186 protein-coding genes, 2 tRNA genes, 2 pseudogenes and 1 riboswitch (2 of these 191 cut by a window edge) are annotated in these 230,686 nt (G+C 72.0%); of the genes and pseudogenes, 125 read left to right on the forward strand and 65 right to left on the reverse strand.

Annotated features, from left to right (window positions below):
* A protein-coding gene (locus ABZT14_RS09030) for a rhomboid family intramembrane serine protease (protein WP_356298859.1) crosses the window boundary here: on the reverse strand, window positions 1-251 show its beginning. Its footprint begins 520 nt before the window's first position; the window shows 251 of its 771 coding nt (coding positions 1-251); it begins with the start codon at window positions 249-251; the stop codon falls past the left edge of the window.
* 416 nt (window positions 252-667) lie between these two features.
* On the opposite strand from ABZT14_RS09030, the gene ABZT14_RS09035 reads away from it, so the two are divergent.
* The 3 genes from ABZT14_RS09035 (at window position 668) to ABZT14_RS09045 (ending at window position 4,874) form a co-directional block, all read left to right on the forward strand.
* Complete coding sequence (locus ABZT14_RS09035; protein ID WP_356298861.1) at window positions 668-2,011, forward strand: NYN domain-containing protein; 1,344 nt, start codon at window positions 668-670, stop codon at window positions 2,009-2,011.
* A gap of 446 nt (window positions 2,012-2,457) precedes the next feature.
* Entirely contained in the window at window positions 2,458-3,486 is a 1,029-nt protein-coding gene (locus ABZT14_RS09040) for an NlpC/P60 family protein (protein WP_356299316.1), read from the forward strand.
* Window positions 3,487-3,692: 206 nt separating this feature from the next.
* A complete protein-coding gene (locus tag ABZT14_RS09045; protein ID WP_356298863.1) occupies window positions 3,693-4,874 on the forward strand; it encodes a hypothetical protein in 1,182 nt (393 codons plus the stop codon).
* Here the strand turns inward: ABZT14_RS09045 and ABZT14_RS09050 are convergent.
* Window positions 4,850-6,169, reverse strand: a complete 1,320-nt coding sequence (locus ABZT14_RS09050) for a glycosyltransferase family 87 protein (protein WP_356298865.1) — start codon at window positions 6,167-6,169, stop codon at window positions 4,850-4,852. The two genes, ABZT14_RS09045 and ABZT14_RS09050, sit on opposite strands and share 25 nt — an antisense overlap.
* Window positions 6,170-6,233: 64 nt before the next feature.
* Here ABZT14_RS09050 and ABZT14_RS09055 point away from each other — a divergent pair, with 64 nt between their 5' ends.
* A complete protein-coding gene (locus ABZT14_RS09055) occupies window positions 6,234-7,376 on the forward strand; it encodes a glycosyltransferase family 4 protein (protein ID WP_356298867.1) in 1,143 nt (380 codons plus the stop codon).
* Between the two features lie 44 nt (window positions 7,377-7,420).
* Here the strand turns inward: ABZT14_RS09055 and ABZT14_RS09060 are convergent, their stop codons facing one another.
* On the reverse strand, window positions 7,421-9,217 hold the full coding sequence (locus tag ABZT14_RS09060; RefSeq protein WP_356298869.1) for an AMP-dependent synthetase/ligase: 1,797 nt from the start codon (window positions 9,215-9,217) through the stop codon (window positions 7,421-7,423).
* A 367-nt stretch (window positions 9,218-9,584) separates the two neighbouring features.
* On the opposite strand from ABZT14_RS09060, the gene ABZT14_RS09065 reads away from it, so the two are divergent.
* From ABZT14_RS09065 to ABZT14_RS09090, 6 genes are all read left to right on the forward strand, one after another.
* Window positions 9,585-10,352 carry a metallophosphoesterase gene (locus ABZT14_RS09065; protein ID WP_356298870.1) on the forward strand — a complete coding sequence of 256 codons (768 nt, stop codon included), beginning with the start codon at window positions 9,585-9,587 and terminating at the stop codon, window positions 10,350-10,352.
* A gap of 79 nt (window positions 10,353-10,431) precedes the next feature.
* Window positions 10,432-10,890: an SRPBCC family protein gene (locus tag ABZT14_RS09070; RefSeq protein ID WP_356298872.1), complete on the forward strand. Its 459-nt coding sequence runs from the start codon at window positions 10,432-10,434 to the stop codon at window positions 10,888-10,890.
* Window positions 10,891-10,995: 105 nt separating this feature from the next.
* Window positions 10,996-12,198, forward strand: coding sequence for an ArsA-related P-loop ATPase (locus tag ABZT14_RS09075; protein WP_356299318.1), 1,203 nt, complete (start codon window positions 10,996-10,998; stop codon window positions 12,196-12,198).
* A 78-nt stretch (window positions 12,199-12,276) separates the two neighbouring features.
* Window positions 12,277-12,930: a DUF5304 family protein gene (locus ABZT14_RS09080; protein ID WP_356298873.1), complete on the forward strand. Its 654-nt coding sequence runs from the start codon at window positions 12,277-12,279 to the stop codon at window positions 12,928-12,930.
* 333 nt (window positions 12,931-13,263) lie between these two features.
* Window positions 13,264-14,205, forward strand: a complete 942-nt coding sequence (locus tag ABZT14_RS09085) for an ROK family glucokinase (protein WP_356298875.1) — start codon at window positions 13,264-13,266, stop codon at window positions 14,203-14,205.
* A 91-nt stretch (window positions 14,206-14,296) separates the two neighbouring features.
* Complete coding sequence (locus ABZT14_RS09090; RefSeq protein ID WP_356298877.1) at window positions 14,297-15,064, forward strand: endonuclease/exonuclease/phosphatase family protein; 768 nt, start codon at window positions 14,297-14,299, stop codon at window positions 15,062-15,064.
* Between the two features lie 163 nt (window positions 15,065-15,227).
* Here the strand turns inward: ABZT14_RS09090 and ABZT14_RS09095 are convergent, their stop codons facing one another.
* Complete coding sequence (locus ABZT14_RS09095) at window positions 15,228-16,136, reverse strand: hypothetical protein (RefSeq protein WP_356298879.1); 909 nt, start codon at window positions 16,134-16,136, stop codon at window positions 15,228-15,230.
* The gene (locus tag ABZT14_RS09100) at window positions 16,123-16,968 is read right to left on the reverse strand and encodes an alpha/beta fold hydrolase (protein ID WP_356298881.1); all 846 of its coding nucleotides are present in this window, start codon (window positions 16,966-16,968) and stop codon (window positions 16,123-16,125) included. The genes ABZT14_RS09095 and ABZT14_RS09100 overlap by 14 nt, the downstream gene beginning before the upstream one ends.
* A gap of 248 nt (window positions 16,969-17,216) precedes the next feature.
* On the opposite strand from ABZT14_RS09100, the gene ABZT14_RS09105 reads away from it, so the two are divergent.
* From ABZT14_RS09105 to ABZT14_RS09120, 4 genes are all read left to right on the forward strand, one after another.
* Window positions 17,217-18,065 carry a lysophospholipid acyltransferase family protein gene (locus tag ABZT14_RS09105; protein ID WP_356298883.1) on the forward strand — a complete coding sequence of 283 codons (849 nt, stop codon included), beginning with the start codon at window positions 17,217-17,219 and terminating at the stop codon, window positions 18,063-18,065.
* Between the two features lie 50 nt (window positions 18,066-18,115).
* Window positions 18,116-19,282, forward strand: coding sequence for a DUF5931 domain-containing protein (locus tag ABZT14_RS09110; protein WP_356299321.1), 1,167 nt, complete (start codon window positions 18,116-18,118; stop codon window positions 19,280-19,282).
* Window positions 19,283-19,355: 73 nt separating this feature from the next.
* Window positions 19,356-20,027, forward strand: coding sequence for a response regulator transcription factor (locus ABZT14_RS09115; protein ID WP_356299323.1), 672 nt, complete (start codon window positions 19,356-19,358; stop codon window positions 20,025-20,027).
* A gap of 147 nt (window positions 20,028-20,174) precedes the next feature.
* Entirely contained in the window at window positions 20,175-21,203 is a 1,029-nt protein-coding gene (locus tag ABZT14_RS09120) for a 6-phosphofructokinase (RefSeq protein WP_356298885.1), read from the forward strand.
* Between the two features lie 56 nt (window positions 21,204-21,259).
* On the opposite strand, the gene ABZT14_RS09125 is transcribed toward ABZT14_RS09120, so the two are convergent.
* Complete coding sequence (locus ABZT14_RS09125; RefSeq protein WP_356298887.1) at window positions 21,260-23,179, reverse strand: anthranilate synthase family protein; 1,920 nt, start codon at window positions 23,177-23,179, stop codon at window positions 21,260-21,262.
* Between the two features lie 102 nt (window positions 23,180-23,281).
* Window positions 23,282-23,341 carry a trp operon leader peptide gene (locus ABZT14_RS09130; protein ID WP_356299325.1) on the reverse strand — a complete coding sequence of 20 codons (60 nt, stop codon included), beginning with the start codon at window positions 23,339-23,341 and terminating at the stop codon, window positions 23,282-23,284.
* A gap of 114 nt (window positions 23,342-23,455) precedes the next feature.
* Between ABZT14_RS09130 and ABZT14_RS09135 the strand changes: the two genes are divergently transcribed.
* Window positions 23,456-24,799: a class II 3-deoxy-7-phosphoheptulonate synthase gene (locus tag ABZT14_RS09135; protein ID WP_356299327.1), complete on the forward strand. Its 1,344-nt coding sequence runs from the start codon at window positions 23,456-23,458 to the stop codon at window positions 24,797-24,799.
* Window positions 24,800-24,998: 199 nt separating this feature from the next.
* Window positions 24,999-25,262 (forward strand): (2Fe-2S)-binding protein, encoded by a 264-nt coding sequence (locus ABZT14_RS09140; protein WP_356298889.1) that lies wholly within the window; start codon window positions 24,999-25,001, stop codon window positions 25,260-25,262.
* 10 nt (window positions 25,263-25,272) lie between these two features.
* Here ABZT14_RS09140 and bfr read toward each other — a convergent pair whose 3' ends face one another.
* A complete protein-coding gene (gene bfr, locus ABZT14_RS09145; protein ID WP_356298891.1) occupies window positions 25,273-25,752 on the reverse strand; it encodes a bacterioferritin in 480 nt (159 codons plus the stop codon).
* Window positions 25,753-25,942: 190 nt separating this feature from the next.
* On the opposite strand from bfr, the gene ABZT14_RS09150 reads away from it, so the two are divergent.
* Window positions 25,943-26,572 (forward strand): sulfite oxidase-like oxidoreductase, encoded by a 630-nt coding sequence (locus tag ABZT14_RS09150; RefSeq protein WP_356298892.1) that lies wholly within the window; start codon window positions 25,943-25,945, stop codon window positions 26,570-26,572.
* A gap of 32 nt (window positions 26,573-26,604) precedes the next feature.
* Here ABZT14_RS09150 and ABZT14_RS09155 read toward each other — a convergent pair whose 3' ends face one another.
* The 6 genes from ABZT14_RS09155 to thiO form a co-directional block, all read right to left on the reverse strand.
* Complete coding sequence (locus tag ABZT14_RS09155; protein ID WP_356299329.1) at window positions 26,605-27,504, reverse strand: deoxyribonuclease IV; 900 nt, start codon at window positions 27,502-27,504, stop codon at window positions 26,605-26,607.
* Between the two features lie 22 nt (window positions 27,505-27,526).
* Window positions 27,527-28,375 (reverse strand): transglycosylase SLT domain-containing protein, encoded by an 849-nt coding sequence (locus ABZT14_RS09160; protein WP_356298894.1) that lies wholly within the window; start codon window positions 28,373-28,375, stop codon window positions 27,527-27,529.
* 570 nt (window positions 28,376-28,945) lie between these two features.
* Window positions 28,946-30,838 carry a Stk1 family PASTA domain-containing Ser/Thr kinase gene (gene pknB / locus ABZT14_RS09165; protein WP_356298896.1) on the reverse strand — a complete coding sequence of 631 codons (1,893 nt, stop codon included), beginning with the start codon at window positions 30,836-30,838 and terminating at the stop codon, window positions 28,946-28,948.
* A 92-nt stretch (window positions 30,839-30,930) separates the two neighbouring features.
* Window positions 30,931-31,788: a thiazole synthase gene (locus ABZT14_RS09170; protein WP_356298898.1), complete on the reverse strand. Its 858-nt coding sequence runs from the start codon at window positions 31,786-31,788 to the stop codon at window positions 30,931-30,933.
* 3 nt (window positions 31,789-31,791) lie between these two features.
* Window positions 31,792-31,992 carry a sulfur carrier protein ThiS gene (thiS, locus tag ABZT14_RS09175; RefSeq protein WP_356299331.1) on the reverse strand — a complete coding sequence of 67 codons (201 nt, stop codon included), beginning with the start codon at window positions 31,990-31,992 and terminating at the stop codon, window positions 31,792-31,794.
* Window positions 31,993-32,018: 26 nt separating this feature from the next.
* Complete coding sequence (gene thiO / locus ABZT14_RS09180) at window positions 32,019-33,221, reverse strand: glycine oxidase ThiO (protein WP_356298900.1); 1,203 nt, start codon at window positions 33,219-33,221, stop codon at window positions 32,019-32,021.
* Window positions 33,218-33,330, reverse strand: a riboswitch (TPP riboswitch). It overlaps the preceding gene by 4 nt.
* Before the next feature lie 117 nt (window positions 33,331-33,447).
* On the opposite strand from thiO, the gene ABZT14_RS09185 reads away from it, so the two are divergent.
* From ABZT14_RS09185 to ABZT14_RS09205, 5 genes are all read left to right on the forward strand, one after another.
* Window positions 33,448-34,716 (forward strand): FAD-dependent oxidoreductase, encoded by a 1,269-nt coding sequence (locus tag ABZT14_RS09185; RefSeq protein WP_356298901.1) that lies wholly within the window; start codon window positions 33,448-33,450, stop codon window positions 34,714-34,716.
* A gap of 70 nt (window positions 34,717-34,786) precedes the next feature.
* On the forward strand, window positions 34,787-35,161 hold the full coding sequence (locus tag ABZT14_RS09190) for an Rv2175c family DNA-binding protein (protein ID WP_356298903.1): 375 nt from the start codon (window positions 34,787-34,789) through the stop codon (window positions 35,159-35,161).
* 70 nt (window positions 35,162-35,231) lie between these two features.
* On the forward strand, window positions 35,232-35,879 hold the full coding sequence (gene thiE, locus ABZT14_RS09195) for a thiamine phosphate synthase (RefSeq protein ID WP_356298904.1): 648 nt from the start codon (window positions 35,232-35,234) through the stop codon (window positions 35,877-35,879).
* Between the two features lie 158 nt (window positions 35,880-36,037).
* Window positions 36,038-36,955, forward strand: coding sequence for a methylenetetrahydrofolate reductase [NAD(P)H] (gene metF / locus ABZT14_RS09200; protein WP_356298906.1), 918 nt, complete (start codon window positions 36,038-36,040; stop codon window positions 36,953-36,955).
* Between the two features lie 42 nt (window positions 36,956-36,997).
* Window positions 36,998-38,305, forward strand: coding sequence for a hypothetical protein (locus tag ABZT14_RS09205; RefSeq protein ID WP_356298907.1), 1,308 nt, complete (start codon window positions 36,998-37,000; stop codon window positions 38,303-38,305).
* Between the two features lie 151 nt (window positions 38,306-38,456).
* Here ABZT14_RS09205 and ABZT14_RS09210 read toward each other — a convergent pair whose 3' ends face one another.
* The 4 genes from ABZT14_RS09210 to ABZT14_RS09225 all read right to left on the reverse strand — a co-directional run bounded on the left by ABZT14_RS09210 (window position 38,457) and on the right by ABZT14_RS09225 (window position 44,029).
* Window positions 38,457-39,878: an NAD(P)/FAD-dependent oxidoreductase gene (locus ABZT14_RS09210; RefSeq protein ID WP_356298909.1), complete on the reverse strand. Its 1,422-nt coding sequence runs from the start codon at window positions 39,876-39,878 to the stop codon at window positions 38,457-38,459.
* A 329-nt stretch (window positions 39,879-40,207) separates the two neighbouring features.
* Window positions 40,208-40,786: a TetR/AcrR family transcriptional regulator gene (locus tag ABZT14_RS09215; RefSeq protein ID WP_356299333.1), complete on the reverse strand. Its 579-nt coding sequence runs from the start codon at window positions 40,784-40,786 to the stop codon at window positions 40,208-40,210.
* 320 nt (window positions 40,787-41,106) lie between these two features.
* Window positions 41,107-43,272 carry a YhgE/Pip domain-containing protein gene (locus tag ABZT14_RS09220; protein ID WP_356298910.1) on the reverse strand — a complete coding sequence of 722 codons (2,166 nt, stop codon included), beginning with the start codon at window positions 43,270-43,272 and terminating at the stop codon, window positions 41,107-41,109.
* A complete protein-coding gene (locus tag ABZT14_RS09225) occupies window positions 43,244-44,029 on the reverse strand; it encodes an ATP-binding cassette domain-containing protein (protein ID WP_356298912.1) in 786 nt (261 codons plus the stop codon). The genes ABZT14_RS09220 and ABZT14_RS09225 overlap by 29 nt, the downstream gene beginning before the upstream one ends.
* Before the next feature lie 187 nt (window positions 44,030-44,216).
* Here ABZT14_RS09225 and ABZT14_RS09230 point away from each other — a divergent pair, with 187 nt between their 5' ends.
* The 4 genes and pseudogenes from ABZT14_RS09230 (at window position 44,217) to ABZT14_RS09245 (ending at window position 47,212) form a co-directional block, all read left to right on the forward strand.
* Window positions 44,217-44,750, forward strand: coding sequence for a GNAT family N-acetyltransferase (locus ABZT14_RS09230; RefSeq protein WP_356298914.1), 534 nt, complete (start codon window positions 44,217-44,219; stop codon window positions 44,748-44,750).
* A gap of 166 nt (window positions 44,751-44,916) precedes the next feature.
* Window positions 44,917-45,360 (forward strand): annotated as a pseudogene (locus tag ABZT14_RS09235) (SAV_6107 family HEPN domain-containing protein); the annotation flags it as partial.
* Window positions 45,361-45,729: 369 nt separating this feature from the next.
* On the forward strand, window positions 45,730-46,476 hold the full coding sequence (locus ABZT14_RS09240; RefSeq protein WP_356298917.1) for a methyltransferase: 747 nt from the start codon (window positions 45,730-45,732) through the stop codon (window positions 46,474-46,476).
* Window positions 46,477-46,813: 337 nt separating this feature from the next.
* Window positions 46,814-47,212 carry a DUF3040 domain-containing protein gene (locus ABZT14_RS09245; RefSeq protein WP_356298919.1) on the forward strand — a complete coding sequence of 133 codons (399 nt, stop codon included), beginning with the start codon at window positions 46,814-46,816 and terminating at the stop codon, window positions 47,210-47,212.
* Window positions 47,213-48,132: 920 nt separating this feature from the next.
* Here the strand turns inward: ABZT14_RS09245 and ABZT14_RS09250 are convergent.
* The 4 genes from ABZT14_RS09250 to ABZT14_RS09265 all read right to left on the reverse strand — a co-directional run bounded on the left by ABZT14_RS09250 (window position 48,133) and on the right by ABZT14_RS09265 (window position 53,649).
* A complete protein-coding gene (locus ABZT14_RS09250; RefSeq protein ID WP_356298921.1) occupies window positions 48,133-50,532 on the reverse strand; it encodes a transglutaminaseTgpA domain-containing protein in 2,400 nt (799 codons plus the stop codon).
* Window positions 50,533-50,581: 49 nt separating this feature from the next.
* Window positions 50,582-51,931: a DUF58 domain-containing protein gene (locus ABZT14_RS09255; RefSeq protein ID WP_356298923.1), complete on the reverse strand. Its 1,350-nt coding sequence runs from the start codon at window positions 51,929-51,931 to the stop codon at window positions 50,582-50,584.
* The gene (locus tag ABZT14_RS09260) at window positions 51,931-52,941 is read right to left on the reverse strand and encodes a MoxR family ATPase (RefSeq protein ID WP_356299335.1); all 1,011 of its coding nucleotides are present in this window, start codon (window positions 52,939-52,941) and stop codon (window positions 51,931-51,933) included. The genes ABZT14_RS09255 and ABZT14_RS09260 overlap by 1 nt, the downstream gene beginning before the upstream one ends.
* A 138-nt stretch (window positions 52,942-53,079) precedes the next feature.
* Window positions 53,080-53,649, reverse strand: coding sequence for a carbonic anhydrase (locus ABZT14_RS09265; RefSeq protein WP_356298925.1), 570 nt, complete (start codon window positions 53,647-53,649; stop codon window positions 53,080-53,082).
* A gap of 442 nt (window positions 53,650-54,091) precedes the next feature.
* On the opposite strand from ABZT14_RS09265, the gene rsmH reads away from it, so the two are divergent.
* The 16 genes from rsmH (at window position 54,092) to ABZT14_RS09345 (ending at window position 72,348) form a co-directional block, all read left to right on the forward strand.
* Window positions 54,092-55,066 (forward strand): 16S rRNA (cytosine(1402)-N(4))-methyltransferase RsmH, encoded by a 975-nt coding sequence (rsmH, locus tag ABZT14_RS09270; RefSeq protein WP_356298927.1) that lies wholly within the window; start codon window positions 54,092-54,094, stop codon window positions 55,064-55,066.
* Window positions 55,067-55,106: 40 nt separating this feature from the next.
* A complete protein-coding gene (locus tag ABZT14_RS09275) occupies window positions 55,107-55,499 on the forward strand; it encodes a septum formation initiator family protein (protein ID WP_356298929.1) in 393 nt (130 codons plus the stop codon).
* A gap of 233 nt (window positions 55,500-55,732) precedes the next feature.
* Window positions 55,733-57,784 (forward strand): penicillin-binding protein 2, encoded by a 2,052-nt coding sequence (locus tag ABZT14_RS09280; RefSeq protein WP_356299337.1) that lies wholly within the window; start codon window positions 55,733-55,735, stop codon window positions 57,782-57,784.
* A gap of 201 nt (window positions 57,785-57,985) precedes the next feature.
* Window positions 57,986-59,656 (forward strand): UDP-N-acetylmuramoyl-L-alanyl-D-glutamate--2,6-diaminopimelate ligase, encoded by a 1,671-nt coding sequence (locus ABZT14_RS09285; RefSeq protein ID WP_356298931.1) that lies wholly within the window; start codon window positions 57,986-57,988, stop codon window positions 59,654-59,656.
* Window positions 59,656-61,086, forward strand: a complete 1,431-nt coding sequence (gene murF, locus ABZT14_RS09290; RefSeq protein WP_356298934.1) for a UDP-N-acetylmuramoyl-tripeptide--D-alanyl-D-alanine ligase — start codon at window positions 59,656-59,658, stop codon at window positions 61,084-61,086. Before ABZT14_RS09285 ends, murF begins: the two co-directional genes overlap by 1 nt.
* On the forward strand, window positions 61,083-62,147 hold the full coding sequence (gene mraY, locus ABZT14_RS09295) for a phospho-N-acetylmuramoyl-pentapeptide-transferase (RefSeq protein ID WP_356298935.1): 1,065 nt from the start codon (window positions 61,083-61,085) through the stop codon (window positions 62,145-62,147). Before murF ends, mraY begins: the two co-directional genes overlap by 4 nt.
* 71 nt (window positions 62,148-62,218) lie before the next feature.
* On the forward strand, window positions 62,219-63,667 hold the full coding sequence (gene murD, locus ABZT14_RS09300) for a UDP-N-acetylmuramoyl-L-alanine--D-glutamate ligase (protein WP_356299339.1): 1,449 nt from the start codon (window positions 62,219-62,221) through the stop codon (window positions 63,665-63,667).
* 42 nt (window positions 63,668-63,709) lie between these two features.
* Complete coding sequence (ftsW, locus tag ABZT14_RS09305) at window positions 63,710-65,083, forward strand: putative lipid II flippase FtsW (protein WP_356298937.1); 1,374 nt, start codon at window positions 63,710-63,712, stop codon at window positions 65,081-65,083.
* Between the two features lie 6 nt (window positions 65,084-65,089).
* On the forward strand, window positions 65,090-66,184 hold the full coding sequence (gene murG, locus ABZT14_RS09310; protein WP_356298939.1) for an undecaprenyldiphospho-muramoylpentapeptide beta-N-acetylglucosaminyltransferase: 1,095 nt from the start codon (window positions 65,090-65,092) through the stop codon (window positions 66,182-66,184).
* 16 nt (window positions 66,185-66,200) lie between these two features.
* On the forward strand, window positions 66,201-67,034 hold the full coding sequence (locus tag ABZT14_RS09315; protein ID WP_356298941.1) for an FtsQ-type POTRA domain-containing protein: 834 nt from the start codon (window positions 66,201-66,203) through the stop codon (window positions 67,032-67,034).
* Between the two features lie 239 nt (window positions 67,035-67,273).
* The gene (ftsZ, locus tag ABZT14_RS09320; protein ID WP_356298943.1) at window positions 67,274-68,500 is read left to right on the forward strand and encodes a cell division protein FtsZ; all 1,227 of its coding nucleotides are present in this window, start codon (window positions 67,274-67,276) and stop codon (window positions 68,498-68,500) included.
* A 12-nt stretch (window positions 68,501-68,512) separates the two neighbouring features.
* Window positions 68,513-69,247, forward strand: a complete 735-nt coding sequence (gene pgeF, locus ABZT14_RS09325; RefSeq protein WP_356298945.1) for a peptidoglycan editing factor PgeF — start codon at window positions 68,513-68,515, stop codon at window positions 69,245-69,247.
* Between the two features lie 3 nt (window positions 69,248-69,250).
* Window positions 69,251-69,979, forward strand: coding sequence for a YggS family pyridoxal phosphate-dependent enzyme (locus ABZT14_RS09330; RefSeq protein WP_356298947.1), 729 nt, complete (start codon window positions 69,251-69,253; stop codon window positions 69,977-69,979).
* A gap of 147 nt (window positions 69,980-70,126) precedes the next feature.
* Entirely contained in the window at window positions 70,127-70,759 is a 633-nt protein-coding gene (gene sepF / locus ABZT14_RS09335; RefSeq protein WP_356298949.1) for a cell division protein SepF, read from the forward strand.
* A gap of 59 nt (window positions 70,760-70,818) precedes the next feature.
* Complete coding sequence (locus ABZT14_RS09340) at window positions 70,819-71,103, forward strand: YggT family protein (RefSeq protein WP_356298951.1); 285 nt, start codon at window positions 70,819-70,821, stop codon at window positions 71,101-71,103.
* A 51-nt stretch (window positions 71,104-71,154) separates the two neighbouring features.
* On the forward strand, window positions 71,155-72,348 hold the full coding sequence (locus ABZT14_RS09345) for a DivIVA domain-containing protein (RefSeq protein WP_356298953.1): 1,194 nt from the start codon (window positions 71,155-71,157) through the stop codon (window positions 72,346-72,348).
* 477 nt (window positions 72,349-72,825) lie between these two features.
* Here ABZT14_RS09345 and ileS read toward each other — a convergent pair whose 3' ends face one another.
* Together ileS and ABZT14_RS09355 are read right to left on the reverse strand one after the other, a co-directional pair.
* Window positions 72,826-75,978, reverse strand: a complete 3,153-nt coding sequence (gene ileS, locus ABZT14_RS09350; RefSeq protein WP_356298955.1) for an isoleucine--tRNA ligase — start codon at window positions 75,976-75,978, stop codon at window positions 72,826-72,828.
* A gap of 495 nt (window positions 75,979-76,473) precedes the next feature.
* On the reverse strand, window positions 76,474-76,929 hold the full coding sequence (locus ABZT14_RS09355) for a hypothetical protein (RefSeq protein ID WP_356298957.1): 456 nt from the start codon (window positions 76,927-76,929) through the stop codon (window positions 76,474-76,476).
* 172 nt (window positions 76,930-77,101) lie between these two features.
* Here ABZT14_RS09355 and ABZT14_RS09360 point away from each other — a divergent pair, with 172 nt between their 5' ends.
* Complete coding sequence (locus tag ABZT14_RS09360) at window positions 77,102-77,578, forward strand: TraR/DksA family transcriptional regulator (protein WP_356298959.1); 477 nt, start codon at window positions 77,102-77,104, stop codon at window positions 77,576-77,578.
* A gap of 39 nt (window positions 77,579-77,617) precedes the next feature.
* Window positions 77,618-78,247, forward strand: a complete 630-nt coding sequence (gene lspA, locus ABZT14_RS09365; RefSeq protein ID WP_356298961.1) for a signal peptidase II — start codon at window positions 77,618-77,620, stop codon at window positions 78,245-78,247.
* Between the two features lie 8 nt (window positions 78,248-78,255).
* Here the strand turns inward: lspA and ABZT14_RS09370 are convergent, their stop codons facing one another.
* Window positions 78,256-79,521 carry a peptidase M6 gene (locus tag ABZT14_RS09370; protein ID WP_356298964.1) on the reverse strand — a complete coding sequence of 422 codons (1,266 nt, stop codon included), beginning with the start codon at window positions 79,519-79,521 and terminating at the stop codon, window positions 78,256-78,258.
* A 203-nt stretch (window positions 79,522-79,724) separates the two neighbouring features.
* On the opposite strand from ABZT14_RS09370, the gene ABZT14_RS09375 reads away from it, so the two are divergent.
* Both ABZT14_RS09375 and ABZT14_RS09380 read left to right on the forward strand, forming a co-directional pair.
* On the forward strand, window positions 79,725-80,666 hold the full coding sequence (locus ABZT14_RS09375; protein ID WP_356298966.1) for an RluA family pseudouridine synthase: 942 nt from the start codon (window positions 79,725-79,727) through the stop codon (window positions 80,664-80,666).
* A 2-nt stretch (window positions 80,667-80,668) separates the two neighbouring features.
* Window positions 80,669-82,261: a Na+/H+ antiporter gene (locus ABZT14_RS09380; protein ID WP_356298968.1), complete on the forward strand. Its 1,593-nt coding sequence runs from the start codon at window positions 80,669-80,671 to the stop codon at window positions 82,259-82,261.
* A 36-nt stretch (window positions 82,262-82,297) separates the two neighbouring features.
* On the opposite strand, the gene ABZT14_RS09385 is transcribed toward ABZT14_RS09380, so the two are convergent.
* Entirely contained in the window at window positions 82,298-83,386 is a 1,089-nt protein-coding gene (locus tag ABZT14_RS09385) for a mechanosensitive ion channel domain-containing protein (RefSeq protein WP_356298970.1), read from the reverse strand.
* Between the two features lie 108 nt (window positions 83,387-83,494).
* Here ABZT14_RS09385 and ABZT14_RS09390 point away from each other — a divergent pair, with 108 nt between their 5' ends.
* Both ABZT14_RS09390 and ABZT14_RS09395 read left to right on the forward strand, forming a co-directional pair.
* On the forward strand, window positions 83,495-84,073 hold the full coding sequence (locus tag ABZT14_RS09390; protein WP_356298973.1) for a dienelactone hydrolase family protein: 579 nt from the start codon (window positions 83,495-83,497) through the stop codon (window positions 84,071-84,073).
* A gap of 292 nt (window positions 84,074-84,365) precedes the next feature.
* The gene (locus ABZT14_RS09395; RefSeq protein WP_356298975.1) at window positions 84,366-85,043 is read left to right on the forward strand and encodes a hypothetical protein; all 678 of its coding nucleotides are present in this window, start codon (window positions 84,366-84,368) and stop codon (window positions 85,041-85,043) included.
* Between the two features lie 555 nt (window positions 85,044-85,598).
* On the opposite strand, the gene ABZT14_RS09400 is transcribed toward ABZT14_RS09395, so the two are convergent.
* Both ABZT14_RS09400 and ABZT14_RS09405 read right to left on the reverse strand, forming a co-directional pair.
* On the reverse strand, window positions 85,599-86,510 hold the full coding sequence (locus ABZT14_RS09400) for a thioredoxin domain-containing protein (protein ID WP_356298977.1): 912 nt from the start codon (window positions 86,508-86,510) through the stop codon (window positions 85,599-85,601).
* A 48-nt stretch (window positions 86,511-86,558) separates the two neighbouring features.
* Complete coding sequence (locus tag ABZT14_RS09405; RefSeq protein ID WP_356298979.1) at window positions 86,559-87,218, reverse strand: hypothetical protein; 660 nt, start codon at window positions 87,216-87,218, stop codon at window positions 86,559-86,561.
* A 475-nt stretch (window positions 87,219-87,693) separates the two neighbouring features.
* Between ABZT14_RS09405 and dnaE the strand changes: the two genes are divergently transcribed.
* A complete protein-coding gene (gene dnaE, locus ABZT14_RS09410) occupies window positions 87,694-91,236 on the forward strand; it encodes a DNA polymerase III subunit alpha (protein ID WP_356298981.1) in 3,543 nt (1,180 codons plus the stop codon).
* Between the two features lie 396 nt (window positions 91,237-91,632).
* Here dnaE and ABZT14_RS09415 read toward each other — a convergent pair whose 3' ends face one another.
* Window positions 91,633-91,800: a hypothetical protein gene (locus ABZT14_RS09415; RefSeq protein WP_356298983.1), complete on the reverse strand. Its 168-nt coding sequence runs from the start codon at window positions 91,798-91,800 to the stop codon at window positions 91,633-91,635.
* Window positions 91,801-92,023: 223 nt separating this feature from the next.
* Here ABZT14_RS09415 and ABZT14_RS09420 point away from each other — a divergent pair, with 223 nt between their 5' ends.
* The 5 genes from ABZT14_RS09420 to ABZT14_RS09440 all read left to right on the forward strand — a co-directional run bounded on the left by ABZT14_RS09420 (window position 92,024) and on the right by ABZT14_RS09440 (window position 97,098).
* The gene (locus ABZT14_RS09420; protein ID WP_356298985.1) at window positions 92,024-93,202 is read left to right on the forward strand and encodes an NYN domain-containing protein; all 1,179 of its coding nucleotides are present in this window, start codon (window positions 92,024-92,026) and stop codon (window positions 93,200-93,202) included.
* 156 nt (window positions 93,203-93,358) lie between these two features.
* Window positions 93,359-94,360 carry an ABC transporter ATP-binding protein gene (locus ABZT14_RS09425; RefSeq protein WP_356299341.1) on the forward strand — a complete coding sequence of 334 codons (1,002 nt, stop codon included), beginning with the start codon at window positions 93,359-93,361 and terminating at the stop codon, window positions 94,358-94,360.
* Window positions 94,361-94,435: 75 nt separating this feature from the next.
* Window positions 94,436-95,266, forward strand: a complete 831-nt coding sequence (locus ABZT14_RS09430) for an ABC transporter permease (RefSeq protein ID WP_356299343.1) — start codon at window positions 94,436-94,438, stop codon at window positions 95,264-95,266.
* 20 nt (window positions 95,267-95,286) lie between these two features.
* Window positions 95,287-96,120: a GNAT family N-acetyltransferase gene (locus tag ABZT14_RS09435; protein ID WP_356298987.1), complete on the forward strand. Its 834-nt coding sequence runs from the start codon at window positions 95,287-95,289 to the stop codon at window positions 96,118-96,120.
* A gap of 303 nt (window positions 96,121-96,423) precedes the next feature.
* Entirely contained in the window at window positions 96,424-97,098 is a 675-nt protein-coding gene (locus ABZT14_RS09440; protein ID WP_356298989.1) for a hypothetical protein, read from the forward strand.
* 27 nt (window positions 97,099-97,125) lie between these two features.
* Here the strand turns inward: ABZT14_RS09440 and ybaK are convergent, their stop codons facing one another.
* From ybaK to ABZT14_RS09455, 3 genes are all read right to left on the reverse strand, one after another.
* A complete protein-coding gene (gene ybaK / locus ABZT14_RS09445; RefSeq protein WP_356298990.1) occupies window positions 97,126-97,626 on the reverse strand; it encodes a Cys-tRNA(Pro) deacylase in 501 nt (166 codons plus the stop codon).
* Between the two features lie 41 nt (window positions 97,627-97,667).
* Window positions 97,668-98,465, reverse strand: coding sequence for an LON peptidase substrate-binding domain-containing protein (locus tag ABZT14_RS09450; protein ID WP_356298992.1), 798 nt, complete (start codon window positions 98,463-98,465; stop codon window positions 97,668-97,670).
* Window positions 98,466-98,540: 75 nt separating this feature from the next.
* On the reverse strand, window positions 98,541-100,157 hold the full coding sequence (locus tag ABZT14_RS09455; protein WP_356298994.1) for an oxidoreductase: 1,617 nt from the start codon (window positions 100,155-100,157) through the stop codon (window positions 98,541-98,543).
* Between the two features lie 449 nt (window positions 100,158-100,606).
* On the opposite strand from ABZT14_RS09455, the gene hisD reads away from it, so the two are divergent.
* The 8 genes from hisD to hisF all read left to right on the forward strand — a co-directional run bounded on the left by hisD (window position 100,607) and on the right by hisF (window position 106,516).
* Window positions 100,607-101,962 (forward strand): histidinol dehydrogenase, encoded by a 1,356-nt coding sequence (hisD, locus tag ABZT14_RS09460; RefSeq protein WP_356298996.1) that lies wholly within the window; start codon window positions 100,607-100,609, stop codon window positions 101,960-101,962.
* Window positions 101,959-103,089, forward strand: coding sequence for a histidinol-phosphate transaminase (locus ABZT14_RS09465; protein ID WP_356298998.1), 1,131 nt, complete (start codon window positions 101,959-101,961; stop codon window positions 103,087-103,089). The genes hisD and ABZT14_RS09465 overlap by 4 nt, the downstream gene beginning before the upstream one ends.
* Window positions 103,089-103,679, forward strand: coding sequence for an imidazoleglycerol-phosphate dehydratase HisB (gene hisB / locus ABZT14_RS09470; protein WP_356299000.1), 591 nt, complete (start codon window positions 103,089-103,091; stop codon window positions 103,677-103,679). Before ABZT14_RS09465 ends, hisB begins: the two co-directional genes overlap by 1 nt.
* A 70-nt stretch (window positions 103,680-103,749) precedes the next feature.
* The gene (locus ABZT14_RS09475) at window positions 103,750-103,908 is read left to right on the forward strand and encodes a hypothetical protein (RefSeq protein WP_356299002.1); all 159 of its coding nucleotides are present in this window, start codon (window positions 103,750-103,752) and stop codon (window positions 103,906-103,908) included.
* Window positions 103,909-103,911: 3 nt separating this feature from the next.
* A complete protein-coding gene (hisH, locus tag ABZT14_RS09480) occupies window positions 103,912-104,550 on the forward strand; it encodes an imidazole glycerol phosphate synthase subunit HisH (RefSeq protein WP_356299004.1) in 639 nt (212 codons plus the stop codon).
* A gap of 24 nt (window positions 104,551-104,574) precedes the next feature.
* On the forward strand, window positions 104,575-105,300 hold the full coding sequence (gene priA, locus ABZT14_RS09485; protein WP_356299006.1) for a bifunctional 1-(5-phosphoribosyl)-5-((5-phosphoribosylamino)methylideneamino)imidazole-4-carboxamide isomerase/phosphoribosylanthranilate isomerase PriA: 726 nt from the start codon (window positions 104,575-104,577) through the stop codon (window positions 105,298-105,300).
* Complete coding sequence (locus ABZT14_RS09490) at window positions 105,297-105,692, forward strand: RidA family protein (protein ID WP_356299008.1); 396 nt, start codon at window positions 105,297-105,299, stop codon at window positions 105,690-105,692. Before priA ends, ABZT14_RS09490 begins: the two co-directional genes overlap by 4 nt.
* Before the next feature lie 53 nt (window positions 105,693-105,745).
* Window positions 105,746-106,516 (forward strand): imidazole glycerol phosphate synthase subunit HisF, encoded by a 771-nt coding sequence (gene hisF, locus ABZT14_RS09495; protein WP_356299010.1) that lies wholly within the window; start codon window positions 105,746-105,748, stop codon window positions 106,514-106,516.
* Between the two features lie 810 nt (window positions 106,517-107,326).
* Here hisF and ABZT14_RS09500 read toward each other — a convergent pair.
* Window positions 107,327-107,680, reverse strand: coding sequence for a hypothetical protein (locus tag ABZT14_RS09500; protein WP_356299012.1), 354 nt, complete (start codon window positions 107,678-107,680; stop codon window positions 107,327-107,329).
* A gap of 436 nt (window positions 107,681-108,116) precedes the next feature.
* Here ABZT14_RS09500 and ABZT14_RS09505 point away from each other — a divergent pair, with 436 nt between their 5' ends.
* Window positions 108,117-109,031: a LysR substrate-binding domain-containing protein gene (locus tag ABZT14_RS09505; RefSeq protein ID WP_356299013.1), complete on the forward strand. Its 915-nt coding sequence runs from the start codon at window positions 108,117-108,119 to the stop codon at window positions 109,029-109,031.
* 63 nt (window positions 109,032-109,094) lie between these two features.
* Here the strand turns inward: ABZT14_RS09505 and ABZT14_RS09510 are convergent, their stop codons facing one another.
* Window positions 109,095-109,742 (reverse strand): TetR family transcriptional regulator, encoded by a 648-nt coding sequence (locus ABZT14_RS09510; RefSeq protein WP_356299015.1) that lies wholly within the window; start codon window positions 109,740-109,742, stop codon window positions 109,095-109,097.
* Window positions 109,743-109,746: 4 nt separating this feature from the next.
* Window positions 109,747-111,210: an MFS transporter gene (locus ABZT14_RS09515; protein ID WP_356299017.1), complete on the reverse strand. Its 1,464-nt coding sequence runs from the start codon at window positions 111,208-111,210 to the stop codon at window positions 109,747-109,749.
* A gap of 193 nt (window positions 111,211-111,403) precedes the next feature.
* Here ABZT14_RS09515 and ABZT14_RS09520 point away from each other — a divergent pair, with 193 nt between their 5' ends.
* Complete coding sequence (locus ABZT14_RS09520) at window positions 111,404-111,763, forward strand: nuclear transport factor 2 family protein (protein ID WP_356299019.1); 360 nt, start codon at window positions 111,404-111,406, stop codon at window positions 111,761-111,763.
* A 51-nt stretch (window positions 111,764-111,814) separates the two neighbouring features.
* On the opposite strand, the gene ABZT14_RS09525 is transcribed toward ABZT14_RS09520, so the two are convergent.
* Both ABZT14_RS09525 and ABZT14_RS09530 read right to left on the reverse strand, forming a co-directional pair.
* Window positions 111,815-112,447, reverse strand: a complete 633-nt coding sequence (locus ABZT14_RS09525) for a TIGR03085 family metal-binding protein (RefSeq protein WP_356299021.1) — start codon at window positions 112,445-112,447, stop codon at window positions 111,815-111,817.
* 128 nt (window positions 112,448-112,575) lie between these two features.
* Window positions 112,576-113,145, reverse strand: coding sequence for a hypothetical protein (locus ABZT14_RS09530; protein ID WP_356299023.1), 570 nt, complete (start codon window positions 113,143-113,145; stop codon window positions 112,576-112,578).
* Between the two features lie 396 nt (window positions 113,146-113,541).
* Between ABZT14_RS09530 and hisI the strand changes: the two genes are divergently transcribed.
* The 9 genes from hisI (at window position 113,542) to lgt (ending at window position 122,457) form a co-directional block, all read left to right on the forward strand.
* Window positions 113,542-113,967: a phosphoribosyl-AMP cyclohydrolase gene (gene hisI, locus ABZT14_RS09535; RefSeq protein WP_356299024.1), complete on the forward strand. Its 426-nt coding sequence runs from the start codon at window positions 113,542-113,544 to the stop codon at window positions 113,965-113,967.
* A 31-nt stretch (window positions 113,968-113,998) separates the two neighbouring features.
* A complete protein-coding gene (locus ABZT14_RS09540) occupies window positions 113,999-115,549 on the forward strand; it encodes an anthranilate synthase component I (RefSeq protein ID WP_356299026.1) in 1,551 nt (516 codons plus the stop codon).
* A complete protein-coding gene (locus ABZT14_RS09545) occupies window positions 115,546-116,193 on the forward strand; it encodes a TIGR02234 family membrane protein (protein ID WP_356299028.1) in 648 nt (215 codons plus the stop codon). Before ABZT14_RS09540 ends, ABZT14_RS09545 begins: the two co-directional genes overlap by 4 nt.
* 400 nt (window positions 116,194-116,593) lie before the next feature.
* Window positions 116,594-116,821, forward strand: coding sequence for an HGxxPAAW family protein (locus ABZT14_RS09550; protein ID WP_356299030.1), 228 nt, complete (start codon window positions 116,594-116,596; stop codon window positions 116,819-116,821).
* Window positions 116,822-117,279: 458 nt separating this feature from the next.
* Window positions 117,280-117,669: a DUF2752 domain-containing protein gene (locus tag ABZT14_RS09555; RefSeq protein WP_356299345.1), complete on the forward strand. Its 390-nt coding sequence runs from the start codon at window positions 117,280-117,282 to the stop codon at window positions 117,667-117,669.
* Between the two features lie 323 nt (window positions 117,670-117,992).
* Window positions 117,993-118,799, forward strand: a complete 807-nt coding sequence (gene trpC, locus ABZT14_RS09560) for an indole-3-glycerol phosphate synthase TrpC (protein WP_356299033.1) — start codon at window positions 117,993-117,995, stop codon at window positions 118,797-118,799.
* A 335-nt stretch (window positions 118,800-119,134) separates the two neighbouring features.
* Complete coding sequence (gene trpB / locus ABZT14_RS09565) at window positions 119,135-120,418, forward strand: tryptophan synthase subunit beta (RefSeq protein ID WP_356299034.1); 1,284 nt, start codon at window positions 119,135-119,137, stop codon at window positions 120,416-120,418.
* Window positions 120,415-121,233, forward strand: coding sequence for a tryptophan synthase subunit alpha (gene trpA, locus ABZT14_RS09570; protein WP_356299036.1), 819 nt, complete (start codon window positions 120,415-120,417; stop codon window positions 121,231-121,233). The genes trpB and trpA overlap by 4 nt, the downstream gene beginning before the upstream one ends.
* Before the next feature lie 129 nt (window positions 121,234-121,362).
* Window positions 121,363-122,457: a prolipoprotein diacylglyceryl transferase gene (lgt, locus tag ABZT14_RS09575; protein ID WP_356299038.1), complete on the forward strand. Its 1,095-nt coding sequence runs from the start codon at window positions 121,363-121,365 to the stop codon at window positions 122,455-122,457.
* Window positions 122,458-122,648: 191 nt separating this feature from the next.
* On the opposite strand, the gene ABZT14_RS09580 is transcribed toward lgt, so the two are convergent.
* The 3 genes from ABZT14_RS09580 to ABZT14_RS09590 all read right to left on the reverse strand — a co-directional run bounded on the left by ABZT14_RS09580 (window position 122,649) and on the right by ABZT14_RS09590 (window position 125,754).
* Window positions 122,649-123,920 carry an extracellular solute-binding protein gene (locus ABZT14_RS09580; RefSeq protein WP_356299040.1) on the reverse strand — a complete coding sequence of 424 codons (1,272 nt, stop codon included), beginning with the start codon at window positions 123,918-123,920 and terminating at the stop codon, window positions 122,649-122,651.
* Complete coding sequence (locus ABZT14_RS09585) at window positions 123,920-124,738, reverse strand: carbohydrate ABC transporter permease (protein WP_356299347.1); 819 nt, start codon at window positions 124,736-124,738, stop codon at window positions 123,920-123,922. The genes ABZT14_RS09580 and ABZT14_RS09585 overlap by 1 nt, the downstream gene beginning before the upstream one ends.
* Before the next feature lie 68 nt (window positions 124,739-124,806).
* The gene (locus ABZT14_RS09590; RefSeq protein WP_356299042.1) at window positions 124,807-125,754 is read right to left on the reverse strand and encodes a sugar ABC transporter permease; all 948 of its coding nucleotides are present in this window, start codon (window positions 125,752-125,754) and stop codon (window positions 124,807-124,809) included.
* Window positions 125,755-126,227: 473 nt separating this feature from the next.
* On the opposite strand from ABZT14_RS09590, the gene ABZT14_RS09595 reads away from it, so the two are divergent.
* The 7 genes from ABZT14_RS09595 (at window position 126,228) to ABZT14_RS09625 (ending at window position 137,513) form a co-directional block, all read left to right on the forward strand.
* Complete coding sequence (locus ABZT14_RS09595; RefSeq protein WP_356299044.1) at window positions 126,228-126,956, forward strand: VIT1/CCC1 transporter family protein; 729 nt, start codon at window positions 126,228-126,230, stop codon at window positions 126,954-126,956.
* Between the two features lie 311 nt (window positions 126,957-127,267).
* The gene (gene gltB, locus ABZT14_RS09600; RefSeq protein ID WP_356299046.1) at window positions 127,268-131,848 is read left to right on the forward strand and encodes a glutamate synthase large subunit; all 4,581 of its coding nucleotides are present in this window, start codon (window positions 127,268-127,270) and stop codon (window positions 131,846-131,848) included.
* Window positions 131,841-133,319, forward strand: coding sequence for a glutamate synthase subunit beta (locus ABZT14_RS09605; RefSeq protein WP_356299047.1), 1,479 nt, complete (start codon window positions 131,841-131,843; stop codon window positions 133,317-133,319). The genes gltB and ABZT14_RS09605 overlap by 8 nt, the downstream gene beginning before the upstream one ends.
* Window positions 133,320-133,849: 530 nt before the next feature.
* Complete coding sequence (locus ABZT14_RS09610; RefSeq protein ID WP_356299049.1) at window positions 133,850-134,635, forward strand: serine protease; 786 nt, start codon at window positions 133,850-133,852, stop codon at window positions 134,633-134,635.
* 838 nt (window positions 134,636-135,473) lie between these two features.
* Window positions 135,474-136,358 (forward strand): AraC family transcriptional regulator, encoded by an 885-nt coding sequence (locus ABZT14_RS09615; RefSeq protein WP_356299051.1) that lies wholly within the window; start codon window positions 135,474-135,476, stop codon window positions 136,356-136,358.
* A gap of 215 nt (window positions 136,359-136,573) precedes the next feature.
* Window positions 136,574-136,894 (forward strand): chorismate mutase, encoded by a 321-nt coding sequence (locus tag ABZT14_RS09620; RefSeq protein WP_356299349.1) that lies wholly within the window; start codon window positions 136,574-136,576, stop codon window positions 136,892-136,894.
* 163 nt (window positions 136,895-137,057) lie between these two features.
* Window positions 137,058-137,513 carry a lamin tail domain-containing protein gene (locus tag ABZT14_RS09625; protein WP_356299053.1) on the forward strand — a complete coding sequence of 152 codons (456 nt, stop codon included), beginning with the start codon at window positions 137,058-137,060 and terminating at the stop codon, window positions 137,511-137,513.
* A gap of 119 nt (window positions 137,514-137,632) precedes the next feature.
* On the opposite strand, the gene ABZT14_RS09630 is transcribed toward ABZT14_RS09625, so the two are convergent.
* Window positions 137,633-138,139 (reverse strand): excalibur calcium-binding domain-containing protein, encoded by a 507-nt coding sequence (locus ABZT14_RS09630; protein WP_356299054.1) that lies wholly within the window; start codon window positions 138,137-138,139, stop codon window positions 137,633-137,635.
* Window positions 138,140-138,298: 159 nt separating this feature from the next.
* On the opposite strand from ABZT14_RS09630, the gene ABZT14_RS09635 reads away from it, so the two are divergent.
* The 4 genes from ABZT14_RS09635 (at window position 138,299) to pyk (ending at window position 143,519) form a co-directional block, all read left to right on the forward strand.
* A tRNA-Asn gene (locus ABZT14_RS09635) sits at window positions 138,299-138,376 on the forward strand.
* 153 nt (window positions 138,377-138,529) lie between these two features.
* A complete protein-coding gene (gene pepN, locus ABZT14_RS09640) occupies window positions 138,530-141,052 on the forward strand; it encodes an aminopeptidase N (protein WP_356299056.1) in 2,523 nt (840 codons plus the stop codon).
* 157 nt (window positions 141,053-141,209) lie between these two features.
* On the forward strand, window positions 141,210-141,896 hold the full coding sequence (locus ABZT14_RS09645) for an SIMPL domain-containing protein (protein ID WP_356299058.1): 687 nt from the start codon (window positions 141,210-141,212) through the stop codon (window positions 141,894-141,896).
* Window positions 141,897-142,052: 156 nt separating this feature from the next.
* Window positions 142,053-143,519 (forward strand): pyruvate kinase, encoded by a 1,467-nt coding sequence (gene pyk / locus ABZT14_RS09650; RefSeq protein WP_356299060.1) that lies wholly within the window; start codon window positions 142,053-142,055, stop codon window positions 143,517-143,519.
* 183 nt (window positions 143,520-143,702) lie between these two features.
* Here the strand turns inward: pyk and ABZT14_RS09655 are convergent.
* A tRNA-Leu gene (locus tag ABZT14_RS09655) sits at window positions 143,703-143,786 on the reverse strand.
* A gap of 89 nt (window positions 143,787-143,875) precedes the next feature.
* On the opposite strand from ABZT14_RS09655, the gene ABZT14_RS09660 reads away from it, so the two are divergent.
* On the forward strand, window positions 143,876-144,559 hold the full coding sequence (locus tag ABZT14_RS09660) for a response regulator (RefSeq protein ID WP_356299062.1): 684 nt from the start codon (window positions 143,876-143,878) through the stop codon (window positions 144,557-144,559).
* Window positions 144,560-145,406: 847 nt separating this feature from the next.
* Here ABZT14_RS09660 and ABZT14_RS09665 read toward each other — a convergent pair.
* From ABZT14_RS09665 to ABZT14_RS09695, 7 genes are all read right to left on the reverse strand, one after another.
* Window positions 145,407-146,123 (reverse strand): ABC transporter ATP-binding protein, encoded by a 717-nt coding sequence (locus tag ABZT14_RS09665; RefSeq protein ID WP_356299064.1) that lies wholly within the window; start codon window positions 146,121-146,123, stop codon window positions 145,407-145,409.
* Window positions 146,120-147,022 carry an ABC transporter ATP-binding protein gene (locus ABZT14_RS09670; protein WP_356299351.1) on the reverse strand — a complete coding sequence of 301 codons (903 nt, stop codon included), beginning with the start codon at window positions 147,020-147,022 and terminating at the stop codon, window positions 146,120-146,122. The genes ABZT14_RS09665 and ABZT14_RS09670 overlap by 4 nt, the downstream gene beginning before the upstream one ends.
* Window positions 147,023-147,027: 5 nt before the next feature.
* On the reverse strand, window positions 147,028-148,767 hold the full coding sequence (locus ABZT14_RS09675) for a branched-chain amino acid ABC transporter permease (RefSeq protein ID WP_356299353.1): 1,740 nt from the start codon (window positions 148,765-148,767) through the stop codon (window positions 147,028-147,030).
* A gap of 47 nt (window positions 148,768-148,814) precedes the next feature.
* Complete coding sequence (locus ABZT14_RS09680; RefSeq protein WP_356299066.1) at window positions 148,815-149,744, reverse strand: branched-chain amino acid ABC transporter permease; 930 nt, start codon at window positions 149,742-149,744, stop codon at window positions 148,815-148,817.
* A gap of 141 nt (window positions 149,745-149,885) precedes the next feature.
* Window positions 149,886-151,124 (reverse strand): branched-chain amino acid ABC transporter substrate-binding protein, encoded by a 1,239-nt coding sequence (locus tag ABZT14_RS09685; RefSeq protein WP_356299068.1) that lies wholly within the window; start codon window positions 151,122-151,124, stop codon window positions 149,886-149,888.
* Between the two features lie 453 nt (window positions 151,125-151,577).
* Complete coding sequence (locus tag ABZT14_RS09690; protein WP_356299070.1) at window positions 151,578-152,036, reverse strand: PaaI family thioesterase; 459 nt, start codon at window positions 152,034-152,036, stop codon at window positions 151,578-151,580.
* Between the two features lie 116 nt (window positions 152,037-152,152).
* On the reverse strand, window positions 152,153-154,492 hold the full coding sequence (locus ABZT14_RS09695) for an FdhF/YdeP family oxidoreductase (protein WP_356299072.1): 2,340 nt from the start codon (window positions 154,490-154,492) through the stop codon (window positions 152,153-152,155).
* 259 nt (window positions 154,493-154,751) lie between these two features.
* On the opposite strand from ABZT14_RS09695, the gene polA reads away from it, so the two are divergent.
* The gene (gene polA / locus ABZT14_RS09700; RefSeq protein WP_356299074.1) at window positions 154,752-157,421 is read left to right on the forward strand and encodes a DNA polymerase I; all 2,670 of its coding nucleotides are present in this window, start codon (window positions 154,752-154,754) and stop codon (window positions 157,419-157,421) included.
* A gap of 233 nt (window positions 157,422-157,654) precedes the next feature.
* Window positions 157,655-158,989: a lytic murein transglycosylase gene (locus ABZT14_RS09705; RefSeq protein WP_356299076.1), complete on the forward strand. Its 1,335-nt coding sequence runs from the start codon at window positions 157,655-157,657 to the stop codon at window positions 158,987-158,989.
* A gap of 668 nt (window positions 158,990-159,657) precedes the next feature.
* Here the strand turns inward: ABZT14_RS09705 and hrpB are convergent.
* Window positions 159,658-162,186, reverse strand: coding sequence for an ATP-dependent helicase HrpB (gene hrpB, locus ABZT14_RS09710; RefSeq protein WP_356299078.1), 2,529 nt, complete (start codon window positions 162,184-162,186; stop codon window positions 159,658-159,660).
* A gap of 72 nt (window positions 162,187-162,258) precedes the next feature.
* Window positions 162,259-163,140, reverse strand: coding sequence for a class I SAM-dependent methyltransferase (locus ABZT14_RS09715; protein ID WP_356299080.1), 882 nt, complete (start codon window positions 163,138-163,140; stop codon window positions 162,259-162,261).
* A 456-nt stretch (window positions 163,141-163,596) separates the two neighbouring features.
* Here ABZT14_RS09715 and rpsA point away from each other — a divergent pair, with 456 nt between their 5' ends.
* From rpsA to ABZT14_RS09760, 9 genes and pseudogenes are all read left to right on the forward strand, one after another.
* Entirely contained in the window at window positions 163,597-165,105 is a 1,509-nt protein-coding gene (gene rpsA / locus ABZT14_RS09720) for a 30S ribosomal protein S1 (protein WP_356299083.1), read from the forward strand.
* Between the two features lie 172 nt (window positions 165,106-165,277).
* A pseudogene (locus ABZT14_RS09725) lies at window positions 165,278-166,228 on the forward strand (PAC2 family protein); the annotation flags it as partial.
* 429 nt (window positions 166,229-166,657) lie between these two features.
* A complete protein-coding gene (locus ABZT14_RS09730) occupies window positions 166,658-169,432 on the forward strand; it encodes an MXAN_6230/SCO0854 family RING domain-containing protein (protein ID WP_356299085.1) in 2,775 nt (924 codons plus the stop codon).
* Window positions 169,433-169,494: 62 nt separating this feature from the next.
* Window positions 169,495-170,103, forward strand: coding sequence for a dephospho-CoA kinase (gene coaE, locus ABZT14_RS09735; protein WP_356299087.1), 609 nt, complete (start codon window positions 169,495-169,497; stop codon window positions 170,101-170,103).
* A gap of 91 nt (window positions 170,104-170,194) precedes the next feature.
* Window positions 170,195-170,560 (forward strand): tetratricopeptide repeat protein, encoded by a 366-nt coding sequence (locus ABZT14_RS09740; protein ID WP_356299354.1) that lies wholly within the window; start codon window positions 170,195-170,197, stop codon window positions 170,558-170,560.
* A gap of 108 nt (window positions 170,561-170,668) precedes the next feature.
* The gene (locus ABZT14_RS09745; protein ID WP_356299089.1) at window positions 170,669-171,124 is read left to right on the forward strand and encodes a type II toxin-antitoxin system PemK/MazF family toxin; all 456 of its coding nucleotides are present in this window, start codon (window positions 170,669-170,671) and stop codon (window positions 171,122-171,124) included.
* Between the two features lie 245 nt (window positions 171,125-171,369).
* Window positions 171,370-172,317: a hypothetical protein gene (locus tag ABZT14_RS09750; RefSeq protein ID WP_356299091.1), complete on the forward strand. Its 948-nt coding sequence runs from the start codon at window positions 171,370-171,372 to the stop codon at window positions 172,315-172,317.
* Between the two features lie 126 nt (window positions 172,318-172,443).
* Complete coding sequence (locus ABZT14_RS09755) at window positions 172,444-173,193, forward strand: PIG-L deacetylase family protein (RefSeq protein ID WP_356299092.1); 750 nt, start codon at window positions 172,444-172,446, stop codon at window positions 173,191-173,193.
* Window positions 173,194-173,593: 400 nt separating this feature from the next.
* Window positions 173,594-173,773, forward strand: a complete 180-nt coding sequence (locus ABZT14_RS09760) for a hypothetical protein (protein ID WP_356299094.1) — start codon at window positions 173,594-173,596, stop codon at window positions 173,771-173,773.
* A 109-nt stretch (window positions 173,774-173,882) separates the two neighbouring features.
* On the opposite strand, the gene ABZT14_RS09765 is transcribed toward ABZT14_RS09760, so the two are convergent.
* The gene (locus ABZT14_RS09765) at window positions 173,883-174,479 is read right to left on the reverse strand and encodes a TetR family transcriptional regulator (protein WP_356299096.1); all 597 of its coding nucleotides are present in this window, start codon (window positions 174,477-174,479) and stop codon (window positions 173,883-173,885) included.
* A gap of 63 nt (window positions 174,480-174,542) precedes the next feature.
* On the opposite strand from ABZT14_RS09765, the gene ABZT14_RS09770 reads away from it, so the two are divergent.
* Window positions 174,543-175,421 (forward strand): NAD(P)H-binding protein, encoded by an 879-nt coding sequence (locus tag ABZT14_RS09770; RefSeq protein ID WP_356299097.1) that lies wholly within the window; start codon window positions 174,543-174,545, stop codon window positions 175,419-175,421.
* Window positions 175,422-176,005: 584 nt separating this feature from the next.
* Here the strand turns inward: ABZT14_RS09770 and ABZT14_RS09775 are convergent.
* The gene (locus ABZT14_RS09775; RefSeq protein ID WP_356299099.1) at window positions 176,006-176,554 is read right to left on the reverse strand and encodes a methylated-DNA--[protein]-cysteine S-methyltransferase; all 549 of its coding nucleotides are present in this window, start codon (window positions 176,552-176,554) and stop codon (window positions 176,006-176,008) included.
* A 199-nt stretch (window positions 176,555-176,753) separates the two neighbouring features.
* On the reverse strand, window positions 176,754-177,620 hold the full coding sequence (locus tag ABZT14_RS09780) for a glycerophosphodiester phosphodiesterase family protein (protein ID WP_356299101.1): 867 nt from the start codon (window positions 177,618-177,620) through the stop codon (window positions 176,754-176,756).
* 359 nt (window positions 177,621-177,979) lie between these two features.
* Between ABZT14_RS09780 and uvrB the strand changes: the two genes are divergently transcribed.
* From uvrB to ABZT14_RS09800, 4 genes are all read left to right on the forward strand, one after another.
* Window positions 177,980-180,076 carry an excinuclease ABC subunit UvrB gene (gene uvrB / locus ABZT14_RS09785; protein WP_356299103.1) on the forward strand — a complete coding sequence of 699 codons (2,097 nt, stop codon included), beginning with the start codon at window positions 177,980-177,982 and terminating at the stop codon, window positions 180,074-180,076.
* A gap of 139 nt (window positions 180,077-180,215) precedes the next feature.
* Window positions 180,216-180,794, forward strand: coding sequence for a TerD family protein (locus ABZT14_RS09790; protein WP_356299105.1), 579 nt, complete (start codon window positions 180,216-180,218; stop codon window positions 180,792-180,794).
* Window positions 180,795-180,938: 144 nt separating this feature from the next.
* Window positions 180,939-182,831, forward strand: a complete 1,893-nt coding sequence (locus ABZT14_RS09795; protein WP_356299106.1) for a TerD family protein — start codon at window positions 180,939-180,941, stop codon at window positions 182,829-182,831.
* Window positions 182,832-183,810: 979 nt separating this feature from the next.
* The gene (locus ABZT14_RS09800) at window positions 183,811-184,806 is read left to right on the forward strand and encodes a TerC family protein (RefSeq protein WP_356299108.1); all 996 of its coding nucleotides are present in this window, start codon (window positions 183,811-183,813) and stop codon (window positions 184,804-184,806) included.
* A 151-nt stretch (window positions 184,807-184,957) separates the two neighbouring features.
* Here the strand turns inward: ABZT14_RS09800 and ABZT14_RS09805 are convergent, their stop codons facing one another.
* Window positions 184,958-188,212: a phosphodiester glycosidase family protein gene (locus ABZT14_RS09805; protein WP_356299355.1), complete on the reverse strand. Its 3,255-nt coding sequence runs from the start codon at window positions 188,210-188,212 to the stop codon at window positions 184,958-184,960.
* 560 nt (window positions 188,213-188,772) lie between these two features.
* On the opposite strand from ABZT14_RS09805, the gene ABZT14_RS09810 reads away from it, so the two are divergent.
* The gene (locus ABZT14_RS09810) at window positions 188,773-189,693 is read left to right on the forward strand and encodes a hypothetical protein (protein ID WP_356299110.1); all 921 of its coding nucleotides are present in this window, start codon (window positions 188,773-188,775) and stop codon (window positions 189,691-189,693) included.
* A gap of 639 nt (window positions 189,694-190,332) precedes the next feature.
* On the opposite strand, the gene ABZT14_RS09815 is transcribed toward ABZT14_RS09810, so the two are convergent.
* Entirely contained in the window at window positions 190,333-190,791 is a 459-nt protein-coding gene (locus ABZT14_RS09815; protein WP_356299112.1) for a Rieske (2Fe-2S) protein, read from the reverse strand.
* A 53-nt stretch (window positions 190,792-190,844) separates the two neighbouring features.
* Complete coding sequence (gene uvrA, locus ABZT14_RS09820) at window positions 190,845-193,847, reverse strand: excinuclease ABC subunit UvrA (protein WP_356299114.1); 3,003 nt, start codon at window positions 193,845-193,847, stop codon at window positions 190,845-190,847.
* Between the two features lie 248 nt (window positions 193,848-194,095).
* Between uvrA and ABZT14_RS09825 the strand changes: the two genes are divergently transcribed.
* The 18 genes from ABZT14_RS09825 (at window position 194,096) to ABZT14_RS09910 (ending at window position 216,264) form a co-directional block, all read left to right on the forward strand.
* Window positions 194,096-194,785 (forward strand): maleylpyruvate isomerase family mycothiol-dependent enzyme, encoded by a 690-nt coding sequence (locus tag ABZT14_RS09825; RefSeq protein WP_356299116.1) that lies wholly within the window; start codon window positions 194,096-194,098, stop codon window positions 194,783-194,785.
* Between the two features lie 35 nt (window positions 194,786-194,820).
* Window positions 194,821-195,477 carry an MBL fold metallo-hydrolase gene (locus ABZT14_RS09830; RefSeq protein WP_356299118.1) on the forward strand — a complete coding sequence of 219 codons (657 nt, stop codon included), beginning with the start codon at window positions 194,821-194,823 and terminating at the stop codon, window positions 195,475-195,477.
* A gap of 3 nt (window positions 195,478-195,480) precedes the next feature.
* On the forward strand, window positions 195,481-198,306 hold the full coding sequence (locus tag ABZT14_RS09835) for a DEAD/DEAH box helicase family protein (protein ID WP_356299120.1): 2,826 nt from the start codon (window positions 195,481-195,483) through the stop codon (window positions 198,304-198,306).
* Window positions 198,307-198,633: 327 nt separating this feature from the next.
* Window positions 198,634-200,739 (forward strand): excinuclease ABC subunit UvrC, encoded by a 2,106-nt coding sequence (gene uvrC, locus ABZT14_RS09840; protein ID WP_356299122.1) that lies wholly within the window; start codon window positions 198,634-198,636, stop codon window positions 200,737-200,739.
* Between the two features lie 87 nt (window positions 200,740-200,826).
* On the forward strand, window positions 200,827-201,726 hold the full coding sequence (gene rapZ, locus ABZT14_RS09845) for an RNase adapter RapZ (protein WP_356299357.1): 900 nt from the start codon (window positions 200,827-200,829) through the stop codon (window positions 201,724-201,726).
* Complete coding sequence (gene yvcK / locus ABZT14_RS09850) at window positions 201,726-202,796, forward strand: uridine diphosphate-N-acetylglucosamine-binding protein YvcK (RefSeq protein WP_356299124.1); 1,071 nt, start codon at window positions 201,726-201,728, stop codon at window positions 202,794-202,796. Before rapZ ends, yvcK begins: the two co-directional genes overlap by 1 nt.
* Complete coding sequence (gene whiA, locus ABZT14_RS09855) at window positions 202,787-203,764, forward strand: DNA-binding protein WhiA (RefSeq protein ID WP_356299126.1); 978 nt, start codon at window positions 202,787-202,789, stop codon at window positions 203,762-203,764. The genes yvcK and whiA overlap by 10 nt, the downstream gene beginning before the upstream one ends.
* 523 nt (window positions 203,765-204,287) lie before the next feature.
* A complete protein-coding gene (locus tag ABZT14_RS09860) occupies window positions 204,288-204,587 on the forward strand; it encodes a hypothetical protein (RefSeq protein WP_356299128.1) in 300 nt (99 codons plus the stop codon).
* Window positions 204,588-204,763: 176 nt separating this feature from the next.
* A complete protein-coding gene (gap, locus tag ABZT14_RS09865) occupies window positions 204,764-205,768 on the forward strand; it encodes a type I glyceraldehyde-3-phosphate dehydrogenase (RefSeq protein WP_356299130.1) in 1,005 nt (334 codons plus the stop codon).
* Window positions 205,769-205,927: 159 nt separating this feature from the next.
* Complete coding sequence (locus tag ABZT14_RS09870) at window positions 205,928-207,130, forward strand: phosphoglycerate kinase (protein WP_356299132.1); 1,203 nt, start codon at window positions 205,928-205,930, stop codon at window positions 207,128-207,130.
* Between the two features lie 6 nt (window positions 207,131-207,136).
* A complete protein-coding gene (gene tpiA, locus ABZT14_RS09875) occupies window positions 207,137-207,934 on the forward strand; it encodes a triose-phosphate isomerase (protein ID WP_356299133.1) in 798 nt (265 codons plus the stop codon).
* A 126-nt stretch (window positions 207,935-208,060) separates the two neighbouring features.
* Complete coding sequence (gene secG / locus ABZT14_RS09880) at window positions 208,061-208,294, forward strand: preprotein translocase subunit SecG (protein WP_356299134.1); 234 nt, start codon at window positions 208,061-208,063, stop codon at window positions 208,292-208,294.
* A 138-nt stretch (window positions 208,295-208,432) separates the two neighbouring features.
* Complete coding sequence (locus ABZT14_RS09885) at window positions 208,433-208,771, forward strand: RNA polymerase-binding protein RbpA (RefSeq protein WP_356299136.1); 339 nt, start codon at window positions 208,433-208,435, stop codon at window positions 208,769-208,771.
* Between the two features lie 218 nt (window positions 208,772-208,989).
* Window positions 208,990-210,639 carry a glucose-6-phosphate isomerase gene (pgi, locus tag ABZT14_RS09890; RefSeq protein WP_356299138.1) on the forward strand — a complete coding sequence of 550 codons (1,650 nt, stop codon included), beginning with the start codon at window positions 208,990-208,992 and terminating at the stop codon, window positions 210,637-210,639.
* A gap of 99 nt (window positions 210,640-210,738) precedes the next feature.
* Window positions 210,739-211,617: a dihydrodipicolinate synthase family protein gene (locus ABZT14_RS09895; protein WP_356299140.1), complete on the forward strand. Its 879-nt coding sequence runs from the start codon at window positions 210,739-210,741 to the stop codon at window positions 211,615-211,617.
* Window positions 211,618-211,997: 380 nt separating this feature from the next.
* Window positions 211,998-213,062, forward strand: coding sequence for a betaine/proline/choline family ABC transporter ATP-binding protein (locus tag ABZT14_RS09900; protein ID WP_356299142.1), 1,065 nt, complete (start codon window positions 211,998-212,000; stop codon window positions 213,060-213,062).
* Window positions 213,055-215,667 carry an ABC transporter permease/substrate binding protein gene (locus ABZT14_RS09905; protein WP_356299144.1) on the forward strand — a complete coding sequence of 871 codons (2,613 nt, stop codon included), beginning with the start codon at window positions 213,055-213,057 and terminating at the stop codon, window positions 215,665-215,667. Before ABZT14_RS09900 ends, ABZT14_RS09905 begins: the two co-directional genes overlap by 8 nt.
* Before the next feature lie 156 nt (window positions 215,668-215,823).
* Window positions 215,824-216,264 (forward strand): hypothetical protein, encoded by a 441-nt coding sequence (locus tag ABZT14_RS09910; protein ID WP_356299146.1) that lies wholly within the window; start codon window positions 215,824-215,826, stop codon window positions 216,262-216,264.
* 69 nt (window positions 216,265-216,333) lie between these two features.
* Here the strand turns inward: ABZT14_RS09910 and pgl are convergent, their stop codons facing one another.
* Genes pgl through tkt form a run of 5 tightly spaced genes read right to left on the reverse strand, consistent with a single transcriptional unit; the run spans window position 216,334 to window position 222,916 of the window.
* On the reverse strand, window positions 216,334-217,071 hold the full coding sequence (gene pgl / locus ABZT14_RS09915; protein ID WP_356299148.1) for a 6-phosphogluconolactonase: 738 nt from the start codon (window positions 217,069-217,071) through the stop codon (window positions 216,334-216,336).
* Window positions 217,071-218,147 (reverse strand): glucose-6-phosphate dehydrogenase assembly protein OpcA, encoded by a 1,077-nt coding sequence (gene opcA / locus ABZT14_RS09920; protein WP_356299150.1) that lies wholly within the window; start codon window positions 218,145-218,147, stop codon window positions 217,071-217,073. The genes pgl and opcA overlap by 1 nt, the downstream gene beginning before the upstream one ends.
* A complete protein-coding gene (gene zwf / locus ABZT14_RS09925; protein WP_356299151.1) occupies window positions 218,144-219,673 on the reverse strand; it encodes a glucose-6-phosphate dehydrogenase in 1,530 nt (509 codons plus the stop codon). Before zwf ends, opcA begins: the two co-directional genes overlap by 4 nt.
* A gap of 5 nt (window positions 219,674-219,678) precedes the next feature.
* A complete protein-coding gene (tal, locus tag ABZT14_RS09930; RefSeq protein ID WP_356299153.1) occupies window positions 219,679-220,797 on the reverse strand; it encodes a transaldolase in 1,119 nt (372 codons plus the stop codon).
* 37 nt (window positions 220,798-220,834) lie between these two features.
* A complete protein-coding gene (gene tkt, locus ABZT14_RS09935) occupies window positions 220,835-222,916 on the reverse strand; it encodes a transketolase (protein ID WP_356299155.1) in 2,082 nt (693 codons plus the stop codon).
* A 732-nt stretch (window positions 222,917-223,648) separates the two neighbouring features.
* On the opposite strand from tkt, the gene ABZT14_RS09940 reads away from it, so the two are divergent.
* Both ABZT14_RS09940 and ABZT14_RS09945 read left to right on the forward strand, forming a co-directional pair.
* The gene (locus ABZT14_RS09940) at window positions 223,649-224,590 is read left to right on the forward strand and encodes a heme o synthase (protein ID WP_356299157.1); all 942 of its coding nucleotides are present in this window, start codon (window positions 223,649-223,651) and stop codon (window positions 224,588-224,590) included.
* A 91-nt stretch (window positions 224,591-224,681) separates the two neighbouring features.
* Window positions 224,682-225,053: a hypothetical protein gene (locus ABZT14_RS09945; protein ID WP_356299159.1), complete on the forward strand. Its 372-nt coding sequence runs from the start codon at window positions 224,682-224,684 to the stop codon at window positions 225,051-225,053.
* A 71-nt stretch (window positions 225,054-225,124) separates the two neighbouring features.
* Here the strand turns inward: ABZT14_RS09945 and ABZT14_RS09950 are convergent, their stop codons facing one another.
* From ABZT14_RS09950 to ABZT14_RS09960, 3 genes are all read right to left on the reverse strand, one after another.
* Window positions 225,125-226,129, reverse strand: a complete 1,005-nt coding sequence (locus ABZT14_RS09950; RefSeq protein WP_356299161.1) for a COX15/CtaA family protein — start codon at window positions 226,127-226,129, stop codon at window positions 225,125-225,127.
* A gap of 84 nt (window positions 226,130-226,213) precedes the next feature.
* Entirely contained in the window at window positions 226,214-227,005 is a 792-nt protein-coding gene (locus ABZT14_RS09955; protein ID WP_356299163.1) for an ABC transporter permease, read from the reverse strand.
* On the reverse strand, window positions 227,002-227,928 hold the full coding sequence (locus ABZT14_RS09960) for an ABC transporter ATP-binding protein (protein ID WP_356299165.1): 927 nt from the start codon (window positions 227,926-227,928) through the stop codon (window positions 227,002-227,004). Before ABZT14_RS09960 ends, ABZT14_RS09955 begins: the two co-directional genes overlap by 4 nt.
* 193 nt (window positions 227,929-228,121) lie before the next feature.
* Between ABZT14_RS09960 and ABZT14_RS09965 the strand changes: the two genes are divergently transcribed.
* The 3 genes from ABZT14_RS09965 to sufD form a co-directional block, all read left to right on the forward strand.
* Window positions 228,122-229,015, forward strand: a complete 894-nt coding sequence (locus ABZT14_RS09965; RefSeq protein WP_356299167.1) for an ArsR family transcriptional regulator — start codon at window positions 228,122-228,124, stop codon at window positions 229,013-229,015.
* Window positions 229,012-230,433: a Fe-S cluster assembly protein SufB gene (gene sufB / locus ABZT14_RS09970; protein ID WP_356299169.1), complete on the forward strand. Its 1,422-nt coding sequence runs from the start codon at window positions 229,012-229,014 to the stop codon at window positions 230,431-230,433. Before ABZT14_RS09965 ends, sufB begins: the two co-directional genes overlap by 4 nt.
* 170 nt (window positions 230,434-230,603) lie before the next feature.
* A protein-coding gene (sufD, locus tag ABZT14_RS09975; protein WP_356299171.1) for a Fe-S cluster assembly protein SufD crosses the window boundary here: on the forward strand, window positions 230,604-230,686 show its 5' portion. It continues 1,144 nt past the right edge of the window; 83 of the gene's 1,227 nt are visible here — the first part of the coding sequence; the start codon lies at window positions 230,604-230,606; its stop codon lies beyond the right edge, outside the window.

Genomic DNA, 230,686 nt, shown 5'->3' on the forward strand with positions numbered 1-230,686 from the left:
AGTTCGTGGGGCACCAGCCCCCAGCGGTGGAAGTACGCCGACTGGGTCTCCCACAGGTCCCGCCCGGTGCCGTACGCCGGGAAGAAGCCGGACGCCGGGCCGAGCAGGAAGCTCAGCCCGCAGACGGCCATCAGCCCCCGGGTGATCAGGGGGCGGGCCCGTGTCGGCCGGCCGCCCCGGGGGGAGTGGAGGGTGTCCGGCTGAGGTGTGGACCGGGCGGGGTCGTGGCGTGTGGGGGGCGTGGTGGACATGGGCGGATCATGACGGTCGCGACGCGGAGGAGCCCGCTCGACACACGCCGACCGCCGCAGGTCGTAAGGTGACCCCCAACGCCGCGCGTACCGTCACCACCGGTTCACCGGCCACACCAATGGGGAGTGACGGCCCGCCCCCGGGGTGCACCCCCACCCCCACGGCAGGCCCACGGGGAGACTCCGCGTCGAAGAGGCAGAAGGACGACAGCATGACGATCCCCCGCTCCGTACGAGCCCCTCGTCCCGGCCGTCCGTCGGGTCTCCGACCCGCCCGTGGTGACGCGCCCCGGACCGGCGGGGACGCGGTGCGTGCCTCGGCGGAGGGGACCGACGCGCTCGGTGTGGCGGGACATCCGGCGCGCCCCGGCTCGTGGGTGTAGTCGGTCAGGTCGATCAGGCGGGAGTGCGCGGTCATGGATGAGTCGGGCGGCGAGGCGGAGACCTCACGGGAGGAGCTGGGCCGTCCGTTGCCGGAGAAGGTCCGCCGCAAGGTGGTGGCCCTGGCCGGGGACGCCCTGGGCGACCTCACGCTGACCGAACTCCCGGCCCCCCTGCGGCAGTACGCCCGGTTCACCCCGCAGCGCCGCATCAAGTTCGGCGCCCACGCCATCGCGACCGCCCTGGAACAGGAACCGGTCTTCCGCCAGCGGATCGCCAGCCGGCTCAGGGAGCAGCTGCCGGAACTCACCCAGGCCCTGGAGTCCGGCCCGGCACCGGCCGCCGCCGACCCGGTGGACGTGGCGGCGGTCGCCTACGTGCTGCGCCCCGGGGACTGGGTGAAGCTGGTGAGCGCCGCCGGCGAGGAGGCCCAGCGCGCCCAGGCGGAGCGGGCCGGCGAGGCGGCCGAACGGGAACTGGCGCGGCTGCGCGAGGAGCTGACCGAGGCCCGGGGCGCGGCGCGCCAGGAGCAGGAGAGGCACCGCCGGGAACTGGAGACGCTGCGCAAGGAACTGGAGGCCACCCAGCGGAAGTTGCGCAGCGCCCAGAGCGACGTGCGCCGGGGCGAGGCGGCACTGCGCAAGGCGCGGGCCGAGGTGGACTCGGTGCGGTCCCAGGGGCAGACGGCCACGGCGGCGGCCGAGGGGGAGGCCCGGCGGCTACGGGCCCGACTGGCCGAGGCCGAGTCGACTCTGGAGGCCTCCCGGCGTGCGGCCCGGGAGGGGCGCAGCGTGGCGGACATGCGGCTGCGGCTGCTGTTGGACACCGTGTTGGAGGCCGCGACCGGACTGCGTCGGGAGTTGGCGCTGCCCCCGGTGGAGAGCCGGCCGGCGGAGACGGTGGACGCGGTGGCCCCGGAGCGGATGACGCCGAAGGACGTGGCTGCCCGGGCGCTGTCGGAGGACGACCCGGAGCTGTTGGACCAGTTGCTGGCCCTGCCGCAGTCCCATCTGGTGGTGGACGGCTACAACGTCACCAAGACCGGCTACCCCCAACTCCCCCTGGAGAAGCAGCGGTTGCGGCTGTTGGGCGGACTGTCGGCGCTGGCCGCCCAGTCCGGCGCGGAGGTCACCTGTGTCTTCGACGGCGCGGAGCTGGCCGCCCCGGTGCTGTTGGCCCCGCCCCGGGGAGTGCGGGTGCTGTTCTCCCAGCCGGGGCAGACGGCCGACGAGTTGATCCGGCGGCTGGTGCGGGCCGAACCTCCCGGCCGTCCGGTGGTGGTGGCCTCCACCGACCGCGAGGTGGCGGACGGGGTCGCGGCGGCGGGGGCCCGCCCGGTGGCGTCGGCGCTGTTGTTGCGGAGGCTGGGTCGTACCTGACGGGCGCTGTCCGGCGGGGTGTTCGACCCGTTTCGTCCCGGCCGGTGGGTGCCGTTCCCCCGGTTCCGTGGAGTCGTCCGGGGTCTCCCGCGTGGGGTGCTGGAGCGGCTTGCCCGGATGGGCGGACGGCCAAACTTCGGCGGCTGACGGCCCGTTGGGGCCGGTGTGGCCACGGCCCGGGTTGTCCGTTTCGTTCCCACGGAACGTCAACTGGCCGTCGCACACCGTGTGATGTTGGCAAAGAATGCTCGCGGCGCCCCAGTTTTTCCCTCGAAAGATTTGATCCGATCTACGAGCCGTGGCTAGTGTCTGGCCCGAAACCTTCGCGCGGTTGATCATCCAACGGGGATGACAGCGAAGGCCCGCCGAATCCACGGACCTTGACGGTCCTGGAGCCGGGGCAGCGGATGCCCGGCAGGCGGCTGAGGAAGAAGGAGATCGCCCCAGTGGCGTCCCACCGTCGTCCCAGGCAGCCAAGCCGCACCCGTGTGACCGCACTCACCGCGACCGCGGCTGCGGCCGTCGCCCTCACCTCTCAGGCCGCTCACGCGGACCCGAAGCCCTCCAAGAGCGAGGTGAAGGCCAAGGTCGACAAGCTCTACGAGGAGGCCGAGGCGGCCACCGAGAGCTACAACGGCGCCAAGGAGAAGCAGGGCAAGCTGACCAAGGAGGTCAGCAACCTCCAGGACACCGTCGCCCGTGGCCAGCAGGACCTCAACTCCCTGCGTAACGGCCTGGGTTCGATGGCGACCGCGCAGTACCGGGGCGGTGGCATCGACCCGTCCCTGCAGCTGTTCCTCTCCTCCGACCCGGACAACTACCTGGACAAGGCCTCCACCCTTGACCAGCTGAGCGCCAAGCAGGTCAAGGCGCTCAAGAAGATCCAGAACAAGCAGCGCACCCTGGCCCAGCAGCGGTCCCAGGCGTCCTCCAAGCTGAAGAACCTGGCGGAGACCCGCAAGGAACTGGGCGACAAGAAGAAGAGCATCCAGGCGAAGCTGTCCAAGGCGCAGCGCCTGCTCAACTCCCTGTCCGCCAAGGAGCGCGAGGCGATCCAGAAGAAGGAGGAGCGCGCCAACCGCGACTCCTCCGACCGCGTGGACCTCGGGGGCGACGCCTCCGCCTCGCAGCGGGCGGCTGCCGCGCTCGCCGCGGCCAAGAGCAAGATCGGTTCCCCCTACGTGTGGGGTGCCACCGGTCCCAGCTCCTTCGACTGCTCCGGGCTGACCTCGTGGGCCTTCAACCAGGCCGGGGTCTCCATCCCGCGTACCTCCCAGGCGCAGACCGGCGCCGGCACCCGGGTCGGACGGGACGCGCTGAAGCCCGGCGACCTGGTCTTCTTCTACGGCGACCTGCATCACGTCGGCTTCTACGCCGGCAACGGACAGATCCTGCACGCGCCGAAGCCCGGCGCCAGCGTGCGGTACGAGTCCATCAACAACATGCCCTTCCAGTTCGGCGCCCGCGTCGGCTGACCCCCGAGCACTCCACTGACGTCCGGGCGGCCTCCAGGCCGCCCGGACGTCTTTCGTGGGCCGGGCTGTGTTGTTCGGCGTCGTTCGGGTCGTTCGGTGCTTCTCAGCGCTTCTCGGTGCTTCCCCGCGCTTCCCGGCGCCCTACGGCGCCCCTCGGCGGGCCGCCGTAGGATCACCCAGATGGGCAGGCGAAGGGGCGGGGCGCGGTGAGCTGGCCGCGAGCGGTACGGATGGCACTGGTCACGGCGCTGCTGGCGGGGCTGTGCGTCGCCGGCTCCTCCCGGGTGGCCGCACCCCACCAGGCCGTGCAGGCCGCCCTGGACCGGCAGGCGGCGGCGGTGCTGCACGGTGACCGTTCCGCCTACCTGGCCGAGGTGGACCCCCGGGCGTCCGGGTACCGGGAGCGTCAGCGGCGGGTGGTCGACAACCTCCACCGGCTGCCCCTGGCCCGGTTCTCGTACCGGGTGCGCGCGGTGGACGCCGGCCGGGGCAGGGCCGAGGCACAGCTGCGGTACCGGCTGCGGGGTCCGGCCACGGCGACCGTCACCGCCGAGGAGCGGTACCGGGTGGTCAGGCGGGGCACCGACTGGTACCTGGCCGGCGAACTCCCCGACAGCGCGCGGCAGTTGTGGGACGAGGGCCGGCTGCGGGTGGTGTCCGGCCGGCACTCGGTGGTCCTGGGCAGCGACCGCCGCCTCTCCGAGCTGCGGTCCCTGGCCCGGGTGGCCGACCGCGCGGTGCCCGCCGTGTCCCGGGTGTGGCCGGAACGCTGGCGGGACCGGGTGGTGGTGGAGGTGCCCCGCTCGACCCGGCAGCTGGCTCGGATGCTGGGGCAGCCGGCCGGGGGCTACACGGGGATCGCCGCCGTCACCGCCGGGTCCACCGGGGCCGGCGAACGGCCCGGAGGGGACCGCGTACTGGTCAACCCCGAGGCGTTCCCCCTGCTCAGCCGGCGGGGCCAGCAACTGGTGATGACCCACGAGACCACCCATGTCGCCACCCGGGAACGTACCGGCCCCACCACGCCGATGTGGCTGTCGGAGGGCTTCGCGGACTGGGTCGGCTACCGGGGCACCGGAGTGGAACCCCGCCAGGCCGCGCCCGAACTGACCGAGGCCGTCCACGGGCGCACGGTGCCCGAACGCCTGCCCGGCGGCGCGGACTTCCGCTTCGGGGCCGACGCGAACCGGATGGCCCGGGCCTACGAGGGAAGCTGGCTGGCCTGCCGGATGGTGGCCCGCCAGTGGGGAGAGGCCCGGCTGGTCGAGCTGTACCAGCGGGTGGGCCGGGGCGAGAGCGCGGACCGTGCCCTGCGGCGGGTACTGGACGTGGACCAGGCGCGGTTCACCCAGCGCTGGCGGGACTACCTGCGCGAGGAACTGGGCTGAGGCGCCTGGTGGGAGGGCCCGCCGCCCGCGCGGTGCCGCCCCCGCCGCGCGGACCGCTGCCCGGGAGCCGTCCGGGCCGGTGGAGCCGTCGGGGCGGGTCGCCGGGGGGTCGGAGCCCGCCAGAGCCGTAGCCCGCCCCACACACAGGCGGCCACCAGCAGCCCGTTGCGCAGGCCGAGCAGGGTGACGCCCCAGCCGTCGCTGGCCACCACGTGGGCGAAGCCGAGGGGGAACTCCAGCAGGGTCAGCCCGCAGGCGGGCAACACCAGCAGGACCGGGCCCTGTTGGCGGCTGCCCCGACGGGTGAGGCAGACCGCGCCGACGCCCACCAGCCACAGCAGGTACTGGGGGCTGATGACCCGGCTGGTGGTGGTGAACAGCAGCACCGCCACGAAGGCCGCGTCGGCCCACAGGGTTCCGTCACCCAGGTCGGACAGCCAGCCGTTGCGGGTGGCCCGGAGCCGCCACAGCAGCAGCCAGCCGAAGGCGGCCAGGTTGAGGGCCAGGGCCAGGGTGCTGACCAGGGGCACGTGGGGGCCGAGGAACTCCATGGAGCCGTAGTGGAGTTCCACCCGCCCCTCCCAGCCGAACCAGCGCCACAGGTGGAAGACCATCGCCCCGAGCGACTCCACCTCGGTGCCCCGGTCCCGCTGGGCGAACAGGAAGTTCAGCGACCCGGGGGCGGCCAGCAGGCACAGCGCCAGCGTGCCCACGGCCGTACACAGCGTCCCGACCAGCAGCCGCCGGCCCCGCGAGTCCCGGGCGAGGCCGACCAGCAGCAGCGCCGGCCACACCTTGGTCATCGCGCCCAGCCCGCACAGCACCCCGGCGGTACGGGGATGGCGCACCGCCAGCAGCAGGGCGCCCACCACCAGGGCGGTGACCATCACGTCGTACCGGGCGTAGGCGGTGGGCCCCAGCAGGGGCAGTCCGGCGATCCACACCCACACCCCGGCCGGGGAGGCGCCCGGGCGGGCGGCGGCCCGCCACAGCAGGGCCAGCACACCCGCGTCGGTGGCGCAGGCCAGCAGGAAGAAGCCGGTGGGGTAGCTCCACGGCAGCAGGGTGGGCGCCAGCACCGGTAGCGCGGCCAGCGGGGGGTACTGCCAGGTCACGTCGTCGTGGGGGAAGGAGCCGTCGCCCAGCAGGTCCGCCCAGCCGGCGTAGATGACCCGGATGTCGGAGGTGACGTCGGGCCCGGAGAGGGTGAGGGCGCCGAAGACGCACAGCAGCAACACCGCCCGGGTGAGCAGCCAGACGGTCACCGCCGCCGCCCTCGGTCCGGTCCCTCGCATCCCGCCCCCTCCCGGTTCGCCGTGGGCGCAGCGTAGCCGCGCCGGTTGGGTACTGTTCGCCGCGATGGACAAGACGCTGATCGTCACCAACGACTTCCCTCCGCGTCCCGGAGGCATCCAGGCGTTCCTGCACAGCATGGCGCTGCGCCTGGACCCGGATCAGGTCGTGGTCTACGCCTCCACCTGGAAGGGCGGCCCGGCGGGGATCGCGGCCACCGCCCTGTTCGACCGTGAGCAGCCCTTCACCGTGGTGCGGGACCGTACCACCCTGCTGCTGCCCACCCCCGGGGTACGGCGCCGGGCCGTGGAACTGCTGCGCGAACACGGCTGCCGCTCGGTGTGGTTCGGAGCCGCAGCCCCCCTCGGCCTGCTGGCGCCCGCACTGCGCCGGGCCGGCGCCCGACGGCTGGTGGCCACCACCCACGGCCACGAGGCCGGCTGGGCCCAACTGCCGGCCGCCCGCGAGCTGTTGCGGCGCGTCGGCCGGGAGTGCGACACGGTCACCTACCTCGGCGAGTACACCCGTGCCCGTATCGCCCGGGCGCTGCGCCCCGAGGACGCCGCGCGCATGGTGCGGCTGACCCCGGGGGTGGACGAGACCACCTTCCACCCCGACTCGGGCGGGGCCGAACTGCGCGCCCGGCTGGGCCTGCGGGACCGCCCGGTGGTGGTGTGCGTCTCCCGGCTGGTGCCGCGCAAGGGCCAGGACACCCTGATCCGGGCGCTGCCCGCGGTGCTGCGCCAGCAGCCGGAGGCGGTGCTGCTGGTGGTCGGCGGAGGGCCCTACCGGCGGGAGTTGGAGCGGCTGGCCGCCCGCACGGGGGTCACCGACGCGGTGCGCTTCACCGGCGAGGTGCCCTGGGCGGCGCTGCCGGCCCACTACGGGGCCGGGGACGTGTTCGCCATGCCCTGCCGCACCCGCCGAGGGGGCCTGGACGTGGAGGGGCTGGGGATGGTCTACCTGGAGGCCTCGGCCACCGGGCTGCCGGTGGTGGCCGGGGACTCCGGCGGGGCGCCGGACGCGGTGCTGGAGGGGGAGACCGGCTGGGTGGTGCGGGGGGAGGACCCCTCGGCGGTGGCGGAGCGGATCACCGTGCTGCTCGGTGACGCGGAGCTGCGGCGGCGGATGGGTGAGCGGGGCCGGGAGTGGGTGCTCCAGCGGTGGCGTTGGGAGCGGGTGGCCCGACGGCTGGAGGAACTGCTCTGAGCCGGACGCCGGGCGGTGGGGCGCGCCCGGTCGTCGGGGGCGGTTCAGCGGTAGAGGGCCTCGATCTGTTCGGCGAAGTCCTTGGTCACCACGCCCCGTTTAAGCTTCAGTGAGGGGGTGATGTGCCCCGACTCCTCGGTGAACTGGGTGTCCAGTACGGCGAACTTACGCACCGACTCGGCACGGGAGACCGCCTTGTTGCCCTCGTCCACCGCCTGCTGGAGGCTGGCCAACAGGTCGGCGTCGGCGAGGAGTTCGGCTCTGCTGAGCCCCCGCTTGCCGTGGTCGCCGGCCCAGCGCGGCAGGAACTCGTCGTCCACGGTCAGCAGCGCGGCCACGAAGGGGCGGCCGTCGCCGACCACCATGCACTCGGCGACCAGGGGGTGGGCCCGCATCCGGTCCTCGATCACCGCCGGCGCCACGTTCTTGCCGCCGGCGGTCACCAGGATCTCCTTCTTGCGGCCGGTGATGCGCAGGTAGCCGTCCTCGTCGAGTTCGCCCAGGTCACCGGTGTGGAACCAGCCGTCCGCCATGGCCTCCTCGGTGGCCTGCTGGTTGTTCCAGTAGCCGGTGAACAGGTGCTCGCCGTACAGCAGCACCTCGCCGTCGTCGGCGATGCGGACCACCGAGCCGGGCAGCGGCTGCCCCACGGTGCCGATCTTGGGCCGGTCGTACGGGTTGAAGGCGGTGGCCGCGCAGGACTCGGTCAGCCCGTACCCCTCCAGCACCACCAGGCCGACGCCCCGGTAGAAGTGGCCCAGCCGCTCGCCGAGTGGGGCGCCGCCGGAGATGGCGTGGGTGACCCGGCCGCCCAGGACGGCCCGCAGCTTGCGGAACACCAGCCGGTCGAACAGCCGGTGGCGCCACCGCAGTCCGGCGGAGGGGCCCTCGGCGGAGTCCAGGGCGCGGCTGTAGGCGATGGCGCAGTCGGCGGCCCAGTCGAAGACGCGACCCCGGCCGTTGGACCGCGCCTGTGCCCGCGCGGAGTTGAAGACCTTCTCGAAGACCCGGGGCACCCCCAGCACCATGGTGGGCCGGAAGCTGGCCAGCTCGTCGGTGAGCGCCTTGACGTCGGACACGTGCCCCAGCCGGATCGGGGCCATCACGGCGGCCACCTGCACCAGTCGGCCCAGCACGTGGGCGACCGGAAGGAACAGCAGCACCGAGCCGTTCTCGTCGCCGAACATCGGCTTCAGTCTCTCGACCACGTTGCCGCACTCGGCGAAGAAGCTGCGGTGGGTCAGCACACAGCCCTTGGGCCGCCCGGTGGTGCCCGAGGTGTAGACGAGGGTGGCCGGGTCGTCGGCCCGGGCGGTGGAGGCCCGTCGGTTCACGGTGGCGTCGTCGATGTCCGCCCCGGCGGCGGCCAACTCCTTGACGGCGGCCGGCTGTCCGTCCAGGCACCACAGGTCGTTCAGCTCCGGCAGCCGGTCGCGGACCGACTCCACCGCCTCCCGGTGCGCCTCGGTCTCCACCACGGCGGCGACCGCCTGGGAGTCACCGAGGATCCAGGCGATCTGCTCGGGGGAGCTGGTCTCGTACACCGGAACGGTGACCGCCCCGGCGCTCCAGATGGCGAAGTCCAGCAGGGTCCACTCGTAGCGGGTGCGGGACATCAGGGCCACCCGGTCGCCGGCCCGCACACCGGAGGCGATCAGTCCCTTGGCGACCTCGTTGACCTCGGCGAGGAACTCGCCGGCGGTGACGTCCACCCAGGCGTCGTCCCGCTTGCGGGCGATCACCGTACGATGCGGGTCCTGCCGCGCGTTGCGTCGGATCAGGTCCGTGAGGTTGCCGTCGGCGGGGACCTCGTAAAGGGCCGGAAGGCTGAACTCGCGCAAGACTGCTCCTCGTCGACGCCGGCGGGTGCTGGGTGGGGCGGGCTCCCACGGCTCGATCCCGAAATCGCCGCTCTCGGTATGGCGGTGCGACGTTACCGAGTGGTAGAGCGGTCGAACAGGGGGACCGCCCAGATGTTCGGTGCGTCACAGGCCGCGATGGGTGGACACCTTCGAGCGTAGGCGAGGGACGTCTCGGCGCGCGCCCTCGTCCCGGGGACCTCCCCGCGTCTTACACGGCACTGCCACCTCCGTTTCCCGCCTCTCACCGGACGCGACGGGCCGGTCACGGGCGGCCCGTCGCGGGCCCGGGGCGTCCGGCGCCCGACGTCCCCTGTCACCGACGGTGGCCCCGACCTAGGGTGTCGCCATGCGAGTCCACGTGGTGAGCGACGTACACGGCAACCGGGACGACCTGGCCAGGGCCGGAGAGGGAGCCGACGCCCTGGTCTGCCTCGGCGACCTGGTGATGTTCCTGGACTACGCGGACCACTCGCGCGGCATCTTCCCCGAACTGTTCGGCGAGGACATGGCCGACCGCTACGTGCGGCTGCGCACCGAACGGCGCTTCACCGAGGCCCGGGAGCTGTCCCGGGGGCTGTGGGCCCGGGTCGACGGAGACCCCATGGTCCTCATCGAGCAGGCCGTACGCCGGCAGTACACCGAACTGTTCGCCGCCCTGCCCACCCCCACCTACGCCACCTACGGCAACGTTGACCTGCCCCGGCTGTGGCCGGAGTTCGCCCACGAGGGGGTCACGGTGCTGGACGGGCAGGTGGTCGAACTCGACGGCTGGCGCTTCGGGTTCGTCGGGGGCGGGCTGCCCACCCCGATGCGCACCCCCTACGAGGTGGACGAGGAGGTCTACGCCGCCCGGGTCGCCGCCCTCGGCCCGGTGGACGTGCTGTGCTCGCACATCCCGCCGGACATCCCCGACCTCTGCTACGACGTGGTGGCCCGCCGCTTCGAGCGGGGCAGCGAGGCCCTGTTGGAGGCGCTGCACCAGACCAGGCCCCGCTACCACCTGTTCGGACACGTCCACCAGCCGCTGGTGCCCCGGATGCGGGTCGGCGCCACCGAGTGCGTCAACGTCGGCCACTTCAAGGCCCGGGGTGAGCCGTGGGTGCTGGAGTGGTAGCGGCGGGATCCCGGGCCTCCGGCGCGCGGTAGCCTTCCGGGGCAAGCAGGGCGTACCGGGGAAGCGAGGAGCCACGTCGATGGCCGAACACACCAGCTCACAGATCACCATCGAGGCCAGCCCGGAACGGGTGATGGGGGTGATCTCCGACTTCGAGCGGTACCCGGAGTGGACCGGCGAGGTGAAGGAGGCCGAGGTCGTCGCCCGGGACGAGGCGGGCCAGGCCGAGAAGGTACGGCTGCTGCTGGACGCCGGGGCCATCAAGGACGACCACACCCTCGCCTACGAGTGGGTCAGCGCCCACGAGGTCCGCTGGAGCCTGGTCAACTCCCAGATGCTGCGCTCCCTCGACGGCGCCTACCTGCTGACGCCGCTGGACGGCGGCGCCCGTACCGAGGTGCGCTACCAGCTCACCGTGGACGTCAAGATCCCCATGCTCGGCATGATTAAGCGCAAGGCCGAGAAGGTCATCATCGACCGGGCGCTGGCCGGGTTGAAGAAGCGGGTGGAGTCCGGCGAGGCGGACAGCTCCGACTGACCCGTGCCCGTACCGCGTACCCCCGGCCCCGCCAACTCCGCCCAGCCGTCGGGGAGTTCACCGGCCCCCTCGGAGCCGGCCGAGCCGACGGGCCCCGGCACGGTCCTGGTCACCGGACTCGGCGGCGCCGGACGCACCACCGTGGCCGCCGCCACCGCGTGGGCGGAGGCCCGGGCGGGCGGGGGCCGACGCGTCCTGCTGCTGAGCCCCGCTCCCTGGACGCGGCTGGCCCCCCTGCTGGAGTTGGCGGACGCCCCGGCCACCTCCCCGCCACCGGCCCGGGCCCCCTGGAGCGCCGAACGGCCCTCCGCGCTGCCCGGACTGACCGTGGCTCGACTCGACCCGGCGGCGGGTGAACGCCGCCAGGTGGAGCGGCTGACCGAACCCGGGCACGCCCTGTGGGAGGTGCTGGGCACCGCACCGCTGGCCGAGGAGGAGGTCACCCCGCTCCCCGGGGCCCACACCCTCTACTGGCTGGGGGTGTTGGCGCACACCGCCACCCTGGCGGACACCACGGTGGTCCTCGACCTGCCGCCGCTGCCGGAGACCCTGCGCCTCCTCGCCCTTCCCGAACAGCTGCGCCGCTACCTCGCCCGACTGCTGCCCGCCGAGCGCCAGGCCGCCCGTGCTCTGCGCCCCCTGCTGGCCCAACTGGTCGGAGTGCCGATGCCGGCGCCCTGGCTGTACGAGACGGCCGCCCGCTGGGACGCCACGCTGGCCCACGCCCAGTCCACGGTGGAGGCACCCGCCACCCGGGTCCGCCTGGTCACCGAACCGGGACCGCACGTGGTCGAACCGCTGCGCTCGGCCCGGGCCGGGCTCGCCCTGCTCCAGTCGCGGTGCGACGCCCTGGTCGCCAACCGGGTGCTGCCCCCGCACGCCGGGGAAGAACCGTTGCGGTCCCTGCGGCGGCAACAGGACGCCGCCCTGGGGGAGTTGGAGCGGCTGGCCCCGACCGTACGGCTGCCGCAGCTGGGGCTCGCCCCCGGTACGGCGGAGGAGCTGGAGCCACTGGTGCGCGAGTTGGCCGGGGTGGCGGGCGAACGGCCGCCACGGCACCGGGTGGAGGACCGGCTCACCTCCGAGGGCCGGCTGGTCTGGCACATCCCCCTGCCCGGAGCGGTACGCGAGGAGGTCGACCTGGTGCGCCGGGGCGACGAACTGTTCCTCACCGTCGGCCCGGTCCGCCGGGCACTGCCCCTGCCCTCCGCGCTACGCCGCTGCACCGTGGTGGGCGCCGCCCTGACCGAGGGCGAGCTGCGGGTACGGTGCGAGCCCGACCCCGGACTGTGGCCCCGGGGCGACTGACCCGGGGGCCGGTGGGGGTCCGGGCTGACGGGCCCTCCGGTACGGTCGGGGGAAAGCGGAAAGCGTAGGGAGCCCGAGATGAGCGACGCCGCCGAGCGCCCCGACAGTGAGCCGACGGACCCGGACGCGTGGGCGACCGCCTGCGAGGAGGACCTGGCGGACCAGCGGGCCCGGCACCGTGAGCGGTACGGCCCGCCCCCGGTGGGCAGCGCGGCCGAGGAACTGCGGCGGCTGGCCGACGCGCTGAGCCGCAAGGTCAACGAGGTCGCCGGTCCCCTGGCCACCTCGGTCGGTGGCTACGCCGCCCAGAACCTCACCGAGCAGCTGGTCCAGCGGGCCCGGCAGGCCTTCGAACCGGTCGCCGAACGGCACCCCCAGGTGCTGGACCACCTGGCCGCCGCCGGGCAGGAGTTGCTGTCGGCGTACCGGGCCGTGGTGACCGAACACGAGCGGGACTGGACCACCGGCCGCACCTCCGGGGTGCCGAGGACCAGGGGCACCGAGGACGGAGGAGCCGGCGGGGCCGGCGAACCGTCCGCGAGCGGCGAACCGGCGGAGGACACCCCCGCCGCCGCGTCCCCGACCACCGACCGGGGCTCCACCAGCCCCCGTGACGGCTCGGACTCAGGTGACGGTGGTCCGCGGGGCGGCTCGGGGGACAGCTCTGGGCCTGGTGCGGGTGAGGGTCGGGAGGACGGGGGTCCGGCGAGCGAGCACATCGAGCTGGACTGACACCGGGGCCGTTTCGGCCGGTACATAGGGCCCCGCCGCCCCGGGTGAACCGTGGGCCCCGGCCAACCCACCGGTCACGGGGGTGACTTGGGGCCGCGCGTCGATCCGGGGCGGTCCGCCGCCCGTTCCGGCCTTCGCGGTGACCGAAGGGGCCCGGTTCCCGTGGCCTCGGCACCGGGCCGTGTCCAGCGACGATTCACGCAGGTGACGGTCCTCCCGGCGGCGTACCGCCCCTCCCGGGTGCCCGTTTCGCCACGTGGTCGGCGGCACGGGGCCTGGTGGCGCTCCGGTACCGTTAACCGCGGCGGGGATCGACTGACAACTGAGGGACACATGGGACTCACCATCGGTGTCGACATCGGCGGCACCAAGATCGCGGCTGGAGTGGTCGACGAGGAGGGCGCGGTCCTTGAGACCTGTACCGTCCCCACCCCGCCCACCGCCGAGGCGGTGGTGGACGCCATCGCCGAGGCGGTCCGCACGGTCAGCGCGGAGCACCAGGTCGAGGCGGTGGGCATCGGCGCCGCCGGCTACGTGGACGACAAGCGTGCCACCGTGCTCTTCGCCCCCAACATCGACTGGCGCCACGAGGCGCTCAAGGACAAGGTCGAACAGCGCGTCTCCCTCCCGGTCGTGGTGGAGAACGACGCCAACGCGGCGGCCTGGGGGGAGTACCGCTTCGGAGCGGGCGGCGGCCACGACGACGTCGTGTGCATCACCATCGGCACCGGCCTGGGCGGCGGCATCATCATCGGCGGCCGACTGCACCGGGGACGCTTCGGGGTGGCCGCCGAGTTCGGCCACATCCGCGTCGTACCGGACGGCCTGCTGTGCGGTTGCGGCAGCCAGGGCTGCTGGGAGCAGTACGCCTCCGGCCGTGCCCTGGTGCGCTACGCCCAGCAGCGCGCGGCGGCCACCCCCGAGTCGGCCGAGGTCCTGCTGGGGCTGGGCGACGGCACGCCCAGCGGCATCGAGGGGCGGCACGTCAGTCAGGCCGCCCGGGCCGGCGACCCGGTCGCCGTGGACGCCTTCCGGGAGCTGGCCCGCTGGGTGGGCGCCGGACTGGCCGACCTGGCCTCCCTGTTCGACCCCTCGGCGTTCATCATCGGCGGCGGGGTCTCCGACGAGGGCGACCTGGTGCTGCAACCCATCGTGAAGTCCTACCGCCGCTGGCTGGTCGGCGGCCGGTGGCGACCGCACGCCCAGGTGCTCGCCGCCAGGCTGGGCGGTCGCGCCGGTCTGGTGGGCGCCGCCGACCTGGCACGCCAGGGCTGAGCCCGTACGGGGGCCGGAACGTGACCTCACGTTCCGGCCCCTTCGCCGTTCCCGCGTCCCCGGACCGCCACCACTTCGAGGAGTCTCCCGCGTGCAGTTGCCCTCCTCCCGTACCGAGCCCGGCGGGGCCGCCGTGGTACGGCTGCTGAGCTACAACATCCGCTCGATGCGCGACGACCGGCACGCCCTGGCCCGGGTGGTCCGGGCCTGCGCCCCCGACGTGCTGTGCGTACAGGAGGCGCCCCGCTTCTTCCGCTGGCGCAAGCACGCCGCCTGGCTGGCCCGCTCCACTGATCTGGTCTACGTCACCGGGGGCGCCACCGCCTGCGGGCCGATGATCCTCACCTCCCTGCGCGCCACCGTGGAGGAGACCGAGGACCTGCTGCTGCCCCGTACCCCCGGACTGCACCAACGGGGGTTCGCCACCGCCCGGTTGAGGTTCGGCCCCTCCGCCCGGCTGTCCGTGCTCAGCTGCCACCTCAGCCTCGCCTCCGCCGAACGCCGCGCCCAGACCGGGCTGCTGCTGGACCGGGTACGGGACTGGGGCGGCCGGTACACCGTGGTCGCCGGTGACCTCAACGAGCGCCCCCACGGCCGGAGTTACCGCCGGCTGGCCCGGTCCCTCCAGGACGGCTGGACGGTGAGCCCCTGGGGCGGCGAGCACACCTCGACCCCGAGCGACCCCCACCAGCGCATCGACGCGGTACTGGCCACCGAGGCGGTCCAGGTGCTGGCCTGCGGGGTGCCCCGACCGGAGTCGGAACCCGGTGGGCTGCCCGGGCTGACGGACACCGACCTGCGGGCCGCCACCGACCACCTGCCGGTGCTGGCCGTACTGAGGGTGCCGGCCGGCCAGTAGCCGTACCCGCCCACGGGGTACGGGCACACTCCCGCCGGCCGGCGACCGGCTGGCCCGATGGCTTCGAGGCGGGTGCCGGTACGGCGTACGGCCGTGACTCGGGCCCCCGCGTCTCCGCCCGCCCTCGTGGTCCCCGAGCCACCGCGCCCGGGGTCGGTCGGCCCTACACCACCGCGCCCCGACCGGGGTCGTCGTCGTCCTCGTCGTCGTCCCCCATCCGGGCCACCAGGGTGCCGAAGCCACCGAGGAAACCGCCCAGCCCCAGGGTGACGATCCACCAGGTCATGGGTTGCTGGAGCAGGATGCAACCGAACAGCAGCAGCGGCCCGCCCAGCACCGCGATCCAGGCGAACCGGGTGGTGACGTCGGTCTGGGGCAGCGGGGGCGGTTCGGGCGGTACGAAGTGCCCCTCCTCCTCGTCCTCGCTCAGTTCCCTGGGCTTCCAGTCGCGGGGGCCGCCACCGGCCTTGTAGACCGTGAAGCTCCGGCTGGCCGTGCCCTCCGTGTCACCGGTGCCACTGGCGTCGCCCGCGTCGCCCGGGTCCTTCGCGGTGGTCCGGTCGGTCGCGTCGCTCTCCCCGCCGCTGTCGGAGTCCGCCTGACCGGCCCGGTCGCCTTCCGTGCCCTCGTCCGGGGAACCGGACGCGGGCTCGTCCTTCGTCGGGGTGCCCTTGCGGTCGGCCGTACCGGAGGCGTCGCGCACCGGGTCGGGCTGCCAGAAGCCCGGGGGGTCGGCGGGCTCCGGGCCGTAGCCGGCCACGATCGCGGCCCAGGCCGCCTCCTCGTCCTCGGGCAGGGTCGGCTCACGGCGCCGCGAGGTTCCGGTGTCCGTGCTCGCCTCACCACCGGTCACCGGAGCGGTCCCGGTGCCCTCGGGCCCGCCGGGCTCGTCGGGGGCCACCGGGCCGCCGCCCTCCTCCCGGTGCTCACCGGAGGGGCCGGCCTCGTCCGGGGCGGACTCCAGGGGCGGGTGCGGCGTGGCCTCGTCCCGCTCCTCGCTGGGGCGCCGTTCGTCCTGGGCGCGCGGGTCGGGCTCCTCGCCCTTGTTCGCGCCCGTCTCAGACTCCGTCACGTGCCGCCTTCCTCACCTCGCCGCTGTCGCCGACGTCGCTGCCCCCGATGCCGCTGTCGCCGTCGGTGCCGCCGATGTCGCCGCTGTCAGCGGTGAGACGTTCGACGAAGCCGACGCTGTCCGCGAAGATCGTCTCCGCGTCGTGGTCCAGGGTGGCCACGTGGAAGCTGTTCTCCAGGATGGTCTCGGTGACGTCCACCGAGGAGACCCGCTCCAGCACGATGCGGGAGTCCTCCGGGGGCACCACGTGGTCCATCCTGCTGTGCGCCAGCAGCAACGGCTGGGTGACCTGGGGGAGTTCGCCCCGCACCATCGGCAGGAACCGGGACAGGGAATGGGCCGCCCGGGTGGGCACCCGCGCGTAGCCGACCTCGGCCACGTGGCCCTTGGCGATGTCGCTGACGATGCCCGGGGCGGAGCGCACCAGGAACCGCCCCACCGGCAGCACCAGCCCCTCCAGCCGGGGGAAGGTCATGGCCGGGTTCACCAGCATCACGCCCCGTACCGCGTCGCCGTGCCGGGCCGCGAGCCGCAGAGCGAGGGCGCCGCCCATGGAGAGTCCGGCGACGAACACCGTGGAGCAGCGTTCCCGCAGCCGCCACAGTTCCCGGTCCACCATGGCGTACCAGTCCTGCCAGCCGGTCGGCTCCATGTCCTCCCAACGTGTCCCATGGCCGGGCAACAGCGGCAGGGAGACGGTCATTCCCCGGGCGACGAGGTACTCCGCCCAGGGCCTGAGGGACTGGGGGGAGCCGGTGAAGCCGTGACACAGCAGCACGCCGGTCGACGAGCCCTCGTGGTACAGCGGTTCAGCGTGCGGCAGCAGGTGCACCGAGGCTCCCTTCGGCGCTCGCCCGGCGAGCGTCCCGGTTCGGTGGTGGGGCGACGAGGTGTGGACGCCAGCCTAGTTCGTACCGCCGGTGGACGGCAGGGGCGACCGGCCTTCGTCCCCCGCCGAGTGGGGTGGCCCGGAAGGGGTTTCGGGTAACCAGGGGTAGCCCCGTGCGTCGTCCGGTGAGCGCGCGAGATAGGGTGCCCTGCGTTTCGTACTCGGGAGGTCCTCGGTTGTTCTACGGCGTCATGAAGCTGTCGATCGGCAGCACGCTGAAACTCGCCTTCCGGCCATGGGTCGAGGGGCTGGAGCACGTGCCGGCCGAGGGTGGGGCCATCCTGGCCAGCAACCACCTGTCGTTCTCCGACTCCTTCTTCCTGCCGGCGATGCTGGACCGCAAGGTGACCTTCATCGCCAAGGCCGAGTACTTCAACTCCCCTGGGGTGAAGGGCAAGTTGACGGCCGCCTTCTTCAAGGGCGTCGGCCAGCTGCCGGTGGACCGCTCCGGCGGCCGGGGCGCCGGGGACGCCGCCGTACGGGCCGGCATCAAGGTGGTCGAGAGCGGCGAGCTGTTCGGTATCTACCCCGAGGGCACCCGTTCCCCCGACGGCCGCCTCTACCGGGGCAAGCCCGGTGGGCTGGCCCGGGTGGCGCTGGCCACCGGGGCGCCGGTGCTGCCGGTCGCCATGATCGACACCGAACAGATCCAGCCCCCGGGCAAGGTGGTCCCCAAGCTGATGCGCCCGGGCATCCGCATCGGCGCCCCCCTGGACTTCAGCCGCTACCAGGGCATGGACCAGGACCGCTTCGTCCTGCGTTCGGTCACCGACGAGGTGATGTACGCGATCATGAAGCTGTCCGGCCAGGAGTACGTGGACATCTACGCCACCGAGGCCAAGCGCCAGATGGCCGAGGCCGAGAAGCGCGAGGCCGCCGAGCGCAAGGCCTGGGCCCGCGACCCCGGCCCCGCCGAGCCGACCTCCGACAAGGCCGAACCCACCTCCGTCGAACCCGCCTCCGACAAGGAGTCCCCGGCCGAGGAAAGTGACCGGGACGGAGGAGACACCCCCTCCGACGGTGGACGCGAGGTGGCATAGGTTCAGGGGTCATGCGCACCCCTGAGTCCCCGCCCCGCACCGCTCCCCGGATGTCCGTGGAGCAGCCGCTGTGGCGGGCGCTCACGGCCTACCGCGTCCTCTCCCTGGGCTACGCCCTGGTGCTGTTCGCCCTCGCCTTCCGCGAGTACGAGCACCCCCTGGGCGCGGCCGGCTACCTGGCGGTGCTGACCGTCTGGACCCTGGTCACCGTCGACCGGGTCACCTCCGCCGACCGCTGCACCCCCCGCTTCCTGGCCGGCGACATGACCCTGGCCGTCGGCGGCATCCTGCTGACCCGGCTGGTGGACACCGCCGAGCGGGTCGCCCAGGGGGTCAACACCCTGCCGTCCATCTGGACCGCCGGCGCCGTACTGGGGGTGGCCGTCAAGGGCGGCTGGCGCTGGAGCGCCGCCGCCTCGCTGACCGTGGGCGCGGCCCAGCTGCTGGAACGCGGCGAACCGTCCCGGGGCGCCATCCACAACGTCCTGCTGGTGTGCGTGGCCAGCATCGCCATCGGCTACGTGGTGGAGGTGGCCCGCGCCAGTGAGCGCACCCTGTCCGAGGCGCTGCGGCTGGAGGCGACCACCCGGGAGCGGGAGCGGCTGGCCCGGGACATCCACGACTCGGTGCTCCAGGTGCTGGCCATGGTGCAGCGCCGGGGCACCGCGCTGGGCGGCGAGGCCGCCGAGCTGGGCCGGATGGCCGGCGAGCAGGAGAAGGCGCTGCGCACCCTGGTCTCCAGCGGACTGGTGACCTCCACCCCCGAGGGGCCGCCGCCGGAGCCGACGGCCACCGAGGAGGGCGAGCTGGACCTGCGGGAGCTGCTGGCCCGCTACTCGTCGCCGGGCGTGACCCTGGTGGAGCCGGGCACCCCGGTGCTCCTGGAGGCGGGCGCGGCACGGGAGTTGACCGCCGCCGTGGGCGCCGCCCTGGACAACGTACGCCGGCACGCCACCGGCCCGGACGGCGAGCCCGCCCAGGCCTGGATCCTGTTGGAGGACGAGCCCGGGGCGGTACTGGTCACCGTGCGGGACGATGGACCCGGCATCCCCGAGGGGCGGTTGGCGGACGCGGAGGCCGAGGGACGGCTGGGAGCGGCCCAGTCCATCCGGGGCCGGCTGCGGGACCTGGGGGGCGAGGCGGAGTGGGTGTCCGTACCCGGGCAGGGCACGGAGGTCGAACTGAGGGCGCCCCGGAGCGGGAGCGCACGGGGTTGAGCGTTCCCCGGGGTTGCCGAGGGGGCGCCGCTGACGGGTGCGGCAAGTGAGCGGACGAGGGAAGGGCGGCCCGATGGGCGAGTCGGCGGTACGGGTGATGGTGGTCGACGACCACCCGATGTGGCGGGACGCGGTCTCCCGTGATCTGGCGGAGGCGGGCTTCGAGGTGGTGGCCACCGCCGGGGACGGCCCCCAGGCGGTGCGCCGGGCCAAGGCCACCGCGCCGGACGTACTGGTGCTGGACCTCAACCTGCCGGGGCTTCCCGGGGTGGAGGTCTGCCGTCAACTGGTCGGCCAGGGCGGCAGCTTGCGGGTCCTGGTGCTGTCCGCCTCGGGGGAGCACTCGGATGTGCTGGAGGCGGTGAAGTCGGGGGCGACCGGCTACCTGGTGAAGTCGGCCAGCACCGACGAACTGCTGGAGGCGGTGCGCCGTACCGCCCAGGGCGACCCGGTGTTCACCCCGGGCCTGGCCGGGCTGGTGCTCGGGGAGTACCGGCGGCTGGCCAGCGATCCGCCGCCGAGGAACCGGGACGAGCCGGCGGTACCGCACCTCACCGACCGGGAGACGGAGGTGCTGCGGCTGGTCGCCAAGGGGCTGTCGTACCGGCAGATCGCCGAACGGCTGGTGATCTCCCACCGCACGGTCCAGAACCACGTGCAGAACACCCTGGGCAAGCTGCAACTGCACAACCGGGTGGAGCTGGTGCGGTACGCCATCGAACGGGGACTGGACGACGAGGGCTGACCCCGCCGTTCACCCGTTTCTCCCCCGTAGCTCCCCGTGTCCGCCCGTTGCGGCCAAACCGTCCTGATGTGGCCTGGCTCACGGCTAACGTGAGGCGGGACAATCGGCGGCGGGGCGGACCAGGGGCGGGGAGAAGGGAGTTTCCCCATGCGCGTGGGAGTACTGACCGGCGGCGGTGACTGTCCGGGGCTGAACGCGGTGATGCGGGCCGTGGTCCGCAAGGGGGTCCAGGAGTACGGCGACGAGTTCGTGGGGTTCCGGGACGGCTGGCACGGCCCCCTGGAGTGCGACACCCAGCCCCTCGACATCCCCGCCGTACGCGGCACCCTGCCCCGGGGCGGCACCATCCTGGGCAGTTCCCGCACCAACCCGTACCGGGTGCGCGACGGGGCGCGGCGCATCGTGGAGAACCTCGCCAAGCTGGAGGTCGAGGCGCTGATCGCCATCGGCGGCGAGGACACCCTCGGGGTGGCCGCCCGGCTGGTCGAGGAACACGGGGTGCGCTGTGTCGGGGTGCCCAAGACCATCGACAACGACCTGTCGGCCACCGACTACACCTTCGGCTTCGACACGGCGGTGGGTGTCGCCACCGAGGCCATCGACCGGCTCCACACCACCGCCGAGTCCCACATGAGGGCGCTGGTGGTGGAGGTGATGGGCCGGCACACCGGCTGGATCGCCCTGCACTCCGGGCTGGCCGGCGGCGCCAACTGCATCCTCATCCCCGAGCAGCGTTTCGACGTCGACCAGGTCTGCGGCTGGGTGGAGTCCCGGTTCCGGGTGCGGTACGCGCCGATCGTGGTGGTCGCCGAGGGCGCCATGGCCCTGGAGGGCCAGATGGTGCTCAAGGACGACTCGGTGGACGACTTCGGCCACGTCCGGCTGTCCGGGGTGGGGGAGTGGCTGGCCGGCGAGATCGAGCGACGTACCGGCAAGGAGGCCCGCACCACCGTCCTCGGCCACATCCAGCGCGGCGGCACCCCCAGCGCCTTCGACCGCTGGCTGGCCACCCGGTTCGGGCTGCACGCCATCGACGCGGTACACGACGGCGCCTGGGGCCAGATGGTCGCCCTGCGCGGCACCGACGTGGTGCGGGTGCCCCTCGCCGACGCCATCGCCCGGGTCAAGACGGTGGACCCGGCCCTGTACGCCGAGGCGGGGGTCTTCTTCGGCTGAGCCCGCGCCCGGTGAACCCTGCCTGGTGGTCCCGGAACGGGACCACCAGGCAGGGTTCACACCCGTACGCCCTCCAGCAACTCCCGTACCACCTCCGCCCCTTCGAGGGTGAGCACCGACTCGGGGTGGAACTGGGTACCGGCCAGTCCGGGGCCGCGCAGCGCGTGCACCTCGCCGGTGTCCGGGTCCCGGGCCAGCTCCACCCCCCGTCGGCGCAGCGCCCGCTCCTCCTCGTCCGAGCAGCGGGCGGTGAACGAGTTGTAGAACCCCACCGTCCGCTCCCGCCCGAACAGCCGGACCCGCTCCTGGGCCCCCTGGTACGGCCGCTCCCGCCGCACCAGGGGCAGGCCCAGCTCCACGGCGAGCAGTTCGTGCCCCAGGCACACCCCCAGCACCGGCGGGCCCCCGGTCGTCCGGGCCGCCAGCAGTCCGGCGGCCACCGCCCGCAGCCGCGCCATCCTCGGGTCCTCCAGCTCCAGCGGGTCCCCGGGGCCGGGGCCCAGCACCACCGGGCCGGGGTGCTCCAGGGCCAGTCGTTCCAGGTCGGGGGTGTCGTCCCGTACCACCCGCACCCGCCGTCCGCTCACCCGCAGCAGGTGGGCGAGCATCGCGGTGAACCCGTCCTCGGCGTCCACCAGCAGCGCCGGCTCCGCCTCGGTGACCGGCGGCTCCTCGGTCCGCATCCGCAGCCAGAACGGCGCCAGCCGGGAACGCCGACCGGCCAGCCGGGCCCGCACCCGGGCGTCGTTCGCCAGCCGGGGCGCCCCGCCCCCGACCGGGGTACGCCGGGGCACCACCCCCAGGGCGGCCAGCAGCCCGGCCGCCTTGGCCCGGGTCTCCGCCGCCTCCGCCAGTGGAGCGGAGTCCCGCACCAGGGTCGCCCCCACCGGCAGCCGCAGCCGCCCGGTCGCGGTGTCGACGTCGACGGTACGGATGAGGATGGGGGAGTCCAGGCGCTGCGCCCCACCACGGTCCAGGCCCAGCAGGGCGAGGGCGCCGGCGTAGTAGCCCCGGCCGCCGGACTCGTGCCGGGCGATCACCCGGCAGGCGTTCTCCAGGGGAGAGCCGGTCACCGTGGCGGCGAACAGGGTCCGGCGCAGCACCTCACGGACGTCCAGACTGCTGCGGCCCCGCAACTCGTACTCGGTGTGCGCCAGTTGGGACATCTCCCGCAGTCGGGGGCCGACCACCACCCCGCCCCGGTCGCCCACGTCGCACATCATCTTCAGCTCCTCGTCGACCACCATGGACAGCTCCTCGCTCTCCTTGCGGTCGTCCAGGAAGTCCAGCAGCCCGTCGACGGTCGGGCCCGTGGGCGGGTAGCGGTAGGTGCCGCTGATGGGGTTCATCACCACCGTGCCCCCGCTCATCCGCACGTGGGCCTCCGGGCTGGCGCCCACCAGGATCCGGGACCCGGTGTGCACCACGAAGGTCCAGTACGCGCCCCGCTCCTGGGACAGCAGCCGGCCGAACAGGGTCAGCGCCCGTTCCCGGTCGGGGTTCCGCAGGGTGCCGTGGAAGGTGCGGCGCAGTACGAAGTTGGCGCCCTGACCGGTGCCGATCTCCTCGTCCACCACCCGGCGCACCCGACGGGCGTACTCCTGGTCGTCCAGGTCGAAGGCCCCGTCGGTCACCGTCACCGGACCGCGGGGCAGCGCCCCGAGCAGGGCGTCCACCGGCAGCCGTCGGACCCGTGAGGGCCGCAGTACCAGCAGCGGGGTGCCGTCGTCGGTCGCGGTGAACCCCCGTTCCCGGATCTGCCGGTACGGCACCAGGGCCAGGGCCCCCGGCCCGGTCAGCGGCAGCTGGTCCAGGCGCTCCACCCGTTGCACCGGCCCGGTCAGCACCTCCACCTCGTCCACCCCCTCGGGGCGGCCGGGCAGCCGTCTGCGCAGCAGGGCGAAGGGTGGGCCGTCCTCGTCCAGCAGTTCGCTGACGACACGGGTGACGACTCGGGTGGGGAGTGGGCTGTCCATCGGGGTTTCCTCGCTCTCGGTCCTGAAGGCGGGAGAGCGGACCCCTGGACACCAGGAAGGCCGCCCTCGGGCGGCCTTCGCGTGCTGGGTGGGTACGCGTCGTCAGTGGGCCGCCGGAGGAGCGGTCCACCACCAGTTCAGCTGGGTCGACGGTGCGTACACGGGGCGCAGCCTAGCGCAGGACCGTGGTGGGCGGCGGTCCTGGCGAGATGTGTCTCATCCGCTGAGCGGACCCCTGGAGGGTGGCCGGACAGCCCGTACTCTGTATCCGTGACCGTGAACGCCAAACCCGACGCCAGAGCACACACCTGGCAAGAACTGTCCGCGGCGCAGCAGCCCGACTGGCCGGACCACGAGGCCCTGCGCGATGTGATCGCCGAGCTGGAGTCCTATCCGCCGCTCGTCTTCGCCGGTGAGTGCGACCAGCTCAAGGACCGGCTGGCAGCCGTCGCCCGAGGTGAGGCGTTCCTGCTTCAGGGCGGTGACTGCGCCGAGGCCTTCGACCAGGTCAGTGCCGAGGACATCCGTAACAAGCTCAAGACCCTGCTCCAGATGGGCGCCGTCCTCACCTACGCCGGCTCGGTGCCGGTGGTGAAGGTCGGCCGGATCGCGGGCCAGTACAGCAAGCCGCGTTCCAAGCCGACCGAGACCCGGGACGGGGTGACCCTGCCGAGCTACCGGGGCGACTCGGTGAACGGCTTCGAGTTCACCCCCGAGGCCCGTACTCCCGACCCCCAGCGGTTGAAGCGGATGTACCAGGCCTCGGCCTCCACCCTGAACCTGGTGCGCGCCTTCACCACGGGCGGGTACGCCGACCTGCGGCAGGTGCACGCCTGGAACCAGGACTTCGTCAAGTCCAGCCCCTCCGGCCAGCGTTACGAGGCGCTGGCCCGGGAGATCGACCAGGCGATGAAGTTCATGCACGCCTGCGGCACGGACCCCGAAGAGCTGAAGACGGTGGAGTTCTACAGCTCCCACGAGGCGCTGCTGTTGGACTACGAGGGCGCCCTGACCCGCACCGACTCCCGCAGTGGCGAGCTGTACGACACCTCCGGCCACCTGGTGTGGATCGGTGAGCGCACCCGCCAACTCGACGGCGCGCACATCGAGTTCGCCGCCCAGATCAGCAACCCGATCGGGGTGAAGCTGGGGCCGTCCACCACCGAGGAGGACGCCCTGGCGCTGATCGAGCGGCTGGACCCGGAGCGCGAGCCGGGCCGGCTGACGTTCATCACCAGGATGGGCGCGGACAAGATCCGTGACCGGCTGCCCTCGCTGGTGGAGAAGGTGCACGCCTCCGGCGCCCAGGTGGTCTGGGTGTGCGACCCCATGCACGGCAACACCTTCGAGGCGGCCAGCGGGCACAAGACCCGTCGTTTCGACGACGTGCTGGACGAGGTGAAGGGCTTCTTCGAGGTCCACAAGTCGCTGGGTACCCATCCCGGTGGCATCCACATGGAGTTGACCGGTGACGACGTCACCGAGTGCGTGGGCGGCGGGGACGAGATCTTCGTGGACGACCTGCACCAGCGGTACGAGACCGCCTGTGACCCCCGGCTGAACCGCAGCCAGTCACTCGATCTCGCGTTCCTGGTGGCGGAGATGTACCGCGACCAGTAGGTGTCGACGGGTCCCCCCGAGGCCCGGTGGGGCGGGGGAGTACGCCCGAGCATGACGAGGCCCGTGGGGCACGGATCACAGTGGTCCGTGCCCCACGGGCACTTTCGTCGCCTGGAGCCGGCGCGTAAGGTTAGGTTAACCTCACTGCCGAGGGCGGCCTCCGCTGGCCGCCGACCGCCGAACCGCGCCCCTGACGGAGGTGAACCGGGTGTACGTCTGCTCCTGCTTCGGGATCACCGAGGCGCAGGTGCGCGCACACGCCGACGCCGGTGCCTGTACGCCCCGACAGATCGCCTCCGAGAGCAAGGCCGGCACGGACTGCGGGTCCTGTGTCCGCCGTATCCAGGGAATCCTCGGCCGGGGCGGATGCCCCCGGCGTGAGGTGGTGGACCAGGCGCTGCCGGCGATGACCGAGGCCGTGGCGGAAGGCGCCCGCCGCGAGGCGGTCGCCGAGGCGGCCTGACGGAGCCGGTTCAGCTGTCGGGCTGTTCCACCAGCTGCGAGATGTACAGCGCCTCGCCCAGCTTCTCGATCAGGTCCAACTGCGTGTCCAGGTAGTCGATGTGGTGTTCCTCGTCCTCCAGGATGCGCTCGAAGATGTTCGCCGAGGTGATGTCGCTCTTGGCCCGCATCACCTCGATCCCCCGGCGGAGGCGGTCGATCGCCTCGACCTCGACCTGCCGGTCGGCCTGGAACATCTCGGTCAACGTCTGCCCCACCCGGACGTGGAACAGCCGCTGGTAGTTGGGGAGTCCGTCAAGAAGCAGGATCCGGTCGGTGAGGATCTCGGCGTGCTTCATCTCGTCGAACGACTCGGACCGGGTGTAGCGGGCGAGTTTCGGCCAACCGAAGTTCTCCTGCATCTTGGCGTGCAGGAAGTACTGGTTGATCGCGGTCAGCTCAGCCGTGAGCTGCTCGTTGAGGAACTCGATGACCTCGGGGTCGCCCTGCATGCCGGGCTCCTTCCAGGAACAATGTGCCAAGAACGGGTTGCGCGCGCATCCTCGCACCGCACGGCGTCCTGGTCCAGTAAGAGAAGGCTTACCGACTTTGCCCCGTTTCTCGGTGAGTTCCCTGGTCAGCTGCCCTCCGAAGCGCCCCAGGGGAGTTTCCGAACAGGCGGCCGGGGCGAGTTCTGCGACCATGGGGGACATGGTCCGGCGACAGCATCAGGAGGACCCGGAACGCCTCCCACCAGGGCAGAGGCTCCAGCGAGGGTGGCCGGTGACGCACTACGGCCCGGTGCCGCGCTTCCGCCCGGAACGCTGGGAGTTCCAGGTGTTCGGCGCGACCGCCGACGGCGCCCAACACCGCTGGAGGCACGAGGAGTTCACCTCTCTGCCGTACACCACGGTGGTGGCCGACCTGCACTGTGTCACCCGTTTCAGCATGGTGGGCGCCGAGTGGGGCGGGGTGCCCGCCCGGGTCCTGGTCGAACGGGTACCGCCGGCCCCCGAGGTCACCCACGTCATGGTCTGGGCCGAGTACGGGTTCAGCTCCAACCTGCGGGTAGCTGACTTCCTCGCCGACGGCGTCCTCTTCGCCACCCACCACGAGGGGGAGTCGCTGACCGCCGAACACGGTTTTCCGGTACGGCTCGTCGTGCCGCACCTGTACGCCTGGAAGGGCCCCAAGTGGGTGCGGGCGGTGGAGTACATGACGGCGGACCGTCGGGGGTTCTGGGAGGAGCGGGGCTACCACAACATCGGCGACCCCTGGAGCGAACAGCGCTACTCGTACCAGGAGCGGCCCGGCGACGGCCCCGAGCTGTGAGCCGGGCGCCGGGCCCGTCCCCAACCGCCCGTTCAGCGCGCGGAGTCGGGGCCGCGCAGTTCCTTGAGGCGGGCTATGTCCCGCGAGTGCCCCTCCACCCCGCCCGGCGTCTCGATCACCAACGGCACCTCGCGTGCCGCCGGGTGGGCCATCAGCCGCCCGAAGGGTTCGGCCCCGATGTGTCCGGCGCCGATGTTGGCGTGGCGGTCCTTCCGCGCGCCGGCCACGTCCCGGGAGTCGTTGGCGTGCAGCAGTCTCAGTCGCCCCCGCCCGACGATCCGTTCCAGTTCCTCCAGGGTGTCCTCGGCCCCCCGGGGAGCGGCCAGGTCGTGGCCGGCGGCGAACACGTGGCAGGTGTCCAGGCAGACCCCCAGCCGTGGATGGTGCTCCAGGGCCGCGAAGTACGGTTCCAGATCGGCGACTTGGGAGCAGAGGGAGAAACCCTGTCCGGCGGTGGGTTCCAGGAGCAGCCAGGGGTCCTCGGGGTGGGTGAGTTCCTCCAGCAACGGCAGGGTCTTTTCCCGTACTTGGGCCAGTGCGGTTTCCCTGGAACGGCCGCCGGTCGCCGATCCGGTGTGCACCACCACTCCCCGGGCGCCGATTTCCCGGCCGCGTCGCAGTGAATGCCGCAGGGAACACACCGACTTGTCGACGGTATCCGTGGAGTGGGAACCGAGGTTGATGAGGTACGGCGCGTGCACGAAAGTGGGAATTTCCTCGGCGGCGCAGACGGAGCGAAATTCCTCGTCCTGCCGGGGATTTCCCGGGCCGGTGGTCCAGGCGCGCGGGTTGGCGACGAATACCTGTACGACTTCCGCACGGATTCGCCGGGCATAGGAAATCCCATCGGCGGCCAGTCCCCGACTTACCGGGACGTGGCCGCCAATGGGATTGCGTACGGGCGGAGTTGGAGGCGTGTTCACGCACCCCAGGGTGCCATCACCCGCTTCCGGCTCAGTAGGCGGAGTTGACGTTGTCCATCGAGCCGTACCGGGCGGCGGCGTAGTTGCAGGCGGCGACGATGTTGGCCACCGGGTCGTACAGGTCGTACTTGGTGCCCTGGACGTGGTAGCGGTCGAAGGTCGGCTTGATCACCTGCAGCAGGCCCTTGGACGGCACGCCGTTGCGGGCGTTGATGTCCCAGTTGTTGATGGCCCGGGGGTCGCCGCCGGACTCGCGGATGATGTTGCGGTGGATGCCGTTGTAGGAGCCGGGGATGCCGTGCTTCTTCATGATGTCCCGCGCCTCGCGGATCCATCCGTCCAGGTTGTTGGGGTAGCTGGGCTTGGCCGCCGGCTTGCGCTGGGCGGAACGGCTGGCCGCCTTCTTGGCCTCGCGCTCCTTGGCCGCCTTGCGCTCGGCCTCTATCTTCTTGGCCGCCTCGACCTTGCGCTTGAGGCCCTCGGCCTTCTTGGCGGCGGTGACGGACTGCTCGCTGACGCTGGCCTTCTGGCCCTCGACGTTCGCCGCCTTGACGCTGAAGGAGACGGCCGAGCCCGCCGACTGCGGGGTCTTGACGTCGTCGCCGTTGCTGGCGGGGGCCAGCGCGAGCACTATCGCGGTGGCCCCGGCGGCGGCCACGCCGGCCGAGTACTTCTGCCCCTTGCTGAGGCGGGCGAACTGGCCCTTGGCGAGTCGGGTCTGGCCGAGGGACTTGAACTGGTCGTATCCGAGGGACTTGAAGCGGTCGTAGTCGAGGTTCCTCAACTTCTCGTCCCGGAGGTTCCTCAGCTTCTCCTGTCCGTTCTTGAGCTTGTCGTGTCCACGGTTCTTGAGGGCAGTGAAGTTCTTCAGAGCGGGCATTCGTGGGGACCTCTTCCAAAAAGCGGTTGTGTCGCAGTGGCCGCTACGGCGGGGGATGCCGAGTTCCGTTTCACGGCGCCGTGCGACGAAGCAATTTGTAGAGGGCTGGAAAACCCAGATCAAGAATGTGACGTACTATCCCGACTCGTGGCGCAGTGCGTGGTGAAGTACCCTTCGGGCCGGCAATGCGCCCGCGCGGAGGGGGTCGAATTCCAACTAGCCGCGTTCGTAAGTGATCTGGGTCCTATGCGCGGCGTCACAGTGGGCCGGGGGTTTGAAATCCGGTGGGTGGATCGCCGGGCGCGGAGGGTGACCGAAAATCGTGGTCTACGGGATGCGCTCGGGCCCATGTTCGGACAAGGGTTAAATGTCCGTTCTGTTATGAATTACCCCAGGTCGTGCGGTGGGTCCGTCCCGGGCCGTCTCCGCGTCACGGTGGGGCGGCCCCGCCCCTGGTTCACCCTGGGCGACCAAAGGGGTACCCCAGGTGGCGGCAATCCCCGTTCCAGGTCGGTTAGTAGAACCGGACGAGTCGAAGAGGAGCCCGAACAGGGGTGAATGGCGCGCGGCTCACCGCAGCCAGACGGTGACCTCCGAACCCCGGGGAGCCGTTCCGCCGCCGTCGGGGGACTGGTTGAACACCTTGTTGCCGAAGAAGATCCGGTTGACGTTCACCGTGAACCCGGCCGCCTGGAGCTCGGCCACCGCGTCGTCCCGCTGGCGGCCCTCCACGTCGGGGACCGTCACCATGTCCGGGCCCTTGGAGAGGGTCAGGGTCACCGTCTGCCCCCGGGCGGCGTCACTGCCGGCGCCCGGGGACTGCCTGGCCACCGCGCCCTTCTCCCGCTCGGAGAAGACCCGCTCCTCGGCGATCCGTACCCGCAGGCCCTGGTCCTCCAGCGCCTCGCGGGCCTCCTGCTCCTCCTGCCCCAGCACCGAGGGCACGGGCACCGGCCGTCCCTGGGAGACGGTGAGCGCCACCGCCGTACCGGGACGGCGTTCGGCGCCCGGCTTGGGATCGGTGCGGACCACGGCGCCGAGGGGGACCTCCTCGTTGAAGGCCTTGCGGACCACCCCGGGCACCAGCCCGGCCTTGCGCAGCTGCCTCTTGGCGCTGGCCAGCTTCGCCCCCCGGATGTCCGGGACCTCGGCGATACGCGGGCCCCGGGAGACGGACAGGGTGACGGTGTCCCCCTCGGTGACCCTGGCCCCGGGCCTGGGGTCGGAGGAGATGACCTTGCCGCGCTCCACGGACTCGCTGTACTCCCGCTTCACCCGGGGCTTCAGCCCGGCGTCCTCCACGGCGCGGGTGGCGGCCTTCTCCGACTTGGCCAGTACGGCCGGGGTGTCGGTGTAGCGGCCGGCGGTGAGGTACCAGACGCTCCCGGCCACCAGCAGCAGCGCCAGCACTCCGGCCGTCACCAGGGCCCAGGGGCGGCGGTACCAGTCGCCGTCACCGGAGAGGAAGCCCGGCAGGGTGAGCCGGGAGCCGGTGCCGGACGGGGGAGGGGTCCCGTGGGCCGCCCCCGTGGGCCGGGGGATCACCGAGGTGGCCTCCGGGCCGGCCGGCGCGGTGGCGCCCAGCCAGGCGCTGACCCGGCGCAGCTCGGCCAGGAAGGCCCCGGCGTCCTGGGGGCGGCGTTCCGGGTCGCGGTCGGTGGCCGCCCGTACCAGGGCGTCCACCTCCTCCGGGATGCCCGGCACCAGGGTCGAGGGAGGGCGTACGTCCTCCTGGAGGTGCTGGTACAGCACCTGGGCGGGGGTCTCCCCGTTGTGCGGCTTGGTGCCGGTGAGCATCTCGAAGAGCATCACCCCGCACGCGTAGACGTCGGCGCTGGGGGCGGCGGTGCCGTCCTGGATCTGCTCGGGCGCCAGGTAGGAGACGGTGCCCATGATGGTGTCCGAGGACGCCGAGGAGGTGTGGGTGTCGACCGCGCGGACCAGGCCGAAGTCGGCGACCTTGATCACGTCGGTCGAGCCCGTCCGGGCGGGCAGGGGCGTCTCGTCGCCGTGCCCGATCAGCACGTTCTCCGGCTTCATGTCCCGGTGGACCAGCCCGGCCTGGTGGGCGGCGGAGAGGGCGGCCAGTATCGGGTCGAGGACGCGCAGGGCCGCCTGTGGGGTCAGCCGGGTGTGCTGGTGCAGGGTGTCCCGGAGGGTGCCGCCGGGGACGTACTCCATCGCCAGGTAGACCAGGTCCTCGTCCTGGCCCTGGTCGAAGACGCCCACCACGTGGGGGTGGGAGAGTCGGGCGACGGACTTGGCCTCGCGGATGAACCGCCGTACGAAGGCGCGGTCCTGGACCAGGGACCGGTGCATCACCTTCAGGGCGACCACGCGGTCGAGCCGGGTGTCCATCGCGCGGTACACGGTGGCCATCCCGCCCACCGCGACGCGCGACTCCACGCGGTAACGATCGTCGACCAGTCGCCCCACAAGGGGGTCCTCCAGGGTCCTATCCACGGCCGGCAGTCTACGAGCAGCCTTTACCCGCTGGTCAGTTCGGTCCGTTCTGCGAAGTGACTGCAGCCGAACGGTGACAGGCCCCGGGGGGGTCAGTCGAAGGCCGGCCGTTCGGGGTCGAGCACGGCCCGCCCCTCCTCGGGGGAGGAGGCCTGGGCGAAGTGGCGGCGGGGGATGCGTCCCGCCCGGTGGGCCAGCCGTCCGGCGGTGACCGCCTCCCGCATCGCCCGCGCCATCAGGGCGGGCCGCTGGGCGCGGGTGACGGCGGAGGCCAACATCACGGCCGCGCAGCCCAGTTCCATCGCCAGGGCCACGTCGGAGGCCGTACCGGCGCCGGCGTCCAGGATCACCGGCACGCTGACCCGCTCGGTGATCAGGGCGAAGTTGTGTGGGTTGCGGATGCCCAGCCCGGAGCCGATGGGGGAGCCCAGCGGCATCACGGCGGCGCAGCCGACGTCCTCCAGCCTGCGCGCCAGCACCGGGTCGTCGTTGGTGTACGGCAGCACCGTGAAGCCCTCGTCCACCAGCTGTTCGGCCGCGTCCAGGGTCTCCACCGGGTCCGGCAGCAGGGTGCGCTCGTCGGCGATCACCTCCAGCTTGACCCAGTCGGTGCCCAGCGCCTCCCGGGCCAGCCGGGCGGTGAGCACCGCCTCTCCCGAGGTGTAGCAGCCGGCGGTGTTGGGGAGCACGTCGATCCCGTTGCGGCGCAGCACCGACAGCACCGACCCCCGCACTCCGGGGTCCAGCCGCCGCATGGCGACCGTGGTGAGTTCGGTGCCCGAGGCCAGCAGGGCGTCCTGGAGGACCTCCAGGCTGGGCGCCCCTCCGGTGCCCATGATCAGCCGGGAGCCGAAGACGCGGCCCCCCAGGTGGAAGGGGTCGTCGGCCGCCTCGGGTGTCCGGGGCCGCCCGGTGTCGTACGGCGGGGCGGCGGGTGTCGTGGGGCGCATCGGTCAACCTCCCTGTACGGCGGTCAGCACCTCGATCCGGTCCCCCTCGACGAGGGTGACCGCGCGCCACCGTCGGCGGGGCACCACGGTCTCGTTGACCGCGGCGGCGACCCCCGAGGGGGCGGAGGTGAGGTGGGTGACCAGGTCTTCGAGGCTGAGGCCCGGGGTGACGTCCCGGGGCTGGCCGTTGAGGGTGACCGTCATCCCCGGGGCGGGGTGGTCGGGGGTGGTCATGGTGTGGCCTCCGAGGGGGTCGTGGGCCGGTGTGCGGAGAAGCGGCGGGCGTCGAAGGGGCGGGCCACCTCGGGGAGTTCGCCCCCGGTGAGGACCTCGGTCATCACCTCGCCGGTGAGCGGGGTCAGCAGGACCCCGTTGCGGTGGTGGCCGGTGGCCAGGAGCAGGCCGGGCAGTGTGGTGCGGCCCAGCAGGGGGCCGTTGTCCGGGGTGCCGGGGCGCAGCCCGGCGTTGGTCTCCCGCAGGGGCAGTTCGGTGACGCCCGGTACCAGTTCCCGGGCGTCCCGCAGCAGTTCGTAGACCGCACCGGCGGTGACCGTGGTGTCGAAGCCCTGTTCCTCGCTGGTGGCTCCGACGACCAGTTCCCCGTCGGCGCGGGGGACCAGGTAGACGCTGCCACCCCGGACCACAGCCCGGACGGTACGGGACAGGAAGGGGCGGGCCTCGGGCGGTACCCACAGCCGCAGTACCTGGCCCTTGACCGGGCGTACCGGGGGCAGGACCTCGGGCGGTACCCCCTCCAGCCGGCCGCTGAACGCCCCGGCGGCCAGCACCAGTTGCTCCGCCGCGAGGACGGTGCCGTCCTCGGCGGTCACCTCCCGGGCGCGGCTGTCCTCCACCCGTACCCGTCGGGCGGCGGACGGATGGAAGGTGACCCCGGCGGTCACGGCGACGTCCAGCAGGGCCCGGCACAGTCGGCGGGGGTCCAGCTGGAGGTCGCCGGCCGCCCGAAGGCCGCCCCGTACCGAGGGGGCCAGCATCGGTTCCAGCCGACGGCACTCCCGGCCGGTCAGCCACTCCGCCTCCAGGCCCAACCTCCGCTGGAAGGCGTGCAGTTCACCGAGTTGGGCGCGGTCGTCGGCGTCCAGGGCCACGGCCAGGGTGCCGGTGTCGCGGTAGCCCACGTCCCGGCCGGTCAGCTCGGCCAGTTCCCGTACGAAGTCCGGGTACCGCTCCACGGCGGCCAGGTTGAGGGCCAGCAGGGGTTCCTCGCCGTAGGTCACCTCGGTCACCGGGGCCAGCATCCCGGCCGCCACCCGGGCCGCGCCCCGGCCGGGTTCGGGGTCCAGCACCACCGCGCGCAGCCCGCGCTGTGCCGCCCTCCAGGCGGTCACCAGTCCGATGACCCCGCCGCCGACCACCGCCACGTCGGCGGTGCGGGTGGGGGGCTCGGGGAGTGGGGGTGTCTCGCCGGGCATGGAAAACCGCTCCTCCCTTCGCCGGAATGACCCGGATCAGGTTCGTACGGTCGGAGGCCGTCCAGCCTCCCTCTCAGCCCGGTGCGCCCGGGCTCCCGCGTGGTGTGCCTCGGCCAGCCTACTGCGGTCGAACCGGCGCTGTCAGGCGCGGGCCGACCCGAAGGCGACGGTCAGGGCGCCTTCGGGTCGGGCGGGCGAGGTGGCCGCCGGTGCGTAGGGTTGCAGTGTGAGCGAGAGTCAACGTGGACGTGTCGTGATCGTGGGCGCCGGGATGGCCGGGGTGCAGACCGCCGTCCACCTCCGCCAGCTGGGGTTCGACGGGCCGGTCCGCCTGCTGGGCGCCGAGCCCCATCCCCCCTACGACCGGCCGCCGCTGTCCAAGGCGGTGTTGCTGGGGCAGGCCGAGGAGTCGGCGTTCGAGGTGGACTTCGCCGCCCTGGACGTCGAGCTGGAGTTGGGGCGCGAGGTCACCGGGCTGCGGGCGGACCAGCGGCTGCTGGTCACCGACGCCGGCCCGGTGGCGTACGACTGGCTGGTGCTGGCCACCGGGGCCGTTCCGCGCGCCCTCCCCGGGGCGGAGGACACACCGGGGGCGTACCCGCTGCACACCCTGGACGACGTGGTCCGGCTGCGGCCCCTGCTGGCCGAGCGGCGCCCGACGCTGGTGGTGGGCGCCGGCTGGATCGGCGCGGAGTTCACCACCGCCGCCCGCACCGCCGGTTGCCCGGTCACCGTGGTGGAGGCGGGCCCCCACCCGCTGCCCGGGGTGCTGCCGGCCGAGGTGGCCGAGCCGATGCGCCGCTGGTACGAGGAGGTCGGGGCGACCCTGCTGACCGGGCGCCCGGTGCGTGCCGTACACCGGCACGGGGTCACCCTGGAGCCCGAACCCGGCGCCGAACCGGGGGAGTTGAGCGCGGACGCGGTGGTGGTGGGCGTCGGCTCCCGGCCGGCCACCGACTGGCTGGCCGGCTCCGGTGTGGAGCGGGACGGGGCGGGCGCGGTGACCGCCGACGCCTGGCTGCGGACCTCGGTGCCCGGGGTGTACGCGGTGGGGGACTGCGCCTCCTTCCCCTCGGCCCGGTACGGGCGCCGGCTGCTGGTCCACCACTGGGACAACGCCCTGCGCGGCTCCCAGGTGGTGGCGGCCAACCTGCTGGCCGAGTCGCGGGGGGACACCGCCCTCGCCGAGGGCGTCCGCTACGACCCGGTGCCGTACTTCTGGTCCGAACAGTTCGGCCGCTTCGTGCAGTACGCCGGGCACCACGCCGACGGCGACCTGCTGCTGTGGCGCGGCGACCCCGGCGAGCCGGCCTGGTCGGTGTGCTGGCTGCGCCGCGAGCCGGAGGGCGACCGGTTGGTGGCGCTGCTGGCCGTGGGGCGTCCACGGGACCTCACCCAGGGGCGCAAGCTGATCGAGGGCGGCGCCCGGCTGGATCCGACGGTGGCCGCAGACGCTTCGGTACCGCTGAAGAAGGCCGTCACGAAGGGCGCGTGACACGGTCGTCGGTACGGCTGGGGTACGGACGGGCTCGTGACTGTCGTCGGCAGATGGCAGTCTTGGAGGCGTGACCGAGATTGACGCGAAGATCGATGCTCTCGTCCCCGAGTGGCTGACCCTGCCCGATGTCGCCGAACACCTCGACGTGGAGGTGACCCGGGTGCGGCAGCTGGTCAAGGAGGGCCAGCTGCTGGCCGTACGCCGGGTCGCGGAGTCGGGGAACCGGGTGCTGATGGTGCCGGCCGACTTCGTCGGCGAAGGCCGGATCATCAAGGGCCTGACCGGGACCCTCACCCTGCTCAGGGACGACGGCTTCACCGACGAGGAGATGTTGGAGTGGCTGTTCACCCCTGACGACAGCCTTCCCGGAACCCCCACCCAGGCGTTGCGGGAGAATCGCGGCACGGAGGTGAAGCGCCGCGCCCAGGCGCTCGCCGTCTGACCGTTGCGGACACCTGCCACCGGCGTACGGGCCGGCCCGGCCCGTACGCCCCCGTCCGGGGGGACCCGAGATGACCCGTGAGCCCACCGCCCTGGACGGGGCGCGGCTGTACCTGTGCACCGACTCCCGCGCCGAGCGCGGCGACCTGCCCGAGTTCCTCGACGAGGTGCTGGCCGGCGGGGTCGACATCGTCCAGCTGCGCGACAAGCGGGTGGAGGCGGCCCGCGAGCTGGAGCTGCTGGAGGTGTTCGCCCAGGCCTGTGAACGCCACGGGAAGCTGCTGGCCGTCAACGACCGGGCCGACGTGGCCCACGCCAGCGGCGCCCCGGTGCTGCACCTGGGGCAGGGGGACCTGCCGGTGCCCCGGGCCCGGGCCATCCTGGGCGAGCGGGTGCTGATCGGCCGCTCCACCCACGCCGAGGCCGAGGTGGACGCCGCCGCGACCCAGCCGGGCGTGGACTACTTCTGTGTCGGACCGGTGTGGCCCACCCCCACCAAGCCCGGCCGGCACGCCCCGGGGCTGGACCTGGTGCGGTACGCCGCCGCGCGCCGTCCGGCCCGCCCCTGGTTCGCCATCGGCGGTATCGACGCGGACAACCTGGACCAGGTGCTGGACGCCGGGGCCCGCCGGGTCGTGGTGGTGCGGGCGCTGACCGAGTCCGACGACCCCGGGGGTGCCGCGCGGGAGTGGGCGGCACGGCTGCGGGAGCGGGACTGATCTCCCCGATGCTCCTCCGGTGTGGGGCGGGGAACGCGGCCGAATCCCCGAAGAACCCCCGGGGAACGTCTCGTTCCGTGAAACGGGAGGTGGACAGGGGGTGATATGTTCGACCAGCAACGCGAGGCGGTCTTGCCGGTGCGGCTAGCCTTTCTGACATGGCCACTGGTACCGCGTCCACCAGGACAGACCGCGCGAAGACCGTTCGCGAACTGCTCGCCGCCGGCAAGCGCTCGTACTCCTTCGAGTTCTTCGCGCCCAAGACCGAGAAGGGCGAGCGCACCCTGTGGAACGCGCTGCGCCGCCTGGAAGCGGTGGGCCCGACCTTCGTTTCGGTGACCTACGGCGCCGGCGGCTCCTCCCGCGAGGGCACGGTGCGCAACACCGAGCGGATCGCCGCCGAGACCACCCTCACCCCGGTCGCCCACCTCACCGCCGTCAACCACTCCCGGGCCGAGCTGCGCCACGTCATCGGACAGTACGCCGACGCCGGCATCCGCAACGTGCTCGCCCTGCGCGGTGACCCCCCGGGCGACCCGATGGCGGAGTGGGTGCCCCACCCCGACGGGGTGAACTACGCCTCGGAACTGGTCGAACTCATCAAGGAGTCCGGTGACTTCTGCGTGGGGGTGGCCGCCTTCCCGGAGATGCACCCACGCTCGACCGACTGGGACACCGACGTACGCCACTTCGTCGACAAGTGCCGCTCCGGCGCCGACTACGCGATCACGCAGATGTTCTTCTACGCCGAGGACTACCTCCGCCTCCGGGACAGCGTCCATGCCGCCGGCTGCGACATCCCGATCATCCCGGAGATCATGCCGGTCACCAACGTCCGGCAGATCGAACGCTTCGCCCGGCTCAGCAACGCCGCCTTCCCCCCGGAGTTGGCCGATCGCATCCTGGCGGTCAAAGACGACCCGGCGGCTGTACGCTCGGTGGGGATCGAGTACGCCACGGAACTGGGTGGGCGGCTGATGGCTGAGGACGTTCCCGGACTTCACTTCATCACGCTCAACCACTCCACAGCGACGCTGGAGATCTACCAGAATCTGGGGCTGCACACCCGGTCGTAGGGTCGGGGGTGACGACGGCACCCGGCGGGAAGGGGGGCGGACATGGGCTGGACGGTCCTCTATATCGCCTTTGGCATCGTGGCGCTCTGGCTGATGGGCGAGGTTCTGCTCCAGTTCAAGGCCCGGCTGCGCTGGCGGGTGCTGGCCCTGGGCGGGTTCCTGGGGGTGGTCGCCGGGGTGGCGCTGCACTCGGTGGTGGTCATCGCCCTCGGGGCGATCGCCTTCGCGATCGGCCAGACCTTCGTCACCCTCTCCTTCCGCAGGGGCTTCTCCACCGGCTGGGCCCTCGGGGGGATGCCGGGGGTGAGTCGTCGCCGGCGGCAGTACGAGGAGCGCCAACGCCAGGACGAGGAGGGCGACTTCGGCGACCAGCCCGACTACGGTGACCACGAGCGTCACGACGGCCGGCGGGGCGCCCCCGCCGGCCGGTTCGCCGAGCCGCCGGAGGGGCCGCCCACCACGTACCAGCTCCAGCCCCTGCCCGACGACACCGAGCAGTACGGGGTCTACGGCCGGGACGAGGAACCCGAGCCGGAACCCGACTTCGGCTACCAGGAGCCCTCCCGGCCCTACGCCCAGCCCGGCGCGTACCCGGGCGCGGGCGCACCGTCCGACCCCTACTCCAGCCCGTACCAGGAGACCCACCCGGACCCCGCGGTCGCCTACTCCAGCGGCCCCTCGTACCCCGGAACCGACTGGAACCAGTCGCCCTTCGAGGACGACCCGCTCTACGGGCCGATGGCCACCCCGGCCGGCGCCCCCGGCCAGCAGCCGCCCGGTTACGGCACCAGCTACGGCACCCCCGGCCTGTCCGGGGACACCTCCGGCTCCGGCTACGACACCTCCGGTTACGGCCCCTACGACACCTCGGGCTCCGGCTTCTCCACCTCCGGCTTCGCCACGTCCGGGTACGACACCTCGGGGTACGACACGTCCGGCTCGGGCTATGACACCTCGGGATACCGGTCCGGCTACGACACCTCCGGCTCGGGGTACGACACCTCGGGGTACGACACCTCCGGGTCCGGCTACGACACCTCGGGATACCAGTCCGGGTACGACGCCTACGGCAACGGAGGATGGGTGCCCCAGCAGCGTGACGGGGAGTACCCGCTGCCCCCCGAGGCGCCCCCGGCCCCGCCCGCGCCGGACTACCCGTACCCGCCCAGTTACCAGGACGGTGGATACTCCGCCTACGACGGCACCCCCGGCCACGGCTACCCGACGGCCGAGGGCTACCCCCACCAGGGGCTGCCGCACCAGGCCCCCTCGTCACCCGAGTGGAACGGCTACCCGCCCGGAGAGCAGGACCCCTTCGGCAACCCCTACGACGCCCAGCGGCCCTACTGAGCGCGGCACCCGGCCCCACCGGTACCTCCCGGTGACCGTCCATCGGTGACCCACCCGCCGGGGCAACCGGCGAGGGCCGCCACCCCTGCGGGGCGGCGGCCCGTCCCGGGACCGGGTGACCGGTCGGGACCAGTTCGCGCGACTGGCGCGGCTACTGCGAGCCGCGCCAGTCGTCCCCCTCCACGATCAGCCCGGCGGCCATCGCCCCGGACATCCCCGCGTGCGCCAGCCCACCGCCGGGGTGCGCCCAACCGCCCACCCGGTACAGGCCGTCCAGGGGGCTGCGGTTCGAGGCCCGCAGGAAGGCGCCGTCCGCCCCGGCCAAGGAGGGTCCCGGCACCGCGCCCAACGGCGCGCCGGTCTGCTCCTCTATGTCCCGGGGGGTGCGTACCTCCCGCCACAGCATCCGCTCGCCCAGTCCCAGCCCCGCCGCGTCCACGGTGGCCACCAGGGTGTCGGCCAGCCGCTCGTCGTCCGGCTCGAACTCCTCGCTGGGCAGGGTCGTGGTGATCACCACCGACTCGTGGTCCTCGTCGGGGCGCAGCGCCGGGTCGTCCGGGCGCAGGACCAGCAGGGGCCGCTCGGGGCCGTGCACCACGGTCCGGTGCACCGCGTCCTCGGGGCGGGCTCCGCGCAGCGCCAACAGCACGGTGTAGCGGGGGGAGGAGGCGATGTTGCGGCTCTTGCGGCAGTAGTCACCGCCACCGCCACCGAGCCGCTCCGGGGGCCGGCCGGAGACCACCACGTCGGAGGTGATCTCCTCCCCGCCCTCCAGCACCAGTCCGTGGGCCCGGCCGTCCTCCTCGTGCACCCGCAGCACCTCGGAGCCGAACCGGAACTCCACCCCGCACTCCAGGCAGCGTTCGTACAGCGCCGTGGCCAGGGCCCGGATGCCGCCCCGTACGTACCAGGTGCCGAAGGTCTGTTCCAGGTACGGCAGGATCGCCGCGCTCCCCGGGGTGCGGGCCGGGTCGAAGCCGTTCAGCCAGGCGTAGCTCTCCAGCAGCGCCACCAACCGGGGCTCGCCCAGCTCGTGTTGGGCCACCTCGGACAGGGTGGTGCTGCGCCGGCGCAGCAGCCCGCGCCGGCGTGCCGGATAGGGGTCCTGGCCGAGGGCGCCGAGGTCCTCGTCCAGCGGCTCCTCCAGCAGCGGGCGTCGGGTGTCCTCCCAGGTCTCGCGGCCTCGCTGGACCAGTGCGCTCCAGCGTTCCCCGGCGCCGTGGCCGACGGCCTTGTCCAGGGCGTCGACCACTCCCGCGCGGGAGGCGTTGGGGAGCGTCAACTCCGTACCGTCGGCGAACAGGTGGCGGGCCGAGGGGTCCACCTGCACCAGTTCCACGCACTCCTCCAGGGAGCGCCGACCGGTCTTCACGAACAGGTCGCGGTACACCGCCGGGAGGTGGAGCAGTCCCGGTCCGGTGTCGAAGCCGAAGCCGTCCCGCTCGTGGCGGCGAACCCCGCCGCCGTAGGTGTCGGTCCGTTCGAAGACGGTTACCTGGTGCCCGGCGTAGGCCAGACGCGCGGAGGCCGCCATCGCGCCCATTCCCGCGCCGATTACCGCGATGTATCCCATGTGCAGGGGACTCTAACTCCTCCGTCAACACCGGCAAGACTCGCCCGTGTCCTGAGACCCCCTCGCACGGAATCCGTGTCGCCCACGTGACCTCACGCGGCCCGGGGGGCCGGTGAGTAGGGCTACTCAGAGGCCGTTCTGAGTAGCCGTACGGATATCCCGAAGCGGGCTACGGGCGGCACAGTGGTGTCCGCGTGGCCGGGACCGACGGGGGACCCGGCGACGTGGAACGGGGGCCGACCCGGCCCGCCGGCCACCGGGGACACGGGGGTGCCTCGGTGACCGGCGGGCCGGTGCGCGCAGGTCTCGCCGTCCTCGGCGGTGGTCGCTCAGGTGGGGCTGAGGTAGCCGCCCGCGCTTCCCCGTACCAGCAGGGAGAGTGCCGCGTGCACCTCGTCCAGGGACCGTTCCGGCTGGTACGCCTTCCAGTCCAGCGCGGCCACCAGCACCATGCCCACCAGGGCGGCGGCGGTGAGGGAGACGTCGATCTCCGCGCTGATCTCGCCCTCCTCGATCCCGTCCCGCAGCACCCCCTCCACCACCGAGATGGTGTCCCGCCGGCCCATGGACAGGGTCGACCTCCAGGCCCGGTTGGTGCGCCACAGCTCGGAGACGTACAGCTGCGTGAAGGCCGGGTAGCGGTCCATGAACTCCAGGCCGGCCCGGAGCATGGCGTCCAGCGCCTCCACCCGTCCGCCGTCCCGGCGCAGTGCCTCCTCGGCGCTGGCCCGGAGGGAGCCGGTGAGCAACTCCAGGCCGTGCTGGAGCAGTTCCTCGAACAGCACGGCCTTGCTGGCGAAGTTGTAGTAGACGGTGCCCTTGGCGACGCCGGCCCGCTCGGCGATCTCCTCCACCGTGGTGGAGGAGAAGCCCTGTTCGGCGATGAGGGTCACCGCCGCGTCGAACAGCTTCTGCCGGGTCGCCCCGCGAGCGCGCCGGGTGCGGGCGCCGGTGCCCGTCCCGTTCGCCGGGTCGGTCGTGTTCGCGGCGTTCACCGTGCTCCTAGGGTGTGTCGTTTGGATCTTGGGAGATCAGGGAGCGCGTTCTGGTGTCGTGGGCCGTGGACACGGCAAGGCGGAGGAGGAGTCGATGCAGCGCATCGGCGACCCCGACCGCCTCGGCGACAACGCGGCGAGGCGCGGCACGCCCGGTGACACCGCACGCGAGCCTCGCAGTGATCCAAACGACGCACCCTAACCATGGGGTGATTCTCCCCCGTACGGCGCCCTCACAGCGTCAGCTCGGGGTGCAGGCGGTCCACGGTCCACACCTGCCGTCGCCGCGCGGTCACCGCCGTGAGGGCCAGCGCCCCCAGGGTGTACGCCGCCAGTACGGCACAGGCCCGCCAGAGCGCGCCCGGGTCGCCCCCGGTGATCAACAGCCGTAGCCCCTCCACGACATGGGTCATCGGCAGCCAGGGGTGCAGCAGGTTGAAGAACTCGGGGCTGGTCTGCACCGGGTAGGTGCCGCCGGCCGAGGTGAGCTGGAGCATCAGCAGCGCCAGCACCAGGATGCGGCCGGCCGGCCCGAACCGGGCGATGAGGAACTGCACCAGCGCGGTGAAGCAGCAGGTGACCAGCGCCAGGAAGCCGACGGTCCCCACCGGGTCGTACGCCCGCAGCCCCAGCCCCCAGTGGAGTACGGCCAGCAGGGCGCCGCCCTGGGCCAGGCCCAGCCCGAGCATCGGCAGCCAGCCGGCGAGGGTGACCCGCCAGGACGGTGCCCCCACGGCCAGGGCGCGGCGGTTGAGGGGCTGGAGCACCATGTACCCGACCATGGCGCCCACCCACAGGGACAGCGGGATGAAGTACGGGGCGAACCCGGTGCCGTAGTTGGGTGCCGCGTGGCTGTTGTGCGAGGCCAGCCGTACCGGGTCGGCCATCACCCCGGTGCGCTGGTCGCGGGTGTCGGCGTCGTAGTCGGGGATTCTGGACGCCCCGTCGCGCAGTCCGTCGGTGAGCTGCCGGGAGCCGTCGGAGAGCCGGTACATCCCCTGGTGGAGGGTGTCCGCCCCGGCGCTCAGTCGGCCCACTCCCTTGTCCAGGGTGGTGGCCCCGCTCCTGGCGGTGCCCAGTCCGGTGTGGAGCTTGCGGGCCCCCTGGTGCACCTGCTTGGCCCCGCTGTCCAGCCGGTTGATCCGGGTGACGGCGCGGTCCAGGTCCTGGTGCAGGGTGGGGGCGCGCTTGGCCAGGGCGGTGGCCCACTTGTCGACGCTGTCCAGCTGGCGGCCGAGTCGGTCGAGGTTGCGCTGTTCGCTGACGTAGTCGTCCACGCGTTCCGCCACCCGGGCCGCGGACTTGGCGGCGTCCACCGCCTTCTTCAACTGGGCGCAGTCCCCGGGGGCCGGCAGCCGGTCGTCCGGCTTCTCGCTGGCGGAGGGGGAGGGGGAGGGGGAGGTCGGGGGTGAGGGACGGGTCGTCTCGGGTGGGGGCTGGTCCTTGCCGCACCGGGCCTGGTAGAGGGTGTCCAGGGTGGTGGCGGCCCGCCGTGCGTCCTTGGCCGCCTTGTGCGCGGCCCGGGGCAGGTCGTCCAGGTGCTTCTTCAGCTCGCGGCTGGTCTTCGCGACGGCACGGGAGGCCTTGGCGATGTCCTGGCCGTGGTTCTTCAGGAAGGGGCGTACCTCCTTGGCGGCCTTGTTGACCTTGGTGGACAACTGGCCGGTGCCGTTGGCGAGTTGACGGGACCCCTTCTCCAACTGTCCGGCGCCGTCGTCCAGCCGGACGGTGCCGTCCTTGAGCTTCTTGCTGCCCTTCCTGGCGGTGCTCAGTCCGTCGCCGAGCTGGTCCGCCCCCTTCTCGGCCCTGCCGATGCCCTTGCCCAGCTTGGCGGAGCCGTCGGCGGCCTCGCTGGTCTTGTCGTGCAGGTCGGAGAAGGAGACGAAGATCTGGTCCAGGAACCCCCGGGATGCCTTGGCGGAGGCGGCGGCCCGTACCTCGGAGAAGACGGTCCGGGATATCTGGCCCACCACGTAGTTGTTGGCGTCGTTGGTGCGCACCTTCAGCGCGCTGGTGCGCGGGTGGTCGCCGGAGCTGGAGGCGATACCGGGGCTGAAGTCCTCGGGGATGGTCAGCGACAGGTAGTAGCGCCCGCTCTCCACGCCCTTCCGGGCGTCCCGGGCGTCGGTCTCCCGCCAGTCGAAGGTGTCGCTCTCGTGCAGTCTCTCGACCAGGGAGTCGCCCGCGTGGAGCCGGTCGCCGTCGACCTTGGCGCCCCGGTCCTCGTTGACCAGCGCCACCGGGATACGGTCCAGGCGCCCGTACGGGTCCCAGAACGACCACAGGTACAGCGCCCCGTACAGCAGGGGCAGCAACAGCACCGCGACCATGGCCGCCCGGGGCAGCCGCCCCCGGGCGAAGCGCCGCAGCTCAAGCCCGGCCAGCCGTGGTGAACGCATCGTCGGCCGCCTCCTTCCGGTCCGAGCCGGGGCCGGTACGGACCACCAGGGCGCCCTCGGGTGCCTCGCTACAGGTGGCCACCACGGTGGCGCCCCGCTCGCTGATCGACCTCAACAGGGCCCAGGCGTCCGCCCGTTCGGCATCCGACAGCTTCAGGTCCAGGTCGTCCACGGCCAGCAGCCGTGGCCCGGACAGCAGGGCCAGCGCCACGCCCAGGCGCAGGGCCTCCAGCCGGTCCAGGTCGCGCACCCGGGTACGTGAGCCCTTGGGCAACGTGGACAGGTCCAGCCCGGCCGCCTCCAGGGCGGCCACCGCCCGGTCCCGGCGGCGTTGCCGACGGGCGCGCGCACGGCTGCCGGGGAGCGGGGGCGCGAACGAGGCCAGCCCCAACCTCCGCTCCAGCAGGGCGAGTTCGTGGAACTGCTCGGCCACGGTCAGCGCCGGCTCCAGTTCGTTGACCCCGTCCACCGGGCCCAGTGCGGCCAGTCCACGGACGGCGGCCATCCGCCGGGGCAACGGCAGCCCGTGCACGCTGGCCCGCCCGCCACTGGGGCGCATCCGCCCGGTGAGGGTGAGCAGCAGGCAGGTGCGCCCGGAGCCGGAGGGGCCGGTGAGGGCGATCAGCGAGCCGGGGGGAGCGTCCAGGTCGATGTCCCGGTACACGGTGCCGCGCGCCCCGTCGAGGGTGAGTCCGCTGGCCCACACCGAGGCGCCGGGGTGGCGCTGAGGCGGTGGTTCGGGGTGGTCACCCGTCATGTCCGCTCCCTTTTTTAGACTGACTGGTCAGTTCAAAAAGCTACGCCGCCCCGTCCCCCCTTGTCCAACTCGCCGCCTTGGTCCGGCCGTAGGGGCCCGACCCCGGGCACCTGTCAGTGGGCGGCGGCACAGTGGAACCCCGGGGCGGGCCCGTCAGGAGGTCGCCCCAGAGGAGAGGGAGAGAGTCATGGCCGGACGACGGCGACCCGACGAAGGGGCGTCCCCCATCGCCCTGGTGCCCTGGACGGACGGGCACCTGCCGTTGCTCCGGGGGCTCAACGCCCCCGCGATGACGCGGTACCTGGGCGGGCCCGAGTCCGAGGAGGTGCTCCTCGCCCGACACCACCGCTATGTGCGCGCCAGCCGCGAGGGCGGTGGCCCCGGCGTGATGTACGCGGTCGAGCTGCCGACCGGGGAGGTGGTCGGCAGCGTCGGGTACTGGGAGAGGGACTGGCACGGCCCGGTCTACGAGACCGGCTGGGGCGTCCTCGCCGAGTACCAGGGGCGGGGGCTCGCCCGGTCCGCCATGGCCCTGCTGCTGGACCGGGCGCGCGAGGAGGGCGACCGGCGCTGGATGCACGCCTATCCCAAGGTGGAGAACCTCGCCTCCCAGGCCCTGTGCCGCTCCCTGGGGTTCACCGAGCGGGGCGTGTGCGACTTCGAGTACCCACCCGGCAACCCCGTGCGCTGCGTGGACTGGCGGCTCGACCTGGAGGGGTGAGCCCGTTCGTGTCGCCGGGCGGTCGACTGCCGCCCGGATCGCGGCACTTGGGCTGACTGGGGAGCGAATCCGCAGGTCGGGGCGGATTGTCAGTGGCGCCGGGCAGTATGGGAACACATGGTCGAAGAACGCGTTCGGCACCCGCTCAGACGACAGGAGGTTCGCCATGTACGGGCCCCCAAGCGAGGTCCACCCCGTGGTGCGTCGCGCTTCTGCGCCGCCAGCCGCCCTGGACCTGCTCGCCGTGGCACAGGCCGGACTGGACGAGGCCGCGGCGAAGCAGGAGCCCCACGAGTGCTACGCCGAAGCCCATCTGGCCGCTCTGCGCTCGGCCGCCGCCGTACTGGCCGCCCGTGGCCGGCCGGAGACCAGCGAGCGGCGGCGCCGCCGTATCCGCAGCGTCTGGGAGGTGCTGCCCGAGGTCGAGCCCGAACTGACCGAGTGGAGTGCGCTGTTCGCCTCCGGGGCCGAGCGCAGGGCCCGCGCCGAGGCGGGTATCCGCACCGCCGCGACCTGGAGTGAGGCCCGCGCCCTGCTGGCGGACGCGGAGATGTTCCACCGGCTGGTCGAACGGATGCTGGTGCCCCAACTCGCCCTGCCCCTGCCCAAGTCGACCTCGGCGGAGCCGGAGCCGGCGGGGGCGGGTGAACGGCCACGGGAGTCGGAGCGTCCCCCAGCCGCCGTGCCCCCGCCGGCCCGGGAGGGCGGTCCCTCCCAGCCGCAGGGCGCCCGCGTGTCGGCCGCGCTCACCACCCTGCCCGCCCAGCCCGCCCGCTCCCGGCCACCCCGCGTCCCCGGGCAGGGCGCCCTCCCGTTCCCCACCGGGGCACCCCAGCCCCGGCCGACCGGCCGGTGGGAGCCGCCCGAGGGGGTGCGGGCCGTGGGATGACCAGCAGATGGGCAGGGCGAGCGGCCACCGGGGCCGAGGCAATAGGGTGGACGTCCACCCCACGTCGCTGTGATCCCGAGGAGCCTCGCCATGTCCCGCCCTCGCGCCTCCCTTCGTACCGCCGTGGTCTGGGAGGTGCTGCGGCAGGCACTGGAGCGACGTGCCGCCACCTGTGGGCGGCCGGAGTTGGAGGTGCTGGACACCGGCGGGGGCAGTGGCAACCTCGCGGTTCCCGTGGCCCGACTGGGGCACCGGGTCACCGTGGTGGACCCCAGCCCCAACGCGCTGTTCGCCCTGGAGCGCCGGGCCGCCGAGGCGGATGTCGCCGAGCGGGTGCGGGGCATCCAGGGGGATGTGGCCGGACTGTTCGAGGTGGCCGAGCGGGGCGGGTACGACGTGGTGCTCTGCCACGGCGTGCTGGAGTACGTCGACGACCCCGCCGAGGGGCTCCGCAACGCGGTCGGTGCTCTGCGCCCCCAGGGTGTCCTGAGCCTGCTGGCCGCCGGCCTCGGGGGCGCGGTGCTCGCCCGGGCGCTGGCCGGCCACTTCACCGAGGCCCGCCAGGTGCTGGTGTCCTCCGACGGGAGGTGGGGGGCCGGTGACCCGCTGCCCCGCCGCTTCACCCCCGAGGGGCTGCGCACCCTGGCGCGGGACAGCGGGCTGACGGTGGAGTCGTTCCGGGGAGTGCGGGTCTTCGCCGACCTGGTGCCCGGCTCGATGGTGGACACCGAGTCCGACGCCCTGGAGGCCCTGTTGCAGTTGGAGGAGGCGGCTGCCGAGGACCCCTCCCTGCACGGTCTGGCGAGCCATCTGCACCTGTTGGCCTCGGTGGACTGAACCGACCACGAGCCAGGCTCCGGGAACCCGACCGGGCGAAGCGGTGAGGGTGGCCGGGAACCGCCCTGCGCCATGCTGTCGTCACAGCCCGTGCCAGCCGTCGGGGAACCCGCGCGGGTGGGGTGACGTTCCTTGTTCGTGGAGGTCGAGACAGCCGTATGATCGAGGTGCACGCCGGCATGAGCGGTTGACGGCGAGGGAATGCAATGGTCACCACCAAGAGGGCTTCGGTGGCAGGAATTGGCGCTGAGGGGCGGGTTTCACGGGGGCGATTCCCTGCCTATTCTTGAAGGGTCGCGTCCCGGTCGCCCCCGCGACCGACGAGTAGGAGGACTCCGTGCCGCTCTCTGAGCACGAGCAGCGGATGCTCGAGCAGATGGAGCGAGCGCTGTACGCAGAAGACCCCAAGTTTGCGACGGCGCTCGAAGGAAGCGAGCTGCGCACGTACACCCGCAAGCGGGTCTACCTCGCGGTCGTGGGCTTCCTGGTGGGTATCGCGCTCCTGATGGTCGGGGTCGCGCAGATGATCTGGGTCAGCGTGGTCGGCTTCCTGGTGATGCTCGGCTGCGCGGTGCTCGCGGTCACCGGATGGCGTAAGGCGCCCAAACCGGGTGAGCGTCAGCAGGCCGAGCCGTCGGGACAGGGTGGAGGGCCCGCCTCCCCCCGACGTCCACAGCGCCGTTCGATGATGCATCGCATAGAGGAACGCTGGCAGCGTCGTCGGGACGATCAGTAGCCCGGTCCTTAGCGCCGCACCGGAGCCCAGCCGTGCCAAGCTCCTGACCTGTGGGGCCGTCCACCACTCGGTGGACGGCCCCACAGGTGTCTCCAGGTGTCGTAGCCGCCTCCCGGGACGCGCCCTCGCCCGTACGTCGTCGGGCCCCACGGGCCCACCGGGGTGCGGCACTTGAGCCCGTCCACCCGCCTCCCGGCCCGGTCCCGGTCGCCCTACCCCTCCTCGGGGATGCCCCGCGATCGTCCCGCTGGTCGGGGCTACGGCCGCGGCAGACCGCTCGTACGGCCCACCCACCGGTGGAGGGCCGCGAGGCTACGAGGTCGGGACGACGCCCCCCCCACCCCCGGGGGAGCACCGCCCCGAGGCGGACCCCGGACCGCGCCCCGGAGGGACCGAACCCGGCGAACGGCGGGAGTCGGGTCACCCCCAGGCCCTTCGGGTGGGCTTGTCCCATGGAGGGTCGGGGTGTGGGGGAGTGATGGGTGCTTCTTCGGTGGGGGTTACGGGACTTGGCCCGCAGGGCGCCTCCCGTGTTCGGTGGCCACCCGGGCGGGGTCACCACTGGTGACCGTCACGGGGTACGGCGCCCAGGGCGATCGGCACTCGACGGGGCGGAGCCCCCTTCAGGCGGGGGCCCGTCCTTGGCGGGGGTGGTGGCCGTCCCACGGGTCGGGGGAGTGCGCGTGGTGGTGATCCTTCGATGGAGCGGGGGCCCCTGCCGGAACCCGAGCCCGGCAGCCGCGACAGTGGGCGGACCGTCGGGGGGCGCGTGGTGGGTGGAGGTGACCGGCCCGCTCGGCCCGGGGCGCCGTGACCACCAGCGGCCGGGGCCCAAGGGGGAGCGGGGAACCGTCGGGGCGCACGCACCGAACGGGCCGCACGTGGGGGCCGCCCCGCCTCCCGGCGGGGCGGCCCCGGGGTCAACGGGCGGAGCGGGTACGCAGCACCCCGGTCCAGCGGGAGCGGAACCACTGACGCAGACCGCCGAGGGCGTCGGCCACCCTCCAGCGCACTCGTACCGAGGAGCGGGGGAACATCCTGGCCCGCAGCCGTACCCCACGGGGGGAGGAGGCGGCCAGCTCCTCGCGTACCCGGTGGACGTCCCGGGTCAGGTCGGGAACCTCGCCGACCTCCTCCGCGTAGAGGGCCCGCTCCACCAACAGGGCCAGCGCGTGCGCCCGTTCGGCCGCCGAGGGACCCAGCTCGCCGACCCGTACGATCCGGGCGGCGGCGCCCCGGGGGGTCTCGGCCGCGTCCGGTACCACCCCGAAGTCCCAGGCCGAGTCCACCACCTCACTCCAGGCCGCCAGCACCCGCTCGCGCGGGGTCCGGGTCTCGTCCCGGCTGGCCGCGAGCCGGGAGGCTCTCCGTCGCGAGCGCCACAGCATCGGTGACAGCGGTACCAGCAGCAGCAACAGCGCGGCCGAGGCCAGGGTCAGCGCCTGCCAGGGCGGGCCACCGCCACCCTGGCCGGAGTCCGGGGTGGGCGCCGCCGCCCCGCACTGGGGGTCGGAACGCTTCTGCTCCGCGGTGCAGTCGTCGGAGGCGGAGGGACGGGGCGCCGGTTGCTCGCTGTTCTCCGGGTCGGGCGCCGGACTCTCCGGGGTGTCGGGCTGGTCCGACTCGTCGGGGACGGTGTACGAGGGCACGTTGCCCCGGCTGGGCGTGGGTTCGAAGCGGGTCCAGCCCACGCCCTCGAAGTACAGCTCGGGCCAGGCGTGGGCGTCCTTGAGGCTGACCGCCATGCCGCCGTTGCTCTGCGGGGTGCCGGGAGTGAAGCCCACCGCGACCCGTGCCGGGATGCCCAGGGTGCGGGACATCGCGGCCATGGAGAAGGCGAAGTGGACGCAGAACCCTTCCTTCTGCTCCAGGAAGTTGACGATGGCGGCGCTGCCGCTGCCGGCGCGCACCTCGGTGTCGTAGGTGAAGCCGCCCTTGCTGGAGAACCAGTCCTGGAGGCGTACCGCCCGCTCGTAGTCGTTGTTCGCGTCCCTGGTCACCTGGCGGGCCCGGCGCTCCACGATGGAGGGCAGCGACTCGGGCACCGAGGTGTACTCCTCCAGCACCTGGCGCGGTGGCTGGGGGGCCTCGGCCAGCTGCTCGCGACTGGGGCGGACCTGGAGGCTGTCCACCTCGTACTGGGCGTCCCGGGTGGTCTGGCCCCGGTCGCCCACGAGGGTGCGGCCCTCCGGCTCGTAGCGCCAGCGGCCGTCGGTGCGGACCGCCTCCGCCGGGTACGGCATCGGCAGCCAGTTCTGCGCGTACCAGTCGGCCGAGCGGACCGAGGTGCGGACCTTCTTCGCCGAGACATCCGGGTCGAGGCCGGAGGGCGCCGGAAGGGTGCTGGGCAGGTCCACGATCCGCCGCTCGGACGGACGCCAGGAGGCCCCGTCGAACCGGTCCAGGGAGACGATCCGCAGGTACATGTCCTGGGTGCTCTCGGCGGTGGTGCGGTAGGTGAGGGCGACCCGGTCGTCCGACTGGTTGAGGTTGTCCTGGAGCGCCACCAGCGGGTTGACCGCGGATATGGTGCCGCCCTGTCCGTTCGACCCCCGGTCCTGGCGGGCGGCCTCCAGCAGCCCCCCGCCCAGGGAGGGCAGGGTCGCCGGCACCACCAGGGCGATGCCCAGGCTGAGCGCGCCGATACGGCGGCCGGTGCGTACCGGGGCCCGGGCGTGCCCGCCCACCCCGCCGGGCTGGTGGGAGCCGTAACGCGGATCGGGGCCGCCGCTGAACACCCGGCCCCACTGGGAGAGCCGCTCCCTGCCCTCGGCCAGCAGCAACAGCAGGTAGCCCCCGGCCGCGCAGAGGAACCACAGCCAGCGGGCGCCGCCCTCGAAGAGGCCGGCGGCCACCGAGTACAGCGCGAGCAGGGGCAGGCCGGCCGGTGCGGCACTGCGGTAGGTGACCGCCAGCATGTCCACCAGCAGCCCGACCAGCAGGATCCCGACGACCAGTATCAGCCGGATACCGGTGGTGGTGGGGGCGGGCACCGTGAAGCGGCTGATGTCGTCGGTGCCCTCGACCAGCAGCCAGTTGAGCTGCTCCAGGGCGTTCGGCCCGGGGATCAGGCCGAACAGGGCCTGTTCCCTGGCGAAGAAGAAGGTCACCAGCATCACCGACACCAGCAGCTGGACCAGTACGGTCAGCGGCCGGGCCAGCGGTATCCGTCGGGTGAGCGCGCCCACCACGGTCTGCGCGGAGAGCAGCAGCCCGACCTCGAACAGCCAGCTGGCCGGGGAGACCAGGGGCAGCAGGGAACAGGCCGCCGCCAGGGTGGCGATCAGCGAGCAGAAGGCCATCCGTGCGCGTCCGCTCATCGCGCCCGCCCCCGTTCCGGGGTGCGCGGGGCCGTGGGTGCTGTGGGGTTCATGGGTGCCCTCCCAGCGACGCGGCGCCCAACTGCGCGCCGCCACCGAGCTGTTGCCATAGTCGGGGCATCGAGGATCCGGCGACCACCGGCTGTACCTGCCAGCCCGCCTCGCGCAGCGCCCGCTGGGGGCTGCCGTCGGGCTCCCCGCCGGGGGTGAGCTGGCCGGTCCAGGAGGCCTCGTCCACGCAGAGGGCCAGCGCCCGGCCGGAGCGGCGGCGCATCCGGGCCACCACGCTGGCGTCCTCCAGGTCCAGTGTCCCGAGGAACGCCACCAGCATCCCGTCCTGTCCGCCGTCCTCGCCACCGCGCAGGGCCCGGTACGCGGAGGAGAGCTGCTCCTCCTCGGAGTGCCGCACCACGGCCAGCAGGTCCATGATCAGCCCGGCGGTGTCCGAGCCGTCGGCGAAGGTGCCCAGGGCGGCCCCTCCGATGTCGCCGGTGTCGGTGACCAGCCGTACCGAGTAGTCCCGTTCCAGCAGGTGCAGGCAGACCGAGGCGGCGGCGGAGACCGCCCACTCGAAGGGGGAATCGGGGCCGGCACCCACGTGGGCGTGGGCCCGGGTGTCCAACAGCACGGTGCAGCTGGAGCGTTGGGGCTGCTCCTCGCGGCGCACCATCAGCTCGCCGTAACGGGCGGTGGAGCGCCAGTGGACCCGTCGTACGTCGTCCCCGTGCTGGTAGCCACGGGGGATCACGTCGTCGTCCCCGGCCAGGGCCAGGGCGCGTTGGCGGCTCTCGCCGTAGCCGGAGTTCTCCCCGGACAGCCGTACCGGTGGCAGCGGCTCGGTGTGGGGGACCACGGTCAGCTCGCTGTGCCCCTGGAAGGAGCGGGCCAGCTCGACCATGCCGAAGGGGTCGGTCAGCCGCAACTGGAGCGGTCCCAGCGAGTACCGGCCGCGCATGTCCGAGCGGACCTGGTACGACACCTCGCGGTGTCCGCCGGGCTCCACCCGGTCCAGTACGAACCGGGGCCGGGGCCCCAGCACGTACGGCACCTGGTCCTGGAGCAGCAGCATCCCGGTGGGCAGCCGCGCGATGTTGTCCACCCGCAGCACCACCCGGGCCTCGGCGTGCGCGGTCACCCGGGTCGGGGTGAGGCTGCGGCTGCCGGTGACCCGGTCCCGGGTGCGGTGCAGCACCAGTGCGCACACCAGTGGCAGGGCGGCCAGCAGCAGGCCCACCCGCAGCAGGTCGGCCTGTCCCAGTACGTAGGCGCAGATGGCCGAGGCGGCGCCGGCGGCGAGGAAGGAGCGTCCTCGGGTGGTCAGCCCGGACAGCACGGCCCGGAACGAGCTTCGCGGACGAGGCCCGGGGGGCTGGTTCGGCTGGCTGTCCGTGGCCGTCATCAGTGCCCCCGCCCTCCCGGGTACTGCGGCGGCGCCCCGTCGGGGAACACCGGCGGCAGGGGGGTCTGGCGCACGATCTCGTCCACCACCTGCTCGGCGCCGCGTCGGTTCAGCTGGGCCTGGGCGGTCGGCAGCAGCCGGTGCGCCAACACCGGTACGGCCAGCGCCTGTACGTCGTCGGGCAGTGCGAACTCCCGTCCGGCCAGGGCGGCGGCGGCCTTGGAGGCGCGCAGCAGGTGCAGGGTGGCGCGGGGGGAGGCGCCCAGCCGTAGCTCGGGATGGTTGCGGGTGGCGGCGACCAGGGTGACCGCGTAGCGGCGTACCGCCTCGGAGACGTGGATGGCGCGTACCGCCTCCACCAGTTTGGTGAGGTCGTGGGCGTGGGCCACCGGCTCCAGGTCGTCCAGGGGGGAGGCGCCGCCGTGCACGTCCAGCATCTTCAGCTCGGCGGAGACGCTGGGGTAGCCGATGGAGACCCGGGCCATGAAGCGGTCCCGCTGGGCCTCGGGCAGTGGGTAGGTGCCCTCCATCTCCACCGGGTTCTGGGTGGCCACGACCATGAAGGGGTCCGGCAGCAGGTGGGTCTGGCCGTCGATGGTGACCTGGCGTTCCTCCATGGACTCCAGCAGCGCGGACTGGGTCTTGGGGGAGGCGCGGTTGATCTCGTCGCCGAGCACGATCTGGGCGAAGATGGCGCCGGGCTTGAACTCGAACTCGCGGCTGTGCTGGTCGTAGACGCTGACTCCGGTGATGTCCGAGGGCAGCAGGTCGGGGGTGAACTGGATGCGGCGTACCGAACAGTCCACCGAGCGGGCGAGCGCCTTGGCGAGCATGGTCTTGCCGACTCCGGGCACGTCCTCGATCAGCAGGTGGCCCTCGGCGAGCAACACCGTGAGCGACAGCCGTACGGCCTCGGGTTTGCCCTCGATGACGCGCTCCATCGAGCGCCGCACCCGATCCGCGGTCTCGCTGAGATCGCTGAGCTTCGCTCGTTCCTCATAGGTCGTCACCCGGCCCTCCTCGGCCTGTTCTGCCGGGTGGGTGACCGCCTGTCCCACTCGTCGGGACACGCGGGCACCCACCCGAAGTGTGCACGGAAACCAGCCGTGTGGTCTCACGTGCATTGTTCATGGCCGGAGGGCCTTACGTCACCGTTCCGTGGTGTTCCGCGGATCGATCTCTCTGAGTAGTCCGGTGGTCACGTCGAAGACGAACCCCCGTACGTCGTTGGTGTGGAGGAGGAACGGGGAGGTACGGACCCGCTCGATGGACTGGCGGACGTCCTGGTCCAGGTCCCTGAACGCCTCCACCGCCCAGGAGGGGCGCTGTCCCACCTCCAGCTCCAGCTCGTGGCGGAACTCCTCGGTGAGGTCGAGCAGCCCGCAGCCGGTGTGGTGGATCAGTACGATCGAGCGGGTGCCCAGAGCGCGTTGGCTGATGGTCAGGGAGCGGATGATGTCGTCGGTGACCACTCCGCCCGCGTTACGGATGGTGTGGCAGTCGCCCAGCTCCAGGCCGAGGGCCTCGTGCAGGTCGATACGGGCGTCCATGCAGGCGACCACGGCGACCTTCAGTCGGGGCCGGGCGTCTATGGCCGGGTCGACGAAGGTCTGGGCGTACCGGGCGTTGGCGTTGACCAGGCGGTCCGTCGTGGTGCCCTCGTGCCGACGGTCGCTGTCGGACGGGGAGGGCAGCGGCTGGGGCGCGGATATCGACATGTCACAGAAGGTACTCCGTGTGACCGCGTCCGTCGTGAGGTGAGGTCGGGCGAAACGGGACAGTGTCACCGATGTGAGCTAGCCCATACCGGTGGGTGACCGCCCGGACGGGAGACGGGAGGGAGCGCCTCCCGGACAGTTGTCGCGCGGTAACCGTGGTGATCCGGCCATCCGGGGTGGCGGCCGTGGGGCGGCCGGCCCGTCCAGGGCCGGCGAGTCGCGCCTCGGTGGTTGGTTGACCAAGGGGACGAGTGAACTAAAGTGACGCGAAGTGGGAGGCGTCGCCTCACGCTCCCTCGGACTCCCGAACTCCCCGTATCCGCAAGCCGGTACGGCTGCTGGGGCCGCTCCCACAGCTCGCCGGCGCCTGAAGCGGTGGGCGCTTCTCCGCCACCTGGGCGCCGCCTGGGGCGGTACCGAAAGAAGAGCGCGGGGGCACGAGATGAGCGCAGACCGTCCGGTGGACGACCGGCACCAGCCGGTGATGTTGGGGCGCTGTCTGGATCTGCTCGCTCCCGCCCTGGAACAGCCCGGAGCCGTGGTCGTCGACTGCACCCTGGGCCTGGGCGGGCACAGCCAGGCGATGCTGGAGCGGTTCCCCGGGGTGCGCCTGGTGGGCCTGGACCGCGACCCGCAGGCGCTGAAGCTCGCCGGCGAACGGCTCGCCCCCTTCTCCGACCGGTTCGACCCGGTGCACGCGGTCTACGACGAACTCCCCGCCGTACTCGACGACTTGGGGCTGCCCCGGGTCCAGGGCGTGCTGTTCGACCTGGGCGTCTCCTCGATGCAACTGGACGAGGAGGACAGGGGGTTCGCCTACGCCCGGGACGCGCCCCTGGACATGCGGATGGACCAGAGCCGGGGCATCGGCGCCGCCGAGGTCCTCAACACCTATCCGCCCGGTGAACTCGTACGCATCCTGCGGGCCTACGGCGAGGAGAAGCAGGCCAAGCGGATCGTGTCGGCCGTGGTGGCCGAACGGGCCCGGGAACCCTTCGACCGCAGCGAGCGGCTGGTGCGGGTGATCCGTGAGGCCCTGCCGCAGGCCGCCAAGCGCACCGGGGGCAACCCGGCCAAGCGCACCTTCCAGGCCCTGCGCATCGAGGTCAACGGCGAACTGACGGTGCTGGAACGGGCCGTGCCGGCGGCCGTGGGACGGCTGGCGGTCGGCGGACGGATGGCCGTGCTGTCGTACCACTCGCTGGAGGACCGACTGGTCAAGCGGGTGTTCGCGGCCGGCGCCCAGCACAGCGCGCCGCCCGGCCTACCGGTGGTCCCCGAGGAGTACCAGCCCCGGCTGGCCCTGCTGACCCGGGGCGCGGAGGAGGCCGACGAGGAGGAGGTCGCCGCCAACCGGCGGGCCGCCCCCGCCCGGCTGCGCGGAGTGGAGAGGGTCAGGGCGGAGGTCACCGGATGAGCCCCGCCCCGGTGCAGCCGGCCCACCCCGGAGAGCGGTCGTGAACGCCCAGGAGCGGCTGGCCCGGCTGGTGCCCTCGGGCGCCTCCTCCGCCGCCCGTACCCCCTTCGCCCTGCTGCTGGTGCTGATCATGGGCACCGGACTGCTGGCGCTGCTGCTGCTGAACTCCTCCCTGAACCAGGGGTCCTTCCAGAAGGACCAGTGGGAGAAGGAGACCAACGAGCTGACCGACGAACAGCAGGCGCTCCAGGAGGAGGTGGACCGCAAGTCCGCCCCCGACGCACTGGAGCGCCGGGCCCGCGAACTGGGTCTGGTCCCCGGTGGTGACCCCGCCTTCCTGTTCCCCGACGGCAGGGTGCGAGGCAGCGCGTCGCCGGCCCCCGAGGAACCGAAAGCGCCCAAGGAGCCCGAGGAAGAGAAGGAGAAGCCTTGAGCGAGCGCGACCCCGAACGCCGTCGGGTGCCCCGACCCCAGCGCGCCGGGCGGGGCGACCCCTCGGACCGCCGAGGCTCCCGGGGGAGCGGCGCGGGAGGGGGGCGCTCCCGGGGCGGTGACCGTGACGCCCGTGCCCGTGACAGTCGGGAGGCCCGCGAGGAGCGGAGCGGGCGTGAGCCGGGGGGACGGCCCCGGGGTGGTGACCGTGGCGCGGACGGCGGACGGCCCCCGGTGGGCCGCCGCCCGCGCGGCCAGGGAGGAGCGGACCGCTCCGGTGGCTCCCGCCAGGGACGGTACGAGGGTGGGGGCGCCGAGCGCCCCGGCCGAACCGGTCGACCGGCCCCCGGACGACGGCCCGCCAGGGCGGTCCGCCGTGGTGGCGGTACCGGGGGGCGACCTCCGCGCCGCCCCCGCGCGGCCACCCTGCGGCTGGCCAGCCCCCGGCCCCGACTCCGGCTGGTGGGGCTGGCGTTGGGCATGGTGATGCTGCTGTTCGTGGCCCGGCTGCTCCAGGTGCAGGCGGTGGACGCCGACTCGCTGGCCGACAAGGCCACCGTCAACCAGCAGATCACGGTGCCGCTGGCCGCCGAGCGGGGCACGGTCACCGACCGTTCCGGCACCGCCCTGGCCACCACCGTGGACGCCTACGACATCACCGCCGACCCGCTGCTGTTCACCCGGGAGCAGACCGACATCGGCGACGCCCCGAAGCGGGCCGCCGCCCTGCTGGCGCCGATCCTCGGGGAACCGCGCAAGGAACTGGCGGCCAAGCTGTCCCGGAAGAAGACCCGTTACGTGGTGCTGGCCAAGCAGCGCACCCCGCAGGCCTGGCGGCAGATCAAGGACCTGAAGCGGACCCTGGCCGACAAGCAGGCCGCGGCGGAGGCCGCCAGCACGGGGAAGAAGGGGTCGGGCCCGCGCCCCAGCGAGGTCAACGTACTGGCCGGGGTCTACCAGGAGAAGCACCCCAAGCGGGTCTACCCCAACAGCCAACTGGCCGCCGCCGTACTGGGGTTCGTCAACTCCGAGGGCAAGGGGGCCGGCGGCATAGAGTCCCTGCTCGACAAGGAGCTGGCCGGCCGGAACGGCAAGGTCACCTACGCCCAGTCCGGGGGCCGGCAGGTCCCCACCGCCGGGGTGCGGGAGCAGCCGGCCCAGCCCGGCACGGACGTGGAGCTGACCCTCGACCGGGACATCCAGTGGTCGGCGCAGAAGGCGATCACCGAGCAGGTACGCAAGTCGAAGGCGGACCGTGGCTACGTGATCGTGCAGGACACCCGTACCGGGCAACTGCTGGCCATGGCGAACGCCCCCGGCTTCGACCCGGAGGACCTGACCGGCGCGCGGGGCGCCGCCCTGTCCAACCCCGCCCTGGAGGACGCCTACGAGCCGGGCTCCACCAGCAAGCTGGTCTCCATGGCGGCCGTACTGGAGGAGGGCAAGGCCACCCCGGAGACCGCCGTCACCATCCCCAACCGGCTCCACCGGGCCGACCGGGCCTTCGCCGACGACGTGGACCACCCCACCTGGCACCTCACCCTCAACGGGGTGCTGGCCAAGTCCAGCAACATCGGCACCATCCTGGCCACCGAGCAGTTGGCCAAGGACCAGTCACGCAGCAACCGCGTGCTGTACCGGTACCTCAGCCGCTTCGGGGTGGGGAAGCCCAGCGGGCTGGGCTTCCCGGGGGAGACCCAGGGGCTGCTGGCCAAGCCCGAGGACTGGTCGGCCAGCCAGCAGTACACGATCCCCTTCGGCCAGGGGCTCTCCCTCAACGCCGTACAGGCCGCCTCGGTCTACTCCACGATCGCCAACGGGGGGACCCGTATCCAGCCCTCCCTGGTGCGCGGCACCACCGGCGCGGACGGGCAGTACACCCCCGCCGAGGAACCGGACAGGAAGCGGGTGGTGAGCGGGAAGACCGCCCGCACCCTGGCCCGGATGCTGGAGTCGGTGGTCGACGACATGGAGGGCACCGGCACCACCGCCAAGATCCCCGGCTACCGGGTGGCCGGAAAGACCGGCACCGCCAACCGCGTCGACCCCGAGACCGGCAGCTACCGGGGCTACACCTCCTCCTTCGCCGGCTTCGCCCCGGCGGACAAGCCCCGCGTGACCGTCTACTGCGCCGTACAGAACCCCAAGAAGGGCAGCTACTTCGGCAGCGACGTCTGCGGACCGGTCTACAAGCAGGTCATGAAGTTCTCCCTCAAGACCCTGCAGATCGCCCCCACCGGAGCCAAACCGGCCAAGCTGCCGGTCCTCGCCAAGCCGAAGCGGTGAGCCGTGGTCCGGCACCCACGGTCCCGGACCCGACCCCGCCTCCACAGCCCCCAGGGCCCGCCAGAAGCCCGACCACCGGAGCACCTCGTGAACCCCTACACAGCCGATGACCAGCCAGCGCCCCAGGAGGCGACCGGTTCCGCATCACCCTCGTCACCCTCACTTAGCGACCCGGGCGGTACGCCCGGTACGCTCACCGCCGTGCCACAAGCTGATCCCCACTCCTCCGAGCGCCCCGACCGGGGGAACTCCCCGGTGTCCGCGGCCCTCCCCCCGGGCCCGCCGAGGCCCGAACGGCTGAGCCCGGTGTCCGTACGGACCCTCGCCGAGCAACTGGGCGCCCAGGCGCCCGACACCGACGCCGAGGCCACCGGCATCACCCACGACTCCCGTGCGGTGCGCCCCGGTGACGTCTACGCGGCCCTGCCCGGCGCGCGCTTCCATGGCGCCGACTTCGCCGCGCAGGCCGCCGACCTCGGCGCGGTCGCCGTGCTCACCGACCCCTCGGGCGCCGAACGGGCCGCCTCCACCGGGCTGCCGGTGCTCAGCGTGCCCGACCCCCGAGGCCGGATGGGGGCCCTGGCCGCCACCATCTACGGCGAACCCGGGACCGACCTGCTCCAGATCGGCATCACCGGCACCTCCGGCAAGACCACCACCGCCTACCTGGTCGAGGGCGGACTGCGGCAGGCCGCCCGGGAGGGCGACAAGAAGCTCACCGACGGGGACGACCAGCTGCCGGCGGAGGCCAGGACCGGTCTGATCGGCACCGTGGAGTCCCGGGTCGGTGACCAGCGCATCAAGTCCGAGCGCACCACCCCCGAGGCCACCGAACTCCAGGCGCTGTTCGCCGTGATGCGGGAGCGCGGGGTGCGGGCGGTGGCCATGGAGGTCTCCAGCCACGCCCTGGTGCTCGGCCGGGTCGACGGATGCGTCTTCGACATCGCGGTGTTCAACAACCTCAGCCCCGAACACCTGGACTTCCACCCGGACATGGAGGACTACTTCCGGGCCAAGAGCCAGCTGTTCACCACCGCCCGCTCCCGCCTCGGCGTGGTCAACTTCGACGACGAGTACGGGTTCCGGCTCATCAGCGAGTCCGAGGTACCGGTCACCACCTTCTCCGCCGAGGGCCACCCGGACGCCCACTGGCGGGCCGAGGACGTCGAGGTGGGCCGGCTGGGGTCGACCTTCACCGCCGTCGGGCCCGACGGCCAACGGGTACGCGCCGCCGCCCCCCTGCCCGGACCGTTCAACGTGGCCAACGCCCTGGGCGCGATCACCGCCCTGGTGGTGGCGGGCATCGACCCGCAGACCGCCGCCGACGGTGTCGCCTCGGTCCCCGGGGTGCCCGGCCGGCTGGAGCGGGTGGACGCCGGCCAGGACTACCTGGCCGTGGTCGACTACGCCCACAAGCCGGACGCCGTGGAGTCGGTGCTGTACGCGGTGCGCAAGGTCACCGACGGCAAGATCCACGCCGTACTCGGCTGCGGAGGGGACCGCGACCCGCACAAGCGCACCGCGATGGGCGCCGCCCTGGCGCGGCTCGCCGACACCGCGGTGCTCACCTCCGACAACCCCCGCACCGAGGACCCGCTCGCCATCTTGGCCACCATGCTGGCCGGTGCCGCCGAGGTCCCCACCCACGAGCGCGGCACCGTGCTGGTGGAGGAGGACCGGGCCTCGGCCATCGCCTCGGCGGTGTCCCGGGCCGAACCCGGCGACACCGTACTGGTGTTGGGCAAGGGCCACGAGTTGGGACAGGACCTGGCCGGCGTGGTCCGGCCCTTCGACGACCGGGTGGAACTGCGCGAGGCCATCAAGCGCGCCCCCCGCCACCTCCCCGCACACCCCAGGGACGACCAGGACTGATGCTGCCTCTCACACTCGCCGAGATCGCCGACGTCGTACAGGGGAAGCTCGACGGTGACGCCGACCCCCGAAGCCGCGTCACCGGGCCGGTGGTGATCGACTCCCGCGAGGTCGCACCGGGCGGGCTGTTCGCCGCCTTCCAGGGTGAGCGGGTCGACGGGCACCGCTTCGCCCGGTCCGCCGTGGAGTCCGGGGCGGTGGCCGTACTCGCCACCCGCCCGGTGGAGGCGCCGGCCGTCCTGGTGCCCGACGTGGAACGGGCCCTCGGCGCGCTGGCCCGCCACGTGGTGCGGAAGCTGGGCACCCATGTGGTGGCGCTGACCGGCTCCTCGGGCAAGACCAGCACCAAGGACCTGATCGCCCAGCTGCTGGAGCGGTGGGCCCCCACGGTGTGGACCCCCGGCTCCCTCAACAACGAGATCGGCCTGCCGCTGACCGCGCTGCGGGCGGACGCCGACACCCGGCACCTGGTGCTGGAGATGGGCGCCCGGGGTGTGGGCCACATCCGCTACCTCGCCGAACTGACCCCGCCCCGCATCGGGCTGGTCCTCAACGTGGGCACCGCGCACGTGGGCGAGTTCGGCGGCCAGGACCGGATCGCCCAGGCCAAGGGCGAGTTGGTGGAGGCGCTGCCACCGGCCGAGGAGGGCGGGGTGGCCGTCCTCAACGCCGACGACCCCCTGGTGCGGGCCATGGAGTCCCGCACCCGGGCCCGGGTGTTGCTGTTCGGTGAGTCGCCCCAGGCCGACGTACGTGCCGAGAATGTCCGGCTCACCGAGCAAGGACAACCTGCCTTCACCCTTCGCACACCGGCCGGGTGCGGCGACGTGACGATGCGGTTGTACGGTGAGCACCACGTGTCGAACGCGCTCGCCGCGGCGGCCGTAGCCCATGAGTTGGGTATGCCCACCGAGGCTGTCGCCACGGCGCTCTCCGAGGCGGGCACACTCTCCCGCTGGCGGATGGAGGTCACCGAGCGCGCGGACGGCGTCACCGTGATCAACGACGCCTACAACGCCAACCCCGACTCCGTACGGGCGGCGCTGCGCGCTCTGGTCGCCATCGGCGGTCAGCACTCGGACCGGGGGGATGGGCGAGGTCGGCGTACCTGGGCGGTACTGGGCGAGATGGCGGAGCTGGGCGAGGAAGCGCTCGCCGAGCACGACGCGGTTGGGCGGCTCGCCGTCCGGCTCAACGTCAGCAAGCTCGTGGCGGTCGGCGGCCAGGAAGCCGCCTGGCTGGACATGGGCGCCAAGAACGAGGGTTCGTGGGGTGAGGAGTCGGTGCACGTGTCCGACACGGAGACGGCGATCGAACTGTTGCGAGCGCAGGTGCGCCCGGGGGATGTCGTACTGGTGAAGGCCTCCCGGTCAGTGGGCCTGGAACGGGTGGCGCTGGAACTTCTTGAGGGCGAGGGCCAGCCCCGATGAGACAGATCCTCTTCTCCGGGGTCATCGGCATGTTCCTGTCGCTGATCGGTACCCCGTTGCTCATCAAGCTGCTCGCCAAGAAGGGCTACGGGCAGTTCATCCGGGACGACGGTCCCCGTAACCACCACAGCAAGCGCGGTACCCCGACCATGGGCGGCATCGCGTTCATCCTGGCCACGATCCTGGCCTACCTGCTGACCAAGCTCCTCACCGGCAGCGAACTGTCGTTCTCCGGCGTGCTGGTGCTCCTGCTGTTCGCCGGCATGGGCGTGGTGGGCTTCCTCGACGACTACATCAAGATCGTCAAGCAGCGCAGCCTCGGCCTCAGGGCCAAGGCCAAGATGGCCGGCCAGCTGATCGTCGGTGTCACCTTCGCCGTCCTGGCGCTCAACTTCCCCGACGCCAGGGGCCAGACGCCCGCCTCCGACAAGCTGTCCTTCACCCAGGACTTCGGCTGGTCGCTCGGGCCGGTGCTGTTCGTGGTCTGGGCACTGTTCATGATCCTGGCCATGTCCAACGGCGTGAACCTCACCGACGGCCTGGACGGACTGGCCACCGGCGCCTCGGTGATGGTCTTCGGCGCCTACACCTTCATCTGCGTCTGGCAGTACCAGGAGTCCTGCGCCAACCGGCTCACCGCCGGCCCCGGCTGCTACGAGGTACGCGAACCCCTCGACCTGGCGGTGGTGGCCGCCGCACTGATGGGCGCCTGCTTCGGCTTCCTGTGGTGGAACACCTCGCCGGCCAAGATCTTCATGGGGGACACCGGCTCGCTGGCCCTGGGCGGCGCCCTGGCCGGTCTGGCCATCGTCTCCCGCACCGAGCTGCTCCTCGCGGTCCTCGGCGGACTGTTCGTGCTGATCACCATGTCCGTGGTGATCCAGGTCGGCTCGTTCCGGCTGACCGGCAAGCGCGTGTTCAAGATGGCCCCCCTCCAGCACCACTTCGAACTGAAGGGCTGGAGCGAGGTGTTGGTGGTGGTCCGCTTCTGGATCATCCAGGGTGTCTGCGCCATCGTCGGCATCGGCCTGTTCTACGGCGCCTGGGCGGCGGCGAAGTGACCGACTCCACGCCCACCGCGCACGAGCGGTCCCCGCACGAGCAGCCCTCGTACGAGGAGACCGCCGCCCACCTGGCCGGCCTCCGGGTCACCGTGGCCGGACTCGGGGTGTCCGGGGTGCCGGCCGCCCGGGCCCTGCTGGACCTCGGCGCCGAGGTGACCGTGGTCAACGGCTCCGACACCCCCGCCGCCCGGGACCAGGCCACGCCCCTGGAGAAGGCGGGGGCGACCGTACGGCTGGGCGACGACCGCCAGCTGCCCGACGGCGCCCAACTGGTCGTCACCACACCGGGTTTCCGGCCCGACAGCGCCCTGTTCCAGGCCGCCGAACAGGCCGGGGTACCGGTCTGGGGAGACGTCGAACTGGCCTGGCGGCTCCGCCGTCCCGGGGCGCCGCCCTGGCTCGCGGTCACCGGTACCAACGGCAAGACCACCACGGTGCGGATGCTGGCCGAGATCCTCCGGGCGGCCGGACTGCGCACCCACGCGGTGGGCAACATCGGGGTGTCCCTGGTCGACGTGGTCGCCGGCCAGCCCCCGTACGACGACCTGGACGTCCTCGCGGTCGAACTGTCCAGCTACCAGCTGCACTGGGCGCCCAGCGTGCGCGCCCACTGCGGCGCGGTGCTCAACCTCGCGCCCGACCACCTCGACTGGCACGGCTCCATGGAGGCGTACGCCGCCGACAAGGGCCGGGTCTACGAGGGCAACCAGGTCGCCTGCGTCTACAACCTCGCCGACCCCGCCACCGAGGAACTGGTGCGCCGGGCCGACGTGGTGGAGGGCTGCCGTGCCATCGGCTTCACCCTCGGCAGCCCCGGCCTGTCCCAACTCGGCCTGGTGGACGGCATCCTGGTCGACCGGGCCTTCGTCCCCGACCGCCAGCACCAGGCGCAGGAGCTGGCCGAGGTCGGCGACATCCACCCCCCGGCCCCGCACAACATCGCCAACGCCCTGGCCGCCGCCGCCCTCGCCCGGGCCTTCGGGGTGCCGCCCCAGGCGGTACGGGACGGGCTGCGGGCCTTCCGCCCCGACGCCCACCGGATCGCCGAGGTCGACACCGTCGCCGGGGTGACCTACGTGGACGACTCCAAGGCCACCAACACCCACGCCACCGAGGCGTCACTGGCGGCGTACGACCCCATCGTGTGGATCGCCGGCGGACTGGCCAAGGGCGCCACCTTCGACGACCTGGTCCGGGGCGCCGCCGCCCGGCTGCGCGGAGCGGTGCTGATCGGCGCCGACCGGGCGCTGATTCGCGAAGCGCTGGAGCGACACGCGCCCGAGGTACCCGTGGTGGATCTGGACCGCACCGACACTAAGGCGATGGCCGAGGCCGTGAGGGAGGCGGCCCGGCTGGCCCGACCCGGCGATACGGTGCTGCTGGCACCGGCATGTGCCTCCATGGACATGTTCGCCAACTACAACAAGCGCGGCGAGGCGTTCGTGGCGGCGGTCGGCGAACTGGCCGACCAGCCGGAACCGACCGCCGACTCCCACCGGACCGACGAGGAGCGGTAACCCACCGATCCCGGCGAGCACCGCGCGGAGTGGAGGGGAACGATGCCTCGATCGGCGACCAACGCCCCGCGGCCCGACCGCGAGGCCCGGCGTACGCGCCCGCAGCGCTCACCGCGCCTACAGCGCCCCACCGCCCCCTCCGCCCGACCCCCCAGGGACCTGGGACCGGTGGGACGGCTGGGCCGGCGACTGCGCCGGGCCTGGGACCGGCCGCTGACCGCCTACTACCTCATCCTCGGCGGCAGCGCGCTGATCACCGTGCTCGGTCTGGTGATGGTCTTCTCCGCCTCCCAGATCCAGGCACTCCAGTCCGGGCTGTCCTCCACCCACTACTTCCGCAAGCAGCTGGTGGCCGCCGTACTGGGAGCACTGCTGCTGTGGGCGGCCACCAGAATGCCCATCGCCCTGCACCGCGCCCTGTCCTACCCCCTGCTGATCGGCTCGGTCTTCCTGATGGCGCTGGTCCAGGTCCCCGGCATCGGCCAGGAGATCAACGGCAACCAGAACTGGCTCTCCCTCGGTGGCCCCTTCCAGCTCCAGCCCAGCGAGTTCGGCAAGCTCGCCCTGGTGCTGTGGGGTGCCGACCTGCTGGCCCGCAAGGGCGAGAGGAACCTGCTGACCCAGTGGAAGCACATGCTGGTCCCCCTGGTACCGGCCGCCATGCTGCTGCTGGGGCTGATCATGCTGGGCGGCGACATGGGCACCGCCATCATCCTGACCGCCATCGTGTTCGGGCTGCTGTGGCTGGCCGGCGCCCCCACCCGGATGTTCGCCACGGTCCTGGGCATCGCCGCCGTACTCGCCCTCATCCTCATCCGCACCAACCCCAACCGCATGGCCCGGCTCTCCTGCCTCGGCGCCACCGACCCCGGCCCCAGCGACAGTTGCTGGCAGGCCGTGCACGGCACCTACGCCCTGGCCTCCGGCGGCTGGTTCGGCTCCGGGCTGGGCGCCAGCGTGGAGAAATGGGGTCAACTACCCGAACCCCACACCGACTTCATCTTCGCCGTGACCGGTGAGGAACTGGGCCTGTCGGGGACGCTGTCGGTGTTGGCCCTGTTCGCCGCTCTAGGCTATGCGGGTATCCGCGTGGCCGGACGTACGGAGCAACCCTTCGTCAGATACGCCGCGGGAGGGGTCACCACCTGGATCACCGTCCAGGCGGTCGTCAACATCGGCGCCGTACTGGGCCTGCTGCCCATCGCCGGCGTACCCCTGCCGCTGTTCTCCTACGGAGGGTCGGCACTGCTGCCCACGATGTTCGCCATCGGGTTGCTGATCGCCTTCGCCCGTCAGGACCCCGCGGTGCGGGCGGCTCTGGCCGTGCGGCAACCCACCCTCGGCCGGAGGCGGTTCGGGACGGGAAGGAAGACGACGCGACGGACCGCCGGGAGGCGGCCGTACGGAGAGCGGTGAATTTCGGTGCATGTGGTACTCGCCGGTGGTGGCTCCGCCGGTCACGTCGAGCCGGCGCTCGCCCTGGCGGACGCCCTGCGCAGACGGGACCCCTCCGTGGGGATCACCGCACTGGGCACCCAGCGCGGGTTGGAGACCCGGCTGGTCCCGGAACGCGGCTACGACCTGGAGCTGATCCCGGCCGTGCCGCTGCCGCGCAAACCCACTCCCGAACTCATCACGGTCCCCGGCCGGTTGCGCCACACCATCAAGGAGGCCGAGCAGATCCTGGAACGGGCCAAGGCCGACTGCGTGGTGGGCTTCGGCGGCTACGTCGCACTGCCCGGCTACCTGGCCGCCAAGCGGCTGGGCATCCCCATCGTGGTGCACGAGGCCAACGCCCGCCCCGGCCTGGCCAACAAGATCGGCTCCCGGTACACCCGGTTCGTCGCCGTCTCCACCCCCGACAGCAAGCTGCGCCACGCCCGCTACGTCGGCATCCCGCTGCGCCGCTCCATCGCCACCCTGGACCGGCAGGCCAGCCGGGCCGAGGCCCGCGCCGCCTTCGGCCTGGACGCCGGGCTGTCCACCCTGCTGGTGGCCGGCGGTTCGCAGGGTGCGCGGCGACTCAACGAGGTGGTGCAGCAGGTGATTCCGCACCTGCGCCGCTCCGGCGTCCAGGTGCTGCACGCGGTCGGCCCGAGGAACGAACTGCCACACGTCGAGCACATGCCGGGTATGCCGCCCTATGTGCCGCTACCGTATGTCGACCGGATGGACCTCGCCTACGCGGCGGCGGACATGATGCTCTGCCGCGCCGGGGCGATGACCGTGGCCGAACTGTCGGCGGTCGGACTGCCGGCGGCCTACGTGCCGCTGCCGATCGGCAACGGTGAGCAGCGGCTCAACGCCCAGCCGGTGGTCAAGGCCGGCGGCGGACTGCTGGTGGACGACGCGGAGCTGACCGAGGACTGGGTCAGGTCCCAGGTGCTCCCCGTGCTCACCGACCCGCACCGGCTGGTCGAGATGTCGCGCGCGGCGGCCGAGTTCGGTCGGCGGGACGCCGACGAACTGTTGGTCGACATGGTCCACGAGGCGATCGCGGCACGCCCGGGGGCGTGAGAGGAGCAGGCGGACAGTGAGCCGGTCATCGGGTCCCGGACGTGTGGTCGACCAGGACGAACCGACGTCACCCCGGCCGGAGGACGGCCCCGGGCCGGGGCGCCCTCCCCGCCGCCTCTTCCGGGGCCGACCCCGGCCGAGCCGACGTTCGCGAAGGCTGCGGCTGCTGGTGCTGCTCCTCGCCCTGGCCGTACTCCTGTCCGGGGGAGGTGTCTGGGCGCTGTACGTCTCCGACCTGTTGCGGGTGGAGAAGGTCGGGGTGGACGGCACCCGCGTACTCACCGAGGCCCAGGTCCGCGAGGAGGCCCGGGTGCCGTTGGGTACGCCGATGGCCTCCCTGGACAAGGGCGCCATCGAGAGGCGGCTCAGGAAGGCCCTGCCCCGGCTGAGGGAGGCCGAGGTGGTCCGTGCCTGGCCGCACGGGGTGGGGCTCAAGGTCACCGAGCGCACACCGGAGTTGCTCACCCGCTCCGGGGAGCGCTACACCGAGGTGGACGCCGAGGGCGTGCGCTACGGCCACCGGGACAAGCCGGTGCGGGGCGTTCCGCTTCTTCGTATGGAGCCCCGCGAGGTCAGTCTCCGGCACTACGGTGCCGCCGGGCTGCGACGGGAGGCGGTACGGGTGGCCTCCACCCTGCCTGATTCCGTTTCAGGGCGGGCCCGGACCGTGGTGGTGCGCTCCTTCGACGATATTTCCCTGGAGTTGTCCGGCGGGGTCACGGTGCGGTGGGGAAGTTCCGAGCGGCCCAGAGCGAAGGCCGTCGCCCTGGCCGCTTTGCGCAAGGCCACCCCGAAGGCCCGTCACTTCGACGTCAGCGTGCCCAGCGCCCCCGCCTCATCAGGGAGTTGACGCACGTACGTGCAGGCCAGCACCCTGGATGACCACCCTCGTGCCTGATCACATAGGGTGAAAGGAAAAACGGGAGGTTCGGCGTGTTCGTTGAACACCCACTGTTCGCCGCCTTAGTGTCCTTGCGAAGAATCAAAGGAAGAACGGGCACTGGTGACCCTAAACTTCACCGTTAGGGTTTGGGGTGGCGAACGAACCGCCCCACAGGGATACGTAACTCGAGGCGAGAGGCCTTCGACGTGGCAGCACCGCAGAACTACCTCGCAGTCATCAAGGTCGTCGGAATCGGCGGCGGCGGCGTCAACGCCATCAACAGGATGATCGAGGTCGGTCTCAAGGGCGTCGAGTTCATCGCGATCAACACTGATGCGCAGGCCCTGTTGATGAGCGACGCAGATGTCAAGCTCGACGTAGGCCGTGAACTCACCCGTGGCCTTGGCGCGGGAGCCAACCCCGACGTGGGGAGGAAGGCCGCCGAGGACCACCGCGAGGAGATCGAGGAGGTCCTCAAGGGGGCCGACATGGTCTTCGTGACCGCGGGCGAGGGTGGTGGTACCGGCACCGGCGGCGCACCCGTGGTCGCCAACATCGCCCGCTCGCTGGGCGCCCTCACCATCGGTGTGGTCACCCGCCCCTTCACCTTCGAGGGGCGCCGTCGCGCCAACCAGGCGGAGGACGGCATCGCCGGCCTGCGGGACGAGGTGGACACCCTCATCGTCATCCCCAACGACCGTCTGCTGTCCATCTCCGACCGCCAGGTCAGTGTGCTGGACGCCTTCAAGTCGGCCGACCAGGTGCTGCTGTCGGGTGTCCAGGGCATCACCGACCTCATCACCACCCCCGGCCTGATCAACCTGGACTTCGCGGACGTCAAGTCCGTGATGTCGGAGGCTGGTTCGGCCCTGATGGGGATCGGTTCGGCCCGGGGGGACGACAGAGCGGTGGCGGCGGCCGAGATGGCCATCTCCTCGCCACTGCTGGAAGCCTCCATCGACGGTGCCCGGGGAGTGCTGCTGTCCATCTCGGGCGGTTCCGACCTCGGCCTGTTCGAGATCAACGAGGCCGCCCAGCTGGTCAGCGAGGCCGCGCACCCGGAGGCGAACATCATCTTCGGCGCGGTGATCGACGACGCCCTGGGCGACGAGGTACGGGTCACGGTCATCGCCGCCGGCTTCGACGGTGGACAGCCCCCCTCCAAGAGCCGCGACAAGGTGCTCGGCTCCTACTCCAAGGACGAGGGCGGGAGTTCGACCACCCGTTCCTCGGCCACCGAGGAGACCGAGCGCCCTTCCTACGGCGGTCTGGGCAGCCTCCCCACCCGTGAGGAGGAGCCGCCGGCCGAGCCCGAGCCCGCGCCGGTGGCCGAGAAGCCGGCCACCCCCTCCAGCACTCCCCACGTGCCTCCGGCCCGTCCGTACCAGGACAGCCCGGCCGAGGAGCTGGATGTGCCGGACTTCCTCAAGTGAGCCAGTGCTGAAGTGATAGCCCAGCACCACATCGTCAGCGGCGCCCACTTCGCCACCACCGACCGGTGGGGCGGGGTGAGCGCCGCTCCGTATGACAGCCTCAACCTCGGTGGCGCCGTCGGTGACCCGCCGCAGGCCGTACACACCAACCGTGCGCGCGCCGCCCACGCCCTGGGTCTGGAACCCGGACGTGTGGTGTGGATGAACCAGGTCCACGGCCGCGAGGTCGCCGTGGTCCAGGCCCCCTGGGGCGAGGACCCGGTGCCGAGCGTGGACGGTCTGGTGACCTCCCGCCCCGGCCTGGCGCTCGCCGTACTCACCGCCGACTGCGTGCCGGTGCTGCTCGCCGACCCCGAGGCGGGAGTGGTGGGCGCGGCCCACGCGGGGCGTCCGGGACTGGTCGCCGGGGTGGTCCCGGCCACCGTGGCGACCATGTTGGAACAGGGGGCCCGGGCGGATCGCCTGGTGGCCCGCATCGGCCCCTCGGTCTGCGGTTCCTGTTACGAGGTGCCCGCCGCGATGCGCGAGGAGGTCGTGGCGGCGGCCCCGGACAGTGGAGCCACCACCTCCTGGGGCACCCCGGCCGTGGACGTCGCGGCCGGAGTGGCACGGCAGTTGACCGACGCCGGGGTCACCTCGGTGGAGCGTTCCGGGGTGTGCACCCGGGAATCCGGTGACTTCTACTCGTACCGCCGGGACCGCGTCACCGGACGGTTCGCTGGTTACGTCTGGCTGGGGGGTGTCTGAGCGGTGGGGGAGACCGACTGTCGGAGACGGCAACTTGAGGAGAACCTCGACCGGGTCGAGGCCCGGATCGATCGGGCCTGTTCGTCGGCCGGTCGTCCGCGTTCCGAGGTGCGGCTGATCGTGGTCACCAAGACCTACCCGGCCAGCGACGTGCGACTGCTGGCCGAGCTGGGCGTACGGGACGTCGCGGAGAACCGCGACCAGGAGGCCTCGGCCAAGCACGCGGAGTGCGCGGACCTCGGTCTGCGGTGGCACTTCGTCGGTCAGTTGCAGACCAACAAGGCGCGTTCGGTGGCGAGTTACGCGGACCGGGTGCACTCCGTGGACCGCTCGCGGCTGGTGACGGCGCTCTCCGGGGCGGCGGAGCGGGCCGGACGTGAGATCGGTGTGCTGCTCCAGGTCGCCCTTGACGCCCCCTCAGGTCCGGTCGGTGAACGGGGAGGTGCCCGTCCCGACCAGGTGCCGCGACTGGCCGACCAGGTGGTCGAGGCGTCGTCGCTGCGACTGGAGGGTGTGATGGCGGTGGCACCCCTGGAGGGAGAATACGCCGGCCGGCCCGCGGAAGCCTTCGCTCAGCTTTCGGAAATCTCAACCACCCTGCGTACGCGGCATCCTGCTGCCACCATGGTGTCCGCGGGGATGAGCGCCGATCTGGAGGAGGCCGTGGCCGCCGGGGCGACACATGTGCGTATCGGTAGTGCGGTACTCGGAGTCCGCCCACACCTCGGGTAACGTCGCCAAGCGAGTGGGACCACAGCAGAAAATATGGTCATTTCCGTAGAAGGCGGATTGGCCTCGTGGATTCAAGGCCACTGGTGAAGGAGCCTGGGGCGCCCCGCCGGAGGCAGGGGACCCACCACAGAGCGGAGGACGCAGAGCATGGCCGGCGCGATGCGCAAGATGGCGGTCTACCTCGGCCTCGTGGAGGACGATGGGTACGACGGCCCGGGGTTCGACCCCGATGACGAGTTCGAACCCGAACCCGATCCCGAGCGGGACCGCCGTCGCCACCAGGGCGAGCAGTCCCAGCATCCCCCCCACCAGTCGGAGCCCGAGGAGCCGGTGCGGGTAGCGCAACCACCGGCCCAGCGGGAGCGCGAACAGACTCCCACCCCCAGTCCGGAAAGTGGACGAGTGGGGAGGATTGCTCCCGTGTCTTCCATCACACCTGACCGCCATAACCTGGAGAAGAACGCACCGGTGATCATGCCCAAAGTGGTGTCCGAACGGGAGCCCTACCGCATCACGACGCTGCACCCACGGACCTACAACGAAGCCCGTACCATCGGGGAACACTTCCGCGAGGGCACTCCCGTGATCATGAATTTGACGGAGATGGATGACACGGACGCCAAACGTCTGGTCGACTTTGCCGCGGGCCTCGTGTTCGGTCTGCACGGCAGCATCGAGAGGGTGACACAGAAGGTGTTCCTCCTGTCTCCTGCTAACGTCGATGTCACGGCGGAGGACAAGGCCCGTATCGCAGAAGGCGGGTTCTTCAACCAGAGCTGAGACGTGGAGTCGAAGGCACACGCCGAGGAGAGCGGCATGAAGGGGAGAGGGAAGCGTAGATGAGAACGGCACTGGATGTGGTGCACATCGCGCTGCTGTGCTTCCTGCTTGTGTTGATCTTCCGGCTGGTGATGGACTACGTCTTCCAGTTTGCCCGTTCGTGGCAGCCTGGGAGAGCGATGGTGGTCGTCCTGGAGGCGACCTACACTGTCACCGATCCGCCACTGAAGCTCCTTCGGCGGTTCATTCCGCCGTTGCGCTTCGGGGGTGTGGCGCTCGACCTGTCCTTCTTCGTGCTGATGATCATCGTCTACATCCTGATCTCGATCGTGCGTGGGCTGTAGGACGATGCGGGCCTGTCGATATGCCGATGACTACGTTGAGGTGAAACAGAGATGCCGTTGACCCCCGAGGACGTGCGGAACAAACAGTTCACGACCGTCCGCCTCCGAGAAGGCTATGACGAGGACGAGGTCGATGCCTTCCTCGATGAGGTCGAAGGTGAACTGACCCGTCTGTTGCGGGAGAACGAGGACCTGCGCGCCAAGCTGGCCGCCGCGACCCGGGCCGCCGCCCAGAGTCAGCAGCAGGCCAACATGCGCAAGCCCGAGCCACAGGACCGCCCGGGCGGTGCTCCTGTGCCCGCCGCCATATCTGGACCGCAGCCGGTGCCGCCCGGTCAGCAACAGCAGATGGGTGGCCCGCCGCAACTTCCGGGCGGCCAGCCGCAGTTGCCGGCCGGTCCCGGTGGCCCCGGTGGACATGGCGGTCCCGGTGGTCCGCAGGGCGGTCCTCCGATGGGTCCGGGTGGTCCGCAGGGTGGCCCGATGGGCCCCGGCGGTCCCATGGGCGGCCCGGGTGGACCTGGTGGCCCCGGCGGTCCCGGTGGCCCTGGTGGACCTGGTGGCCCCGGCGGTCAGAACAACGAAAGCGCCGCCCGTGTGCTGTCGTTGGCCCAGCAGACCGCCGACCAGGCGATCGCGGAGGCCCGTTCCGAGGCCAACAAGATCGTCGGCGAGGCCCGCAGCCGTGCCGAGGGCCTGGAGCGGGACGCCCGTGCCAAGGCTGACGCCCTGGAGCGGGACGCCCAGGAGAAGCACCGCGTGGCCATGGGCTCCCTGGAGTCGGCTCGCGCCACCCTGGAGCGCAAGGTCGAGGACCTGCGGGGCTTCGAGCGGGAGTACCGCACTCGTCTGAAGTCCTACCTGGAGAGCCAGCTGCGGCAGTTGGAGAACCAGGCCGACGACTCGCTGGCACCCTCGCGTACCCCTGCGGCCCCCTCGCTTCCCGCCTCGCCCTCGATGGCTTCGGCGGGCGCCCCCACCGGCGGCAGCATGGGCGGCGCGAGCGGCACCATGGGCGGTCACCAGTCGATGGGCGGCGGTCTCGGTGGGCCCTCTGGTCCCGGCAACGGCCACGGCGGACACCCCCAGGGTGGCGGTGGCACCTACGGCGGTCAGCAGCAGATGACCCCGGCCATGACGCAGCCGATGGCGCCGGTTCGCCCGCAGGGCGGTGGCGGCCCCCAGTCGATGCAGCAGGCTCCCTCTCCGATGCGGGGCTTCCTGATCGACGAGGACGACAGCTGATCCACGTTCCGCCCCTGGGCGGAACGTGACGAAGGGGCCGGGCCCGGAGGACACCTCCGGGCCCGGCCCCTTTCGCGTACGTACCCCCTCCTCCCGGGCCCCTGGTGTCGGGGCGCCGTGAGCCGACGGGGCCTTGGCGGCCCTGGTGGAGTGGGCGCCGTCAACCGCTGGCGAGGGTGGCCGGGTTCGGCGGGGTGTGCCCCGTGGCCGGGTGTGACCCCTCCCACCGGACTCGGGTCGTGAGCGGTGAGTGGGAGGAGGGTGGGCGGCGGTGATCCTTGTCACCGTGGGGCGGGTACGGCCCGGGACGCGGTGCCCGTTCCGACCGGCGGGTGGTCCAACTCACCTGTGACGGCTCCCACTTGGACGCCGACGGCCCCCACCCCGCTCGGGGTGGGGGCCGTTCGTTGCGGGTGCCGGTTCCCGGGGGCGCGTGGTGACCGCCCGCCGGTGGGCCGGCGGTCACCACGGTGGTCCTCAGACCTTGCGGAGCCGGAAGGTGAGGCCGAGGGCCTCGTCCTCGAAGGCCTCGCCGTATCCCTCACCGGCCTCGCCCTCGGCGAAGTCGGTGGCCAGGACCTCCTCGGAGATCAGCCCGGAGTGTTCCCCGAGTGCCTGGGCCACCTCGGGTTCGGTGACCGTCCACCGCAGGGCGATGCGGTCGGCCACGTCCAAGCCGCTGTTCTTGCGGGCCTCCTGGATCAGCCGGATCGCGTCCCGGGCCAGCCCGGCCCGGCGCAGCTCGGGGGTGATCTCCAGGTCCAGGGCCACGGTGGCGCCGGAGTCGGAGGCCACCGACCAGCCTTCCCGGGGGGTTTCGGTGATGATGACCTCGTCCGCCGACAGCGGTACCGGTTCACCGTCGACCTCGACCGAGGCGGTGCCCTCCCGCAGGGCCACCGCCAGGGCGGCGGCGTCCGCCTCGGCGATGGCCTTGGCGACGGCCTGGGTGCCCTTGCCGAAACGGCGGCCCAGGGCGCGGAAGTTGCCCTTGGCGCTGGAGTCCACCAGGGAGCCGCCGACCTCCGAGAGCGCGGCCAGCGAGGAGACGTTCAGCTCCTCGGTGATCTGCTGGCGCAGCTCCGGGGTGAGGTTCTCGAACCCCTGGGCGCCGACCAGGGCGCGGGACAGTGGCTGTCGGGTCTTGACGCCGGACTCGGCGCGGGTGGCCCGCCCCAACTCGACCAGCCGGCGCACCAGCAGCATGTCGCCGGAGAGCACCGGGTCGATGGACTCCAGGTCGGCGACCGGCCAGGTGGACAGGTGTACGGAGTCGGGGGCGTCGGGGGTGACCGGTGCCACCAGGTCCTGCCAGACGCGTTCGGTGATGAACGGCACCAGCGGGGCCATGAGTCGGGTCACGGTCTCCAGCACCTCGTGGAGGGTGCGGAGCGCGGCCGGGTCGGCCTGCCAGAAGCGGCGGCGGGAGCGCCGTACGTACCAGTTGGACAGGTCGTCCACGAAGGTCGACAGCAGCTTGCCGGCCCGCTGGGTGTCGTAGTTCTCCATGGCCAGGGTGACCTGGTCGATCAGGGCGTTGAGTTCGCTGAGCAGCCAGCGGTCCAGCAGCGGTCGGTCGCCCGGGGCCGGGTCCTGGGCGGTCGGGGCCCAGCCGCCGGTACGGGCGTACAGGGCCTGGAAGGCGACGGTGTTCCAGTAGGTCAGCAGGGTCTTGCGGACCACCTCCTGGATGGTGCCGTGCCCCACCCGGCGCGCGGCCCAGGGGGAGCCGCCGGCGGCCATGAACCAGCGCACCGCGTCGGCGCCGTGACGGTCCATCAGCGGGATGGGCTCCAGGATGTTGCCCAGGTGCTTGGACATCTTGCGGCCGTCCTCGGCGAGGATGTGGCCGAGGCAGACCACGTTCTCGTACGAGGAGCGGTCGAAGACCAGGGTGCCGACGGCCATCAGGGTGTAGAACCAGCCCCGGGTCTGGTCGATGGCCTCGGAGATGAACTGGGCGGGGTAGCGCTTCTCGAACAGCTCGCGGTTGCGGTACGGGTATCCCCACTGGGCGAACGGCATCGAGCCGGAGTCGTACCAGGCGTCGATCACCTCCGGCACCCGCTCGGCGGTCAACCCGCAGCCCTCGGCGGGGCATTCGAAGGTGACCTCGTCGATGTACGGCCGGTGGGGGTCGAGCCCGGACTGGTCCCGGCCGGTCAGCTCGGACAGTTCGGCCAGCGAGGCCACGCAGGTGAGGTGGTCCTCCGCGCAGCGCCAGATCGGCAGCGGGGTGCCCCAGTACCGGTTGCGGGACAGCGCCCAGTCGATGTTGTTGTCCAGCCAGTCGCCGAACCGCCCGTGCTTCACCGACTCCGGGTACCAGTTGGTGCCCTCGTTCTCCCGCAGCAGGGCGTCCTTGATCTGGGTGGTACGGATGTACCAGGAGGGCTGCGCGTAGTACAGCAGCGCGGTGTGGCAGCGCCAGCAGTGCGGGTAGCTGTGCTCGTACGGCAGGTGCCGCAGCAGCAGGCCCCGGGAGTCCAGGTCGGCCACCAGTGCCTCGTCGGCCTTCTTGAAGAACTGCCCGCCCACCAGGGTGAGTTGGTCCTCGAAGGTGCCGTCGGGGCGGACCGGGTTCACCACCGGCAGCCCGTAGGCGCGGCAGACGGCGAGGTCGTCCTCACCGAAGGCCGGCGCCTGGTGCACCAGCCCGGTGCCGTCCTCGGTGGTGACGTAGGTGGCGTTGACGACGAAGTGGGCGTCCTCGATGGGCACCAGGGCGAACGGCCGCTGGTAGCTCCAGCGTTCCATCTCCGCGCCGGTGAACCGTTGCCCGGTGGGCGTCCAGCCCTCGCCCAGCGCCTTCTCCACCAGGGCCTCGGCCACCACCACCTGGTCGGCGCCGTCGCTCGCCACCACGTAGGTGACCTCCGGGTGGGCGGCCACCGCGGTGTTGGACACCAGCGTCCAGGGGGTGGTGGTCCACACCAGCAGGGAGGCCTGCCCGGCGAGGGGGCCGGAGGTGAGGGGGAAGCGGACGTAGACCGAGGGGTCCACCACCGTCTCGTAGCCCTGCGCCAGCTCGTGGTCGGACAGGCCGGTGCCGCAGCGGGGGCACCAGGGGGCGACCCGGTGGTCCTGCACCAGCAGGCCCTTGTCGAAGATCTGCCGCAGGGACCACCACACCGACTGCACGTACTCCGGGTCCATGGTGCGGTAGGCGTCGTCGAGGTCGACCCAGTACCCCATGCGGGTCGTCAGCTCGGCGAAGGCGTCGGTGTGCCGGGTCACCGACTCCCGGCACTTGGCGTTGAACTCGGCGATGCCGAAGTTCTCGATGTCCTTCTTGCCGTTGAAGCCCAGTTCCTTCTCCACGGCCAGCTCCACCGGCAGGCCGTGGCAGTCCCAGCCGGCCTTGCGGGCCACGTGGTAGCCGCGCATGGTGCGGAACCGGGGGAAGACGTCCTTGAAGACCCGGGCCTCGATGTGGTGGGCGCCGGGCATCCCGTTCGCGGTGGGCGGGCCCTCGTAGAACACCCACTCCGGCCGTCCGGCGGACTGCTCCAGGCTGCGGGCGAAGACCTTGTTCTGCTGCCAGAAGTCGAGCACCTCGTGCTCGATGCGGGGCAGGTCGACCTGGGCGGGCACCGGCCGGTACTGCGGGGTGGTGGACTCTTCGCTCATTGCGGGCTTCCTCCGGCGGAGATCAGGTTCCGTCGGAGGGACGAGAGCGAGGCTCCCGCGGTACCACCCTCCTTGGTCGCGGGCTGACCGCCCACGACCCCCTCATTGGGGTCGCGCTGCCGGTTCTACTCGCCCGCGAGCGGGGCTTTCCTCCGACGACTCCGGGGTGATCTTCACGTCGGGACCGCCCCCGGGCTTCCACCGTCCCCGGGTCGCTCTGGGCCGCCTGACGACGCTACTCGTCCCCATCCATGCCTTGCGCGGTCACCAAGTGTACGGGCCGTGCACGGGTCCGGCGGACCGGTTTTCCGGGCCCAGGTCAGGGCACAACGGTTCCTAACCGGCGTGCCCCGTTGCCGCTCCTCGGGGGCGGCTCTATGGTTCCGGTCACGTTCGCGCAAAAGATCACAATATGTGAAGGGGTCGCGACATGGTGGCGAGAAGGAGCGCCGTGAAGAAGACGGCCACCTCGAAGAAGGCGGCCGGCACCAAGCCTCAGGGCAACGCCACGACCACGTCCGCCCCGAAGAAGTCCAAGAGCCAGAACGGCTCCCGGAGCCCCCGAACCTCAGCAGCGACCCCTACGGCGACCTCCACGGCGCGGAAGCCGGCCCGGAAGTCGACGACCTCCGGGACCGCACCGGACAGGTCCGCGCCCAAGACGACGCCCAAGACGACGCCCAAGACGACAGCGAAGAGCACGGCCCGGAAGTCGACCGGCAAGACGGCGGTGAAGAAGGCCGCCGCCCGGCCGGAGGCGAGAGCCGCGAGAACCGGTGAAACCCCGAGAACCGGTGGAACCGCGAAATCCGCCACGAGCGCGAGATCCTCGAAGACGAGATCCCCCAGAACAGCGAGCCCGGCGAGCCCGGCGAAGAAGAGCACCACCAGGAAGGCCGCCGCCAAGGCTGCGAAGTCAGCCCGGACGGCGACCCCGGAGAAGACGGCCAAGAGCGCGGCCCAGCGTGGGACCCGCGCGGACGCCCCTCGCGGTACCGCGAAGACCACGGGAACCGCGAGAAGGGGCACAAGGGCGGCGGCCCCCCAGGCCGCCAGCAAGGCGACGGCCGGTGGCCGCCGCGACCGACCGGGCACCGCCCAGAAGACGACGGGAGCCGACAAGGTGGCTGCGAAGAAGACCCCGACCCCGGTAGCAGAGTCCCAGGCGGTGCCCACGGCGCGCGGCGCCGCCGGACCGGTCGAGCCCGGGGAGCTGGCGGTACGGCAGGGCGAGGACCCCTGGACCGAGGAGGAGGTCTCCGAGGCCCGCACCGAGCTGCGGCGGGAGGCCGAACGACTGCGGGAGGAGATCACGCACTCCGAGGAGGCGCTGAACGGACTGATGAGGGACTCCGGCGAGGGCGCCGGCGACGACGAGGCCGACACCGGAAGCAAGAACATCACCCGCGAGCACGAGATGGCCCTGGCGGCCAACGCCCGCGAGATGCTCTACCAGTCCGAGGCGGCCCTGGAGCGGCTGGAGGCGGGGACCTACGGGCTCTGCGACAGCTGCGGCAACCCGATCGGGAAGGCCCGGATGCAGGCCTTCCCCCGCGCCACCCTCTGCGTGGAGTGCAAGCAACGGCAGGAACGGCACTGACACTGACACGGCCGCCGGGGGGTGTCGTACTCTCTTGGCGTGACAGAGGCGGAGCGGACCATCGACGCGGCGGAGTCCCGGCCCGAGCGGGCGGAGGAGCCCCGGGCCGAGGACGGGAACGAGACGGCTGAGGGCGGTGCGGCGGCCCCCGAGGACACGACGGAGGACCACGAGGTGTCACGTGGTCCCCGCAGGATCGTGGCCCTGTCGGTGGTCGCCGCCATCGCCTTCGTACTCGACCTGATCACCAAGCTGTGGGTGGTCGCCGAGCTGGAGCACCAGAAGTCGATCGAGGTCGTCGGCGACTGGCTGCGGCTGGACGTGGTGCGGAACAAGGGCGCGGCCTTCGGCATCGGCGAGGCGCTCACCATCGTGCTGTCGGTGATCGCGGTGGCGGTGGTCGTGGTGATCGCCCGGATCGCGCGCCGGCTCTACAGCACCCCCTGGGCCATCGCCCTGGGACTGCTCCTGGGGGGAGCCTTCGGCAACCTCACCGACCGGATCTTCCGTTCCCCGGGGGTCTTCCAGGGGGCGGTGGTGGACTTCATCGCCCCGCGTCACTTCGCGGTGTTCAACGTGGCCGACTCCGCCATCGTCTGCGGCGGCGTGCTGATCGTGCTGCTGTCCTTCCGTGGCCTCGACCCGGACGGCACCGTCCACAAGAGCTAGTCCGGTTCCTACGCCGGGGTCCTGCCGCCAGCCGTCTCGGCGGTGTCCTCGCCCCGGGTGACACGTACCCGGTAGCCCTGGCCGAGCCGTTCGGTGACCGTCACCCGTACCCCGTGGTCGGCGAAGGTGTGGCCGGTGCCCGGGGTGAAGGGGGCGTCGCTCAGCTCGGCCAGTTCGGTGGGTCCCCGCTCGGGGCAGCCCCACGCCCCCCGGCTCGCGGGGTGGGCGTCCACCAGCCGGACCGGCCCGTGTCCGGTGGGGGTCCGGCTGTCCACCGAGTACAGCAGCACCCCCTCCGAGCAGATCCCGGAGTCCAGGCCGGTACGGGTACGGGCCTCGGCGACCAGCGCGGTGTGCCGCCCGGTGCGTACGACCACGATCCGGGCGCCCGCCCCCGTGCCGACGGCGCGCAGGGTGTGGCCGCTGGTGCCGGGTTCGGCCACACAGTCCACCTGGCTGTCGGGGAGCCAGCCCAGTTTCCGCTTGTGCCAGCCCAGCAGGTCGGAGACGCCGGCCAGGCTCATGGTGTCCCAGCCGCCGGCGTACCGTGCCGAGGCCCCGCGCCGGATGTCGTACAGGTCGGGCAGGCCGAAGAAGTGGTGGGCCTCGTGGACGAAGTTGCCCCGCTGCCAGTCCGGGTCGTCCTTGGCGCGGCCGAACACCAGGGCGGCGGCCTGGAGGGGGGTGGAGCCGGCGCGCAGGCCGGTGAAGGTGTTGGCCTGGGAGACCGTGGGCGCGGCGGGCACGTTGTCGTCGGCGACCACGAACACCGAGCGGGCCCCGGTGAAGTCGGTGCCCGCTCGCCGGGCGGCCTTGATCGCGTCCTCCACGTAGTGGCGCATCACCGGGGTGGGCGCGCCCCGGGCCACCCCGTAGGAGGACCAGCGCTGGGGCATCCGTACCCAGTCGCGGGTGGGGGACAGTCGCAGGCGGAAGCGGCCGTCGGACGCGCGGGCGAAGTAGCGGTCACTGTGGCGGGAGAAGAACCCGGCCCGTCGGGCCGCTGACCCACGGGCCGGGCGGTCCGGGAAGTCCACCATGATCATCACGGACCGTTGGACGCCCCGGGGCCGCAGCTCGTCGGAGTGCGCCGGCCCCTCGTCGAAGCCCTCCCCGGGGGCCAGCGCGCAGGTGGTGGAGGCGGCCGACTCCATGCCGGCCTGGGGCGCGAGCACCAGAACGGCCAGGGTGAGCGCGGTCGCGAGGGTCAGCGCGCGGTGATGGGGCCTCAGCCGGGGCCACCGTACGCGGCGCTGGGTGGAGGTCGCCTCCAACGGGACTCCTGACGGGGCGGTGGGGGAAACGGGCGCGTGGCCCACCCTCACCAGCGCCCGCCGGGCCCGCACCCCGACCGGGGCCGGCCGGGTGATCACCTCCCGGGCGCGGAGGCGAACCGGACCGGGGGAGGGGACGGTTGGGTGGCGGAAGCGGGCGGCTCGTGGCGAGTGTCGATCTCCGGTCCGGCATACTCGACCAGGTGAGCAACCAGCCCGAGATTCGCCATCTGCCCGTGCCGGACGGACTGGAGGGGGAGCGTGTGGACGCCGCTCTCGCCCGGATGTTCGGCTTCTCCCGTACCAAGGCCGCCGAACTCGCGGCCGGGGGGAAGGTCCTCCTCGACGGGGCGGAGGTCGGCAAGTCGGACCGGGTGATGGCCGGTTCCTGGATCGAGTTGGAGATGCCCCGGGAACGGCCGCCCGTCCAGGTGGTGGCCGAACCGGTGGAGGGGATGGAGATCGTCCACGACGACGACCACCTGGTGGTGATCGTCAAACCGGTGGGCGTCGCCGCGCACCCCAGCCCCGGATGGGAGGGGCCCACCGTGATCGGTGGACTGGCCGCCGCCGGGTACACCATCAGCACCTCCGGCGCCGCCGAGCGCCAGGGCATCGTCCACCGACTGGACGTGGGCACCTCGGGGTTGATGGTGGTGGCCAAGTCGGAGCGGGCGTACTCCCTGCTGAAGCAGCAGTTCCGGGACCGTACGGTCGACAAGCGCTACCACGCCCTGGTGCAGGGACACCCCGACCCGCTGAGCGGCACCATCGACGCGCCCATCGGACGGCACCCCACCCACGACTACAAGTGGGCGGTCACGGCCGACGGCAAGCCCTCCGTCACCCACTACGACCTGGTCGAGGCCTACCGGGCGGCCAGCCTGCTGGACATCAAGCTGGAGACCGGGCGCACCCACCAGATCCGGGTCCACATGGCCGCCCACCGCCACCCCTGCGTCGGCGACCTCACCTACGGCGCCGACCCCACCCTGGCCAAGCGGCTCCGACTGGAGCGACAGTGGCTGCACGCGGTACGGCTGGGCTTCCAGCATCCCGGTGACGGTTCCTGGGTCGAGTACGCCAGCGGCTACCCCGAGGACCTCCGGCACGCCCTGGACGTCGTCCGTGCGGAGAGTGCCTGACCGTGGACCAACTCGCCCTGCTGTTCGCGCTGTTGTTGGCCGCCGTGGTCATGGTGCCGGTGGGCGAGCGGTTGGGGCTGCCGCCCCCGGTGCTGATGACGCTGTTCGGCGGGGTCCTGGCGATGATCCCGCAGGTGCCGGTGGTGGAGGTGCCGCCGGAGTACATCCTGCCGCTGGTGCTCCCGCCCCTGCTGTACGCGGCGGCACAGCGCACCTCCTGGCGGGAGTTCGCCGCCAACCGAAGACCGATCTTCCTGCTGGCCGTCGCCCTGGTGTTCGTGACCACGGCGGCCGTCGCCGCGGTGGCCAACGCCCTGGTCCCGGGCCTCGGACTGGCCGCGGCCGTGGCCCTGGGAGCCCTGGTGGCCCCGCCCGACCCGGTGGCGGCCACCGCCGTCGCCGGACGGCTGGGCCTGCCCCGACGGCTGGTGTCCATCCTGGAGGGCGAGGGACTGTTCAACGACGTCACCGCCATCACCCTCTACCACGTGGCGATCGCGGCGGCCGTCACCGGAACCTTCTCCTGGCCGCACGCGGCCGGTGAACTGCTGCTGTCCGCGGTGGTCGCGGTGGCCGTCGGACTGGCCATGGGCTGGGGCGCGCACCGGCTGATGAGCCTGCTGGGCGACGCCACCCTACAGACCGGCCTCACCCTGCTGGTGCCCTTCGCCTCCTACGTACTGGCCGAGGAGTTCGAGGGCTCGGGAGTGCTGGCGGTACTCGCCACCGCCCTGTTCCTCTCCTCGGGCCAGGTGATGGACGCCGACGACGTCAGCGGCCGACTGGTGGGGCAGACCTTCTGGTCGGTGATAGACACCCTGGTCACCGGAGTCGCCTTCGGGCTGATCGGCCTGGAACTCCACAACGTGGTCGGCACCGTGGAGGGCCGCTGGAGCGAACTGCTGCCCGCCGCGCTGGCGGTGGTCGCCGTGGTGATCGTGGTCCGGCTGCTGTGGCTGCTGCCGGCCGCCTGGCTGGCCCGGAGACTCCACCGCAGCAAGGACGTCGACGAGGACATCCCGCTCGGCTGGCGCGAGACGGTGGTGATCTGGTGGTCCGGGATGCGCGGGGTGGCCTCGGTCGCACTGGCGCTCGCCGTGCCGTTCACCGTCGAGGGCGGGCGGGACTTCCCCGAACGGGACGCCATCCTCTTCCTCGCCTTCGCCGTGGTGCTGGTCACCCTGGTGTTCCAGGGGCTGACCCTGCCCTGGCTGGTACGGCGACTGAAGGTGCGGGCCAACAGCGCCCGGGAACGGGAACTGGAACGGCAGTTGGCCCTGCGCTGCGCCAAGGCCGCCAAGCGCCGGCTGCGGGAGATCGAACGGGAGGAGGACCTGCCCGAGGAACTCTCCGAGGCGTTGGGCCACCGGGCCTGGGAACTGGGCGCCCGCATCTCCCCGTACTTCGCCAGCGAGGAGCGCAGGGAAGCCCAGGACCAGCGGGTGCAACGGCTGAAGTGGGCGCAGCGGCTCCAGTCCGAACTGCTGTCGGCGGCCCGGCACGAGGTGTTGGCCGCCCGCAGTGAGCCGGGGTTCGACCCCGAGGTGGTGGACCGGGTGCTGCGTCAGTTGGACGTGCGCAGCTTCCGGCCCTGACCTCGGGGTGCGCCCCGGCGTTCGGAACGACGCGGCCTAGGACTGGGGTTGCTCGGCCCGCCCCTGCTGCGCCTGGCTGGGCACCCGGGGGGCCACGACGGCCGGCGCGGTGGCGACCCGGGGCAGGGCGTAGGGGTGTTCCCGCTGGAGCCAGGTGAGCAACTCCTCGCGTACCGCGCACTGGAGGGTCCACCAGTCGTCGGTGTTCTTGGCCGACATGGCCGCCCGCACCTCGATGGTGGTGGGGGTGCTGTCGGTGACGACCAGGTTCCACCGGCGGCCGTCCCAGTCGTCCCGCTCCAGCAGTACCTCGTGCAGCTTCTCCCGCAGTCGCTGTACCGGGGTGGCGTGGTCCAGGTGCAGGTAGACGGTGCAGGTGATCTGCGGGCCGCCCCGGGACCAGTTCTCGTACGGCTTGGAGTTGAAGTACGACACCGGCATGGTCAGCCGTCGGTCGTCCCAGATCCGCACGGTGAGGAAGGCCAGGGAGATCTCCTCCACGGTGCCCCACTCACCCTCGACCACCACGGTGTCGCCGATCTTCACCGAGGAGCCGAACGCGATCTGGAGTCCGGCGAACAGGTTGCTGAGCATGGACTGCGCGGCCACACCGGCCACGATCCCGATGACACCGGCCGAGGCCAGCATCGAGGCGCCCAGCGCCCGCAGTCCGGGGAACATCAGCAGGATCGCGATGGCCGCGGCGATGGTCGCCAGCACCGAGGAGATCACCCGCTGGAGCATGGTGAGTTGGGTGCGGAAGCGCCGTACCCGCGCCGGGTCCGAGGTGGTCGCGGCGAACCGCGCCAGGGAGGTCTCGGCGATCGCGCTGGCGATCCTGATCGCCAGCCACACCAGGGCGGCCACCGAGATCAGGGCGAGGATGTTCCTGATCAGCCGGTCGTTGCCGTAGTCGATGCCCGCCCAGCCGTACGAGGCGTGTACGGCGGCGGAGGCCAGCACGAGTTGCAGGGGCAGCTGGCAGCGGCGCAGCTCGCCCCACAGCGGGGTCTCGGGGTGCCGGCGGTCGGCGGCGTGCAGGGCCCGGTCGATCAGCCAACCCAGGGCCAGGGTGACGACGATGGTGAGTCCGACGACGAGAAGCGGACGGATCACCTGTTCCATGTGTTCACAGCTCCCTCGCTAGTGAGCGGTGGTCGGAGGGCACCTCACGAAACCTAACTGGCAGGATGGCTCGCACGAAATCCAGACCGGAGTGAGGGAGAACACCGTATGGCGGAGATCGTCCTGTTCCATTCCGCGCACGGGACGCGCCCCGTGGTACGGGAGGCCGCCGACCGGATGCGGGCTAGGGGCCATCAGGTGCACACCCCCGACCTGTTCCACGGCCGTACCGCCCGCACCGTGGAGGAGGGGCGGGACCTGAAGGAGGAGATCGGTCACGAGGAACTGCTGCGCCGCGCGGTCACCGAGACCGCCCCGCTGTCCGAACGGGGCCTGATCTACGCGGGGTTCTCCCTGGGCGCGGCCATCGCCCAGAACCTGGCCCTGGCCGACGTGCGGGCCAGGGGACTGCTCCTGCTGCACGGCACCTCGGACCTGGCCGAGGACGCGACGGTGGACGAACTCCCGGTGCAGCTGCACGTCGCCGACCCCGACCCCTTCGAGTCCTCGGACTGGCTCAACGCCTGGTACCTGCGGATGCGGCGCGCGGGCGCCGAGGTCGAGGTCCACCACTACCCGGGCGCCGGGCACCTGTTCACCGACCCCGACTCGGAGGACCACGACCCCGAGGCGGCCGAGCGGACCTGGCGGATCGCCCTGGACTTCGTGGCGGAGCTGTCCGACTGAGTGGCCCGGGCGCCGGCGTGCCGCCCCGGCCCCGTTTCCGGCCCGCCCGGTAGCTCCCCAACCCCCGCCGTACGTCGGCCACTTGCCCCGGTCCGGGGTCGGGCCGTCCGGGGTGGCGTCCGCCGCGGGGAACCGCGACCGGCCCGGGTTCCGTCCCCGAGAACGTCCGTCCGCGACGGGTGCCCACCCTCGTGCGTGACCGTGTCCGACCTCGGCCCCAAGTGTCCGCCGGGGGTCGTGCCGAGGCGCGCGGTGGTCGTCCGGCCCGTCGACGCCCCGAGAGGTGACACCCGTGTCCGAGCTGTCCGACTTCGCCGCGCGCCTCCCCGACCCCGGCGAACTGGAGCGGCGGTTCCGCGTCCTGGCGATCACCGAGGCGATCCTCACCGATCACGGCTTCCGGTACTCCTACGCCCGGTCCTTCCTCGACCGCCCCGAGCGGGTCGGCCGCTACGACAACGGGGCCGGGGACACGATCCTCGCGTTCTTCGACCACCACGGCGCCTTCGTGCGGGCCTTCGACCACGAGGCCGACACCAGTCCGTACGCGACCGGTGCGTTGTGGCCGGGCCTGCTCGACGGGCTGCCGGAGCGGTTCCAGCCGCTGACCACGGTTCCCGAACTCGAGGACGAGGACTGGGAAGCCGACGAGGACGCCCCGAGCATCACGCTCGCGCTGTGGAGCACCGGCGACGGATGGCGGCACGGCAGTCCGGGGCCGGCGGGGGACGGCGGGGTGCCCAGGCCGACGACGTGGATGTTCCACCTGCTGGCCGGTGACTTCACCGCGCCGACGATCGCCGAGGACCTCGGCCGTGACATCGGCGTCGAGGTGGCCCCGGAGGCACTCGACCCTCTTCTCGCCCTGCGGCCCCTCACCCGTGACCGTGTGCTCGCGGTCAACCCGGAGCCGAACTGGGAGGTGCTCGTCCGCGTCGCCGAGTACGCCGGCCATCCCCACGAGCTGTGACCGGGCGGAGGGTGTACGACGTACGCCGCCGGTAGGCGCTGCCCGCCCGGGCGCCACGGGACCGCTGCCGTGCGTACCCGGTGGGCTCGCCGGCACCGAGAGCCCGCGTACTGGGGGGCGAACGGGGGACCTCCACCGACATCGCCCGGTCGAGGGCGCGGGGCACCCCGTCAGTCGTGGGTGGGCGGCCCCCGACGAGCCGTCCTGGCGGGGCGGTTACCCGGGGCGGTGGCCGGGGGTGGCGACGGCGTGCCTGGGGGCCTCGGCGGGGCGGCGGTGACCGGCTCCACCCCTGTCCGCGAACCGGAACGGCCGGCCACTGGGAACCCTCGCCCCGGTCCCGGTTCGCCCCGGCGCCCACTCACCGGACGGGGGCGCCTCTGACCGCCCGGGGCCCCGCCCTTCCTGGGCCCTTGTCCGGCCCCTGCCTGGCTCTTGCCCGGCTCTTTCTCGGCCCTTGACCGGGTGGACACCACGAGGGGGCGGGCCCGGACGGTGGTGTCCGGTGCCCGCCCCCTCGACGGTCGCGCGGTGGGGCCCGCTAGCGGGTCGGGCTCACTCCTTGGAGTCCTTCTCCTTGCCGCCCTTCTTGATCTGCTGGTCCACCAGCTTGTTCAGCTGCGCCGGGGACATCGGCGGGGAGCCCTGCGAGTCGGCCTTGAGGTGGACGCCGTCCAGCTTCAGGGTCGGGGTGCCCTGGACCTTGGACTTGTCGAACTTCTTGGCGACCTTCAGGGCCCAGGCGTCGTAACGGCTCTCCTCCACCGCCTTCTTGAAGGTCTTGTTGCCCTTCAGTTCCTTCACCTGGTCCGCGATCTCCAGCAGACGGTCGTCGCTGGCGAAGCCGTCGTCCTGCTCCTCGGGGTGGTTCTTCTTGCTGAACAGCGCCTTCTTGTACTGCAGGAAGGCCTCCGGGCTCACGTCCAGCGAGGCACCCAGGGCGCTGAGCGCGTTGCGTGAGCCGGTGCCCTTGGCGGCCGGGTTCTTGTCGATGAAGGCGCCGAAGTTGAACGAGGCCTTGTACTTGCCGGACTCGACGTCCTTGGTGATGGTCTCGCCGGCCAACTGCTCGAACTGGGAGCAGATCGGGCACCGCATGTCCTCGTAGACGTCGAGGGTGTGCTTGGCGCTCTTCTCCCCGACGACGATGTCCGTACCGTCCTTGCCCGAGGCGTTCTTGGGCTTGGCGTAGGTGTAGCTCTGGCCGTCGATCTTCACCGTGCCGTCGGCGGACTTGTCGGCGACCTTCTGGGCGACCGACCAGTCGCTGTTGTCGCCCTCACCGCCGTTGCCGCCCATCTTGGACACCGCGAAGGCGATGCCACCGGCGACCGCCAGCACGGCGACCAGGGAGACACCGACGGTCACCTGCCGGCGTACCTTCTCCCGCTTCGCCTGCTTCTCGCGTTCCGCCTGCAACCGCTCGCGGGCGGCACGCTTGGCTTGCTGGCTGTTGCGCTTGCTCATGGTGTGGCTCCGTGAATGCTCAGAAAGGGGGGAATCGTGGGTGCTCGGTCAGAGGGCCGGGCACGGGGGGCCACGACGCAGCACGGAGGGCGTCAGTGGGGGGAGCGGAGGGGCGACCCGTCGCAGGGGCGTACGGGCCGGAGGCAGGGGCCGCCACCGGGCGAACCCGCTGGCGCGGACCAGTCGCAGCGGGCGCCAGGCCGCCAGCGCGGCACTGCGCACCACCCGGGCCAGCGCCGCCTCGCCCCGCCACAGCCAGAACGCCGCCAGCAGGCCCACCGAGACGTGGGCGGCCAGCAGCAGCCAGGGGGAGGCGGCCGGCAGCGCGGTGTCGGCCAGGGGGTCGCGCCCGCCCCGGTGGGTCATCCGGGCCAGCGGAGTGCCGAACTCCCCGCCGGCGCACAGCAGGTCGACGCCGACCGAGCGCAGGGGGCCGGCGACCGGTCCGCCCGCCTCGCCGTAACAGGTGTGCTGGCCGGTGGTGAAGAAGGTGTCGGCGGCCAGCTCCAGGGGGACCAGCACCCCCGCGATGGAGGCGAAGCCGCGTTCTCCGCCGGCCAGGGCGAACGCGACCACGAAGATCACGGCGCCCACGGCGGCCACCGGAAGCAGCGGCAACGGTGACCCCGACAGCAGCACGTGGCCGCCGGACGACAGCGCGAGGCACAGGGCGGTGAAGAGCGCCGCCCTCGCCGTGCGTGGTCCCATCGCTGCCGTGTTCATCGCCGCCCGAGTCTGCCATGAAGTGGGTTAAGGGGTGCTAAGGAAAGCTGATCGCCGCCAACTCGCGACGGCCCCGCGTCTGGAGGGTTACCAGGCCTCCGGGGGCCGCGTCCATGGTGCCGGCCGTCAATCCGGGGTGATCACCAGCCGCACCAAAGAGTGAGTGGGGAGGGGGTCCCCCGACACCGCCCCGGGTCCGCCAAGTACCGTCCGGGAATGGGTGGATGCCGGCTCGTGATCGAGGGCGACGGGCCTCGCCCGGGTGTCCGTGGAGAGTCGTAGACTCCCCACCATCCCCAGGTTTCCCGAAGCCCCCGTCCGTTCCCCGTGACCGTCCGTCCCCACCGTCCGCACCAGCACTCCCTTCCCGCACCGGCCGCGACCCGTCCCGCGAACGACCCGGCGCCCACACCGCCCCGCACGCCCCTCGCCCCGTACGAACTCCCGGAGGTCACCCGCCGTGGCAAAGCCGCCCTTCACCCATCTCCACGTGCACACGCAGTACTCCCTGCTGGACGGTGCGGCGCGGCTGAAGGACATGTTCGCGGCCTGTCAGGACATGGGGATGTCGCACATCGCCATGACCGACCACGGCAACCTGCACGGGGCGTACGACTTCTTCCAGCAGGCCACCGGCGCGGGCATCACCCCGATCATCGGCATCGAGGCCTACGTCGCCCCCGAGTCGCGGCGTAACAAGCGACGGATCACCTGGGGGCAGCCGCACCAGAAGCGGGACGACGTCTCGGGTTCGGGTGGTTACACCCACAAGACCCTCTGGGCCAGCAGCCGGACCGGTCTGCACAACCTGTTCAAGCTATCCTCCGACGCCTACGCCGAGGGCTGGCTGACCAAGTGGCCCCGGATGGACAAGGAGGTCATCGCCGAGCACTCCGAGGGGCTGATCGCCTCCACCGGGTGCCCCTCCGGTGAGGTGCAGACCCGGCTCAGGCTGGGCCACTTCGACGAGGCGCTGAAGGCCGCCGCCGAGTACCAGGAGGTCTTCGGCAAGGAGCGGTACTTCCTGGAGCTGATGGACCACGGCCTGGACATCGAGAAGAAGGTCCGGGACGGGCTGTTGGAGATCGGCAAGAAGCTGGGCATCCCCCCGCTGGTCACCAACGACTCGCACTACACCCACGCCCACGAGGCGGAGGCGCACGACGCGCTGCTGTGCATCCAGACCGGCAAGAACCTCTCCGACCCCAACCGCTTCAAGTTCGGCGGCTCGGGCTACTACCTCAAGTCCACCGACGAGATGTACGCCATCGACTCCTCGGACGCCTGGCAGCAGGGCTGCGCCAACACCCTGCTGGTCGCCGAACAGGTGGACACCACCGGCTGGTTCGACAAGCACGACCTGATGCCCCGCTTCGACGTGCCCGAGGGGTACACCGAGGTGACCTGGTTCCGCGAGGAGGTCGCGCGGGGCATGGGCCGCCGGTACCCGGACGGGGTGCCGGAGGACCGTCAGCGCCTCGTCGAGTACGAGATGGACGTCATCATCCAGATGGGGTTCCCCGGATACTTCCTGGTGGTCGCCGACTTCATCATGTGGGCCAAGAACAACGGCATCGCGGTGGGCCCCGGCCGTGGTTCGGCGGCCGGTTCCATCGTGGCGTACGCCCTGGGGATCACCGACCTCGACCCCATCACCCACGGGCTGATCTTCGAGCGCTTCCTCAACCCCGAGCGCGTCACCATGCCCGACGTCGACATCGACTTCGACGAGCGTCGGCGCGGTGAGGTCATCCGGTACGTGACCGAGAAGTACGGCGCCGACAAGGTCTGCATGATCGGCACCTACGGCACCATCAAGGCCAAGGCCGCCATCAAGGACGCCTCCCGGGTCCTGGGCTACCCGTACGCCATGGGCGACCGGATCACCAAGGCGATGCCCGCCGACGTGCTGGGCAAGGGCATCGACCTCTCCGGGATCACCGACTCCAACCACCCCCGGTACTCCGAGGCCGGCGAGGTGCGCTCGATGTACGAGAACGAGCCGGACGTCAAGAAGGTGATCGACACCGCCAAGGGCGTGGAGGGCCTGGTCCGACAGATGGGTGTGCACGCCGCGGGCGTGATCATGTCCAGCGAGCCGGTCACCGACCACGTCCCGGTCTGGGTGAGGCACTCCGACGGCGTCACCATCACGCAGTGGGACTACCCCACCTGTGAGTCCCTGGGCCTGCTGAAGATGGACTTCCTCGGCCTGCGGAACCTCACGATCATGGACGACGCGGTCCGGCTGATCCGCAGCAACAAGAGCGAGGACATCTCGCTGCTGGACCTCCCGCTGGACGACCCCAAGACCTACGAACTGCTCTGCCGGGGCGACACCCTGGGCGTCTTCCAGTTCGACGGCGGACCGATGCGCTCCCTGCTGCGCATGATGAAGCCCGACAACTTCGAGGACATTTCCGCCGTCTCCGCGCTGTACCGCCCCGGGCCGATGGGGATGAACTCCCACATCAACTACGCCCTGCGGAAGAACGGTCAGCAGGAGATCACGCCGATCCACCCCGAGTTGGAGGAGCCGCTCCGGGAGGTCCTCGGCGTCACCTACGGCCTGATCGTCTACCAGGAGCAGGTGCAGAAGGCCGCCCAGGTGCTCGCCGGATACTCCCTCGGCCAGGCCGACCTGCTGCGTCGGGCCATGGGCAAGAAGAAGAAGGAGGTCCTGGACGCCGAGTTCGTCAACTTCCAGAAGGGCGCCCGGGACAAGGGATACTCCGACGCCGCGATCCAGGCGGTGTGGGACGTGCTGGTGCCCTTCGCCGGCTACGCGTTCAACAAGGCGCACTCCTCGGCGTACGGCCTGGTCACCTACTGGACCGCCTACCTCAAGGCGAACTACCCGGCGGAGTACATGTCCGCCGTGCTCACCTCGGTGCGGGACGACAAGGACAAGTCGGCGGTCTACCTCAACGAGTGCCGCCGGATGGGCATCAAGGTGCTGCCCCCGGACGTCAACGAGTCGGACGCCAACTTCACCTCGCGGGGCGACGACACCATCGTCTTCGGGCTCACCGCGGTGCGGAACGTCGGACAGAACGTGGTCGACTCGATCATCCGGTGCCGCAAGTCCAAGGGGAAGTACTCCTCTTTCCCGGACTTCCTGGACAAGGTCGAGGCGGTGGTGTGCAACAAGCGCACCGTGGAGTCCCTGATCAAGGCCGGCGCCTTCGACGAGATGGGGCACACCCGCAAGGGGCTCACCGCCCACTTCGAGACCATGATCGACAACGTGGTCCAGGTGAAGCGCAAGGAGGCCGAGGGGCAGTTCGACCTCTTCGGCGGCATGGGCGAGGGTGCCGACGACGACACCCCGGCCTTCGGCCTGGACGTGGAGTTCTCCGACGTGGAGTGGGACAAGAGCTACCTCCTCGCCCAGGAGCGGGAGATGCTCGGCCTCTACGTCTCGGACCATCCCCTCTTCGGGATCGAGCACGTGCTGGCGGAGAAGGCCGACGCGGCGATCTCCCAGCTCACCAGCGGTGAGTACAGCGACGGTTCCACCGTCACCATCGGCGGGATCATCTCCGGCCTCCAGCGCAAGATGACCAAGCAGGGCAACGCCTGGGCCATCGCCACCGTCGAGGACCTGGCCGGTTCCATCGACTGCATGTTCTTCCCCGCCACCTACCAGCTGGTGTCCACCCAACTCGTCGAGGACACCGTGGTGTTCGTCAAGGGAAGGCTGGACAAGCGGGAGGACGTGCCCCGGCTGGTGGCCATGGAGATGAGCGTCCCCGACCTCAGTGACGCGGCCACCAACGCCCCGGTCACGATCACCATCCCCACGGTCAAGGTCAGCCCCCCGCTGGTGGAACGGCTGGGGGAGGTGCTCACCCAGCACCGTGGTTCCAGCGAGGTACGGCTGAGGCTCCAGGGCACCCGTAAGACCACCGTGGTGCGGCTGGACCGCCACCGGGTGACCGCCGACCCGGCCCTGTTCGGTGACCTCAAGGCCCTGCTGGGCCCCTCCTGCCTGGCCGGCTGAACGGACGGGCAGAGGGGTGCCCCGGCCAGCCGGGGCACCGGCGCCGTGCTGGTCGGGGGTGGCCCGGACTGGTCGCCGGGGGCCGGCCACCTTGGCGCCCCCACTGGAACAAGGGGGCCCGGGGAGGGCGGGCGCCGTACGTGCCCCGAGGACCCGCTGGCCGAGCTTCGCGTACGTACGTCGAAGCCGTCCGGGGTCAGGCCATGTCCCCCTGCCCACGAAGGCGTGCCGTGTGGGCCCCGGGGCCGAGTTTCCCCACGCGTCCTGACCCACGGCGACGCGGGAGCGGGAGGGGTGGTGCCGGGAAACAGGCGTCCCGGAGCCACCACGGGCGAGGTGCCCCGCCGTAGGGAGGGGCGCCACCCGGCCGTGGTGCCCCGGGTCGTTCCCGGCGGATCAGTTGTGGCCGAACCGCTTCTGCTGCCGCTTCGCCGCCACCGTCGGGCTGCCCTGGGTCGGGGAGTGCCGATGCGCCGCGTTCCGCATCTGTTCCTGCGTCCGCTCAGCCACCGTGCGCGTCCGGTTGTCCTGGCGCTGCCGGCCACGGTCCTTGCTCTTGCTCATGCTCGGCCTCCTCGGGTACCGCCTACCGGGGGTGGCTGCGACCAGCCTCGCACGACCCAACCAAAGCCGCATTTCGGGCAGTTGCCCTGGTGGGGGCCCTGGTCGGCCCCGTCCCGCGTACGAGTAGGTCTTCGGGAACACCGCCACGCCGATGATCCCGCTCCCGCTGATTAGCTCCGTAAGGTCGGGCAGACTCAAGGGAAAGCCGCGAAAGAGGTGGAACGTGGATCGCTGCGTCGTCCTGGTGGACGCCGGATACCTGTTGGGCGCCGCGGCGAGCCTGCTGGCCGGGGAGCCCGCACGCGGCCAGATCACCGTGGACCACTCCGTCCTCATCCAGAGCCTGCGCGAGCGCGCCGAGGAGGAGACCGGCTGCGGTCTGCTGCGGATCTACTGGTTCGACGGCGCCCCCGACCGCGTACCCCAGCCCGAGCACCGCCGGATGCGGGTGATGTCCCGCGTCACCGTACGACTGGGGGCGCTGACCCGCAGCGAGGGGCGCTGGGCACAGAAGGGCGTGGACGCGGCCATGCACGCCGAACTCACCGAACTCGCCCGCAACCGGGCCTGCTCTGACATCGTGCTGATCACCGGAGACGGCGACCTGCTGCCGGGGCTGATGTCCGCCAAGGAGCACGGGGTCGCCGTACACCTCTGGGCGGTCCAGGCGGCCGACGGCGACTACAACCAGTCCGAGGACCTGGTGGCCGAGGCCGACGAACGCCGGGTGCTGGACCGGGAGTGGATCACCCGGTCGGTACGGGCCAAGGAACCGCCCACCCCCTGCCCGCCCAGTGGCGGGCCCGGCCCCGAGATCGCCGCCATCCTCTCCGCGCCCCTGCCCGAGTCCGCGAAGAACGGCACCGCCGCCCCGGCCGAGCCCGACGAGGCCGCCGACTCCGAGGAGCCGACCACCGGGGGCGGCCGGGTCCCCACCCCCAAGGACCTGGCCGGACTGGGTCGGCACCAGCCCGCTCCCCAGCCGACCACCACCCTGCGCTGGTCCTCGGACCGGGGGCTGGCCGAGCGGGGCGGTAGCCCCGAGTCCCCGGAGGCCGCCGCCCTGCCGATGCTGGCCCAGCTCACCACCGCCGAGCAGCGCTGGGCGGACCGCGAGGAGGACATCACGGCCGTCAGCGGTGACCCCTCGGAGGTCGGCCAGGTCTTCGCCCGGCGCTGGATCGCCCGCCTCGGTCAGCCCGTACTGCTGAGGCACCTGTCGGCCGAGTACCCCCGCGTCCCGCACCGCATCGACGGTGAACTGCTGCGCTACGCCGCCCGGTTCGGGCTGCTGGCGCACAAGGACGACCAGATCGACGAGCAGGACCGGTACGCGATCCGCGCCGGCTTCTGGCGCGAGGTGGAGGCCGTCACCAAGGAACGGCGCTCCTCGGAGGAGTGACCGCCCGCCCCCGCTGAGGCCGGTTTCCCGGGTGTCCCCGACCCGCCGCGCACCGGCCCTCCGGGACGTTCGGGCCGTTCAGGGCGGACCGGGTGCCGAGCCGCCGAAACGGTGCGCGTACCCTCGTCAGTCGTGAGCAGCGGCACCCAGCGACCGGTGGCTGGCGAGCAGGAGCCAGCCGATGTCGCCGTGCGCGTCAGCGACCTGGTCAAGACCTACCCGGCCCGCCGTGGTTACCGGGGCAGCCCTGCCAGCCCTGCCGTACGGGCCAACGACCGCGTCGACCTGACCGCCCACCGGGGCGAGATCTTCGGCTTGCTGGGACCCAACGGTGCCGGCAAGTCCACCCTGGTACGCCAGCTCACCGGGCTGCTGCGCCCCGACTCGGGGCGGGTGCGGGTACTCGGCCACGACCTGGTGGGCCACCCCGAGCGGGCGGCCCGGCTGCTGGCCTACCTGGGCCAGGAGTCCAGTGCCCTGGACGAGTTGACCGTCTCCCTGGCCGTCGAGACCACCGCCCGGCTGCGGGGACTGGACGCCACCGAGGCCCGGCGCGAGCGGGACGCGGTGCTGGACGAGCTGGACCTCACCGAGTACGCCGGCCGCGCCCTGAAGCGGCTGTCCGGGGGGCAGCGGCGACTGGCCTGTGTGGCGGCGGCCCTGGCCGCGTACCGCCCGCTGCTGGTGCTGGACGAGCCGACCTCCGGCATGGACCCGCTGGCCCGACGGGCGGTGTGGGCGGCCATCGACCGCCGACGGGCGGAGCGGGGCACCACCGTGGTGTTGGTCACCCACAACGTGATCGAGGCGGAGACCGTGCTGGACCGGGTGGCCGTGCTGGACCGGGGGCGGGTGATCGCCTGCGACACCCCCGGCGGCCTGAAGTCGATGGTCGACCAGCAGGTGCGGCTGGACCTCGTCTGGCGGGACCAGCCCCCGCTGGACCTGCCGGGCATCCCCGAACTACGGCGTGACGCCCAGGTGTCCGGCCGACGCTGGACCCTGCGGCTGAGCCCCGAGGACGCCCGGTCCACCATCTCCTGGGTGACCTGCGGCCCCGCGTTCCGGGCACTGGACGATTTCACTCTGGCCACTCCCACCCTGGAGGATGTCTACCTGCTGTTGGGCGGACGGGCCGAAGGACTGGTGAGGGCGTGAACGCGTGAACGGCACACACCTCCGGGGCGGACGGTCCCGGCGCGAGGCAGACAAGGGTGGTACAGGGTGAGCACGCTGACGGCCGGGATGCCACGGAGCGCCACGCGGGACGTCCCCGAGACGGAGGCGCCGGAGCCCGGTGAGGCGGTGGCGGAGGAACTGGCGGACGTGGCCCGGCTGTGGCCCTCGCTGACCGCCGTCTACCGCGCCCAGCTCTCCCGGGCCCGGGTGGCCCGCATCCCCCTGCTGTTCGTGGCGACCTTCCAGTCGCTGGGCATCATGCTGCTGATGCGCGGCGTGGTGGACGGCGGGGCCGAGGCCCGAGCGGTGGTCGCCGGTTCCAGCGTGCTGGTGGTCGCCTTCGTGGCCCTCAACCTGCTCGCCCAGTACTTCGGCCAGCTGCGTTCCAACGGCGGCCTGGACCACTACGCCACCCTGCCGGTGCCGCCCGCCGCGGTGGTCCTCGGCGCCGCCGCCGCCTACGCCTCGTTCACCGTGCCCGGAGTGGTGCTGGTGGCCGTCACCGGGGGGCTGCTGTTCCAGCTGCCGCTGGCCGGGCTGTGGGTGCTGGTCGGGGTGATCCCGCTGGCCGGCGCGGCCCTGGCCGGGCTGGGCGCGGCCCTGGGGCTGCTCGCTCCCAAGCCCGAACTGGCCACGGTGTGCGGCCAGTTGGGCATGTCCGCCGCACTGCTGCTCGGGGTGCTGCCCGGTGCGCAGCTGCCGCTGCCCGTCCAGTGGCTGCGGGACCTGCTGCCGTCCACCTACGGGGTCGAGGCGCTGGCCGGTGCCCTGGTGGAGACGCCCGGCTGGCACCACGTACTGCTCAACCTCGGTGTCTGCGCGGTGGTCGGGGTGCTGTCCCTGACCGTGGCCACCTTCGCCTACCGCCGGGCCTCCCTGCGCTGAGCCCGGTTCGGGGAGCACCCATGGCGCCGGAAACCCTGCTGGAGACCTACGACCGGGGGCCGCGCGGTGTCCTGCCCCCTCCCGTCCCGGGAGTACGGCGGGAGTACGACGGTCCGCTGCTGCGGGTGACCGGACTGCGGGACGGCATGGTCGTCGTGCCCCGCGACCCGGGGCTCACCACCGCCGCGTTGGACGCCCTGGTCGCCCGGCAGCGCGCGTACTTCGCCGCCCGCGCCATGCCCTTCCAGTGGCGTACCCACGGCCACGACCTGCCCCCCGACCTCACCGACCGCCTCCGGGCTGCCGGCCTCAGCCCGGCCAGCACCCAGACGGTGATGCTCGGACGCTGCGCCGACCTGACCGGCGAGGTGCCGCTGCCACCGGGGGTGCGCCTGCGGGAGGTGACCTCCCGGCGTGACCTGCGGCGGATCGTGGACCTGGTGGAGCGGGTCTGGGCCGGTGACTGGGCCTGGCTGGCCGACCACCTGTACGACCGGCTGGCCGCCGCCCCCGGGCGGACGGTGGTGACCGTCGCCGAGGCCGAGGGCCGGATGGTGTCCGTCGCCTGGCTCGTCCTCCACCCCGACGGTCCCCCCGGGACGAACCCCGGTAGCGACCCGGAGGGGCATCCCGAGTTCGACTTCGCCGGCCTGCGCGGCGGCACCACCCTGCCCGAGTGGCGCGGCCGGGGCCTCTACCGCGCCCTGGTGGCCGCCCGGGCGCGGTCCGCCCTGGAGCGGGGTGTGCGCCATGTGATGGTCGACGCCTCCGCCGACAGCGAACCCGTCCTACGCGGGTTGGGCCTGGAGGCGGCCACCACGGTCACCGGCTACCAGTGGGCCCCGGACGACTGAACCGGTCCGGCCCCACGGCCGGTACGCCCCGGGTGGCCCAACGTCCCGGTACTTCCTCGTACCGGCCACGTCCCGAAGCGGTGCCGCGTCGGAGGCGCGTGGTTCCCGGTGACGTCGTCGAGGACGCCTGGTCGCTCGGGGCTCGGCCGTCCCGGCCAGCTGCCCGCCGGACGCGACCACGGGAGCCGTTCGCTCACCCGCGAGAGGTTCGCGGCCCTCGTACCCACTCCCGGTACGGCCCGGGGGTGGGGCGAGCGGCTCCCTGGTTCTCGTGACCGGGTGGGCGCCTGGCACGATGGCGGGGTGACGGTACCGACGCCCTCCTCGCACAACCCCGACCCTCGCGGAGCCCGTACGGCCCCGGACCAGCCGGCGTGGCACGGCCCCCCGCCGGGCGGCGACCTCCCGTACGCGCCCCCGGTCTCCTCCGAACCGGAGGGCGAGGTGGTCGACCCGAGGCGGGAACTGGTCGAGGGCGCGCTCACCGCCCTGGGCGTGGCCGTGCTGGGCGTCCTCCTGGGGGCGCTGTGGTGCTGGCTGGCCCCCCGGGTGCCGCTGGTCTCCGACGGCGAGGCCGTCTACCTCAAGGACCCGGAGGGCGAGGAGACCTTCGCCATCGAGGGGACCTTCGTGATGCTGTCCCTGGCCATGGGCGCGGTGGTCGGTGCGGCGGCGTTCCTGGCCCGCCGGCGCGGAGGCATCGGCGTGGTGCTGGGCCTGGGGGTGGGCGCCCTGCTGGGCGCGGTGATCGCCTGGCAGGTGGGCGTGTTCCTGGGGCCGCCCGAGGACGTGGCCGCACGGGCCCGCGAGGTGGGCTCGGGGGTGACCTTCGACGGGCCGTTGAAGCTGGACGCCAAGGCGGCGTTCCTGGCCTGGCCGGTGACCTCGGTGGCGACGCACCTGCTGCTGACCGCCCTGTTCGGCCCGGCCGATCCCGAACCCCAGCCGCCCGGACCGGTGCAACCCGACGGGGACTGAGGGGGACTGAGCAGCGCCCGGCCTCGCTCAGCGGGCGCGGGCCACCGGGGCGAACCGGGCGCCGGTGAGGTCGGCCAGGTCGCGGGGCGCCAACTCGATCTCCAGCCCCCGGCGGCCGGCCGAGACACAGACGGTGTCGTGGTCCAGGGCGGAGGCGTCCACCACGGTCGGCAGGCTTCGACGCTGCCCCAGGGGCGAGATGCCCCCTCGTACGTAACCGCTGGAGCGCTCGGCCGCCGCCGGGTCGGCCATGGTGGCCCGCTTGCCGCCCACGGCCGAGGCCAGCGCCTTGAGGTCCAGCGAGGCGGACACCGGTACCACGGCCACCGTCAGCCGGCCGTCGACCTCGGCGACCAGGGTCTTGAACACCCGGTCGGCGCTGACGCCCAGCGCCTCGGCGGCTTCCTGGCCGTAGGACTCGGCTGAGGGGTCGTGCTGGTAGGCGTGGGTGGTGAAGGCCACGCCCGCCGCGCTCGCGGCCAGGGTCGCCGGGGTGGAGCCCTGGGCGGAACCGCGCTTCTTCGCCATGTCGTGTCCGTGCCTGTGCTCGTGCCGTCCGGCCGGTGCGGTCAGTTGGGGCTGGTGGGCTGGCGGGTGAGTTCGGCCGCCGGCACCGAGGGGAGCTTGCCCATCAGGGCGGTCTCGGTACGCAGGATGCGCAGCTCCTCGGTGAGCCGGGAGGCGGTGTCCGGGGCCTGGAGGAGCCGCTGCTTGGTGGGGGTGTCCAGCAGGGTCGCGGCGGCCACCAGGTAGGAGACCACCGAGGGGTCCTCGGGCAGTTCCTGCCCGGCGGTGAGGGTGCGTTCCCGGGCGCTGGCCAGCCGCTTCTGGTAGGCGCGGAAGGCCCGCAGCACCCCCAGGGACAGCGCCTCGGCGTCCTCGCCCGGCTCCTCGGGCAGCTCCTCGACCTCGCCCACCAGGTACGGGCCGCTGGCGTCCACCGACAGCAACCGGAACCGGGTGGTGCCGGTGGCCAGCACCTCGTACCGGGGCCCGGCCCCGTCACCCCGCTCGGCGGCGCCCTCGGTCTCCTCGTCCTCGTCGGAGGAGTGGCTCTCACGGATGGTGGAGGCGTCGGCGACACAGCCGACGGTGTGGAAGGAGCGTTCCGGTCGGGGCCCGAAACCGGCGGTGGGGTCGGCGGAACGGCGTGAGGTGCTGCTCGGGCCGGGCATTCCGGTGGAGGTGGGGGCCACCTCCAGACCGTCCCGGATGGCGACGACTCCGAAGCGCCGGGGCTCGTCCTCGGGGATGTCCAACAGGTCCCGCATCAGCGCGCAGTAGCGCTGCTCGAACACGGTCAGCGGCAGCACCAACCCGGGGAACAGCACCGAGTTCAACGGGAAGAGCGGAAGCGAGGTGGTCACGAACGGTAAGCCTAAAGCCTCGCTCGCCCTGCCCGGGCCGACCGTGCGGCCCGGGCCCCGCCGGCCGGCGGCCGGCTACTGTCTGCGCAGCAGCCTGGTGGCTCCGGTGGCCACCGTGGTCGCCAGCACCCAGCCGAGCAGGATCATCACCGCGGCCACCCACTGGGCGGCGCCGCCCGGGTTCCAGGCGGTGTCCTGTCCGAAGGAGATCACCGGCAGCAGCAGGTCCAACGAGTACAGCGCGGCGTTCCAGTGCGGCATCTCGTCGCTCTTGAGGGCGCCGGGCGGGTGCTGGTTGAAGAACACGAACCCGGTGGCCCACAGCACCGCCATCCACAGCGCGGCCTGGCCCGGGCGGTAGCCGTAGGCCACCGTCCAGTCCTGGAGGTAGCCCCACAGCTTGGCGGCCAGCGGCAGGGTCTCCCGACGGCGGCGCTGCTTCTCCAGGAGCACCGCCCGGGCCTCGGCGTCCTCCCCGCTGTTGCGTTTGACGGTGGCCAGTTGCTCGTACGGTTCGGGGCTGTACTCCGGGGTGGCGGCGGCCAGCCAGGACAGGCGCTGCTGGAGGGGGAAGTACCCCCGGTTGATGAGGTGTTGGTAGCTGAAGCCGGCCATCCACAGCCGCTCGTCGGTGGGCCAGCTGCTGACCTTGTCCACCAGGTTCTCCACGGTGGCCCCGGACAGCACCACCACGCCCCGCTCGGGGGCGGGGGAGGTGAAGCACAGCTCGGGGGTGGTGACCCTGCGCAACGACAGTTCCTGGTCCCGTTCCAGCTGGAACCGGCAGTTGTCCAGCACCAGGGAGTCCCCGAAGCGGCCGTCGTCCAGCTTCACGCCCCCGGTGACCTCGAAGTGCTTGACCCGTCGTCGGGTACCGCCCTGGGTGGTGAAGGGCAGGGGCACCCCGGTGGGCGGGGTGTAGCCCTGGGCCATGTGCGCGCTGCCGGGGCCGGCGTCGGCGAGGTGGGCGAAGCGCTCCACGGTGAGCTGGGGGGCGTGCAGGGAGTAGCGGCCACGGCGGTTACGGATGACGGTGCCGTACAGGAACATCGAGCCGCCGATCTGGGCGCCCCGGAGGCTGACCTCGCCGTCGGCCAGCACCAGGCTGGCCTGGAGGTCCTGGGAGACGTTGACGCCGTCGGCGGACACCGCCCGTGGACGCCGGCCGCTGCCCACGGTCAGCTCGTTCAACAGCAGGTCGGTGCCGATGTTGGCGTCGGTCAGCTTGATGCCCTCCGGCACGGTGCAGCGCGGCAGGTGCAGGTCGCCCTCGGTGGTCAGCCGGGAGGCCTCCACCCGGGGCACGTGGCAGTTGATCAGTCGCATGGTCGTCAACCGCGCCTCGGGCAGCAGCAGTTCGCGTTCGAAGCGGCAGTCGACGAGTTCCACGTAGGGGCGGACCTCGCCCCCGGATATGTCCAGCACTCCGCTGATGTAGGCGCCGGCCAGGTGGAGGGAGGCGACCCGTCCCAGCAGCGGGGGAGGGCCGTGCAGCAGCAGGGAGGAGATCACCCGGGCCCGGATGGTGCGCCCCTCGCCCCACTCGTGGTCGCCGTTGGGGTCGTCCCGTTCGGGCTCCCCGGAACGCAGGCTGTACGCACTGCCGTTACGGAACGCCTGCCACAGGCCCCACTCGGGTCTGGTCAACTGTAGGTTGGCGGGCGGTTCACCGTCGTCCCGCAGGTCGCTCACCGCAGCTTTCCCCTCCGCTCCTGGTCTGGTGGCCGTACCCGGCCGGTGTTCCGGCCGGTGGCCCGACTTCCGCGCACGGGCGGCGTTCGCGGTGTACGGCGGGCCGCAGAGGTCATTCCCGCTGCGTGACGGGATGAACACACCGTGAGCTTACGGGCCGAGGTGATGCACATATCTCCGCCCGGAGGACCGCCGGACGAGCGCCACACGACCGTCGGAAGACCGCCGCCTCCCGGCCGGTGACGCCCGCTGTCCGCCTCTGACTGACGTACGGTCAACCTCCTTGGTTCCCGGGGGAGTTGGGGTGACGGTGACCGAACGTGCCCGCGACCGCCCGGAGCGTGGGCCCCTGGGCGGGCGCGTCAGCGGTGGTCACGAGCCGTCTCGGGGGGTGTTCCACCCACTGATACGCGGCCCGGGTGCCTGGGGCGGTCTGCCAGACTGGACCCGTGATCTCCCGTATCGATCTGCGTGACCGCCCCGCCGGCCCGGCCGGCGACCGGGTGGACGCCGACCTGCTGCCCCGAGCCGAACTCGACGTCGAGGCCGCCCTGGACAAGGTGCGCCCCATCTGCGAGGACGTGCGACATCGCGGGGACGCGGCACTGGTCGACTACGCGGAGCGCTTCGACGGCTGCCGGCTGGAGTCGGTGCGGGTGCCCGAACGGGCGCTGGCCGAGGCCCTGGCCGGACTCGACCCCGAGGTCCGGGCCGCCCTGGAGGAGTCGGTACGCCGGGCCCGTATCGTCCACCAGGCGCAGCGCCGCCAGGACTCCACGGTCACCGTCGTCGACGGGGGCACCGTCACCGAACGCTGGGTGCCGGTGGAACGGGTCGGGCTGTACGTACCGGGCGGCCGGGCGGTCTACCCCTCCTCGGTGGTGATGAACGTGGTGCCCGCCCAGGAGGCGGGCGTCGGCTCGCTGGCCGTGACCTCCCCGCCGCAGGTCGAGTTCGGCGGACTGCCCCACCCCACCATCCTGGCCGCCTGCGCCCTGCTCGGGGTGGACGAGGTCTACGCGGCCGGCGGTGCCCAGGCGGTGGCCATGTTCGCCTACGGCACCGACACCTGCGCGCCGGCCCAGATGGTGACCGGCCCCGGCAACATCTACGTGGCCGCCGCCAAGCGACTGCTCAAGGGCCGCATCGGCATCGACTCCGAGGCCGGCCCCACCGAGATCGCCATCCTGGCCGACCACACCGCCGACCCCGGCCACGTGGCCGCCGACCTGATCAGCCAGGCCGAGCACGACCCGGTGGCCGCCGCCGTACTGGTCACCCCCTCCGAGGATCTGGCCGAGGCGGTCACCACCCAGCTGCGGACCAGGGTGGCCGCCACCCGCCACCGGGAGCGGATCACCGAGGCCCTCGGGGGCCGGCAGTCGGGCATCGTGCTGGTGCGCGACCTGGAACAGGGCCTGGCGGTGGTGGACGCCTACGCCGCCGAGCACCTGGAGGTGCAGACCGAGGACGCGGCCACCTGGGCGGCCCGGGTACGCAACGCCGGCGCGATCTTCGTCGGCCCCTGGGCCCCGGTCTCCCTGGGCGACTACTGCGCCGGCTCCAACCACGTACTGCCGACCGGGGGCTGCGCCTGCCACTCCTCGGGGCTGTCGGTGCAGTCCTTCCTGCGCGGCATCCACGTGGTGGACTACACCCGCGAGGCCCTCGCCGAGGTCACCCACCACGTGGTGGCCCTGTCCCGGGCGGAGGACCTGCCCGCCCACGGGGAGGCGCTGGTCGCCCGGTTCGAGGGCGGGGCGTCGGGAGACCCGCTGGACACGGAGGGGCCCGAGACACCGTGACCGCCATCGAACAGCTGCCCCTGCGCGAGGAACTGCGCGGCAAGTCCCCCTACGGGGCCCCGCAGTTGGACGTACCGGTGCGGCTCAACACCAACGAGAACCCCTACCCCCTGCCCGAACCGCTGGTGGCGAGGATCGCCGAGCGGGTCACCGAGGCCGCCCGCCACCTCAACCGCTACCCGGACCGGGACGCGGTGGAGCTGCGTACCGAGCTGGCCCGGTACCTCACCCGCACCACCGGTCACCGGCTCCAGGCCAGCGCGGTGTGGGCGGCCAACGGTTCCAACGAGGTGCTGCAACAACTGCTCCAGGCCTTCGGCGGCCCCGGCCGGCTGGCCCTGGGTTTCGAGCCCTCGTACTCCATGCACGCCCTGATCGCCCGGGGCACCGGCACCGACTGGCACGCCGGACCCAGGCGGGAGGACTTCACCGTCGACCTGGACGCCGCCCGTTCGGCGATCGCCGAACGCCGGCCCCACGTGGTGTTCGTCTGCTCGCCCAACAACCCCACCGGCACGGCCGTGGAGCCGGACACCGTGCTCGCCCTGTACGAGGCGGCCCAGGAGGCCCGGCCGTCGATGGTGGTGGTGGACGAGGCGTACGTGGAGTTCAGCCACGGCTCCTCCCTGCTGCCCCTGATCGAGGGCCGGCCGAACCTGGTGGTCTCCCGCACCATGTCCAAGGCCTTCGGCGCCGCCGGGCTGCGGCTGGGCTACCTGGCCGCCGACCCGGCGGTGGTGGACGCGCTGCAACTGGTGCGGCTGCCCTACCACCTGTCGGCGGTCACCCAGGCCACCGCGCTGGCCGCCCTGGAGCACACCGATACGCTGCTGGGGTACGTGGAGCAGCTCAAGAAGGAGCGCGACCGGGTCGTCGCCGGGCTGTCCGACCTGGGCCTGCGGGTCACCGCCTCGGACGCCAACTTCGTCCAGTTCGGCCGCTTCGGCGACGCCCACCAGGTGTGGCGTCAACTGCTCGACCGGGGCGTCCTGGTCCGGGACAACGGCGTGCCCGGCTGGCTGCGGGTCACCACCGGCACCCCCGAGGAGAACGACGCGTTCCTGTCCGCCGTCGCCGACGTGGTCGACGCGGCCGGCGCGAGTGTCACGAGCGAGGAGAACCCCTGATGGCACGACTGGGAAGGGTGGAGCGGACCACCAAGGAGACCTCCGTGGTGGTGGAGATCGACCTCGACGGACAGGGCCAGGTGTCGGTGTCCACCGGGGTCGGCTTCTACGACCACATGCTGGACCAACTGGGCCGGCACGGACTGTTCGACCTCAGTGTGAAGACCGAGGGCGACCTGCACATCGACAGCCACCACACCATCGAGGACACCTCGCTGGCCCTGGGCGCGGCCTTCAAGCAGGCCCTCGGGGACAAGCGCGGCATCGTACGGTTCGCCAACGCCTCGGTGCCCCTGGACGAGTCGCTGGCCCAGGTGACCGTGGACCTGTCCGGGCGGCCGTACCTGGTGCACTCCGAGCCGGAGGGCATGGCCCCCATGATCGGCTCCTACGACACCACCATGACCCGCCACATCCTGGAGTCCTTCGTGGCCCAGGCCCAGGTCGCCCTGCACGTCCACGTGCCCTACGGCCGCAACGCCCACCACATCGTGGAGTGCCAGTTCAAGGCGCTGGCCCGGGCGCTGCGGTACGCCAGCGAGATCGACCCCCGGCAGACCGGCATCCCCTCCACCAAGGGAGCCCTGTGAGCCGCGTACGCTCCTCACTCCGGGCAACTCACCGCCCGGACAACGGAGTTGAAGCGAACGGAAGAACACCATGAACGGCACCTCCACCCTGCTGATCTTCGTGGGGCTGTTCCTCGCCGGCGGGGCCCTCTCCTTCTGGAAACAGCGGATGCCCAAGGGCGTGGTCGCCCTGTTGGGCATCGGCGCCGTGATGTCCCTGACCGCCGGACTGCTGCGACTGGGGGCCTGAGCCATGGGCACACCCAAGGTGGTCGTCTTCGACTACGGCTTCGGCAACGTACGGTCCGCCGAACGCGCCGTGGCCCGGGCCGGCGCCGAGGTCGAGATCACCCACGACTACCAGCGCGCCATGGACGCCGACGGCCTGCTGGTCCCCGGGGTCGGCGCCTTCGCCGCCTGCGCCCGGGGGCTGCGCCGGGCCCGAGGGGACTGGGTGGTCGAACGCCGACTGGCCGGCGGCCGGCCGGTGCTGGGCATCTGCGTCGGGATGCAGATCCTCTTCGACCGGGGCATCGAGCACGGCGAGGAGGCCGAGGGGCTGGCCGAGTGGCCGGGCACCGTCGGGCCACTGAAGGCCGAGGTGGTGCCGCACATGGGCTGGAACACCGTGGACGTCGCCGAGGGCTCGCGGCTGTTCGCCGGCCTGCCGAAGGACGCCCGCTACTACTTCGTCCACTCCTACGCGGTCCACGACTGGGAGCTGGAGGCCACCCACGCCGCGATGGCCGCCCCCCTGGTCAGCTGGACCACCCACGGGCGGCCCTTCGTGGCCGCGGTGGAGAACGGCCCCCTGTGGGCCACCCAGTTCCACCCCGAGAAGTCCGGCGACGCCGGCGCCCAACTGCTCAGCAACTGGACCCAGACCCTCTGACAGAGAGAGCCAGGAACCGCTTCGATGCCCGCACTCGAACTCCTCCCCGCCGTGGACGTACGGGACGGTCAGGCCGTACGTCTGGTGCACGGCGCCTCCGGCACCGAGACCTCCTACGGCGACCCCCTTCAGGCCGCCCTCAACTGGCGTGACGCCGGGGCCCGTTGGCTGCACCTGGTCGACCTGGACGCCGCCTTCGGCACCGGCGACAACCGGGAGCGGATCGCCGAGGTGGTCCGCGCCATGGACATCCAGGTCGAGCTGTCCGGCGGCATCCGCGACGACGCCAGCCTGGCCGCCGCCCTGGCCACCGGCTGCACCCGGGTCAACCTGGGCACCGCCGCGCTGGAGAGCCCCGAGTGGGTGGCCAAGGTGATCGCCGAGCACGGTGACCGCATCGCCGTCGGCCTCGACGTACGGGGCACCACCCTGCGCGGCCGGGGCTGGACCCGGGACGGCGGCGACCTGTACGAGACCCTCCAGCGGCTGAACTCCGAGGGCTGCGCCCGCTACGTGGTCACCGACATCGCCAAGGACGGCACCCTCAAGGGCCCCAACCTGGAACTGCTGCGCGGGGTGTGCGCGGCCACCGACCGTCCGGTGGTGGCCTCCGGAGGGGTGTCCTCGCTGGACGACCTGAGGGCCATCGCCGACCTGGTGCCCGAGGGTGTGGAGGGCGCCATCGTGGGAAAGGCCCTCTACGCCAAGGCGTTCACCCTCGAAGAGGCCCTGGAGGCGGTCCACGCATGACCATCGAGCGGGTGCAGTCGGACAGTCCCTGGGAGGACACCATCGGCTTCGCGCGGGCGGTGGCCGCCGGGGACCGGGTGCTGGTCGCCGGCACCATGCCCCTGGTGGACGGCGCGGTGCAGGGCGAGGGCGACCCCTACCAGCAGACCAGGGCCGCGTTCACCAACGCCCTGGCCGCGCTGGGGCGGTTCGGGCTGGACGCCTCTTCGGTGATCCGTACCCGGATGTACCTCGCGCACGGCCGCGACGTGGACGCCGCCGGCCGCGCCCACCGGGAACTCTTCGACGCGGTACGCCCGGCCGCCACCCTGGTGGTGGTGTCCGGCTTCGTGGACTCCCGGGTGCTGGTCGAGGTCGAGCTGGAGGCGTACCGCGCCCCCGAATCCCCCTGAGCGGCGCCGCACCGCGCGCCACCCGCACCACCTTCCGAGGAGCTGAACGAGCAGTGTCCCTGGCCCGACGCGTGATCCCCTGCCTGGACGTGGACGCCGGCAGGGTGGTCAAGGGCGTCAACTTCCGTGACCTGAGGGACGCCGGTGACCCGGTGGAGATGGCCAAGGTCTACGACGCCGAGGGCGCCGACGAGTTGACCTTCCTGGACATCACCGCCTCCTCCTCGGACCGGGAGACCACCTACGAGGTGGTGCGCCGTACCGCGGAGCAGGTGTTCATCCCGCTGACCGTCGGAGGCGGGGTCCGCAGCACCGAGGACGTGGACCGCCTGCTGCGCGCCGGCGCGGACAAGGTGGGCGTCAACACCGCCGCCATCGCCCGGCCGGAGCTGATCTCGGAGATCGCCGAGCGCTTCGGCAGCCAGGTGCTGGTGCTGTCGGTGGACGCCCGGCGCTGCCCGGAGGGCACCGAGACCCCCTCGGGGTTCGAGGTCACCACCCACGGCGGCCGTCGGGGTACCGGTCTGGACGCGGTCGAGTGGGCCCACCGTGCCGCCGGCCTGGGGGCCGGGGAGATCCTGCTGAACTCGATGGACGCCGACGGCACCAGGGACGGCTACGACACCAGCATGATCGCGGCGGTACGGGAACGGGTCTCGATCCCGGTGATCGCCTCCGGTGGCGCGGGCGTGCTGGAGCACTTCCCCCCGGCCATCAACGCGGGGGCGGACGCGGTGCTGGCGGCCTCGGTCTTCCACTTCGGTGACCTGCGTATCGCCCAGGTCAAGGACACCCTGCGGCAGGCCGGTCACCAGGTGCGCTGAGAGGCGCTGAGAGGCGCTGAGAGGCGCTGAGGGGGACGCGCCCCTTCTGGGGTGCCCACCCGCCTGTGGCGACGGGGCCCGACGGGTGGCCGCCGGGGTGGCTTCCGTGCCGATACTGGCCGGGCGCCGTCGAGGCCGTGCACGTGCGTGTGGACGTGGCCCCCTGAGGAGTACCGGGGGCTCGCCGGCTGGTCTCAGGCTGGGCCGGACCGGCCGTTCCTCGGCGGGTGTCGTCCTTCTGTTCTCCGTGACCGGTGGGTTCCCGTCGGGAGTTTCCCCGCGCCGGGTCGGCGTGCTTTCCGTCCTGGACCCGATGCCCTGAACCCGGTGAATGGCATATGCCATTCACCGGTGGTTTCCCGACGGGCGGGGTGAGGGATTCGGCGGGTGGAGGTGGCATTTCTGTCGAAGTCCCACGTGGGTCGGTGCCCCAGGGGAATGGGGCGGAGGCCGTCCCGCCTCCGAGGGAAATTCGCGTAAAGGGCGCGAAAGCCGCTTCACCCATTCCCCGGTGATGTTTTCTCAGCTGCCCCGGCTTATCCTGGGCGGGATACGGGCGGAAAGGCGCCAGAAACGGGCCGCGCGAGGTAGGCCCCTACCGGAGGGGGCGTGACTCGGGCCCGGCACCCGAGGAGGAGGGGTGCCGGGCCCGAGGGGGAACGTCGACGTACGGACGGTGGGTTCCACTGGTGACGCGGACTCGGTGCACGCGCGGGCCGGTGGTCGTCGGGCGTGGGGTCCCCTTCGACCCGGCGTGGACCTTGGCCGTGCCTCCCCCCGTGTGACCCCGTGGGTGCCGTCGACGAGGACTCAGTTGATGTGCAGCGTGGTGATGATGCCGTAGTCCTTGGTGATGCTCTCGTTCTTGCCGAAGGTGTGGCGGTACAGGCCGCCGTCCCCGGGCTCGTACTCGAAGTACCCCTCGTTGTTGCCGCTGTCGAAACTGGTGACCCGGTCCTGGTCGATCCACAGGTCCCCGGCGTCCGCGAAACACCGTCGGGTGCCCAGCCCGTTGTCGGCCGTCATCCCGATGACGAAGTAGTTGTCGAAACCGAGCTGGCATTCCGCCCAGTTGATCTCGTGGGTCGCGTACGCCGGAACGGCACTGGCGGCCAACGCCGCCGCGGTGATTCCGGTGACGACAGCCAATCGCCAACGCTTCATGACGGGTCTCTCCTGGGTGTGAGGGATGGTACTGGGCCGGTTTCCCTCCGGCGGTTCAGAACCCTAACACCCGTCAATACGTATACGGGTACGAGGAGTTGGGTGAAACGAGGTTGCGTAAACCCGCGCACCGTGAATTCGCATTCGCTCCGTGTGCCTTCGTCGATTCCCTGTGGGAATTCCCCGGGAAACGGGCACGGGGTTACCGGGAGGTCGCTTTTCCTTTCCGCCCAGGTGGCGGGGGAAGGAGGCCGGCCGCACCTCCCGGGTCCGCTCCCCGGGGTGGGCGCCCCCGCGACGGGAGGCGGCGATTCGGGCGGTAAGCGGGCGGTCGGGGGCACCGTCGGGCAGACCCGCCCCGGGGGAGCCGTATCGACGGTGCCGATCCTCTGTGGCCCCGCGATAGGCACAGCCTCTGAGGCCCTAGCCTGGCGCCATGCAGCTGCACCAGCTCCGCTACTTCGTGGCCGTCGCCGAGACACTCCACTTCACCCGGGCCGCACAGCGCGAACTCGTGGCCCAGCCCTCGCTGAGCCAGCAGATCCGGGCGCTGGAACGGGAGTTGGGCGCCGAACTGTTCCACCGGGCGCGCGGCCATGTGGGCCTGACCGACGCCGGAGAGGTCCTGCTGCCGCTGGCCCGCCGCATCCTCGCGGACACCGAGACCGCTCGCCGGGAGGTGCAGGAGGTGGCCGGACTGCGCCGGGGGCGGGTACGGCTGGGGGCCCCGCCCAGCCTGTGCGCCAGCGTGGTCCCCGACGTGCTGCGCGGCTTCCACGACCGTTACCCCGGCGTGGAGTTGGTGGTACGGGAAGGGGGCTCGCGGGACCTGGTGCGACTGCTGGCGGACGGGATGCTGGACCTGGCCCTGGTCATCACCCCGCTGGCCGGCTCCAGTCCGGCGCTGACCACCCGGGAGCTGCTGCGGGAGGAGCTGGTGGTGGTCTCGGCCCCCGACCGGCCCGCCCCGGTACGGCGCCGTCGCCTCAGGGTGGCGGACCTGGAGGGGCGGCCGTTGGTGATGTTCCGCCCCGGGTACGACCTGCGGGAGATGACGACCACCGCCTGCCGGGAGGCCGGTTTCGAGCCCACGCCCAGTGTGGAGGGCGGCGAGATGGACTCCGTACTGGGCTGTGTCCGGGCCGGACTCGGGCTGGCCGTGGTGCCCAGCATGGTGGCCCAGCGGTCCGGGTTGCGCACCACCCGGTTCGCCGCCCCGGGGCTGCGCCGGGCGATCTCCCTGGCGCACCGGGGTGATGTGCGACCCCCGTACGCGGCACGGGAGTTGGGGCGGGTGTTGTCCGAGCACCTGCGGGGTCGGGAGGGCACGGACGAGCCGGCCTCCTCGTGACGCCCCTCTCCTGGGGCTCCCGTGGGACTTCCGTGACGGCGACCGGGTACGGCTCGGGGACGGTCAGCCGTCCACCAGCCGCTGCACCCCCGGGGCGTACAGCTCGGCCAGCCGCTCCGGGTCGGCGGCCTCGGCCGCCCCCTCCCGGTGCAGGCTCAGGGTGGCGCCCAGGCCGAGGAGCTGGCCGGCGACCAGTTCGGCCCGCAGCTGTGGCTCGGGGCCGGGGAGCAGCGCGGCCAGCCGTGCCGTGACCTGCTGGGTGAACCGTTCTCTCAGCAGGGAACGTTCGTCGGTGTTGCCCAGGGCGAAGACCACCCGCAGCAGGGGGTCGCCGTGCCGCTCCCGCCGGCTGCGTACCAGGGTCAGCACCAGGTGTCGGCCCAGCGACTCCACCGGAGCGGCGAACAGCAGGTCGGCGGCCTTCTGGAAGTCCGCCACGGTGTCGAACAGGGCCTCCTTGCTGCCGAAGTGCTTCACGATCAGGGAGGCGGACACCCCGGCGTCGGCGGCGATGCCGCGCAGGGTGACCTCGGCGTACGGCCGGAAGGCGAACGCCCGTCGGGCGGCGCGGAGGATCGCGGTACGGCCGGTGGCCGCCTCGCCGGGTTCGGCCGGCTCTCCGGCGGCGTTGCGCGGGGCGGTGGCCAGGGCGCCCGGGGGGAGGGAACCGTGGTCAGGAGCGGGGGTGTCGACTGAGGGGTGACCGGTCATCGGGTCATCGGGCTTCCTGGACGGCGGAGGGCTCGGGAGGCCGCGCCTCCACGGGGCCCAGCGTATCCGGGGTGGACTTCCGGTCGCCCGGTACGGCCAGGGTCACCAGCAGGGCCAGCACGGCGGTGGCGGCGGCGATCAGGAACACCAGCAGATAGGCGTGCAGGGTGGGGGCCTGCCGGCCGTCCACGGTGAAGGTGACCCGGGTCAGCACGGCCGCGACCACGGCGCTACACAGGGCCTGGCCGATGGAGCGCATCAGGGTGTTGAGCCCGTTGGCGGCGCCGGTCTCGGTGACCGGTACCGCCCGCATCACCAGGGCCGGCAGCGCGGAGTAGGCGATGGCGGTGCCCGAGGCGACCACGGCCGCCCCCGCGATGATCATCCACAGCTGGTGGCTGGTGAAGAACCGCACCACGTAGCCGACCGCGATGATCCCGGCGGCCAGCGCCAGCGTCACCTTGGGGCCGTACGTGGTGGAGATCCGTGCCGACACCGGGGAGAGCGCGACCATGCTGATCCCGGCCGGCAGCAGGCACAGCCCGGAGACCACGATGGACGCCCCCAGGCCGTAGCCGGTGCTGGTGGGTTCCTGCACCATCTGGGCGGTGGCCAGGTTGTTGGCGTAGAAGGAGAAGCCGATCAGCAGGGCGGCGAGGTTGGCCAGCAGCACCCGGGGGCGGGCGGACACCCTGAGGTCCACCATCGGGCTGGGCACCCTCAACTCCCAGGCGCCCCAGCACAGTCCGACCAGCAGGGCCGCCCCGAGCACGCCCAGGGTGCGGGCGGAGGTCCAGCCCCAGGCCCCGCCCTGGGTGACCGCCATCAGCAGGGCGACCAGGAAGGCGGTGAGCCCGAGGGTGCCCAGCACGTCGAAGCGGCCGGGGGAGCGGAGGGCGGAGGGGGGTACGAACAGCAGCACCAGCGCGATGTCCAGCAGCCCCAGTCCGGCCGAGACCCAGAACATGGTGTGCCAGTCGGCGTACTGCACCACCAGTGCGGCCACCGGCAGCCCGACCGCCGCGCCGATGCCGAGGGTGGAACTCATCAGCCCGATGGACCGCAGCACCCGTTCCGGGGGCAGCTCGTCCCGCATGATGCTGATGCCCAGGGGGAGTACCGCCAGGGCGGCGCCCTGGAAGGCGCGGCCGGTGATGAGCACCCCGATGTGCGAGCTGGCCCCACACAGCGCCGAGCCCACCACCAGCAGGCCGAGGGAGGCCAGCAGTACCCGGCGCTTGCCGTACATGTCGCCGACCCGGCCGAGTACCGGGGTGCAGACCGCTCCGGCCAGCAGGGTCACGGTGATCAGCCAGCTGGCGGCGGCCGGGCTGCTGCCGGTGAGTTCGGGGATGTGCGGCAGCAGGGGTACGACCAGGGTCTGCATCACGGCGACCACCACACCGCAGAAGGCCAGTACGGCGACCAGGGGGCGTGGGGCGGCGGGCGGGGGTATCGGGGTGGCCATGGGGCTCCGTGTCCGGGGGCGGGTTCTCGGCGATGGTGCACACGCGTTCACCCCCAGGGTAAACGTCTGTGCACCTCTGGGGGAGTCGGGGGTGCCGTGAGCCCGGCCACCGCGGGCCGGGGGCCGACAGACGAGTTCCGCGCCCGGCCGTCGTCCACCCTGGGCGGGGACGGACGACACGAGGAGCGACCCGATGGAGAACACCGAGGTGGTACGCGCCACCGTGGAGGCGTACACCACGCAGGACCGGGAACGGGCGGAGCGGCTGATCGCCGACGACTACACCTTCACCAGCCCGTGGGACGACCACATCGACCGTGACGCCTTCTTCGCCCGCTGCTTCCCCACCGCCGACCGACTGGCCTGGCAGCGGGTGGTGGAGCTGGCCCCCGTCGGAGGGGACCAGGTGTTCGTGCTGTACGAGTACGAGCTGCGCACCGGGGAACGGCACCGCAACGTGGAGCTGGCCACGGTGCGCGACGGGAGGATCACCGAGACGCAGGTGTTCTTCGGCGGGGCCTACGGCGACCGTCCACCCTCGGACACGAAGTGACCTCCCCGCGGCCGGCGTTCCGGTCGGGGAGGTCACGGACCAGGAGGCGTCCTACAGCCCCAGGCTGGCCTGCCGGGCCTTGGCGATCGCCTCCGGGGCGCCGTCCAGTTCCACCCGCGCCGAGTTCTGCCGCCCGGAGGCGAACATCAGCAGCTCCGAGGGCTCACCGGTCACCGTCACCACCGGGGTGCCCTTGTGGGCGACCGTGGTCTGGCCGTCCGGCCGGCGCAGCACCAGCCCCACCGGGGCCTTGCGGCCGTACATCCGCGAGGTGGTGTCCAGCCGCTTCCACAGGGCGTCCTCGAACACCGGGTCCAGCTGACGCGGGGTCCAGTCCTCGGCCGCGCGGCGGATGTCCTCGGTGTGGATGAAGAACTCCACGGTGTTGGCCGCCTCGTCCACCTGCTTGAGGTTCAGCGGGGACATCCGGGGCGGGCCGCTGCGGATCAGCTGGAGCAGTTCCTCGTAGGGCTTGGAGCGGAACTCCGCCTGCACGCGGTCCAGTCGGGACTTCAGGGGCTTGATCACCAGACCGCCGGCCGCGTCCACCCGGCGTTCCCGCACCACGACGTGCGCGGCCAGGTCGCGGGTGGTCCAGCCGGCGCACAGGGTCGGGGCGTCCGGGCCGTGACTCTCCAACAGGTCGGCGAACAGCAGGCGTTCACGCTTGGCATGGGTTGACATGCCGCCAGCCTAGGACGGTTCGGGGGCGACGGTCGGGAGGTGCGCTCCTCGGCGGGCCGTCACGACGAGAGAGCGCCGCCGGGGGGTCGTACCCACCAGCGGCGCTCTCGGGTGAACGTTCCGTCGCCTCAGTTCGGCAGCGGCGCCCTGAGCTTGGTGCCGTCCTTGGTGCTGCTCGCGGTGAGCGAGCAGGAGATCGTCTTCTTGTTCTTCAACTGGTAGGTCGTGTACGAGGGGTAGATCACGAAGTAGTACGGGGCGGGGCGGGACGACATCCGCCGCATCCGGCTCTCCGCGTCGGCCTTGCACAGCGACATCGCCTTGGAACGGATCGAGAACTCACCGGCGAACGAGCCGGTCAGGGTGCGGTTGCTGATGACCTCGCCGTTGTGCGGGCCGTTGCAACTGCGCTTCTCCACGTCGGTCACCGCGGAGCTGAGCTGCGGGTGATCGAAGCAGGTGCCCGGTGAGAGCACCACGTACGGGGTGAGGCTGGAGGTCGGGGTCGGAGTCGGTATCGCGGTCGTCGGGTCGTCCGTGGGCTCGTCGTCCCGGTCCATGTCGGCGCCCGGGTCGCTGGCCTCGTCGGTCGGGCTCTGACTGGCGCTCGGGCTGCTCGTCGTGTCGGCCTTGTCGTCCTTGTCGTCGCCACGGAACCCGAACCAGTAGACCCCGCCGGCGATCAGGGCGATGGCCACGACCGCCGCGATGATGATGCCGGCGGCCTTGCCCTGCCCCCCGTTACCGGGAGGTGGCGGGCCGTAGCCCCCGGGAGGCGGCGTCCCGGGTCCACCCGGGCCGGGGTACCCGTAACCACCGGGAGGCCCCGGAGGTCCGGGTGGCCCACCGGGGCCCGGATAGCCGTAGCCGCCGCCCGGAGGCGGGGGCGGACCTGACTGGCCCGGCGGGCCGAAGCCGCCGCCGGGGTTGCCTGGAGGTGGTGGAGGCGGAGGGGGAACACTCATGCGGAAAAGAATGCACCATGCCACCCACAGGGCCTTCTCGCAGCCGTCACAATCCCGCAACAGCGGCACCAACCGGGCGGCGCTGGGCGGCCGTTTCCGGTAGATCGTCCGCCCCGGCACAATGGGGGTATGGCCAGCGACGCAGCCTCCACCGACACCCCCTCCGAGGACTCCTCGGACCCGGTCCGCACACCACCGAGGGAGGGTCAACTCCCCTCCCTGGCACCGGAGATCGCGGCCCGCCTCAAGCGCAACGAGGACGGGCTGATCGCCGCCATCGCCCAGCAGTACGACACCCACGAGGTGCTGATGCTGGGGTGGATGGACGACGAGGCCCTGCGCCGCACCCTCACCACCGGCCGGTGCACCTACTACAGCCGCAGCCGACAGGAGTACTGGGTCAAGGGGGCCACCTCCGGCCACACCCAGACCGTGAAGTCGGTGGCACTGGACTGCGACGGGGACACCGTGCTGGTGCGCGTCGACCAGACCGGGGGCGCCTGCCACACCGGTGACCGCACCTGTTTCGACGCGGGCCAACTACCCCTGGGGTGAGGGCCGCGCGGGGGCACTAGGCTCGGTGACCATGACCACGGGCTCCGTCACCCCCGACCTGCACCAGTTCCGCTCCCTCGCCAAGGACCGCCGGGTGATCCCGGTCGTCCGCCGGCTGTTGGCGGACGACGACACCCCCATCGCCCTGTACCGCAAGCTCGCCGGTGGGCGTACCGGCACCTTCCTGCTGGAGTCCGCCGAGAACGGCCGCACCTGGTCCCGTTACTCCTTCGTCGGTGTACGCAGCTCCGCCGCGCTGACCGTGCGGGAGGGGCGGGCGCACTGGCTGGGGTCGCCCCCGGTCGGGGTGCCCACCGGGGGCGACCCGCTGGACGCCCTGCGGGAGACCCTCCAGGTCCTGCACACCCCCCGCGACCTCCACCAGGACACCGAACTGCCGCCGTTCACCGGGGGGATGGTCGGCTACCTCGGCTACGACGTGGTGCGGCACCTGGAACGGATCGGTGACCCCTCGGCGGGCTTCGCCGGCGAGGAACAGCCGGTGGACGACCTGGGGCTGCCCGAGCTGACCATGTTGCTCGCCTCCGACCTGGCGGTGATGGACCACCGGGACGGCACGGTGCTGCTGATCGCCAACGCCATCAACCACAACGACCTGGACACCGGCGTCGACGAGGCGTACGCGGACGCCGTGGCCAGGCTGGAGGCGATGACCGCCGACCTGGAGAGGCCGGTGTCCCGGGGCGCCACCGCCCTGCCGCCCTCGCGACTGCCGGACTTCGTCGCCCGTACCGGATCCGAGCGCTACCAGGCGACCGTGGAGCGGGTGAAGGAGCGCATCCGGGCCGGCGAGGCGTTCCAGGTGGTGCCCTCGCAGCGGTTCGAGACGCCCTGTGACGCCCCCGCCCTGGACGTCTACCGGGTGCTGCGGGCCACCAACCCCAGCCCGTACATGTACCTGTTCCGCTTCGACGACTTCGAGGTGGTCGGCTCCAGCCCCGAGGCCCTGGTGAAGGTGGACGACGGCGACGCGCTGCTCCACCCCATCGCCGGTACCCGCCCCCGGGGCGAGACCCCGCAGCGGGACGCCGCCCTCGCGGAGGAGTTGCTGGCCGACACCAAGGAGCGCGCCGAACACCTGATGCTGGTGGACCTCGGCCGCAACGACCTGGGCCGGGTCTGCCGGCCCGGCAGCGTGGAGGTGGTCGAGTTCATGGCCGTCGAGCGCTACAGCCACGTGATGCACATCGTCTCCACCGTCACCGGCCAACTCGCCCCCGACCAGACCGCGTTCGACGCCCTGCTGGCCTGCTTCCCGGCCGGCACCCTCTCCGGCGCCCCCAAGCCCCGCGCCCTCCAGATCATCGAGGAGATGGAACCCACCCGACGGGGCGTCTACGGAGGATGCGTCGGCTACCTGGACTTCGCCGGGGACGCCGACACCGCCATCGCCATCCGCACCGCCGTCCTCCGGGACGGCACCGCCTACGTGCAGGCCGGTGCCGGGGTGGTCGCCGACTCCGACCCGGCCTCCGAGGACGCGGAGTGCGGCAACAAGGCGGCGGCCGTTCTGAGGGCGGTCCACACCGCCCGGCGCCTCGGCGGTAGCGTGGAGCGGTGACCTCCCAGCCCCCGACTCCCGAAGAACCCGGGCCCGAGCGTCCCGCGGCGGCGAAACGGTCCCGCGCCCACCTCCGCGCCCTGGGCGTGGCCCTGCTGTGCGGAGCGGCCGGGGCCACCCTGGCGCTGGTCTCGGCCGGTCAGGTCTGGAACGAGGGGGTGGCCTCCTTCGCCCAGGGACGCCTGCCGGTCGAGGCCAAGGGCAGCGAGGTCACCGGCCTGCCCAGTGCCCTGGCCCTGGTCGGACTGGCCGCCCTGGTCGCGGTGTTCGCGGTACGCCGTACGGCGCGGACGGTGGTCGCCGTACTGCTCACCCTCTGTGGGCTGGGCACCGGGGTGTCCGCCCTGCTCAGCGCCCGCGACAGTACGGCCCTGGACGAGCGGGCCGCCGAGGCGAGCGCCCTGACCGAGGGGTCCGTCGGCGCGCTGGACGTGACCGTGTGGCCCTATGTCTCGGTACTGGCCGGGCTGTTGCTGCTGACCGCCGGCCTGCTGGCACTGCGGTACGGGGCCAGCTGGCCCTCGATGTCCGGCAGCGCCCGCTACGAGCGCCGGGGAGCGGACTCCCGCCGACGGCGCCCGGTGGACCCCGAGCGACCCGAGGAGATGTGGCGGGCCCTGGACCGGGGCGAGGACCCGACCTAGCGCGCACCGCGCCGCGTCGCCGTCATGGCGGTCGCCGTGGTGGGCGCCGTGGTGGTGGGTGTCGGAACGCGCTCACTGATCCCCCGGGATCCGTACGGCACCCCCCGGGGAACACCGTTCCACCCGGGACCGGTCGGACACGGGACCGCCGTAGCCACCCGACCTCCACGCACGTCGGGCGGGTGCCAGACCGCCGACCTCGCTCCGGGAGGCCGGGGCGCCCCGACTGAACGACCCCTGATGAGCCGGCCACCGGAGGTCGGGGGACAATGGCTGACCGGTGCCGGGTCTCGTCGACCGGCACCGGTCAGCAGCCGTCACCCGGCCGTACACGCGCCGGGTGGGGCCGGCGACAGCTCGGCCGGCCCCCACAACACGCAGTCACCGAGGAGAGCACTCAATGGCGGGCAACAACCACGGACACACCCCGGCCGCGTGGACCGGCGTCACCATCGTCTTCCTCGGCTTCTGTGTCGCCGGGGTGTTCATGGTGATGGACCAGCCACTGGGCTTCTGGGCCGGCATCGCCCTGACCCTGGTCGGCGGTCTGGTGGGGCTGGCCATGAAGGCCGCCGGACTGGGACAGAGCCCCCGCGTCGCACAGCGCGCCGGGGAACCCCAGTCCTGAACCTCCGCTCCACGGCGGAACGGCTCTCCCGGTACGCCCGCCCCGGAGCCGACCCGACGGCGGTGCTCCCCACGGTTCCCACCGTCCCCCCGGGTCCCGACGGTCCAACCACCCCACGGGGGCGGGCGGTTGGACACCGAGGTGCCGCCCGGGGGAGGCCGTCACCGGGACTCGTCTCCCCGAGCCACGGTGGGGCGCCGTTCCGCCGGGCGTGGCCGGGTGGGCGCACCCGGAGTGACCCTCGGAGCCGGTGCGCCCGGCCCGGGGGCCGGCCTCCATCCGCCGCGCCCCGACGATCACGCTGACGGACACCGACCGACACCGACCGACACCGCCCCCGAGGGCCGAGGCGCCCTTTCGGGGGCGGCTTCGTTGCGTACCGGCCGGGGGCCGGCAAGGCTGGGGACGTGAACGGTGAACCCTCGCGGACACGGACCGCGTCCCCCGGCCGACGGACCCTGGCACGGGTGGGCGCGCCCCTGGGTGTACTGGCCGCCGTGGCCGGGGCCTTCGCCTACGTGGGCACGGTGGACCCCAACCAGCCGGGCCACTACCCGGTGTGCCCGCTGCTGTGGGCGACCGGCCTCTACTGCCCGGGCTGCGGCGGTCTGCGCAGCGCCCACGCGGTGGCCCACGGTGACCTGGGCGCGGCCCTGGGAGCCAACGCCCTGGCCGTGGCGGGGTACGGACTCTTCGCGATGCTGTGGACCCTGTGGCTGGTGAGGTCACTACGGGGGCGGCCCCTCGCGGTGGCCCCTCCGGCGGTGGTGTGGTGGGCGTTGGGTGGACTGGTCGCGCTGTTCACCGTGGTGCGCAACCTCCCGTTCGGGGCGGCGCTGGCCCCCTGAGGGGGTGACCGGGCTGGTTCGTGCCCCGCGCGGGCCGGGCCGTGGGCCGACCGGGTGGATACCGCCCTGGTGTCGTCCGTCGCTCGGAACGGCCCGGTGCTGGCGCCCGGGCCCGACGCCGTACGGCCGAGGGGACCGGGGAGGGTGTCCGCCATCCGGGAAGTACCGGGCCCGGAGGTGAGGGGAATCTAAGTGGCCGGATACCATCGCAGTGCTTGACAAGACCTGCTTTCCTGAAGCTTCCCCTGAGGACCTTCCCTGGGAGTCGACCACCGGGAACCGGGCAGCGCCAGCAACGAAGTACCACCAGAAGGGTCCCCGCCGTGAGCGTGCTCGACGAGATCATCGACGGAGTCCGAGCCGACCTCTCCGAGCGCCAGCAGCGGGTCAGCCTGGACGACCTCAAACGCCGCGCCGAGCGGGCCCCCCAGGTGGTCGACGGGATCGCCGCCCTCCGCCAGGAGGGGGTCCAGGTGATCTGCGAGGTCAAGCGTTCCAGCCCCTCCAAGGGAGCCCTGGCGGCCATCGCGGACCCGGCCGGTCTGGCGGGGGAGTACGAGGCCGGGGGCGCCGCGATCATCTCGGTCCTCACCGAGCAGCGCCGTTTCGGTGGCTCGTTGGAGGACCTGGAGGCGGTGCGCGCCAAGGTCGACATCCCGGTGCTGCGCAAGGACTTCGTCGTCACCTCCTACCAACTGTGGGAGGCCCGGGCCCACGGCGCCGACGTGGTGCTGCTGATCGTCGCGGCCCTGGAGCAGCAGGCACTGGTCTCCCTGGTGGAGCGGGCCGAGTCGCTGAGCCTGACCCCCCTGGTCGAGGTGCACGACGAGGAGGAGGTCGAGCGCGCCCTGGACGCCGGCGCCCGGGTCATCGGTGTCAACGCCCGTGACCTGCGCACCCTGGAGGTGCACCGTGACACCTTCAGCCGGGTCGCCCCCCTGATCCCGGACCACGTGGTCAAGGTCGCCGAGTCCGGTGTGCGGGGCCCCCACGACCTGATCGCCTACGCCAACGAGGGCGCCGACGCCGTACTGGTGGGGGAGTCCTTGGTCACCGGGCGCGACCCCCGTACGGCGGTGGCCGACCTGGTGGCGGCCGGCGCCCACCCGGCGCTGCGGAACGAACGCTGAGCGGACGGCGGAGCGCGATGTACGTGGGTGTGGCGAGCGGGTTTCCCGGAGGTGGCCGTCGGTCGGCCCTCCGGCTGGCGCCCGGCGCCCCGGGGCTCACCCTTCCGAGGGTGATCGGCTGCCGCGCGCCCGCCCGCAGGATCCACGGCCGCCGGGTGCGGTACCACATCGGTGACGAGCCGGGGCAGGTCCGAGGGATGCGATGGCGCCGGGCGGCAGGCTGACCGCCCGCGTCTGAACGGCCGCCCCTCCCGGGGGCCGGCCGCCGTTTCCGTCTTCCGTTCCCCGGTCGGCCCCCGTGGCCCGACCGTCCCGTAGCGATGTGGAGTTCACCCATGCCCGACGTCAGTCCGTCGTCCTCCGAGGGGGCCGCGCCTCCCTCGCCGGACGCGTACTTCCTCCCCGACACCGCCGGTCCGGTGCCCGACGCCGAGGGCTACTTCGGCGCCTTCGGCGGCAGGTTCATCCCCGAAGCCCTCATGGCCGCCGTGGAGGAGGTCGCTGCCGAGTACGACAAGGCCAAGCACGACCCCGCCTTCGCCGCCGAGCTGGAGGACCTGCTCGTCCACTACACCGGCCGGCCCAGCGCGCTCACCGAGGTACCGCGCTTCGCCCAACACGCGGGCGGGGCAAGGGTGTTCCTCAAGCGGGAGGACCTCAACCACACCGGCTCCCACAAGATCAACAACGTACTGGGGCAGGCCCTGCTCACCCGCCGGATGGGCAAGACCCGGGTGATCGCCGAGACCGGAGCCGGCCAGCACGGGGTGGCGACCGCCACCGCCTGCGCCCTGTTCGGACTCGACTGCACCATCTACATGGGCCAGATCGACACCGAGCGCCAGGCGCTGAACGTGGCCCGGATGAGGATGCTGGGCGCCGAGGTGGTGCCGGTGGCCTCTGGCAGCCGCACCCTGAAGGACGCCATCAACGAGGCGTTCCGCGACTGGGTGGCCAACGTCGACCACACCCACTACCTGTTCGGCACCGTCGCCGGCCCGCACCCCTTCCCCGCCATGGTGCGCGACTTCCACCGGGTGATCGGCGTCGAGGCCCGCCGCCAGGTGCTGGAGCGCGCCGGCCGGCTGCCGGACGCGGTGCTCGCCTGTGTCGGCGGCGGCTCCAACGCCATCGGACTGTTCCACGCCTTCGTACCCGACGAGTCGGTCCGGCTGGTCGGACTGGAGGCGGCCGGCCACGGCGTGGACACCGGGGAGCACGCGGCCTCCCTGACCCTGGGGGAGCCCGGCATCCTGCACGGCTCCCGCTCCTACGTGCTCCAGGACGAGGAGGGGCAGATCACCGAGCCGTACTCCATCTCCGCCGGCCTGGACTACCCGGGCATCGGCCCCGAGCACTCCTACCTCAAGGACTCCGGCCGGGGGGAGTACCGCCCGGTCACCGACGACCAGGCGATGCGGGCGCTGCGGCTGCTGTCCCAGACCGAGGGGATCATCCCGGCCATCGAGTCCGCCCACGCGCTGGCCGGCGCCCTGGACCTGGGCACCGAACTGGGCCCGGAGGGGCTGCTGTTGGTCAACCTCTCCGGCCGTGGCGACAAGGACATGGACACCGCCGCCCGCTACTTCGGGCTGTACGACGAGGAGGCCCGGTCATGAGCGGACAACTGGAGAACCTCAACCGGGTGCTGGCCCGGGCCCGCGAGGAGGACCGCGCCGCCCTGGTGGGCTACCTGCCGGCCGGCTTCCCCACCGTCGACCGGGCGGTGGACGCGCTGACCGCCATGGTGGAGGGCGGCTGCGACGTGGTCGAGGTCGGGCTGCCGCACAGCGACCCGGTGCTGGACGGTCCGGTGATCCAGACCGCCGACGACATCGCCCTGCGCGGGGGTGTGCGCATCGCCGACGTGATCCGCACCGTCGGCCGGGTCCACGAGGCGACCGGTGCGCCGGTGCTGTGCATGACCTACTGGAACCCCGTGGACCGCTACGGTCCCGAACGGTTCGCCGCCGAGCTGGCGGCGGCCGGGGGAGCGGGCTGCATCCTGCCCGACCTGCCGGTCGAGGAGTCCGAGGTCTGGCGGAAGGCGGCGGCCAGCCACGGTCTGGCGACGGTCTTCGTGGTGGCGCCCTCCAGCCGTGAGGAACGGCTGGCGCGGATCACCCAGGCCGGCAGCGGATTCGTCTACGCCGCCTCGCTGATGGGGGTCACCGGCACCCGGGAGTCCGTCGGCGCGGAGGCCCGGGACCTGGTCGAGCGCACCCGGCGGACCTCCGAACTGCCGGTCTGCGTGGGCCTGGGCGTCTCCCACGCCGAGCACGCCGCCGAGGTCGCCGCCTTCGCCGACGGGGTGATCGTGGGCTCCGCCTTCGTACGACGGCTGCTGGACCACGCCGACGACCCGGACACCGGGCTGGCCGAGGTGCGGAAGCTGGCCGGCGAACTGGCCCGGGGAGTACGGTCCGGCCGCTGAACCGGCTCGGGGTCGGGGGCCCGGTCGGGCTCCCGACCCCCGCCGTACGGGCTGGCCGTCGACGGTACGGATCCGTTATGGGAGTGGATTGCCACCCACGGCCCGGGGCCAGGTAGCGTCTGAGGGGCCATGGAGACCCTTGCATACATCCCCAGCCCCTCGTCCGGCGAGCTGTTCCTCGGACCGGTCCCCCTCAGGGGCTACGCGTTCTGCATCATCATCGGCGTGTTCGTCGCGGTCTGGCTGGGCAACCGGCGCTGGGTCGCCCGAGGAGGCCAGCCCGGAACGGTCGCCGACATCTCGGTCTGGGCCGTGCCCTTCGGTCTGGTCGGTGGCCGCCTGTACCACGTGATCACCGACTACCAGCTGTACTTCGGTGAGGGCCGCAACTGGGTGGACGCCTTCCGTATCTGGGACGGAGGCCTGGGGATCTGGGGCGCCATCTCCCTGGGGGCCGTCGGTGCCTGGATCGGCTGCCGCCGCCGGGGCATCCCCCTGCCGGCCTGGGCCGACACCCTGGCCCCGGGAGTGGCTCTGGCCCAGGCCATCGGCCGTTGGGGCAACTGGTTCAACCAGGAGCTGTACGGCCGGGCCACCGACCTGCCCTGGGCGGTGCGGATCGACGCCGAGCACCGCCCCGCCGACACCCCCGAGCTGGCCACCTACCACCCGACCTTCCTCTACGAGTCCCTGTGGTGCGTGGGGGTGGCGGTCCTGCTGATCTGGGCCGACCGCCGGTTCAAGCTGGGGCACGGCCGCACCTTCGCCCTCTACGTCGCCACCTACACCGTGGGCCGCTTCTGGATCGAGTACCTGCGGGTGGACGACGCCCACCACGTGCTGGGCATGAGGCTGAACAACTGGACCTCGATCCTGGTCTTCCTCGGCGCGGTCGGCGCCTTCGTCCTCTCCGCGAGGATGCGTCCCGGACGGGAGGAGGTCGTCGAGCCCCTCGCCCAGGGCGAGCGGTCCGGGGAGTCGGGCGAGGCCGCTTCCAAGGACGCCCCCGAGGACTCCGGTACGGCCGACGCCGACTCCGCCGACTCCGAGGAGCCCACCCGCTCCAGGTTCGGCCTGTCCAGGAACCGCTCCCGCAAGGCCGACGGAAACGCCGACGAGGGCGGTGCCAAGAGCCCCGGCAAGGACACCGGTGGGGACCCGGCGAAGGACGGGGACGACGCGGAGGCGGGCACCTCCGCGCCGGGCGGCTCCTCCAGAGGCTGAGCCGCCGAGCTACCGAGTAGCTGGGCCACCGAGTTACCGAGTAGCTGGGCCGCCCAGTTCCAGACCCTCCGGCCCGGGCACCCCGCGAACGGGGTGCCCGGGCCGTGTCGTACGCGGAGTCGGTGCGTGGCGATGTGCGCCCTGTCGTACGCGGCGTCGTGCCTGGCGTCGTACGAGCGTCGTGTGTGGCGTCAGCGCTGGTAGCGGCGTAGCACCCGGTTGCCGTCGTCCACCAGGCGGTCGCGCAGCGCGTCCAGGGAGAGGTCGCCGCCGTAGTAGCGCTGGAGCGCGGGGGTGGCCACCTTGTCGGTCCACTCCGGGTAGCCGCGTACGCCCAGCACCGGTGAGGCCACCAGGCTGGGGGCCGTCTCCACCCCGACCCGCCAGCCGTGCCGCGCCACGTCCAGTCGCGGGTCGCGCAGGGCGGCGGGGCTGGTGGGGAGCAGCCAGTCGCCCTGGGCGAGCCGTACCTGGTGGTCCGGCTCGGTGAGGTGGGCGACGAAGGCCATGGCCGCCCGCTTGTGGCGGCAGTCCTCGGAGATCGAGAGCGTCTGGGGGCTGACGCCCTGGTGAGCGCCGGGGTCCCCGGGCAGCGGGAGGGTGATCCAGTCGAACCCGTCGGGGGCCTGCTGGTGAACCTGCTGGCGGAAGGAGAAGTTCAGCGGCAGCAGGGCGTAGCGGCCGGCGAAGAACCCGGGGAGGGTGTCGGAGCCGGACATGCCCAGACTGCTGCGGGCCGCCGAGTGCTCCTGGTGGACCTGGCGGCGTACCAGTTCCGCGAGGGCGGAGTCCGGCGCGTCGAAGCGGATCTGGTTCTTTCCCCGTGAGCGGTAGAAGATCCGCCCGCCCTGGGTGAGCGACAGGTTGAGGGTCTGGCTGACCGGCTCCTTCATCGACCAGGCCACCCCGTGCCGGGTGCCGCCCCGGGTGAGCCGCCGGGCGGCGTCCTCGAACTCGCCCCAGCTCCAGGGCCGTTGGACGGTGGGGACACGTACCCCGGACCGGCGCAGCAGCCGGGCGTTGGCGATCAGCACCCGGGGTTCCTGGAGGAAGGGCACCCCGTAGACGCCTCCGGCGAAGCTGGCGGTGTCCCAGGTGCGCTGGGGGATGTTCGCGCGGAGCCGCTCCGGCAGCAGGGGGCCCAGGTCGGCGAGGTAGCCGCCGTGGGCGAAGTCGGTCAGGTCGCCGGCCTCGTCGTGGATGACGTCGGGGGCACTGCCGCCCTCGAAGGAGGTCAGCAACTGGTCGTGCACGGTGTCCCAGTTGCCCTGGACGTAGCGGACCCGTATCCCGGGGTGGCGGCGGTTCCACTCGGCCACCAGCTGCCGGTTGGCCCGTACCGACTCCTTCTGCCAGGCCAGGCACAGGTAGTCCAGCCGTACGGTCCCGTCGTCCGGCTCCTGGCCGGAGCAGCCGGCGAGGGTACCGGCGGCCATGCCGGCCAGCAGGGCGCGGCGCCGCATCAGCCTTTCACCGCCCCGGTCAGCACACCGCTCACCAGCCGCCGTTGGAGCAGCGCGAAGAACAGCAGGCTGGGCAGGGTGGCCAGCAGGGCGGCGGCCGACAGGGGCCCGAGGTCGGCCACCCCCTCGGCGCCGATGAAGTGGGTGAGGATCACCGACATCGTCTGTTTCTCCGGGGACTTCAGCAGGACCAGCGCGAAGAAGAACTCGTTCCAGGCGGTGACGAAGGAGAACATCAGGGTGGCCACCACCCCCGGGGCCAGCAGCGGGAACACCACGCTGACCAGGGTGCGCATCCGGCCGCAGCCGTCCAGGGCGGCGGCCTCCTCCAGCACGGTGGGCACCGACCGTACGTAGCCCTGGAGCATCCACAGGGCGAAGGGGAGGTTCCACACCACGTAGACCGCCACCAGGCCGCTGAGGGAGTTGACCAGCTGGAGGTTCTTCAGCACCACGAACAGCGGGATGATCACCAGGACGAAGGGGAACATCTGGCTGACCAGGATCCAGCCGTTGCCGGCCCTGCTGAGGGCCGAACGCTGCCGGGCCATCACATAGGCGGCGGGGGTGGCGATCGCCACCGAGACCAGGGCGGACGCGGTCGCCACCAGCAGGCTGTTGCCGGCCGACCGCAGCAGTGGCTGCTGGTCGAAGGCGGACCGGAAGTTGTCCCAACTGGCGCTGTGCGGGAACCAGTTCGGGTCGATGCGGCCCAGCTCCTGGGGCGACTTGAAGGCGGTGGAGGCCAGCCACAGCAGGGGGAACCCCAGGAACAGCAGATAGCCGGCCAGTGCCAGGTAGCGGCCCAGCCGGCCCAGCCGCCGGGTGCGGTCCCGCCGTCGGCCCGGGTCCCGGGCGCCCGGGGCGGCGTGCGGAGTCGTGGGGGTCACCGGTCCTCCTCCCGCAGTCGGTTACGGAGGAACACCGCCAGCAGCACCGCGATCACGGCCACCATCACCAGGCCCATGGCCGCCGCGTAGCCGTACTGGCCGTAGCGGAACGCCTCCTCGTAGGCGAACAGCATCGGTAGCCGCGTCTCCCCACCCGGCCCGCCCTGGGTGAGCACGTAGACCAGTCCGAAGGAGTTGAAGTTCCAGATGAAGTTGAGCGAGGTGATGGCCAGTACCACCGGCAGCAGGGACGGCCAGGTCACCGAACGGAACCGGCGCCACACCCCGGCCCCGTCCAGGGCCGCCGCCTCGTGCAGTTCGCGGGGCACGTTCTGGAGGCCGGCCAGCAGCACCACGGTGGTCTGGGGCATCCCGGCCCACACCCCCACCAGGATCACCGCCGGCAGGGCCAGCGACAGGCTGCCCAGCCAGTCGACACCGCCCCCGGTCAGCAGCCCCAGGTCACGCAGCGCGTTGTTCAGCAGGCCGGCGTCCTGGTGGTAGACCAGCCGCCACATGATGCCGACCACCACCTCGGGCATCGCCCAGGGCACCAGCACCAGCACCCGGGCCAGCCCCCTCAGGCGCAGGTCCTGGTTCAGCAGCAGTGCCAGGCCCAGGGCCAGCAGGAACTGGAGGGTGGTGACCGCGACCGCCCACACCAGTCCGACGCGGAAGGAGTCCCAGAACAGCCCGTCGTGGCGGAGGTCGGTGAGGTTGTCGAGCCCCACGAAGCGGGTGGGTTCGGTACGTCCGGCCTGGGCGTCGGTGAACGCCAGCGACAGCCCGTACAGCAGCGGGCCCACGCTCAGCAGCAGGATCGGGAGCAGGGCCGGCAGCAGCAGGAACCAGCCGTCCCGGTCCAGGCCCAGAGCGCGTCGCCGTTCCGCGGGCTCCCGGGGCGGCGGGGTGCCCCGCGAGGGCGCCGGAGCGACAGCGGTCACCGTCGCCCCCTCCGCTCGCCGGTCGCCCCACCGCGCGGGTGCCCGTACCCGGGGGGCCGCCCGGACGGACGCCCCCACCCCGGTGACGGGTACGCGGTCCGCCGGCTCACCGGCCGACCTCCGCCCGAGGCGCTTCCCGCGCCCCTCGGCACTCCCGGTCACGTCGCCGCATCCGCGCGCACCCCCGTTCGGTCACGATCACGCCCCCGTCGGGCGTCAGTGGATCCTGGCATCCCCGGACCGGTGGGGCCACCCTTCGTGGCGATCCGCCGACCCGGCCGAGGGAGGGCCGCGCTCGGCCGTACGGCTTTCCGGCGCGGTCCGGGGCGCGGTCAACGCCCTGGTCACCGGGGTAAGTTCGGCCTTCCTTGCTGGCGGCGGGAGCGGCGGCGTGTCTAACGTCGCCTCAGCGCCCGGCCCCCGGGCGGCGGAACGGTGCCGTGACCGAGGACGTGAGCGAGGGAAGGGGCCGGATGCCGGACGACGGTAGGGACGACGAGGAGTCGCCCCTGGAGATCCACCACCAGCACCGGGACGTCCAGGGCGGCTGGCTGCGGCCGGCGGTGTTCGGCGCCATGGACGGGCTGGTCTCCAACCTGGGGCTGGTGGCGGGGGTGGCCGGGTCCACCGCCGACCCCTCGACCGTGGTGGTCGCCGGTCTGGCCGGGCTGACGGCCGGGGCCTTCTCGATGGCGGTCGGCGAGTACACCTCGGTGGCCTCCCAACGGGAGCTGGTGCTGGCCGAGTTGGAGGTGGAGCGTACGGCGCTGCGACGGCACCCCCGGGACGAGATCGAGGAGCTGGCCCGCGCCTACCAGCGGCGCGGGGTGGACCGTCCGCTGGCCCTCCGGGTGGCACGGCAGCTGCACCGCGACCCCGAGCAGGCGCTCCAGGTGCACGCGCGTGAGGAACTGGGTGTCGACCCGGGTGAGCTGCCCTCCCCGACGGTCGCCGGACTGTCCTCCTTCTGTGCCTTCGCCGTCGGTGCCGTTCTTCCGGTTCTGCCCTATCTGCTGGGGGTGACGGTGCTGTGGCCGGCGGTGTCGCTGGCCCTGTTGGGGCTGTTCCTCTGCGGCGCTCTGGTGGCCCGGGTGACGGCCCGGTCGTGGTGGTTCAGCGGGCTGCGGCAGATGTCCCTGGGAGCCGCCGCCGCGCTGGTCACCTACGGTCTGGGTACGCTGTTCGGTACGTCCCTGTCCTGACCCGCGCCGGACCGGATCCGGGAGGTTTGGCGTTACCGGCCGGTTTCGTTTCCGTACCCGTGGGCAGAAGCTGAGTCGCCCCGTGGGCAAGGAGGCGCACGGGGCCTGGGCGTGCACGCCAGACTGTCGAGGGCCTCCGCTTAGTGGCCCGGGTGAGCGTTCAGCGTCCGCATCCTGGAATACGGCATCCAGTTTTCGAGCAGAGCCGCATCGTGTAACCTGCGCGAAAACTTGATGCGCCACTTGTTTCGCAGAGGGCCAGAGTCGTCCCTCGGCATATCCACTTGCCACGACGACGACGGGAGAGCCCGATGCGCGCAGCGCCTTTGGCGGCCCATCCTGCCCAGCAGGGGATGTACGACCCCCGATTCGAGCGTGACGCCTGCGGTGTCGGCTTCGTCGCCACTCTCACCGGTGCGGCCAGCCACGAACTCGTCGAACAGGCGCTCACCGTGCTGCGCAACCTGGAGCACCGAGGCGCTACCGGCTCCGACCCCGACACCGGCGACGGCGCGGGCATCCTGGTCCAGATCCCGGACGCCTTCCTCCGTGCCGAGACCCCCTTCGAGCTGCCCACCCCGGGGGCGTACGCCGTCGGCATCGCCTTCCTGCCCACCGACGAGGCGGAGTACGGCACGTCGAGCGCCGTCGCGGACATCGAGGATCTGGCCGCCGAGGAGGGGCTGACCGTCCTGGGCTGGCGTGAGGTCCCCACCACCCCCGCCCTGCTGGGTTCCGGCGCGCGGGAGACCATGCCGGTGTTCCGCCAGCTGTTCGTGGCCGACCCCGAGGGCCGGCGCACCGGGCTGGACCTGGACCGGGCCGCCTTCGCCCTGCGCAAGCGGGCCGAACGCGAGGCCGGCACCTACTTCCCCTCCCTGTCCAGCCGCACCGTGGTCTACAAGGGGATGCTCACCACCGGCCAGCTGGAGCCGTTCTTCCCCGACCTGTCCGACCGGCGGTTCGCCACCGCGATCGCCCTGGTCCACTCCCGGTTCTCCACCAACACCTTCCCGAGCTGGCCGCTGGCCCACCCGTACCGCTTCGTGGCGCACAACGGGGAGATCAACACCGTCCAGGGCAACCGCAACTGGATGCGGGCCCGCGAATCGCAGCTGGACAGCGAGAAGTTCGGCCGCGAACGGCTGGAGCGGCTCTTCCCCATCTGCACCCCCGGGGCCTCCGACTCGGCCACCTTCGACGAGGTGCTGGAACTGCTGCACCTGGGCGGCCGGTCGCTGCCGCACTCGGTGCTGATGATGGTGCCCGAGGCGTGGGAGAGCGAGGAGTCGGCGGACTCCATGGACCCCGCCCGGCGGGCCTTCTACCAGTACCACGCGACGATGATGGAGCCCTGGGACGGCCCGGCCTGCGTCACCTTCACCGACGGTACCCAGGTCGGTGCCGTACTGGACCGCAACGGGCTGCGCCCCGGCCGCTACTGGGTGACCGACGAGGGCCTGGTGGTGCTGGCCTCGGAGGTCGGCGTCCTGGACATCGACCCGGCCCGGGTGGTGCGCAAGGGGCGGTTGCAGCCGGGGCGGATGTTCCTGGTGGACACCGCCGAGCACCGCATCATCGAGGACGACGAGATCAAGGCCCAGCTGGCGGGCGAGAACCCGTACCAGGAGTGGCTCGGCGACGGCCTGATCGAGCTGGCGGACCTGCCCGAGCGGGAGCACATCGTGCACACCCACGCCTCGGTCACCCGCCGCCAGCAGACCTTCGGCTACACCGAGGAGGAGCTGCGGGTGCTGCTGGCGCCCATGGCCAGGGCCGGGGCCGAGCCGATCGGCTCGATGGGCACCGACTCCCCGATCGCCGCGCTGTCCGAGCGTCCCCGGCTGATCTTCGACTACTTCACCCAGCTGTTCGCGCAGGTCACCAACCCTCCGCTGGACGCCATCCGGGAGGAGCTGGTCACCTCGCTCTACTCCTCGCTGGGGCCGCAGGGCAACCTGTTGGAACCCACCCCCGCGTCCTGCCGTAGCGTCACCCTGCCGTTCCCGGTGATCGACAACGACGAGCTGGCCAAGCTGATCCACGTCAACGCCGACGGCACCATGCCCGACTTCAAGAGCGCCACCCTGTCCGGGCTGTACCGGGTGGGGGAGGGCGGCCCGGGGCTGGCCCGACGTATCCGCGAGGTGTGCGCGGAGGCGGACGCGGCCATCGAGGCCGGTGCCCGGCTGGTGGTGCTGTCCGACCGGCACTCGGACGCCGAACACGCCCCGATCCCCTCGCTGCTGCTGACGGCGGCGGTGCACCACCACCTGATCCGCACCAAGCAGCGCACCCAGGTGGGCCTGCTGGTGGAGGCCGGCGACGTGCGCGAGGTGCACCATGTGGCGCTGTTGATCGGCTACGGGGCGGCGGCGGTCAACCCGTACCTGGCCATGGAGTCGGTGGAGGACCTGGTGCGTGCCGGTACCTTCCTGCCCGGGGACATGGACCCCGAGGAGGCCATCGGCAACCTGATCAGGGCGCTGGGCAAGGGCGTGCTGAAGGTGATGTCCAAGATGGGCATCTCCACCGTGGCCTCCTACCGGGGCGCCCAGGTCTTCGAGGCGGTGGGCCTGGACGCGTCCTTCGTGGACACCTACTTCCACGGCACCACCACCAAGATCGGCGGCGCCGACCTGGACGTGATCGCCCGGGAGGTGGCCGCCCGGCACCTGAGGGCCTACCCGGTGACCGGGATCGCCTCCGCCCACCGTGACCTGGAGATCGGTGGCGAGTACCAGTGGCGCAGGGAGGGCGAGCCCCACCTGTTCGACCCGGACACCGTCTTCCGGCTCCAGCACTCCACCCGGACCCGGCGGTACGACGTCTTCAAGCAGTACACCCGCCGGGTGGACGAGCAGTCCGAGCGGCTGATGACCCTGCGCGGACTGTTCCGGCTCAGGGGGGACCGCCCCTCGGTGCCGATCGAGGAGGTGGAGCCGGTCAGCGAGATCGTCAAGCGGTTCTCCACCGGCGCCATGTCCTACGGCTCCATCTCCCAGGAGGCGCACGAGACGCTGGCGATCGCCATGAACCGGCTGGGCGGCAAGTCCAACACCGGCGAGGGTGGCGAGGACCCGGAGCGGTTGTACGACCCGACCCGCCGTTCGGCGATCAAGCAGGTCGCCTCCGGCCGGTTCGGCGTCACCAGCGAGTACCTGGTCAACGCGGACGACATCCAGATCAAGATGGCCCAGGGCGCCAAGCCCGGCGAGGGCGGCCAGCTGCCCGGCCACAAGGTCTACCCCTGGGTGGCCCGTACCCGGCACTCCACCCCCGGGGTGGGCCTGATCTCCCCGCCGCCCCACCACGACATCTACTCCATCGAGGACCTGGCCCAGCTGATCCACGACCTGAAGAACGCCAACCCCCGGGCACGTGTCCACGTGAAGCTGGTGTCCGAGGTGGGCGTGGGTACGGTCGCGGCCGGGGTCTCCAAGGCGCACGCCGACGTGGTGCTGATCTCCGGCCACGACGGCGGTACCGGCGCCTCCCCGTTGACCTCCCTCAAGCACGCGGGCGGCCCCTGGGAGCTGGGGCTGGCCGAGACCCAGCAGACGCTGCTGCTCAACGGGCTGCGGGACCGGATCGTGGTGCAGACCGACGGGCAGCTGAAGACCGGCCGGGACGTGCTGATCGCCGCCCTGCTGGGAGCCGAGGAGTTCGGGTTCGCCACCGCCCCGCTGGTGGTGTCCGGCTGCGTGATGATGCGGGTGTGCCACCTGGACACCTGCCCGGTCGGCATCGCCACCCAGAACCCCACCCTGCGGGAGCGGTACAGCGGCAAGGCCGAGTTCGTGGTCAACTTCTTCGAGTTCGTGGCCGAGGAGGTACGGGAGCTGCTGGCCGAACTGGGCTTCCGCACCCTGGACGAGGCCGTGGGGCACGCCGAACTGCTGGACGTCAGCCGGGCGGTGGACCACTGGAAGGCCAAGGGCCTGGACCTGGAGCCGCTGTTGCACGTGCCCGAACTGCCCGAGGGCGCGGTACGCCACCAGGCGGTGGAGCAGGACCACGGGCTGGCCAAGGCCCTGGACAACCAGCTGATCAAGCTGGCCGCCGACGCCCTGTCGGCGGAGTCGGTGGCCGAAGCCCAGCCGGTGCGGGGCCAGTTGGCCATCCGCAACGTCAACCGCACGGTGGGCACCATGCTGGGCCACGAGGTGACCAGCAGGTTCGGCGGCGCGGGCCTGCCGGACGGCACCATCGACGTGACCTTCACCGGCAGCGCCGGCCAGTCCTTCGGGGCGTTCCTGCCCCCGGGGGTCACCCTGCGGCTGGAGGGCGACGCCAACGACTACGTGGGCAAGGGCCTGTCCGGCGGCCGGATCGTGGTCCGCCCGGACCGTACCGCCGACCACCTGGCCGAGTACTCCGCCATCGCCGGCAACACCCTGGCCTACGGGGCCACCGGCGGTGAGATGTTCCTGCGCGGTCGGGTCGGTGAGCGGTTCTGTGTCCGTAACTCCGGCGCCACGGTGGTCTCCGAGGGGGTCGGCGACCACGGCTGCGAGTACATGACCGGGGGGCACGCGGTGGTCCTCGGGACCACCGGGCGCAACTTCGGCGCCGGGATGTCCGGGGGCGTCGCCTATGTGATCGACCTGGACCGGGCGCTGGTCAACTCGGGGCTGCGCGAGGCCGTGGAGCCCCTGGACGAGGAGGACCGGGAGTGGCTGCGGCGGACCGTCACCCGCCACCAGCAGGAGACCGGATCGACGGTGGCGGAGAAGCTGTTGGCGGACTGGGAGACGGCCGTCGACCGTTTCGCCAAGGTCCTGCCCCCCACCTTCAAGGCCGTGCTCGCCGCCAAGGAAGCCGCCGAGCGAGCGGGACTGTCCCCGTCCGAGACCCACGAGAAGATGATGGAGGCGGCGACCCATGGCTGACCCCAAGGGATTTCTCACCACCGACCGCGAGGTCGCCAGGACCCGACCGGTCGAGGAGCGGGTACGCGACTGGGACGAGGTCTACCAGCCCGGTTCCCTGCTGCCCATCATCAGCAAGCAGGCGGGCCGCTGTATGGACTGCGGCATCCCCTTCTGCCACAACGGCTGCCCGCTGGGGAACCTCATCCCCGAGTGGAACGACTACGCCTACCGGGAGGACTGGCGCGCGGCCACGGAGCGGCTGCACGCCACCAACAACTTCCCCGAGTTCACCGGCCGCCTCTGCCCGGCCCCCTGCGAGTCGGCCTGTGTGCTGGGCATCAACCAGCCGGCGGTGACCATCAAGAACGTCGAGGTCACCATCATCGACAAGGCCTGGGACCAGGGCGACGTCACGCCCCAGCCCCCGGACCGGCTGTCCGGCAAGACGGTCGCGGTGATCGGCTCCGGCCCGGCCGGCCTGGCCGCCGCCCAGCAGCTGACCCGGGCCGGGCACACGGTGGTGGTGTACGAGCGGGCCGACCGGGTCGGCGGGCTGCTGCGCTACGGCATCCCCGAGTTCAAGATGGAGAAGCGCCACCTCAACCGCCGGGTCGAGCAGATGAGGGCCGAGGGCACCAAGTTCCGTACCGGGGTGGAGATCGGCCGGGACATGACCGCCAAGGAGCTGCGCAAGCGGCACGACGCGGTGGTGATCGCCGCCGGCTCCACCACCGCCCGTGAACTGCCGGTGCCCGGGCGGGAGTTGGATGGCATCCACCAGGCGATGGAGTACCTGCCGCTGGCCAACAAGGTGCAGGAGGGCGACTACGTCGCCCCGCCGATCACCGCCGAGGGCAAGGACGTGGTCGTCATCGGCGGTGGCGACACCGGCGCCGACTGCGTGGGCACCGCCCACCGGCAGGAGGCCCGCTCGGTCACCCAGCTGGAGATCATGCCCCGGCCCGGCGAGGAGCGCCCTCCGCACCAGCCCTGGCCCACCTTCCCCATGCTCTACAAGGTGACCTCGGCCCACGAGGAGGGTGGCGAGCGCGTCTACTCGGTGTCCACCACCCACTTCAGCGGCTCGGAACCGGCCGAGGGCGAGACGGTGGGCCATGTGGAGGCCCTGCACCTGATCGAGGTCGAGTTCGTCGACGGCAAGCTGGAGCAGAAGCCCGGCACCGAACGCGTCATCCCGGCCCAACTGGTCACCCTCGCCATGGGGTTCACCGGAATCGACCAGGAGAACGGCCTGGTGCGGCAACTGGGCCTGGAACTGGACGAGCGCGGCAACGTCGCCCGGGACGAGGAGTACGCCACCTCGGTGGACGGGGTCTTCGTCGCCGGTGACGCGGGCCGGGGCCAGTCGCTGATCGTCTGGGCCATCGCCGAGGGACGTTCGGCGGCCCGCTCGGTGGACCGCCACCTGATGGGGGCCAGCACCCTGCACGCCCCGATCCGTTCCACCGACCGCGCGCTCACCGTCTGACCCCGCACCGTCGCTCGGGGCTCACCCTCCGCCTCCGTTCTCGTACCCCCTGGGAAATCTCCCGGGGGGTACGTACGTGAGGGGGCCGCCCGCTCCTCTTCCCCCGGTCGTACGGTCAGTGACGCGGTCGACACCCTCGGCACGTCGTGTCCGACGAGCCCCCACGAGGGCGGGTCAACCACCTCTCACCTGCGAGGAGTTGATGCGGCCCGGTCCCACCGGCACGGACGGGAAGCGGACTCGCCGGCGCCCGGTCGCGACCGGGCGCCCCCGGCGGAACGCGGGATTCTGGATGCCCAGGAACCGGGCGGACCGGGTGCCTTCGAGGAATTCGGGACGAGATCCTCTTGTCAGCGACCTGACTTGCTTCAGATAATCCCATGAAGCATTTCGGCAACCCATGCTCGGTGGAACGGAAGACCCGTCGTCGTCACGCTCTCCCACAAGCAACTGACGCGCGGCACCAGGGAGTTCCTCACCCCACCCGGGAGGCCGGGTGCGGCAAATCCCCCCACGAGAGGAACAGTTCCTTGAAGAAGATCCTGAAGCGTGCTGCCGCCATCGGCGCCGTCAGTGTCATCGGCCTGGGCCTGCACGCCGGTCAGGCCATGGCCCAGCCCGAGCCGGGTGGCGTGGACACGCGCATCATCGGCGGCGAGAAGGCCTCCGAGGGCGAGTTCCCCTGGATGGTCCGGCTGTCCATGGGCTGTGGTGGCGCGCTCTACACCGAGGACATCGTGCTGACCGCCGCCCACTGTGTGGACGGTTCCGGCGAGGACACCAGCATCACCGTCACCGCTGGCGTCACCGACCTGGAGAGCCCCGACGCGGTCGAGGTGAACTCCACCGAGGTGCTCCAGGCTCCCGGCTACAACGGCGAGGGCAAGGACTGGGCGCTGATCAAGCTGGCCGAGCCGATCGACCAGCCCACCCTGAAGATCGCCGAGTCGGCGGACCTCAACGAGGGTGACCTCACCGTCGCCGGCTGGGGTGCCGACGCCGAGGGCGGCCAGCAGCAGCAGCACCTGCTGAAGGTCGACGTGCCCTTCATCGACGACGCGGAGTGCAAGGAGGCGTACCCCAACCTCATCGCCGAGGAGGAGCTGTGCGCCGGTGTGCCCGAGGGCGGCAAGGACGCCTGCCAGGGTGACTCCGGTGGCCCGATCTTCCGCAAGGACGAGGCCGGCGAGTTCGTCCAGGTCGGCATCGTCAGCTGGGGTGAGGGCTGCGCCCGTCCCGGCAAGCCCGGTGTCTACTCCGAGGTGAGCGCCTTCGCCGCCGACATCAAGGCCGGCGCCGAGGAGCTGGGTGGCTGAAGCCACCAGAGCGTGACGACCCCGCTGCGGCGGTAGGTCATCGGTAGTGCCCTGCGGGGGCCCGACATCCTCAGGATGTCGGGCCCCTTCGCGTGTGCGGCACCTCCTCGGCCCCGCCCGTGGTCCCCGCGCCCGTCCTCCGTGCGCTCACGCGGCGGGGACTGGTTTCTCGGGGTGTTCCCCGTGTCCGGCGGGCGGCTGTCGGTCTCGTACCTCGGCGGGTGCGTCCCCGCTTGCGCTGCTGTGCTCGTGTCGGAACTCCAACCGGCCCGGTACGCCCGCGAGTTCGGTGGGTCTCGGCCGGCCCCGTGTCCGTCGCGGCAGGGGGCGGCGGGGCGTGTGTTCGGGGGTGGGCTCCGGGTGCCCGGTGGGCTGGTGGGTTGGTGGGTCGCCGTGGGGCGTATGGCTGGGCTGGTGCCTCTCTCCCGGTTGGCGCGCCGGTGTGGGGTCTCCAACCGGTCGGGGGCGCCGGCGCGTTCGCGGTGTGGGGGTTCGCTCCGCGCCTGCCGTACCGGGGGCTGGTCCGCCGTGGGGCCGGTGTCCGGTGGGCGGCTGTCGGTCTCGTACCTCGGCGGGTGCGTCCCCGCTTGCGCTGCTGTGCTCGTGTCGGAGTCCCAACCGGCCCGGTACGCCCGCGAGTTCGGGGCGCCCGCCGTCCGCCGCGCCCGGCAGGGGCTCCGCCCGTACCACCGCCGGTGCTGACACCAGGGCGGTCGCCGCCTACCCTGGCCCCGCGAACCGCCCGGGCCGAGGGCGGCGCCGGCACCGCGCCCGACCAGCGGGCCCGGAGCGGCGGGGCACCGTCTCCCACGAGAGCGACATGCCGTACCAGAGCTGGATGAGGTACTTCACCCCTCGTCCCCTGCACCACCAGCTGGGACTGGTCTGCCTCGGTGTCGGGTTGCAGAGCGGACAGCTGCCGGCCGTCGGACCGCGCACCCTGGACCACCACGTGGCGGTGGTGGTCAGCGCGGGTCGGGGTTGGTTCCAGACCCCGGACGGCTCCCCCCACCGCGTACTGGCACCGGCCCTGCTGTGGCTCACCCCCGGGGTGCCGCACCACTACGGCCCCGACCCCGAGGAGGGCTGGGACGAGGGCTTCGTGGACTTCACCGGCCCGGCCGTACACGCCTACACCGAGCTGGGGTGCATCCAGCCCGACACCCCGGTGGTCCCCCTGGTCGACAGCGGTCCCGCCCGAGCCGCCGTCGCCCGGATCGCCCGCGCCGCCCACCACGGCAACCCCCTGCTGGAGCTGGAGACCGGGGCGGCGGTCCACGAACTGCTGGTGGCCCTGCGGCGGGCCCGGGTCGACGCCACCGCCGAGGGGGCGCCGGTGCTCCAGGCCCTGGCCCGGGACGCCTTCCTCGCCCTCAGCGTGGCCGAGCACGCCGCCCGGCTGGGCATGAGCCCCGCCACCCTGCGGGCGGCCGTACGGCGGGGTGCGGGCTGTAGCCCCAAGGACTACCTGCTCGGGGTACGGTTGAACCGGGCCAAGGAGCTGCTGGTCACCACCGAACTTCCGGTGGCGGCCATCGCCCGTCGTGTCGGCTACGAGGACCCGGCCTACTTCTCCCGGTTGTTCTCCCGCCGCGTCGGCGTCGCCCCCGTGCACTTCCGCGAACAGCAGAGCGGCACGGTCCACGGCGGGTGGAGTGCCGACATCCCGGCCCCCGACCAGCCGCCCACCATCGACACCCGACACCGCCCCACCACCGGGTGACCCCCCGCGAGGGTGGGCGGGCGGCCCCGGTCCGCGCCCTCTACCCTCGTGAAGCGATGAACGATACCCACAACCCTCACCGCCCCTCCGGCCCCGACCTGACCCCCCGTGCCGTGCGGGCCCAGGAGGGCGGGGGCCACCTCCCCCCGGACGCCGAGGGCGCCGCAGACCCCGAGAGCGCCGCGAACACCGCGAGCGCCGAGAAGCTCGCTTCGCTGGAGGAGGTGGACGTGTCGGTCCGCGCCGAGCTGGAGCGGCTCCGCGACAGCATCGACAACATCGACGCCGCGGTGGTCCACATGCTGGCCGAGCGGTTCAAGTGCACCCAGCAGGTGGGGGAGTTGAAGGCCGTCCACCGGCTTCCCCCGGCGGACCCCGGTCGGGAGTCCCGGCAGATCGAGCGGCTGCGACGGCTGGCGGAGAGCGCCAAGCTGGACCCGGCCTTCGCCGAGAAACTGCTCACCTTCATCATCGCCGAGGTGATCCGGCACCACGAGAGCATCAGTGGCGAGGACGGGGTGGAGCACCGGGAGTAGCCGACCGGCGCGGACGGACCGTCAACACCGTTACGGGGCAGGGGAGTTGACGGTCTCTTGGGGTCCCGTTTCGATAACGGCGCTCCGATTGTGGAGACGGTGTGAATAGCCTGGGCGTCCGCTGGGCCCGTGGGGGGTACCCAGCCCGAACAAGGGACGTGCCATGTTCCGTACCCGTGCCCACGTCGTGACCGTGGTCCTCGCCACCGCCGCCGGCTCCCTGCTGCTGACGCCCTCACCTGCGCAGGCGGCCGGCTCGCTGCACCTGCACAAGATCTACTACAACAGCCCCGGCAGCGACCGGGGCGGCAACGCCTCGCTCAACGCCGAGTACGTACAGATCAAGAACGGCACCAGGTCCGCCTTCCAGATGCGCGGCTACCGCCTCAAGGACAACGAAGGCCACACCTACACCTTCCCCTCGTACCGCGTCAGCGCCGGCAAGACGGTGAAGGTCCACACCGGGAAGGGCACCAAGTCCGCCGGCCACCTGTACCAGGGGCGCGGCTGGTACGTCTGGAACAACACCAAGGACAAGGCCCGGCTCTTCACCCCGGGCGGCAAGCTGAAGGACTCCTGCTCCTACAACTCCGCCCGCCGCGTCCACGTCATGTGCTGAACGCGCTGAGCGGAGCGCGGTACGGCCCCGCCGGACACCCGTCCCGGCGGGGCCGTACCGCGTCCTCGGTGTACGCGGTGTTCTCGGTGTGACCGGTGGACCCACCAGCCCGGCGACTCTCAGGACCACTCGCAGGCGATGCCGTCCCCGTCACGGTCCAGATGGCGTCCGTAGCCCGGGTCGCCCCGACGTACCGGGGCGGCGCCGTCCCGCTTGGCCGCCGCGCAGTTCTCGTAGTGGACCCGGCCCTCACGGGCGGACGTGGCGGGGGCCGGCTTCTCGGCGGCCGGGGCGGTCCTGGTGCGTGTCGCGGTGACGGTGGCCGTGACCGTGGCGGTCCTGGTCGCCGTGGCGGTCGCCTTCCGGGTGGTCGACCTCGTCTCGGTGACCGTGGGGCCGGGGGCCCGGGGGGAGGCGCTGGTGGTCGTGGTGACGGTGGCCGTCGGGTCGGCGGTGGCCTGGTTCCCCTGCACGGAGCTGAGGATGCCGCCCAGGACCGCCAGCGCCACGAAGGCGCCCAGTACGGCGAACAGGGCGATCAGCCAGGGGTTGCGGCGCCGGCCCGGGGGCGGTGGCGGGCCCCCGGCGGGAGCGTTTCCGTGAGCGGGGTGACGCCAGTCGGGCATGGTGACCGCCTCCACTGAGAGGGGTGGGGGGTGGTCTCAGTGGAGCACGCGCCCCGGGGAACCGCCAGTGAGGGGCCGGTCACGGTGGGGGCACGAACGCCTCCCGTGCCGCCCGGTACGGAAAACCGGGTGCCCGGGCCCCGGGCCGTGGCTAGGCTGGCCGTGGCCCAGATGCGAAGGCGACGGATACTTCGACTGTTAATCGAGTGGTCGCGGGTTCGACTCCCGCCGTCGGCTCCGGCTGACGTAGCTCAGTGGTAGAGCGCTTCGTACCGTCACCGACCTGGATCTCTGGGCCACCCACACCTCCCGCCCGTGGGCCGGGCGCCACCGGCGCCACCCCCCGACGCCGGTGGGGTGGGCCGGCCCCGGGTGCGGCAGCATGGGGCCATGCCCGCACTGACCCGCGCCGAGGCGCAGCGCCGCGCCGAGAGCCTCACCGTCCACGAGTACCGCGTCCACCTGGACCTGACCACCGGTGGGGAGACCTTCGAGTCCGACACCACCCTGGACTTCACCGTCCACGCCGACGACACCGACAGCTTCGTGGAACTGCGCCCGGAGACCCTGCACGGAGTCGAGCTGGACGGCCGGTCGCTGCCGATCGAGCTGACGGACAACCGGCTGGCGCTGTCCCGACTGCCGGCCGGACGGCACCAGTTGACCGTACGGGCGCGGATGGCCTACTCCCGCACCGGCGAGGGGATGCACCGGTTCACCGACCCCGCCGACGGACAGGACTACGTCTACACCCAGTGCTTCCTGGCCGACGCCCAGCGGGTGTTCGCCGCCTTCGACCAGCCCGACCTCAAGGCGGTGTTCCACCTCGCGGTCACCGCCCCCGAGGACTGGACGGCACTGGCCAACACCCGGGTACGCCAACACACCGGAAACCGCTGGGACTTCGCCCCCACCGAGCCCCTGCCCAGCTACCTGGTGGCCGTGGCCGCCGGACCCTGGCACTCGGTCACCGCCGAGCACCACGGGCTGCCCCTGGGCCTGCACTGCCGCCGTTCCCTGGCGCCCCACCTGGACGCCGAGGCGCCGGAGCTGCTGGAGATCACCCGCGGCTGCCTGGACACCTACCGGGAACTGTTCACCGAGCCCTACCCCTTCGACTCCTACGACCAGGCCTTCGTCCCCGAGTTCAACCACGGGGCCATGGAGAACCCCGGACTGGTCACCTTCCGCGAGGAGTTCGTCTACCGCTCGGCCGTCACCGACGGCGAACGGCACCGCCGGGCCATGGTGGTCGCCCACGAGATGGCCCACATGTGGTTCGGCGACCTGGTGACCCTGCGTTGGTGGAACGACATCTGGCTGAACGAGTCCTTCGCCGAGTACATGGGCTTCCACGTCCTGGACGCCCTGCACCGCACCCACCCCGAGGGCGCCGCGCCCCGCTGGTGCGGCACCCGCAGCTGGACCCACTTCGCCGCCCACGACAAGAACTCCGGCTACGACGCCGACCAGCGCCCCTCCACCCACCCGGTGGCCACCGAGGGCGACCAGGTGCCGCACACCGCCCTGGCCCTGCTGAACTTCGACGGCATCTCCTACGCCAAGGGCGCCTCCGCCCTGCGCCAACTGGTCGCCTGGCTGGGGGAGTCGGACTTCCTCGCCGGCGTCAACGAGCACTTCCGCCGCCACCGCTTCGGCAACGCCACCCTGGACGACCTGCTGGACTCGCTGGCCGCCCACACCTCACGGGACGTCCACCAGTGGGCCCGTGACTGGCTGGGCACCACCGGGGTGGACACCCTCACCCCGGTACGCGGCGAGCCGCTCACCCTGGACCACCGGGGCCGCCGCCCCCACCGGCTCACCCTCGGCGTCTACGACCTGGACCCGGCCGACCGGCTCACCCTCCGCGAGCGCCCCACCCTCGACCTGCCCGTCGGCCCCGGCGAGCGGTCGCTGCCGGTCACCGGACCCGAACCGGACCTGTTGCTGCTCAACGACCAGGACCTCAGCTACGCCAAGGTGCGCCTCGACCCCCGCTCCTGGGCCACCGCCACCCACGCGCTGTCCACCCTGCCCGACCCGCTGGCCCGGATGGTGCTCTGGAACGCGGCACGCGACATGGTGCAGGACGGCCAACTCGCCCCCGCCGCCTACCTGGAGACCGTCCGCGCCCACCTGCCGCCCGAGCCCGACGTGGACCTGGTGCGTTCGGTACTGGCCTACGCCCGGGACGCCGTCTGCGACCGCCACCTGGCCCCCGACCAGCGCGGAGCGGCCCTGGCCGGACTGCACGAGCTGGCCCGCACCCTGTGGCGGGTCGCCGAGGAGCGGGGGGACGACGGGCTGCGACTGGCCGCCGTACGCTCCTTCGTCGACAGCGCCGGCGAGCCCGGGGAACTGCTGGAGTGGTGGACCGGACAGGCCATCCCCGGCGGGCCCGAACTGGACGCGGAACTCAACTGGCGCCTGCTGCTGAGGCTTTCGGTGCTGGGCGCGGTCGGGGAACCCCAGATCGAGCGGGCGCGAAGCGCCGACCCCAGCGCCACCGGAGTGGAGGGCGCCGCCCGCTGCCGGGCGGCGCTGCCCGAGGCGGCGGCCAAGGAGGCCGCCTGGGACACCCTGTTCGGCACCGGCTCCCGACAGGTCAGCAACTACCTGTTCATCGCCACCGCGCAGGGCTTCTGGCAGCCCGAACAGCTCGCCCTGACCGCCCCCTACGTCGACCGCTACTTCGAGGCCGCCGCCCAGCTGGCCGAGAGCCGGGGCGCCGCCCTGGGCGGTGCGGCCGGACGGTACGCCTTCCCCCGGTTCGCGGTGGAGCCGGCCACCCTGAAGCGGGGCCAACGGTTCCTGGAGACACGGGAGTTGCCCCCCTCGCTGCGTCGCCGGCTGGTGGACCAGCTGGACGACCTGGCGCGGGCCCTGCGGGTACGGCGGGCCCACGACTGACGCCCGCCTGGCCGCCGGTCAACGGGACCTGGGGCACCGGGAGTTCGCGCCCGGTGCCCCCGTCGCCGTACCCGCTTCGAGGGACACCCCGGGCGCGGTCGGGGGTGTTCGGGGCAGGATGGCAGCAGCAGCCGCCCCACCGAGCCGGGAGCCGTCCATGAGTGAACAGTCCGCCGCCAGCACTCCCGAGAGCCCCCGGGTCGCCGTACGGGGCGAGGCCCGGCTGGAGTTCGACCCGGAGATCGCCCGGCTGGTGGTGGTCGTCTCCGCCCGGGGGAGCGCCCAGCGGCCGGTGCTCGACGACCTCACCCGCCGCAACGCCGAGGTGCTGGAACTGCTGCGCTCCCAGGGGGAGGCCTGCGAACGGCTGGAGACCGGCGCGTTCAGCGTCACCCCCGAACTCACCGACAAGGGCAAGCGGGAGAAGGTCCGCAGCTACCGGGGTCAGGCCCGGGTCACCGCCACCCTCGGTGACTTCACGGTGCTGGGCGAACTGGCCACCCAGCTCGCCGACCAGGAGCTGACCCGGGTCGAGGGCCCGTTCTGGGCCCTGCGCCCCGACTCCCCGGCCCGTGCCCGGACCCGTCAGCAGGCCGTGCGGGAGGCGGTGACGCGGGCCAGGGAGTACGCCGAGGCGCTGGACGCCCGGCTGGTGGCCCTGCTGGACCTGGCTGACGAGGGGGCCGAGCCGGGGCCGGCGCCCGCGCCCCGGGCGCCCGCCGGTCGTAGCGCCGCCGGCTACGGGGGGCCGGCCGCCCCGGCGCCGCTGGACCTGGAGCCGCAACGGCAGGTCCTGCACGCCAGGGTGAACGCCCGCTTCGTGATCACCCCGCCCTCCTTCTGAGCGTCCCTGCCGAGCGGGCTTCCCGACGGCCGGGCGGGGTGCTCATCAGAGCGGTGTGCCGCCCATTCAGAAGTTGTCAACGCCCTTGTGGCTAAAGGTGGTTGGCCCTCCAGGCCGAACAGGGCTCTACCCGCAGGTAAGTCATAAGCTCGGCTCATGCGCCGAGCCAAGATCGTTTGCACCCTGGGACCCGCGACCGCCTCGTACGAGCAGATCAAGCAGCTCGTCACCTCTGGAATGGACGTGGCGCGGCTCAACATGAGTCACGGTCTGCTCCAGGAGCACACCGTCCGCTGCCAGCGGGTACGGGAGGCGGCGCGGTCCGTGGGGCGCAACGTCGGGGTGCTCGCGGACCTTCAAGGTCCGAAGATCCGGCTCGGTGTCTTCGCCGAAGGGCCGGTACTCCTTGAAAGCGGCGACCCCTTCACCCTCACCACCGAACCCGTCGAGGGCGACGTACGACGCTCCTCCACCACCTACGACGGGCTCCCCGAGGACGTGAACCCCGGGGACACCCTGCTCATCGACGACGGCCGGGTCTGCCTGCGGGTGGACGAGGTCGAGGGCCCCGAGGTGCGCTGCGAGGTGGTCGAGGGCGGCATGGTCTCCGACCACAAGGGCCTCAACCTGCCCGGTACGGCCGTCTCGGTGCCCGCCCTGTCCGACAAGGACGTCACCGACCTGCGCTGGGCCCTGCGCGCCGGGGTGGACCTGATCGCGCTGTCCTTCGTGCGCAGCGGCGACGACATCAAGGACGTCCACCGGATCATGTCCGAGGAGGGCCGCTACCTCCCGGTGATCGCCAAGATCGAGAAGCCGCAGGCCGTGGAGCGGCTGGAGTCCATCGTGGACGCCTTCGACGGCGTGATGATCGCCCGGGGCGACCTGGGGGTCGAGATGCCCCTGGAGGAGGTGCCGCTGGTCCAGAAGCGGGCCGTCGCCCTGGCCAAGCGCAACGCCAAGCCCGCGATCGTGGCCACCCAGATGCTGGACTCCATGATCGACAACTCCCGCCCCACCCGTGCCGAGGCCTCCGACGTGGCGAACGCGGTGATGGACGGGGCCGACGCCCTGATGCTCTCCGGGGAGACCAGCATCGGGTCCTACCCCGACGCCACGGTCACCACCATGGGCCGCATCATCACCGCCGCCGAGACCGACCTGCTGGCCGCCGGACTGCCGGCGCTGACCCAGTCCACCAAGCCCCGCACCCAGGGGGGCGCCGTGGCCCGGGCCGCCGCCGAGATCGGGGACTTCCTGCGCGCCAAGTACCTGGTCGCCTTCACCCGCTCCGGGGACACCGTGCGCCGGCTCTCCCGCTACCGCTCGCCCATCCCGGTACTCGCCTTCACCCCCGACGAGGCCACCAGGGCCCAGCTGAACCTGAGTTGGGGGGTGGAGACCTTCCTCGGCCCGATGGTGCGCACCACCGACGACATGGTGCGGCAGGTCGAGGAGGAGCTGTTGCGGATCGGCCGTTGCGAGGTCGGCGACCTGGTCGTGATCATCGCCGGTTCGCCGCCCGGGATCCCCGGCTCCACCAACCTGGTACGGGTGCACCACATCGGCAAGGACGCCATCGGTCGGGCGGAGGCCCCGGCCGAGCCCTCCCCGGCCCGCTGACGGCGGCACCCGCACCGGCTCCCGACCCGGGCGGCCCCCGTGTACGGCGGGCCGCCCGGTGGACGTCTCCCGGTGGGGGTGCCGTGTCCGGCGGTACCCCGCTGGCCCCGGTGGCGGTCCACGGAGGGCACACGAAACAGGAGGCGGGCCCCCTGGGAAGGGGACCCGCCTCCTGGTGTGACGTGCCGGGTGCGGGACTTGAACCCGCATGTCCTTTCGGACAGAGGTGTTTGAGACCTCCGCGTCTGCCAATTCCGCCAACCCGGCTGGCTCGCTGACGAGGAGTGTACCGGTTCCGGTGGCCCGGGTTCACCTGGGTACCCTGCTGAGGCAGCCAGCGCCGAATTGAGGAGCCCATGAGCACCACGGACGCCCCCGACGAGCCGAACGAGCCCCACGAGCAGCCCGAGGAGGGCGGGGAACAGGCGCTGGAACACGTACCCCCGCTGACCACCCGCGTGGTGATCGCCGAGGACGAGGCCCTGATCCGCCTGGACCTCAAGGAGATGCTGGAGGAGGAGGGCTACACGGTCGTGGGAGAGGCCGGCGACGGGCAGACCGCCGTCGACCTGGCCCGCGAACACCGCCCCGACCTGGTGATCCTCGACGTGAAGATGCCGGTGCTGGACGGGATCTCGGCCGCCGAGAAGATCGCCGAGGAGAGCATCGCCCCGGTGCTGATGCTCACCGCCTTCTCCCAGCGCGAACTGGTCGAACGGGCCCGCGACGCCGGGGCCATGGCCTACCTGGTGAAGCCGTTCAGCAAGTCCGACGTGGTGCCGGCCATCGAGATGGCCGTCTCCCGCTTCACCGAGCTGCGCACCCTGGAGAAGGAGGTCGCCGACCTCTCCCAGCGGCTGGAGACCCGCAAGCTGGTGGACCGGGCCAAGAGCGTGCTCCAGACCCAGTACGGGCTCAGCGAACCGGCCGCCTTCCGGTGGATCCAGAAGACCTCCATGGACCGCCGGCTGTCGATGCGCCAGGTCGCCGAGGCCGTCATCGAGGACGGCGAGGAGCGGCGCCGCAAGCAGCAGTCGTAGCGCGACGGGAGACGGGGGCGGGTGCTTGGGGTGGTGGGGGAGGGCCGGTGAACCGGTCCCGTTCCCTGGAGGGAGTCGAGGGCGTACGCCGCCCCGAGCCGTCGGGGGATGTCCCGTGATCGCCCGCTGGTCGGGGCCAGGGCCAGGGCCACGGCCGCGTCAGCTCGCTCGGCGAGGCACGTACGCCCCGGGCCCGCCCACGGTCAAGCCGCACCGCCCATCGGCGCAGGGGCGCGAAACCGCGTAGGCCCCGTGCCTCGGACCGGTGGGCGCCCTCGGCCCGAGGACCTCCGCCCCCTGGTGGCCCCGGACGTCGGCCCGCCCCAACTGCCGCCCCGAGCCGTGGAGTTGCTCGGGCCGACCCCCTGGAGAAGGGCGACCCCCACCAGGGGACCTGCTCCGTGCTCCCCTGACCGGTGACCGGGCCGCGTGGGTCGGAGTGCCCCGAGGCCGCCCGTGCGCTCCGCCCGGCCCTCCCCCTGCGTCGGGGGACCGGGAGAGGCTGCCGGGGGCTTCCTCGCGGGACCGCCGAACCCTGATCCGTACCGGGCCGCTCCCCGGGGTGAGGGCACCCAGGGTGTGTCGTGGGGATCACTGCGAGGCTCGCGTGTGGTGTCTCCTGGTGTGCCGCACCTCGCCGCGTTGTCGTCGTGGCGGTCGGGGTCGCCGATGCGCCGCATCGACTCCTCCTCCGCCTCGCTCTGTCCCGTAGCGCACCACACCAGAACGCGCCCCCTGACCTCCCCAGATCCAAACGACACCCCGGGACCCGTACGCGGAAAGCACCGTGGGGCCGTAACGCCCCCTGAGGGAAGGCGGTACGGCCCCACGGACGACGGGCGGAGTCTCAGTCCTCGCCGAGGTAGGCCTTGCGGACCGACTCGTCGTGGATCAGCTCCTGACCGGTGCCGGACAGCACGATCTTGCCGATCTCCATCACATGGCCCTGGTCGGCCAGCGACAGCGCCGCCTGGGCGTTCTGCTCCACCAACAGGATGGTGGTGCCCTGCGACTTCAGCTCGGCGATGGTCTCCATGATCTTCTGCATCATGATCGGAGACAGACCCATCGAGGGCTCGTCCAGCATCAGCAGCTTCGGCCGGGACATCAGCGCCCGCCCCATGGCCAGCATCTGCTGCTCACCACCGGACAGGGTGCCGGCCGCCTGCTTGCTGCGCTCACCCAGGATCGGGAACAGCTCGTAGGCCCGCTCCACGTCCCGCTGGATGCCGGCGGCGTCCTTGCGCAGGAAGGCGCCGAGCTGGAGGTTCTCCAGGATGCTCAGCCGGGGGAAGATGCGCCGCCCCTCCGGGGAGTGCGCCAGCCCCATGGCCACGATCTTGTGCGCGCCCATGCTGTGGATCGGCTGACCGTCGAAGGTGACCTTCCCGCCGAGCGGCTTGAGCAGCCCCGACAGGGTGCGCAGGGTGGTGGTCTTGCCGGCACCGTTGGTGCCGATCAGGGTGACCACCTGGCCCTGCTCCACGCTGAACGAGATGCCCTTGACGGCCTCGATCTTTCCGTAGGCGACCCGAAGGTCCTCGACTTCGAGCAGTGCGCTCACTGGTTCTCACCGTCCTGGGCCGAGGTGTCGTTCTTGGTCCTGCCGGTCTGTCGCTCGGCGGCACGGACCTCGGCCGCCTCGCTCTCGCCCGGCTCACCCTCGAAGGGCGTGCCGAGGTAGGCGGCGACCACCCGCTCGTCGCTCTGCACCTGCTCGGGGGTGCCCTCGACGAGCTTCTCGCCCTGGACCAGTACCGCGACCCGGTTGGACAGGTTGAAGATGAAGCGCATGTCGTGCTCGATCACCAGCACGGCGATGCCCTGGTCCCGTACGGCGAACACCAGGTCCTGGGTGGCCCGGGTCTCCTGGGGGTTCATGCCGGCGGTGGGCTCGTCCAGCAGCAGCAGGCCGGGGTCGCTGGCCAGGGCCCGGGCGATCTCCAGCTTGCGCTGCTCGCCGTAGGGCAGGTTGCGCGCCAGGTGGTCCCGCTTGGCCGCGAGCCCGGTGAACTCCAGCAGCTCCATGGCCCGGTCCTCGGACGCCTTCTCGGCCTTGTGGAAGCCGGGCCCCCGCAGCAGGGCGGACCACAGGCCCTCCCTGGTGCGGGTGTGGCGCCCCACGAGCACGTTCTCCAGCACCGTCATGTTGGCGAACAGGCGGATGTTCTGGAACGTACGGGCGATGCCCGCCTGGGTCACCAGGTGGGAGCGGTGCGGCAGCACCTTTCCCTTGTACGAGACGGTGCCCTCGGTCGGGATGTACAGCCCGGTCAGGCAGTTGAAGAACGTGGTCTTACCGGCACCGTTGGGACCGATCAGACCCACGATCTCGCCGCTGTTGACGGTGAGGCTGACGTTGTTGACGGCGGTCAGACCACCGAAGCGCATGGTGACACCACTGGCGTCGAGCACGTTGGTGCTCGGGGTCGGTGGCGTGGACACGGTTTCGGTCTTGTTCATGTCGGTCATGCCTCCGCCTTGCTGAGGCCGGCGTCGACCTTGGGGGAGTCGATCTGTCCGGTTTCATGGAATTCGAGCTGCTTGCGGCGGTCGGCGATCAGGCCCTCGGGGCGGAAGCGCATCAGCAGGATCAGGGCCAGACCGAACAGCAGCAGCTGGTAGTCACCGATGAACTGGAGCTTCGCCGGGATCAGGTACAGCAGCGAGGCGCCGATCAGCGGACCGGAGATGGTGCCCATGCCGCCGAGGATCACCGCCGCCAGCAGGAAGGCCGAGTTGGGCGGTACCACCTCGACGAACTGGTACTGCTCCGGCGTGACCGAGGAGGTCACGTGGGCCTGCACCGTACCGGCGAGGCCGGCCAGGGTCGCGCCCAGGGCGAAGGCCACCAGCTTGAGCCGGAAGGCGTTGATGCCCATGGCGCGGGCGGCCGTCTCGTCCTCGCGGATCGCCACCCAGGCCCGACCGATGCGGGACTGGTCCGAGCGCCGGAAGATCGTCACGATGGCGATGGTGAACAGCAGCATCAACAGGTAGTAGTTGGCGAAGGAGCCCAACTCGAAGCCCAGGAAGCTGTGTTCCTCCCCGAAGTTGAAGCCGAACAGCTCCAGGTCCGGGATGTTGGCGATGCCGTTGGCGCCGTTGGTGACCTTCGGCCCGGAGGAACCGTCCAGGTTCTCCATGCCGATACGGAAGATCTCACCGAAGCCCAGGGTCACGATCGCCAGGTAGTCACCCCGCAGTCGCAGGGTGGGCGCGCCGATTACCACGCCGAAGACCAGCGAGGCGAGCGCGCCGACCAGCACCGCCGCCCAGAAGGGCAGGTTCGCCAGGGAGTTGTCGGCTCCCGAGACCAGGGCGGCGGCGTAGGCGCCGACGCCCAGGAAGGCGACGTACCCCAGGTCCAGCAGACCGGCCAGACCGACGACCACGTTCAGGCCCAGGGCCACGGTGGCGAAGATCAGGATGTTGGCCGCGATGGAGGTGTACTGGTCGCTGGTCTGGGTGAACGGGAAGCAGGCCGCCGCCACGAAGGCCGCGGTGAGCGCCACGTTGCGGTGCTTGCCGGTCAGCGCCGACAGCCGACGGTTGAGGCCGGCCCGGGTGAGAGCGGCGGCGCCGAAGCCCACCAGCAGCAGGTAGCCGACGAAGAGTTCGGCGTACGCGGTGTCGATGCCGTAGGTGAAGACGTACAGCCCCAAGCCGAAGGAGACCGCGATCAGCAGGATCTCCAGCGGACCGGACAGGGTCTTGGCCGGGGCGGCCGGCGTGGGCGCCTTGAAGGAGTGCACCAGGCGCTGCAACGCGTTGGGGTGCGGCTTCGTCGGGTCGTCGTAGGGGGTGTCGGCCGGCAGGGCCAGCGCGCCCACCACGGCGACCAGCGAACCGACGGCGGCCACCCAGGCGCCCGGCTCCAGGTTCACCATGCCACCCAGCTCGGTGACGATGGCGATGACGGTGTACCAGGTGGTGGCCAGGGTGCCGAGGGCCAACAGCAGCACCGGGCTGTGCTTGCCGCCCGGGGTGAGCACCCGAAGGCCCGGTACGCCCATGGCGCCGAGCATGAACAGCCCGGTGAGCACCGCGCCCAGCAGGGTGAGGACCTGGAGGTCGATCGGCGAGCCGTAGTAGGTCAGGTCGCCGGGGAACTTCGCCGTCCAGGTCCAGGCGAGGTAGGTGCTGATCAGGGTGATCACGGCACCGGCGAGGGTCAGGTAGCGGGGCAGGTCGCCGGGCAGGGTCAGGGCGCCCGGAGTGGCCCGGTCGGTCGTGTTCTGGTTCGTCACGGTGATCACGCCCTGTCCGTTACGCGTTCGCCGAGCAACCCCTGTGGTCGCAGGAGCAGCACGAGGATCAGCAGGACGAAGGCCCAGACGTTCTTCCAGGCGCCGCCACCGAGTTGCTCCATCCCGGGGATGTTCTCGATGTAGGCGGTGGCCAGGGACTCGGCGAGCCCCAGCACCAGGCCGCCGATCATGGCTCCGTAGATGTTGCCGATGCCGCCGAGTACCGCCGCGGTGAACGCCTTCAGACCGGCGATGAAGCCGATCTTGAAGTCGATCTGCCCGTACTTCAGGCCGTGGGCCACGGCCGCGACAGCGGCGAAGGCGGCGCCGATGGCGAAGGCGGTGACGATGATGCGGTCGGTGTTGATGCCCATGAGCTTGGCGGTGTCCGGGTCCTGCGAGGTGGCCTGCATGGCCCGGCCGGTGCGGGTCTTGGACACGAAGAAGCCCAGCGCGATCATGCAGACCGGGGCGGCGATCAGCAGGAACAGCTCACCGCGCTGGACGCTGAACAACCCCAGGTCCAGCGAACCGCCGCTGAACTGGGGGAAGCTGCGCGGGCGCTTGGCGTCCGGGTAGAAGGTCCACACCGCCTGCTGGAGCAGGATGGACAGACCGATGGCGGTGATCAGGGGCGCCAGTCGGGGACCGCCGCGAAGCGGACGGTAGGCGAAACGTTCGGCGCCTATCCCGACGAGGGTGGAACACAGGATCGCCAACACCAGCATCAGTGGCAGGGCGACCGCGAGTGACGTTCCGCTCGGCAGCCACATCCACGCGGTGAGGGCGCCGAACGCTCCGATCATGAAGATCTCGCCATGGGCGAAGTTAATGAGTTGAACAATGCCGTAGACCATCGTGTACCCGATCGCGATGAGGCCGTACATCGCGCCGAGAATCAGTCCACTGGCCAGTTGCTGCGGCAAGTCGGTCACCGCGGGGCCTCCGAGTGGGTATCAGCATCGTGCAGTCGCGCGGGGGTGAGGCCCGGGCTGCCGAAGGTGGGGCGAAGGGGCCGCGCGGGGCGTGGACGCCCCGCGCGGCTCTGGGATCGAGCTGGGGTGGTACGACCCCGGTTACTCCTTGAAGGTGCCCTTCTTCACGGGCACGTGCTTGCCACCCTTCACTTGGTAAAGGGTGAGCTGCTTGTTGGTGGTGTCACCGAACTTGTCGAAGCCGATCTGGCCGCTGACACCTTCGAACTTGACGTCCGCCATGGCCTTGACGACCTTCTCGCGGGTCTCCTTCATGTCCTCGGGGAGACCGTCACCGTCCTCGGCGACCTTCTTCACGGCCTGAATGATGGCCCAGGTCGAGTCGTAGGCGTAACCGCCGTAGGCCTCGTACGGCAGGTCGTACTTGGCGGCCTTGTAGTTCTTCATGAACTCCTTGGCCGTGTCCAGCTCCTCCAGCGGCATACCGACGGAGGAGGCGATGTCGCCTTCGGAGTTCTTCTTGGCGAGCTTGATGTACTCGCCACTGAACAGGGCGTCACCGCCGACGACCGGGATCTTGGCTCCGGCCTTCTTGATCTGGTCGGTCATCGGAGCACCGGCCGGGTACTCGCCGCCGTAGTAGACGAAGTCGGCGCCGGCCTTCTTCACCTTGTTGGCGACCGCGGTGAAGTCCTTCTCCTTCGGGTCGACGTGGTCGGTGCCCACGACCTTCCCGCCGAGCTTGGTGAACTCCTGACGGAAGGTGCCCGCGAGGCCCTTACCGTAGGTCTTCTTGTCGTCGATGATGAAGCCCTTCTTGAGCTTCTTCTCCTCGTAGATGTACCGGGCGGCGAAGGGGCCCTGCACCGCGTCGGTGGCGCAGGTGCGGAAGTAGGTGTCGAACGGCCGCTCCTTCTTGCCGGTGCGCCAGGCGTTGCCCTGGGACAGCTCGGGAGCGGTGTTGGCCGGGGACACCTGCACCATGCCGGCCTTGTCGAAGACCTTCTGCATCGACTGGCCGACGTTGGAGTTCAGGGGGCCCACGGCGCCCACGACATCGTCGTCGGCGATCAGCTTGTTGGCGTTCTGCTGGCCGGACGAGGGCTGGGCGGCGTCGTCCAGCGCCTCCAGCTTGAACTCGACCCCGTCGACTTCCTTGTTCTTGTTGGCGATCTTGGTCGCCAGCTCCGCCGAGTTCTTGATGCCCTGGCCAAGTGCGGACAGGTCGCCGGTGAGCGGCGCGTCCAGTCCGATGGTGACGGTCTTGGTGTCCCCGTCACCGCCGGATCCACCGGAATCGTCACGGGAACCACAGGCGGACAGCGTGAGTGCCCCTGTGGTGACCGCGGTGGTGAGAATGAGCAAGGAGCGGTGACGCACGTTCAGTCCTTTCCCCGGGCGCGGCCTGTGTCAGGCCGTGGCGTGCGCCGGGTGTGATGCGTGGCTTGAGGGGCTCACGGCGCTGATCCCGACGCACGCGATGACTGGCGGTGACTCTAAGACCAGGGGGAGCGCGCTGGCAGAGGTGCTGGCGATGATGTGACGTTCTTGTTATGACGTACCGCCCGGATGGCGTGTTCCGTGGTCATCGCCCGTATCACCCGGTGGTGTCCTTCGTGTATCGGACAGGTTGCGCGGCACGTATCCGCAGTTCCACCAACGGGCACCGCTCAGCGCCCCACGGGCGGCGTCCGTTATCCGTACGTGCCCCGGGGCGCCCCGGGAGCCGTTGTCCGAGGGCTCGGCGCGGGTGGGCGACCGGCCCCGGAACGGGCACCCGGAACGACCATCCGGGCACCGGCCGGACGGCGGTCGGACGGCGGGTGCCCGGTGTCACTCGGCGTCGCGCAGGGCACAGGTCAACCGCGCCGTGCAGACCCGCTTCCCCTCCTCCTGGGTGATCGCCACGTCGTAGCAGGCGGAGGTGCGCCCCCGGTGCACCGGCGTGGCCACCCCGGTCACCAGCCCGGAGCGCATCCCCCGGTGGTGGGTGCAGTTGAGGTCCACCCCGACGGCGACCTTGTGCGGGCCGCCGTGCAGCATGGCGCCGACCGATCCGAGGGTCTCGGCGAGCACCGCCGAGGCGCCCCCGTGCAGCAGCCCGTACGGCTGGGTGTTGCCCTCCACGGGAAGGGTGCCGACCACCCGCTCCGGGGAGGCCTCCAACACCCGCAGCCCCATCCGTTCCCCGAGGTGACCGGCGGAGAACAGGGCGGGCAGGTCGATGCCGAGACCGGTCCACTGGTCGAGGATCTCCTGCGGGAACGTGGTGGCCTGGGAACCTTCTCCCATGTGGGGCTCCGTTCGTCGACGTCGTACCGGGGTGCTGACCTCGGCAGTCTCGCACCCGGCACCCTCGCCGCCCCCTCGGGGTGGCAACGGCGGGACGTCCTCCGTCGGGAGCGGCCTCAGGCCGGGGTGACCGTCACCACCACGGACTTGCTGGCCGGGGTGTTGCTGACGTCGGCGGTGGAGTCCAGGGGGACCAACACGTTGGTCTCCGGGTAGTACGCCGCCGCGCAGCCCCGGGCCGTGGGGTAGTGGATCACCCGGAAGTCCTTGGCGGTACGGGTCGAACCGTCCCGCCACTCACTGGTCAGATGGGCCAACTCCCCGTCCTCCAGGCCCAGTTCGCGGGCGTCCTCGGGGTGGACCAGCACCACCCGACGGCCGCCCCGCACCCCTCGGTAGCGGTCGTCGAGGCCGTAGATCGTGGTGTTGTACTGGTCGTGGGAGCGCAGGGTCTGCAACAGCAGCCGACCCCGGGGCACCCGCGGGTACTCCAACGGGGCCGAGGTGAACAGGGCCCTGCCCACGGCGGTGGGGAAACGACGCTCGTCCCGTGGCGCGTGCGGCAGCGTGAACCCACCGGGCTGGTCGATCCGCCGCTCGAAGTCCTCGAACCCGGGGATCACCCGGGAGATACGGTCCCGCACCGTGGCGTAGTCCCGCTCGAACTCCGCCCAGGGGACGGGGGAGTCGTCACCGAACACCGCGCGGGCCAGCCGGCAGACGATCGCCACCTCGGACAGCAACCGCTCACTCGCCGGCTCCAGTCGACCCCGCGAGGCGTGCACCTGCCCCATGGAGTCCTCCACGGTCACCCGCTGCGGCCCGCTCTCCTGCACGTCCCGCTCGGTACGCCCCAGGGTGGGCAGGATCAGCGCACGGTCGCCGGTGACACAGTGCGAGCGGTTCAGCTTGGTGGACACCTGCACCGTCAACCTCGCGCGCCGCATGGCCCGTTCGGTCACCTCGGTGTCGGGGGAGGCGGCCACGAAGTTGCCGCCCATGGCGAAGAACACCTTGGCCTCGCCGTCCCGCAACGCCCGGATGGACTCCACCGTGTCCAGCCCGTGTTCGCGGGGCATCGCCAGGCCGAACTCCCGCTCCAGCGCGTCCAGCAGCTGCCCGGGCGGCTTCTCCACGATCCCCATGGTGCGGTCGCCCTGCACGTTGCTGTGGCCGCGTACCGGACACACCCCGGCCCCGGGCTTGCCCACGTCACCGCGCAGCAGCAACAGGTTGACGATCTCCCGGATGGTGGGCACCGAGTGCTTGTGCTGGGTGAGGCCCATCGCCCAGCAGACCACGGTGCGCCGCGAGGCCAGCAGCATCCGGGCGGCCTCCTCGATCTCCTCCCGGCGCAGCCCGGTGGCCCGCAGGGTCTCCTCCCAGTCGGCCTGCCGGGCGACGGCGGCGAACTCCTCGAAGCCGTGGGTGTGTTCCGCCACGAACTCCCGGTCCACGGCGGGCCCCGCCGCGCCCTCGGGCGGGGGGTCTCCGGCGTCCCGCGCGTCCTGGGCCTCCAGGACCAGCCGGCACAGGGCACGGAACAGGGCCTGGTCCCCGCCGATACGGACCTGGAGGAACAGGTCGGTCAACCGGGTGCCGCCACCGGCCAGCCCCCGTACCGTCTGCGGGTTCTTGAACCGCTCCATGCCGGCCTCGGGCAGCGGGTTCACGGTGATGATCGAGGCACCGGCCTGCTTGGCCCGCTCCAGCGCCGACAGCATCCGGGGGTGGTTGGTGCCCGGGTTCTGCCCGGCCACGATGATCAGGTCCGCCTGGTGCAGGTCCTCCAGCAGCACGCTGCCCTTGCCCACCCCGAGGGTCTCGGTCAACGCCGAGCCCGAGGACTCGTGGCACATGTTGCTGCAGTCCGGCAGGTTGTTGGTGCCCAGCTGCCGGGCGAAGAGCTGGTAGAGGAAGGCCGCCTCGTTGCTGGTGCGGCCGGAGGTGTAGAACAGGGCCTCGTCCGGCGAGTCCAGCGCCCGCAGTTCCTCGGCGACGAGGGCGAACGCCCGCTCCCAGGACACCGGTTCGTACCGGTCCGTGCTCCCGTCGCCGGAGCGCTCCAGATACATCGGCTGGGTCAGCCGGCCCTGCTGGCCCAGCCAGTACCCGGAGCGCTCGGCCAGGTCGGACAGCGGGTGCTCGGCGAAGAACTCCGGGGTGACCCGGCGCAGGGTCGCCTCCTCGGCCACCGCCTTGGCGCCGTTCTCGCAGAACTCCGCGGTGTGGGTGCGCCCCGGCTCCGGCCAGGCACAGCCCGGGCAGTCGAAGCCCTCGGGCTGGTTGACCCGCAGCAGGGTCAACGCGGTGCGCCGCGCCCCCATCTGCTGTCGGGCCATGCGCAGCGAGACCCCCACGGCCGGGGCACCGGCCGCGTAGCGTTGGGGCTCACCCACCTCGGGCGCGTCCTGCGGGGGGTCCTCCACCGGGGGCTTTCGGGGCGTGGGGCTCATACCCCGATTGTTCCACGGTCCGCCCACGGGAACAGGGGGCCGAACCACCACCCGGGCCGGGGTGCCGGCCGGGCGCCCGAGGCCTTCCGTGCGGGCGCGGACCGGGTTGTCGGTGGGCCGTGGGAGTATCGGCGACGTGGCAAAGAACGCGGCAGAGAACTCGGCAACGACAGCATCGAAGACGGCACCAGGAGCGAACCCGGCGGCGACACCGGACCCGACGTCGGCCGACGGGCGGACACCGGGCCGTCTGCTCCTGATGGACGGGCACTCCCTGGCGTACCGCGCCTTCTACGCCCTGCCCGCGGAGAACTTCTCCACCACCGCCGGCCAGCAGACCAACGCGGTCTACGGCTTCACCTCCATGCTGGCCAACACCCTCCGCGACGAGGCGCCCACCCACTTCGCGGTGGCCTTCGACGTGTCCCGCAAGACCTGGCGCTCGGAGGAGTTCGCCGAGTACAAGGCCAACCGCTCCAAGACCCCGGACGAGTTCCGCAGCCAGGTGGACCTGATCGGTGACCTGCTGGACGCGATGGGCGTGCGCCGCTTCGCCGTCGAGGGCTTCGAGGCGGACGACATCATCGCCACCCTCGCCAGCCAGGCCGAGGCGCTCGGCTTCGACGTCTCCATCGTCACCGGTGACCGTGACTGCCTCCAGCTGGTCAGTGACAGGGTCACCGTCCTCTACCCCACCAAGGGCGTCTCGGAGCTGACCCGGTTCACCCCCCAGAAGGTGGAGGAGAAGTACGACCTCACCCCCGCCCAGTACCCGGACTTCGCCGCCCTGCGCGGCGACCCCTCGGACAACCTCCCCGGCATCCCCGGGGTGGGCGAGAAGACCGCCACCAAGTGGATCAAGCAGTTCGGTTCCTTCGCCGACCTCGTTGACCGCGCCGACGAGGTCAAGGGCAAGGCCGGCCAGGCACTGCGCGACCACCTGGACGCGGTCCGCCTCAACCGCCGGCTCACCGAGATGGTGCGGGACGTCGAACTCGACCAGGGGCCGACCGAGCTGGGCCGCACGCCCTACGACCGCCAGCAACTGACCATCCTGCTGGACGACCTGGAGTTCCGTAACCCCAACCTCCGCGAGCGCCTGTTCGCCGTCGACCCCGGCGCCGAGGCGGAGGAGACGGAGCCGGCCCCCGGGGTCGAGGTGGATGGCGCCGCGCTGGCCGCCGGCGAGCTGGCCCCCTGGCTGCGGGAGCACCGGGGGCGGCGGCTTGGCCTGGACACCGTGGACAGCTGGAGCCTGGGCAGTGGAGAGGTCACCGAGATCGCCCTCGCCACCGCCGAGGGGCCGGCGGTCTGGTGGGACCCGGTCGTCATGGACGCCGAGGACGAGCGGGAGTTCGCCGCCTGGTTGTCCGACGCCGGCCAGCCCAAGGCGGTGCACGACGCCAAGCGTCTGGCGAAGGTGTTCGCCGAGCGGGGCTGGGAGCTGGACGGGGTGGTGATGGACAGCGCCCTGGCCGCCTACCTGGTCAAGCCCGGCCGCCGTACGTCCGCCCTGGACGCCCTCGCCCTGGAGTACCTCGGGCGGGACCTCGCACCCCCGGCCGAGGACAACGGCCAGCTCGCCTTCGAGGTGGAGGAGACCGACGGTCCCGGAGGGGCCGCGGCCACCGCCCTGATGAGCCAGGCCCGGGTGATCCTCGACCTCAGCGAGGTCTTCGAGGAGCGCCTGCGCGAGGTCGGCGCCGCCGAGCTGCTGGTCGACCTGGAACTGCCCACCTCCGCCCTGCTGGCCCGGATGGAGCGGGCCGGTATCGCCGCCGACCGCGAGTGGCTGGACGGCATCGAGCAGCGGTTCGCCGACGCGGTGCGCCAGGCCGTCGAGGCCGCGCACGAGGCCGCCGGCCACGAGTTCAACCTCGGTTCGCCCAAGCAGCTCCAGGAGGTGCTGTTCGGCGAGCTGGGGCTGCCGAAGACCAAGAAGACCAAGACGGGTTACACCACCGACGCCGACGCCCTGGCCTGGCTCGCCGGCCAGACGGACAACGAGCTGCCGGTGCTGATGCTCCGTCACCGCGAGCAGTCCAAGCTGCGGGCGACGGTGGAGGGGCTGATCAAGACCATCGCCCCCGACGGCCGTATCCACACCACCTTCCACCAGACCGTCGCGGCCACCGGCCGGCTGTCCTCCACCGACCCCAACCTCCAGAACATCCCGGTGCGCACCGACGACGGGCGGGCCATCCGGCGCGGCTTCGTCGTCGGCGAGGGGTACGAGAGCCTGCTCACCGCCGACTACAGCCAGATCGAACTGCGGGTGATGGCCCATCTCTCCGAGGACGAGGGCCTGATCGAGGCGTTCACCACCGGGGAGGACCTGCACACCACGGTCGCCTCCCAGGTGTTCTCGGTGCCCCACGACCAGGTCGACCCCGAGATGCGCCGGAAGATCAAGGCCATGTCCTACGGCCTGGCGTACGGACTGTCCGCGTTCGGGCTCTCCCAGCAGCTGGCCATCACCCCGGACGAGGCCCGCAAGCTGATGGACACCTTCTTCGAGCGCTTCGGCGGGGTGCGCGACTACCTGCACCGGGTCGTGGAGGAGGCCCGCGCCACCGGATACACCCAGACCATCATGGGCCGCCGCCGGTACCTGCCCGACCTGACCAGCGACAACCGGCAACGCCGGGAGATGGCCGAGCGGATGGCGCTCAACGCCCCCATCCAGGGCACCGCCGCCGACATCGTCAAGGTCGCCATGCTCAGGGTGGACAAGGCGCTCCGCGAGGAGGGACTGCGGTCCCGGATGCTGCTCCAGGTGCACGACGAGATCGTGCTGGAACTGGCCGAGGGCGAGCGGCAGTCGGTGGAGGACCTGCTGCTGCGCGAGATGCCCCGGGCCGCCGAGCTGCGCGCCCCGCTGGACGTGTCCCTCGGCAGCGGCCGGGACTGGGAGTCCGCCGCCCACTGAGCACGCCCCGCCCTGGAGGTCTCCCAACCGCCCGCCGGGTGCGGGGGGTTGGGAGACCCCGAGTGTGCCCCCGTATGTGAGGGCGGCCACCGTTCCTCGTACGGGAGGGGCGAAATCCCAGGTCACGGCCGGGAGGACGAGATCCCCAACTGTCCGGTTTGGGTAGCTGAGTCGGGGCGGTTGCCGTAAGCTCTGCGCGGCACACTGTTATCCACGGGGAGGATCAGCCAGCCATGGGGGCTCGTTATCGAGGCAGGCACACCGCTCGGCACGCCAAGCCGGGGGCATCCGCCACTGTGCGTCGCGGCACCGTGGGCACGGCGGTCGCCGTGCTGGCGATGGCCGCGCTGACCGCCTCACAGGCACCGGCGTTGGAGACGGCCAAGGACGACCAGGCACGCCCCACGCCGGACCAGGACGTCCCCGGTGACGACTCGTACTACACCGACCTCCCGCCGCTGAAGTCCCCCACTCCCACCCAGCGTCCGGCCCCCGGAGACGAGGGGCCCCGCCAGTCGGGCATCCCGGCCACCGTGCTGGCCGCGTACCAGAAGGCGGAGCGCTCGGTGCGCTCCAGCGACCCCTCCTGCCGGCTGAGCTGGCAACTGCTGGCCGCCATCGGCAAGGTGGAGTCCGGTCAGGCGCGCGGGGGAGCAGTGGACAAGGACGGCACCACCCTCAAGCCGATCCTCGGCCCAGTGCTCAACGGCCAGGGCTTCGCCCAGATCGAGGACACCGACAACGGTGCCCTGGACGGCAACAGCACCTACGACCGTGCCGTGGGGCCCATGCAGTTCATCCCCGGCACCTGGAACCGCTGGGGCGCCGACGGCAACGGCGACGGCAAGCGCGACCCGCACAACGTGTTCGACGCGGCCCTCGCCGCCGGCCACTACCTCTGCTCCGGTGAGCGTGACCTGAAGACCAAGTCCGGTCTGGACGCGGCGATCCTGTCGTACAACCACTCGGGGGAGTACCTGCGTACGGTCCTCGCCTGGTACGAGTTCTACCGCGAGGGCACCCACAAGGTGCCGGACGGCAAGGGCCCGCTGCCCACCAGCCCGGCGACCGGTGGCGGACCCGGGGGTGAAGGAGGCAAGGCCGGCAAGGGCGGCGGGAGCGCGAAGCCCACCGGCAAGCCCACCCCGACCGACAAGCCGGACAGCCCGACTCCCACGTCCAAGCCGACGCCGACGGACAAGCCCAGCAGTCCCAAGCCCACGCCCACGGACAAGCCGTCCGACAAGCCGAGCCCCACTCCCACGGACGCCAGCCCCTCGCCGACCGGTTGCCCGACGGACACCGGTTCGCCGACGCCCACGGAGAGCCCGACCGACTCCGAGAGCCCCTCGCCCACCGAGACCCCCACCCAGAAGCCCACTCCGACCCCGACCGGAAGCCCGACGCAGACTCCCACCGAGAGCCCGTCGGACACCGCCTCGCCGACGCCGACCGAGAGCGACGACCCCTGCGGGGACGGCGGTGAGGACGACGGCAAGGAGAGCGACAAGCCCACTCCGAGCCCCTCGCCCACCACCAGCAGTGCGGCCGTGGGCCGGGTGGACTGACACCCCTTCCTTCCCTTCTTCCACGAGGTCCCTCCCCGGTCACCACGGGGAGGGACCTCGTGGTTCTCGCGCGGCTCGTCCCTCCACGGATCCTCGGCCCGTCGGTACCGTCACGGTGCCTCCGAAGAGCGCCCCCGTGCGCCGGGAGTCTCGGGTGCCGGGGTACGGGGGCCTACGTTCGGGAGCACCCGGCCCGGGCCGCCCGTCCACCCACCGGTCACCGGTGGGTGGAGCGTTACTGACCCACGAACCGCTCCGACCTCCTCCGGGCGGTGTTCCAGCAGCGTTCCGGCAGCGCTCCGGCAGCGCAGCCCTCGCGCCCGCCGTGGGTGGGGGATCGGGCAGACGGTGGGTGGCCGATTCCGGTCCCGACTTCTGGTCACCACGCCGGGGACGGCCGGGGACCTCCTCGTAGACCGGTCCCCTCTATGGGGAGACCCCGTACGCCTCGGGTCCACGTGGCGTGGCGGTACCCCGGTTCCCGAGGCGCGCCGGGGAAGCGGCCCGGGCCGTCGACAGCGACCGCCGTACGGGCAAGGGGGGGCGCCCCGGCCACCACGCACCCGCATAGGACGCCTCGCCGTTCGTCGCGGTGTCCCCCCGGGGGCACGACCGCCTCTCCGTCGGCGACCGGCCGCGCGGGAGGGCGCCGGTCCGGCTCCGCCGGGTCAGCGGGTCCGGGTGGGGTCCCTGGGGTCCAGCGGCCAGGCGTGCTTGGGGTAACGGCCGCGCAGGTCGGAGCGCACCGCCGGATACCCCTCGCGCCAGAAGGTGGCCAGGTCCGAGGTGACGGCAGCCGGACGGCCGGCGGGGGAGAGCAGCTCCACCCGCAGCGGTACCCGTCCGTCAGCGATCCGGGGCGTCTCCCAGAGGCCGAACAGGTGCTGCACCCGTGCGGCCAGTACCGGCCGTTCCCCGGAGTAGTCCAGACGGGTACGGGTTCCCGAGGGCAACTCCAGCCGTTCCGGGGCCAGTTCGTCCAGACGGCCGGCCACCCCGCTCCGCCACGGCATCAGGGTGTTGAGCAGGGACAGGGCGTCCACCCGTCCCAGGTCGGCCCGGGAGCCGACACCGGGCGGCAGCCACTCCGCCAGCCGTTCCAGCAGGGCCGCGTCGTCCACCGGGGGCCAGGGGTCGCCCAACTCCCGGTGCAGGAACGCCAGTCGTTCCCGCAACGAGCGGGCCGCCGGGCCCCACCGCAGCAGGTCCAGCCCCTCCCGCTCCAGCCCCTCGCGTACCGCCGCCGTCACCAGGGCGGGGTCCGGCCGGCTCAGGGGACGTACGGACCACTCGATGGCGCCGAGCCGGTCCACCGACCGCGCCACCACGTCGCCCCGACCGGGGTCCCAGCCGACCTCGTCGCGCCGGGACCACAGGGTCGAGGCCGCCTCGCGAGCCGTCTCCCCGGTGATCGGGGCGGCCAGCGCCACCCGGGCCGAGGAGGCGCCCACCGGACGGTCGGCGACCGCCACCGCGAGCCAGTCGGCCTCCCGCAACGGGGAGTTCGCGGACACCTCGGCACGGGTGCCGGAGGCCATCAGGAAGTCCCGTCCCCCGCTGGCGCGGGCCACCCGTTCGGGGAAGGCCAGGGCGGCGACCCAGCCGGCCGCCTCCTCGTCGGAGGGCGCGGCGGACACCTCGGCGTCCCGGGCCGGTTCCGCGAGGGCACGCCGCAGACGGCGCGCCTCGGACCGCCATCGCGCCGCGTACCCGTCACCGCCCCGTCGCGCCGTACGCCAGGCTTCCGCCAGGTCGTCCCCGTACCCGCGCGGAGGCTCCTCGCTCAGCAGGGCCACCAGCTCGGCGGCCGGCCCCACCCCCAGCCGGCGCGCTCCGTCCAGCGCCGCCCGGGCCAGGCGCGGCGGCAGTCCCAGACCGGCCAACCGGGCACCCCGGTCGGTGACCCGGCCCTCCTCGTCGACCGCGCCCAGGGCCCGCAACACCCGTCGCGCGGCGGCCAGGGCACCGGCCGGAGGGGCGTCGAGCAGGGCGAGCCGTTCGGCGCCCGGGTCACCCCAACTCGCCGCCCGTAGCGCGAAGTCGGACAGTTCGGCCACCTGGATCTCCGGGGCGGGCCAGCGGGGCCGCAGGGCTTCCTCGGTCGCCGACCAGCAGCGGTAGGCCACCCCCGGCCACTGTCGTCCGGCGCGCCCCGCCCGCTGGGTGGCCGTCGCCTGGGAGGCGGTGACCGTGGTGAGCGCGCCCAGTCCCCGGGCGTGGTCGGTGCGGGGCTCCCGGGCCAGGCCGGAGTCGACCACGATCCGCACCCCCGGCACCGTCAGGCTGGACTCGGCCACCGCCGTGGCCAGCACCACCCGCCGCCGGTCACCGTCGGAGCCGGCCAGCACCCGACGCTGCTGGTCGGGGGAGGCCCGCCCGTGGAGCTGGGTGACCTCCACGTCCAGGTCTCCCAACAGCCCGGCCACCCGGGCGATCTCCCCGACCCCGGGCAGGAAGCACAGCAGGTCGCCCCGCTCCTCCTCGCGCAGTGCCCGACGTACGGTCGCCGCCACGTGCCGCAGCATCTCCGGGTCGACCCTGGTGCCCAGGGGCGGGCGCACCGAGGAGGGCGGGGGCGCGTACCGCGTCTCCACCGGATGCCCGGCGACCTCGCTGCGCACCACGGGCGCCGGTGGCTGCCCCGGTTCGGCCAGTAGCCGGGCCCAGGAGTCGCTGTCCTGGGTGGCGGAGGTGGCGACCAGGGACAGTTCGGGTCGCAGGGTGGCCCGTACGTCCAGGAGGAAGGCCAGCGCGGTGTCGGCGTCCAGGTGCCGTTCGTGGCACTCGTCCACCAGTACCGCGTCCACCCCGCCCAACTCCTCGTCGCGGTGCAGGCGTTGGAGCAGTACCCCGGTGGTGACCACCTCGACCCGGGTGGCCGGTCCGACCCGGCGTTCCCCTCGTACGGTGAAGCCCACGCTGTGCCCCGGCCCCTCCTCGCCCAACAGCCAGGCCATCCGGGCCGCCGCCGAGCGGGCCGCCATCCGCCGTGGCTCGGCCACCAGCACCCGCCGGGGGCGGTCACCCGCGCCGGGGAGAGAGGGGACCAGTCCCGCCATGGCCAGGGGGACCAAGGTGGTCTTGCCGGTGCCCGGGGGAGCCTGGAGCACGGCGGTGCCCCGCTGGCGCAGGGCCTCGGCCAGTTCGGGCAGGACGCCGTGTACCGGCAGGGCGCGGAGGGGGTCGGTGAGGGGCACGGGCCCAGTCTCGCAGTGGCCCCGGAGCGCCGGGCCCGCTGGATCGCCCCCCGGGTCACCGGGGAACGGGGGTCAGTCCCGTACGCAGACGAAGATCGCCGTTCCGGGGATCAACCGACCGCGCAACGGCGACCAGCCACCCCACTCCTGGGTGTGGTGCTCCGGCCACTCCGGCTCCACCAGGTCCAGCAGCCGGAAGCCGGCGCCGACCAGGTCGCGTACCCGGTCACCCAGGGTGCGGTGGGTCTCCACGTAGACCGCCTCGCCCCGCTGGTCCTGCTCGACGTAGGGCGTGCGGTCGAAGTACGAGTCGCAGACGGTCAGCCCCTCCGGGCCGGGCTCGTCGGGGAACGCCCAGCGCACCGGGTGGGTGACCGAGAAGACCCAGCGTCCCCGGGGGCGCAGTACGCGGTGGACCTCGCGCATCACCAGGGGAGGGTCGGCCACGAAGGGCACCGCCCCGTAGGCGGAGCACGCCAGGTCGAAGCTGCCGTCGGCGAAGGGCAGGGCGCCGGCGTCGGCCTGGACCAGGGGGACCGCTCCGGTGGTGCCGGTGGGGGCGAGCCGCTGGGCGTGCCGCAGCTGCCGCTCGGACAGGTCCAGGGCCACCGGGTGGGCGCCCTGCCGGGCCAGCCAGCGGGAGCACTGCGCGGCGCCCGCCCCGATCTCCAACACATGCCGTCCGGCGAGGGATCCGGCGGGGCCGAGCAGTCGGGCCTCGGCCTCGTCGAGGCCCTCGGGGCACCAGACGAAGCGGTGGTCGCCGAGGAAGTCCCCGTGGTCGTGCTGGTACTCGTCGGCGTTCCGGTCCCACCAGCCACGGTTGGCGCGGACGCTCTCCGGCACGTCGGCGTCCCGTCGTACCGCCTGGGCGTCCTCTTCCTCGTGTTCCCCGTGCGTGGGTTCGGCGTTTTTGGAGGAGGCGTGTGGAATGGTGCCGGGCTCTTGGGTCATGGCGTCCGTCGTCGTAAGCTGCGTGGCGTTCTCGGGCTGGGTCCGATGGGTCCGGTGGGTTCGCCGGGGGCCGTGGGACCGGTGAGCGTCACCGCCCGTTTGCTGACCGCCTGGTGGTTCGGGGGCGGTATCGGGTGGTCTGTGGTGGTGTGGTGTGGGGTTGTGGGCGAGCGGGCGAGGCCGGTCAGGCGCGCTCGTGAACCAATGGTGCCGGGATGGCGAACAGTGTCCCGGATGTCCTCTTTCGCGCATTGACCGTCCCTGACCGCGCCCGTATGCTACAAGTTGCGCTGCGGGCCTGCGCGCCTCGGACGGAGCAGGTCGCGCTCGCATCAGTGGTTGTCTCCTCGGTTCTCCCTCTTCAATGAGGTTCCGGCTGGCTTGCCTCGGTGCGATAACGGGCTCTCGGCGTAGCAGTGCCGACGACTCAATGTCCGTACCGGAGCCCATTCCCACATGACGAGCAGCACCGAGACCACCGCCACCACTCCGCAGGTTGCGGTTAACGACATCGGTTCCGAGGAAGCCTTCCTCGCCGCGATCGACGAGACGATCAAGTACTTCAACGACGGCGACATCGTCGACGGCGTCATCGTGAAGGTCGACCGGGACGAGGTCCTGCTCGACATCGGGTACAAGACCGAAGGCGTCATCCCGTCCCGAGAACTCTCCATCAAGCACGACGTCGACCCCAACGAGGTCGTCGCCGTCGGTGACGAGATCGAGGCCCTGGTTCTCCAGAAGGAGGACAAGGAGGGGCGCCTGATCCTCTCGAAGAAGCGCGCCCAGTACGAGCGTGCCTGGGGCACCATCGAGAAGATCAAGGACGAGGACGGCATCGTCACCGGCACCGTCATCGAGGTCGTCAAGGGCGGCCTCATCCTCGACATCGGCCTCCGCGGCTTCCTGCCCGCCTCCCTCGTGGAGATGCGTCGGGTCCGCGACCTCCAGCCGTACGTCGGCAAGGAGCTGGAAGCCAAGATCATCGAGCTGGACAAGAACCGCAACAACGTGGTCCTGTCCCGCCGTGCCTGGCTGGAGCAGACCCAGAGCGAGGTCCGTCAGACCTTCCTCACCACCCTCCAGAAGGGCCAGGTGCGCTCCGGCGTCGTCTCCTCCATCGTCAACTTCGGTGCCTTCGTGGACCTGGGTGGCGTGGACGGCCTGGTGCACGTCTCCGAGCTGTCCTGGAAGCACATCGACCACCCCTCCGAGGTCGTCGAGGTCGGCCAGGAGGTCACGGTCGAGGTCCTGGACGTGGACATGGACCGCGAGCGGGTCTCGCTGTCCCTCAAGGCCACCCAGGAAGACCCCTGGCAGCAGTTCGCCCGCACCCACCAGATCGGCCAGGTCGTGCCCGGCAAGGTCACCAAGCTGGTGCCGTTCGGTGCGTTCGTCCGGGTCGACGAGGGCATCGAGGGTCTGGTGCACATCTCCGAGCTGGCCGAGCGCCACGTGGAGATCCCCGAGCAGGTCGTCCAGGTCAACGACGAGATCTTCGTCAAGGTCATCGACATCGACCTGGAGCGCCGTCGGATCAGCCTCTCGCTGAAGCAGGCCAACGAGTCCTTCGGCTCCGACCCCTCCGTCGTGGAGTTCGACCCCACCCTCTACGGGATGGCCGCCTCCTACGACGACCAGGGCAACTACATCTACCCCGAGGGCTTCGACCCCGAGGCCAACGACTGGCTGGAGGGGTACGAGAAGCAGCGCGAGGAGTGGGAGCACCAGTACGCCGAGGCGCAGCACCGGTTCGAGCAGCACCAGGCGCAGGTCATCAAGTCCCGCGAGGCCGACGAGCAGGCAGCCGCCGAGGGTGGCGACGCCGGCGCTCCGGCCCCGCAGGGCGGTGGCAACGGCGGTGGCGGCTCGTACTCCTCGGAGACCGAGGACGACTCCGGCGCCCTGGCCTCCGACGAGGCGCTGGCCGCTCTCCGCGAGAAGCTGGCCGGTGGCCAGAGCTGAACCACCGGTTCGGTGACTGACAGCTGAAGATCGAGCGATGACCCGCCCCCGGGCTCCGGGGGCGGGTCATCGTTGTTCACCCTTGGTGAGCGGCCATGGGCACGCTGGGGGAATGGCGTCAGCCCTCCCCTTGTTGCAAGGTGACGAGACCGTTTGAGGAGGGGCGTAAGCAGTGCTGGATCGGCAGCGTGGCGAGGGATTGTACGAGTGGGAGCCCACCGGCCTGAAGGCCGTGGACGCGATCCTCGGACAGGAGGAAAGCGCTGGTCTGGTGATGCTCTACCACTTCGAGGGCTTCATCGACGCCGGCGAGACCGGGGCGCAGATCATCGAACGGCTGCTGGCCGACCAACCCGACCAGCAGGTGGTGGCGCGCTTCGACGTGGACCGGTTGATCGACTACCGCGCCCGGCGCCCCACCATGAGGTTCCGACGTGACCACTGGGTGGACTACGCCACCCCCCAACTCGAACTGAGGCTGCTCCGGGATGCCACCGGCGCCCCGTTCCTGGTCTTCAGCGGCCCCGAGCCGGACGTGGAGTGGGACCGTTTCACCGCCGCCGTACGGGAGTTGGTGGAGCGACTGGGGGTGCGACTGGCCGTCACCTTCCACGGCATCCCCATGGGCGTGCCGCACACCCGCCCGGTCGGCCTCACCCCGCACGGCAACCGTGTCGAGCTGGTGCCCGGACACCAGACGCCCTTCGAGGAGGCCCAGGTCCCGGGCAGCGCCGCCGCCCTGGTGGAGCTGCGACTGGGGGAGGCGGGTCACGACGTGCTCGGGGTGGCCGCCCATGTGCCGCACTACCTGGCGCGTTCGCCCTACCCGGACGCGGCGCTGGCCACCCTGGAGGCGGTGACCTCCGCGACCGGGCTGGTGCTGCCGGACGTGGCACACGGGCTGCGCGGTGACGCCTTCCGTACCCAGGACGAGATCGAGCGCCAACTCGCCGAGGGCGAGGAGGAGTTGGTGGCCGTGGTCCGGGGGCTGGAGCAGCAGTACGACGCTTTGGCCGGCGCCGAGAGCCGGGGCAGCCTGGTGGCCGAGTCGGTGGAGTTGCCCTCGGCCGACGAACTGGGGGCGGTGGTGGAGCAGTTCCTCGCCGAACGGGAGTCGGACGGTTCCGAGAGCGGTGCCACCAAGCGCTCCGGCCCGACGAGTGCCGCCGGCCCGGCCCCCGGCCCCGCCGGGGAGCCGAAGGGGGGCCGTAACGGCGGTGCCGACGGCGAGGTCAGCGACACCAGGGACCACGGCGACACCGGCGACACCGGCGACGACCGCGAGGACTGACCGGCACCACCCGAGGCCCGGACCGCGACCCACCGCCCCACGGTGGACCGCCGGCCGGGCCTCGTCGCGTGTGGCGGGAAAGACGGAAAAGCGGTGGAGTCCCCGGCCGTTCCCGGTCCAGGATGGGGAGGCGCGGGGGCGGCTCCGCGGTGTCCTTCCTTCTCCCTTCTTCTCTGAAAAGAATCCAGGGCACCCACTCTCCGCCCCCGCCCTTCGTTGTCGGCCCCGGGGCTGAGCCCCGGCGAGCGGGGGGTGGCGTCGGTGTGCGCCGAGGAGCTGGACGAACTGCTGCTGCGACGTCGGCGGCTGGTACGGGTGGAGGCCGGAGGGTCCCGACAGGAACCCCGTACGGCTGAGGGGCTACGGGTGCTGGAGGCCGAACTCGCCCAGCGCGCCCACCTGTTGGCCGCCCCCCTACGCCGGGCGCTGGGCGAACTGGACCCGGCCGGACTGGCCGTACGGGGGCGGTGGCTGCTGGCCGAGGTGGACGGGCTGCTGGGGGCGGACCGTACCCACCAGCCGTTGTTCGCCGACTTCCCCGACTCCACACCGGTGGGGGCCGCGCACAGCCTCTACACCCGGGTGATCCGACACCACCTGTCCGCCCGCCCCGAGCAGCCGTGCATGGCCTGCGGTGACCCGGGCCCCGAGGTGCGGATGCTGCGCGGCTGCGGCCATCTGCTCTGCTCGGACTGCTGGTGGGGCGACGCCCGGCACTACTGCTGCGCCGACTGCTGCCAGTGGTACCGCTGCCCGCTGTGCGAGTGGCTCCACACCACCGACGCCCCGACCAGCCCCTGGTGGCCGGCCGAACCGGTCGAACCGGCCGACGCCGCGACCACGGCCGGCCGGGAGCCGGAGGTGCTGCGGGTGCTGGACCTGACCGACTCCCCGGACCGGGACGGCACGCGGGAGTTGGCGACCCTGCTGGCCCGCCGTACCCCGCTGAGCCCGGAGGACGCCGACGACCTCCAGGTACTGCTGGACCACTTCGCCCGGCGGGCCGACCCCGGCGCGCCCACGTGGCTGCCGGAGCGGGTGCCGCTGCGGGAGAACCGCGCGCTCGCCCTGGACGCCCTGCTCCGGTGCTCCTCGGTGGGGGAAGCGACCCCGCTGCTGCGTACCCACCTGGACACCGCCACCGATGTGCTGCGCCTGCTGTGGGTACGGTCCGGGGCCCGGCCGGACCTGCTGGAGCGGCCGGCTCGGTTGGTGGCGGTACCCCGTCCGCTGCGGCGGGTGCTGTGCGGGGTGCTGGACGGTCTGCCGCTGCCGTACCTGGTGGAGGACCTGTTCCGGCACCGTCAGGCGTGGCTGCGGGTCGGCGAGGTCCTGCACCCCTTCGAGCGGTACCGGGACCATCCCCGGCTGGCGCTGGCCTTCGCCACCCTGCGGGGCACCGCGCCCGGCGCCGACACCGGGCTGGGCCGCGAACTGCTGCGGCACGCCGAGGAGTCGGGCGACGCGGTACGTCTGGTCGGGGGCCGGCTCCGCCCGGTGACCTGGGGCGGCCGGGTGGAACAGGCGCTGGCCGCACTGGACACCGACACCGCCGCCCGGCTGCTGGGGCGGCGCCCCGGCGAGCTGCTGCGACGGCTGGACGCCCTGCTGGTGCGGGCCACCCTCGGGGAGGACACGGTGCCCGACCCGGTACTGGATGCCCTGGGCCGGGCCCTGCCCAGGGTGGAGCCGGGACCCCTGCTGTCCGCGCTGGGCGCCCTGCGCCGGCGGGAGCGCTCCTCCTCGTTCGGCGGTTCCCGGGTGGTCCTGCCCCGGGGCCGGGTCGCCCGCCCGGTGGCGGTGCCCGACCAGCGGCTGCCGATGGCACCGGACGTGGCCCGGGACGTGCGGTACCTGCTGGAGTCGGAGGTGCTGGACCGGCTGGCGTCGCGGCACGACGGGGCCGAGCCGTACCAACTCGCCGTACTGGACGTCGGGTTGACCGAGGTGCCGCTGCCGAGTGGGGAACGGACCGAGTCCGCCTCCCTGGTGCGGATTCCCCGGGGGACCGTGCTGCCCCTGCCGGGCAGCCAGCGGCTGCGGCTGTTCCTGCACTGGACCCAACCGCGCGGGGTGCGGGTGGACCTGGACCTGTCGGTGGCCCTCTACGACGAGGAGTGGCGGTTTGTGGGCCTGTGCGACTACACCAGGCTGGAGTACGGCGGTGGGGCCGCGCTCCACTCCGGCGACCTGACCTCCGCGCCGGCGCCCCACGGGGCCACCGAGTACGTCGACCTGCACCTGGCCGGGCTGCGCCACACCGTGCGCCACCTGGTGCCCGTGGTGTTCTCCTACAACGACGTGCCCTTCGGTGAACTGCCGGACGCCTTCACCGGGTTCATGCCCCTGCCGGAGGAGCACGCCGGGGAGCGGGGCGGCCTCAGGCGCCGTACCCGCAAGCGCCGGCGCCCCGCGCTGCCACCGTCCCAGTACGACCCGAAGCGGGTACGGCAGCGCTGTGACCTGGACGGCGACGCCGAGATCCACGTGCCGATGGTGGTCGACCTGGGCACCGGCCGGGCCCACTGGACGGACGTGGCCCTGCCCGGCCACGGCACCGGCCACAACGTGTGGCGCTACCACCGGAGGCTGGGTGACCTGGGCCGGAACCTGCTCGCCTCCTTCACCGAGGGGGGCCGGCCGACCCTGTGGGACCTGGCCGTCGCCCACGCGGCGGCCCGTACCGAGGCCGGTGCCCCGGTGCTGGTCCGCGCCGGATCACGCTGGCTGACCTTCCGACGGGAGGAGGGCGAGTCCCTGGCCCGGTTCGCCCGCCGGGTGGACGCCGCCGGGGCGGTACCGGTGGTGGACGACCCCGGGGGCACGGACGGACCGCCCGCCGAACTGGCCGGGGCCGGGCGGGTGTTCGCCGCCCTGGTGCACGCCGACCTGCCGGCGCTTCCCGAGGACGCGCGGGGCGTGTGCTACCGCCTCTTCCCCGGCCCCTCGGAGCGGCGCGGCCTGATCCCGGCGACCCCCGGTGACCTGGTCGCCGAGCTGGCACCTCGCGGGGCGGTGGACGGGGTGCTCCGGTAGCGTGCGGTACCGCCCGACCGGTCCTCGGCCGGGCGGCAACCGTACGAGGAGGGGCTGAGGCGATGCTCTCGGTGGGGCTCACCGGTGGAATCGGCGCCGGCAAGAGCGAGGTGGCGGCACTGCTCGCCCGGCTGGGCGCGGTGATCGTCGACTCCGACCGCATCGCCCGTGAGGTGGTGGAGCCCGGCACCGAGGGACTGGCCGCGGTGGTGGCCGAGTTCGGGCCGGAGGTACTCACCGAGGAGGGGCGGCTGGACCGGCCCCGGCTGGGCGCGCTGGTGTTCGGCGACTCCGAGCGGCTGGCCGCCCTCAACGCGATCGTGCACCCCCTGGTCCGGGAACGGTCCCAGCGGCTCCAGGACGGGGCGGAGGCGGAGGCGGTGGTGGTGCACGACGTACCCCTGCTGACCGAGAACGGACTGGCCCCGCTGTACGACCGGGTCGTGGTGGTGGACGCCTCGGAGGAGACCCGGCTGCGGCGACTGGTCGAGGTCCGGGGGATGGAACCGGGCGAGGCCCGGGCCCGGATGGCGGCCCAGGCCGACCGTGCCGAACGGCTGGCCATCGCCGACGTGGTGATCGACAACGACGGCACCCGCGAGGAGCTGGCGGACCAGGTCGGGCGACTGTGGGAGCGGCTGCGGTCCCTCGCCGCCGGCGAGGGGGAATAGCCCGGGGCGGTAGGTGGTTGGGATCCGACGTGAGGCGGCCGGTATCGGCCGTGTCGGTGACATGACCATGAGGGAGGCGCCGACCGTGACCATGGCTTCGCCCGAGACCAGGCTGGTGCAGTACCGCGCAGCCGAACGACTCCTCCAGGCCCGCGACCCCCGGGGCGCGGTCAAGCTGTTGGACCCGCTGATCGCCGAACACCCCGAGCACACCGCCGCCCGGCTGCTGCGGGCCCGCGCCTTCTTCCTCGCCGCCCAACTGCGCCCGGCGGAGCTGGAGTTCCGGGTGGTGGTGGAGCGCGAACCGGACAACGCCTACGCCCACCACGCCCTCGGCCGCACTCTGCAACGGGCCGGCCGGGCCACCGAGGCGCGCCGTCACCTCCGGTTGGCGGCGGCCCTGGACCCCCAGCCGGAGTTCCGTCGGGCGGCCGGTTTCGACACCGAGGACGACTGAACCGGGGAGCCCCGTACGTTCCGTGGTCGTGAGCACCGCCGGGAACGGTCGCGGCGGTGGCGCCCACCCGGGAGGTACGGGGCATCGGCGACGCCCTAGGCTGCGCGGATGGACATCACCCCCTCCGCCACCCCGGGCCAGCGCGGTCCGGGCGCCACCGTCGAGGTCGACCCCGGACGGGTGCCCCCGGTGCGCACCAGCTACGCCCCCGACCCCGACGGCGACCCGGACCCGGGCGAGATCGTGTGGACCTGGGTCCCCTACGAGGAGGGGGACGGCCGGGGCAAGGACCGCCCGGTGCTGGTCGTCGCCCGGGAGGCGGCCGGCACCCTGCTGGCGGTCCAGCTGTCCAGCCGGCGCCGTGACGACGACCACGAGTGGGTTCCCCTGGGCACCGGCCCCTGGGACCGGTCCGGCCGGGAGTCCTGGGTCGACCTGGAACGGGTGCTGCGCATCCACCCCGGCGGGATGCGGCGGGAGGCGTGCGCCCTGGACCGGGCCCGGTTCGACGCGGTGGTGCACCGGCTGCGGCTGCGGTACGGCTGGGACGCCCGGGGCCGCTGAGGCGTGGGGCCCCAACTCCCCGGCCTGGCTCGGGAGTTGGGGCGGCGTACCGGGGGCTTCTCTCACTTCGGACGGTTCTGGCCGCTCAGGAGGCCGTTCAGGAATTCCGTAAGGCCTCCTGGTTCGGCGGTTCGGTCCCTAGCATGGCCGGCACCACACGCCGTGGTCCGTGACGCCCACCCGAAGCGTCACGGGCGGGGCAGGAGCGGGTGTGAGGACCGAGTACGGCGGCCGAGTGGGGAAGCATGACAAGCATCGCGGTGACGGTGCCGACGCACACCTGGACCTATGGGGCGGTCATCCCGGTCGCCGCGCTGGCGGTGGCGGTCCTGGGCTGTGGACTGGGCCTGCGCTGTACGGCGCGGGTGGACACCACCCCCTCCGCCGAGCGGGCCACCTGGCTGACCCTCGGCGGCGCGGCTGTCGGCACCGGCCTGTTCGGCCTGCAGTTCCTGGCCCTGATGGGCTTCACCGTACGAGGGGTGGAACTCTCCTACCCCCTGCTGGCCGCCTTCGGCTGCTGGGCGCTCGACGTGGGGGCCACCCTGCTCGCCCTGTTCCTCGCGGTCCGCTCGGCACGGTCCCGGCTCCGGCTGCTGGCCGGCGGCCTCTGCCTCGCCATGCCCCTGCTGGCGGTGCCGCTGCTCGGGCTGACCGCGCTACGGGTGCCCGGCGAGTTCCGCTACCAGTGGCCCCCGCTCGCGGCAGCCGCCGCCCTCGCCCCGGTCGCCGGCTGCCTGCTGGTGTGGGCCGCCCGCAGGGGGCGCGGGGTGCGGGGCTCGGTCACGGTCAGCCTGCTGGTCGGGGTCTTGGCGCTGGCCGTACACCACTGCCTGCTCGGTGCCGCCACCCTGCGGATGACGGAGGAGCCGTCCCTGAGGGTGGGCACCTCCCCGGTCGAGTCGCTGGCTCCGGTCCTGGGTGGACCGGTACTGGTGCTGCTGTTCGTGGGGCTGTCGGTCTTCCTCGACCCCCGACGGGCGGGGCTGCCCGAGGAGCACCCCTGGGAGGGCGCCGGCGACGGGGCGGAGGCGGTACCCACCACGGCCACCTCACCCGCGCTGGGCTCCGGGTACGAGGACTTCCCCGCCACCACCCGGGGGCCGGCGCCGGAGCGGGCCGGTGCGCGTCGGTACGCCACGGCGGGGACCTCCTCCCGAACGGCCACCCACCAGGCGACCTCCACCGGCTGAGCGGCCACGGCACGCGGTGGTCGTCCGGGGGAACCGTCCGCCGGGCCGCCGTGCCCCAGCCGTCGTAGCCTCGAAGGCAGGTGTGGCCGGCCGGTCACCACCGCTCCGGGCAGGGAGGGCGAGCCGATGGACGAGGACCTGGCACGGATGCCCGAGGACTGGCGCCGCGCCCTCGCGGTGGTGGCCCACCCCGACGACCTGGAGTACGGGGGCGCCGCCGCCGTCGCGGAGTGGGTCGCCCAGGGCCGGGAGATCCGCTACCTGCTGGTGACCCATGGCGAGGCGGGCATCGACGGCCTGGAACCGGGTCGGTGCGCGCGGGTGCGGGAGGCCGAACAACGGGCCAGCGCCGCCGCCGTGGGGGTACGGGAGGTGGAGTTCCTCGACCACCGGGACGGGATCATCGAGGAGGGGCCCCGGCTGAGGGCCGACATCGCCGAGGCGGTACGCCGCCACCAGCCCGAGCTGGTGATCACCCTCAACCACCACGACCAGTGGGGACACGGCGCCTGGAACACCCCCGACCACCGGGCGGTGGGGCGTTCGGTACTGGACGCGGTGGGGGACGCCGGCAACCGCTGGATCTTCCCCGAGCAGCTCCGCGCCTCCGGCCAGCGGGAGGCACTGACCCCCTGGGGCGGGGTGCGGTGGGTCGCGGTGGCCGGATCACCCCACGCCGACCACCAGGTCGAGGTGTCCGAAACCTCCTTCGAGGCGGCGGTCAGCTCCCTGTGCGCGCACGACGCCTACATCAGGGGGCTGGGGGAGGGGGACCCGGTCGGTTACGCCCGGGACTTCCTGGCCATGACGATGCGGCAGACCTCGGCGGAGGACGGCGGCCGATGGGCCGTCAGCTTCGAACTGTTCCCCCGCTAGCGGCCCTTCGGCCCCTGTCGCCGCCTCAGGCCCGGAGCCTCCGAGCCCGACGCCTCGCGGTGGGGGTGCCCCGCCCGTACGCCAACGGGCGGGCTCCGCCTGTCAGTTCGCGGTTCCCCTCTCCCCGTGGGGCCGTCAGACCGGTGGGCGGGCAGCCGTCACCTGGGGGGCGGAACACGGTGGTGGCCGGCGACCGAAGCGCGTACGAGGCCAGCCGCGATCCGCCGCGTACCGGGGCGCCGAACCCTTCCCCGCGCTGGCCGCCGGGAGGGGCCCCGCCCGGGCCGGTCGTAGGCGCCCGCCTCACGCTCGACCTCGGACGGAGGGTCGCCCATCCTGTGACTTGATCGCTGAGGGAACCAGCCCCCCGGCAGCGGACCCGCGTCCTCTTCCTCGGGTCGTGACCCGTCTGCCCCGGCGCTCACACGGTCCGACGCCCCGACTCCTCGACACCGGGCCGCCGCCCTTCGCGGGCCACCACGCGGCGAGGGGCGCCGTTGCCGCTGGTTTCCCGCCGATCGTCCTCAGCGACCTGTTCGGCATCGCCGTCAGTGTCGCCGTCAACACCCCTGTCGAGTAATTCGTGACAGCGCGGGGACTGGCTGGCGGCCCGGAAGGCCGCCGAACCGTGGGGCCGGAACGTCGCCCCTCCGGGATACGGAGTCCCCGGTGACCGGGAGCGCCACCTGTCATGGCAGCTGGTCGAATGCCTGGTCGGCGTCGGCTACGGCTTCGGGACGGACGTCGCGAGCGGTGCGGCCGTCGGCGATCTTCTGCCAGTTGGTCCGGGCGAGCACCCGTTGGACCGCGAGTACCTGGGCGGCCAGCAGACGGGCCTGGATGCCTTCGCCGAGGGCGTCCGCCAGCGCCTCCTCGTCCTCGGCCTGGTACCGCGTGAGCCGTCCAGCCAGGCTCGGGGTGGTGAACACCAGCCGATGGAAGGCCACCACCTCGGGATGATCGCTGAGACCCGTGACGGGGTCGTACCGATCAAGGCCGGCCCGGAAGTGCCGGTGCAGCGCCGCCACCGGCTCGATGCCGGACACCCGGTCACGTACGACGCGTGCGGACTCGCCCTGATGGTCCGCGAACCGGTACAGCACGAGGTCTTCCTTGGTGGGGAAGTACCGGAAGAGCGTCGGCTTGGAGACTTCCGCCGCCGCGGCGACGTCGTTGACCGAGACGCGGTCGAAGCCGCGCTCCAGGAACAGCGAGACGGCGGCGTCTCCGATGGCGTCGCGCGTCCGCTCCTTCTTGCGGGCCCGCAGTCCCGTCGACTCGCTCATGCGACCACTCTAACGTTCGTAACCGAGTTGCTTTTTTAACCGGGTAACGTTTTTATGGGCGACATGCATCAGCTCGACACTCCTCCCGTGCTCGTCACCGGGGCGACGGGCCGGATCGGCCGCGTCGTCATCGACCAACTCCTCGACGCGGGCGTGCCGGTCCGTGCCCTCACCCGTCGGCCGGAGGCGGCGGCGACGCTGCCGGCGCGGGTCGAGGTCTTCGTCGGCGACCTCACCGCGCCCGAGTCGCTCGACCCGGCGCTGAGTGGCGCCGGTGCGGTCTTCCTCGTCTGGACCGCCCCACGCCAGGCCGCGGAGGCGACCATCGAACGGCTGGCGGCCCACGTGCGGCGGGTCGTCTTCCTCTCCTCTCCACACCAGACGCCGCACCCCTTCTTCCAGCAGCCCAATCCCATGGCGGTGCTGCACGCCGACATCGAGCGGCTCATCGCGGCCACCGGACTCGACTCGACGATCATCCGGCCGGGGATGTTCGCGTCGAACTCGCTGGCCTGGTGGGCGCCCGCGATCCGGGCCGGTGAAGCCGTCCGGTGGCCCTACGGCGCTGCCGAGTCGGCACCGGTCGACGATCGCGACATCGCGGCCGTCGCGGCGCGGACGCTCAGTCAGGGCGGACACGTCGGAGGCGACCACGTCCTCACGGGCCCCGAGTCACTGACCCAAGCCGCCCAGGTGGACGCCATCGCTGACGCCCTGGGGCGCCGGATCGCCTTCGAGGAGGTGACGCCGGACGAGTTCCGAAGGCAGTGGGAGGGTACGGTGCCCGGCTCGGCCGTCGACATGCTGCTCGCCGCGTGGAGCGCGGCGGTCGGACAGCCCGCGTACGTCACCACCACGGTGGCCGACATCCTCGGGACGGCGCCGCGAACGTTCCGCGAGTGGGCCGTTGACCACGCCATCGCGTTCACGGCGGGCCCGTGACCTCGTCGACCGCGACCCGCGCCCGTGGCCCCAGCGCGCGACGTCGAGGGCGCCTGCCGACCCGATGGAACAGTGCGGGAGCGGCCCGCCGAAGGCGCCGGCGGACCCGCTGACGCTGCCCCCCGGAACCACCCCGACGCCGCCGCGAGGCACATGTGGCCGCGACTGCCGGGGGCGGTCCGGGAGTTCGGGCGGATGGCCGTGGTCTGCGGCGCCTGGCACGTACCGGCCCCGCAGGCCGGTGCGGGGTCAGGGCATCGCCCCAACCCCGGACCCAGCCCCAGCCCCAGCGCCGGCTGACGCTCGGCACCGTCCGGGTGCGCCGGCGAGGTACTCCAGGGAACCGTCCCGCACCTGGTCACGGACTCCGGGGAGACCCATGCCCGTGGCTACCGTGGCCGGCCCGGAGCCGTCGGCCTTCGGGAGGGTGCCCACCCGGTGCCGGGTCCGCCCCGGACAGCGGTCAGGGGCGTCGGGCCCTCTCGTCGATGTCGGCTACCCGGGCAGGGCGCCAGCGCCCACCGACAGGGGCAAGGGGGCGGCCTCAGCCAGGAGGCGCCGGCCAGGCATCCAGGGGCCCGCGCTCAGAACAACGGCTCCGGCAGGAGCCCCTCCAGGGCCAGCAACTCCCGCTTGGTGTCCCGGCCACCGCCGAACCCCCCGAGTCCGCCCCCGCTCTCCACCACCCGGTGGCAGGGCACCACCACCGGCAGGGGGTTGGCCCCCATGGCGACGCCCACCGCCCGGGCCGCGCCGGGCTCGCCCACACGGGTCGCCAGGTCCTGGTAACCGGTGGTGTGGCCGAACGGCACCGAGTCGTACAGCTCGCGCAGCACCCGGGCGTGGAACGGGGAGCACAGCGACCAGTCCAGCTCCAGGTCGAAGACCCGCAGCTGGCGGTCGAAGTACGCGGACAGCTGCGCCGTGGCGGCGGCCAGCGCGGGATGGCCGGGGGAGTGGGCCTCCCGCGCGAGCGGCTCGGCGTCCAGCCGGCCGGCCAGCTCCTCGACCCGCCGCGCGGCACGGTCGGGGTGGGCGTGGAAGCCGACGGACACCAGCCCCCGTTCCGTACCGGCCAACAGCAGCGGGCCGATCGGGCTGGGCCATACCGTCCACGCCAGGTCGCTCGTCATGGGGGCGACAGTAACCCCCGCCTCTGACAACCGGGCCCGGGCGGGGGCGTCGCCTCGTCCCGCCCCCTCACGGCGCGGAGGCGGGCGCGGGGCGAACTCCGAGGGGCGAACTCCGAGGGGCGAACCCAAGGAGTGAAGCGTGGGGGTGGGACCTGGGCGGCCCCACCCGCACGGGGAACCTCGACGGGAACCCGGGGCCTCAGCCGACCGCGTTCTGGATGATGTCGGGGTTGTTGGAGATGATCCCGTCAACGCCGTCCCCGGCGACCTGCTGGGCCGTGGCCACGTCGTTGACGGTCCAGGTCATCACCTCCAGTCTCTGGCCGCGCGGCCCCTTGAGCTTGTGCACGGCGTTCACGTAGTCCTTGGTCGCGGTCGTGTACTTGGGGTTGATCTGGTCGCTGAACTTGGCGTAGTCGGGCAGTTCCTTGACCGGCGGGGTTCCCAGGAAGCCGGTCTTCACCCGGGGCCTGAGCCCGTGCACCCGCTTCACCGAGTCGCCGTTGAAGCTCTGCACCACCAGGGAGTCGCGCCGGTGGGCCTCGTCCAGGTAGCCGCCCCTGCGGAGCGCGGTCAGCGTCTCCTTCTCGATCCCCGGGTACAGCTCCGGGGACTTCAACTCCAGCAGCAGCTTCTGGTGGTGACGGTTGATCCGGTCCAGGTACTGGGCCAGCGTCGGCACCCGCTCGCCACGGAACTCGGGGCCGAACCAGCTCCCCGCGTCCAGCCTGGCGATCTCCTTGGCGGTGAAGTCGCTGACGTTCCACGGTGCTCGCTTGGGGAAGACCTCCTCCACGTCGGTGGTCCGTTCCAAGGTGGTGTCGTGCATGACGACGAGTTCGCCGTCCTTGGTGCGCTGTACGTCGTTCTCCACCCAGTCGATGCCGAGGGCAGCCGCGCGGTCCACTGCTGCCAGGGTGTTCTCCGGGGCGTAGCCGGACGCGCCGCGGTGGGCGACGACCGTGGGGGCCTTGCTGGTGTGGGTGCTGGTCGGTCGCCCCTCGTTGAGGGGGCTGTCGGCCGGCTTCGCCTGGGCGGGAGAGGCCGAGATGAAGAGAGTGGTCATTCCCAGGATCGCGACTGCGGTTGTCGCGGCAGGGCGAATGGACACCGGGGCTCCTCGCGTCGTTGAGCACGGACGCGATGACATTGCCCGATGTGCCATACAACGAAGCGGTCATGACATGGCGCGGAGTTGAACACGTGGAATCCCCGCTGTCCAGGGACTTTAGGCGCTTAAAGCCCCCGCTACGAACCACTCGAAAGTGTGGGTCCGCATGGCTGTGAACTCACTCGACAGGGGACATCGGAAGGCCGCGCCCCAGGAGTCTCCCGCGTCTCCGGCGTCACGCGCCGGACCGCGTCCCGGAGGGGGCTACGGCGCCCCGACGAGCGATGTCAGCGGTCGGTCGTACGGTGGACACCATGCGCCCGGAAACCAAGATCGAACGCACCTCGGCCCCCTTCGAGGTCGTCAGCCCCTACCAGCCCAGTGGCGACCAGCCCACGGCCATCGCCGACCTGGAGCGACGGGTCAAGGGGGGCGAGAAGGACGTGGTGCTGCTCGGGGCGACGGGCACCGGCAAGTCCGCCACCACGGCCTGGATGGTCGAGCGACTACAGCGCCCGACCCTGGTGATGGCGCCCAACAAGACGCTGGCCGCGCAGCTGGCCAACGAGTTCCGCGAACTGCTGCCGAACAACGCCGTGGAGTATTTCGTCTCCTACTACGACTACTACCAGCCTGAGGCGTACGTCCCACAGACGGATACGTACATCGAGAAGGACTCCTCCATCAACGAGGAGGTGGAGCGGCTGCGCCACAGCGCCACCACCTCCCTGCTGACCCGGAGGGACGTGGTCGTGGTGTCCTCCGTCTCCTGCATCTACGGCCTGGGCACCCCGCAGGAGTACGTCGACCGCATGATTCCGCTCCAGGTCGGCCAGGAGATCGACCGGGACGCCCTGCTGCGGCTGTTCGTCGACGTGCAGTACAGCCGCAACGACCTGTCCTTCACCCGGGGCACCTTCCGGGTGCGGGGGGACACCATCGAGATCTTCCCGGTCTACGAGGAACTCGCCGTCCGCATCGAGATGTTCGGCGACGAGATCGAGGCGCTCTCCACCCTCCACCCGGTCACCGGGGAGGTGATCGCGGAGGAGCGGGCCCTGTTCGTCTTCCCCGCCTCGCACTACGTCGCCGGCCCGGAGCGCATGGAGCAGGCCATCGTCGGGATCGAGCGGGAGCTGGAGGAGCGGCTGGCCACCCTGGAGAAGCAGGGCAAGCTGCTGGAGGCCCAGCGGCTGCGGATGCGCACCACCTACGACATCGAGATGATGCGGCAGATCGGCACCTGCTCCGGCATCGAGAACTACTCCCGGCACATCGACGGGCGCGAACCGGGCACCGCCCCGCACACCCTGCTGGACTTCTTCCCCGACGACTTCCTGCTGGTGATCGACGAGTCGCACCAGACCGTCCCCCAGATCGGCGCCATGCACGAGGGGGACCTGGCCCGCAAGCGCACCCTGGTGGACCACGGCTTCCGTCTCCCCTCGGCCATCGACAACCGGCCGCTGAAGTGGGAGGAGTTCCTGGAGCGCATCGAGCAGACCGTGTATCTGTCGGCCACCCCCGGGGCCTACGAACTCTCGCGCGGCGACGGGGTGGTGGAGCAGGTCATCCGTCCCACCGGGCTGGTCGACCCGGAGGTGGTGGTGAAGTCCACCGAGGGGCAGATCGACGACCTGGTGCACGAGATCCGCTCCCGTGCCGAACGGGACGAGAGGGTGCTGGTCACCACCCTCACCAAGAAGATGGCCGAGGACCTCACGGACTACTTCACCGAGTTGGGCATCCAGGTCCGGTACCTCCACAGCGACGTGGACACCCTCCGCCGGGTCGAGCTGCTGAGGGAGCTGAGGGTCGGGGAGTACGACGTACTGGTCGGGATCAACCTGCTGCGGGAGGGCCTGGACCTGCCGGAGGTCTCCCTGGTGGCGATCCTGGACGCCGACAAGGAGGGCTTCCTGCGCTCGGGCACCTCCCTGATCCAGACCATCGGGCGGGCCGCGCGCAACGTCTCGGGCCAGGTCCACATGTACGCGGACAAGACCACGCCCGCGATGGAGAAGGCCATCGAGGAGACCAACCGCCGCCGGGCCAAGCAGATCGAGTACAACGAGGCCCACGGCATCGACCCCCAGCCGCTGCGGAAGAAGATCGGCGACATCGTGGCCAGCCTCGCCCGCGAGGAGGTGGACACCGAGGAACTGCTGGGCACCGGATACCGCGTGGCCGAGGAGAAGCGGCCCAAGGCGCCCACCCCGGTCAAGAAGCGCGGACCGGTGGAGGCCACCGACCGGCCGGCGGCCGAACTGGCGGAGCAGGTCGAGCAGTTGACGGAACAGATGCGTGCCGCGGCGGCCGAGTTGCAGTTCGAGATCGCGGCCCGGCTCCGGGACGAGGTCCAGGAGATGAAGAAGGAACTGCGTCAGATGCGCGAGGCCGGACTGGCGTAGACGGGTTTCGGTTGCCCTGGTGAGTGTTGCAAGAACGACACAAAGCGGGGGCACGGGACACCCCTCCCATCGGGGACTGCGTAGGGTTCACAGCAGCCGTTGGGAGAACGGCAGAGCAAAGTCGAGAGGGGATTCGCACGTGACGGTCAACATGACCAAGGGGCAGGCGGTCAGCCTGCAGAAGTCTGACGGGGGCACCCTGACCGCGGTGCGCATGGGACTCGGGTGGCAGGCCGCCGCCCGCCGTGGCCTCTTCGGCCGGCGCAGCAAGGAGATCGACCTCGACGCCTCGGCGGTGCTGTTCGCCGACAAGCAGCCGGTGGACGTGGTCTTCTTCCAGCACCTGGTGAGCGACGACGGCTCGGTCCGTCACACCGGTGACAACCTCGTCGGCGGTGCCGGCCAGGGCGGGGACGACGAGTCCATCCTGGTCGACCTCCAGCGCGTCCCCGTCCACATCGACCAGATCGTCTTCACGGTGAACTCCTTCACCGGCCAGACCTTCGCCGAGGTGGAGAACGCGTTCTGCCGGCTGGTCGACGAGACCAACAACCAGGAGCTGGCCCGTTACACCCTCACCGGTGGTGGCCAGTACACCGCGCAGATCATGGCCAAGGTCAGCCGTGCCGGCAACGGCTGGTCGATGACCGCCATCGGTACGCCCTCCAACGGCCGTACCTTCCAGGACCTGCTGCCCTCGGTGCTGCCGCACCTGTGAGGCGGCCGGGGACGACAGGTGGGGTCCGACGTGTGAGCGTCGGACCCCACTGCCAGCCGGTGCGCCGGCCCTGTCGGGCAGGGCGCGCCACCGCACCGTGACGGTGCGCAGAGTGCTTTCCGGGACGAGGGGAACGACGAACAGATGACCGCCGAGCTGGTCCGTGGGCAGAACCACCCACTGCCCGAGACCCGTTTGGAGATCCGGGTGACGGTCAATCAGCCGATCCTCGCCGGAGCCACACTCAACGACGAACAGGGACGGCTGCGGGAGGCCGGCTGGATCGCCCACCCCGCCTCGCCGACCCTGCCCGGACTGGAGGTCTCCAAGCAGGCCGCCGCCCAGCACCGGCTCGCCGTGGACCTGGACGCGCTGCCGGACGTGGTGCACCGGGTCAACGTCCTCCTCGCCCTGCCCACTGGAGTCGGTGGCCCCACCCGCTTCGGCGTGGTGGCCGCCCCCTTCGTCGCGGTGACCGGGCTGGACGGCACGCCCCACGTCAGCTACACCATCACCGACCTGAGCAGTGAGTCGGCCGTGGTCGCCATCGAGCTGTACCGCAGGCAGGGCGCCTGGAAGGTGCGTGCCGTCGGGCAGGGGTACCAGGGTGGCCTGGAGGCCATGCTGCGGGACCAGGGCCTGCCCGGCGCGGGGGAGTTGGCGACCGAGATCAACGACGCGGTGGCCCAGGGGGTGGCGCGTTCCGTGGCGACTCCGCCCCCGCCCCGTACCGCGCCCTCGCCGTCCGCCGGGGACTCCACCCCCACTCCCGAGCCCGCCCCGACCTCGGGCGCCACCGCCGGTGGGGGCATCAACTACCAGCACCCCAGGCGCCAGACGACCGCCCCGCCCACCCCGCCACCGACCGTTCCCCCCTCCCAGCCCGGCCAGCAGCCCACCCCGGTGGCCGGCGACGCCAGCGGCTGGTCGATGAACGAGCGGCTCTACAACCAGGTGTGGGGCATGTTCGAGGACTACGCCCGCTCGGCAGCCGCCTTCCGCAGCGCGGTGGACTTCGCCGACTCCCGCCAGGAGCAGGAGATCGACCGGGTGCTGTCCGACCCCAGCACCCGGGTCGGGCCGGCCGCCGACGCCGCTCGGGAGCAGGCCCGGGCACGGCACGGGCAGCTGGTCGACCAGGCGCGGGCCGCCTTCGACCGCGACCTGGCCCAACTGGTCGCCGAGTCCGAGGTGGTGGAGCCCGCCCTCCCGCCCGCCTTCGCCCGCTGGGACAACCCCTGCTGGCACGCCTACCAGGTGCCGATGGAGACCCCGATGGCCCTGCGCCTGGGTGACCTCAGCCTCCCGGAGAAGGCCGGACTGCGGATACCCATGCTGGTGCGGCTGCCGTTGTCCCGGGGACTGTGGGTCGACAGTGGCCCCAGCGGCGGTTCGGTGGAGGCCGCGTTGGTCGACTCAGACGAGCTGCGACGGCTCGCCGCCCACACGGCCACCGCGCTGGCGGCCCGGCTGGTGGCGGTCTACCCGGTGGGCGACGTCAGCCTCCACGTCATCGACGCCGCCGGTTCCGCCTCCGCCGCCCTGGCCCCCCTGGTGGACAACGGTGCCCTGGCGCACCCGCCCGCCTCCGGGCCTGCGGGGGTCTCGGAGGTGCTGGAGCGGCTGACCCGTCGGGTGGACCTGGTGCAGATGGCGGTGCGGTCCCGGGCCACCGAGGCACTGCCTCCCGACGTGGACCCGGCCGAGCAGTTGCTGATCGTCCACGACTTCCCGCACGGTTTCGACGACCGCGCGGTGACCCAGCTGCGGTACCTCGCCGACGAGGGCCCCTCGGTGGGGGTCAACCTGATGATGGTCGCCAACCGTGAGGACGCCAGCGGCTTCGGACCGCTGCTGGACCCGCTGTGGCGGAGCCTGTTGCGCGTCACCCCGGTCCCCGACGACCACTTGGCCGATCCCTGGGTGGGGCACGCCTGGACCTACGAGCCGGCGGTGGTTCCCTCGGGCAGCCAGGTGCTGCAACAGGTGCTGGCGCAGGTGGCGTCCGCCCGCAGAAGCTACGGTCCGAGGCTGTAGCGCCGGCCGCCCGTTCGCGGCTGGTCTCCTCGTTGACGCTCTCGCGGTCACGGCTGCGGTCGCTGTCGTAAGCCGGTGCCGTGAGCGTCGGCCGACGGTGCCGGCTTCCTTCCGGTGCCCTGAGCGGCGGCCCACGGCCGGTGCCTCCTACGGGGAACCGGCCTCGGTGCCTCATGGGTGCCGTCCGATCGGTGGATGCCCGCCGTAGCTCCTCGGTGGGCCGACGAGGGGCCCCGCCCTCACGGCCGCTCACCCCGGAGGGGCGCGCCACGGCCCGCGACCTCTTGGCGGGAGCCCGCGTCCTGGGTGCGGCCGGACCGGTACCCCGCACGTACGGGGCCGCCCACAAAGACCTCCGAATGGCACCGTTCGGTCAAGGCCGAGCCCCGGGTCCGAGGTCCCCCGCGCGGGGCTTCGCGAGGGCGGGACCGTCGTCCGGGAACGCCCCGGCTGAGCGGCGCCGGAGGCTGGTCCAGGGGGTGGTGGCTCCGGGGGCCGCGCCCCTTCGGTGGGTGCCCTGGTGTCCCGCTACGGCCGGTGTCGTACCGGACTCCCGACGTCCGCCCCGGTCGTGAGGGAGCGTTCCCGGTTGCCGTCGGGCACGGGCCCGCCGCCCCCTGCCTGCGCCCGCTGCGATCTGGAGGGGGCCGGCTCCGGGGCCCGCCCCCACGGCTCACAAGGCGCCAGCCCTCGGCCACGATGGCGTACCGCGAGTGCCCGTGCGCGCCCTGCCGGGGACCCTCAAGGCTCCCGTCCGTAGTGCTCCCCGGAGGTCGGCCACTGGGCGTGACCTCCTGCGCTTTGCCATTTCTTGGTTCTGCTTTACGATCCATTGAACGAAGGGGAGTACTCCCACTATCGCGGCGTTTCGTCAGTACGGGTCGACCATTCGGCCCCGGAACGTCGGCTCGCGTGTAGGTCAGGCCTCGCCGGGTGGAAGAGACCTTCGGTTCGGTTCCCGTACCGGAGGATGAGTTCCATGGATGTGACCCTGACCGCCTGGACGCTGACCGTGGTGGGGCTGTGTGCCCTGATCGCGGTGGACTTCCTCATCGGTGGCCGTAAACCCCACGAGGTCTCGCTCAAGGAAGCCGGCACCTGGTCGGCGGTCTGGATCGCCCTCGCCGCACTGTTCGGCATGGGGGTGTGGTGGCTCGGCGGAGCGCAGAGCGCCGGCGAGTTCTACGCCGGCTTCATCACCGAGAAGTCCCTGAGCGTGGACAACCTCTTCGTCTTCGTGCTGATCATGGCGAAGTTCTCCGTGCCCTCGATCTACCAGCAACGGGTCCTGATGGTCGGGGTGTTGATCGCCCTGGTCCTGCGGGCGGTGTTCATCGCGGCCGGCGCGGCGATGATCTCCGCGTTCTCCTGGATCTTCTTCATCTTCGGCGGCTTCCTGATCTGGACCGCCTGGAAGCTGGTCCAGGACGCCCGGGCGGAGCACGAGGAGGAGGCCTACGAGGAGAACCGGCTGCTGAAGCTGGTGGAGCGCAAGGTGCCGTCCACCGACGTGTACCACGGCACCAAGCTGTTCATCCGGGAGAACGGCCGTCGGCTGATGACGCCGATGCTGATCGTGATGCTGGCGATCGGCACCACCGACGTGCTGTTCGCGCTGGACTCCATCCCGGCGATCTTCGGCCTGACCAAGGACCCGTACATCGTCTTCACCGCCAACGCCTTCGCCCTGATGGGGCTGCGTCAGCTGTACTTCCTCATCGGCGGACTGCTGAAGAAGCTGGTGCACCTCAGCTACGGGCTGTCGGTCATCCTCGGGTTCATCGGGGTCAAGCTGGTGCTGCACGCCCTGCACGAGTCCGGTGTGCACGTGCCGGAGATCGGCATCCCGTTCTCCCTCGGGGTGATCTGCGCGGTGCTGGCGGTCACCACCGTCACCAGCCTGGTGGCCTCGCGACGGCAGGCGGCCGAGGAGGCCGACGAGAAGTCGACGACCTCCGGGCCCGGGCCCTCCTGACGGGGAGGGGCTGGCCGTCGCGGGGGAACGGCCAGCCCCGGACACCGCTCACCGGAGTCGGCGCCCCGGGAGCGGTTGCCGACACCCGGTTCGGCCCCGAGGTCCGCGGCCGAACCCCGCTCCCGTCCAGCCAGGGCTCCGGGGAACCGCCCTAACGCCGTACCCGCAGGCGGTGTTGGGCCCGCTCGCCGGCCACCGTCACCCGCAGGGTCACGGTGCCCGCCCGGAGCGCGTCCAGCCGGCCGGTGCCCGGGTCGAGGCGGACCACACAGCGGCCTGCGCCTCCCCGTGCGGCGGCCCCCTCACCTCGTACGCACAGCCCCCGGGTGCCTGACCAGTCGGCGCTGACCGGCCAGTTGACCGGTACCTTCCGTGCCGTGGTGCCCTGCCCCTGGGTGACGGTGGCCGAGGCCCGGTCGTGCTGGCCCACCCGGAGTGAGCCGGGGGCGGAGAGGGTCAGCCCGTCGACGTGGGGGCGGGTGGCGGCCGAGATCCAGTCACCGCGTCCCGAACGGTCCACCCCCACCAGCGACCAGCCGGTGAACCCGCCCTCGTCGGGGGCGGTGGCCGGGGCCTTCCCCGAGTTGCCGTTGACCAGGTAGGGCACCCCGTCCACCCGGGAGGCGTGGAAGGCGCCGGTGTGGCCGCCGACGAACGCCACCCCCTTGCCGCTGCGCCGCGCGAAGTCGCCGAGCCAGTCCTCGACCAGGTCCGCCTCGACCCGGTCGGTGAGCTGGCTGGCCCCGGTCGGTGCCGGGTCCCGGGGCGGTACGTGCTGCACCAGTACCACGGAGCGCACTCCAGGGTCCCGGGCCGCCTGGTCCAACTGGCGGCGCAGCGAACGGAACTGGGAGTAGCCGCCCCCTCGGATGGTCAGCGAGGAGGTGTCCAGGGTGACGAACCGGGTGCCCCGGTGGTCGAAGACGCCGTGTCCGGGGCCGAACTCCTTCTCGAAGTTGTCGATGTCCCCGCCCATCACCTCGTGGTTGCCCGGTACGTAGCGCCAGGGCACTGCGTCTCCCAGCTCCTGTTTCAGCACCTTGTGGGCGAAGGCCAGGTCCTCGGGAGAGCCCTCGTCCACCAGGTCGCCGTTGATCAGGATCATGTCCGGCCGTTGGGCGCGCGCCTCCCGAAGGGTCCGCCGGGCCTGGCGTACCGCCTCGCCGTCCGGCTCCCGGGCGACGAACTGGGCGTCGGAGACCACCGCGAACCGCCAGTCCCGGTCGGCCACTTCGCGGCCGGAGCCGATCAGGGGGTCGCGTACGGTCGGCTGGGCGGGCAGCTCCACCTCGGGTGGGGTCTGCGCGGTCAACTGGTCGAGGACCACCTCCCCCTCGTACTGCGCCTCCGCCCGGGTCTCGGCCAGGTACAGCCTCTCCACCGTCAGGGGACCCGCCAGGCCCTCCGGTACGGGGAAGGTCACCTGCTGCCAGTCGGTCCACTCCACCAACTCACCGCGCAGTACCTGCTGGGTGCCCTGGGCGTCCCGCAGTTGCAGCGAGGGCCAGGCACCGTTGCCGTCGCCCTTGATCCACAGGCTGAAACTGTTCGGCCGGCCCTCCACGGTGAGCGGTTTCGGCGGGGTGACATAGGCGGCCCGGGTGGCCGTGGACTGGCTGAAGTCGTACCGCAGGCGAAGCCCCCCGCCCTGGTGGCCCTTGGGCTCGGTCGCGGCCGAGCCCTCCGCGCGGGCCGCGCTGAACGTCCAGTCCCCGGCGTCCTCGAAGGTGGCGGTGTCGCGGTCGTGCAGCCCCACGGTGACCGCCAGCGTGGTGCTCCGCCCTCCCACGCTCGCCTTCACCAGGCCCGACACGAACTCCTTCGAGGTACGGGCGCGCACGGTGAAGCCCCCGCGCCCGGGGTCGGGCGTGACGGTGAACAGCGAGCGGTCGTACTCCAGCCGCAGGTCCGAGGGCTCGACGGGGGCGCTGTTGCCCCGCGCGTCCCGTCCGACCACCCCGAACCGGCCGGTGGCCGACGGGTCGGCCAGCCCCACCCTGCGCTGGGGCACCTCCAGCCGGTCCAGCTCGCCCAGCACCCTCAGCCGGGTGGAGCCCTCGGCCCCGCCCTGCCGCGCGCTGACCGTGCTGTGGCCGGTGTGCCGGGCGTGGAAGACGCCCGCCCGGTCCACCGTTCCCACCGTCCGGCGGGAGCTGGCCCACCTCGGGTGGCCGGCGGCCGGTCCGTAGGTCTCGTCGTAGCCGTCGGCCCGCAGGGTGCGGGTCAGTCCGGGGAACACCCGGTCGGGGTGGCCGCCCGGTACCGCGTCCACCCCGGGAGCCTGTTCCCGGTCCGCCCGGGGAGCGACCCGGAAGCCCCGCAGCCGGCCGCTGCCGTCCGGTGCGGTGAGCGCCAACCCGTTGGGCACCAACCGCTGTTCCCCGTCCGAGGGGGAGTTCTCCAACCGGGGCTGGTCCGAACCGGGTTGGCGGGCCAGCAGGGTGGAGGAGCCGCCACCGTCCAGGTTCAGCGCGTTGTGGGCGCCCAACTCGCGCATCATGCGGGCGAGTTGGGTCAACGTCACCCCGCCGGAGGTGGGCTGCCGGCCGTCCACGGTCAGTACGTGCATGGTGTTCCCGTCGCGGGAGAAGCCGACCGCCGTACGGGGAGCCGCCTCGTTGTTGGGCTTGCCCTCCCAGTTCTGCGGCTTGCCGTCCACCACCAGCAGCCCCCGGCCGCCCACCGCCGTACGCGGTATGCCGCCCTGGCCCTTCCGGGTGCGTACCCGGTAGCTGACCGACACCGGGTCGCCGGGCCGCAGGTCAGCCAGTACCCCGGCCGCCCGGTCCCGGCCCAACAGCGCGGTGGTGCCCTTCGGCAGGGGGCCGGCTCCCGGCTTGGTGGACACCGCGGTGACCTTGCCGTTCCGTACCCGCACCTCGGTGGTGGTCCGCGCGCCGTCCACCGTCTGCGCCCGGTCGGCCTCCCCCCACTGGGCGTTGTAGACCCCGATGGAGTCCACCGGGACGTCGGCCGCGTTGAAGGAGCCCAACCGGTGCGCGCCGCCCGGGAGTTGGACCGTGCCCCGGAAGTACAGGTCCAGGATGCGTCCCGCCCCGCCCGGGTCGATGCCCACCGCGTTGGTGGTGCCCGGCGCCGCGGAGTGGGTGGGCTTGCCCTTCCGTACGCCGGGGCCCAGCGGGGCGCCCGTCTGGTCGATGTCGAAGAAGTCGGCGTTGAACGCGGCGACGGTGCGCCGCCCCTTGCCCGGCCGGTGGTCCCGGGCCAGTTCCCCGACCGTCTTCCGTTCCGAGACCCTGCCGGAGGACAGGTAGTCGGCCCGGGTGCCGGAGTCCAGGTCCACGCTGAGGGCGTCCGCCCGCAGCCACTTGTCCGGTTCCAGCCGGTCGAAGGAGGTCAGGGTGGTGCCCGGGGCGACCGGCCGGGTGCTGCGGGTCAGGTCCATCCCCGGTTCGTGCGGGGTGGTGACCTCGGCGGACGGCCGGCGGTGTGCTTCCGCCGGTGCCGCCTGGGCCTGGAACTGGGGCAGCAGTCCCAGGCCCAACGTGAGTACGGCCACCGCCGATAGCGATGGCCGTACCCGGGATCTGTGATGTGGACCGTGTGCTGATCTGGCGGACACAGGCATCCCCCCACGACGGAGACATCGATGCGCGGAGTGCGCACCGTGTCACACAGTGCCAAGGGATGGCGGTCAAGACCATGCCTCTCGGGGGAACTCGCCGCGAACAGTCGAAAACACCCACGGTCCGGCATCCTTCGCGAGGGCGCCGGGAACCGTCGATGCCAGGCACGCACCCGGTACGCTCGCGCGCCCGTACCGGGGCGGATACGCGAAAGGGGCGACCAGGGGAGCGGAAAGCTTGATGCCCCTGGGCCGACAGGCTTCAATGCCGGGGAACGACCGACGGGTCCCGGCGTGGAGCGGACCGGTGGCCGAACGCCGGGCACCGGCCCCGCACCGCTGTCGGCCCGGTGCCCGGCGAGAGCCGAGGAGGTGCGCCGATGAACACCCCACCCGAGCTGGACGGACTGCTGCGCGCGGGACCGTTCCACCTGGCGTTGCGCACCGCCATCGAGTCCCGGGGCCTGGCCCTGCACCGCATCCAGCACCGGCTGGCCCAGCAGGGCATCAGGGTGGGCGTCACCAGCCTCAGCTACTGGCAACAGGGCATCCGCAGGCCCGCCCGTTCGGAGTCGCTGCGCGCCGTACGGGCTCTGGAACAGGTGCTGGAACTGCCGAGGGAGTCCCTGACCAGACTGCTGACGGCACCCGCGCCGGCACGGGAGCCCAGCCCGCGACCGTACGGTGGGTCGGGCCAACCCGCCGACGCGGTGGGGGAGTTGCTGCGCGAACTGGACGTGGACCCGGACGGCGGCACCCACTGCCTGCACCACATGGAGGACGTACGGATCGGCGGCCGGGGCGAACTGCTCTCCCAGTCCTCGGTACAGGTGGTCCGCGCCCACCGGGACGAGGTCGACCGTTTCGTGGCCGTCCACCACGGCACACCGGGCGGTGCCCCCGAGCAGGTACGGGTGCGGGCCGGGGACAACTGCCGGCTGGGCACGGTCCGGCGCCACCCCTCGGGACCGGTCGCCGCGGAACTGCTCTTCGACACCCGGCTACGGGTCGGCGACACCCACCTGTTCGGCTACTCCTTCGAGGACGGCACCGGGGAGCCCCGCCGGGAGTACGCCCGGGGCTTCGACCACTCCGGTGCGGCCTACGTCCTCCAGGTACGGTTCGACCGGGCCGCCCTGCCCCTGCGCTGCCACAGCTTCGCCCGGGGCGCGCCCCACGGCCGCACCAGTGAGCGACGGCAACTCGCCCTCACCGAGCGGGACCACTCCGTTCACCTGGCCCGCCACGACGTGCGGCCCGGCATCCTGGGCATCCAGTGGCAGTGGCCCGGCGAAGGCTGAACCGTTGCGGAGAGCGGGCGAGCCTTGAGGGGGCGCGGGCTCTCGTGGGGTCGCGCCCTCCGCCGTGGTCGGGGGAGGGGATGTCCCGACGTGGCTCCGTGCCTGGCCCACTTGGTCAGCCCATCCTTGGCCCCGACTTTCCCGCCGCCTCAGCCACCCACGGGTGAGCTGGGCCATCCCCCAAGAGGGGGCGCGTGACCGCGTGGACGGGGCGGCGCCTCGGGGCCGTCCACGGCGCGGGCGGTGTGGTGGCCGCGTCCACCCCGGGTGACGGCGGCGGCCCGAACTGGCCGCCGTATGGGGCCTGGGACGGGTGTGACGGCGGCCCGGATGACGGCGGCCCGCGCACCTCAACCCGCCTTGGTGGCTGGCCTGTTCGGTGGGTGGGCCCGTCCAGATGCCGGTGCGGTGTCGATGGCGCACGGCTCCCGACGACGTCGACGACACCCACGACGACGCTCGGTCGCATGGGGCGTCAGCCGTGTGGGCAGCTGCCGCCGGGCCAGCCACCACGGACGTGTGGGGCAACCGCGAGAAGCTCGCGGTGGTGGCCACGTCCACCCTCGGGTGACGGCGGCCCCCGGTACCCCGACTCCCCAGGGTGGCCGGCCTGTTCAGGTGCCGGCTCCTGGCGGGGGCTCAGCTCTCCCCGGAACCGGTGACCAGCCGGCCGCCCTCCACCCGTACCGGGACCTTGGGCAGGGGAGTGGTGGCCGGGCCCTTGAGCACCGATCCGTCACTGAGGTCGAAACGGCTGCCGTGGCAGGCACAGATGCCCTCCTGCTCCTTCACTTCCGACAGCACGCACTTGCGGTGGGTGCACACCGCGCTGAACCCGGTGAACTCGTCGCCCTCGGCACGGGAGACCACCACCTTCTGTTCCCGGTACAGCTTGGCGCCGCCCTCGGGCACCTCCTCGGAGGAGCCCAGGGCGACACCGCTGTCCGGGGAGTCCGTACCGCCGTCACCATTGTCGCCACTGCTGGAGCCGCCATCGGAGCCGCAGCCGGCGACGGCCGCACCGGTCGCCACCGAGGCGCCCGTCACCAGAACCCCCCGGAGCACCGTCCGACGTGTGGCTTTCGACTGTCGTTCCATCTCGCTGGCACCTCGTCTCTCGGGGTCCGTTCGCTCTCGCCCCCGTGATGTGCTCAACTCCCGCTGGACGACCTCCGGGTGGTCTTCCGCGCCTTGGCCGTGTTCGTCGCGCTGGCCGTCTTCGCCGTCTTGGCCGTCTTCCCGGCCGTACCGCTCCGGGAGGTGCCGCCGCCACGCTGCCGTGGGGTGCGGGGCATGGCCGGAGCGTCGCTGACCCGGTCACCCAGGATCTCCCGCAGGAACTTCCCGGTGTGGCTGGCCGGCACCCCGGCCACCTGCTCGGGGGTGCCCTCGGCGACCAGGAGACCTCCGCCGCTGCCTCCCTCGGGGCCCAGGTCCAGGACCCAGTCGGCGGTCTTGATGACGTCGAGGTTGTGCTCGATCACGATCACGGTGTTGCCCTTGTCCACCAGCCCGGACAGCACCCCGATCAGTTTGCGGATGTCCTCGAAGTGGAGCCCGGTGGTGGGTTCGTCCAGCACGTAGACCGTGCGGCCGGTGGACCGCTTCTGCAACTCGCTGGCCAGCTTGACCCGTTGGGCCTCGCCCCCGGAGAGGGTGGGGGCGGACTGGCCGAGTCGGACGTAGCCCAGGCCGACCTCGTTGAGGGTGCGCAGGTGTCGGGCGATGGCGGGCACCGCCTCGAAGAAGTCCAGGGCCTCCTCGATGGGCATGTCCAGCACCTCGGCGATGGACTTGCCCTTGTAGTGCACCTCCAGAGTCTCCCGGTTGTACCGCGCGCCGTGGCAGACCTCGCAGGGGACGTACACGTCCGGGAGGAAGTTCATCTCGATCTTGATGGTGCCGTCGCCGGAGCAGTTCTCGCAGCGACCACCCTTGACGTTGAACGAGAAGCGACCCGGGAGGTAGCCCCGGACCTTCGCCTCCATGGTCTCGGCGAACAGCCGGCGCACATGGTCGAAGACTCCGGTGTAGGTGGCCGGGTTGGAACGCGGGGTGCGGCCGATGGGCGACTGGTCGACGTGGACCACCTTGTCCACCAGGTCGTCGCCGTCCACCCGGGTGTGCCGACCGGGCACCGACTTGGCGCCGTTCAACTCCCGGGCCAGGTGGGTGTAGAGGATGTCGTTGACCAGGGTCGACTTGCCGGAGCCGGACACCCCGGTGACCGCGGTGAGGACGCCCAGTGGGAAGCTGACCTTCACGTCCCGCAGGTTGTTCTCCCGGGCCCCGTGGACCGTCAGCCGTCGGGCACGGTCGACCGGGCGACGCTCGGTCGGGGTCGGGATCTCCTTGCGGCCGAAGAGGTAGTCGCCGGTGACCGACTCGGTGTTGGCCTCCAACTCCTTCAGTGGGCCGCTGTGGACGACCTTCCCCCCGTGCTCACCGGCGCCGGGGCCGATGTCCACCACCCAGTCGCTGGTCTTGATGGTGTCCTCGTCGTGCTCCACCACGATCAGGGTGTTGCCCAGGTCGCGCAGGCGCACCAGGGTCTCGATCAGCCGGTGGTTGTCGCGCTGGTGCAACCCGATGGACGGCTCGTCCAGGACGTAGAGCACGCCGACCAGACCGGAACCGATCTGGGTCGCCAGCCGGATGCGCTGCGCCTCCCCTCCCGAGAGGGTGCCGGCCGCGCGGTTGAGGGAGAGGTAGTCCAGGCCGACGTCGACCAGGAACCGCAGCCTTTCGTTGACCTCCTTCAACACCCGCTCGGCGATGGTCTTCTCGCGGTCGGTGAGGGTCAGGTCGCGGAGGAACTCGGCGCACTCGCTGATCGACATCGCGGAGATGTCGGCGATGGAACGGTCGTGGACCGTCACCGCCAGCACGATCGGCTTCAGCCGGGTGCCGTCACAGGCGGGGCAGGGCACCTGCCGCATGTACCCCTCGAAGCGCTCCCGGCTGCTGTCGCTCTCCGCCTCCGCGTGCCGCCGCTTCACGAAGGGCACCGCCCCCTCGAAGGAGGTGGTGTACGCCCGCTCCCTGCCGTAGCGGTTGCGGTACCGCACCTCGATCTGGGTGCGGTGGCCGTTGAGCAGGGCCTTCCGGGCCCGCTGGGGCAGGCCCGCCCAGGGGATGTCGGTGCGGAAGCCCAGGGCGTCGGCCAGGGCCTTGATCAGCCGGGCGAAGTAGTCCTTGGTGTGGCCGTGCGACCAGGGGTGGATGGCGCCCTCGTCCAGCGACTTCTCCTCGTCCGGGACGATCAGCTCCGGGTCCACCTCCATACGGGTCCCGATGCCGGTGCACTCCGGGCAGGCGCCGAAGGGGGAGTTGAAGGAGAAGGTCCTCGGCTCCAGCTCCTCGAACGACAGGTCGTCGTACGGGCAGTACAGGTGCTCCGAGTACATCCGCTCGCGCTGCGGGTCGTCCTCGTCCAGATCCACGAAGTCCAGGATCACCATGCCCCCGGACAGCCCCAGCGCGGTCTCCACCGAGTCGGTCAGCCGCCGCTTGGCGCTGTCCTTGACCGTCAGCCGGTCCACCACCACCTCGATGGTGTGCTTCTCCTGCTTCTTCAGCTTCGGCGGCTCGGACAGCTGGATGGTCTGCCCGTCCACCCGGGCCCGGCTGTACCCCTTGGACTGGAGGTCGGAGAAGAGGTCCACGAACTCGCCCTTGCGCTCGCGCACCAGCGGGGAGAGCACCTGGAAACGACTGCCCGGCTCCAGGCCCAGGACCTTGTCCACGATGGCCTGGGGGGACTGCCGGGCGATGGGCCGGCCGCACTCGGGGCAGTGCGGCTTGCCGATCCGGGCGAACAGCAGCCGGAGGTAGTCGTAGACCTCGGTGATGGTCCCCACCGTCGAGCGGGGGTTGCGCGAGGTGGACTTCTGGTCGATGGAGACCGCCGGAGACAGCCCCTCGATGAAGTCCACGTCGGGCTTGTCCATCTGCCCCAGGAACTGCCGCGCGTACGAGGAGAGGGACTCCACGTAGCGCCGCTGCCCCTCGGCGAAGATGGTGTCGAAGGCCAGGGAGGACTTGCCGGAACCGGACAGCCCAGTGAAGACGATCAGGGCGTCGCGGGGAAGGTCGATGGAGACGTTCTTGAGGTTGTGCTCGCGAGCGCCACGGACGAGTAGACGGTCGGCCACGCCGATGGGCACCTTTCGTGTGAGAAGCGGCGATCCGTGCTCCGCAGGACCACCACTGACCAAGAGTATGGGCGAGCGCGAGCGACTGCCCCCACATCCCGCCGTTGCCTTCCTCCGAGCGTATAGCACGTACTTTCGAATCGCGTGCATCGGGCGCCCCGTTCACCCCATCGTGGCCCGCCCGCTCCGGGACCGCCTCCGGGCCGGACCCCGCGCCCCCGGAAACCCCACCCCCTAGGGTTCCTCCCATGAGTGACCCCCGTGACGACCTGGACCGAGTCGACGCCGCCACCCAGGAACTGCTGACCGCCGTCGGACGGCTGGACGCCCCGGCCCTGACCGAGCCCTGCCAGCTCCCCGGCTGGACCCGGGGCCACCTGCTGGCCCACGTCTCCCGCAACGCGGACGCCCTGGACCGGGTGCTGCGCGGTGAGCCGATGTACGCCAGCGCCGAGGCCAGGGACGCGGACATCGAGGCCGGCGCCGGACGGGGGCCCGCCGAGCAGCTCGACGACCTGCGGGCCAGCGCCGACCGGCTGTCCGCCACCGCCCGCGCCCTCGGGGACCCGGACTGGGAACGCGAGGTCGAGCTGCGCGGAGGCGTCAGGGACCTGGCCGCCCGCATCCCCTTCCGGCGGCTGGCCGAGGTCGAGATCCACCACGTGGACCTGGACGTCGGGCGTGGCTTCCGTGACCTGCCGGCCGCCTTCGTGGAGCGCCAGGTCGACGTCATGGCCCGGCGGTTCCTCGGCAACCCCGACGTTCCCGGCCTGGAGCTGCGCGCCGACTCCGGCAACCACTGGCGCAGCGGCGTGGAGCGGGGCGAGCCGCTGGTGGTGACGGGGGACCCGGTGGACCTGCTGGCCTGGTTGATGGGCCGCAGCACCGGCAGTGGGCTGACCGCCGACGGGGAGCTGCCGGCGTTGCCGAAGTTCTGAGCCCCCTGTCCGAGGGGCCGCATACGCTGGGCCCCATGCCATACACCGGAACAGTGACCGTCGGCGGCCCGGCGGACGTGCACGAGCTCCAGGACCTGATGATCTCCAAGGTCGCCGTCGGGCCCATGGACAACAACAGCTACCTGCTGCGGTGCCGGGCCACCGACGAGCAGCTGCTGATCGACGCCGCCAACGAGGCCGGGACCCTGCTGGGCCTCATCGGCGGCGACGGCATCACCAAGGTGGTCACCACCCACCAGCACGCCGACCACTGGCAGGCCCTGGCCGAGGTGGTGGAGGCCACCGGCGCCCGTACCCACGCCGGCCGGGAGGACGCCCCCGGCATCCCGGTGCCGACCCAGGTGCTGGTGGACGACGGTGACGTCATCGAGGTGGGCCGGGTGCGGCTGACCGCCCGCCACCTGGTGGGGCACACCCCGGGCTCGATCGCCCTGGTCTACGACGACCCCCACGGTCACCCGCACCTGTTCACCGGCGACTGCCTGTTCCCCGGCGGCGTGGGCAACACCCGGGGGGTGCGGGAGGCGTTCGAGAGCCTGCTGCACGACGTGGAGACCAAGCTGTTCGCCCAACTCCCCGACGAGACCTGGGTGTATCCGGGTCACGGCGCCGACACCACACTCGGCGCCGAGCGCCCCCAACTGCCCGAGTGGCGCGAACGCGGCTGGTAGCGGGTGTCCGACACGGGGGAGGGGACGGACCCCGGGCCGGGGGCCGAGGCGGCGACCTGGGCGGGGCTCAGGTCGGGCAGGCCGTTGCGGCCCGCCCAGGTGACCGCGCTGGAGGAGCTGGACCGGCTGTTCACCGGGGGCGCCCGGAGGGCCTGGGTGGTGTTGCCGCCCGGACTGGGCAAGACGCTCACCGGGCTGGAGGCGGGTCGTCGGCTGGGCCGGCCCCTGGTGGTGTTCGGGCCCAACACGGCCATCCAGCAGCAGTGGCGGTCCGAGTGGTCCCGGTTCACCCCCGCCCCGACACCGGCCGGCACCCGGCGATCCCTGGACCGTCCGGTGACCGTGCTGACGTACCAGTCCCTGGCCACCTTCGACCCCGACGCCGAGGTGGACGAGGACGGCACCCGCAGCGGTACCGGCCACCTGCGCCGGCTCCGCCCGCAGGGCGCCGCCCTGGTCGCGGCCCTACGGGACGCCGGCGAGGTGACCCTGCTGCTGGACGAGTGCCACCATCTGCTGGAGACCTGGGGGGAGTTGCTGGCCGAGCTGCTGCGGGAGCTGCCCCGGGCGAGGGTGATCGGGCTGACCGCCACCCCACCGGACCGGCTCACCGCCCGTCAGGCCGAGTTGGTGGACGAACTGTTCGGCGAGGTGGTGCGGGGCCCGTCCATCCCCGCCTCGGTACGGGAGGGCTCCCTCGCCCCGTACGCCGAGCTGGCCTGGCTCACCACCCCGACCGCCCCGGAGTCCGAGTGGCTGGCCGAGGAGGCGGAGCGGTTCACCAGGCTGACCGTGGACCTGCTGCGCCCCGACTTCGCCTCCACCCCCTTCCTGGAGTGGGTCGACGCCCGGGTGGTGCGCCGTCGGGGCGCGGAGCCCGGCTCCACCGACGGCGCCGTGGGGTGGCACGCGTTCCAGCGCCAGCACCCCGAACTGGCCGCCGCCGGGCTGCGGTTCCACCACCACGGCCTGCTCGCCCTGCCCGAGGGCGCCCGCCTGCTGGAGGAGCACCGGCACGCCCCCACCGCCGAGGACTGGATACGGCTGCTGGACGACTGGATCCGGCACTGCCTGCGGCCCAGCTCCCGGGCGGAGGACCGCGAGGCCCTGGAGGCGGTCGGTCGGGCGCTGCCGGCCGTGGGATACCAGCTGACCCGGCGGGGCATCCGCCAGGGCCGCTCCCCGGTGGACCGGCTGCTGGCGCGCAGCGCCGCCAAGACCCACGGTGTACGGGAGATCCTGGCCGCCGAGGACCGGGCGCTGGGCGAACGGCTGCGCGCGGTGGTGATCTGCGACCACGAGCGGGCCGCCGCCACCCTGCCCCCGGGGCTGGTCGGGGTGCTGGACAGCGAGGCTGGTTCGGCTCGTCTGGTCCTGGCCGAACTGGTCGCCGACCCGCGCACCGCCCGGCTGGCCCCGGTGCTGGTCACCGGCTCCACGGTGGCCGCCGACGCGGAGACGGCCGAGCACTTCCGCGCGTACTGCCAGCGGACCCGTCCGGGCCTGGAGCTGCGGGTGGAGCGCCCCGACTGGCCGGGGGCCGAGCGGCTGCGGGTGGTGGTCGGGGCCTGGAGCAGCCGGCGTTGGGTCGCCCTGGTCACCGCGTACCTGGCCTCGGGCGCCAGCCGGGTGCTGGTCGGGACCCGGGGGATGCTGGGGGAGGGCTGGGACGCCCGGGGCGTCAACACCCTGGTCGACCTCACCGAGGCCACCACCGCCACCGCCGTGGTCCAGATCCGGGGTCGTGCGCTGCGCACCGACCCCGACTGGGCGGGGAAGACGGCGCACAACTGGTCGGTGGTGTGCGTCCGCGCCGACCACCCCAAGGGGCAGGCCGACTGGCAGCGGTTCGTCCGCAAGCACCAGGGGTACCTGGCGCTCACCGACTCCGGGGCCGTCATGGACGGGGTGGCCCACGTGCACCCCGAGCTGTCCCCGTACGCGCCGCCGGACGAGGCGGAGTTCGACCGGCTGAACCTCGCCATGCTGGACCGCGCCGACCACCGTGACCAGGTGCGGGAACGCTGGCGGGTGGGCGAGCCCTACGAGGAGCGGCTGGTCCACACCGTACGGGTGGTCGTCCCGCGCGCCGCCTCCGCTCCGGTGGCCGTCCGCGCCACCCCCACGCCTCCCTCGGTACTGCCCACGGCCACCGGGGTCACCCCCGCGCCTTCCTCCCGCGCGGCCTGGTTGGGCTGGGGCGCCGCGCTGCCCCTGGTGGCGGTCGCCGTGGCCCTGGGGCTGCCCTGGCCGGTGTGGGGCGCGGTGCTCCTGGCGGTCGGCGCGGTGGCCGAGGGGACGCGGGCCCGGGCCGGTGCCCGACGGCTGGCCGAGGCCGGGGACGGCCCCCCGCTGGAGCGGGTCGCCCGGGCGGTGGCGGACGGACTGCGGCGGGCCGGGCTGACCTCGGCCGGGGCGGAGGCGGTCACCCTCGAACCGGACGGTACGGGTGCCTACCAGGCCCAACTGCGCGGGGTGCCCTACGAGGAGTCCGAGCGGTTCGCCCTCGCCCTGGACGAGGCGGTGTCCCCCGTCGGCGACCCCCGCTACCTGCTGCCCCGCTACGTACCGGCCCCGCCCGGGCTGGTCAACGGCTGGTTGCTGGCGCTCGGCCGTCCGCTGCCCCAGACCGTGGTGCACCACGCGGTGCCCACCAGCCTGGGCGTCAACCGCCGACGGGCCCTGGCGATGGCCGAGGGCTGGCGGCGGTACGTCAGCGCCGGTGAGCCCCTGGGCACCCGCAGTGCCGAGGGCGCCGGGGTGCTCGCCGCCCAGGTCGGGCTGCCCCCGATGGAGGTGACCACCGCGATGCGGGTCGCCTGGCACTAGGTGTATTGGCCGCGTCGGGTGGATCTCGGGCGATCAGGGAGCGCGTTCTGGTGCCGTGGATCACGAGGCGGGGGAGGAGTCGACGCGGCGCATCGGCGACGGCGATCTACGGCGATCCACGGCGACCTACACGCGGTGCGCGCGGCGACACCGCACGCGAGCCTCGCGGTGACCCGAGCGACCGGCCCCGGTTACCGAGCCCGGTCGCGGGGCCGGGCGACGCGGGGTGATCTGCCCGGCGGGCGGCGGCCGTTGGGCGGGTGGAGGTCTTCCGGGGAGTGACCGGCGCAGCCTCGGCTGTCACCGCCCGGACGTAGGGTTGCGGGCATGGCAGACCCCTCCAGCTACCGCCCCAAGCCGGGACAGATCCCCGACTCCCCGGGGGTCTACAGGTTCCGCGACGAGCACCGCAGGGTGATCTACGTCGGCAAGGCCAAGAGCCTGCGCCAGCGCCTGTCCTCGTACTTCCAGGACCTCACCAACCTGCACGTCCGCACCCGCACCATGGTCACCACGGCCGCCTCGGTGGAGTGGACGGTGGTGAGCACCGAGGTCGAGGCGCTCCAGCTGGAGTACTCCTGGATCAAGGAGTTCGACCCCCGGTTCAACGTCAAGTACCGGGACGACAAGAGCTATCCGTCCCTGGCGGTCACCCTCCAGGAGGAGTTCCCCCGGGTGCAGGTGATGCGCGGCCCCAAGCGCAGGGGGGTGCGGTACTTCGGGCCGTACGCCCACGCCTGGGCGATCCGCGAGACGGTCGACCTGCTGCTGCGGGTCTTCCCGGTGCGCACCTGCTCGGCGGGGGTGTTCAAGAGGTCCGCACAGATCGGCCGGCCCTGTCTGCTGGGGTACATCGACAAGTGCTCCGCCCCCTGCGTGGGCCGGGTCAGCCCCGAGGAACACCGCGAACTGGCCGAGGAGTTCTGCGACTTCATGGCTGGCCGCACCGGGGCGTACCTGCGTCGGCTGGAGGCCGACATGCGGGAGGCCTCCGAGGGGATGGAGTACGAGCGGGCGGCCCGGCTACGCGACGACATCGGTGCCCTGAAACGGGCCATGGAGAAGAACGCGGTGGTGCTCTCCGACGGCACCGACGCTGACCTGATAGCGCTCGCCGAGGACGAGCTGGAGGCGGCCGTGCAGATCTTCCACGTGCGCGGCGGCCGGGTGCGCGGCCAGCGGGGATGGGTCACCGACCGGGTCGAGGAGGTCGGCACCGCCGAGCTGGTGGAGCACGCCTGCCAGCAGCTGTACGGAGAGGAGCGGGGGGACACGGTGCCCCGGGAGGTGCTGGTCCCGGCGCTCCCCGACCCGCCGGAGCCGCTGGGCCAGTGGCTGGCCGAACGGCGCGGGGCCCAGGTCGACCTGCGGGTGCCCCAACGCGGCGACAAGCGGGCCCTGATGGAGACGGTGCAGCGCAACGCGCAGCAGGCTCTCGCCCTGCACAAGACCAGGCGCGCCTCGGACCTGACCACCCGTTCCCGGGCGTTGGAGGAGATCGCCGAGGCCCTCGACCTGGAGTCGGCGCCCCTGCGGATCGAGTGCTTCGACATCTCCCACTTCCAGGGGGACGACGTGGTGGCCTCCATGGTGGTCTTCGAGGACGGGCTCGCCCGCAAGAGCGAGTACCGCCGCTTCCAGGTCCGGTCGTTCACCGGCCAGGACGACGTACGGGCCATGCACGAGGTGATCTCCCGCCGCTTCCGGCGCTACCTGAGGGAGAAGCAGCGCACCGGTGAGTGGGGCACCGAAGGCGGGGACCGGGACCTGGAAGGAGCCGAGGCGGCAGAGGCGGCCGAGGGCGCTGTGCGGACCGACGACGGTGCCCCCGAGGGCCCCGGGGAGGACGTGGGGGAACCGACGTACACGGCCCGCGACGAGGAGGGCCGCCCCAAGCGGTTCGCCTACCCGCCGCAGCTGCTGGTGGTGGACGGCGGCGCCCCCCAGGTCAGGGCGGCCCGAACGGCCCTGACCGAACTGGGAGTTGACGACGTCGCGGTGTGCGGGCTGGCCAAACGCCTGGAGGAGGTCTGGCTGCCGGACGAGGACGACCCGGTGGTTCTCCCTCGTACGAGTGAGGGGCTCTACCTCCTCCAGCGGGTCCGGGACGAGGCGCACCGGTTCGCCATCACCTACCAGCGCTCCAAGCGCTCCAAGGCCCTGCGGGCCGGCCCCCTGGACGCGGTGCCGGGGCTGGGGGAGACCCGTAAGAAGGCGTTGATCAGGCATTTCGGTTCGGTGAAACGACTGCGGGCGGCCACCGTCGAGGAGATCTGCGAGGTGCCCGGGGTGGGCCGCAAGACCGCCGAGACGGTCGTCGCCACCCTCGGGACCCCACGCGCCGGCGAGGGCGAGCGGGCCACCTCTGGTGAGAGCGCCAGATCAGGGACCGCCGTGAACACGGCGACCGGCGAAATCATCGATGATGAGTGAGGGGAGCGCCACGCTCCCCTCCGGGAGTCCACGGTCTGGGACGCGGGGGAGCAGACGATGAACGAGCACGGCGAGGCGAGAGGGCAGATGAGCACGGTCGGAGAGGTCGAGGCGGCCGAGGAGCCCACCATCCCCGAGCTGGTGATCATCTCGGGCATGTCCGGGGCGGGACGCAGCACGGCGGCCAAGTGTCTGGAGGACCTGGGCTGGTTCGTGGTGGACAACCTGCCACCCGCCCTGATCCCCACCATGGTGGAGCTGGGCGCCCGCTCCCAGGGCAACGTCGCCCGGATCGCGGTGGTGGTCGACGTACGGGGACGGCGCTTCTTCGACAACCTCCGCGAGTCGCTCACCGAGCTGGGCACCAAGGGGGTCACCCACCGCATCGTGTTCCTGGAGGCCTCCGACGAGGCCCTGGTCCGCCGGTTCGAGTCGGTGCGCCGACCCCACCCCCTCCAGGGGGACGGTCGGATCGTCGACGGCATCGACGCCGAACGCGACCTGCTGCGGGAGCTACGCGGCGACGCCGACCTGGTGATCGACACCTCCAGCCTCAACGTCCACGAGCTGCGGGCCAAGCTGGACGCCCAGTTCGCGGGCGAGGAGGAGCCCGAGCTGCGGGCCACCGTGATGTCCTTCGGCTACAAGTACGGCCTCCCGGTGGACGCCGACCTGGTGGTGGACTGCCGCTTCCTGCCCAACCCCCACTGGGTGCCCGAACTCCGCCCCCTGACCGGCACCAGCGAGGAGGTCTCCCGGTACGTCTTCGACCAGCCCGGGGCCAAGGAGTTCCTCGACCGGTACTCCGAACTGCTGCAACTGATCGCCACCGGCTACCGCCGCGAGGGCAAGCGCTACGTCACCGTCGCCGTGGGCTGCACCGGCGGCAAGCACCGCAGCGTGGCCGTCTCCGAGCGGCTGGCCCGGAGACTCTCGGGACAGGGAGTGGAGACGGTGGTCGTCCACCGCGACATGGGACGTGAGTGATGGCCCGCAAGGCCAGCCGGCTGCGACGACTGGTGGGCACCCGCTCCGGTCAGGGAGCCCAACCGAAGGTGGTGGCCCTGGGGGGCGGCATGGGCCTGTCGGCCTCCCTGGCCGCGCTGCGCCGTATCACCGGTGACCTCACCGCGGTGGTCACCGTCGCCGACGACGGCGGTTCCAGTGGCCGGCTCCGGGACGAGCTGGGCGTGCTGCCCCCCGGTGACCTGCGCAAGGCGCTGGCCGCGCTGTGCGGTGACGACGCCTGGGGCCAGACCTGGGCCCAGGTCATCCAGCACCGGTTCGTCACCCAGGGCGAACTCCACGACCACGCCCTGGGCAACCTGCTGATCGTGGCCCTGTGGGAACAACTGGGCGACCACGTCCAGGCACTGGATTTGGTGGGGAGGCTGCTCGGCGCCCACGGACGGGTGCTGCCGATGTCCGCCGTGCCCCTGGAACTCCAGGCGCTGGTGCGCGGCCACGACCCCTCGCGCCCCGAGGAGCTGAGCACCGTCCGGGGCCAGGCCACCGTGGCGCTCACCCGGGGTGAGGTACGGCAGGTGAGGCTGATGCCCGAGGACCCGCCGGCGGTGCCGGAGGCCGTGTCGGCGGTGCTGGACGCGGACTGGGTGGTGGTCGGTCCCGGTTCCTGGTTCTCCTCGGTGATCCCGCACCTGCTGGTGCCCGAACTGCTGGAGGCGCTCACCGACACCAAGGCGCGCCGGGTGCTGTCCCTCAACCTGGCGCCCCAGCCGGGTGAGACCGAGGGCTTTTCCCCGCAGCGTCATTTGGAGGTTTTGGCCCGACACGCCCCTAAACTCGCCTTTGACGTGGTGCTGGCGGACCAGGATGCGGTGCCGGACGAGGAGAGCCTGCGGGCCGCCGCCGAGAGTCTCGGCGGAGTGGTCGAGCTGGCTCCGGTGGCCGCCCGGGGTGAGACGACTCCGACGCTTCCTGAGGACGCCGGACCCGGGCTGACCGGGCCGGTCTCTGCGAGACATGATCCAGAGCTGCTGGCCGCCGCGTACGACCGTATTTTTCGGATGCATGGAAGGATCGGCCCATGGCGATGACGGCAGCGGTGAAGGACGAGATCTCCCGACTTCCCGTGACCCGGACCTGCTGCCGGAAGTCGGAGGTGTCCTCGATCCTGCGGTTCGCCGGCGGCCTCCACCTGGTGAGCGGACGCATCGTGATCGAAGCGGAGTTGGATACCGGGATCGCGGCCCGCAGGCTCCGCAGGGATGTGCTGGAGATCTTCGGCCACTCCTCCGACCTGGTGGTGATGGCCCCGGGCGGGTTGCGTCGGGGCAGTCGCTACGTGGTGCGGGTGGTCGGCGGGGGTGACCAACTGGCCCGCCAGACCGGGTTGGTGGACGGCAGGGGCCGTCCCATCCGGGGCCTTCCGCCCCAGGTGGTGTCGGGCGCCACCTGTGACGCCGAGGCGGCCTGGCGCGGCGCCTTCCTCGCCCACGGTTCGCTCACCGAGCCGGGCCGTTCCTCCTCCCTGGAGGTGACCTGCCCCGGTCCCGAGGCGGCCTTGGCGCTGGTGGGCGCGGCCCGGAGGTTGCAGATCGCCGCGAAGGCCCGAGAGGTACGGGGAGTTGACCGGGTCGTCGTCCGTGACGGTGACGCGATCGGCGCGCTGTTGACGCGCCTGGGCGCCCACGAGTCGGTGCTCGCCTGGGAGGAGCGGCGGATGCGCCGCGAGGTGCGGGCCACGGCCAACCGGTTGGCCAACTTCGACGACGCCAACCTCCGTCGCTCCGCCCGGGCCGCGGTGGCCGCCGGAGCCCGGGTGCAACGTGCCCTGGAGATCCTCGGTGAGGACGTGCCGGAGCACCTGGCCGCCGCCGGTCAGCTGAGGATGGAGCACAAGCAGGCCTCCCTGGAGGAGTTGGGCGCGCTGGCCGACCCCCCTCTGACCAAGGACGCGGTGGCCGGCCGTATCCGCCGTCTGCTGGCCATGGCCGACAAGCGGGCCTCGGACCTGGGCGTTCCCGGTACGGAGTCCAACCTCACCGAGGAGATGGTGAGTTGACGCCCCGACGCCGTTGACGCCCTGGGGCCGTACGCCACGGGGCCCGGCGCCCGGACGGTGCGGGCTCCGGGAGGCGTTCCGGCGGGGGAGCGGCCCTCCCCCGACCTTCGCCGCCCGCCGAGCCGTGACCGTCCGGGGCTTTCCGTGGCCCCGACGGTGGCGCCCGAGGTCGGGGAACGTGGAGGGTGGGCCCTGTGACTCCAGCGACTCCAGGGACCCCGACCGGTCGGGGGACGCGGCCGGCACGACGTACCCCGGCCGGCGTCCGCCGTCGTCTGCGGCTGCACCTGGTGGCGGAGTTGGTGAACGTCCCCCTCCAGGGGTTGGTCTGGTTCGTGGGGCTGGGCCTGCCGTACACGGCGGCCAACCTGGTCGGTTTCGCCCTGTTCTGCCTGCTGTTGCTGGAGGGCGCCGGCTACTGGGCCGCCAAGCTGAGGCGGTTGCCCGCCCCGGCGCACCCCTGCCGGCCCGACGCCTCTTCGCCCTGGCCCGGGTCGGCAACCCGCCGCTGCTGGTGGGCGGGGTGCTGTTCACCGGATGGGCGGTGCTGGAGGAGCCGGGCGCGGGAAGCGTGGCGGGCCTGTGCTTCGCGCTGTTCGCGGTGCTGGAGCACGTCAACTACTTCCACGTCCAGCTGATGTACGACAACCCCGCCGATCTGCGGGCCCTGTGCCGAAACGGCCTCCGCCGGGCCCACCTGGCCCGTGACCTGGCGTTCCGGCCCCCGGCGGCAGCCGGTCCGACGGCCCCGTCGGAGGGGGAGCCGGGTAGGCCGGGGCCCGGTGCGAGAACGTACCGGGACGCGGCGTCGGGGCCGGGGTGACCGACCGGTATCCGAGACCCTGTGTCCGTATGGGCAGAACCGTGATCCCCTGTCCCACTTGGCGGGTAGCCGATGTCACCGCCGGGGGCGTGGCGCGGTAGGGTCGGAAGTGGTCGGGGACATCCCATACGCTTTCGCCGGTGTCCGTGCCGGCGCACCAACGAGGAGATCGGTTCGTGACGATCCGCGTAGGCATCAACGGCTTTGGCCGCATCGGACGCAACTACTTCCGCGCGCTCCTGGAGCAGGGCGCGGACATCGAGATCGTGGCCGTGAACGACCTGGGTGACACCGCGACCACCGCCCACCTGCTGAAGTACGACAGCATCCTCGGTCGCCTCAAGGCGAAGGTCACCCACACCGAGGACTCCATCACCGTGGACGGCAAGACCCTCAAGGTGCTGTCCGAGCGGGACCCGGCCAGCCTGCCCTGGGGCGACCTGGGCGTGGACGTCGTGGTGGAGTCCACCGGCATCTTCACCAAGCGTGACGACGCCGCCAAGCACCTCGCCGGCGGTGCCAAGAAGGTCCTGATCTCCGCTCCCGCCAAGGAGGAGGACATCACCCTGGTGCTGGGCGTCAACCAGGACCAGTACGACCCGGCGAAGCACCACGTGATCTCCAACGCCTCCTGCACCACCAACTGTGTGGCCCCGATGGCGAAGGTCATGGACGAGAACTTCGGCATCACCAAGGGTCTGATGACCACGGTGCACGCCTACACCAACGACCAGCGCATCCTGGACTTCCCGCACAAGGACCTGCGCCGGGCCCGCGCCGCCGCCGAGAACATCATCCCCACCTCCACCGGTGCCGCCAAGGCCACCGCCCTGGTGCTGCCGCAGCTGAAGGGCAAGCTGGACGGCATCGCCATGCGCGTCCCGGTTCCCACCGGCTCGGTGACCGACCTGGTGCTGGAGCTGGACCGCGAGGTCACCCGGGACGAGGTGAACGGTGCCTTCCAGAAGGCGGCCGAGGGCGAGCTGAAGGGCTACCTCGAGTACTGCGAGGACCCGATCGTCTCCTCCGACATCGCCGGTTCCCCGGCCTCCTGCACCTTCGACTCCCCGCTGACCATGGCCCAGGGCAACCAGGTCAAGGTCGTCGGCTGGTACGACAACGAGTGGGGCTACTCCAACCGTCTGGTGGACCTGACCACCTTCGTCGGCAACCAGCTCTGATCCCGCCCGACCGGGCTTGACCATCCATGGGGCAGGGCCCGCGAGGCACGGCGCCTGGCGGGCCCTGCCCCATGCCCCCTCGGGCGGGCGACACCGTCACGGGTGAGTCGTCACCGGTGACGGGACCGTCCGAGACGACCAGTGAGTACGGAGCCGTAGATGCGGACCATTGACGACCTTCGGGTGGCCGGACAGCGGGTGTTCGTCCGTGCCGACCTGAACGTCCCCCTGTCCGGGGACACCATCACCGACGACGGCCGCATCCGGGCCGCCGTCCCGACGATCAGCCGACTCGCCGAGGCGGGCGCCAGGGTCCTCGTCGCCTCCCACCTGGGCCGCCCCAAGGGCGCCCCGGACCCCGCGTACTCCCTCGCCCCGGTGGCCCGTCGACTGGGCGAACTGCTGGGCCAGGACGTCGCGTTCGCCACCGACACGGTGGGGCCCAGCGCCCGGGAGACGGTGGCCGGACTGGGCGAGGGCCAGGTGGCGCTGCTGGAGAACCTCCGCTTCAACCCGGGCGAGACCAGCAAGGACGACGCCGAACGGGCCGCCTTCGCCGAGGAGTTGGCCACCCTGGCCGACCTCTACGTGGGGGACGGCTTCGGCGCCGTACACCGCAAGCACGCCTCGGTCTACGACCTGCCCCAGCGGCTGCCGCACGCGGCCGGCGGACTGATCGCCACCGAGGTCGGGGTGCTGCGCCAGCTGACCGACGAGGTCAAGCGGCCGTACGCCGTGGTGCTGGGCGGGGCGAAGGTCTCCGACAAGCTGGGCGTGATCGAGCACCTGCTCACCCGGGCCGACCGCATCCTCATCGGCGGCGGCATGGCGTACACCTTCCTCAAGGCACAGGGGCACGAGGTCGGTAGCTCGCTGCTCCAGGAGGACCAGCTGGACACTGTGCGCGGGTACCTGGACCGGGCCCGTGAACTGGGTGTGGAGTTCGTGCTCCCGGTGGACGTGGTGGCCGCCCCCGGCTTCCCCGACCTGGTCGCCAAGACGCCGACCTCGCCGACCACGGTGTCGGTGGACGACTTCCCGGCCGACCTAATGGGCCTGGACATCGGACCCCGCAGCTGTGAGCTGTACGTGAGCAAGCTCGCGGACGCGGCCACGGTGTTCTGGAACGGTCCGATGGGGGTCTTCGAACACCCCGACTACGCCGAGGGCACCCGGGCGGTGGCGCAGGGGCTGCTGGACAGCTCCGCCTTCACCGTCGTGGGCGGCGGTGACAGCGCCGCCGCCGTGCGGCAGTTGAAGTTCGACGAGAACGCCTTCGGTCACATCTCGACCGGAGGCGGCGCCAGCCTCGAATACCTTGAGGGCAAGACCCTTCCCGGCCTCGCCGCACTGGAGGACTGACCACAGATGAGTACCCGCACGCCGCTGATGGCCGGCAACTGGAAGATGAACCTCAACCACCTTGAGGCCATCGCCCACGTGCAGAAGCTGGCCTTCGCCCTGACCGACAAGGACTACGACGCGGTGGAGGTCGCGGTCCTCACCCCCTTCACCGACCTGCGGTCCGTGCAGACCCTGGTGATGGGCGACAAGCTGCGGATCAAGTACGGCGCCCAGGACCTGTCGGCCCACGAGTCCGGCGCGTACACCGGGGAGATCTCCGGCGCCATGCTCGCCAAGCTGAACTGCTCCTACGTCGCCGTCGGCCACTCCGAGCGCCGGCAGTACCACGCCGAGGGCGAGGAGATCTGCAACGCCAAGGTGAAGGCCGCCTTCGCCAACGAGCTGACGCCCATCCTGTGCGTCGGCGAGGGCCTGGAGGTGCGCAAGGCCGGCAACCAGGTCGCCCACACCCTGGCCCAGCTGGACGGCGGGCTGAAGGACGTGCCGGCCGAGCAGGCCGAGACCGTGGTCATCGCCTACGAGCCGGTGTGGGCGATCGGCACCGGCGAGGTGGCCACCCCCGAGGACGCCCAGGAGGTCTGCGGCGCCATCCGGGGCCGGCTGGCCGAGCTGTACGACCAGCGGTTGGCCGACAAGGTCCGCATCCAGTACGGCGGTTCGGTGAAGTCCGGCAACGTCGCCGCGATCATGGCCCAGCCCGACGTGGACGGTGCCCTGGTGGGCGGCGCCGCCCTGGACGCGGAGGAATTCGTGAAGATCGTCCGGTTCCGCGACCAGTCCACCGGCTCCGCGAAGAAGTAGCGGAGTGACGGCGGGCCCGGCTCGTCGTACCCTGTCGGGGCCGGGCACCATCCCGGCCCCGACTGCGTTGAGCAGTGTTGAGTAGTTCTTCCGTCGCAAGTCACCGTCCGAGAGAGTTGGTCCGCCGTGGTCGTCGGGTTTTCCATCGCCCTGGTCGTCTTCAGCCTGCTGTTGATGGTGTTGGTGCTGATGCACAAGGGGAAGGGCGGCGGTCTGTCCGACATGTTCGGCGGCGGTATGCAGTCCTCCGTCGGTGGTTCCTCGGTCGCCGAGCGCAACCTCGACCGGATCACCGTGGTCGTGGCCCTGGTGTGGTTCGCGATCATCGTGGTGCTCGGCCTGTTGATGAAGTTGGACTGACCTTCCCCTGGCGGGTCCGTCGGCCCGCGTGAATTCACGGTTCCTCCCCTGCCCCGGGCCCCGGTCCGGGGCCTATCATGAGGCCGCGCTCCACGCTGGGCGCGACCTGGACGGGCACCCGAGGCAGGGAGAGCGGCCGTGGCACTAGGTGGCAACGCGATCCGTGGAAGCCGGATCGGCGCGGGTCCGACGGGCGAGGCCGCCCGAGGCGAGAGCGCCCCCAGGACGCACGTCTCCTTCTGGTGCGCCAACGGACACGAGACCCGGCCCAGCTTCGCCCGGGAGGCGGAGGTCCCCGAGTCCTGGGACTGCACCCGCTGCGGACTGCCCGCCGGCATGGAGCGCGACAACCCGCCCGAGCCCCCGCGCACCGCCCCGTACAAGACGCACCTGGCCTACGTACGGGAACGCCGTACGGACGCCGACGGCGAGGCCATACTCGCCGAGGCGCTCGCCAAGCTGCGCGGCGAACTCTGACCCCCACGCCCCCTTCGTCGCCGAACGGGCCGGTACCCCGGCGCGCCCGACGGGAGAGGGGAGCGAGGTGCCGCTCCAGCCGCCTTCCGTCCCGGCCGCGAGCCGTGTGACAGGCCCCGCCCGTACCCGGGGGCGCGCCCCGCGTGACCACCCGATCTTCGTTAGGTTGGACGCCGGTGGGTGTCCCTACGAACAGTGAAATGGGCTGATGTCGCGCGATGAGCACCGAAGGCCACACCAGGCTGGACCAGCTTCCCCAGTGGAGGGCGCTCGCCGAGCACCGGGAGAAACTGGGGCGGGTGGACCTGCGAGAACTGTTCGCCCACGACCCCGACCGGGCCCGGCGCTACCGCCTCCAGGTCGGTGACCTCACCCTCGACTACTCCAAACACCTGGTCACCGACGAAACCCTGCGCCTGCTGCGGGAGTTGGCCCAGGCACGCGGAGTGGCCGCACTGCGGGACGCGATGTTCCGGGGCGAGCGGATCAACACCACCGAGGACCGCGCGGTGCTGCACACCGCGCTGCGCGCCCCCCGCGACGCGCAGGTCGAGGTGGACGGGCGGAACGTGGTGCCCGAGGTGCACCGGGTGCTGGACCGCATGGCCCGGCTGGCCGAGGAGGTGCGAGCCGGCCGCTGGCTGGGCCACACCGGACAGCCGATCACCACCGTGGTGAACATCGGCATCGGCGGCTCCGACCTGGGGCCGGCGATGGCCTACGAGGCGCTGAGGCCCTACACCCACCGGGAGTTGGGATTCCGCTTCGTCTCCAACGTGGACGGCGCCGACCTCCACGAGGCGCTGCGCGACCTCCACCCGGCGCGCACCCTGTTCGTGATCGCCTCCAAGACCTTCACCACCATCGAGACGCTCACCAACGCCAAGGCCGCCCGGGACTGGTCGCTCACCGGACTGGGCGCCGGCCAGGAGGCGGTGGCCCGTCACTTCGTGGCGCTGTCGACCAACCGGGAGAAGGTCGCCGAGTTCGGCATCGACCCGGAGAACATGTTCGAGTTCTGGGACTGGGTCGGTGGCCGCTACTCCATGGACTCGGCCATCGGGCTGTCGCTGATGGTGGCCGTCGGCCCGGAGCGGTTCCGGGAGATGCTGGACGGCTTCCACCTGGTGGACGAACACTTCCGTACCGCCGCGCCGGAGGCCAACGCCCCCTTGCTGATGGGCCTGTTGGGCCTCTGGTACGGCGACTTCCACCAGGCGCGGTCCCACGCGGTGCTCCCCTACAGCCACTACCTGTCCCGGTTCACCGCCTACCTCCAGCAACTGGACATGGAGTCCAACGGCAAGTCCACCGACCGCTCCGGCCGGCCGGTGGAGTGGAGCACCGGACCGGTGGTGTGGGGCACCCCCGGCACCAACGGTCAGCACGCCTACTTCCAACTGCTGCACCAGGGAACGCAGTTGATCCCGGCCGACCTGCTGGGCTTCGCCCGGCCCATCGAGGAGCTGGGCCCCCTGGCGGAGCAGCACGACCTGCTGATGGCCAATCTGTTCGCCCAGGGTCAGGCGCTCGCCTTCGGCAAGACCGAGCGGGAGGTACGGGAGGAGGGCGTCCCCGAACACCAGGTGCCCCACCGCACCTTCGCCGGCAACCGCCCCACGACCACCATCCTCGCCTCCGAGCTGTCCCCCTCGGTACTGGGTCAGCTCATCGCCCTCTACGAGCACAAGGTGTTCGTCCAGGGCGCCGTCTGGGACATCGACTCCTTCGACCAGTGGGGTGTGGAGCTGGGCAAGGTGCTGGCCAAGCGGGTGGAGCCGGCGTTGACCGAGGGGGCCGAGGTGCCCGGTCTGGACGCCTCCACCCGCGCGCTGGTCGCCGACTACCGCCGACTGCGCGGACGTTGAGCCAAGGCGTCCTCCCACGGGGCGGACCCGGTGGGCCTCCCACCGGGTCCGCCCCGAGGGGCGCGCGGGACCGTACGAGGGAGGTGACAGACTCTCCGCATGTGGGACCACGCGACCTTCGGCCGTACGGCCGCCGCCATGATCACCCCCTTCACCCCCGACGGTGAGCTGGACCCGCCCGGCGCCCGAAGGCTGGCCCGCCACCTGGTGGACCGGGGCGGATGTGACGCACTGGTGCTGCACGACACCACGGGGGAGGCCGCCACCACCTGTGACCAGGAGAAGCTGGCGCTGCTCGAAGCGGTACGGGACGAGGTGGGGGACCGGGCCCGTATCACCACGGGGGTGAGCGGCGGTGACACCCGACGCGCCGTCGAGCTGGCCCGCCGCTTCCAACAGGCCGGTGCCCACGGCCTGTTGGTGTCCGCCCCGCCCTTCCCGACCGGCCGCTTGGCGGTGCGACGGCACCTGGTCACGGTCGCGGACGCCACCGAACTGCCGGTGATGCTCCACGACCGGGGTACCGCTCTGGAGACGGACACCCTGCTCGCCCTGGCCGAACACCCCCGCGTCCAGGGGGTGCTGGACCGGTCCGGCGACCCGTCGAGGTCCGGCCGAGTCCTCGCGGAGACCGACCTGGCGTACTACGCGGGCGGGGACGAGTGGAACCTGCCGCTGCGTTCGCTGGGCGCGGTGGGGTACGTCAGCTGGCTCGCCAACGTGGCCGGGCCCCTGCTGCGCCGGATGTGGGACCACGAGGACCGGGGCGACCACCCGGCGGCCCTCGCCCTCCACCGGAGGCTGCTGCCCCTGATCGGTCAGGTCGGCCCCGAACTGCCGGCACCCGTGGCGGTCAAGGCCCTGTTCCAGGTGGCCGGTCTTCCCGGGGGTCCGGTACGCGGTCCCCTCGCCCCGCCCGAACCCCGGGTCACCGAACAGTTGGTCACCGCGCTGGAGGCGGCGCTGGCCGAGGGTTGAGCTGGGGGTTGAGTCGGGGGAGTGACGCACCGTTCGACCTCTGGTGATATTTGTCCTGAGACGCACTGTTCGTTCCGACTGGCACGTTTTCGCGGTCGTTTGACGGGTTGTGGGTGGCGCTTGTCCACCCGTAGTCACCGGTGGTCAACCGTGGGGTGATCTGCTGGTCGGAGCCTTATAGCGCCGATGTGCAGTCGTTATCCAGGTGTTGTGGCCTGCGTCACTGATGTGTTTGGAGTGTGAAAGTATGGGCAGCGGCGCACCCGAAGTGGGGCCGATCTCCCCCCGGGTGAAACGGTGTAATTCGGGCTCAGCCCGCACCACTCTGCGGCCCGTCGGAGGGGAGGCGGGTCGTATTACGTACGACTCGTGAGGTGTATGTGAGCAGGCTAAAAGCCGAGCACCTGTACAAGGTGTTCGGCAAACAAGCGGAACAGGCGGTGGGCCGGCTCGAATCCGGTGTCGACCGCGAGGAACTGCGCAAGAGCGGGATCACGGCCGCCGTCATCGACGCGAGCTTCGAGGTCCAGTCGGGCGAGATCTTCGTCGTGATGGGCCTCTCCGGCTCCGGCAAGTCCACGCTGCTGCGGCTGCTGAACGGACTGCTTGAGCCGACGGCCGGTGCCGTGAAGTTCGACGGTGAGGACCTGACGAAGTTGAGCCCCGCCGGGCTCCGCGCGGTTCGCTCCCGGAAGATCAGCATGGTCTTCCAGCACTTCGCCCTCTTCCCGCACCGCAGCGTCATGGAGAACGCCGCGTACGGCCTTGAGGTGCAGGGCGTCGAGAAGAAGGAGCGTGAGGAGCGCGCCAAGGAGGCGCTGGCCCTCACCGGCCTGGAGGGCTGGGAGAAGTCCTGGCCCGACGAGCTGTCCGGTGGTATGCAGCAGCGGGTCGGTCTGGCCCGCGCGCTCGCCACCGACGCCGACCTGCTGCTGATGGACGAGTCCTTCTCCGCGCTGGACCCGCTGATCCGCCGCGACATGCAGGACCAGCTGCTGGAGCTGCAGGAGAAGCTGAAGAAGACCATCGTCTTCATCACCCACGACCTCAACGAGGCCATGCGCCTGGGCGACCGCATCGCGGTGATGCGTGACGGTCGAATAGTCCAGATCGGCGCCCCCGAGGACATCCTCGTCCGGCCGGCGAACGACTACGTACGCCGCTTCGTCGAGGACGTGGACCGTACCCGGGTGCTCACCGCCGGCTCGATCATGGAGCAGGCCAAGGGCAAGCTCTCCAAGAGCTTCACCGCGGTGCCCGAGGACACCCCGGTCGCCGAACTGTTCGGACCCTTCGCGGGCGGCGACGAGGCGGTCGGCGTCACCGGTGACGACGGCGACCTGGTCGGCCGCATCGAGCGGGGCCGACTGCTGTCGGTGCTGAGTGAGGCGATCGGCGACGACGCCGACGAGGGTGACGGGGAAAAGGTGACCGCTGGTGCCTAAGATCGACTTCGGGTCGAGAGTCGAGTCGTTCATCGACTGGCTTCAGGCCCATCTGACATGGCTGTTCGACGCGATCAGCGCCGTACTGACCAACGGTTTCGACGGTGTGAACACCGTCCTCGGCGCCCCCGAGCCACTGCTCATGGGCGCCATCCTCGCTGTGGTGACCTTCTGGTTGCGCGGCCTGTTCCCCGCCCTGCTCGCGATGATCGGTTTCATGGTCATCGACTCGATCGGGCTGTGGGACAACGCGATGATGACGCTGTCCATGGTGCTCGTCTGTACCGTGATCACGCTGATCATCGCGGTGCCGCTGGGCATCTGGGCCGCGCAGAACAAGGCGGTCTCGGCCGCCGTGCGTCCGGTGCTGGACTTCATGCAGACCATGCCGGCGATGATCTACCTGCTGCCGGGCGTCGTCTTCTTCGGCGTCGGCGTCACGCCGGGTCTGCTGGCCACCGTCATCTTCTCGATGCCGCCGGCGGTACGTATGACCGAGCTGGGCATCCGGCAGGTCGACCACGAGCTGGTGGAGGCCGCCGAGGCCTTCGGCACCACCCCGGGCAACACCCTGCGTCGGGTGCAGCTGCCGCTCGCGCTGCCGACCATCATGGCCGGCGTCAACCAGGTCATCATGCTCGCGCTGTCCATGGTCGTCATCGCCGGTATGGCCGGTGCCTCCGGCCTGGGTGAGGACGTCTACAACGCGGTGACCCGCGTCGAGATCGGCGCCGGCTTCGAGGCCGGCCTCGCGGTCGTCATCCTGGCCATGTACCTGGACCGGGTGACCGCCGCGCTCAACCAGCGCGTCTCCCCGCTCGGCCGTCGCGCGCTGGCCAAGGCCGCGGCCATGGCCAGCGGCTGGAAGCTGGTGCACTACCGTCCCGGCACCGCCGTGGCCGGTGTCGGCGTCGTGGTCCTCGCGCTCATCGCCGGTGGCATGAACATCGCCGGCAGCGACGACGACACCAAGCAGGCCGGCGGCACCAACGTCGGCAAGGGCAAGCAGATCAAGATGGGCTACATCCCCTGGGACGAGGGCATCGCCTCCTCGTACCTGTGGAAGGAGGTCCTGGAGCAGCGCGGCTACAAGGCGAGCCTGCAACAGCTCGACCCCGGCCCGATGTTCACCGCGCTGGCCAAGGGCGACCTCGACTTCCAGACCGACACCTGGCTGCCGACCACGCACGAGCAGTACTGGAAGAAGTACGGGAGCAAGTTGGAGGACCTGGGCCAGTGGTACGGGCCCACCTCCCTGGAGCTGTCGGTGCCCTCGTACATGAAGGGCATCGAGTCGCTGGATGATCTGAAGGCCAACAAGGACAAGTTCGGCAGCAAGATCATCGGTATCGAGGCCTCGTCCGGTGAGATGGGCATCCTCAAGGACAAGATCGTCAAGGAGTACGGCCTCACCGACTGGAAGGTCGTCTCCTCCTCGACCGCGTCGATGCTGTCCGAGCTGGACCGCTCGTACAAGCAGAAGAAGCCGATCGTCACCACCCTGTGGTCGCCGCACTGGGCGTACAGCAAGTACGACCTGACCAAGCTCAAGGACCCGAAGGGTGCCTGGGGCAAGGGCGACAAGATCCACACCGTGGCGCGCAAGGGCTTCAGCAAGGACGACCCCACGGTCTCCGGCTGGCTGAAGAACTTCAAGATGAACGAGAAGGACCTCACCGAGCTGGAGGGCCTGATCACCGATGCCGGCAAGGGCAAGGAGCAGGACGCGGTCAAGGAGTGGCTGAAGAAGCACCCCGACTACGTCGACACGATGGCTCCCGTCTCCGGCGGTGGGAAGACAGAGGGCAAGGACGCGGGCAAGGCCGTGAAGCTCGGCTACTTCCCGTGGGACGAGGCGATCGCCAGCACCTACCTCTGGCAGAACATCCTCGAGGACCGTGGCTACAAGCCCAGCGTCAAGCAGCTCGACCCGGGTCCGCTGTACACCGCGCTGGCCAGAGGCGACATGGACGTCCAGTTCGACGCCTGGCTGCCGACCACGCACAAGCAGTACATGGACAAGTACGGTGACAGGATGACCGACCTCGGCAAGTGGTACGGCCCCACCTCGCTGGAACTGTCGGTGCCCTCGTACATGAAGGACGTCAAGTCGCTGGAGGACCTCAAGAACCACAAGGGTGAGTTCAAGGGGAAGATCATCGGCATCGAGGCGTCCGCCGGGATGATGGGCATCCTCAAGGACAAGGTCGTCAAGGAGTACGGTCTCACCGACTGGAAGGTCGTCTCCTCCTCGACCGCGTCGATGCTGTCCGAGCTGGACCGCTCCATCAAGAAGAAGGAGCCGGTCGTGGTCACCCTGTGGTCGCCGCACTGGGCGTACGCCAAGTACGACCTGACCAAGCTCAAGGACCCGAAGGGTGCCTGGGGCAAGGGCGACAACATCCACATGACCGGTAAGAAGACCTTCGCCAAGGACCTTCCCGAGCTGAACAAGTGGCTCAAGAAGTTCAAGCTGTCCGAGAAGGACCTCGCCTCCCTGGAGGCCGAGATCCAGAAGGGCGGCCAGGGCAAGGAGAAGGAGTCCGCCCGCAAGTGGATGGACGCCAACCCCGGCATCGTGGACAAGCTGGCCCCGGTCAGCTGACGCCCACACCGTCACACCCGAGGGGCCCCGCCCGGCAGTACTCCACTGCCGGGCGGGGCCCCTCGCCGTGGCGGGTCCGGGTCAGGAGGCCAGGTCCGGGCCGGCGTACCAGCGAGGGGCTGAGAGCCGGCCGCACCGGAGACTTCAGGAGGGTGTATGCAGGGGTCGACGTTGGCGGCGGTGGCCGTGGGCACGGTGCTGGGCGTGTTCGCCACGCTGGTAACCGATCATCTTCGTTGGCGACGTGAGCGCTCGGAGCGGGATCGTGACGCGCTCCGGGCGGCCTTTACCGACTACCTGACCGCCCTTTCCCAGGCGCGGGCCGCCTTCTCGCGGGCGGAGCCCTCCCTCGGGAGGGTCGGCGAGGGGCATGTGGTGATCAGCGAGTACGGGGTCTACACGGCGCAGCATCGACTGGAACTCGTGGCGCGAGGGGCACTGGTCGACAGGGCCCGAGGGGCCACCCTCTCCGTACTGGACCTCTACGACGTGGTGGTCGCCGGCCACCTGCCGGACTCTGGCGAGTACCTGCGCGCCTGGCAGGCCGCCCGCCGGACCCGGACGGCGTTGGTCGGGGAGATGCGGCGGGCTCTGTAGGGGATCCTGTCCCGCGCCTACCGCTCCACGGCGATACGCGCCGGCCGTGGAGCGGTAGCTAGGTCCGGGTCAGGAGGCCAGGTGGGCCGCCGCCTCGCGGTCCAGGAGGAGGCGGGTGCGCTCGCGGCCCCACACCCCGGAGGCGGGGGTCCGCTGAGGGTCCTCCTCGGACAGCAGCCGGGCCACCGCCTCGGCCTTGTCCGGGCCGGCCGCCAGCAGCCACACCTCGCGGGCCGAACGGATGGCGGGCAGGGTGAGCGAGATCCGTACCGGCGGAGGCTTGGGGGCCTCGCGTACACCCACCACGCTCCGCTCCCGTTCGGCGACCCCGGTCGAGCCGGGGAACAGGGACGCCACGTGACCGTCCGGGCCCACCCCCAACAGCAGTACGTCGAAGGGGACTTCGACCTGGTCCAGCATGGTGGCGTAGGCCTCGGCCGCCTGGTCGACGTCGGTGCCGAACAGGCCGTCCAGCGCGGGCATCGGGCGTACCCGGGGCGGGTCCAGCTGCACCCGGTCCAACAGCGCCTCGCGGGCCTGGGTCTCGTTGCGGTCCGGGTCTCCGTCGGGCAGGAACCGTTCGTCGCCCCACCACACGTCCAGCCGGCCGAAGTCCAGCAGCAGGGCCTCGGGGGAACGGACCATCTGCGACAGCACCGCGATGCCGTTGCGGCCTCCGGTGAGCACCACCGAGGCGGTGCCCCGGATCTGCTGGGCCTCGGACAGGGTGGTCAGCAGCTGTCCGGCGGCGGCCTCGGCCATCGCCTGGGCGTCGGGGTGGACCTCCACCTCCGGTGGACGGGTCATCAGCCGGCCTCCTGGGGGGTCGTGGTGTTCTCCGGCTCGGTGGGGGAAGGCTGCGGGGCGGCTTCCCCGGTGTCCTGGCTCTCCCTGGCGGCGTTCTTCCTGGTGGTGCCCCGTCGGGGCTTGCGGGGTGGCGGGTCGGCCGTCGCGGCCTCCTCGCCCAGTCGCCGTACCCCGTGGCGGATGGCCTGCTCGTAGGCGGGGTCGGGGTCGAGGCGGCGCAGCTCCTCGGTGAGCAGTTCGGCGGTCGACCTGCGGTGCAGGGCGACGTGGCGGTCCGGCTGCCCGGGCACCGCCAGTTCGGCGAGTGAGCCGTGTGCCCGGTCCAGGCAGATGTCGCCCTCACTGGTGTTGAGGCGTACGGCGGTGATGCCCGGCCCCTCGGACAGGGTGCGGCGTACCGGGACCTCCAGCCGGGCGGCCAGCCACAGGGCGAGCAGTTCCCCGCTGGGGTTGTAGCCCTCGCCCTCCACCTCGGCGGAGGCGATGACGGGGTGCCGCTGGTCCAGGGCGGCGGCCAACATGCTGCGCCAGGGCGTGATCCGGGTCCAGGCCAGGTCGGTGTCCCCCGGGGCGTAGGTGCGGGACCTCAGCTCCAGGGTGGCGGTGGGGTCCTCGGTGGCCGCGGCGTCGGTGATGCGGCGCTGGGCCAGCTTGCCCAACAGGTCCTCCGAGGGCACCTCGGGGGCGTCCTCGGGCCACCAGACGACCACCGGGGCGTCCGGCAGCAGCAGGGGGAGCACCACGCTGTAGGAGTGCGAGGCCAACTCCCCGTGCAGGCGCAGCAGGACGGTCTCGCCGGTGCCGGACTCCCCGCCCAGCCGGACCTCGGCGTCCAGCCGGGCGATGGCCCGGTCCCGGGGGGAGCGTCCGGGGCGGCGGACCACCACCAGGATGCGGGAGGGGTGTTCCTTGGAGGCCTCGCGGGCGGACTTCAACGCGTCGTAGTGGTTGCCCTCGTCGGTGACGATGACCAGGGTGAGCACCATGCCGATCGCCGGGGTGCCGGTGGCCCTGCGGCTGCGCACCAGTGCCGCGTTGATCTGGCTTGAGGTGGTGTCGGTGAGGTCGATGTTCATGGCCGCCGCCAACTCCGTCCGTCCCGTGCGAGCATCTCGTCGGCCGCCCTGGGACCCCAGGTGCCGGCGGTGTAGGGCTCGGGCCGGCCGTGGCGGGCCCAGTGCTCCTCGACCGGGTCCAGGATCTCCCAGGAGCGCTCCACCTCCTGGTGCCGGGGGAAGAGGTTGGCGTCTCCCAACAGCACGTCCAGCAGCAGCCGTTCGTAGGCCTCCGGGCTGGACTCGGTGAAGGACTCCCCGTAGGCGAAGTCCATGGTCACGTCCCGGATCTCCATGGAGGTGCCGGGCACCTTGGAGCCGAACCGGATGGTGACGCCCTCGTCCGGTTGTACCCGGATCACCAGCGCGTTCTGGCCCAGTTCCTGGGTGTCGGTGGCGTCGAAGGGGGAGTGCGGGGCCCGTTGGAAGACCACGGCGATCTCGGTGACCCGCCGGCCCAGCCGCTTGCCGGTACGCAGGTAGAACGGCACGCCGGCCCAGCGCCGGTTGTCGATCTCCAGCTTGACGGCCGCGTAGGTGTCGGTGCGGGACTCGGGGTCGATGCCCTCCTCCTCCAGGTAGCCGGGCACCTTCACCCCGCCCTGCCAGCCCGCCTGGTACTGGCCGCGTACGGTGGCCGCGTCCAGGTCGGTCGGCAGCCGCACCGCGTTGAGGACCTTCAGCTTCTCGGTGACCAGGGCCTTGGCGTCGAAGGAGGCCGGCTCCTCCATGGCGGTCAGCGCCAGGAGTTGGAGCAGGTGGTTCTGGAGTACGTCCCGTGCCGAGCCGATGCCGTCGTAGTAGCCCGCGCGACCGCCGATGCCGATGTCCTCGGCCATGGTGATCTGTACGTGGTCGACGTAGCCCCGGTTCCACAGGGGCTCGAACATGGTGTTGGCGAACCGCAGCGCCAGGATGTTCTGGACGGTCTCCTTGCCCAGGTAGTGGTCGATGCGGAAGACCTCGTGGGTGCGGAAGACCTGGTAGATGACCTGGTTCAACTCCTGGGCGCTGGCCAGGTCGTGGCCGAAGGGCTTCTCGATGACCGCGCGCCGCCAGGAGCCCTCACCGCCCTCGTTGAGGCCGTGCTTCTTCAGCTGCGAGACCACGGTGGGGAAGAACCTGGGCGGCACCGAGAGGTAGAAGGCGAAGTTGCCCCCGGTGCCCCGGGACTTGTCCAACTCCTCGATGGTGGACCGGAGTCGGGCGAACGCCTCGTCGTCGTCGAAGGTGCCCGGCACGAAGCGCATCCCCTGGGCGAGCTGCTGCCAGACCTCCTCGCGGAACTCCGTACGGGAGTGCTCCTTGACCGCGTCGTGCACCACCTCGGCGAAGTCCTCGTGCTCCCAGTCCCGGCGGGCGAAGCCCACCAGGGAGAAGCCCGGTGGCAGCAGCCCCCGGTTGGCGAGGTCGTACACCGCGGGCATCAGCTTTTTGCGTGACAAATCCCCCGTGACGCCGAAGATCACCAGTCCCGACGGTCCCGCGATACGCGGGAGCCGTCGGTCCTGGGCGTCACGGAGCGGGTTGGGGGCCGCGCCGCTCAATGGTCCTAGCCCTCCTCGGGTGCCTGGCGTTCCAGCTCCGAACGGGTCGAGGCCAGCAGGTCGTTCCAGGAGGACTCGAACTTCTCCACGCCCTCGTCCTCCAGCTGGCGGACCACCTCGTCGTAGGAGATGCCCAGCGCCTCGATGGCGTCCAGGTCCGCCCTGGCCTGCTCGTACCGTCCGCGAACGGTGTCGCCGGTGATCTCGCCGTGGTCGGCGGTGGCCTCCAGGGTGGCCTCCGGCATGGTGTTGACGGTGCCCGGGGCGACCAGCTCGGTCACGTACAGGGTGTCCGGGTACGCCGGGTCCTTCACCCCGGTCGAGGCCCACAGCGGGCGCTGGGCCTGCGCCCCCTTGGCGGCCAGCCGGGTCCAGCGGTCGGCGTGGACCGTCTCCTCGTACGCCTGGTAGGCCAGCCGGGCGTTGGCGATCGCCGCCTTGCCCTTCAGCGCCTTGGCCTCCGGGGTGCCCAGGGCCTCCAGCCGCTTGTCGATCTCGCTGTCCACCCGGGAGACGAAGAACGAGGCCACCGAGTGGATCTGGGAGATGTCCAGGCCCTTGGCGTCGGCCTTCTCCAGTCCGGCCTGGTAGGCGTCCATCACCGCCCGGTACCGCTCCAGGGAGAAGATCAGGGTCACGTTGACGCTGATCCCCAGGGAGGTGACCTCGGTGATGGCCGGCAGCCCTGCCTCCGTGGCGGGGATCTTGATCAGGGTGTTGGGGCGGTCCACCAGCCAGGCCAGCTGCTTGGCCTCGGCGACGGTGGCGTCCGTGCGGTGCGCCAGCCGGGGGTCCACCTCGATGGACACCCGGCCGTCCCGGCCGCCGGTGGACTCGAACAGCGGGCGCAGCACGTCGGCGGCGTCCCGTACGTCGGCGGTGGTGATCATGCGCAGCGCCTCGTCCACCTCGACGCCACGGCTGGCCAGTTCGGCGAGCTGCTGCTCGTAGCCCTCGCCGGAGCCGATGGCCTTCTGGAAGATCGACGGGTTGGTGGTGACCCCGACGACGTGCTGCTCGTCGATCAGCTCGCCCAGCTCGCCCGAGGAGATGCGCTGGCGGGACAGGTCGTCCAGCCAGATCGCGACGCCTTCCTCGGTCAGGCGTCCCAGTGCGTCACTCATGGATGACAACTCCTGCTAGTCGTGATCGTCTTGGGGTTCAGCCGGCCTGTGACACGGCGTCCAACGACTCCCGGGCGGCCCGTTCCACGGCCTCGGCGGTGATGCCGAACTCGCGGTAGAGGGTCTGGTAGTCGGCGGAGGCGCCGAAGTGCTCCAGCGACACGATCCGTCCCGAGTCCCCGACCCAGCGGTGCCAGGGCATGGCCACCCCGGCCTCCACCGCGACCCGGGCCCGCACCGACGGCGGCAGCACCTGGTCCCGGTACTCCTGGTCCTGCTCCTCGAACCACTCCATGGACGGCATCGACACCACCCGGGTGGGTACGCCGTCGGCCTGGAGCCGTTCGCGGGCCTCGACCGCCAACTGCACCTCGGAGCCGGTGCCGATCAGCACCACCCGGGGCGCGCCGCCCTCGGCCTCGGCCAGGACGTAACCGCCCCTGGCGGCCAGGGGGTTGGGCTCGTAGGTGGGGACGTTCTGCCGGGTGAGCGCCAGTCCGTGTGGTGCCGGCTTGGTGCCGTGCCGGCGCAGGATCTCCGCCCAACAGATCGTGGTCTCGTTGGCGTCCGCCGGCCGGACCAGGTTCAGGCCCGGGATGGCCCGCAGCGAGGCGAGGTGCTCCACCGGCTGGTGGGTGGGCCCGTCCTCACCGAGCCCGATGGAGTCGTGGGTCCACACGTGGGTGACCGGCACGCCCATCAGCGCCGCCAGCCGTACCGCGTTGCGCATGTAGTCGGAGAACACCAGGAAGGTGCCGCCGTACACCCGGGTGTTGCCGTGCAGGGCGATGCCGTTGAGGGCGCCGGCCATGGCGTGCTCGCGGATGCCGAAGTGGATGGTGCGGCCGTAGGGGTCGGCGTTCGGCAGGGGGTTGCCCGCCGGGAGGAAGGAACTGCCGTCGAAGGTGGTGTTGTTGGAGCCGGCCAGGTCGGCCGAGCCGCCCCACAGCTCCGGCACCACCGGGCCCAGCGCCTTGAGCACCGCCCCGGAGGCCTTGCGGGTGGCGACGTCCTTGCCCGCCTCGAAGCTGGGCAGCGCCTCCTCCCAGCCCTCGGGCAGCCGCCCGGCCTGGACGCGGTCGAACTCCGCCGCCCGCTCCGGTTGGGAGCTGCGCCAGGCAGCCATCTGCTTGTCCCAGGCGGCGTGCTCCTCCCGGCCCCGGTCCATGACCTTGCGGGCGTGGGCGAGCACCCGGTCCTCGACCGGGAAGTCCACCTCGGGGTCGAAGTCCAGCAGCCGCTTGGTGGCGGCCACCTCCTCCGCGCCCAGGGCCGAACCGTGGGCGGCCTCGGTGTTCTGGGCGTTGGGGGCGGGCCAGGCGATCAGCGAGCGGGCGGCGATGAAGGAGGGGCGCTCGGTCTCGGCCTGCGCGGCCTTCATCGCCCGGTACAGCCCGGCCGGGTCCAGGTCGCCGTTGGGCAGCTGGTCCACGCGCTGTACGTGCCAGCCGTAGGCCTCGTACCGGGCGCAGGTGTCCTCGGAGACGGCCGCCTCGGTGTCGCCCTCGATGGAGATGTGGTTGTCGTCCCAGAGCAGCACCAGGTTGCCCAGCTTCTGGTGGCCGGCCAGGGAGGAGGCCTCCGCGGAGATGCCCTCCTGGAGGCAGCCGTCACCGGCGACGGCCCAGATGGTGTGGTCGAACGGGGAGGTGCCGGGGGCGGCGTCGGGGTCGAACAGCCCCCGCTCGTACCGGGCGGCCATGGCCATCCCGACCGCGTTGGCGACGCCCTGCCCCAGCGGCCCGGTGGTGGTCTCCACCCCGACCGTGTGCCCGTACTCGGGGTGGCCGGGGGTGCGACTGCCCCAGGTGCGGAAGGACTTGAGGTCGTCCAGGCCCAGTCCGTAACCGGACAGGTAGAGCTGGATGTAGAGCGTGAGGCTGGAGTGGCCCACGGAGAGGACGAAACGGTCCCGGCCGGGCCACTCGGCGTCCGCCGGGTCGTGCCGCATCAGCTTCTGGAACAGAAGATAGGCGGCGGGGGCCAGACTCATCGCCGTACCGGGGTGTCCGTTGCCCACCTTCTGTACCGAGTCCATTGCCAGGACTCGGACGGTGTCGACGGCCCGCTGGTCGAGTTCGGTCCACTCGAGGTCTGTGTTGGTCGGCTTGGTGCTCACCCTGAGTCAGGGCTCCTCTCCGCGTTTTCGGTCGCCGGCTGATCGGCGCCACCGGCCAGTGCCGAGCGTACCCCTGTCGGGCCTCCCTCTCGCGCCCGTGGGGGAGGTCGTGGCAGCCGCCCCTCGGGGCGGCTGCCACGGGGTGACACGGGGCCACGCGGGGTTCGCCGCCTTCGCCGATCCCGCTGTCCCGACGGCCGGTGAACCCGGTACCCGGCCCGGTTCCTGAGGGTCACTCACCACCTGTGGCGGCAACGGTTGAGAAGGGGGCCGGTATTCCGACCCCGCCCGCTCTCGCACGGTGCCGCCCACGGGCGCTCCCGAGGCCCGCCGGTCGCTCCCGTCACCGGGGGTGGCGGCCGGGATACGCCGGGGACCAGCATGGGCCTCCCCGCCGGGAGGCGGCTCCTCGTCTCGGCCCCTGATACGGGCGCCCCACCGGCCGGACACCCCGTACCACGGGCCGGTGGCGTCCGACGGTGGCGCGGCCCTGGGCGCGGCCCGCTCTGGCGGGGGCGGGAAGGCGCGGGGAACAGGTGTCGGAAGGGCCCCGCCCCCGGGTGTGGGGCGGCCCGGAGCGGGGTGCGTCAACACGTCGACCCCCCGCGCGGGGCGGCTGTGGCCAAGGTCTACAGTGGCGTGGTACGTGCGAGCCACCTCCGCCGGTCGGGGGTGCTCTCGCTTGTTGCAGAGGCGGCGCGAGCCGCACCGTGTCACTTGTCAGGGGTGTTCGTGACCGCCGTCGAATCCCGTCCCGCCGGGGTGCTCGAACCGCATCATCCACGCCATCCCCGTGGTGCCCGTGTCGCCGCCTTCGTGGCCCTCACCAAGCCGCGCATCATCGAGCTGCTGCTCATCACCACGGTGCCGGTGATGTTCCTGGCCGCGCAGGGCGTACCGGACCTGTGGCTGGTGCTGGCGACCTGTACCGGCGGCTACCTGTCGGCCGGCGGGGCCAACGCCCTCAACATGTACATCGACCGCGACATCGACGCCCTGATGCACCGCACCGAGCGGCGTCCCCTGGTCACCGGGATCGTCAGCCCCCGGGAGGGGCTGGTCTTCGGACTGGCCCTGGCCGTGGTCTCCACCCTGTGGTTCGGGCTGCTGGTCAACTGGCTGTCGGCGGCGCTCGCCCTGGGCGCGCTGCTGTTCTACGTCCTCGTGTACACCCTGCTGCTCAAGCGGCGGACCTCCCAGAACATCGTCTGGGGCGGCATCGCCGGCTGTATGCCGGTGCTGATCGGCTGGTCCTCGGTGACCAACGAGGTCAGCTGGGCCGCCGTGGTGCTGTTCCTGGTGATGTTCTTCTGGACCCCGCCGCACTACTGGCCGCTGTCGATGAAGGTCAAGGACGACTACGCCCGCGTCGGGGTCCCGATGCTCCCGGTGATCGCCGCCAACACGGTGGTCGCCCGGCAGATCGTCCTCTACAGCTGGGTGATGGTGGCCGTCTCCCTGGCGCTGTGGCCGCTGGGCTACGTCGGCTGGTTCTACCCCCTGGTGGCGGTGCTCGCCGGAGCCTGGTGGCTGAAGGAGGCGCACGGTCTACGAGCCCGCGCCAAGGCCGGGGTCACCGGTGCCGCGCTGCGCGAGATGCGGCTGTTCCACTGGTCGATCACCTATGTCTCGGTGTTGTTCGTCGCCGTCGCCGTGGACCCCTTCCTGCGCTGACCCCCGCGCTGGGACCCCCGTACCACCCGCCGTGTGTGGTGTCGGTCATCCACGGGTGCCCCGGCTCGTTACCAGTAGGTAGCATCGGCTCATGGCAGATCCAGCAGAGGTAGCAGACCCGGCGAAGACCGCCGACCAGTCCCGGCGGGCCAAGCGGGACCGCAAGCGGACCAGCAAGCTCGCCCGCCAGATCGAGTCCTTCGCCAAGTCCCACGGCGGTTCGGTCGAGGGGCAGATCGCCTACATCGGTGAACGCGGTGCCCGCGTCGTGCTCGTCGCCGAGAACGGGGACTGGGGCGACCTGGTGGCTCCCAGCCAGGAGGTCGCCGAACAGGCCGTGGAGCGCTCCGGGATCACCGTGCACGAGAAGTTCGACGGCGCCCTCGCCGACCGGGTGCGCACCGGCCCCTACGAGTGGACCCGCATGGCCGGCTCCCAGTTCGGCGGCCCCAGCAACGACTGACCCGGGTACGGGGCGCCACCGGGCTCAGCCCGCCCGGCGCCCCGGACGGGCTGAGCCCCAGGCCGGTGACCTCAGCGGGCGGCGGGCTGGAGGTCGGGCTCCGAGCGGGGTGCCGCCACGCTGGCGGAGGCCTCGGGGGCGCCCCGCTCCCGCATCGACAGCAGGACGCGGAGCACCGCGCACCACACCACGGCCGAGCCCAACAGGTGGGCGCCGACCAGGAGTTCGGGCAGCTCGGTGAAGAACTGCACATAGCCGATCACGCCCTGGGCCAGCAGCACCAGCACCAGGTCACGCACCGCGGTACGGGGGCCCGAGGGGGCGTCCACCGCGCGCAGCACCGCCGCCAGGGCCAGGGTCACCAGGACCACCGCCCAGGCCAGGTAGGCGTGCACATGCGCCGCCCCCTCCCAGTCCACGGGCATCCGGGGCACGTCGCTGTTGTCGCCGGCGTGCGGGCCGGAGCCGGTGACCACGGTGCCGGCCACCACCAGGGCGCCGGACAGGACGACCAGGGTCCAGGTCAGCCGGCGTGCCACCGGGCCCGCCCGGGGGCGGGGCGGTACGTCGCCCTCCCGGGAGCGGTACCAGGTGATCATGGCGACGGTCAGCAGGCCGCTGGCGGCCAGGAAGTGGCCGGCCACGGTGTACGGGTTCAGCTCGGTGAGCACCGTGATACCGCCGAGCACCGCGTTGGACATCACCAGCCAGAACTGCGACCAGGCGAGCCGGCCCAGCCCCCGGCGCACCGGCTTGGCGCTCCGGGCGGCCACGATGGCCCAGCCCACCGCCGCGCACAGCACGTAGGTGAGCATCCGGTTGCCGAACTCGATGGCGCCGTGCAGCCCCATCTCCGGGGTGGCGGTCAGGCTGTCCTCACCGCACTTGGGCCAGGTCTCGCAGCCGAGTCCCGAGCCGGTCAGCCGTACCGCTCCGCCGGTGACCACGATGACCACGCTCATCACCAGCGCGGACAGGGTGGCCCGCTCCAGGGTGCGCTGGCTCGGGGTCCACCGGCTGGCGACGTAGGCGACGGGGTTGCGGCCGATCCTCGCGGCTTCCCTCAGTTTGGACACGGGGTTATCGTAGGCGAGCGCTTGTGCGCGCTTTCACGAGGGGCGGCCGGCGGTCCCGGGCGGGCAACGGCGCCCGGCAGGGGGTCAGTCCCAGCGGAAGAAACGTGCCGCGGCGGCCAGGGCCAGCACCGCCCACACCCCCAGCACCCCGAGCTGTTCCCAGGGCAGGCCGGCGCCCTCGCGCAGCACCTCCCGCAGCCCCTCGGCCAGTGCCGGCACGGGCAGCAGCTCCAGCCCGGCCCGCACCCCGTCGGGGAACCGCTCCAGAGGCACCACCACCCCGCCGCACAGCAGCAGCAGGACGAACACCAGGTTGGCGGCGGCGAGGGTGGCCTCCGCGCGCAGGGTGCCGGCCATCAGCAGGCCGAGCCCGGAGAAGGCGGCGGTGCCCAGCAGCAACAGCAGTGCCACGGTGAGGGGTTGGCCGTGGGGCGACCAGCCCAGGGCCAGGGCCACACAGGTCAGCAGGGCGATCTGGAGGATCTCGATCGCCAGTACCGAGCAGGTCTTGGCGACCATCAGCGCCCAGCGGGGCAGGGGGGAGCAGCCCAGCCGCTTCAGCACCCCGTACCGCCGCTCGAACCCGGTCGAGATGGCCTGGCCGGTGAAGGCGGTGGACAGTACCGCCAGCGCCAGTACCCCGGGGGTGAGGTAGTCCACCCGGCTGCCCCCGCCGGTGCCCGAGACGTCCACGATGTCGACCAGGCTGAACAGGGTCAGCAACACGGTGGGGATCACCACGGTCAACAGCAGCTGCTCGCCGTGCCGTAGCAGCATCCGGGTCTCCAGCAGGGCCTGCGCCAGCACCATGCGCCCCAGGGGCGCGGCTCCCGGACGGGGGGTGAACCCCTCGGCCCGGCCGGTGTCCGTACTCATCCGCGCAGCTCCCTACCGGTCAGCTCCAGGAACACGTCCTCCAGGGTCAGCCGCTCCACGGTGATCCGGTCCGGCATCACCCCATGCTGGGCGCACCAGGCGGTGACGGTCGCCAGCAGCTGGGGGTCGATGGTGCCGGTCAGCCGGTACGAGCCGGGCGTGGCCTCGACGGCGGCGCAGTCGTCCGGCAGCGCCTTGAGTAGTGACTCCAGGTCCAGGGCCGGCTGGCCGGTGAAGCGCAGGCTGTTCTCCGCCCCGCCCCGGCACAGCTGTTCGGGGCTGCCCTCGGCGATGACCCGGCCGCCGTCCACGATGGCGACGTGGTCGGACAGCTCCTCGGCCTCCTCCATGTGGTGGGTGCTGAGCACCACGGTCACCCCGTCCTGGCGCAGTCGGCGCACCAACTCCCAGGTGGCGCGCCGTGCTTGTGGGTCCAGGCCGGCCGTCGGCTCGTCCAGGAACACCAGCTCGGGGCGGCCCACCACCGCCATGGCCAGGGCCAGTCTGCGTTGCTGCCCCCCGGAGAGCCGGCGGTACGGGGTACGGCCGCAGCTCCCGAGGCCCAGTCGCTCCACCAGGGCGTCCACGTCCAGGGGGTGGGCGTGCAGGGAGGCCGTGTGGCGCAGCATCTCGACCGCGCGGACACCGGGGTAGACCCCGCCGGACTGGAGCATCACCCCGATCCTGGGGTGTAGGGCCTCGGCGTCGCGTACCGGGTCCAGGCCCAGCACCCGTACGGTGCCGGCGTCGGGGCGGAGGTAGCCCTCGCAGGTCTCGATGGTGGTGGTCTTACCGGCGCCGTTGGGGCCCAGCACGCAGGTCACCGAACCGGCGGCGACCGTGAGGTGGAGGTCGTTCACGGCGGTCTTGGCGCCGAAGCGTTTGACCAGCCCCTCGACCCGTACCGCCGCTGCGTTCTGCATGTCCGCGAGTGTAGGGAGCGGCCGGTGGGCGTGTGGCGGCGGGTCGTGTCGGGGCGGTTCCGGGGAGTGGTGAACGGCCGGCGAACGGCCGCTGAGCAGCCGTCGAGTAAGGGTCGCCTTACGTGACGCACCCCATCCGGGTGCGTCAGGATGCGGCTTGCCGGGCTTCGCGGAATTACGCAACAATGGCGTTGTGAAAAACGCGGGAGACGCCGAACAGCCAGCGACGGACACGTCCGCCGCCGGTTCCGTCGTGCCTCCCGCCACGGACGAGCAGCACGGGACGCGCAACAAGGTCGCCCGCTCCATCCTCGACCACGGCCCCTCCACCGCCGCCCAGCTCGCCCTGAGGCTGGGCCTCACCCAGGCCGCCGTACGCCGGCACCTGGACACCCTGGTGGGTGAGGGCACCGTGGAGTCCCGTGAGCAGCGGGTGTACGGGTCGCGGCGACGCGGCCGGCCCGCCCGGGTCTTCGCGCTCACCGACTACGGTCGGGACGCCTTCGACCAGGACTACGACCGGCTGGCCGTGGACGCCCTGCGCTGGATCGCGCAGTCGGCGGGCGGCGGCGAGCTGGGGGCGGCGGCGGTCGCCGCCTTCGCCCGGGCCCGGATGGCCGGGGCGACCCAGAGGTACCGTGAGGCGATCAAGGACGCCGAACCGCAGGACCGCGTACGGGCCCTGGCCCGGGCGCTGACCGAGGACGGTTACGCCGCGACGGCACGGGAGGCGCCCACCTCGGTGGGTGAGCAGCTGTGCCAGCACCACTGCCCGGTGGCGCACGTGGCGGAGCGGTTCCCGCAGCTGTGCGAGGTGGAGACCGAGGTGTTCTCCGAACTCCTCGGCACCCATGTGCAACGGTTGGCGACCATCGCCCACGGAGACGGGGTGTGCACCACCTTCGTACCGCGCGGCCAGTCGCCCCCCAGGGCCGGCCCGCAGGTGCAGCGGACCGGGAACGGAACCGCGCCCCGGCACCCCAAACAGACCACACAGCCCCCGAAGCACAAACCGTCGACCACCGCGTCCAGCAAGCGACGCGCCACCACAGCATCTGCGCAACAGGCCGGGAGGAACCCCGCATGACGCTCCCCACGGAGACCGCCCACCCCGAGCTGGAGGGCTTGGGAAGGTACGAGTACGGCTGGGCCGACTCCGACGTCGCCGGCGCCGCCGCCAAGCGGGGCCTGTCCGACGCGGTGGTCCGCGACATCTCGTCGAAGAAGGACGAGCCGGAGTGGATGTTGAAGCTCCGCCTCAAGGGCCACAAGCTGTTCCAGAAGAAGCCCATGCCCAACTGGGGTTCGGACCTCAGCGGCATCGACTTCGACAACATCAAGTACTTCGTCCGCTCCACCGAGAAGCAGGCCCAGAGCTGGGAGGACCTGCCGGAGGACATCAAGAACACCTACGACAGGCTGGGCATCCCCGAGGCGGAGAAGCAGCGGCTGGTCGCCGGTGTGGCCGCCCAGTACGAGTCCGAGGTGGTCTACCACCAGATCCGTGAGGACCTGGAGCAGCAGGGCGTGCTGTTCCTGGACACCGACACCGCGCTGCGTGAGCACCCGGACCTCTTCCGGGAGCACTTCGCCACGGTGATCCCACCCGGGGACAACAAGTTCGCCGCCCTCAACACCGCCGTGTGGTCCGGGGGTTCGTTCATCTACGTGCCGCCGGGCGTCCACGTGGACATCCCGCTCCAGGCCTACTTCCGCATCAACACCGAGAACATGGGCCAGTTCGAGCGGACCCTGATCATCGTCGACGAGAACGCCTACGTGCACTACGTCGAGGGCTGCACCGCCCCGATCTACAACTCCGACTCGCTGCACTCCGCCGTGGTGGAGATCATCGTGAAGAAGGGCGGCCGTTGCCGCTACACCACGATCCAGAACTGGTCCAACAACGTCTACAACCTGGTCACCAAGCGTGCCGTGGCCTACGAGGGCGCCACCATGGAGTGGGTGGACGGCAACCTCGGCTCCAAGGTCACCATGAAGTACCCGGCCGTCTACCTGATGGGCGAGCACGCCAAGGGCGAGACCCTGTCGGTGGCCTTCGCCGGTGAGGGCCAGCACCAGGACGCCGGCGCCAAGATGGTGCACATGGCGCCCAACACCTCCTCCAACATCGTCTCCAAGTCGGTGGCCCGCGGTGGTGGCCGCACCTCCTACCGCGGCCTGATCGAGATCGGCGAGGGCGCCCCCGGCTCCAAGTCCAACGTGCTGTGCGACGCGCTGCTGGTGGACACCGTCTCCCGCTCCGACACCTACCCCTACGTCGACGTCCGCGAGGACGACGTGACCATGGGGCACGAGGCCACCGTCTCCAAGGTGAGCGACGACCAGCTGTTCTACCTGATGAGCCGTGGCCTGTCCGAGGACGAGGCGATGGCGATGATCGTCCGGGGCTTCGTGGAGCCGATCGCCAAGGAGCTGCCGATGGAGTACGCCCTGGAACTGAACCGGCTGATCGAGCTGCAGATGGAGGGCGCCGTCGGCTGACGCCGGCCCGCCCCCGCCGGTGACAGCCGTACCGGAACCCCGTACCGACGATTCGGTGAACGAGCCGAGGAGCGCCCCGGCCCCAGGCCGAGCCGCGCGTGGAGCGGGCACCGAGCGATCGGTGCCCCGCACGGTGAGCGAACACAAAGAAAGCGAGCACGACAACAGCCATGTCTGAGGCTCAGAAGTCCCCCGAGGATCCGCGCGGAGCCACGACCCAGGGGGTATCCACGCCGGTGGGCGCAGAGGCCAC

This window comes from Streptomyces sp. NPDC005438, from assembly GCF_040606315.1.
Classification (GTDB): Bacteria; Actinomycetota; Actinomycetes; order Streptomycetales; family Streptomycetaceae; genus Streptomyces.

What these genes read in the sequence shown, in the direction of transcription:
- ABZT14_RS09615 (WP_356299051.1), top strand. Translation starts at nt 135,474, where the DNA reads ATGAGGTACTTCACCCCTCGTCCCCTGCACCACCAGCTGGGACTGGTC.
- ABZT14_RS09205 (WP_356298907.1), top strand. Translation starts at nt 36,998, where the DNA reads ATGGGCTGGACGGTCCTCTATATCGCCTTTGGCATCGTGGCGCTCTGG.
- ABZT14_RS09630 (WP_356299054.1), bottom strand. Translation starts at nt 138,139, where the DNA reads ATGCCCGACTGGCGTCACCCCGCTCACGGAAACGCTCCCGCCGGGGGC.
- ABZT14_RS09765 (WP_356299096.1), bottom strand. Translation starts at nt 174,479, where the DNA reads ATGAGCGAGTCGACGGGACTGCGGGCCCGCAAGAAGGAGCGGACGCGC.
- sepF (WP_356298949.1), top strand. Translation starts at nt 70,127, where the DNA reads ATGGCCGGCGCGATGCGCAAGATGGCGGTCTACCTCGGCCTCGTGGAG.
- ABZT14_RS09805 (WP_356299355.1), bottom strand. Translation starts at nt 188,212, where the DNA reads ATGGACCTGACCCGCAGCACCCGGCCGGTCGCCCCGGGCACCACCCTG.
- ABZT14_RS09795 (WP_356299106.1), top strand. Translation starts at nt 180,939, where the DNA reads ATGACCGCCGAGCTGGTCCGTGGGCAGAACCACCCACTGCCCGAGACC.
- ABZT14_RS09500 (WP_356299012.1), bottom strand. Translation starts at nt 107,680, where the DNA reads ATGAAGCGTTGGCGATTGGCTGTCGTCACCGGAATCACCGCGGCGGCG.
- ABZT14_RS09510 (WP_356299015.1), bottom strand. Translation starts at nt 109,742, where the DNA reads ATGACCGGTCACCCCTCAGTCGACACCCCCGCTCCTGACCACGGTTCC.
- ABZT14_RS09775 (WP_356299099.1), bottom strand. Translation starts at nt 176,554, where the DNA reads ATGACGAGCGACCTGGCGTGGACGGTATGGCCCAGCCCGATCGGCCCG.
- ABZT14_RS09870 (WP_356299132.1), top strand. Translation starts at nt 205,928, where the DNA reads ATGCGGACCATTGACGACCTTCGGGTGGCCGGACAGCGGGTGTTCGTC.
- ABZT14_RS09740 (WP_356299354.1), top strand. Translation starts at nt 170,195, where the DNA reads ATGGCTTCGCCCGAGACCAGGCTGGTGCAGTACCGCGCAGCCGAACGA.
- sufB (WP_356299169.1), top strand. Translation starts at nt 229,012, where the DNA reads ATGACGCTCCCCACGGAGACCGCCCACCCCGAGCTGGAGGGCTTGGGA.
- ABZT14_RS09390 (WP_356298973.1), top strand. Translation starts at nt 83,495, where the DNA reads ATGGCGGAGATCGTCCTGTTCCATTCCGCGCACGGGACGCGCCCCGTG.
- pyk (WP_356299060.1), top strand. Translation starts at nt 142,053, where the DNA reads ATGCGCCGAGCCAAGATCGTTTGCACCCTGGGACCCGCGACCGCCTCG.
- ABZT14_RS09255 (WP_356298923.1), bottom strand. Translation starts at nt 51,931, where the DNA reads ATGACGGCCACGGACAGCCAGCCGAACCAGCCCCCCGGGCCTCGTCCG.
- ABZT14_RS09550 (WP_356299030.1), top strand. Translation starts at nt 116,594, where the DNA reads ATGGCGGGCAACAACCACGGACACACCCCGGCCGCGTGGACCGGCGTC.
- tpiA (WP_356299133.1), top strand. Translation starts at nt 207,137, where the DNA reads ATGAGTACCCGCACGCCGCTGATGGCCGGCAACTGGAAGATGAACCTC.
- ABZT14_RS09125 (WP_356298887.1), bottom strand. Translation starts at nt 23,179, where the DNA reads ATGGACAGCCCACTCCCCACCCGAGTCGTCACCCGTGTCGTCAGCGAA.
- pgi (WP_356299138.1), top strand. Translation starts at nt 208,990, where the DNA reads ATGAGCACCGAAGGCCACACCAGGCTGGACCAGCTTCCCCAGTGGAGG.
- trpA (WP_356299036.1), top strand. Translation starts at nt 120,415, where the DNA reads ATGAGCGGACAACTGGAGAACCTCAACCGGGTGCTGGCCCGGGCCCGC.
- ABZT14_RS09515 (WP_356299017.1), bottom strand. Translation starts at nt 111,210, where the DNA reads ATGGCCACCCCGATACCCCCGCCCGCCGCCCCACGCCCCCTGGTCGCC.
- ABZT14_RS09750 (WP_356299091.1), top strand. Translation starts at nt 171,370, where the DNA reads ATGACAAGCATCGCGGTGACGGTGCCGACGCACACCTGGACCTATGGG.
- ABZT14_RS09745 (WP_356299089.1), top strand. Translation starts at nt 170,669, where the DNA reads ATGGACATCACCCCCTCCGCCACCCCGGGCCAGCGCGGTCCGGGCGCC.
- ABZT14_RS09705 (WP_356299076.1), top strand. Translation starts at nt 157,655, where the DNA reads ATGGGGGCTCGTTATCGAGGCAGGCACACCGCTCGGCACGCCAAGCCG.
- murF (WP_356298934.1), top strand. Translation starts at nt 59,656, where the DNA reads ATGCTGCCTCTCACACTCGCCGAGATCGCCGACGTCGTACAGGGGAAG.
- thiE (WP_356298904.1), top strand. Translation starts at nt 35,232, where the DNA reads ATGACCCGTGAGCCCACCGCCCTGGACGGGGCGCGGCTGTACCTGTGC.
- priA (WP_356299006.1), top strand. Translation starts at nt 104,575, where the DNA reads ATGCCCGCACTCGAACTCCTCCCCGCCGTGGACGTACGGGACGGTCAG.
- ABZT14_RS09220 (WP_356298910.1), bottom strand. Translation starts at nt 43,272, where the DNA reads ATGCGTTCACCACGGCTGGCCGGGCTTGAGCTGCGGCGCTTCGCCCGG.
- ABZT14_RS09070 (WP_356298872.1), top strand. Translation starts at nt 10,432, where the DNA reads ATGGCCGAACACACCAGCTCACAGATCACCATCGAGGCCAGCCCGGAA.
- ABZT14_RS09340 (WP_356298951.1), top strand. Translation starts at nt 70,819, where the DNA reads ATGAGAACGGCACTGGATGTGGTGCACATCGCGCTGCTGTGCTTCCTG.
- gltB (WP_356299046.1), top strand. Translation starts at nt 127,268, where the DNA reads ATGCGCGCAGCGCCTTTGGCGGCCCATCCTGCCCAGCAGGGGATGTAC.
- ABZT14_RS09490 (WP_356299008.1), top strand. Translation starts at nt 105,297, where the DNA reads ATGACCATCGAGCGGGTGCAGTCGGACAGTCCCTGGGAGGACACCATC.
- ABZT14_RS09105 (WP_356298883.1), top strand. Translation starts at nt 17,217, where the DNA reads ATGAAGCTGTCGATCGGCAGCACGCTGAAACTCGCCTTCCGGCCATGG.
- mraY (WP_356298935.1), top strand. Translation starts at nt 61,083, where the DNA reads ATGAGACAGATCCTCTTCTCCGGGGTCATCGGCATGTTCCTGTCGCTG.
- ABZT14_RS09250 (WP_356298921.1), bottom strand. Translation starts at nt 50,532, where the DNA reads ATGAGCGGACGCGCACGGATGGCCTTCTGCTCGCTGATCGCCACCCTG.
- ABZT14_RS09435 (WP_356298987.1), top strand. Translation starts at nt 95,287, where the DNA reads ATGGCGCCGGAAACCCTGCTGGAGACCTACGACCGGGGGCCGCGCGGT.
- bfr (WP_356298891.1), bottom strand. Translation starts at nt 25,752, where the DNA reads ATGCAGGGCGACCCCGAGGTCATCGAGTTCCTCAACGAGCAGCTCACG.
- ftsW (WP_356298937.1), top strand. Translation starts at nt 63,710, where the DNA reads ATGCCTCGATCGGCGACCAACGCCCCGCGGCCCGACCGCGAGGCCCGG.
- whiA (WP_356299126.1), top strand. Translation starts at nt 202,787, where the DNA reads ATGGCGATGACGGCAGCGGTGAAGGACGAGATCTCCCGACTTCCCGTG.
- ABZT14_RS09385 (WP_356298970.1), bottom strand. Translation starts at nt 83,386, where the DNA reads ATGGAACAGGTGATCCGTCCGCTTCTCGTCGTCGGACTCACCATCGTC.
- ABZT14_RS09755 (WP_356299092.1), top strand. Translation starts at nt 172,444, where the DNA reads ATGGACGAGGACCTGGCACGGATGCCCGAGGACTGGCGCCGCGCCCTC.
- uvrC (WP_356299122.1), top strand. Translation starts at nt 198,634, where the DNA reads ATGGCAGACCCCTCCAGCTACCGCCCCAAGCCGGGACAGATCCCCGAC.
- ABZT14_RS09210 (WP_356298909.1), bottom strand. Translation starts at nt 39,878, where the DNA reads ATGGGATACATCGCGGTAATCGGCGCGGGAATGGGCGCGATGGCGGCC.
- ABZT14_RS09825 (WP_356299116.1), top strand. Translation starts at nt 194,096, where the DNA reads ATGAGTGACCCCCGTGACGACCTGGACCGAGTCGACGCCGCCACCCAG.
- hisH (WP_356299004.1), top strand. Translation starts at nt 103,912, where the DNA reads ATGGGCACACCCAAGGTGGTCGTCTTCGACTACGGCTTCGGCAACGTA.
- ABZT14_RS09525 (WP_356299021.1), bottom strand. Translation starts at nt 112,447, where the DNA reads ATGTCAACCCATGCCAAGCGTGAACGCCTGCTGTTCGCCGACCTGTTG.
- ABZT14_RS09645 (WP_356299058.1), top strand. Translation starts at nt 141,210, where the DNA reads ATGAGTGAACAGTCCGCCGCCAGCACTCCCGAGAGCCCCCGGGTCGCC.
- ABZT14_RS09910 (WP_356299146.1), top strand. Translation starts at nt 215,824, where the DNA reads ATGCAGGGGTCGACGTTGGCGGCGGTGGCCGTGGGCACGGTGCTGGGC.
- ABZT14_RS09780 (WP_356299101.1), bottom strand. Translation starts at nt 177,620, where the DNA reads ATGACCACTCTCTTCATCTCGGCCTCTCCCGCCCAGGCGAAGCCGGCC.
- ABZT14_RS09815 (WP_356299112.1), bottom strand. Translation starts at nt 190,791, where the DNA reads ATGGAACGACAGTCGAAAGCCACACGTCGGACGGTGCTCCGGGGGGTT.
- ABZT14_RS09230 (WP_356298914.1), top strand. Translation starts at nt 44,217, where the DNA reads ATGGCCGGACGACGGCGACCCGACGAAGGGGCGTCCCCCATCGCCCTG.
- ABZT14_RS09605 (WP_356299047.1), top strand. Translation starts at nt 131,841, where the DNA reads ATGGCTGACCCCAAGGGATTTCTCACCACCGACCGCGAGGTCGCCAGG.
- ABZT14_RS09625 (WP_356299053.1), top strand. Translation starts at nt 137,058, where the DNA reads ATGTTCCGTACCCGTGCCCACGTCGTGACCGTGGTCCTCGCCACCGCC.
- ABZT14_RS09945 (WP_356299159.1), top strand. Translation starts at nt 224,682, where the DNA reads ATGGCAGATCCAGCAGAGGTAGCAGACCCGGCGAAGACCGCCGACCAG.
- ABZT14_RS09520 (WP_356299019.1), top strand. Translation starts at nt 111,404, where the DNA reads ATGGAGAACACCGAGGTGGTACGCGCCACCGTGGAGGCGTACACCACG.
- metF (WP_356298906.1), top strand. Translation starts at nt 36,038, where the DNA reads ATGGCCACTGGTACCGCGTCCACCAGGACAGACCGCGCGAAGACCGTT.
- ABZT14_RS09715 (WP_356299080.1), bottom strand. Translation starts at nt 163,140, where the DNA reads ATGACCCAAGAGCCCGGCACCATTCCACACGCCTCCTCCAAAAACGCC.
- ABZT14_RS09670 (WP_356299351.1), bottom strand. Translation starts at nt 147,022, where the DNA reads ATGAACAAGACCGAAACCGTGTCCACGCCACCGACCCCGAGCACCAAC.
- ABZT14_RS09895 (WP_356299140.1), top strand. Translation starts at nt 210,739, where the DNA reads ATGTGGGACCACGCGACCTTCGGCCGTACGGCCGCCGCCATGATCACC.
- ABZT14_RS09770 (WP_356299097.1), top strand. Translation starts at nt 174,543, where the DNA reads ATGCATCAGCTCGACACTCCTCCCGTGCTCGTCACCGGGGCGACGGGC.
- thiS (WP_356299331.1), bottom strand. Translation starts at nt 31,992, where the DNA reads ATGACGGTCACCCTCAACGGCCAGCCCCGGGACGTCACCCCGGGCCTC.
- ABZT14_RS09595 (WP_356299044.1), top strand. Translation starts at nt 126,228, where the DNA reads ATGCCGGACGACGGTAGGGACGACGAGGAGTCGCCCCTGGAGATCCAC.
- ABZT14_RS09830 (WP_356299118.1), top strand. Translation starts at nt 194,821, where the DNA reads ATGCCATACACCGGAACAGTGACCGTCGGCGGCCCGGCGGACGTGCAC.
- ABZT14_RS09065 (WP_356298870.1), top strand. Translation starts at nt 9,585, where the DNA reads ATGCGAGTCCACGTGGTGAGCGACGTACACGGCAACCGGGACGACCTG.
- ABZT14_RS09240 (WP_356298917.1), top strand. Translation starts at nt 45,730, where the DNA reads ATGTCCCGCCCTCGCGCCTCCCTTCGTACCGCCGTGGTCTGGGAGGTG.
- ABZT14_RS09810 (WP_356299110.1), top strand. Translation starts at nt 188,773, where the DNA reads ATGAACACCCCACCCGAGCTGGACGGACTGCTGCGCGCGGGACCGTTC.
- ABZT14_RS09225 (WP_356298912.1), bottom strand. Translation starts at nt 44,029, where the DNA reads ATGACGGGTGACCACCCCGAACCACCGCCTCAGCGCCACCCCGGCGCC.
- polA (WP_356299074.1), top strand. Translation starts at nt 154,752, where the DNA reads ATGGACGGGCACTCCCTGGCGTACCGCGCCTTCTACGCCCTGCCCGCG.
- ABZT14_RS09120 (WP_356298885.1), top strand. Translation starts at nt 20,175, where the DNA reads ATGCGCGTGGGAGTACTGACCGGCGGCGGTGACTGTCCGGGGCTGAAC.
- ybaK (WP_356298990.1), bottom strand. Translation starts at nt 97,626, where the DNA reads ATGGCGAAGAAGCGCGGTTCCGCCCAGGGCTCCACCCCGGCGACCCTG.
- ABZT14_RS09690 (WP_356299070.1), bottom strand. Translation starts at nt 152,036, where the DNA reads ATGGGAGAAGGTTCCCAGGCCACCACGTTCCCGCAGGAGATCCTCGAC.
- ABZT14_RS09660 (WP_356299062.1), top strand. Translation starts at nt 143,876, where the DNA reads ATGAGCACCACGGACGCCCCCGACGAGCCGAACGAGCCCCACGAGCAG.
- coaE (WP_356299087.1), top strand. Translation starts at nt 169,495, where the DNA reads ATGCTCTCGGTGGGGCTCACCGGTGGAATCGGCGCCGGCAAGAGCGAG.
- ABZT14_RS09475 (WP_356299002.1), top strand. Translation starts at nt 103,750, where the DNA reads ATGAACGGCACCTCCACCCTGCTGATCTTCGTGGGGCTGTTCCTCGCC.
- opcA (WP_356299150.1), bottom strand. Translation starts at nt 218,147, where the DNA reads ATGAACATCGACCTCACCGACACCACCTCAAGCCAGATCAACGCGGCA.
- ABZT14_RS09110 (WP_356299321.1), top strand. Translation starts at nt 18,116, where the DNA reads ATGTCCGTGGAGCAGCCGCTGTGGCGGGCGCTCACGGCCTACCGCGTC.
- ABZT14_RS09415 (WP_356298983.1), bottom strand. Translation starts at nt 91,800, where the DNA reads ATGAGCAAGAGCAAGGACCGTGGCCGGCAGCGCCAGGACAACCGGACG.
- ABZT14_RS09170 (WP_356298898.1), bottom strand. Translation starts at nt 31,788, where the DNA reads ATGCGCCCCACGACACCCGCCGCCCCGCCGTACGACACCGGGCGGCCC.
- ABZT14_RS09695 (WP_356299072.1), bottom strand. Translation starts at nt 154,492, where the DNA reads ATGAGCCCCACGCCCCGAAAGCCCCCGGTGGAGGACCCCCCGCAGGAC.
- rapZ (WP_356299357.1), top strand. Translation starts at nt 200,827, where the DNA reads ATGAGCACGGTCGGAGAGGTCGAGGCGGCCGAGGAGCCCACCATCCCC.
- ileS (WP_356298955.1), bottom strand. Translation starts at nt 75,978, where the DNA reads ATGAGCGAAGAGTCCACCACCCCGCAGTACCGGCCGGTGCCCGCCCAG.
- ABZT14_RS09400 (WP_356298977.1), bottom strand. Translation starts at nt 86,510, where the DNA reads ATGAGCAAGCGCAACAGCCAGCAAGCCAAGCGTGCCGCCCGCGAGCGG.
- tal (WP_356299153.1), bottom strand. Translation starts at nt 220,797, where the DNA reads ATGAGTGACGCACTGGGACGCCTGACCGAGGAAGGCGTCGCGATCTGG.
- lgt (WP_356299038.1), top strand. Translation starts at nt 121,363, where the DNA reads ATGGAGACCCTTGCATACATCCCCAGCCCCTCGTCCGGCGAGCTGTTC.
- ABZT14_RS09085 (WP_356298875.1), top strand. Translation starts at nt 13,264, where the DNA reads ATGGGACTCACCATCGGTGTCGACATCGGCGGCACCAAGATCGCGGCT.
- ABZT14_RS09405 (WP_356298979.1), bottom strand. Translation starts at nt 87,218, where the DNA reads ATGGGACCACGCACGGCGAGGGCGGCGCTCTTCACCGCCCTGTGCCTC.
- ABZT14_RS09955 (WP_356299163.1), bottom strand. Translation starts at nt 227,005, where the DNA reads ATGAGTACGGACACCGGCCGGGCCGAGGGGTTCACCCCCCGTCCGGGA.
- ABZT14_RS09050 (WP_356298865.1), bottom strand. Translation starts at nt 6,169, where the DNA reads ATGCGAGGGACCGGACCGAGGGCGGCGGCGGTGACCGTCTGGCTGCTC.
- ABZT14_RS09505 (WP_356299013.1), top strand. Translation starts at nt 108,117, where the DNA reads ATGCAGCTGCACCAGCTCCGCTACTTCGTGGCCGTCGCCGAGACACTC.
- hisB (WP_356299000.1), top strand. Translation starts at nt 103,089, where the DNA reads ATGGCACGACTGGGAAGGGTGGAGCGGACCACCAAGGAGACCTCCGTG.
- ABZT14_RS09055 (WP_356298867.1), top strand. Translation starts at nt 6,234, where the DNA reads ATGGACAAGACGCTGATCGTCACCAACGACTTCCCTCCGCGTCCCGGA.
- yvcK (WP_356299124.1), top strand. Translation starts at nt 201,726, where the DNA reads ATGGCCCGCAAGGCCAGCCGGCTGCGACGACTGGTGGGCACCCGCTCC.
- uvrB (WP_356299103.1), top strand. Translation starts at nt 177,980, where the DNA reads ATGCGCCCGGAAACCAAGATCGAACGCACCTCGGCCCCCTTCGAGGTC.
- rsmH (WP_356298927.1), top strand. Translation starts at nt 54,092, where the DNA reads ATGAGCGCAGACCGTCCGGTGGACGACCGGCACCAGCCGGTGATGTTG.
- pgl (WP_356299148.1), bottom strand. Translation starts at nt 217,071, where the DNA reads ATGACCCGTCCACCGGAGGTGGAGGTCCACCCCGACGCCCAGGCGATG.
- rpsA (WP_356299083.1), top strand. Translation starts at nt 163,597, where the DNA reads ATGACGAGCAGCACCGAGACCACCGCCACCACTCCGCAGGTTGCGGTT.
- ABZT14_RS09115 (WP_356299323.1), top strand. Translation starts at nt 19,356, where the DNA reads ATGGGCGAGTCGGCGGTACGGGTGATGGTGGTCGACGACCACCCGATG.
- ABZT14_RS09035 (WP_356298861.1), top strand. Translation starts at nt 668, where the DNA reads ATGGATGAGTCGGGCGGCGAGGCGGAGACCTCACGGGAGGAGCTGGGC.
- ABZT14_RS09080 (WP_356298873.1), top strand. Translation starts at nt 12,277, where the DNA reads ATGAGCGACGCCGCCGAGCGCCCCGACAGTGAGCCGACGGACCCGGAC.
- ABZT14_RS09150 (WP_356298892.1), top strand. Translation starts at nt 25,943, where the DNA reads ATGGGGGACATGGTCCGGCGACAGCATCAGGAGGACCCGGAACGCCTC.
- pepN (WP_356299056.1), top strand. Translation starts at nt 138,530, where the DNA reads ATGCCCGCACTGACCCGCGCCGAGGCGCAGCGCCGCGCCGAGAGCCTC.
- ABZT14_RS09960 (WP_356299165.1), bottom strand. Translation starts at nt 227,928, where the DNA reads ATGCAGAACGCAGCGGCGGTACGGGTCGAGGGGCTGGTCAAACGCTTC.
- hisI (WP_356299024.1), top strand. Translation starts at nt 113,542, where the DNA reads ATGGCCAGCGACGCAGCCTCCACCGACACCCCCTCCGAGGACTCCTCG.
- ABZT14_RS09800 (WP_356299108.1), top strand. Translation starts at nt 183,811, where the DNA reads ATGGATGTGACCCTGACCGCCTGGACGCTGACCGTGGTGGGGCTGTGT.
- ABZT14_RS09540 (WP_356299026.1), top strand. Translation starts at nt 113,999, where the DNA reads ATGACCACGGGCTCCGTCACCCCCGACCTGCACCAGTTCCGCTCCCTC.
- trpB (WP_356299034.1), top strand. Translation starts at nt 119,135, where the DNA reads ATGCCCGACGTCAGTCCGTCGTCCTCCGAGGGGGCCGCGCCTCCCTCG.
- ABZT14_RS09345 (WP_356298953.1), top strand. Translation starts at nt 71,155, where the DNA reads ATGCCGTTGACCCCCGAGGACGTGCGGAACAAACAGTTCACGACCGTC.
- thiO (WP_356298900.1), bottom strand. Translation starts at nt 33,221, where the DNA reads ATGCCCGGCGAGACACCCCCACTCCCCGAGCCCCCCACCCGCACCGCC.
- ABZT14_RS09580 (WP_356299040.1), bottom strand. Translation starts at nt 123,920, where the DNA reads ATGCGGCGCCGCGCCCTGCTGGCCGGCATGGCCGCCGGTACCCTCGCC.
- ABZT14_RS09160 (WP_356298894.1), bottom strand. Translation starts at nt 28,375, where the DNA reads ATGCCCGCTCTGAAGAACTTCACTGCCCTCAAGAACCGTGGACACGAC.
- ABZT14_RS09265 (WP_356298925.1), bottom strand. Translation starts at nt 53,649, where the DNA reads ATGTCGATATCCGCGCCCCAGCCGCTGCCCTCCCCGTCCGACAGCGAC.